This is a genomic window from Thalassobacillus hwangdonensis (assembly GCF_042675915.1).
Lineage (GTDB): Bacteria > Bacillota > Bacilli > Bacillales > Halobacillaceae > Thalassobacillus_A > Thalassobacillus_A hwangdonensis.
Genome location: NZ_JBHTKL010000001.1, coordinates 804498 through 1032043 on the forward strand (window position 1 = coordinate 804498; position 227546 = coordinate 1032043).

General features: G+C 43.4%; 258 protein-coding genes, 1 other RNA gene, 1 pseudogene and 1 riboswitch (1 of these 261 only partly in view). Of the genes and pseudogenes, 40 read left to right on the forward strand and 220 right to left on the reverse strand.

Annotation, left to right across the window (positions count from 1 at the left end):
- The first annotated feature begins 50 nt into the window (after positions 1-50).
- Entirely contained in the window at positions 51-296 is a 246-nt protein-coding gene (locus ACFQ2J_RS04210; protein WP_386056871.1) for a transcriptional regulator SplA domain-containing protein, read from the forward strand.
- Between the two features lie 70 nt (positions 297-366).
- Positions 367-639: an acylphosphatase gene (locus ACFQ2J_RS04215; RefSeq protein WP_386056873.1), complete on the forward strand. Its 273-nt coding sequence runs from the start codon at positions 367-369 to the stop codon at positions 637-639.
- A gap of 37 nt (positions 640-676) precedes the next feature.
- Here ACFQ2J_RS04215 and ACFQ2J_RS04220 read toward each other — a convergent pair whose 3' ends face one another.
- From ACFQ2J_RS04220 to ACFQ2J_RS04235, 4 genes are all read right to left on the reverse strand, one after another.
- Complete coding sequence (locus ACFQ2J_RS04220; RefSeq protein ID WP_386056875.1) at positions 677-1420, reverse strand: SDR family oxidoreductase; 744 nt, start codon at positions 1418-1420, stop codon at positions 677-679.
- 300 nt (positions 1421-1720) lie between these two features.
- Complete coding sequence (locus ACFQ2J_RS04225; protein ID WP_386056876.1) at positions 1721-1960, reverse strand: indolepyruvate ferredoxin oxidoreductase subunit alpha; 240 nt, start codon at positions 1958-1960, stop codon at positions 1721-1723.
- A 205-nt stretch (positions 1961-2165) separates the two neighbouring features.
- The gene (locus ACFQ2J_RS04230; RefSeq protein WP_386056878.1) at positions 2166-2717 is read right to left on the reverse strand and encodes a histidine phosphatase family protein; all 552 of its coding nucleotides are present in this window, start codon (positions 2715-2717) and stop codon (positions 2166-2168) included.
- Positions 2718-2783: 66 nt separating this feature from the next.
- Positions 2784-4403, reverse strand: a complete 1620-nt coding sequence (locus ACFQ2J_RS04235; RefSeq protein ID WP_386056880.1) for an amidohydrolase — start codon at positions 4401-4403, stop codon at positions 2784-2786.
- 122 nt (positions 4404-4525) lie between these two features.
- Here ACFQ2J_RS04235 and ACFQ2J_RS04240 point away from each other — a divergent pair, with 122 nt between their 5' ends.
- Positions 4526-4894: a cbb3-type cytochrome c oxidase subunit I gene (locus ACFQ2J_RS04240; protein ID WP_386056882.1), complete on the forward strand. Its 369-nt coding sequence runs from the start codon at positions 4526-4528 to the stop codon at positions 4892-4894.
- A 22-nt stretch (positions 4895-4916) separates the two neighbouring features.
- On the opposite strand, the gene ACFQ2J_RS04245 is transcribed toward ACFQ2J_RS04240, so the two are convergent.
- The 23 genes from ACFQ2J_RS04245 to ACFQ2J_RS04355 form a co-directional block, all read right to left on the reverse strand.
- Entirely contained in the window at positions 4917-5123 is a 207-nt protein-coding gene (locus ACFQ2J_RS04245) for a DUF6501 family protein (RefSeq protein WP_386056884.1), read from the reverse strand.
- Between the two features lie 64 nt (positions 5124-5187).
- The gene (locus tag ACFQ2J_RS04250; protein ID WP_386056886.1) at positions 5188-5799 is read right to left on the reverse strand and encodes an alpha/beta hydrolase; all 612 of its coding nucleotides are present in this window, start codon (positions 5797-5799) and stop codon (positions 5188-5190) included.
- A 97-nt stretch (positions 5800-5896) separates the two neighbouring features.
- Complete coding sequence (locus ACFQ2J_RS04255; RefSeq protein ID WP_386056887.1) at positions 5897-6385, reverse strand: GNAT family N-acetyltransferase; 489 nt, start codon at positions 6383-6385, stop codon at positions 5897-5899.
- Positions 6386-6402: 17 nt separating this feature from the next.
- Complete coding sequence (locus tag ACFQ2J_RS04260; protein ID WP_386056889.1) at positions 6403-6972, reverse strand: TetR/AcrR family transcriptional regulator; 570 nt, start codon at positions 6970-6972, stop codon at positions 6403-6405.
- 124 nt (positions 6973-7096) lie between these two features.
- A complete protein-coding gene (gene msrB, locus ACFQ2J_RS04265; RefSeq protein ID WP_386056890.1) occupies positions 7097-8059 on the reverse strand; it encodes a peptide-methionine (R)-S-oxide reductase MsrB in 963 nt (320 codons plus the stop codon).
- A gap of 84 nt (positions 8060-8143) precedes the next feature.
- A complete protein-coding gene (gene vrrA, locus ACFQ2J_RS04270; protein WP_386056891.1) occupies positions 8144-8728 on the reverse strand; it encodes a VrrA/YqfQ family protein in 585 nt (194 codons plus the stop codon).
- A 70-nt stretch (positions 8729-8798) separates the two neighbouring features.
- Complete coding sequence (locus ACFQ2J_RS04275; protein ID WP_386056893.1) at positions 8799-9473, reverse strand: uracil-DNA glycosylase; 675 nt, start codon at positions 9471-9473, stop codon at positions 8799-8801.
- 341 nt (positions 9474-9814) lie between these two features.
- Complete coding sequence (locus tag ACFQ2J_RS04280; protein ID WP_386056894.1) at positions 9815-10063, reverse strand: DUF2584 family protein; 249 nt, start codon at positions 10061-10063, stop codon at positions 9815-9817.
- Between the two features lie 56 nt (positions 10064-10119).
- Positions 10120-10470 carry a DUF5365 family protein gene (locus ACFQ2J_RS04285; protein WP_386056895.1) on the reverse strand — a complete coding sequence of 117 codons (351 nt, stop codon included), beginning with the start codon at positions 10468-10470 and terminating at the stop codon, positions 10120-10122.
- A gap of 83 nt (positions 10471-10553) precedes the next feature.
- Positions 10554-13667 (reverse strand): AAA family ATPase, encoded by a 3114-nt coding sequence (locus ACFQ2J_RS04290; protein ID WP_386056897.1) that lies wholly within the window; start codon positions 13665-13667, stop codon positions 10554-10556.
- Positions 13668-13669: 2 nt separating this feature from the next.
- On the reverse strand, positions 13670-14821 hold the full coding sequence (locus ACFQ2J_RS04295; RefSeq protein ID WP_386056899.1) for an exonuclease SbcCD subunit D: 1152 nt from the start codon (positions 14819-14821) through the stop codon (positions 13670-13672).
- A gap of 11 nt (positions 14822-14832) precedes the next feature.
- Positions 14833-15027 (reverse strand): WYL domain-containing protein, encoded by a 195-nt coding sequence (locus tag ACFQ2J_RS04300; protein ID WP_386056901.1) that lies wholly within the window; start codon positions 15025-15027, stop codon positions 14833-14835.
- A 92-nt stretch (positions 15028-15119) separates the two neighbouring features.
- A complete protein-coding gene (locus ACFQ2J_RS04305; protein WP_386056902.1) occupies positions 15120-15338 on the reverse strand; it encodes a YozE family protein in 219 nt (72 codons plus the stop codon).
- 141 nt (positions 15339-15479) lie between these two features.
- Positions 15480-16241 (reverse strand): twin-arginine translocase subunit TatC, encoded by a 762-nt coding sequence (gene tatC / locus ACFQ2J_RS04310; RefSeq protein WP_386056904.1) that lies wholly within the window; start codon positions 16239-16241, stop codon positions 15480-15482.
- 90 nt (positions 16242-16331) lie between these two features.
- Entirely contained in the window at positions 16332-16514 is a 183-nt protein-coding gene (locus tag ACFQ2J_RS04315) for a twin-arginine translocase TatA/TatE family subunit (RefSeq protein WP_386056906.1), read from the reverse strand.
- A 23-nt stretch (positions 16515-16537) separates the two neighbouring features.
- Positions 16538-16753, reverse strand: coding sequence for a twin-arginine translocase TatA/TatE family subunit (locus ACFQ2J_RS04320; RefSeq protein WP_386056908.1), 216 nt, complete (start codon positions 16751-16753; stop codon positions 16538-16540).
- A 138-nt stretch (positions 16754-16891) separates the two neighbouring features.
- Positions 16892-17530 carry a molybdenum cofactor guanylyltransferase gene (gene mobA / locus ACFQ2J_RS04325; protein WP_386056910.1) on the reverse strand — a complete coding sequence of 213 codons (639 nt, stop codon included), beginning with the start codon at positions 17528-17530 and terminating at the stop codon, positions 16892-16894.
- On the reverse strand, positions 17523-18011 hold the full coding sequence (locus tag ACFQ2J_RS04330) for a dihydrofolate reductase (protein ID WP_386056912.1): 489 nt from the start codon (positions 18009-18011) through the stop codon (positions 17523-17525). Before ACFQ2J_RS04330 ends, mobA begins: the two co-directional genes overlap by 8 nt.
- A 10-nt stretch (positions 18012-18021) precedes the next feature.
- A complete protein-coding gene (locus ACFQ2J_RS04335; protein WP_386056914.1) occupies positions 18022-18981 on the reverse strand; it encodes a thymidylate synthase in 960 nt (319 codons plus the stop codon).
- A 53-nt stretch (positions 18982-19034) separates the two neighbouring features.
- Positions 19035-19625: an HD domain-containing protein gene (locus ACFQ2J_RS04340; RefSeq protein ID WP_386056915.1), complete on the reverse strand. Its 591-nt coding sequence runs from the start codon at positions 19623-19625 to the stop codon at positions 19035-19037.
- Positions 19626-19636: 11 nt separating this feature from the next.
- On the reverse strand, positions 19637-20491 hold the full coding sequence (locus ACFQ2J_RS04345) for a DUF72 domain-containing protein (protein ID WP_386056917.1): 855 nt from the start codon (positions 20489-20491) through the stop codon (positions 19637-19639).
- 265 nt (positions 20492-20756) lie between these two features.
- A complete protein-coding gene (locus ACFQ2J_RS04350) occupies positions 20757-23594 on the reverse strand; it encodes a TrlF family AAA-like ATPase (RefSeq protein ID WP_386056919.1) in 2838 nt (945 codons plus the stop codon).
- Positions 23595-23849: 255 nt separating this feature from the next.
- Complete coding sequence (locus tag ACFQ2J_RS04355) at positions 23850-25520, reverse strand: formate--tetrahydrofolate ligase (RefSeq protein WP_386056920.1); 1671 nt, start codon at positions 25518-25520, stop codon at positions 23850-23852.
- An 836-nt stretch (positions 25521-26356) separates the two neighbouring features.
- Between ACFQ2J_RS04355 and ACFQ2J_RS04360 the strand changes: the two genes are divergently transcribed.
- Both ACFQ2J_RS04360 and ACFQ2J_RS04365 read left to right on the forward strand, forming a co-directional pair.
- Positions 26357-26557 carry a cold-shock protein gene (locus ACFQ2J_RS04360; protein ID WP_386056921.1) on the forward strand — a complete coding sequence of 67 codons (201 nt, stop codon included), beginning with the start codon at positions 26357-26359 and terminating at the stop codon, positions 26555-26557.
- Between the two features lie 90 nt (positions 26558-26647).
- Positions 26648-27052, forward strand: a complete 405-nt coding sequence (locus tag ACFQ2J_RS04365; protein WP_386056922.1) for a ribonuclease HI family protein — start codon at positions 26648-26650, stop codon at positions 27050-27052.
- A gap of 7 nt (positions 27053-27059) precedes the next feature.
- Here ACFQ2J_RS04365 and ACFQ2J_RS04370 read toward each other — a convergent pair whose 3' ends face one another.
- From ACFQ2J_RS04370 to ACFQ2J_RS04395, 6 genes are all read right to left on the reverse strand, one after another.
- Entirely contained in the window at positions 27060-27377 is a 318-nt protein-coding gene (locus ACFQ2J_RS04370; protein ID WP_386056924.1) for a DUF6123 family protein, read from the reverse strand.
- Between the two features lie 36 nt (positions 27378-27413).
- The gene (locus tag ACFQ2J_RS04375; protein WP_386056925.1) at positions 27414-28256 is read right to left on the reverse strand and encodes a sulfurtransferase; all 843 of its coding nucleotides are present in this window, start codon (positions 28254-28256) and stop codon (positions 27414-27416) included.
- A gap of 58 nt (positions 28257-28314) precedes the next feature.
- Complete coding sequence (locus tag ACFQ2J_RS04380; protein ID WP_386056927.1) at positions 28315-28488, reverse strand: hypothetical protein; 174 nt, start codon at positions 28486-28488, stop codon at positions 28315-28317.
- Positions 28489-28579: 91 nt separating this feature from the next.
- Positions 28580-29095: an isoprenylcysteine carboxyl methyltransferase family protein gene (locus ACFQ2J_RS04385; protein WP_386056929.1), complete on the reverse strand. Its 516-nt coding sequence runs from the start codon at positions 29093-29095 to the stop codon at positions 28580-28582.
- Positions 29095-30180 (reverse strand): type III polyketide synthase, encoded by a 1086-nt coding sequence (locus ACFQ2J_RS04390; protein WP_386056930.1) that lies wholly within the window; start codon positions 30178-30180, stop codon positions 29095-29097. The genes ACFQ2J_RS04385 and ACFQ2J_RS04390 overlap by 1 nt, the downstream gene beginning before the upstream one ends.
- Positions 30181-30272: 92 nt before the next feature.
- Positions 30273-31040: an SDR family NAD(P)-dependent oxidoreductase gene (locus ACFQ2J_RS04395; protein ID WP_386056932.1), complete on the reverse strand. Its 768-nt coding sequence runs from the start codon at positions 31038-31040 to the stop codon at positions 30273-30275.
- A 273-nt stretch (positions 31041-31313) separates the two neighbouring features.
- Between ACFQ2J_RS04395 and ACFQ2J_RS04400 the strand changes: the two genes are divergently transcribed.
- From ACFQ2J_RS04400 to ACFQ2J_RS04410, 3 genes are read left to right on the forward strand one after another with little or no spacing between them, the layout of a single operon-like run.
- Positions 31314-31460: a cytochrome c oxidase subunit 2A gene (locus ACFQ2J_RS04400; RefSeq protein WP_386056934.1), complete on the forward strand. Its 147-nt coding sequence runs from the start codon at positions 31314-31316 to the stop codon at positions 31458-31460.
- A 22-nt stretch (positions 31461-31482) separates the two neighbouring features.
- The gene (locus ACFQ2J_RS04405) at positions 31483-31989 is read left to right on the forward strand and encodes a cytochrome c oxidase subunit II (RefSeq protein WP_386056936.1); all 507 of its coding nucleotides are present in this window, start codon (positions 31483-31485) and stop codon (positions 31987-31989) included.
- Positions 31986-33647, forward strand: coding sequence for a b(o/a)3-type cytochrome-c oxidase subunit 1 (locus ACFQ2J_RS04410; protein ID WP_386056938.1), 1662 nt, complete (start codon positions 31986-31988; stop codon positions 33645-33647). Before ACFQ2J_RS04405 ends, ACFQ2J_RS04410 begins: the two co-directional genes overlap by 4 nt.
- Positions 33648-33724: 77 nt before the next feature.
- On the opposite strand, the gene ACFQ2J_RS04415 is transcribed toward ACFQ2J_RS04410, so the two are convergent.
- The 7 genes from ACFQ2J_RS04415 to cdd form a co-directional block, all read right to left on the reverse strand.
- A complete protein-coding gene (locus tag ACFQ2J_RS04415) occupies positions 33725-35227 on the reverse strand; it encodes a carboxypeptidase M32 (protein WP_386056940.1) in 1503 nt (500 codons plus the stop codon).
- A 26-nt stretch (positions 35228-35253) separates the two neighbouring features.
- The gene (locus ACFQ2J_RS04420) at positions 35254-36384 is read right to left on the reverse strand and encodes a THUMP domain-containing class I SAM-dependent RNA methyltransferase (protein ID WP_386056941.1); all 1131 of its coding nucleotides are present in this window, start codon (positions 36382-36384) and stop codon (positions 35254-35256) included.
- A 104-nt stretch (positions 36385-36488) separates the two neighbouring features.
- An RNA gene (rnpB, locus tag ACFQ2J_RS04425) (RNase P RNA component class B) lies at positions 36489-36866 on the reverse strand.
- A 105-nt stretch (positions 36867-36971) separates the two neighbouring features.
- Positions 36972-37286 (reverse strand): cell division regulator GpsB, encoded by a 315-nt coding sequence (gpsB, locus tag ACFQ2J_RS04430; protein ID WP_386056943.1) that lies wholly within the window; start codon positions 37284-37286, stop codon positions 36972-36974.
- A gap of 77 nt (positions 37287-37363) precedes the next feature.
- Positions 37364-37927 carry an SLOG family protein gene (locus ACFQ2J_RS04435; RefSeq protein ID WP_386056945.1) on the reverse strand — a complete coding sequence of 188 codons (564 nt, stop codon included), beginning with the start codon at positions 37925-37927 and terminating at the stop codon, positions 37364-37366.
- A gap of 101 nt (positions 37928-38028) precedes the next feature.
- Positions 38029-38469, reverse strand: coding sequence for a CotD family spore coat protein (locus ACFQ2J_RS04440; protein WP_386056946.1), 441 nt, complete (start codon positions 38467-38469; stop codon positions 38029-38031).
- A gap of 157 nt (positions 38470-38626) precedes the next feature.
- On the reverse strand, positions 38627-39025 hold the full coding sequence (cdd, locus tag ACFQ2J_RS04445) for a cytidine deaminase (protein WP_386056948.1): 399 nt from the start codon (positions 39023-39025) through the stop codon (positions 38627-38629).
- Positions 39026-39206: 181 nt separating this feature from the next.
- Between cdd and ACFQ2J_RS04450 the strand changes: the two genes are divergently transcribed.
- Together ACFQ2J_RS04450 and ACFQ2J_RS04455 are read left to right on the forward strand one after the other, a co-directional pair.
- On the forward strand, positions 39207-42299 hold the full coding sequence (locus tag ACFQ2J_RS04450) for an efflux RND transporter permease subunit (protein ID WP_386056950.1): 3093 nt from the start codon (positions 39207-39209) through the stop codon (positions 42297-42299).
- Positions 42300-42423: 124 nt separating this feature from the next.
- Positions 42424-42555, forward strand: a complete 132-nt coding sequence (locus tag ACFQ2J_RS04455) for a hypothetical protein (protein ID WP_386056951.1) — start codon at positions 42424-42426, stop codon at positions 42553-42555.
- Positions 42556-42587: 32 nt separating this feature from the next.
- Here the strand turns inward: ACFQ2J_RS04455 and ACFQ2J_RS04460 are convergent, their stop codons facing one another.
- The 3 genes from ACFQ2J_RS04460 to ACFQ2J_RS04470 form a co-directional block, all read right to left on the reverse strand.
- The gene (locus ACFQ2J_RS04460; protein ID WP_386056953.1) at positions 42588-42935 is read right to left on the reverse strand and encodes a DUF1798 family protein; all 348 of its coding nucleotides are present in this window, start codon (positions 42933-42935) and stop codon (positions 42588-42590) included.
- 54 nt (positions 42936-42989) lie between these two features.
- Entirely contained in the window at positions 42990-43268 is a 279-nt protein-coding gene (locus ACFQ2J_RS04465; protein WP_386056955.1) for a hypothetical protein, read from the reverse strand.
- 284 nt (positions 43269-43552) lie between these two features.
- Entirely contained in the window at positions 43553-44509 is a 957-nt protein-coding gene (locus tag ACFQ2J_RS04470) for a DUF2515 family protein (protein WP_386056956.1), read from the reverse strand.
- Positions 44510-44643: 134 nt separating this feature from the next.
- Between ACFQ2J_RS04470 and recU the strand changes: the two genes are divergently transcribed.
- Positions 44644-45237: a Holliday junction resolvase RecU gene (recU, locus tag ACFQ2J_RS04475; protein WP_386056958.1), complete on the forward strand. Its 594-nt coding sequence runs from the start codon at positions 44644-44646 to the stop codon at positions 45235-45237.
- Between the two features lie 18 nt (positions 45238-45255).
- A complete protein-coding gene (locus ACFQ2J_RS04480; RefSeq protein ID WP_386056960.1) occupies positions 45256-47931 on the forward strand; it encodes a PBP1A family penicillin-binding protein in 2676 nt (891 codons plus the stop codon).
- A gap of 38 nt (positions 47932-47969) precedes the next feature.
- On the opposite strand, the gene ACFQ2J_RS04485 is transcribed toward ACFQ2J_RS04480, so the two are convergent.
- The 18 genes from ACFQ2J_RS04485 to ACFQ2J_RS04570 form a co-directional block, all read right to left on the reverse strand.
- Positions 47970-48320 carry a YpoC family protein gene (locus tag ACFQ2J_RS04485; protein ID WP_386056962.1) on the reverse strand — a complete coding sequence of 117 codons (351 nt, stop codon included), beginning with the start codon at positions 48318-48320 and terminating at the stop codon, positions 47970-47972.
- Entirely contained in the window at positions 48313-48966 is a 654-nt protein-coding gene (gene nth / locus ACFQ2J_RS04490; RefSeq protein WP_386056963.1) for an endonuclease III, read from the reverse strand. The genes ACFQ2J_RS04485 and nth overlap by 8 nt, the downstream gene beginning before the upstream one ends.
- Positions 48967-48977: 11 nt before the next feature.
- Positions 48978-49667 (reverse strand): DnaD domain-containing protein, encoded by a 690-nt coding sequence (locus ACFQ2J_RS04495; protein ID WP_386056965.1) that lies wholly within the window; start codon positions 49665-49667, stop codon positions 48978-48980.
- A 111-nt stretch (positions 49668-49778) separates the two neighbouring features.
- Positions 49779-51071: an asparagine--tRNA ligase gene (asnS, locus tag ACFQ2J_RS04500; protein ID WP_386056967.1), complete on the reverse strand. Its 1293-nt coding sequence runs from the start codon at positions 51069-51071 to the stop codon at positions 49779-49781.
- 20 nt (positions 51072-51091) lie between these two features.
- Positions 51092-52273: a pyridoxal phosphate-dependent aminotransferase gene (locus tag ACFQ2J_RS04505; RefSeq protein WP_386056969.1), complete on the reverse strand. Its 1182-nt coding sequence runs from the start codon at positions 52271-52273 to the stop codon at positions 51092-51094.
- A 14-nt stretch (positions 52274-52287) separates the two neighbouring features.
- Entirely contained in the window at positions 52288-52818 is a 531-nt protein-coding gene (locus tag ACFQ2J_RS04510; RefSeq protein WP_386056971.1) for a cell wall elongation regulator TseB-like domain-containing protein, read from the reverse strand.
- The gene (locus ACFQ2J_RS04515) at positions 52772-52942 is read right to left on the reverse strand and encodes a YpmA family protein (protein ID WP_386056972.1); all 171 of its coding nucleotides are present in this window, start codon (positions 52940-52942) and stop codon (positions 52772-52774) included. The genes ACFQ2J_RS04510 and ACFQ2J_RS04515 overlap by 47 nt, the downstream gene beginning before the upstream one ends.
- A 254-nt stretch (positions 52943-53196) precedes the next feature.
- The gene (locus ACFQ2J_RS04520; protein WP_386056974.1) at positions 53197-53976 is read right to left on the reverse strand and encodes a ComEC/Rec2 family competence protein; all 780 of its coding nucleotides are present in this window, start codon (positions 53974-53976) and stop codon (positions 53197-53199) included.
- A 52-nt stretch (positions 53977-54028) separates the two neighbouring features.
- Entirely contained in the window at positions 54029-56776 is a 2748-nt protein-coding gene (dinG, locus tag ACFQ2J_RS04525; RefSeq protein WP_386056976.1) for an ATP-dependent DNA helicase DinG, read from the reverse strand.
- 111 nt (positions 56777-56887) lie between these two features.
- Complete coding sequence (gene panD, locus ACFQ2J_RS04530; RefSeq protein ID WP_386056978.1) at positions 56888-57277, reverse strand: aspartate 1-decarboxylase; 390 nt, start codon at positions 57275-57277, stop codon at positions 56888-56890.
- 57 nt (positions 57278-57334) lie between these two features.
- Positions 57335-58177, reverse strand: coding sequence for a pantoate--beta-alanine ligase (gene panC, locus ACFQ2J_RS04535; protein WP_386056980.1), 843 nt, complete (start codon positions 58175-58177; stop codon positions 57335-57337).
- A gap of 2 nt (positions 58178-58179) precedes the next feature.
- On the reverse strand, positions 58180-59013 hold the full coding sequence (panB, locus tag ACFQ2J_RS04540) for a 3-methyl-2-oxobutanoate hydroxymethyltransferase (RefSeq protein ID WP_386056981.1): 834 nt from the start codon (positions 59011-59013) through the stop codon (positions 58180-58182).
- On the reverse strand, positions 59006-60001 hold the full coding sequence (locus ACFQ2J_RS04545) for a biotin--[acetyl-CoA-carboxylase] ligase (RefSeq protein ID WP_386056983.1): 996 nt from the start codon (positions 59999-60001) through the stop codon (positions 59006-59008). Before ACFQ2J_RS04545 ends, panB begins: the two co-directional genes overlap by 8 nt.
- A complete protein-coding gene (locus ACFQ2J_RS04550) occupies positions 59983-61194 on the reverse strand; it encodes a CCA tRNA nucleotidyltransferase (RefSeq protein WP_386056985.1) in 1212 nt (403 codons plus the stop codon). Before ACFQ2J_RS04550 ends, ACFQ2J_RS04545 begins: the two co-directional genes overlap by 19 nt.
- 1 nt (position 61195) lies before the next feature.
- Positions 61196-62314, reverse strand: a complete 1119-nt coding sequence (gene bshA / locus ACFQ2J_RS04555) for an N-acetyl-alpha-D-glucosaminyl L-malate synthase BshA (protein ID WP_386056987.1) — start codon at positions 62312-62314, stop codon at positions 61196-61198.
- A gap of 13 nt (positions 62315-62327) precedes the next feature.
- Positions 62328-62741: a methylglyoxal synthase gene (locus ACFQ2J_RS04560; protein WP_386056989.1), complete on the reverse strand. Its 414-nt coding sequence runs from the start codon at positions 62739-62741 to the stop codon at positions 62328-62330.
- Positions 62742-62753: 12 nt separating this feature from the next.
- Complete coding sequence (gene dapB, locus ACFQ2J_RS04565; protein WP_386056991.1) at positions 62754-63554, reverse strand: 4-hydroxy-tetrahydrodipicolinate reductase; 801 nt, start codon at positions 63552-63554, stop codon at positions 62754-62756.
- Positions 63551-63901, reverse strand: coding sequence for a nucleotide pyrophosphohydrolase (locus ACFQ2J_RS04570; protein WP_386056993.1), 351 nt, complete (start codon positions 63899-63901; stop codon positions 63551-63553). Before ACFQ2J_RS04570 ends, dapB begins: the two co-directional genes overlap by 4 nt.
- Before the next feature lie 159 nt (positions 63902-64060).
- On the opposite strand from ACFQ2J_RS04570, the gene ACFQ2J_RS04575 reads away from it, so the two are divergent.
- The gene (locus ACFQ2J_RS04575) at positions 64061-64936 is read left to right on the forward strand and encodes a YitT family protein (protein ID WP_386056994.1); all 876 of its coding nucleotides are present in this window, start codon (positions 64061-64063) and stop codon (positions 64934-64936) included.
- A 67-nt stretch (positions 64937-65003) separates the two neighbouring features.
- Here ACFQ2J_RS04575 and ACFQ2J_RS04580 read toward each other — a convergent pair whose 3' ends face one another.
- The 30 genes from ACFQ2J_RS04580 to ACFQ2J_RS04725 all read right to left on the reverse strand — a co-directional run bounded on the left by ACFQ2J_RS04580 (position 65004) and on the right by ACFQ2J_RS04725 (position 90925).
- The gene (locus tag ACFQ2J_RS04580; protein ID WP_386056996.1) at positions 65004-65690 is read right to left on the reverse strand and encodes a zinc metallopeptidase; all 687 of its coding nucleotides are present in this window, start codon (positions 65688-65690) and stop codon (positions 65004-65006) included.
- A gap of 76 nt (positions 65691-65766) precedes the next feature.
- Complete coding sequence (locus ACFQ2J_RS04585; RefSeq protein ID WP_386056997.1) at positions 65767-66507, reverse strand: sporulation protein YpjB; 741 nt, start codon at positions 66505-66507, stop codon at positions 65767-65769.
- Between the two features lie 54 nt (positions 66508-66561).
- The gene (locus ACFQ2J_RS04590; RefSeq protein WP_386056999.1) at positions 66562-67164 is read right to left on the reverse strand and encodes a DUF1405 domain-containing protein; all 603 of its coding nucleotides are present in this window, start codon (positions 67162-67164) and stop codon (positions 66562-66564) included.
- A gap of 91 nt (positions 67165-67255) precedes the next feature.
- Complete coding sequence (locus ACFQ2J_RS04595; RefSeq protein WP_386057001.1) at positions 67256-68059, reverse strand: menaquinol-cytochrome c reductase cytochrome b/c subunit; 804 nt, start codon at positions 68057-68059, stop codon at positions 67256-67258.
- Positions 68060-68090: 31 nt separating this feature from the next.
- Entirely contained in the window at positions 68091-68765 is a 675-nt protein-coding gene (gene qcrB / locus ACFQ2J_RS04600) for a menaquinol-cytochrome c reductase cytochrome b subunit (protein WP_386057003.1), read from the reverse strand.
- Positions 68766-68768: 3 nt separating this feature from the next.
- Positions 68769-69275, reverse strand: coding sequence for a ubiquinol-cytochrome c reductase iron-sulfur subunit (locus tag ACFQ2J_RS04605; RefSeq protein WP_386057005.1), 507 nt, complete (start codon positions 69273-69275; stop codon positions 68769-68771).
- A gap of 132 nt (positions 69276-69407) precedes the next feature.
- Complete coding sequence (locus tag ACFQ2J_RS04610) at positions 69408-69863, reverse strand: DUF2487 family protein (protein ID WP_386057007.1); 456 nt, start codon at positions 69861-69863, stop codon at positions 69408-69410.
- 94 nt (positions 69864-69957) lie between these two features.
- A complete protein-coding gene (locus ACFQ2J_RS04615) occupies positions 69958-70518 on the reverse strand; it encodes a ReoY family proteolytic degradation factor (RefSeq protein ID WP_386057008.1) in 561 nt (186 codons plus the stop codon).
- 30 nt (positions 70519-70548) lie between these two features.
- The gene (locus tag ACFQ2J_RS04620; RefSeq protein ID WP_386057010.1) at positions 70549-71805 is read right to left on the reverse strand and encodes a tetratricopeptide repeat protein; all 1257 of its coding nucleotides are present in this window, start codon (positions 71803-71805) and stop codon (positions 70549-70551) included.
- 17 nt (positions 71806-71822) lie between these two features.
- A complete protein-coding gene (locus tag ACFQ2J_RS04625) occupies positions 71823-72698 on the reverse strand; it encodes a hypothetical protein (RefSeq protein WP_386057012.1) in 876 nt (291 codons plus the stop codon).
- A 63-nt stretch (positions 72699-72761) separates the two neighbouring features.
- On the reverse strand, positions 72762-74060 hold the full coding sequence (gene aroA, locus ACFQ2J_RS04630; RefSeq protein ID WP_386057014.1) for a 3-phosphoshikimate 1-carboxyvinyltransferase: 1299 nt from the start codon (positions 74058-74060) through the stop codon (positions 72762-72764).
- A 7-nt stretch (positions 74061-74067) separates the two neighbouring features.
- Positions 74068-75168 (reverse strand): prephenate dehydrogenase, encoded by a 1101-nt coding sequence (locus ACFQ2J_RS04635; RefSeq protein ID WP_386057016.1) that lies wholly within the window; start codon positions 75166-75168, stop codon positions 74068-74070.
- Positions 75165-76271, reverse strand: coding sequence for a histidinol-phosphate transaminase (hisC, locus tag ACFQ2J_RS04640; RefSeq protein ID WP_386057018.1), 1107 nt, complete (start codon positions 76269-76271; stop codon positions 75165-75167). Before hisC ends, ACFQ2J_RS04635 begins: the two co-directional genes overlap by 4 nt.
- A 23-nt stretch (positions 76272-76294) precedes the next feature.
- Positions 76295-77392, reverse strand: a complete 1098-nt coding sequence (gene aroB, locus ACFQ2J_RS04645; RefSeq protein WP_386057019.1) for a 3-dehydroquinate synthase — start codon at positions 77390-77392, stop codon at positions 76295-76297.
- Positions 77383-78549 carry a chorismate synthase gene (gene aroC, locus ACFQ2J_RS04650; protein WP_386057021.1) on the reverse strand — a complete coding sequence of 389 codons (1167 nt, stop codon included), beginning with the start codon at positions 78547-78549 and terminating at the stop codon, positions 77383-77385. The genes aroB and aroC overlap by 10 nt, the downstream gene beginning before the upstream one ends.
- A 126-nt stretch (positions 78550-78675) precedes the next feature.
- Positions 78676-79449, reverse strand: a complete 774-nt coding sequence (locus ACFQ2J_RS04655; protein ID WP_386057022.1) for a CheR family methyltransferase — start codon at positions 79447-79449, stop codon at positions 78676-78678.
- A gap of 190 nt (positions 79450-79639) precedes the next feature.
- Positions 79640-80086, reverse strand: coding sequence for a nucleoside-diphosphate kinase (gene ndk, locus ACFQ2J_RS04660; protein ID WP_386057024.1), 447 nt, complete (start codon positions 80084-80086; stop codon positions 79640-79642).
- Between the two features lie 91 nt (positions 80087-80177).
- The gene (gene hepT, locus ACFQ2J_RS04665; protein ID WP_386057026.1) at positions 80178-81152 is read right to left on the reverse strand and encodes a heptaprenyl diphosphate synthase component II; all 975 of its coding nucleotides are present in this window, start codon (positions 81150-81152) and stop codon (positions 80178-80180) included.
- A 24-nt stretch (positions 81153-81176) separates the two neighbouring features.
- Positions 81177-81878: a demethylmenaquinone methyltransferase gene (locus ACFQ2J_RS04670; protein WP_386057028.1), complete on the reverse strand. Its 702-nt coding sequence runs from the start codon at positions 81876-81878 to the stop codon at positions 81177-81179.
- 3 nt (positions 81879-81881) lie between these two features.
- Positions 81882-82682 carry a heptaprenyl diphosphate synthase component 1 gene (locus ACFQ2J_RS04675; RefSeq protein ID WP_386057030.1) on the reverse strand — a complete coding sequence of 267 codons (801 nt, stop codon included), beginning with the start codon at positions 82680-82682 and terminating at the stop codon, positions 81882-81884.
- Between the two features lie 90 nt (positions 82683-82772).
- On the reverse strand, positions 82773-83000 hold the full coding sequence (mtrB, locus tag ACFQ2J_RS04680) for a trp RNA-binding attenuation protein MtrB (RefSeq protein WP_386057032.1): 228 nt from the start codon (positions 82998-83000) through the stop codon (positions 82773-82775).
- A 176-nt stretch (positions 83001-83176) separates the two neighbouring features.
- On the reverse strand, positions 83177-83449 hold the full coding sequence (locus ACFQ2J_RS04685) for an HU family DNA-binding protein (protein ID WP_386057034.1): 273 nt from the start codon (positions 83447-83449) through the stop codon (positions 83177-83179).
- A gap of 455 nt (positions 83450-83904) precedes the next feature.
- Positions 83905-85383, reverse strand: coding sequence for a stage IV sporulation protein A (gene spoIVA, locus ACFQ2J_RS04690; protein ID WP_386057036.1), 1479 nt, complete (start codon positions 85381-85383; stop codon positions 83905-83907).
- A 276-nt stretch (positions 85384-85659) separates the two neighbouring features.
- Entirely contained in the window at positions 85660-86379 is a 720-nt protein-coding gene (locus ACFQ2J_RS04695; RefSeq protein ID WP_386057038.1) for a hypothetical protein, read from the reverse strand.
- A 15-nt stretch (positions 86380-86394) separates the two neighbouring features.
- Positions 86395-86595 (reverse strand): DUF2768 domain-containing protein, encoded by a 201-nt coding sequence (locus tag ACFQ2J_RS04700; protein WP_386057040.1) that lies wholly within the window; start codon positions 86593-86595, stop codon positions 86395-86397.
- A gap of 338 nt (positions 86596-86933) precedes the next feature.
- On the reverse strand, positions 86934-87194 hold the full coding sequence (locus tag ACFQ2J_RS04705; protein ID WP_386057042.1) for a stage VI sporulation protein F: 261 nt from the start codon (positions 87192-87194) through the stop codon (positions 86934-86936).
- Between the two features lie 64 nt (positions 87195-87258).
- Entirely contained in the window at positions 87259-88296 is a 1038-nt protein-coding gene (locus tag ACFQ2J_RS04710; RefSeq protein ID WP_386057043.1) for an NAD(P)H-dependent glycerol-3-phosphate dehydrogenase, read from the reverse strand.
- Between the two features lie 17 nt (positions 88297-88313).
- Complete coding sequence (gene der, locus ACFQ2J_RS04715) at positions 88314-89624, reverse strand: ribosome biogenesis GTPase Der (RefSeq protein ID WP_386057045.1); 1311 nt, start codon at positions 89622-89624, stop codon at positions 88314-88316.
- A gap of 216 nt (positions 89625-89840) precedes the next feature.
- Positions 89841-90032, reverse strand: a complete 192-nt coding sequence (locus ACFQ2J_RS04720) for a capping complex subunit for YIEGIA (protein ID WP_386057047.1) — start codon at positions 90030-90032, stop codon at positions 89841-89843.
- Positions 90032-90925 (reverse strand): YIEGIA family protein, encoded by an 894-nt coding sequence (locus ACFQ2J_RS04725; RefSeq protein WP_386057049.1) that lies wholly within the window; start codon positions 90923-90925, stop codon positions 90032-90034. Before ACFQ2J_RS04725 ends, ACFQ2J_RS04720 begins: the two co-directional genes overlap by 1 nt.
- Before the next feature lie 133 nt (positions 90926-91058).
- On the opposite strand from ACFQ2J_RS04725, the gene ACFQ2J_RS04730 reads away from it, so the two are divergent.
- Positions 91059-91166, forward strand: a complete 108-nt coding sequence (locus tag ACFQ2J_RS04730) for a YpzI family protein (protein WP_386057051.1) — start codon at positions 91059-91061, stop codon at positions 91164-91166.
- Positions 91167-91364: 198 nt separating this feature from the next.
- Here ACFQ2J_RS04730 and fni read toward each other — a convergent pair whose 3' ends face one another.
- The 18 genes from fni to ACFQ2J_RS04820 form a co-directional block, all read right to left on the reverse strand.
- Complete coding sequence (gene fni, locus ACFQ2J_RS04735) at positions 91365-92384, reverse strand: type 2 isopentenyl-diphosphate Delta-isomerase (protein WP_386057052.1); 1020 nt, start codon at positions 92382-92384, stop codon at positions 91365-91367.
- A 13-nt stretch (positions 92385-92397) separates the two neighbouring features.
- Positions 92398-93540, reverse strand: a complete 1143-nt coding sequence (gene rpsA, locus ACFQ2J_RS04740; RefSeq protein WP_386057054.1) for a 30S ribosomal protein S1 — start codon at positions 93538-93540, stop codon at positions 92398-92400.
- Between the two features lie 102 nt (positions 93541-93642).
- Positions 93643-94224, reverse strand: coding sequence for a lysophospholipid acyltransferase family protein (locus ACFQ2J_RS04745; RefSeq protein ID WP_386057056.1), 582 nt, complete (start codon positions 94222-94224; stop codon positions 93643-93645).
- Positions 94225-94239: 15 nt separating this feature from the next.
- A complete protein-coding gene (cmk, locus tag ACFQ2J_RS04750) occupies positions 94240-94914 on the reverse strand; it encodes a (d)CMP kinase (protein ID WP_386057057.1) in 675 nt (224 codons plus the stop codon).
- A 133-nt stretch (positions 94915-95047) separates the two neighbouring features.
- Positions 95048-95218 (reverse strand): DUF5359 family protein, encoded by a 171-nt coding sequence (locus ACFQ2J_RS04755; RefSeq protein ID WP_386057059.1) that lies wholly within the window; start codon positions 95216-95218, stop codon positions 95048-95050.
- A gap of 18 nt (positions 95219-95236) precedes the next feature.
- Positions 95237-95902 carry a flagellar brake protein gene (locus ACFQ2J_RS04760; RefSeq protein WP_386057061.1) on the reverse strand — a complete coding sequence of 222 codons (666 nt, stop codon included), beginning with the start codon at positions 95900-95902 and terminating at the stop codon, positions 95237-95239.
- Between the two features lie 86 nt (positions 95903-95988).
- Entirely contained in the window at positions 95989-97332 is a 1344-nt protein-coding gene (gene ypeB, locus ACFQ2J_RS04765) for a germination protein YpeB (protein WP_386057063.1), read from the reverse strand.
- 12 nt (positions 97333-97344) lie between these two features.
- The gene (sleB, locus tag ACFQ2J_RS04770) at positions 97345-98178 is read right to left on the reverse strand and encodes a spore cortex-lytic enzyme (protein WP_386057065.1); all 834 of its coding nucleotides are present in this window, start codon (positions 98176-98178) and stop codon (positions 97345-97347) included.
- Between the two features lie 150 nt (positions 98179-98328).
- Complete coding sequence (gene prsW / locus ACFQ2J_RS04775; RefSeq protein ID WP_386057067.1) at positions 98329-98994, reverse strand: glutamic-type intramembrane protease PrsW; 666 nt, start codon at positions 98992-98994, stop codon at positions 98329-98331.
- Between the two features lie 80 nt (positions 98995-99074).
- Positions 99075-100034, reverse strand: coding sequence for an asparaginase (locus tag ACFQ2J_RS04780; protein ID WP_386057069.1), 960 nt, complete (start codon positions 100032-100034; stop codon positions 99075-99077).
- 74 nt (positions 100035-100108) lie between these two features.
- Positions 100109-101086, reverse strand: a complete 978-nt coding sequence (locus ACFQ2J_RS04785; RefSeq protein WP_386058343.1) for a YpdA family putative bacillithiol disulfide reductase — start codon at positions 101084-101086, stop codon at positions 100109-100111.
- 197 nt (positions 101087-101283) lie between these two features.
- Complete coding sequence (locus ACFQ2J_RS04790; RefSeq protein ID WP_386057071.1) at positions 101284-102564, reverse strand: Glu/Leu/Phe/Val family dehydrogenase; 1281 nt, start codon at positions 102562-102564, stop codon at positions 101284-101286.
- 144 nt (positions 102565-102708) lie between these two features.
- On the reverse strand, positions 102709-103641 hold the full coding sequence (locus tag ACFQ2J_RS04795; RefSeq protein WP_386057073.1) for a D-alanine--D-alanine ligase family protein: 933 nt from the start codon (positions 103639-103641) through the stop codon (positions 102709-102711).
- Between the two features lie 123 nt (positions 103642-103764).
- A complete protein-coding gene (locus ACFQ2J_RS04800) occupies positions 103765-104364 on the reverse strand; it encodes a genetic competence negative regulator (protein WP_386057075.1) in 600 nt (199 codons plus the stop codon).
- 102 nt (positions 104365-104466) lie between these two features.
- A complete protein-coding gene (locus ACFQ2J_RS04805; RefSeq protein ID WP_386057077.1) occupies positions 104467-105375 on the reverse strand; it encodes a MerR family transcriptional regulator in 909 nt (302 codons plus the stop codon).
- 99 nt (positions 105376-105474) lie between these two features.
- Positions 105475-106290: a metallophosphoesterase gene (locus ACFQ2J_RS04810; protein WP_386057079.1), complete on the reverse strand. Its 816-nt coding sequence runs from the start codon at positions 106288-106290 to the stop codon at positions 105475-105477.
- A 6-nt stretch (positions 106291-106296) separates the two neighbouring features.
- A complete protein-coding gene (locus ACFQ2J_RS04815; protein WP_386057081.1) occupies positions 106297-106665 on the reverse strand; it encodes a hypothetical protein in 369 nt (122 codons plus the stop codon).
- A 65-nt stretch (positions 106666-106730) separates the two neighbouring features.
- The gene (locus tag ACFQ2J_RS04820; RefSeq protein ID WP_386057083.1) at positions 106731-107363 is read right to left on the reverse strand and encodes a CBS domain-containing protein; all 633 of its coding nucleotides are present in this window, start codon (positions 107361-107363) and stop codon (positions 106731-106733) included.
- A gap of 139 nt (positions 107364-107502) precedes the next feature.
- Here ACFQ2J_RS04820 and ACFQ2J_RS04825 point away from each other — a divergent pair, with 139 nt between their 5' ends.
- From ACFQ2J_RS04825 to ACFQ2J_RS04835, 3 genes are read left to right on the forward strand one after another with little or no spacing between them, the layout of a single operon-like run.
- Positions 107503-107703 carry a spore coat associated protein CotJA gene (locus ACFQ2J_RS04825; RefSeq protein WP_386057084.1) on the forward strand — a complete coding sequence of 67 codons (201 nt, stop codon included), beginning with the start codon at positions 107503-107505 and terminating at the stop codon, positions 107701-107703.
- Between the two features lie 17 nt (positions 107704-107720).
- On the forward strand, positions 107721-107984 hold the full coding sequence (locus tag ACFQ2J_RS04830) for a spore coat protein CotJB (RefSeq protein ID WP_386058346.1): 264 nt from the start codon (positions 107721-107723) through the stop codon (positions 107982-107984).
- 43 nt (positions 107985-108027) lie between these two features.
- Entirely contained in the window at positions 108028-108597 is a 570-nt protein-coding gene (locus ACFQ2J_RS04835) for a manganese catalase family protein (RefSeq protein ID WP_386057086.1), read from the forward strand.
- A gap of 94 nt (positions 108598-108691) precedes the next feature.
- On the opposite strand, the gene ACFQ2J_RS04840 is transcribed toward ACFQ2J_RS04835, so the two are convergent.
- The 5 genes from ACFQ2J_RS04840 to ACFQ2J_RS04860 all read right to left on the reverse strand — a co-directional run bounded on the left by ACFQ2J_RS04840 (position 108692) and on the right by ACFQ2J_RS04860 (position 112907).
- Positions 108692-109087, reverse strand: coding sequence for a VOC family protein (locus tag ACFQ2J_RS04840; protein WP_386057088.1), 396 nt, complete (start codon positions 109085-109087; stop codon positions 108692-108694).
- Positions 109088-109190: 103 nt separating this feature from the next.
- Complete coding sequence (locus ACFQ2J_RS04845) at positions 109191-109718, reverse strand: LysM peptidoglycan-binding domain-containing protein (RefSeq protein ID WP_386057089.1); 528 nt, start codon at positions 109716-109718, stop codon at positions 109191-109193.
- 10 nt (positions 109719-109728) lie between these two features.
- Positions 109729-110307 carry a CPBP family intramembrane glutamic endopeptidase gene (locus tag ACFQ2J_RS04850; RefSeq protein WP_386057090.1) on the reverse strand — a complete coding sequence of 193 codons (579 nt, stop codon included), beginning with the start codon at positions 110305-110307 and terminating at the stop codon, positions 109729-109731.
- Positions 110297-111850 carry a RecQ family ATP-dependent DNA helicase gene (locus ACFQ2J_RS04855; protein WP_386057092.1) on the reverse strand — a complete coding sequence of 518 codons (1554 nt, stop codon included), beginning with the start codon at positions 111848-111850 and terminating at the stop codon, positions 110297-110299. Before ACFQ2J_RS04855 ends, ACFQ2J_RS04850 begins: the two co-directional genes overlap by 11 nt.
- Positions 111843-112907, reverse strand: coding sequence for a helix-turn-helix domain-containing protein (locus ACFQ2J_RS04860; protein WP_386057094.1), 1065 nt, complete (start codon positions 112905-112907; stop codon positions 111843-111845). The genes ACFQ2J_RS04855 and ACFQ2J_RS04860 overlap by 8 nt, the downstream gene beginning before the upstream one ends.
- Positions 112908-113130: 223 nt before the next feature.
- On the opposite strand from ACFQ2J_RS04860, the gene ACFQ2J_RS04865 reads away from it, so the two are divergent.
- Positions 113131-113379, forward strand: a complete 249-nt coding sequence (locus ACFQ2J_RS04865) for a ferredoxin (RefSeq protein ID WP_386057096.1) — start codon at positions 113131-113133, stop codon at positions 113377-113379.
- Positions 113380-113417: 38 nt separating this feature from the next.
- On the opposite strand, the gene ACFQ2J_RS04870 is transcribed toward ACFQ2J_RS04865, so the two are convergent.
- The 18 genes from ACFQ2J_RS04870 to ACFQ2J_RS04955 form a co-directional block, all read right to left on the reverse strand.
- Complete coding sequence (locus tag ACFQ2J_RS04870; RefSeq protein ID WP_386057097.1) at positions 113418-113873, reverse strand: helix-turn-helix transcriptional regulator; 456 nt, start codon at positions 113871-113873, stop codon at positions 113418-113420.
- Positions 113874-114039: 166 nt separating this feature from the next.
- Positions 114040-115179 carry a hypothetical protein gene (locus ACFQ2J_RS04875; RefSeq protein ID WP_386057099.1) on the reverse strand — a complete coding sequence of 380 codons (1140 nt, stop codon included), beginning with the start codon at positions 115177-115179 and terminating at the stop codon, positions 114040-114042.
- Positions 115169-115708 (reverse strand): RNA polymerase sigma factor SigX, encoded by a 540-nt coding sequence (gene sigX, locus ACFQ2J_RS04880; protein WP_386057101.1) that lies wholly within the window; start codon positions 115706-115708, stop codon positions 115169-115171. The genes ACFQ2J_RS04875 and sigX overlap by 11 nt, the downstream gene beginning before the upstream one ends.
- Positions 115709-115888: 180 nt before the next feature.
- On the reverse strand, positions 115889-116389 hold the full coding sequence (locus ACFQ2J_RS04885) for an ECF transporter S component (RefSeq protein WP_386057103.1): 501 nt from the start codon (positions 116387-116389) through the stop codon (positions 115889-115891).
- A gap of 5 nt (positions 116390-116394) precedes the next feature.
- A complete protein-coding gene (locus ACFQ2J_RS04890) occupies positions 116395-116802 on the reverse strand; it encodes a DUF4430 domain-containing protein (protein WP_386057105.1) in 408 nt (135 codons plus the stop codon).
- A 246-nt stretch (positions 116803-117048) separates the two neighbouring features.
- A riboswitch (cobalamin riboswitch) is annotated at positions 117049-117232 on the reverse strand.
- Between the two features lie 65 nt (positions 117233-117297).
- Positions 117298-119088 (reverse strand): ATP-binding protein, encoded by a 1791-nt coding sequence (locus tag ACFQ2J_RS04895; RefSeq protein ID WP_386057107.1) that lies wholly within the window; start codon positions 119086-119088, stop codon positions 117298-117300.
- Entirely contained in the window at positions 119088-119804 is a 717-nt protein-coding gene (locus ACFQ2J_RS04900; RefSeq protein WP_386057109.1) for a response regulator transcription factor, read from the reverse strand. Before ACFQ2J_RS04900 ends, ACFQ2J_RS04895 begins: the two co-directional genes overlap by 1 nt.
- Before the next feature lie 157 nt (positions 119805-119961).
- The gene (ccsB, locus tag ACFQ2J_RS04905; protein ID WP_386057111.1) at positions 119962-121143 is read right to left on the reverse strand and encodes a c-type cytochrome biogenesis protein CcsB; all 1182 of its coding nucleotides are present in this window, start codon (positions 121141-121143) and stop codon (positions 119962-119964) included.
- Between the two features lie 34 nt (positions 121144-121177).
- Positions 121178-122800: a cytochrome c biogenesis protein ResB gene (resB, locus tag ACFQ2J_RS04910; protein WP_386057112.1), complete on the reverse strand. Its 1623-nt coding sequence runs from the start codon at positions 122798-122800 to the stop codon at positions 121178-121180.
- Positions 122801-122827: 27 nt separating this feature from the next.
- Positions 122828-123373 carry a thiol-disulfide oxidoreductase ResA gene (resA, locus tag ACFQ2J_RS04915; protein WP_386057114.1) on the reverse strand — a complete coding sequence of 182 codons (546 nt, stop codon included), beginning with the start codon at positions 123371-123373 and terminating at the stop codon, positions 122828-122830.
- Between the two features lie 54 nt (positions 123374-123427).
- Positions 123428-124156 carry a pseudouridine synthase gene (locus ACFQ2J_RS04920; RefSeq protein WP_386057115.1) on the reverse strand — a complete coding sequence of 243 codons (729 nt, stop codon included), beginning with the start codon at positions 124154-124156 and terminating at the stop codon, positions 123428-123430.
- A 114-nt stretch (positions 124157-124270) separates the two neighbouring features.
- On the reverse strand, positions 124271-124792 hold the full coding sequence (locus tag ACFQ2J_RS04925) for a spore maturation protein (protein ID WP_386057117.1): 522 nt from the start codon (positions 124790-124792) through the stop codon (positions 124271-124273).
- Positions 124789-125379: a nucleoside recognition domain-containing protein gene (locus tag ACFQ2J_RS04930; protein ID WP_386057118.1), complete on the reverse strand. Its 591-nt coding sequence runs from the start codon at positions 125377-125379 to the stop codon at positions 124789-124791. The genes ACFQ2J_RS04925 and ACFQ2J_RS04930 overlap by 4 nt, the downstream gene beginning before the upstream one ends.
- Positions 125373-126470 carry a D-alanyl-D-alanine carboxypeptidase family protein gene (locus ACFQ2J_RS04935; protein ID WP_386057120.1) on the reverse strand — a complete coding sequence of 366 codons (1098 nt, stop codon included), beginning with the start codon at positions 126468-126470 and terminating at the stop codon, positions 125373-125375. The genes ACFQ2J_RS04930 and ACFQ2J_RS04935 overlap by 7 nt, the downstream gene beginning before the upstream one ends.
- Positions 126471-126890: 420 nt before the next feature.
- Positions 126891-127403, reverse strand: coding sequence for a DUF3907 family protein (locus tag ACFQ2J_RS04940; RefSeq protein WP_386057122.1), 513 nt, complete (start codon positions 127401-127403; stop codon positions 126891-126893).
- A gap of 33 nt (positions 127404-127436) precedes the next feature.
- Positions 127437-127850, reverse strand: coding sequence for a hypothetical protein (locus tag ACFQ2J_RS04945; RefSeq protein ID WP_386057123.1), 414 nt, complete (start codon positions 127848-127850; stop codon positions 127437-127439).
- Between the two features lie 58 nt (positions 127851-127908).
- A complete protein-coding gene (gene scpB, locus ACFQ2J_RS04950) occupies positions 127909-128526 on the reverse strand; it encodes an SMC-Scp complex subunit ScpB (protein ID WP_386057125.1) in 618 nt (205 codons plus the stop codon).
- On the reverse strand, positions 128526-129269 hold the full coding sequence (locus tag ACFQ2J_RS04955) for a segregation/condensation protein A (protein ID WP_386057127.1): 744 nt from the start codon (positions 129267-129269) through the stop codon (positions 128526-128528). Before ACFQ2J_RS04955 ends, scpB begins: the two co-directional genes overlap by 1 nt.
- Positions 129270-129402: 133 nt before the next feature.
- Here ACFQ2J_RS04955 and ACFQ2J_RS04960 point away from each other — a divergent pair, with 133 nt between their 5' ends.
- Positions 129403-129489, forward strand: a complete 87-nt coding sequence (locus tag ACFQ2J_RS04960; RefSeq protein ID WP_386058349.1) for a YjcZ family sporulation protein — start codon at positions 129403-129405, stop codon at positions 129487-129489.
- Positions 129490-129617: 128 nt separating this feature from the next.
- Positions 129618-130139: a DUF309 domain-containing protein gene (locus ACFQ2J_RS04965; RefSeq protein WP_386057129.1), complete on the forward strand. Its 522-nt coding sequence runs from the start codon at positions 129618-129620 to the stop codon at positions 130137-130139.
- A gap of 79 nt (positions 130140-130218) precedes the next feature.
- Here the strand turns inward: ACFQ2J_RS04965 and ACFQ2J_RS04970 are convergent, their stop codons facing one another.
- From ACFQ2J_RS04970 to ACFQ2J_RS05080, 23 genes are all read right to left on the reverse strand, one after another.
- Complete coding sequence (locus tag ACFQ2J_RS04970; RefSeq protein WP_386057131.1) at positions 130219-130590, reverse strand: GNAT family N-acetyltransferase; 372 nt, start codon at positions 130588-130590, stop codon at positions 130219-130221.
- A 305-nt stretch (positions 130591-130895) separates the two neighbouring features.
- Positions 130896-131348: a site-2 protease family protein gene (locus tag ACFQ2J_RS04975; RefSeq protein WP_386057133.1), complete on the reverse strand. Its 453-nt coding sequence runs from the start codon at positions 131346-131348 to the stop codon at positions 130896-130898.
- Positions 131349-131443: 95 nt separating this feature from the next.
- Positions 131444-131881 carry a peptidylprolyl isomerase gene (locus tag ACFQ2J_RS04980; protein WP_386057135.1) on the reverse strand — a complete coding sequence of 146 codons (438 nt, stop codon included), beginning with the start codon at positions 131879-131881 and terminating at the stop codon, positions 131444-131446.
- Positions 131882-131886: 5 nt separating this feature from the next.
- A complete protein-coding gene (gene lysA / locus ACFQ2J_RS04985; RefSeq protein ID WP_386057137.1) occupies positions 131887-133194 on the reverse strand; it encodes a diaminopimelate decarboxylase in 1308 nt (435 codons plus the stop codon).
- 189 nt (positions 133195-133383) lie between these two features.
- Entirely contained in the window at positions 133384-134850 is a 1467-nt protein-coding gene (locus tag ACFQ2J_RS04990) for a spore germination protein (RefSeq protein ID WP_386057138.1), read from the reverse strand.
- Positions 134851-134882: 32 nt separating this feature from the next.
- The gene (gene spoVAE / locus ACFQ2J_RS04995) at positions 134883-135233 is read right to left on the reverse strand and encodes a stage V sporulation protein AE (protein ID WP_386057140.1); all 351 of its coding nucleotides are present in this window, start codon (positions 135231-135233) and stop codon (positions 134883-134885) included.
- Positions 135230-136246 carry a stage V sporulation protein AD gene (gene spoVAD, locus ACFQ2J_RS05000; RefSeq protein WP_386057142.1) on the reverse strand — a complete coding sequence of 339 codons (1017 nt, stop codon included), beginning with the start codon at positions 136244-136246 and terminating at the stop codon, positions 135230-135232. Before spoVAD ends, spoVAE begins: the two co-directional genes overlap by 4 nt.
- Before the next feature lie 12 nt (positions 136247-136258).
- Positions 136259-136714, reverse strand: a complete 456-nt coding sequence (spoVAC, locus tag ACFQ2J_RS05005) for a stage V sporulation protein AC (protein ID WP_386057144.1) — start codon at positions 136712-136714, stop codon at positions 136259-136261.
- 13 nt (positions 136715-136727) lie between these two features.
- Positions 136728-137144, reverse strand: a complete 417-nt coding sequence (locus tag ACFQ2J_RS05010) for a stage V sporulation protein AB (RefSeq protein ID WP_386057145.1) — start codon at positions 137142-137144, stop codon at positions 136728-136730.
- The gene (locus ACFQ2J_RS05015; RefSeq protein ID WP_386057147.1) at positions 137125-137748 is read right to left on the reverse strand and encodes a stage V sporulation protein AA; all 624 of its coding nucleotides are present in this window, start codon (positions 137746-137748) and stop codon (positions 137125-137127) included. The genes ACFQ2J_RS05010 and ACFQ2J_RS05015 overlap by 20 nt, the downstream gene beginning before the upstream one ends.
- 150 nt (positions 137749-137898) lie before the next feature.
- Positions 137899-138651: an RNA polymerase sporulation sigma factor SigF gene (sigF, locus tag ACFQ2J_RS05020; protein ID WP_386057149.1), complete on the reverse strand. Its 753-nt coding sequence runs from the start codon at positions 138649-138651 to the stop codon at positions 137899-137901.
- An 11-nt stretch (positions 138652-138662) separates the two neighbouring features.
- On the reverse strand, positions 138663-139103 hold the full coding sequence (gene spoIIAB / locus ACFQ2J_RS05025; RefSeq protein WP_386057151.1) for an anti-sigma F factor: 441 nt from the start codon (positions 139101-139103) through the stop codon (positions 138663-138665).
- The gene (spoIIAA, locus tag ACFQ2J_RS05030) at positions 139100-139453 is read right to left on the reverse strand and encodes an anti-sigma F factor antagonist (RefSeq protein ID WP_386057153.1); all 354 of its coding nucleotides are present in this window, start codon (positions 139451-139453) and stop codon (positions 139100-139102) included. The genes spoIIAB and spoIIAA overlap by 4 nt, the downstream gene beginning before the upstream one ends.
- A gap of 119 nt (positions 139454-139572) precedes the next feature.
- The gene (locus ACFQ2J_RS05035) at positions 139573-140739 is read right to left on the reverse strand and encodes a D-alanyl-D-alanine carboxypeptidase family protein (protein WP_386057155.1); all 1167 of its coding nucleotides are present in this window, start codon (positions 140737-140739) and stop codon (positions 139573-139575) included.
- A gap of 208 nt (positions 140740-140947) precedes the next feature.
- A complete protein-coding gene (locus tag ACFQ2J_RS05040) occupies positions 140948-142252 on the reverse strand; it encodes a pyrimidine-nucleoside phosphorylase (protein WP_386057156.1) in 1305 nt (434 codons plus the stop codon).
- Positions 142253-142279: 27 nt separating this feature from the next.
- On the reverse strand, positions 142280-143101 hold the full coding sequence (locus tag ACFQ2J_RS05045) for a purine-nucleoside phosphorylase (RefSeq protein WP_386057158.1): 822 nt from the start codon (positions 143099-143101) through the stop codon (positions 142280-142282).
- A gap of 21 nt (positions 143102-143122) precedes the next feature.
- Positions 143123-144301, reverse strand: coding sequence for a phosphopentomutase (gene deoB, locus ACFQ2J_RS05050; protein WP_386057159.1), 1179 nt, complete (start codon positions 144299-144301; stop codon positions 143123-143125).
- 148 nt (positions 144302-144449) lie between these two features.
- Positions 144450-145337, reverse strand: coding sequence for a site-specific tyrosine recombinase XerD (xerD, locus tag ACFQ2J_RS05055; RefSeq protein ID WP_386057161.1), 888 nt, complete (start codon positions 145335-145337; stop codon positions 144450-144452).
- 3 nt (positions 145338-145340) lie between these two features.
- The gene (locus ACFQ2J_RS05060; RefSeq protein WP_386057163.1) at positions 145341-145559 is read right to left on the reverse strand and encodes a DUF4227 family protein; all 219 of its coding nucleotides are present in this window, start codon (positions 145557-145559) and stop codon (positions 145341-145343) included.
- Positions 145560-145765: 206 nt separating this feature from the next.
- Positions 145766-146218, reverse strand: a complete 453-nt coding sequence (gene fur / locus ACFQ2J_RS05065; protein ID WP_386057164.1) for a ferric iron uptake transcriptional regulator — start codon at positions 146216-146218, stop codon at positions 145766-145768.
- A 127-nt stretch (positions 146219-146345) separates the two neighbouring features.
- A complete protein-coding gene (gene spoIIM, locus ACFQ2J_RS05070) occupies positions 146346-146987 on the reverse strand; it encodes a stage II sporulation protein M (RefSeq protein ID WP_386057166.1) in 642 nt (213 codons plus the stop codon).
- Positions 146988-147065: 78 nt separating this feature from the next.
- The gene (locus ACFQ2J_RS05075) at positions 147066-147209 is read right to left on the reverse strand and encodes a hypothetical protein (RefSeq protein ID WP_386057168.1); all 144 of its coding nucleotides are present in this window, start codon (positions 147207-147209) and stop codon (positions 147066-147068) included.
- A 97-nt stretch (positions 147210-147306) separates the two neighbouring features.
- Positions 147307-147846: an NUDIX domain-containing protein gene (locus ACFQ2J_RS05080; protein ID WP_386057170.1), complete on the reverse strand. Its 540-nt coding sequence runs from the start codon at positions 147844-147846 to the stop codon at positions 147307-147309.
- Positions 147847-147936: 90 nt separating this feature from the next.
- On the opposite strand from ACFQ2J_RS05080, the gene ACFQ2J_RS05085 reads away from it, so the two are divergent.
- Positions 147937-148857 (forward strand): aldo/keto reductase, encoded by a 921-nt coding sequence (locus ACFQ2J_RS05085; protein ID WP_386057172.1) that lies wholly within the window; start codon positions 147937-147939, stop codon positions 148855-148857.
- Between the two features lie 68 nt (positions 148858-148925).
- On the opposite strand, the gene ACFQ2J_RS05090 is transcribed toward ACFQ2J_RS05085, so the two are convergent.
- The 7 genes from ACFQ2J_RS05090 to ACFQ2J_RS05120 all read right to left on the reverse strand — a co-directional run bounded on the left by ACFQ2J_RS05090 (position 148926) and on the right by ACFQ2J_RS05120 (position 156340).
- Entirely contained in the window at positions 148926-150167 is a 1242-nt protein-coding gene (locus ACFQ2J_RS05090; protein WP_386057174.1) for an MFS transporter, read from the reverse strand.
- A gap of 514 nt (positions 150168-150681) precedes the next feature.
- On the reverse strand, positions 150682-150906 hold the full coding sequence (locus ACFQ2J_RS05095) for a YqkE family protein (protein ID WP_386057175.1): 225 nt from the start codon (positions 150904-150906) through the stop codon (positions 150682-150684).
- Complete coding sequence (locus ACFQ2J_RS05100; RefSeq protein ID WP_386057177.1) at positions 150903-151235, reverse strand: iron-sulfur cluster biosynthesis family protein; 333 nt, start codon at positions 151233-151235, stop codon at positions 150903-150905. The genes ACFQ2J_RS05095 and ACFQ2J_RS05100 overlap by 4 nt, the downstream gene beginning before the upstream one ends.
- 141 nt (positions 151236-151376) lie before the next feature.
- Complete coding sequence (locus tag ACFQ2J_RS05105) at positions 151377-152651, reverse strand: Y-family DNA polymerase (RefSeq protein ID WP_386057179.1); 1275 nt, start codon at positions 152649-152651, stop codon at positions 151377-151379.
- Positions 152652-152850: 199 nt separating this feature from the next.
- Positions 152851-153645 carry an SDR family NAD(P)-dependent oxidoreductase gene (locus tag ACFQ2J_RS05110; RefSeq protein WP_386057181.1) on the reverse strand — a complete coding sequence of 265 codons (795 nt, stop codon included), beginning with the start codon at positions 153643-153645 and terminating at the stop codon, positions 152851-152853.
- A complete protein-coding gene (locus tag ACFQ2J_RS05115; RefSeq protein WP_386057183.1) occupies positions 153638-154615 on the reverse strand; it encodes an MBL fold metallo-hydrolase in 978 nt (325 codons plus the stop codon). The genes ACFQ2J_RS05110 and ACFQ2J_RS05115 overlap by 8 nt, the downstream gene beginning before the upstream one ends.
- A gap of 105 nt (positions 154616-154720) precedes the next feature.
- Positions 154721-156340 (reverse strand): M20/M25/M40 family metallo-hydrolase, encoded by a 1620-nt coding sequence (locus ACFQ2J_RS05120; RefSeq protein WP_386057185.1) that lies wholly within the window; start codon positions 156338-156340, stop codon positions 154721-154723.
- A 90-nt stretch (positions 156341-156430) separates the two neighbouring features.
- On the opposite strand from ACFQ2J_RS05120, the gene ACFQ2J_RS05125 reads away from it, so the two are divergent.
- From ACFQ2J_RS05125 to namA, 3 genes are read left to right on the forward strand one after another with little or no spacing between them, the layout of a single operon-like run.
- The gene (locus ACFQ2J_RS05125) at positions 156431-157153 is read left to right on the forward strand and encodes a glycerophosphodiester phosphodiesterase (RefSeq protein WP_386058351.1); all 723 of its coding nucleotides are present in this window, start codon (positions 156431-156433) and stop codon (positions 157151-157153) included.
- 23 nt (positions 157154-157176) lie between these two features.
- A complete protein-coding gene (locus ACFQ2J_RS05130; RefSeq protein ID WP_386057186.1) occupies positions 157177-158337 on the forward strand; it encodes a glycosyltransferase in 1161 nt (386 codons plus the stop codon).
- Positions 158334-159350 carry an NADPH dehydrogenase NamA gene (namA, locus tag ACFQ2J_RS05135; RefSeq protein ID WP_386057188.1) on the forward strand — a complete coding sequence of 339 codons (1017 nt, stop codon included), beginning with the start codon at positions 158334-158336 and terminating at the stop codon, positions 159348-159350. The genes ACFQ2J_RS05130 and namA overlap by 4 nt, the downstream gene beginning before the upstream one ends.
- 166 nt (positions 159351-159516) lie before the next feature.
- On the opposite strand, the gene ACFQ2J_RS05140 is transcribed toward namA, so the two are convergent.
- Positions 159517-159780 (reverse strand): hypothetical protein, encoded by a 264-nt coding sequence (locus tag ACFQ2J_RS05140; protein WP_386057189.1) that lies wholly within the window; start codon positions 159778-159780, stop codon positions 159517-159519.
- Between the two features lie 291 nt (positions 159781-160071).
- Here ACFQ2J_RS05140 and ACFQ2J_RS05145 point away from each other — a divergent pair, with 291 nt between their 5' ends.
- Complete coding sequence (locus ACFQ2J_RS05145; RefSeq protein WP_386057191.1) at positions 160072-160521, forward strand: DUF1569 domain-containing protein; 450 nt, start codon at positions 160072-160074, stop codon at positions 160519-160521.
- A gap of 261 nt (positions 160522-160782) precedes the next feature.
- Here the strand turns inward: ACFQ2J_RS05145 and ACFQ2J_RS05150 are convergent, their stop codons facing one another.
- Genes ACFQ2J_RS05150 through ACFQ2J_RS05160 form a run of 3 tightly spaced genes read right to left on the reverse strand, consistent with a single transcriptional unit; the run spans position 160783 to position 161916 of the window.
- Complete coding sequence (locus tag ACFQ2J_RS05150; protein WP_386057193.1) at positions 160783-161487, reverse strand: hypothetical protein; 705 nt, start codon at positions 161485-161487, stop codon at positions 160783-160785.
- A 15-nt stretch (positions 161488-161502) separates the two neighbouring features.
- Positions 161503-161691, reverse strand: a complete 189-nt coding sequence (locus ACFQ2J_RS05155) for a hypothetical protein (protein ID WP_386057195.1) — start codon at positions 161689-161691, stop codon at positions 161503-161505.
- Between the two features lie 39 nt (positions 161692-161730).
- Positions 161731-161916 carry a hypothetical protein gene (locus tag ACFQ2J_RS05160; RefSeq protein WP_386057197.1) on the reverse strand — a complete coding sequence of 62 codons (186 nt, stop codon included), beginning with the start codon at positions 161914-161916 and terminating at the stop codon, positions 161731-161733.
- Between the two features lie 164 nt (positions 161917-162080).
- Here ACFQ2J_RS05160 and rnz point away from each other — a divergent pair, with 164 nt between their 5' ends.
- The 3 genes from rnz (at position 162081) to ACFQ2J_RS05175 (ending at position 165552) form a co-directional block, all read left to right on the forward strand.
- Positions 162081-163013 (forward strand): ribonuclease Z, encoded by a 933-nt coding sequence (gene rnz / locus ACFQ2J_RS05165; protein ID WP_386057199.1) that lies wholly within the window; start codon positions 162081-162083, stop codon positions 163011-163013.
- Positions 163014-163015: 2 nt separating this feature from the next.
- Complete coding sequence (locus tag ACFQ2J_RS05170; RefSeq protein ID WP_386057201.1) at positions 163016-164386, forward strand: aldehyde dehydrogenase; 1371 nt, start codon at positions 163016-163018, stop codon at positions 164384-164386.
- Between the two features lie 311 nt (positions 164387-164697).
- A complete protein-coding gene (locus ACFQ2J_RS05175) occupies positions 164698-165552 on the forward strand; it encodes an alpha/beta fold hydrolase (RefSeq protein ID WP_386057203.1) in 855 nt (284 codons plus the stop codon).
- A gap of 183 nt (positions 165553-165735) precedes the next feature.
- On the opposite strand, the gene ACFQ2J_RS05180 is transcribed toward ACFQ2J_RS05175, so the two are convergent.
- Entirely contained in the window at positions 165736-166860 is a 1125-nt protein-coding gene (locus tag ACFQ2J_RS05180; protein ID WP_386057205.1) for an NAD(P)/FAD-dependent oxidoreductase, read from the reverse strand.
- A gap of 109 nt (positions 166861-166969) precedes the next feature.
- Positions 166970-167233: pseudogene (locus ACFQ2J_RS05185) on the reverse strand (DnaJ family domain-containing protein); the annotation flags it as partial.
- 345 nt (positions 167234-167578) lie between these two features.
- Here ACFQ2J_RS05185 and ACFQ2J_RS05190 point away from each other — a divergent pair.
- Positions 167579-168889 carry a glutamine synthetase family protein gene (locus tag ACFQ2J_RS05190; RefSeq protein ID WP_386057207.1) on the forward strand — a complete coding sequence of 437 codons (1311 nt, stop codon included), beginning with the start codon at positions 167579-167581 and terminating at the stop codon, positions 168887-168889.
- 123 nt (positions 168890-169012) lie between these two features.
- On the opposite strand, the gene ACFQ2J_RS05195 is transcribed toward ACFQ2J_RS05190, so the two are convergent.
- The 5 genes from ACFQ2J_RS05195 to ACFQ2J_RS05215 all read right to left on the reverse strand — a co-directional run bounded on the left by ACFQ2J_RS05195 (position 169013) and on the right by ACFQ2J_RS05215 (position 173142).
- On the reverse strand, positions 169013-169438 hold the full coding sequence (locus ACFQ2J_RS05195) for an NUDIX hydrolase (RefSeq protein WP_386057209.1): 426 nt from the start codon (positions 169436-169438) through the stop codon (positions 169013-169015).
- Between the two features lie 15 nt (positions 169439-169453).
- Entirely contained in the window at positions 169454-169843 is a 390-nt protein-coding gene (locus ACFQ2J_RS05200; RefSeq protein WP_386057211.1) for a VOC family protein, read from the reverse strand.
- A 190-nt stretch (positions 169844-170033) separates the two neighbouring features.
- On the reverse strand, positions 170034-172064 hold the full coding sequence (locus tag ACFQ2J_RS05205; RefSeq protein ID WP_386057213.1) for a catalase: 2031 nt from the start codon (positions 172062-172064) through the stop codon (positions 170034-170036).
- A 134-nt stretch (positions 172065-172198) separates the two neighbouring features.
- On the reverse strand, positions 172199-172561 hold the full coding sequence (locus ACFQ2J_RS05210) for a nuclear transport factor 2 family protein (RefSeq protein ID WP_386057215.1): 363 nt from the start codon (positions 172559-172561) through the stop codon (positions 172199-172201).
- Between the two features lie 2 nt (positions 172562-172563).
- Positions 172564-173142 (reverse strand): histidine phosphatase family protein, encoded by a 579-nt coding sequence (locus ACFQ2J_RS05215; RefSeq protein ID WP_386057217.1) that lies wholly within the window; start codon positions 173140-173142, stop codon positions 172564-172566.
- Between the two features lie 146 nt (positions 173143-173288).
- On the opposite strand from ACFQ2J_RS05215, the gene ACFQ2J_RS05220 reads away from it, so the two are divergent.
- Positions 173289-174224, forward strand: coding sequence for an NADP-dependent oxidoreductase (locus ACFQ2J_RS05220; protein WP_386057219.1), 936 nt, complete (start codon positions 173289-173291; stop codon positions 174222-174224).
- Positions 174225-174351: 127 nt separating this feature from the next.
- Positions 174352-175908 (forward strand): ABC-F family ATP-binding cassette domain-containing protein, encoded by a 1557-nt coding sequence (locus ACFQ2J_RS05225; protein ID WP_386057221.1) that lies wholly within the window; start codon positions 174352-174354, stop codon positions 175906-175908.
- Between the two features lie 237 nt (positions 175909-176145).
- Here ACFQ2J_RS05225 and ACFQ2J_RS05230 read toward each other — a convergent pair whose 3' ends face one another.
- The 3 genes from ACFQ2J_RS05230 to ACFQ2J_RS05240 are packed head-to-tail and all read right to left on the reverse strand — an operon-like array spanning position 176146 to position 177794.
- Positions 176146-176637, reverse strand: coding sequence for a DMT family transporter (locus ACFQ2J_RS05230; protein WP_386057223.1), 492 nt, complete (start codon positions 176635-176637; stop codon positions 176146-176148).
- A 17-nt stretch (positions 176638-176654) separates the two neighbouring features.
- Complete coding sequence (locus ACFQ2J_RS05235) at positions 176655-177353, reverse strand: Crp/Fnr family transcriptional regulator (RefSeq protein WP_386057225.1); 699 nt, start codon at positions 177351-177353, stop codon at positions 176655-176657.
- 15 nt (positions 177354-177368) lie between these two features.
- Positions 177369-177794 carry a DMT family transporter gene (locus tag ACFQ2J_RS05240; protein ID WP_386057227.1) on the reverse strand — a complete coding sequence of 142 codons (426 nt, stop codon included), beginning with the start codon at positions 177792-177794 and terminating at the stop codon, positions 177369-177371.
- Positions 177795-177989: 195 nt separating this feature from the next.
- Here ACFQ2J_RS05240 and rlmN point away from each other — a divergent pair, with 195 nt between their 5' ends.
- From rlmN to ACFQ2J_RS05255, 3 genes are all read left to right on the forward strand, one after another.
- The gene (gene rlmN / locus ACFQ2J_RS05245; RefSeq protein ID WP_386057229.1) at positions 177990-179072 is read left to right on the forward strand and encodes a 23S rRNA (adenine(2503)-C(2))-methyltransferase RlmN; all 1083 of its coding nucleotides are present in this window, start codon (positions 177990-177992) and stop codon (positions 179070-179072) included.
- A 190-nt stretch (positions 179073-179262) separates the two neighbouring features.
- Positions 179263-179721: a LytTR family DNA-binding domain-containing protein gene (locus ACFQ2J_RS05250; RefSeq protein WP_386057231.1), complete on the forward strand. Its 459-nt coding sequence runs from the start codon at positions 179263-179265 to the stop codon at positions 179719-179721.
- The gene (locus ACFQ2J_RS05255; RefSeq protein WP_386057233.1) at positions 179718-180128 is read left to right on the forward strand and encodes a DUF3021 domain-containing protein; all 411 of its coding nucleotides are present in this window, start codon (positions 179718-179720) and stop codon (positions 180126-180128) included. The genes ACFQ2J_RS05250 and ACFQ2J_RS05255 overlap by 4 nt, the downstream gene beginning before the upstream one ends.
- Before the next feature lie 43 nt (positions 180129-180171).
- On the opposite strand, the gene ACFQ2J_RS05260 is transcribed toward ACFQ2J_RS05255, so the two are convergent.
- The 8 genes from ACFQ2J_RS05260 to ACFQ2J_RS05295 all read right to left on the reverse strand — a co-directional run bounded on the left by ACFQ2J_RS05260 (position 180172) and on the right by ACFQ2J_RS05295 (position 188414).
- Positions 180172-180630, reverse strand: a complete 459-nt coding sequence (locus ACFQ2J_RS05260; RefSeq protein WP_386057235.1) for a GNAT family N-acetyltransferase — start codon at positions 180628-180630, stop codon at positions 180172-180174.
- A 166-nt stretch (positions 180631-180796) separates the two neighbouring features.
- The gene (locus ACFQ2J_RS05265) at positions 180797-182335 is read right to left on the reverse strand and encodes a BCCT family transporter (protein ID WP_386057237.1); all 1539 of its coding nucleotides are present in this window, start codon (positions 182333-182335) and stop codon (positions 180797-180799) included.
- 299 nt (positions 182336-182634) lie between these two features.
- The gene (locus ACFQ2J_RS05270) at positions 182635-183540 is read right to left on the reverse strand and encodes a methyl-accepting chemotaxis protein (RefSeq protein ID WP_386057238.1); all 906 of its coding nucleotides are present in this window, start codon (positions 183538-183540) and stop codon (positions 182635-182637) included.
- A gap of 213 nt (positions 183541-183753) precedes the next feature.
- On the reverse strand, positions 183754-184989 hold the full coding sequence (locus ACFQ2J_RS05275) for a molybdopterin-dependent oxidoreductase (RefSeq protein WP_386057239.1): 1236 nt from the start codon (positions 184987-184989) through the stop codon (positions 183754-183756).
- 75 nt (positions 184990-185064) lie between these two features.
- Complete coding sequence (locus tag ACFQ2J_RS05280) at positions 185065-185682, reverse strand: NUDIX hydrolase (protein ID WP_386057241.1); 618 nt, start codon at positions 185680-185682, stop codon at positions 185065-185067.
- A 113-nt stretch (positions 185683-185795) separates the two neighbouring features.
- Positions 185796-186986: an MFS transporter gene (locus tag ACFQ2J_RS05285; RefSeq protein WP_386057243.1), complete on the reverse strand. Its 1191-nt coding sequence runs from the start codon at positions 186984-186986 to the stop codon at positions 185796-185798.
- A gap of 87 nt (positions 186987-187073) precedes the next feature.
- On the reverse strand, positions 187074-187211 hold the full coding sequence (locus ACFQ2J_RS05290) for a hypothetical protein (protein WP_386057245.1): 138 nt from the start codon (positions 187209-187211) through the stop codon (positions 187074-187076).
- Positions 187212-187286: 75 nt separating this feature from the next.
- The gene (locus ACFQ2J_RS05295) at positions 187287-188414 is read right to left on the reverse strand and encodes an NAD(P)/FAD-dependent oxidoreductase (protein ID WP_386057247.1); all 1128 of its coding nucleotides are present in this window, start codon (positions 188412-188414) and stop codon (positions 187287-187289) included.
- 115 nt (positions 188415-188529) lie between these two features.
- On the opposite strand from ACFQ2J_RS05295, the gene ACFQ2J_RS05300 reads away from it, so the two are divergent.
- Entirely contained in the window at positions 188530-189681 is a 1152-nt protein-coding gene (locus ACFQ2J_RS05300) for a PstS family phosphate ABC transporter substrate-binding protein (RefSeq protein WP_386057249.1), read from the forward strand.
- Positions 189682-189787: 106 nt separating this feature from the next.
- Positions 189788-191074, forward strand: a complete 1287-nt coding sequence (locus ACFQ2J_RS05305) for a GntP family permease (protein WP_386057251.1) — start codon at positions 189788-189790, stop codon at positions 191072-191074.
- 39 nt (positions 191075-191113) lie between these two features.
- On the opposite strand, the gene ACFQ2J_RS05310 is transcribed toward ACFQ2J_RS05305, so the two are convergent.
- Together ACFQ2J_RS05310 and ACFQ2J_RS05315 are read right to left on the reverse strand one after the other, a co-directional pair.
- Positions 191114-191908 (reverse strand): hypothetical protein, encoded by a 795-nt coding sequence (locus ACFQ2J_RS05310; protein ID WP_386057253.1) that lies wholly within the window; start codon positions 191906-191908, stop codon positions 191114-191116.
- Between the two features lie 71 nt (positions 191909-191979).
- Positions 191980-192756 (reverse strand): 3-hydroxybutyrate dehydrogenase, encoded by a 777-nt coding sequence (locus ACFQ2J_RS05315; RefSeq protein WP_386057255.1) that lies wholly within the window; start codon positions 192754-192756, stop codon positions 191980-191982.
- 275 nt (positions 192757-193031) lie between these two features.
- Between ACFQ2J_RS05315 and ACFQ2J_RS05320 the strand changes: the two genes are divergently transcribed.
- The gene (locus tag ACFQ2J_RS05320; protein ID WP_386057257.1) at positions 193032-194255 is read left to right on the forward strand and encodes an MFS transporter; all 1224 of its coding nucleotides are present in this window, start codon (positions 193032-193034) and stop codon (positions 194253-194255) included.
- 53 nt (positions 194256-194308) lie between these two features.
- Here the strand turns inward: ACFQ2J_RS05320 and ACFQ2J_RS05325 are convergent, their stop codons facing one another.
- From ACFQ2J_RS05325 to ACFQ2J_RS05350, 6 genes are all read right to left on the reverse strand, one after another.
- Positions 194309-195718, reverse strand: a complete 1410-nt coding sequence (locus tag ACFQ2J_RS05325) for a LysM peptidoglycan-binding domain-containing protein (protein ID WP_386057258.1) — start codon at positions 195716-195718, stop codon at positions 194309-194311.
- A 71-nt stretch (positions 195719-195789) separates the two neighbouring features.
- Positions 195790-196371 (reverse strand): hypothetical protein, encoded by a 582-nt coding sequence (locus ACFQ2J_RS05330; protein WP_386057259.1) that lies wholly within the window; start codon positions 196369-196371, stop codon positions 195790-195792.
- A gap of 22 nt (positions 196372-196393) precedes the next feature.
- Positions 196394-196771, reverse strand: coding sequence for a permease (locus tag ACFQ2J_RS05335; RefSeq protein WP_386057260.1), 378 nt, complete (start codon positions 196769-196771; stop codon positions 196394-196396).
- A gap of 10 nt (positions 196772-196781) precedes the next feature.
- Entirely contained in the window at positions 196782-196979 is a 198-nt protein-coding gene (locus ACFQ2J_RS05340; protein ID WP_386057262.1) for a helix-turn-helix transcriptional regulator, read from the reverse strand.
- A gap of 112 nt (positions 196980-197091) precedes the next feature.
- Positions 197092-197583: a lactoylglutathione lyase family protein gene (locus tag ACFQ2J_RS05345; RefSeq protein ID WP_386058354.1), complete on the reverse strand. Its 492-nt coding sequence runs from the start codon at positions 197581-197583 to the stop codon at positions 197092-197094.
- Between the two features lie 105 nt (positions 197584-197688).
- Positions 197689-197904, reverse strand: coding sequence for a short-chain dehydrogenase (locus ACFQ2J_RS05350; protein ID WP_386057264.1), 216 nt, complete (start codon positions 197902-197904; stop codon positions 197689-197691).
- Between the two features lie 104 nt (positions 197905-198008).
- Between ACFQ2J_RS05350 and ACFQ2J_RS05355 the strand changes: the two genes are divergently transcribed.
- A complete protein-coding gene (locus ACFQ2J_RS05355) occupies positions 198009-198557 on the forward strand; it encodes an HD domain-containing protein (RefSeq protein ID WP_386057266.1) in 549 nt (182 codons plus the stop codon).
- A gap of 44 nt (positions 198558-198601) precedes the next feature.
- Here ACFQ2J_RS05355 and ACFQ2J_RS05360 read toward each other — a convergent pair whose 3' ends face one another.
- The 9 genes from ACFQ2J_RS05360 to ACFQ2J_RS05400 all read right to left on the reverse strand — a co-directional run bounded on the left by ACFQ2J_RS05360 (position 198602) and on the right by ACFQ2J_RS05400 (position 210891).
- Positions 198602-200239, reverse strand: a complete 1638-nt coding sequence (locus ACFQ2J_RS05360; protein ID WP_386057268.1) for a sodium:solute symporter family protein — start codon at positions 200237-200239, stop codon at positions 198602-198604.
- Between the two features lie 91 nt (positions 200240-200330).
- Positions 200331-200882: a choline uptake/conversion transcriptional regulator CudC gene (gene cudC / locus ACFQ2J_RS05365; protein WP_386057270.1), complete on the reverse strand. Its 552-nt coding sequence runs from the start codon at positions 200880-200882 to the stop codon at positions 200331-200333.
- A 261-nt stretch (positions 200883-201143) separates the two neighbouring features.
- On the reverse strand, positions 201144-203405 hold the full coding sequence (locus ACFQ2J_RS05370) for an ABC transporter permease (protein WP_386057272.1): 2262 nt from the start codon (positions 203403-203405) through the stop codon (positions 201144-201146).
- A complete protein-coding gene (locus ACFQ2J_RS05375; protein ID WP_386057274.1) occupies positions 203402-204103 on the reverse strand; it encodes an ABC transporter ATP-binding protein in 702 nt (233 codons plus the stop codon). Before ACFQ2J_RS05375 ends, ACFQ2J_RS05370 begins: the two co-directional genes overlap by 4 nt.
- A gap of 157 nt (positions 204104-204260) precedes the next feature.
- A complete protein-coding gene (locus ACFQ2J_RS05380; protein ID WP_386057276.1) occupies positions 204261-205514 on the reverse strand; it encodes a DNA polymerase IV in 1254 nt (417 codons plus the stop codon).
- Between the two features lie 130 nt (positions 205515-205644).
- Positions 205645-206769, reverse strand: a complete 1125-nt coding sequence (locus ACFQ2J_RS05385) for a M20/M25/M40 family metallo-hydrolase (protein WP_386057278.1) — start codon at positions 206767-206769, stop codon at positions 205645-205647.
- A 71-nt stretch (positions 206770-206840) separates the two neighbouring features.
- Positions 206841-208388 (reverse strand): acyl-CoA carboxylase subunit beta, encoded by a 1548-nt coding sequence (locus ACFQ2J_RS05390; RefSeq protein ID WP_386057279.1) that lies wholly within the window; start codon positions 208386-208388, stop codon positions 206841-206843.
- 7 nt (positions 208389-208395) lie between these two features.
- Positions 208396-209217, reverse strand: coding sequence for a methylmalonyl-CoA epimerase (mce, locus tag ACFQ2J_RS05395; protein WP_386057281.1), 822 nt, complete (start codon positions 209215-209217; stop codon positions 208396-208398).
- A 15-nt stretch (positions 209218-209232) separates the two neighbouring features.
- Positions 209233-210891 carry an acyl-CoA mutase large subunit family protein gene (locus ACFQ2J_RS05400; protein WP_386057282.1) on the reverse strand — a complete coding sequence of 553 codons (1659 nt, stop codon included), beginning with the start codon at positions 210889-210891 and terminating at the stop codon, positions 209233-209235.
- 188 nt (positions 210892-211079) lie between these two features.
- Here ACFQ2J_RS05400 and prli42 point away from each other — a divergent pair, with 188 nt between their 5' ends.
- On the forward strand, positions 211080-211193 hold the full coding sequence (gene prli42 / locus ACFQ2J_RS05405; protein WP_386057284.1) for a stressosome-associated protein Prli42: 114 nt from the start codon (positions 211080-211082) through the stop codon (positions 211191-211193).
- Between the two features lie 59 nt (positions 211194-211252).
- Here prli42 and ACFQ2J_RS05410 read toward each other — a convergent pair whose 3' ends face one another.
- From ACFQ2J_RS05410 to ACFQ2J_RS05470, 13 genes are all read right to left on the reverse strand, one after another.
- On the reverse strand, positions 211253-211768 hold the full coding sequence (locus ACFQ2J_RS05410; RefSeq protein WP_386057286.1) for a L,D-transpeptidase: 516 nt from the start codon (positions 211766-211768) through the stop codon (positions 211253-211255).
- Positions 211769-211814: 46 nt separating this feature from the next.
- Positions 211815-212765 (reverse strand): aromatic acid exporter family protein, encoded by a 951-nt coding sequence (locus ACFQ2J_RS05415; RefSeq protein ID WP_386057287.1) that lies wholly within the window; start codon positions 212763-212765, stop codon positions 211815-211817.
- Between the two features lie 100 nt (positions 212766-212865).
- A complete protein-coding gene (locus tag ACFQ2J_RS05420) occupies positions 212866-213051 on the reverse strand; it encodes a hypothetical protein (protein ID WP_386057288.1) in 186 nt (61 codons plus the stop codon).
- A gap of 14 nt (positions 213052-213065) precedes the next feature.
- Positions 213066-213572, reverse strand: a complete 507-nt coding sequence (locus ACFQ2J_RS05425; RefSeq protein WP_386057290.1) for a GNAT family N-acetyltransferase — start codon at positions 213570-213572, stop codon at positions 213066-213068.
- 74 nt (positions 213573-213646) lie between these two features.
- The gene (locus tag ACFQ2J_RS05430; protein ID WP_386057292.1) at positions 213647-214486 is read right to left on the reverse strand and encodes a deoxyribonuclease IV; all 840 of its coding nucleotides are present in this window, start codon (positions 214484-214486) and stop codon (positions 213647-213649) included.
- Between the two features lie 147 nt (positions 214487-214633).
- Positions 214634-215020 (reverse strand): nuclear transport factor 2 family protein, encoded by a 387-nt coding sequence (locus ACFQ2J_RS05435; RefSeq protein WP_386057293.1) that lies wholly within the window; start codon positions 215018-215020, stop codon positions 214634-214636.
- A 103-nt stretch (positions 215021-215123) separates the two neighbouring features.
- Complete coding sequence (gene chrA, locus ACFQ2J_RS05440; RefSeq protein ID WP_386057295.1) at positions 215124-216320, reverse strand: chromate efflux transporter; 1197 nt, start codon at positions 216318-216320, stop codon at positions 215124-215126.
- A 14-nt stretch (positions 216321-216334) separates the two neighbouring features.
- Positions 216335-216640, reverse strand: coding sequence for a PadR family transcriptional regulator (locus ACFQ2J_RS05445; protein ID WP_386057297.1), 306 nt, complete (start codon positions 216638-216640; stop codon positions 216335-216337).
- 157 nt (positions 216641-216797) lie between these two features.
- Complete coding sequence (locus ACFQ2J_RS05450; RefSeq protein ID WP_386057299.1) at positions 216798-217379, reverse strand: YpjP family protein; 582 nt, start codon at positions 217377-217379, stop codon at positions 216798-216800.
- Positions 217380-217497: 118 nt separating this feature from the next.
- Positions 217498-218388, reverse strand: coding sequence for an MBL fold metallo-hydrolase (locus ACFQ2J_RS05455; RefSeq protein WP_386057301.1), 891 nt, complete (start codon positions 218386-218388; stop codon positions 217498-217500).
- A gap of 17 nt (positions 218389-218405) precedes the next feature.
- On the reverse strand, positions 218406-219260 hold the full coding sequence (locus ACFQ2J_RS05460; RefSeq protein WP_386057302.1) for an MBL fold metallo-hydrolase: 855 nt from the start codon (positions 219258-219260) through the stop codon (positions 218406-218408).
- Between the two features lie 74 nt (positions 219261-219334).
- Positions 219335-221338, reverse strand: a complete 2004-nt coding sequence (locus tag ACFQ2J_RS05465; protein ID WP_386057304.1) for an ABC transporter permease subunit — start codon at positions 221336-221338, stop codon at positions 219335-219337.
- Positions 221339-221486: 148 nt separating this feature from the next.
- Entirely contained in the window at positions 221487-221636 is a 150-nt protein-coding gene (locus tag ACFQ2J_RS05470; protein WP_386057306.1) for a hypothetical protein, read from the reverse strand.
- Positions 221637-221785: 149 nt separating this feature from the next.
- On the opposite strand from ACFQ2J_RS05470, the gene ACFQ2J_RS05475 reads away from it, so the two are divergent.
- Positions 221786-222076 (forward strand): hypothetical protein, encoded by a 291-nt coding sequence (locus ACFQ2J_RS05475; protein WP_386057308.1) that lies wholly within the window; start codon positions 221786-221788, stop codon positions 222074-222076.
- A gap of 52 nt (positions 222077-222128) precedes the next feature.
- Here ACFQ2J_RS05475 and ACFQ2J_RS05480 read toward each other — a convergent pair whose 3' ends face one another.
- The 6 genes from ACFQ2J_RS05480 to buk form a co-directional block, all read right to left on the reverse strand.
- A complete protein-coding gene (locus ACFQ2J_RS05480; RefSeq protein WP_386057310.1) occupies positions 222129-222560 on the reverse strand; it encodes a BrxA/BrxB family bacilliredoxin in 432 nt (143 codons plus the stop codon).
- Between the two features lie 122 nt (positions 222561-222682).
- Entirely contained in the window at positions 222683-223990 is a 1308-nt protein-coding gene (locus tag ACFQ2J_RS05485) for a dihydrolipoamide acetyltransferase family protein (RefSeq protein WP_386057312.1), read from the reverse strand.
- 18 nt (positions 223991-224008) lie between these two features.
- The gene (locus tag ACFQ2J_RS05490) at positions 224009-224992 is read right to left on the reverse strand and encodes an alpha-ketoacid dehydrogenase subunit beta (protein ID WP_386057313.1); all 984 of its coding nucleotides are present in this window, start codon (positions 224990-224992) and stop codon (positions 224009-224011) included.
- A gap of 15 nt (positions 224993-225007) precedes the next feature.
- The gene (locus tag ACFQ2J_RS05495; RefSeq protein WP_386057315.1) at positions 225008-226000 is read right to left on the reverse strand and encodes a thiamine pyrophosphate-dependent dehydrogenase E1 component subunit alpha; all 993 of its coding nucleotides are present in this window, start codon (positions 225998-226000) and stop codon (positions 225008-225010) included.
- Between the two features lie 21 nt (positions 226001-226021).
- Positions 226022-227443: a dihydrolipoyl dehydrogenase gene (gene lpdA, locus ACFQ2J_RS05500; protein ID WP_386057317.1), complete on the reverse strand. Its 1422-nt coding sequence runs from the start codon at positions 227441-227443 to the stop codon at positions 226022-226024.
- A 15-nt stretch (positions 227444-227458) separates the two neighbouring features.
- On the reverse strand, positions 227459-227546 hold the 3' end of the coding sequence (gene buk, locus ACFQ2J_RS05505) for a butyrate kinase (RefSeq protein WP_386057319.1). Its footprint extends 1001 nt past the window's final position; 88 of the gene's 1089 nt are visible here — the last part of the coding sequence; its start codon lies beyond the right edge, outside the window — the gene reads right to left on this strand; its stop codon occupies positions 227459-227461.

The following is a 227546-nucleotide window of genomic DNA, read 5'->3' on the forward strand; positions in this document are numbered from 1 at the left end:
CATTTGCAGCAAACTAACAATACAACGGACAATGGAAAGGATGGTACTCTATGGATAACATGCTCGACCCACAGGAAGTCAAGGTCGGAGATGAAGTTTATATCATCTATCGTAACCCACATACACCTACGGTTGCGAATATTAAACAAGCAGAAATCGTGGCACATCCACATGATGCGGACGGCAAAGCGCTATTCCTCCATGATGCATATCATCTGATCGAAGAAAATGATGCGCTTTTCCAATCTGAACAAGCTGCTGAACTTTACTATAATGAATTGTACCCTGGTGAGTGATGTTTACATGGATAGAGAAGTGGAAAATATCCAATAGCTTGTCTATCATAAATGTAAATGGAGGGATGACATGGGTGTCGTTCATATGATCGTCCATGGCACAGTTCAAGGCGTCGGCTTTCGTTCCATGACCCAGCAGCTTGCTGCAAACCATGATATTAAAGGATGGGTCAAAAATAAAGCCGATGGCACGGTTGAAATCGAAGCAGAGGGCTCCCAGGAAGATTTGAATAGATTTATCGACAAAATCAAGCAGGGACCTTCACCTTATGCCAGCGTGGAAAATATTGAAATGAACACAGTTAATAGCAGCAAGGATTTTGATACCTTCAAAGTGCTATAGTAAAAAGCCGCTTGTATAAGCGGCTTTTTACTATAGTTTATTTTTTTTGCTGCATCGGTCGTACGATGACTTCATTGACATTCACATAGTCAGGTTGAGTCACTGCATAAGTAACTGCACGAGCGATATCATCCGATTCCAGCGGGTTCATGCTGCGGTCCTTGAACATATCCAGTACATCCTGATCGGTAATGTGATCTGTCAATTCTGTATCAACCGCACCAGGAGAAATATTGGTCACCCTCACACCCGTTTTTGAAAGCTCTTTCTCCATTCCCATCGATAGCGCACGGACGGCATATTTCGTTGCGCTATAAACAGTGCTTGATGGAAATACTTCATGGCCTGCGACTGAAGAAACGTTGATGATGTGGCCACTGTTCTGCTCCAGCATGCCAGGTAGGGCAGCATGGATGCCATAAAGTACACCTTTGATATTGACATCGACCATCTGCTCCCATTCCTCAACATGGTCGTTTTTTAGGAATGACAGAAGCATTACTCCGGCATTGTTGACGAAGATATCAACTGCACCTAATTCTTCCTTCGTTTTATTCACCAGAGCTTCTACATCCTGCTTATTGGTGACATCCGTTTCAACGACCATCGTACGTACATCGGTTTTCTTCTGGATATTGTCTGCAATTTCCTGAAGCCGTTCCGATCTTCGTGCTGCAAGAACGACATTGGTTCCTTCTTCGGCAAGCCTCAACGCTATCGCTTCGCCAATTCCACTGCTCGCCCCTGTAATGATCGCTGTCTTATTTTCAAGTTTCTTCATTGAAAGAGTCCTCCTTGATTTAGAATTACATTACCTTATTACCCTAAACGTATAGAGGCTGAACATTTGAGTATGTACATAAAGCGCAAGCGCCTTGATCACCCCCGACAAGCTTTAGTCAAGGCTCGTCGTGGTGGTCTTTACCACAGAGAGGCTTGACTAAAGACCTCGAGGAGGTAGGCGCTGGAGCTGGATTAAACCCACTAGCTAACGTTATCCACAACTTAATTTTTTATCATTTCCAAGATATTCAAAAAACCGTGCTCATTGAGCACGGCTTGATAAGTACATTCATTATGATCATTTTTCTTCAAAGTATTTACGGTTGATTTCGATGTATTCCTGTTCTTCCTCTGGAACTTCATCTTCCATATAGATAGCCTCTACTGGGCAGACAGCTTCACAAGCGCCACAGTCGATGCATATTGCAGGATCGATGTAAAACATATCTTCGCCTTCGTCGATACATTCAACCGGACAGACGTCTACACATTCGGCAGCCTTTTCATCTTTACATGGTGAAGTGATTACAAATGCCAAACAAATCTCCTCCTTATCTGTTTGTATTTACTACTATACTATTAACCATTCAAGGCAATGATAAACATCACTCCTTATAATAACTATTAGATAAAAGTAGTTTAATTCCTTCTTATTTTCGTCAAAAAAGTGAAAATCACAACGGTTCAATCCTGCGAATCACCTGTAACCCGCCAAGATTCGACAAGCAAAGAAGAATAATCGGCTATTCTCTCCAGATCCGTTCTACCGTGTACTCGCCACCTTGCTTCTGAACAAGATAAATATCTGGGTTGGTGATCCTTTTCCACTGATCGAAACCTACGTCAGCATGGAAGGTCTGCAAAAGCAGAGCCAGCAGGTTACCGTGAGTGACAATTGCAATGTTGTCATGTTCTTCATCCTGCTCCAGTTCATCCACCAATTCCCTGACTCTTCTTTTCGCTTCGTTGGAAGATTCTCCACCTGGCATCTTATAATCATGGTCAGTGAAAGTTTCTTCCAGTACTTCCATGAAGTCATCCAGTGGTTCTTCACTGAGGATCCGTTCTTTCAATCGTTCATCTGTAATGACTTCCAACCCTTTTTTGTTTGCAAACGGCTGGATCGTGTCTTTAGCTCTAAGGTACGGACTGGAAATCACTTTATCGATTTCATATCCATAGTGATCAAGGAAATTCGAGAGGATTTTGGATTGTCTCATACCAAGTTTGGTGAGAGGTGAATCTTCATGCTGTCCTGATGTTTCACTATGTCTTATTATAAATAACCGTTTCATAATGGTATCCACTCCGCTTCCTTAGGGGGTGAAACAATTATCGCTTATCCGTGAAAGGTTGGCAAGTCATCCATTATTTTTCTTTTCGTAAACAACTTTTCCTCTGCTCCAGGTGGTGAGTACATTCAATTCTTTCATTTCTTCAGGTGCGACTTTATAAGGATGTTGATCCAACAGAACAAGATCAGCCTGAAAACCTTCCTCAACCTTCCCCTTATGCAACTCCTGATATTCAAGTTCTGCAGGCACATGGGTGAATGCAGAGAAAGCATCATTTACTGAAATCTTCTCCTGCGGCATCCAGCCACCTTCAGGATTACCTTGCAGATCCATCCGGTTCACCGCTGCATAAATCGTCACCAACGGATCCAACGCCCCGATCGGTAAATCAGAGCTCAATGTAATAGGGATCTGATCACGAATCAAACTGTTAAATGGATCACAATATTGCAGTAGATCCTCAGGTGTCCATTGTCCTTTGCTGTCCCATTCGCTCATCAGGAAAGATGGCTGTGTTTCAATATAAGGTTTAAGGACTGCCAATCTTTCTATCAAGTCCGGTGCAAGTGTCTGGGCATGGATGATCCGGTGCCTCAATTTTGATGTTCGCGCATCCTCTTGTTCCAATGCAGTGATCGCTTCTTCTACGGCTCGATCACCAATGGCGTGCATTGCCACCTGCATCCCGTTACGCCCAGCTGTAGCAACAAGATCATTCAATTCTTCCTGAGAATAGATCAGGGTGCCCTGAGTTTCCGGTTCATCCGGATACGGATTGCGCATTGCAGAGGTATGCAAGCGCTGGGTTCCATCAAGAAAGATTTTAATGGAGCCGACCTTCACATTATCCGTTCCATCCCCGGTACGCATTTCCGTCCTGTCCAGAAAGCGCTCAAGATCCTCCTTATCAAAAATATAATGATGCAATTGGACATCGATCGGAAGTTTACCTTCCTTCTCAAGCTCCGTATAAGCTTGCCATAGCTTCTTATATGTCCCGATAAAGTTGATATCATCCGTGTGAACGGATGTGATGCCGTGTTTCGTTAAGTATGGCAATCCGCATTCCAATGCTTCCTTCGCATCTTCAACAGACCTGCCCCAAAAATGATGCTTGATATAGTGGACGGCAGTATCTTTGAAGCGGCCGTTCCATTCGCCATTTTCATCCTTTTCCTTGAATATATCGGGTTCTTGTTTGAAATCTTCTTCCTGTTTCAAAAGTTCCATTGCGCTATGTGAAATAACACACTCGTGACCATCCTGGTGCATGAAATACATCTTTTTATCGATATTGATCTCTTCAAGATCATCTGCAGTCAGCAAATGGTCGATGTCATCAAATTTGGAGTCATCGAACCCTTTTCCGAAGACCCAACCATACTCTTCAATTGAATCATAGTAATTCTCAACAGTTTCTTTCATTTCTTTCCAACTGCTGACCTCTGTCAAATCAAGTTCCTTTTTCAATAGACCGAATCGAAGTAAATGCATGTGGCTGTCATTGAAACCTGCGGTAAGTACATTTCCTTTTCCATCATATACATCACTTTCCTTGCCATTATATCGCCCTTCCTTAATGGAAGTGATTTTTTCATCCTCGATATGAAGATGCTGGATCCTGTCATTCTGTTCCAGGGCATATGGACGATAAATACGAACATTATCAATAATCAAAACTGTCACCTTCCTACTCCTATTCTACTAGTAGGCTACCCCTTTCGATTCATGTTTCAAACAGAATTGAACAAATTCGGGAAATAAAAGACGTAACTCATCGATATATTGGTAAAAAGGAGGTGATAAGAATGGGAATCCGACTGATCAAAATCTCGGCTGTTTATTTTCTGTTAGGTGCAGGGCTAGGATATTATATGGCAGTGGTGCATGACTATTCATTGACTCCAGTGCATGCGCACATCAATCTCTTAGGCTGGACGGCATTGACGCTCGCCGGGATTATTTATCACCTGTTTCCTGCTGCTGCAGCATCAAAGCTTGGTAAATGGCACTTTTGGCTTCATAACATCGGTTTACCAATCATGATGGGTGGCCTTGCCTTGTTTACGATAACTGAGAACCCGTTTTTTGCTGTCTTCATATCTATCGGTGCAACAGTTGTCCTTATTGCTATCCTGTTGTTTGTAATCAATGTGTTTACCAATGTGAAGGAATGAAAAAAGCTGAACGGATATCCGTTCAGCTTACTTCTTTGAAATAATGCTTGAAGAATCCTGCCACTCGATTCGAGTCGTCTACAATAAAGTAGAATTCTTCCGTTTCATTTTTCACATCATACACTTTTCCAGGAGTCAACAGTCGGTCGACGACGAACTTCTTCGCCTGGTTGTGCACACATTCAATACGTTTGATAGTAGGGGCTGTCTCCCAATTGGTATGAATCATAGCTTTCATCCTTCTTCATTAGAGTAAATCCATCATATCGTTTTGTGTGCATAATCTCAACTGCTTATTTGAAATTCTCATACCATTTCTTCGCTGCCATCACTTCACCTTCGGTAAGCTGATGGCCCATGTTTTCCCAGTGAATTGACACAGAAGCTCCACTCGTTTTTAGTAAACCAGCAAGATCTTCCGTCTCTGATGCTGGGCAGATCGGGTCATTCTTTCCAGCACCTATGAATACATTCCGCCCTTTCAGCTCAGGGAGCGAAATTCCTCTTCTCGGTACCATCGGATGGAACAACACAGCTGCATGCAAGCTATCGGAATAGTGGAATAACAGACTACCTGCAATATTCGCGCCATTGGAATACCCGACAGCCACGACTCGGTCACGACGGAACCCATACTCTTCGGAAGCAGCATCCAGGAATGTATTCAGATCGGTCGTACGCTTCACTAAATCCTCTTCATCAAATACTCCTTCACGTAAACGTTTAAAAAAGCGTGGCATTCCATTCTCAGACACATTGCCTCGCACAGATAGTACAGCTGCATCCGGATCGATCATCTCTGCAATTGGCAGAAGATCCTGCTCGGTACCCCCTGTTCCATGAAGCAATAACAGCACATTTGACTCTTCTTTCTGCCCTTTTTTGAAAATGTGTTTATGATCCATTTCAATAGCCTCCTCATTTATCAGTTGACATAATATAATTATCTCATCTTAATTATCTCGAATTCAAAGTAAATGATAAGTTAAATTTGAATGAAAGTCAACGTAACACACTTAATTGAAGCTTTTTGCTGAAGAGAAGTTCATCCTGGACCAGTAATCCATTCTCATTCACCAGTGGAATCGATGGTTTGCATTTTCTTGCTTCTTTTACTGCATCTAGTTTCACACAGACAAGACGGTAATGGCGTTTCAAATAAAACTGGATGGCATTCAGGTTATCATTTGTCGTAATCAACTGGACCTGATCCCTCCCCTTATCCACTGCATGTTGTTCAGCCTTTGTCAGTAATGCTGTACCATGGCCTTCATTTTCCTTGGTACTATCAATCGAAATGATTTCAAGACAATCATCATGCAAGTGATATGTAAGAGCGGCAACAACCTCACCCTCGATCTCAATATAGAAACCGCTCAATGTTCTAAGGTTGTAACGTCCTGTATGAATGTACATTTCTTCTGAACCCCAATGACTGATGAGGAAGTGATCGATGTTATATCTATCATTTTCAGGAATGCTTTTGATCATCATTGATTCCCCCTGTACTACCTTTCCATTCCACTTTGTATTACCGAAAAAAGCTGTCGGGCCAGGACTTCGCTTCCGATTACGTCCTTTTGCGGAAACAGGATGGCATGTGTAAACAAATCTTCAATGATGCCAGTCTCTATATCTTTTCGCCAGTTTCCGGATTCCTTGGCTTCATCGATCCAACTTCTCAGTTTATCCTTCATGTGGTGATGCTGTTCCACTAAAGCGGTCTGGTAATGATCGAGCACTTCCTGCCGGGATTGTTGTACGATATGGATGATTTCTTTTATCTGATGAATCTGATCGTATTCCAAAAACACATGCATCAAATCAAAAAGCTTATCCGGTGCAGGTTTGTTCTCATCAATAGAAGCCAATCTTTCATTCATTTCCTCCATCAGGGACAACATGAATGCCAATATGAGCTGTTCTTTATTTCTGTAATACTCATAAATCGTGCTTCTGCTGACGCTAAGCATCGATGACAGTTCCTTGAAATGGAAACCGTGGACGCCACGTTCAAGCAGGAGCTGTTTTGTGGCTTCAAATAACTCTTCCTTGCTTAGTGCTTTTTTTCTTCCCATAGTGTGAGCCTCCGTCATTCTTGTATCTACAGTATAGCAAATGCAGGAAACGAAGGATATTTGTGATTCGCTCGTATATGAAAAAACTGCCCCCCTTTCCAAGCTTAGGGGCAGTCTAGTCTATTTAATCATTGAAAAGGTGAAGCAAATAACCATAACCTTTTTCATTCATTTCATCTTTAGGGATGAACTTCAAAGCTGCGGAATTGATGCAATACCTGGCTCCACCTGACTCTTTCGGTCCATCATCAAAGACATGTCCGAGATGCGAATCTGCCTGATCACTTCTGATTTCGATTCTTCTCATCCCGTGGGACGTATCCATATGTTCTGTCACCAATTGACGTTCAATCGGTTTTGTGAAACTTGGCCAACCACATCCTGCATCATATTTATCCGTTGAACTGAACAGAGGTTCCCCAGATACGATATCGACATAGATTCCATCTTCTTCGTGATCATGGTATTCATTCCTGAACGGAGCTTCTGTTCCGTTTTGCTGCGTTACTTTATACTGTATATCCGTGAGACGCCGCTTTAAATCCTCATCATCCTTCTTGAATCCCCAGTGTTTCTTAATAAAATCAGCTCTCCCCGAGCCTTTTTTATACAATTTATAATGGAAAGACTGTTTTTTATAATAGTCCTGATGCTTGTCCTCAGCAGGATAGAATGTTGTCGCCGGCTTTATCTCCGTTACGATTGGATCGTTGAACTTCCCACTTTCCTCCAGAACTTTTTTGCTCGCTTCCGCAATTCTTCGCTGCTCCTCGTCATGATAGAAAATGACTGTCTTATAAGATTCTCCCCGATCATGGAACTGTCCACCTGGGTCAGTCGGGTCGATTTGTTGCCAGAACAGTTCAACTAACCGCTCATAAGGAAAAATTTCAGGGTCATAGGTGATTTCCACCGCTTCGACATGTCCCGTCTTCTTTGTAATGATCGCTTCATAAGTAGGATTCTCTGTGTGTCCTCCTGTATATCCGGATATGATCGCTTCGATTCCGGGTCTTTCATCAAAGGGCTCGACCATACACCAGAAGCATCCGCCTGCAAAGGTAGCTTTTTTCAACTGACCTGTCATTATATAACCTCCAGAATAGTGCTAATTTCTATCGTAAGTCTATTTTTAATGCTGCAAATGAAAAAAGCAAGCCACATGCACAGCTCAAATGAATAATTTGGGCTGTGATGTGCCTTGCCGTCTTTTTCTCACTTTTTTTTCGTAAGGTTTAGAAGAGGATTCATTCGATGAAGCGAATTCATCCAAGGTTTTGGATGATTCACCTGATTCCACCTCTAGCTGACTCGATGAACTTGATTCAGATTCTGTTTGCTCGGTTTCAGCATTATCATCATCTGGTTCTCTCATGATCTTCCAAAGGTTGATCATCATCGGGATGTTCCGGATCATTGGTGCGTATTGCTGTATCATCGGTGTAGCCGTCTGGGCTACTTGCAATACCTGCTGCATGTTTCCTAGGACATTGGTAAAACCTCCGCCCCTCTGCAGATTCTGAGCACCTTGAAATCCTTGAAACCCCTGAAAACCTCTGTTTCCCTGGAATCCCTGGAAACCACCAGGTGATTGCCGACGTTGACGAAGTTTGGATAAAATACCTCCACCCCGACGTGAGCCTCGAAAGCCTTGTGTCGGGCTTTGAAAGCCCTGTGGGCCGAAGGGCTGCTGAGGACCAGGCGGCATACCAAAGCCTGGGCCGGGCGGAAATTGATTTCTGGCAGGTGAGAACATTCACACCCCTCCATACTTATTCATGATAAAGTATCCTATGCTTGATACCTAAAAGGGGAATGGGCGCTTTTTATTCATTAGGTATTTTCCAATCAATCGGTTGAATCCCATGTGCTTTCAGAAAATCATTGGCACGGGAGAAAGGCTTGCTCCCGTAAAAACCTCGATACGCTGACAATGGACTTGGATGCGGCGACTTGATTACGTAGTGAATGGAATCATCCACTTTTGCGGCTTTCTTTTGCGCCGGCTTCCCCCACAAAATGAAAACGACAGGGTCCTTCCTGGCGTTCAGACGATCGATTACTCGATCCGTAAACTTTTCCCAGCCTGCTCCCTGATGGGAGTGGGCTTGTTTATGCCTGACAGTCAGTACATTATTGAGCAACAGGACACCCTGTTCAGCCCAACAAGCAAGATTACCATGATTAGGAGGTTCGATCCCAATATCGTCATATAATTCCTTATAAATGTTTTTCAATGAAGGGGGGATGGCCACGCCAGTTTGGACTGAAAAACTGAATCCATGCGCCTGGCCATGCCCATGGTAAGGATCCTGACCGAGGATGACCACCTTTGTATCTTTATATTGGGTAACGTGTAATGCATTGAAGATATCATCCATATCAGGATGGATCGTATAATGGTTATATTCTTCCACAAGGAACTCCCTGAGATTTCTATAATAGTCCTGCTCAAATTCATCCTGTAAAACCGTTTGCCAATCATTATGTAAAATAGACATCCTTGCACCCCTTTCCGTTAATTCTTCTCTACTAGTAAAAAGAACTTCCAGGACATCTGCCTGAAAGTTCTTTTTTAGTGTTCTTAATCTGTAATCAAATCTGCAGTAATAACCAGGCTGACAAACCCACTGATGATGATACCGAATAAAATTGCAGGTAGCATTAGCTATTCCCCCCAGTTAGGATAAAGTATTGGTTCTACTATTATTATAGTACCGGGCGTAGGGGGAGTAGCCTTGAGTATTTGTCAATTATATGAATCTTTATTTTCAGGAAATAGTCCGAGTATTATTTCCCGGGCAAGCGCATAATCAGACTTTATTCGTAAGCGTGTCAAAGATTAATTGACACTATATAGCGAAATAAGTTGATATTTGCAAATTGTCATGCCGGATTTGAACGTCAATTCGACTACACGCGCGCTTCCGATCTGATCAGAGTCTTTATGGCGCATGATATCAATGTCCTCTTCCATGGGAAATATCATGTACCCATCAAAAGTGATTTCAAAGATATTATCATTGACATCAATCCGTTTTTCTTTGCCGCCTGTAAGCAGCTTCCACTCCATTGATAAAGGTGTAGACATGACAAACCCTCCAAATTCGTTATACCTTTCATTGTACACGATATGAGATGGTATGCTCAGTGAAATCTTTTATTTTTATTGCGGGAAGTAAGCATTTCCTTCGAAAACGGAAAAGGAATGCCGAGTTCAATCAAAATCCGCTTATTTTTTTCGAATAATTCCAATTGCCGCTCATCTGACTCCGGATGTTCCAAAAGATGGATCATCGTCTGCATTGCTATGGTCATTTGAATGATGTCAGCTTGATCGATTGTTTCAAGCTCAGGCAGCTTTAAAACTTCTGCTTCACTAAGCTGGTCGAGATAATCTTCTGGGAAATATTTAGATAATGTGTTGCGGCGGAAATCACCCCATAAGTCTTGTACATCTTTGATTTGCACTTCTGTTCCTGCATTAATCACTCTCATAAACTAGCGCTCCTATACTGTAAATCTTCTATCTATTACTATATCACGTAAAAAAAGCAGTTTTGAGAAGTAATTATTGTAAATCATTGAAACACGAAGTCAACCGTCGATCCTTCAGGCGTAGGGAGTATTTGAAGTTTCGCTTTTATTTCCTCTTTCAATTGAGGAACATGGGAAATGATCCCAAGCATGCGATTGCCCTGCTGTAAATCCTTCAAGCAGCCAATTGCCTGTTCTAAAGATAATTCATCGAGCGTACCAAACCCTTCATCAATGAACAACGTGTCGAGTTGGACACCACCTGAGTGAGCCTGTACAACATCAGCCATCCCAAGTGCCAGACTCAGCGCTGCTTTGAACCCCTCCCCTCCCGAGAGCGTTTTGACTGATCGCTGCTGTCCGGTATGGTGGTCCATCACTTCAAGGTCCAAACCACTCTGCGCGCCACGTTTAGCAACCTGATCGCTACGGACCAACTGATAACGATGTTCTGTCATTTGGTCAAAGCGGATATTCGCCTGCATCAATATTTCATCCAGAAATGCGGATAATACATACCTTTCAAAAGAGAGGCGGAGATGGTTCTCTCCTTTTGCCAAATCAGCGAGTTCTCCTATGTCATAATAGGTTTCGCTCAGCTCTTTCATCTCTTCAAGCACTGTTACCAGCGTATGTTTGATGTTTTGGAGCTCCTTCAATTGTCCCTGTAATGTATGAATTGCCTGCAATGTTTCGTTTTTTGAGGCTTCCGCTTTTTCTACCTGTTCCTTGAATACATTTATATCAGGCCTCTGTTTGCCTGATAAAGAACTATCCAAGCTCTCGACCATGCTTACAACAGTATTCTTTCGTTGGATGAAGGCGTCAATCTCCCTATTCAATGCATCCATTTTCTCTATTGGAAGCTTGGCTTCAAGGTAGGATTCATAAGAATGAAATTCGTATTGTTCTATCTTCTCCATCATGCGGTTGTAATGGGCGATGGACTCATCTTCAACTTTTTTACAGTACTTGATCAATTCTCCCGTTTCAACATTGAACTTTTGAAGCAGTTGTCTCTTGTTCTCATATTGCTTCTGAATTTCTTCCCATTTCACTTTATCGTTGTGAATCGATTTCGTTTCAATGGTAATCCATCGTTCCAGTTCAGATGCTCCCTCCCAATCCCCACTTACCTGATTGTTAAGATGATCGATCTGGGTCTGGAGTCTGATCCAGTTCTCATGATCAGCCTGAAGTGCTTCCTTCGTCTTTTCGAGTTCTGTCTTTTTCTCTTCCAGTTGTGTTTCCAGCTTTTCCAATGTAACGTGAGCCTGTTTCATTTCTTTCATTTCATTATCTACGGAAGCCAATCTCTCTTTTATCCCTTCGACTTCCCTCGTTTGCAGCTTTAAACTTTTCTGTATGTCGTCCCGTGACAACCGAGGTACGATTTCAGAAACTTCTTCATAAAGGCTTTCTGTTACCTGCTGTTGGGATTTACCTTCCGCTTCCAGTTGTATATATTTATCCTGCAGGTTTTCAACTTCCTTTGCAGCATGGTCATATTTGGCTTGTAGCCTGTCCACTTCCTCAAGTGTCATTGCTCCATCTTCAACTGCTGCAGGAGATGGATGGTCAACTGATCCACAAACAGGGCAAGGTTCTCCTTCTTGTAAACGGTGGGAAAGAACATATGCATGATGTCGGTTCAAGCTGGACTGAGCAGTTTGATACGCTTCTTTCCTTTCTTTCATTCTTATTTTTTTCTGTTCATAAGTTTGCTTGAAAGAACGATATTGCAAGCGCATTTCTTCCAGTTTGGAATGATTCTCAAGTAATTGTCCCAGTTTCTGTTCAATGCTCTGCTGCTCGCTGAGCTGCTGCTTCACCTGATAGAACTTTTCGTTTAGCTGGGAGTCCTTTTTGACGATTGCAGTCTTTTCTCTTTTTTCCTGCTCCATCATTCTAATCTCTTTTTCAATTTCAGCTGTACGTTTTTTCCCTTTTTCCGATTTATGCTTCAGATGTTGCCCAGTTTGCTTAAGTTCACTGATCTTAGATAATTTCTCCAGTTCCTGTTTCATGTCTTTTAAATGATCAATCTTTTTATCCAGCTCTGGTTGATAGGCCTCTTCTTTCTTGAAATCACGTTCAATTTTTTCAAATGCAGCTGACGCTCGCTCTTTTTCATTTTCCTTATCGCTCAGCTCCTGGTCCAGCTTACGTTTCTCGATTTTCTTTTCTTTCCAATATTCCTCCAGAGGAATAATTTGTGAAGCTTTCTCTGCGTTATCGTAAGCTTTTCTTTTCGCTTGGATATCGGCTTCTTTCTGGACCAATTGCTCCTTTTCAAGCACTAACTTTTCTCTTTCAAGGAATTTCTCATTCAAAGCTTTCGCTTCATAGTAAGATGATTGGGCACGTTCAAGTTCCTTCTTATTTCTGTCGAGTACTTTGTCCATCTCATTGATCTGTAAATCAGAAGCCTTCACCTTTTCATTCAATGCTTCAATGATTTGTGTCTGATTATCCTCATCTTCAGGGCGGTCTTCATCTGTCCATGTGATCTTTGAAGCTTCCTGCTCGAAATGCCATTCGAATTGCTGGATAGAAGCCTTCAATTCTTTTGCCTCATCCTTCAGACGTGCAGTGATCTTATCATAGAAATGCGTTTGGAATATCCGCTGAAGAATTTCTTCTCGTTCTTTGCTGTTTTCAGAAATAAGTTTACGGAACTCTCCCTGAGGAATCATGATCATCTTTCTGAATTGTTCATAGTCCAGACTGAGCAACTGTTCAAGCGATTCATTCACTTCCATGATTCTTGAAGCAATTAGTTTTTCACCTTGGTCGACCTTTTGATACAATTCTGCTTTTGCAGGATCATCAGTGTAACCCTCTCCTCGTGCTTTAGGCTTCTTTTGTTTTGGAGAGCGGATGACACGATAAGTTTCCCCATGGATCTGAAAAACATATTCCACTTCAGTAGCCAATTCAGGTGGGGAAAAATGGCTTCTCAAAGTGTCGTGGTCCCGATCAGTTCCGCTTGCCTTTCCGTATAAGGCAAAACAGAGGGCATCAAATATCGTCGTTTTCCCTGCTCCTGTCGGTCCGGTAACGAGGAAAATCGACTCCTCTCCAAGTTCAGTGAAATCGATCGTCTGTCTATCGCGGTATGGTCCGAATGCTGCCATTGTAAGAGATAATGCTTTCATTTTTATTTCTCCCGTTCTTCATTCATTAGTCCAGCTATGATGCGATCCACTTGCTGCTTTCGTTTTTCGGGAATCTCTTCCCCTTTCATTTCTTCATAAAACGAGCTGAAAAGGTCTGCGTGAGACATCTTTTGGCGCTCTTTGATCTTTGTCATATCATTCAATTGTTTATCAGAAGTAAGTACACTCCGCTCCAGGCGAAGGATATTCGGGTATTTCTTCCTCAACTTCCCCATTGGATCGATTAGTTGCCCATCATCGAGCAAACGGATATGCAAGTAATTATCAGGGTGTTCTGGTAAGTCTTTAGTCATGAAATCCTCGAAATAACCTTCAACAACCTCCATATCCCTTTTTGGCTTCAGAGGAATTTTCTTTATTTCGACCTGTTCGTCATCAAGATTTACAATGGTCACGCCTTTCTTGTGGTTCGATTCGGAAAACGAATATTTAAGGATCGACCCACTATAGCGGATATGTTCACGTGTAATCTGCTGAGGCTGATGGAGGTGTCCCAATGCTACATAGCGGAAGTTTTCGAAGAGAGAAGCATCAACATAAGGGCTTCCACCGATCATGGAAAGGCGTTCTTCCGATTCTGACTCCATCCCTCCAGCCAAAAATGCATGACCCACCCAAATATGACGTTCGCTCATATCGTGCGTCTCTTCAATATGGCGAACAAGTCTTTCCATCGCTTCATGATGAGAGTGGATGGTTTCATCTTCAAAGTATTGCCTCACTTCTGCTGGTTCAAGATAAGGAACCAAATGGAAATGTACAGGTCCATGAGAATCATGTAAGGTAATCGGAGTAAATTCCCCTTTCATTTTCGTGTCCAGGTATAGCTGTCGGGACCTGAATAAACTGTTCCCGAATTCGAGTCGGTCAGGGCTATCGTGATTGCCCGAAATTGCGAAGACTGGTACTTTGTGATGATCAATCAGTTCGGTCAGCACATGATTAAGCAGGTCCACTGCCTCTTTCGGGGGTATCGAACGATCGTACAAGTCGCCTGCTATGATGATGGCATCCGGTTCTTCTTTCTTAACGATATCGAGAAATTGCCCAAGGATATAACGTTGATCCTCAGTCATATGGACGTTGTTCACGATTTTTCCTAAATGCCAGTCAGCTGTGTGGATAATCTTCATCTTATTCTCCCCTATTCCGTCCTTCCAGGTTGTACTGCGAGGATCTGATCCATAATGAACGTGCGGATGTCTCCCCTCATGTGACAATACCCGGTAATTTCTTTGTCTGATTTACTGAAAATATTAACCGTTCGCTTTGTGATTTCACCTGTCATAGATAGATAAATCAATTCTACCGTACTCCATTTGATTTGTTCAATAGACATTTCAATCACCTCTGTTCTCATTATACACGAACGTATGTTCTTTAATCAATAAAAAAACAACCGCACAGTGGAATGTGCGGTTTCATCAGTAGTTATGATTCTTCAATCTGGTACGTATCCCATATACGATCGAATACACTCAATGCGCCTGTAAAAGGTGCATTGAACTCCAAGTAGCTGCTCAATTCATCATAGGATTTGGATTGTTTAGGGAAACTATGGTCCTCGAACATCCATTCCGCAAGCTGCTTTTCTTCATCTTTATGTTTGTTGCCTCGATATCGCATCATATAATGATAGAATGAACGCAAAGGTAATCCTCCTAGAAGCTTTTAGTATTTCTATTAATAACATGCCGAGCTGGTTTCATCAACTTTAAGCCTCACTTTGATCACTGACGAAGAAATCCGGACTACCTGTAACAGGCGGCCCGGATTTTTCATTTTGCAACTCTATTCTCCATTTTCCTCATCTTCCATGAACGCTTTATGACGCTGCATTTTTTTCCTGAAGACGATTCTAGACAGGATGATACTGATTTCATAGAGAATGATCAATGGCACTGCTACCACCAGCTGCAGAATGAAATCTGGTGGAGAGATCATTGTACCGATGATTACGAGCACAAAATAAGCGTATTTTCGAATTTTGACCAGAAATACCGGATCAACAATCCCAAGGCTTGTAAGAAACATAGTGAGGATAGGAATTTCAAACAGTACCGCAAATGGAATCGTTACGCGGAAGAGAAACTTGAAATATCTCTCCACTGTAAAGATTTCATTGAACAACCCGTCATTCAAGGACAATAGAAACGGAAGGATCAAATTGACGAATACGACATAACCGAACGTCAATCCCCCTATGAACAACAGGAAAATTGCAGGAATATAGGATAGGGAGACTTTTTTCTCTTTATCCGTCAATGCAGGCTTTACGAAAGCCCATATTTGAAAACTCAGTACGGGTAATGTTCCGATGACCGCGACAAGCCCTGCCATCGTAAAGTAGATCCAGATGATCTCACCTGGGCTTGTAACATGTAATTCAAAAGCAAGATCTCTTACAAAGAAACCGTAGATATCTTTAATGAATACGAACCCAGCTATAAAGAAAGCGACAAAGATGACTAGGGTCCAGATAATTCTTTTCCTTAATTCAGTCAAGTGGTCTGTTACGTTCATTTCTAAATCAGTCGAGTGTTCCCCAGCCATAGAGCTTCACCTCCACACAATCCTGGACGCAGAAAGAAAGAAGATGCAAGGGTAAGCCCTTACACCTCCTTCAATGTCCAGTCAATGGTACTATTTTTTTTCGTCGATCCGTTTCTTATCATCATCCGATAGCACATCACCGGCTGCTTTTTTGAATTCTTTCAAAGAGCTTCCGAAAGCCTTGCCGATTTCAGGCAATTTTGATGGTCCGAAAACAACTAAAGCTATGACAAGAATCAAAACGAGACCTGGCACACCAATGTTACTCAACATGGTCGATCACCTCAGGATACATGTTATTTTTTCTGAGAAGATTGATCATCAGACACAAGCATTTTCGCTTCTTTCACTTCATCTGATGCATCGTCCGTCAAATCCCTTGCAGACTTTTTGAATTCACGCAAAGTTTGTCCGGTTGCTTTTCCGATTTCCGGGAGTTTTTTCGGTCCAAAAATGACCAATGCAATTACCAGAATCAAAATCAATCCTGGAATTCCGATGCTAGAAAGCATTCCGTTCACCATCCTTCATTGTCAACCGATGAATAAGGTCAACAAGGTTTACTCATCTAATCTGAGTGTATAAAGAATTCTTTGTAAAAGCAACATAAGACACCAAATTGTCATATGTAAGTATCAAAACAAGCAATTTCATCTTATCATGTTTACGTTCAATTGTCTTTGTTCTTTCCCTCTTTTTTTGATGCTTTTAGCATAGTCATAATCTTCAGGGTGGTTCATGTTGAAAAAGTGAAGGTCCACTTCTTCTGTGTCAATGCCATTAAAATCATCCATATATACAGTATGCCCTTCCTCGTACAAAGCTTTCATACTGCGTTTTCCCTCTTCCATCAAGCATTCAATCTCCTGTGCGAGATTCCTCCGATAAACTCCGGACAGAGGATGACTTCTTCCCGCATACGTCGGAATAACGATATCATTGTCCACTAAGGATGCCTTCAAAAGTTGATAGATGGAAACAGAAATGTACGGAGTATCACACGCGGTGACGACATATCCCTCCGCTTCTTTGTTTTTCATACCTGCATGGATTCCTGCCAATGGGCCTTGATGCGGAAAAACATCGCACGCAGTCTGAATGCCTAAATGGTCGTACTCTTCAGGATCATTGGTAATCAGGATCAGATCATCAGTACATGCTCGCATCTTGTCGATGACATGCTCGATTACCGGCTTACCTTCCAGTTCAAGAAAGGCTTTATTCCGTCCCATCCGGCTTGATTGACCTCCTGCGAGAATGATTCCGCACCAATGGAGCGGATCAGACACGATCATACGTCCTGTAATAATAGTCATATGGATTGCGATCATTTTTCGGACCTTTAGTCTGGTTCGTCAATTTCCACTCTTCCTCGGAAAATTCAGGGAAATAGGTATCTCCAGGGAATGAGGCATCAATGTATGTCATGTACATACGATCCGCATGCTCCAGAAGCTGGGAAAACAACCCGCTTCCGCCAATGACGAACCATTCCTCTTCCGGATTTTCTTTGTTCCATTTCACTATTTCCTCGATATCATGAATGATGAAAGCACCTTCTGCTTCGAAGCGGCGATCACTTGTCAGCACGATATTTTTCCGTTTAGGCAATGCTTTCCCGAGAGATTCGAATGTTTTTCTTCCCATTATGATCGTGTGACCAAGTGTCTTCTCCTTGAAAAATTTGAGATCATCAGGTAAATGCCACGGAAGATCATTGTCTTTTCCGATCACACGGTTTTTGTCCATTGCAAATAAAAAAGATAGCATTGTTTCCCTCCTAAACTGCTACTGGTGCTTTGATTGATGGGTGAGGATCATAGCCTTCCAGCGTGAAATCCTCAAGTTCAAAATCGAAGATGGATGCTTTCTCTTCATTCAAGCGAAGTCTCGGTAAACTTCTAGGTTCACGTGACAACTGCGTATTCACTTGCTCTATATGATTCGTGTAAATATGGGCATCACCCAGCGTGTGGATGAATTCTCCTGGTTCAAGTCCGCACTCATGGGCAATCATATGCGTCAGCAGCGCATAACTGGCAATATTGAAAGGCACACCTAGAAAAATATCACCACTACGCTGGTACAGCTGACAGGATAACTTACCATCCGCAACGTAAAACTGGAACATCGTGTGGCATGGCGGCAGCGCCATGTTCGATGGGACATCTTCAGGGTTCCATGCCGTGACGATATGTCTTCTGGAGTCTGGATTGTGCTTGATCGATTCGATGACCTGCTTGATCTGGTCGATTGTATCTCCTTGCGATGTCTTCCACGCTCGCCATTGGCTTCCGTACACAGAACCAAGATTTCCGAATCGCTCTGAAAAGGCATCATCCTCCAGAATCAACGATTTGAAACGTTCCATCTGTTCTAAATATAATTCTTTGAAGGCTTCATCCTTCTGGCTTCGATTCCCGAAATCTGTCATATCAGGCCCATCATACACTTCGCTTTCCACCCATGCCTTGAATGCCCACTCATTCCAGATATTATTGTTATGCTTCAATAAGTATCGAATATTCGTATCCCCTTTGAGGAACCAGAGCAGTTCACTGGCAATCAAGCGGAAAGGTACTCTTTTCGTAGTGAGAAGTGGAAACCCTTCTGATAAGTCGAACCTCAACTGGTGTCCAAATACAGAATACGTTCCAGTACCCGTACGGTCTTCTTTTTTATTTCCATTCTCTAGCACGTGACTGCAAAGTTCCAAATAGGATTGTTCGCCATAACTCACGCTGCATCCACTCCTTCTACTTATTGTCTCGTCTCATGATTTTTAGATTTGCTCTACCATTCCTTGTAAAACTGATCAAGGAAGCTGATGAGTAGATCATGCCGCTCTTCTGCGAGCTGTTGTGCTGTGTCCGTATGAAATCCATCTTTCAGTTTCAGCAATTTCTCGTGAAAGTGATGAATTGATGTCTTTCCTTGCTCGTTACCATCATATATCGGCTGACCTTTGGCACCGCCGTATGCAAATGTCCGTGCTATTCCGATGGCACCGATGGCATCCAATCTATCTGCATCCTGAACGATTTTCCCTTCCAACGTTTCAGGTACTTGTCCTTTGCTGAAGGAAGTGTCGATCATCGCAGTACGAATTGCACGGATCATTTGTTGATCCAAACCTAGCTGGGCAAGAAAGTCCCATAACGCTTCTAAAGCAGTTTCAGGAGATGCTGCCAACTTGGTGTCACCGATGTCATGTACCCAACCAGCAGCTTCAGCCAAAAATGGATCCGCCCCTTCTTTTTCAGCAATAAGGCGTGCATGAGCGCTGACACGCTTCATGTGATGATAGTCATGCCCTGTTACATCCTCTGTGAATCGATCTTCAATATATTGTCTGATTTCATTTAATACCACATGTTCATTCATCCTACATGCTCCTAAAAGTTGAATAGATCCATCTGCCTTGGATTCAAGTCCGTATAGCTGATTCCAAGCAGATCGATCATCTGCTTCGCATTAGCGGCAGCATCTCCGCCTGAATTGTTATTGAATAATAGCGTAATATCTTTCGTATTCTTCTGCAGCTCCTGCAAGTGTTCGACCCATTCCAGCAATTCATCTTCATTATAACGATACAAGAAACGTACACTTCTCCAATCAGAACGGCCATTTTTGTTCCAACCGTGGACATTCCTGCCATGAAAACGGACCAGAGTCTTTTCCGGATGTGTCGCAACGGGAACGGTAGGAACCGAACCCTCCCCTGCCTGGGGCTCATCGCAAATCGAGTGGATCCAGCCTTCCTGCTTCATGAATGAAAGCGTCTGCTGCTTGTACGATGGCTGAAACCATGTGCGGTTGCGGAATTCAAGCGCAGCCGGAAGGTCACCAACCCATTCCTTTATGTAGCGTAGTTTTTGAATATGGTTTTTGCTTACATCGAACCAAGGTGGAAACTGGAACAGGATCGCTTTCAGCTTGCCAGCATCGATGACAGGCTGAATGGAAGATAGATAGGCTTCCATCAACTCTTTTCCTTCCGACACGCTAAGCTTGGATCGATCGTGGCCCGTCAACTGTTGAAAGGCTTTCACGACGAAAGAAAAACTTTCCGGAGTCTGGTTTACCCACTTCGTATAGTTTTTTTGAGATTGGATGGCATAGAAAGCACTGTCTACTTCGACAACTGGAAAATGGGAAGCATAAGCTGCAAGTTTCTCATCAGGCTTGACCTTATCAGAGTATAGTGTTTCATGGTCTCCCCAACCCGTCAATCCGATATCGACCGGCATATGCGTTCACCACGTTTCTTCTATTTACCTATGATTGTAGCAGATGATCGAATCGAGCAAAAGAAATCTCCCCCCAACAGGGAGGAGATTTGGGCGTAACCAGTCAACTGTTATAAGACAAATGAAAGACTTTCCGGCGTCTGGTTTACCCACTTAGTATTGTTTTTATAAAATCAGATACGTAATTGTAGGTATCAAAAAATGGGAAAAATTATTTAATGTTATATTGTAGCGCTTTAAACAATTTCACCCACTATTACACTATTTAGCTCTCTACTAACTTTAAATCTATAAGTTGACTTTGTAAAATTTCCCTTCCTTTTATTGAATATCTTTTCTCGCGATTTTCAAAGGCAACCTCTCCACCTTCTAAAATATCGCATACGTGTTCTTTTATCCCCTGGTGGCTAATATCCTTCTCAGCTTTATTTTGAGATGATTGGCCTATAACTTTATAGGTGTTTTCAAGGGATCCACTTAAGTAGCCTATTGCTTCAAAATCATTATGAGCTATAATTACTTGGTCAGCATCCGAATTAACTACAACATTAGCATTATGAGTTACAATAATAATCTGACGGAATTTTTTTAGTTTATTTAATATAGGTATTAACTTCTGTACTATGAACATATTATCTAAGTCATCCTCGGGTTGGTCAAAAACAAATGGAGTAGAAAACGAGTCTGTTGCTAACTTTAACGATATAAATAGTGTACCTCTTTGTCCAATTGATAATTCATTTGGCTGTTTCCCATTGTACATTACCATAGGATAAACATTTAAATACTGTTCTCTCTCGGAAGTTGTAAATAATACATTCAAAAATTCACGTTCGCCATTGCTTGAAATGTATTCAGAATATTCATCAAATAAGGTTTCGATGGTTATCAAAGTATCATCAGCTACTTTAATTATTGGCTCATTAGATATAAGAATAACAAAGTCCTCATAGTTATTTACGTTAATAAAACTATTGATCTTACTTTGTTTTGTCTCGCTACTACCACGTGAAACTCTAAACTTATTTCCGTTGAGGTATTTTTCCAACTTCTGATAAAATAGGGTTTTATCAAAGTAAATTTCAGCGTACACACTAATATCTTCAAGGATATCATTTAGTAGACCAGTCTGTTCAAGCGACCAGCTTTTATTACCCTTTCTCAAACTACACCATTTCTTATCTACTTCTTCAATTTTCTCTGTCATTTTTTTATTTAGATGTGTAGCAAAAGCTTTTCTTCTGTTCAACAGATTTCTATTTTCCTCTGTAACTGCTTTAACTTCTTCAATTTTTCGATTGAATTTTTCAATGTTATTTTGATATCCTTCAACTTTTTCTAATAAAGTGGAAATATCACCCTCAATACCTTCTTTTCTAAATTCCTCTTCAATTCGCTTATTTTCTTGCAATGCTTCTTGTTTAGTTTTAAGAATATGTTCTTTTAAAGAGCTTAATTTAGTGATTTGGTCTTTTAAGGTAATTAAAGGTATCGAGAAATCTTTAGAGAATTTTTCATTCAATCCTTCCAACTGTTTATTTGTATTAATTTGAACATCTTTTAAATCTACAATTAGTTCTTCTACTTCTGAATAATCATCTGTAAGTTTACTCTTCTTAGTGTTATTATTTCTATATTTTTTAATAAGCTGTTTGTTTTGTTGATTAGTAATGCTATCAATTCTTTTCTCGAATATTTCCTTTTGTTTTTCGTTGTAAGAAATTGAATTTATTAATTCACAATTTTCATTTTCTTGATATAACCAATCCTTATTATCAAGAATATCACTTATAATTTCTTGTATTGTATCTTCTTGGCGTTGTGTAATTGTATCAGAGTATATCATTAGCAAATCAAAAATCGCATCCCCAAGTTTCTTTGGGTCAGTCGCTATTTGCTGTACATCACTTTGACTAACGTGAGTGTACTCAACAAAATTTTCTTCCCAAGAATCAACGTAGTACTCATTAATGGTACCATCCTCTTGCGTGTACTCCACTTTGAAATCTTCCAATGAATTTATACTCTCAGCTCTTGTACCTTCAATATTTTTGTTTAATGTTTTGGATATTGAGTCTAACAATAAACTCTTACCTGTTCCTCTACCTCCAATTATAGCTACCAAGTCTCTATTCAACGGAATATTACATTCCTTGAATCTAACACTTTTATCATTAAATATCTCACTATCTTTAATCTTCAAGTTTGAGAAGTACGACTTTGGTATGTTCAAATAAGGATTATCTTCACTAATTTTAACTCGTTCTGGAGCATATAATATTTGCTTTAAACCTTCAAAAGTAGGGTCTGCTTTAAGCCAAGTGTAGCAATAATATTCATTCAATTCTTCAAATGTATGTATATCTTGTGAGTGAAATAACTTCTTATCCGATAGTTTCGAAATAATATCCTGCTTCTTCGGAATATCTTCAAGTTTTGCATCCGCAAAAACTCCGTGAACCTTTGACAATATATCCTCTTTGTAATGTTTGACTTGTTTTCCTTTATCAGTGTTATTCCACTCTTTAAATCCTAAAAATAAGAAAACATTTTCTTTCCATGTTTGGCTATTTAAAACAGTAAGAACTTGCTCAGTGGAGGGATAAAACTCTGCAAATCCAGTTTGCAAATTACTATCACTTGCTTCTTTTATGAAATTATCTTTTGAAAGTACTTTAGTGCTATGTTTTTCTAAACTTGAAAGGTTAATTCTTCCAATAAACTCTTCATTAATTTTCTTAACCTGATTTTTATAATCATTCATATCCACATTGAATAAAATGTGTAGATTGGTTTTTAAAAAGTTCTTACCATTATTAGTTCCAAACGTATCAATTCTAAACTCAAGAATTGGGAATATCATTTCTAAATTTTTTAGACGACCATTCTCCCAATACGACATCACTTTTTCATAGCCATCAATAAAATAATAATCAGTTATACCAATTACTTTTACCTCTTCAGGCAGTTGCTCTAATTTATCAATAAACTCATCCCAAACTTGCTTGGTATCTCCACCATATTCATTAATGATTGATTTAGGAGTATGAATATGTAAATCCCAAACACGCCAATCGGAGCCCTCTGAATATTTTATAGACATCTATTTCACTCCCTAAATACTTTTACTACATTTTACCATAGATAATTTGTCTTAGTTGAGGATTTCATTGACTATACATACCATAAAAAATAATCTGCTAAAGAACCCATTTCACCGTTATTACTCTTATTAAAAGGTGCTACTTTTTGTTTGTATGATTTGATTTCTCTTCATACTCCAGGGGTGGATCGTAGCAGATGATCGAATCGAGCAAAAGAAATCTCCTCCCCAAAGTGGGAGGAGAGTGTGTTCGAATTAAAACAATCCGGTGATTTTTCCATCTTCAGTGACATCCATTTTAAGTGCGGCAGGACTTTTCGGAAGACCAGGCATGGTCATAACGTCGCCTGTAAGAACGACAATGAAGCCTGCACCAACAGAAGCTCTCAATTCTCTGACTGTAATCTTGAATCCTTTAGGCCTTCCAAGCAGTGACGGATCATCGGACAAGGAATATTGCGTCTTCGCCATACATACAGGCAGATTACCATACCCGAGCTGCTCGAATTGTGCCAGTTGTTTTTTCGCTTTGGAAGTGAATTCTACACCATCCGCTCCATACACCTTCTGGGCAATTTTAAGGATCTTTTGTTCCAATGGTTCATCCAGTTCATAAACACGCTGAAGCGATCCTTCTTTCGCTTCACAGGCAGAGATGACTTTTTCAGCCAGGTCGATGCCTCCCTTTCCTCCCTCAGCGAAGACATCAACCAATGAAACTTCAGCACCATTGGACTCGCACCACTGCTTAAGGAAAGCTACCTCTTGATCAGTGTCTGTCGGAAATTTATTGATTCCGATCACATATGGTAAACCGAAGGATTCGATCGTCTCCATATGTTTTTTCAGGTTTTCCATCCCTTGCTGAAGTGCTTCGACATTTTCATATTCCAATTCTTTTTTATCCATTCCGCCATGCATCTTCAAAGCGCGGATTGTTGCAACAATTACTACAGCATCCGGTTCGAAGCCACCAGCCCTCGTTTTGATATCAAGGAACTTCTCCGCACCTAAATCCGCTCCGAAGCCAGCTTCCGTAACAACGTACTCTCCAAGCTTGGCAGCGATCTTAGTTGCCATGACACTGTTACATCCGTGAGCGATGTTGGCGAATGGTCCTCCGTGAATGATAGCTGGCGTATTTTCCAACGTTTGCACAAGGTTCGGTTTGATCGCATCTTTAAGGAGCAGTGTCAACGCACCTTCCACCCCTAGCTGACTTACCGTGACAGGTTCACGATCATATGTATAACCAACCACGATCCTGCTGATCCGTTCCTTCAAGTCATTCAATCCATCTGCGAGACAAAGGATGGCCATGATTTCAGATGCTACAGAAATGTTGAATCCATCTTCTCTCGGTACCCCTTTGACAGGTCCGCCCAGGCCAACGACAATTTGACGAAGTGCACGATCATTCATATCCATTACACGCTTCCATTCGATTCTTCTCGGGTCAATATTCAGGACATTCCCTTGGTGGATGTGGTTATCGATGAATGCTGAAAGTGCATTGTTCGCTGTTGTGATCGCATGGATGTCTCCAGTGAAATGGAGGTTGATATCCTGCATAGGTACAACTTGGGAATAGCCGCCACCTGCTGCGCCACCCTTTATACCCATCGTAGGGCCAAGTGATGGTTCACGTAAGGCGATGATCGCTTTTTTATTGATTCTGTTCAACGCCTGTCCAAGTCCGACAGTAACGGTCGACTTTCCTTCTCCTGCAGGTGTAGGGCTTATTGCAGTAGTAAGAATGATCTTGCCATCAGGTCGATCCGACAGCTTATGTAACAGTTGATCATTCAATTTCGCTTTGTAATGGCCATATGGTTCCCAGTCTTCCTTCGCAAGGTTCAAATCCTCAGCGATTTCTTCGATCCGTTTCATCTGAGCGGCTTGAGCGATTTCAATATCTGTCTTCACATAATCCAACCCCTTTTTATGTTCTAAGCTTATTTTAACCTAGAATAGTATAATCCTTGAACCTTTTTTACGATTGTTTTATTCAAAAATATGACCGAATAATGGAACACTCAGTTAGACGTTGCCGGGTATGTGAAAATGGCGGCGGGGAAACTACTCGCTTTCCTGTGGGGGAGATGGCGAGCCTCCTCGGTCGTTTCACTCCCTGTGGGGTCTCGCCTATCCCCTTCTCCCACGGGAGTTTCGCAGTTTCCCCGCCGCCCTATGTGTGTTTAGTGAACGACCATTTCCCTCATGATTTACAAAAATCAGGTTCAAGGTTACAAGCACTTTTCTTAGATTTAAAGAGCTTTAAACAGATGTTTCCGTAACTTGACAATAGTATGGAGGTCCGGGAAATTACGAGACTCCTGTGGGGTGATAATGATCGGTGAGATCCCGGAAGGCGTAGCCTGAGGAAGCTCAGCCCATTCCCATGAACATGGAAAGCGAGTGATTTCCCGGGCCTCCTAAGGCTCTTACCTGTGACAGACAAAAAGCTTCAACATAAGCGAGCATTACCGGAAATCAACTATGAGATTAAACAATCCTTGAGATTAGAACCAGAGAATCCAACACATTCGTTTGTCGGCATGAAAAACAGTACCAGCCCAACGTATATCTACAAAAATGAGTAGTTGAAAATCTTGACGCAAACGACTAAATATACTATATTGGAACCAACAAATAGTTGATTGAAATTCTCGATGGGCAACAAAGTCTTTCGATGGAGTTCCTTCATTTATTTGTTAAACATTAACACGTTTTACGTGCAAGATTTTAGGAGGATTTTTAAGATGCAAAACGGTACTGTAAAATGGTTCAATGCTGAAAAAGGTTATGGTTTCATCCAAGTAGAAGATGGAAACGATGTATTCGTACACTTCTCAGCAATCCAGGAAGAAGGATTCAAATCTCTTGAAGAAGGTCAATCTGTTTCTTTCGAAATCGTCGAAGGCGACCGTGGCCCACAAGCTGCTAACGTTGTTAAAAACTAATGAATCTATATTTTCAAGCGGTAATCGTATGATTACCGCTTTTTTTCATGAAAGGATATCGAATTAAGCAGAGCTAGCGAGGTGAATGAAATGATCGAAGTTTATACGGATGGAGCAGCAAGCGGAGATCCTGGTCCGAGCAGTGCAGGGATTTACATTAAAAAGGGCAAAGAACATTTCGAATTCGCTTATCCGCTTGGTACCACCTCTAATCATCAGGCAGAATTCCTGGCAGTAATCAAAGCGCTGGAAATTTGTGCAGAATACTTTCCGGGCGAGATACTTTCTTTTCGAAGCGATTCCAAGATCGTCGTCGAAACCATTGAGAAGAATTTCACTAAAAATGAAGCATTCCTCCCTCTCTTGAACGAGATAAATGCATATAAAGAAAACTTCGCTTATGTATTCTTCAAATGGATCCCTGAAAAACAGAATGGTAAAGCAGATAAGTTAGCGAGACAAGCATTGAAAAATAGTAAAAAGGACTCGATGTGAGCCCTTTTTAGCGTATTTTCCTATTCTTCTGTATCTGAGAAGGCGAAAAGAATTTTGACAGGCCTTTTTTCTCCAAGGCCTGCCAAGCCATCTTCCTTGATTGGATTCCTTCCTTTGAAAGGTGCTCCAAAATGCTCATATAGAAACTTCCATCGAATGTATGCTGGAATTGCAGGGTTGCTTTCAGTGCAATGATCACTTTCCAGTCCGGTGCGTTGGTCGAATTCCTGCCAAAGTAAACGAACCGTACATCTTCATCAGACAGCTTGAATCCTTTTGTCCACATATCTTCAAGGAAATATGCCAGCGTATGGTTTTGCTTCATGTTCATCCACCTTTAACTAACCATTTGAAATAGAGATCAGTCTTTACTCAATGTACCTACTGGATTCTCCGTTCTGCTGATCCAGTCACTGAAACTTCCAACATATAATTGCACATCGCGGTATCCAGCTTCCCAAAGTCCTATCACGTTTGAAGCCGCAGTTACCCCAGAGCCGCAATATACGATCACTTTTTCACTTTCACTGATTTCCTTATATAACTCTCGCAATTCATTTGCCGGTTTCCATTTCCCTTCGGATGTGTAAACGTCATGCCATGTGATTTGGACAGCACCAGGAATGTGCCCGGCTTTCGCATCAATCGGCTCTACCCAACCTGCAAAGCGCTCAAATTCTCTGGAATCAAGAAGAGCAACAGCATGCTTGTCCTTTTCTTTCTGAACCTCTTCCATCCCACATACCATTGCTTGCTGAAGCTGATAAGGATATTCTTCAACTCCGTGTGCAACTGTTTCTCCATTTTCAAGAGGCAGACCTTCAGCTTTCCACGCATCCATTCCTCCATCAAGCAGGTATACGTTTTTGTGCGCGAAGAATTTCATCAGCCATAGAAGTCTCGCCGACATAGTGCTGCGATTCTCATCATAACCGATGACGATCGTTTCCGAAGTTATTCCGGCTTCACCTAATAACTTGGAAAAGGACTGAGGGTCCGGGAGGGGATGTCTTCCGCCCTGCTTCCTTACTTTTCCGCTCATATGACGCTCCAGGTCAAAATAGACAGCCCAGGGGATATGGGCATTTATGTATGCTTCTTTTCCTTTTTGATTATCCTTAAGGTCGAAGCGACAATCAACGAATATGACATCTTCTCTGTCCATAAGTTTTTTTGCTTCTTTTACAGTTAGAATATGCGACATCATTCTACACCTTTTCCCTTTTTTCTTATTATAACAAAAAGAAAGACCAGGTGTGTATTCACCTGGTAGAAATCATCCGTTCATAATTCAGTTGTTTCTGCTTGAAAGACAGTTGCTTCCGTCCTTGGAAGAGTCGTACGATTTTCACTGCAGTCGGCGAATTCAATTTGCTTAGGATGAACACCATCAGCCCACTGTAAGCCGCTATGATTGTACCGATCATTAAAATCATTTTCAGGACCTCACTTTTCCAGTTGATAATGATTTTCATTGCTAATTAGATTATAGCAAACGCCTTCATGGTTTGCAAAGGGATATTTTCTTCATACATTTTGGGCATTTTCCAGCGCCTTTTCCTCTGCGGGTATCCTTATTTTCATAAGAATCAGATGAAGAACCGGAAAGAGGACTGCAGTCATATATGCTCCGAACAGGAGAGGAATCACAATGAATTCAAGCAGTACGAGCCAGTAGTTGGGGTGTTTGATGTATTTATATGGGCCTTTCGAAACGATCGGATGATTCGGCAGAATGATGATTCTTGTATTCCAGCACCTGCCAAGCGACGCAATACACCAAACCCTGAAAGCCTGGAGCAGTACAAATGCTAAAAAGAATAGGATGGTAGCTGCAGTTGTTACCGTAGGTGTGACCCATGCTTCAACGAGTAATGAAAAGAAAAATAGACCATGGACGATGATGAACCATTTATAATGCGTTTCCCCCTCTTCATAAGCCCCTCGTTCCATCATCCATTTTCGATTGCGCTGGGCAAGAATCAGTTCTGCAAAACGCTGAATTAGGATAAAGCAGAATAGAAGGATCAAAGGTGTTGTCATCAAACCCACTCCAAACTGACTAATTCTGAACTGAACCCAGGTCCAAGTGCTGCCATAAGCGATTTTGTCCCTGCCTCGGGATGGGTCGCCATCCATTTCTCGAGCACATAACATACAGTGACCGAAGACATGTTGCCGTGATGCTTCAAGGTTTCATAGGAATGGAGAAAAACCTCGGAAGGCAGTTGGAGCACTTCCTCATAGGCTTCGAGTACTTTTTTCCCTCCAGGGTGAGCAACAAGAAATGGAAAGTCATGTGCATTTAAAGCCAATGAATCGACGAAATCGTCTACATGTCCTTTCCAGAAAGTCTTGACGAGGTTAGGGATGCTTTTATTGAACACAACTTCAAATCCACCATCGGTCACATCCCAGCCCATCACCGAAATGGAATCCTTCATCGTTCTTGAATCGGAAGCAGTCATCCTTGGTACAGAGTGACGCGCAAACCGAGCGAGTTCTGATTTTTCTCCACATACCAACGTTGCAGTAATTCCATCACCAAAAAGCGCTGCACCTATGAAATTGCTCTTCTTAGCATCGCCTTTTTGAAACGTCAGCCCACATAACTCTACATTAACGACCATCACATTCTTTGTGGGAAATGATCTTAGCCATTCATATGCCCTCGCAAGTCCGCTGACTCCCCCTGCGCATCCAAGACCGAACAAAGGCACCCGTTTTACATCTTCGCGGAAATCACGCTGGTTCATCAATCTGGCATCAATGGTAGGTGTAGCGATTCCCGTACTGGAAATCAACAGGATCATATCGATTTGGTCATACGAAACAGGTTGGGTGAGATATTCTTTATTATTTATGCTTTCATCCATAGCAATTAGGGCATGATCTACTGCTTCTTTAATGAAAATATCATTTCTTTCCTGAAGACCATGTGTTTCTGTGAACCATTCTGCATCTACGACAAATTGCCGTTGTTCGATCATTGCATGGTCAAATACAGGTAAAAGCCTGTTTTTTTCTCTCTGTGAAAGCGGGAAGATGTACTGGACGAGTTCTTTCACCTTCTCCTGTTTCAATTCATATTTCGGGAGGCTTCTTCCAATTGATAGAATATATGCCATAGTAGCTCCTCAATCCTCATTTTCACTTAGTGTGAACACAGAACTACAATATTATGTAAAACAAAAAGGCTGCCTCATCTGGCAGCCTTGCATCAAAATCCATATATAGTCATTCCACCATCAACAAATATCGTCTGACCGGTAATATAGTCACTTGCCGGTGAAGCTAAAAATACCGCGGGTCCCGCTATTTCAGAAAGGTTCCCTATCCGTTTCAATGGGGTGCGGTCAAGTATGTCACTCACATAAGCCTCGTCCTGCAACAATTTTTCAGTTAAAGAAGTAGGGAAATACCAAGGACCAATTGCATTTACGTTGATATTGTATTTTCCCCATTCCAACGCAAGGTTTTTCGTCATTTGGATCAATGCACTTTTCGTCATTGCATAAACCACCCCTGTGCGCAATGCGGTATGTCCTCCGACTGAAGAAATATTGATGATCTTGCCTTGTTCCCCATCTTTCATTTTTTGAGCAGCAAACTGTGACAGGAAGAACGCACTCTTCATATTCGTCTGGATGATGGTTTCCCATTCCTCTTCAGATACTTCCAGAGCCTCACTTCTGATATTCATTCCTGCGTTATTGACCCAAATATCAAGGTTCCTTGTTGCAGTGATCTTTTCCACTTCCGCTTTGATATAGGTATAGTCCTTCACATCAGACTGTATGATATGACAGTTCCTGCCGAGTCCTTCGATCGTTTCTTTAACTGCAAGCAGCTCATCTTCAGATCGTGCAATGATGATCACATCTGCTCCAGCTTCTGCATAGGAAACTGCTATTGCCTTCCCTATACCTTTCGTTCCACCAGTTACTACTGCAAGCTTATCTTTCAGGTCAAAACCTGGTAAATACAAATCGCTCATCCCCTTTGTTTGAATATTTCATCATTATATCATTTATGTCTATTTCAGTCGTTTTTACCGGCTAGTTAACACTATCAACCATTGAAAAACCTGCGTCGCTGTCACACTTTGCACACAAATGGGAACTTTTGTCACAGTAATTTCATTCTTTCATGAACAAATTGTGAAACTGAAAGAATTGGTATCGTATTCCAATAAAAAAAACGTAAGATGAAAGTGTAGAAGCAATTGCATTCATATTTGATTTGAAAGGAGTGGGCATGCATGCCTAACGCAGAACTGAAAAAAGAACATGCAGCACATGGGAAGGAAGAACCGAAACTAAAAGGTACTTTCATATCCGTCATGATCGTCGGTGCATTGCTGATTCTGTCTTGGGTAGGGGTCTTCGGTTTATTTTTAGCAAGATAGGGATAAGATTGGGGGAATTGAAATGCATCTGCATAAGTATGAGAAGATCTGGATGTCATTCGGAGTTGGATCTCTGTTATTATTTCTGATCGTCCTAGGCATCGGAGCATTTTACCAGGGAACGAAACCACCTAGCTGTATGGTTACTTTGGATCCACAAAACGTCCAGGCACATGACGCTTTCAAGGATGAAAACCTGGGGCTGCAACAATTAGGGGATAGCGAATATACACTCAATGTCCTAGCCTCTGCGTTCAACTATGATATGGGTGTAGACGAGGAAGGAAGTCCAGTTCGTAAGGTGAGGATTCCAGTTGGATCCACCGTTACCTTCCAGGCTACGACAAAAGATGTCATCCACGGGTTTGAACTGGCCGGTACTAATGTCAATATGATGCTGGAGCCGGGGTATATATCCACTTTGGAAACAACAATGGATGTACCAGGGACATACACATTGATCTGTAACGAATATTGCGGCACTGCCCACCATTTGATGATGGCTACTGTGGAGGTGTATGAAGAATGATCGGTGATAAATTAAGCTTGAAGAAACAAGATTCCAGTATGGTGATGGCCTTCATGTGGGTGACGTTCATTTCCCTGCTTGTAGGTGGATTGATGGGATTACTGCAAACACTCGTCCGTACAGGTAAATTCAACTTACCATTCGGAATCGGTTACTATCAGATTTTGACAGTCCATGGTGTCGTCCTTGGACTTGTATTGACAACGTTCTTTATCGTAGGTTTCCAGTTTGCCTTGATGATCAAAACCGTAGGAATAACAACGGCGCAACGCAAATGGGCCTGGGCATCCTTCTGGGTGATGCTCATTGGTACTGTAGCTTCTGCGACGATGATACTTTTAGGTAAAGCAAACGTGCTTTATACCTTCTATGCACCCTTGAAAGCGCATCCGATCTTTTATTTCGGACTTACATTCGTAGTTGTAGGGTCATGGATTGCATGTTTTGTCAATTTCAATCAACTCTTCAAGTGGAAAAAGAAGAATCCTGGAAAGCACTCCCCGTTACTTGCATTTATGGTTGTTATCAATATGCTGATCTGGCTGATCAGTACATTGGGAGTCGCTGCAACGGTATTGCTTCAATTCATTCCATGGTCACTTGGACTTGTTGATTCTATGAACATTTTAGTAAGCCGTACATTGTTCTGGTACTTCGGCCATCCTCTTGTGTATTTCTGGCTATTGCCTGCATACATGGCATGGTACGGAATACTACCGAAAATCATCGGTGGTAAAATTTTCAGTGATTCATTAGCTCGACTCGCATTTCTGCTATTCTTACTATTTTCCATCCCGGTTGGATTCCACCATCAGTTGCTTGAGCCTGGAATCGATCCGTTCTGGAAGTATTTACAGGTCGTTCTGACATTTGCTGTCGTTATCCCATCTTTACTTACTGCCTTTTCCATGTTCGCCACATTTGAAATCACCGGCAGGCAGAAAGGCTACACAGGCTTATTCGGGTGGTTCAAAAATCTACCTTGGAAAGACGTCCGCTTCTTTGCACCGTTCATGGGTATGGTAGCATTCATACCTGCTGGAGCTGGTGGACTGATCAACGCTTCCTATCAGTTGAATCAGGTCGTCCATAATACCATCTGGGTAACCGGGCATTTCCATCTTACGTTGGCTACCACTGTCATCCTGACATTCTTCGGAATATCCTACTGGCTGGTTCCAGTACTGACAGGCAGGAAGCTGAATAAGAAAATCAATAATCTTGGAATGATCCAAACTGTCGTATGGTTAATCGGTATGCTATTCATGTCAGGCTCCATGCACATTGCCGGCCTACTCGGCGCACCTAGACGTTCTGCATTTTCCAATTATCAAGGCAGTGAACAAGCTGCAGAATGGATCGGATATCAATATGGGCAGGCGATCGGCGGTTCCATCCTGTTTATCGGAATTCTATTGATGCTCTACATTTTCATCTATATGGCATTCCTGGCACCTAAAGGTGTCGAAGAGTTCCCTATTGCTGAATTACCTACTGGTGCTGAACCTACTCCATGGGTACTTGAAAACTGGAAGCTGTGGGTTGGTATCGCAGTCGTATTGATCCTATTCGCCTATACGGTCCCATTCATCGATATCATCCAGAACTCTCCACCTGGATCACCTCCTTTCGGTTGGCCGATCGGAAATGGTTCTTAACGCAAGAAAGTAAAAAAACACCCTGATAATTATCAAATTATCAGGGTGCTTTCATATTCTTCAACCAGTTGCTCAGATCAGAACTGATAGATTTTACTGTATTTGTTTGTCAGGTAGTTTACTAAGTGATCCGGATTCAACTTTTCTCCGGTAACATCGTGCATGATGTCAAGTGGTTTCTTCATACTTCCGTACTGGTGTACATTCTTTGTCAACCATTCTTTGATGACAGTGAAGTCACCTGCACGGATAACTTTATCGACATCCACATCCTGTAGCATGCTGCCATACATTTGAGCAGCATACATATAACCTAGCGCATACGAAGGGAAATAGCCAAAGCTCCCGCCTGACCAGTGCACATCCTGAAGCACACCTTCAGCATTATTACGAGGACGGATTCCTACATATTCCTCCATTTTATCATTCCACAATTCAGGAAGATCCTTCACTTGGATTTCTCCACCGATCAACGCTTTCTCCAATTCATACCGTACCATGATATGTAATGGATACGTCAGCTCATCAGCTTCGATACGAATATAAGAAGGCTTTACTTCATTGATCGCCTTGTAGAATGTGTCCAATGGAAGGTTTTCGAATGATTTCGGCGCATGGTTTTTGAAAAGATCATAGTGGTTTTCCCAAAATGCTTCACTTCTCGCTACGAAATTTTCCCAAAACAAGGACTGGGATTCATGGATTCCCATGGATGTACCTGTTGCAAGTGGTGTGAAAGCAAGCTTTGAGTCGATATTCTGCTCATACAGTGCATGACCACCTTCATGAATTGTACCAAAAACAGCTGTACGGAAATCCTTTTCGTCATACTTTGTCGTTACTCGGACATCATTGACATTTAGGCCGATTGCAAACGGATGAACAGTTTCATCAAGACGTCCCGATTGGAAGTCGTACCCCATCCGTTCAAGGATTTCCAAACTGAATGCACGCTGATCAGCTTTAGGGAAATGCCCCTGCAATACAGACGGATCTGGTTTCGTCGGTGATTGCTGGATTTTTTCAAGAAGTCCTGAAAGAGAATCTCTTACTTTTGGAAATACCTCATCCAGAACATCGACCGTTACACCCGGCTCGTAGTTGTCCAGGAGGGCATCATAAATATGCTTTTCATAACCCCAGTATCCTGCGAATTTTTTGTTGAAATCGACCAGCTTTTCCAAATACGGCTGGAATGCCTCGAAATCTCCGTCTTCCTTCGCCTCTTCCCAAACCGATTCTGCTTTTGATTGCAGCATGACGTATTCCTTGTACTCTTCATCAGGAATCTTCACGGCACGATCATAGTGCTCTTCTGATTTTTCGATTGACTTCCTGACAATCGGATCTTCAGAACGCTCCTTCAGTTCATCGATGAAATGCTTCATCTTATCGGATGTACTTAGTTTGTGGGACTTCTGGGAAAGCATGCCGATCACTTCAGATCGATACTCGACCGCTTTCTTAGGTGCCTTCGTCCGTAAATCCCAAAACATCAATCCAAGCGCCTCATTGTATGAGGTCTGCTCTTTCAGCAATTCCAAGTATTCCTGTTCCAACTTATCCACTGTTTGAACCATCTACAAATCCCCCTTGACTGGCCGGATCACTTCTTCCCGAAGAACTGGTAATAATCGGTTTTGATAAACCCATTGAACAGTTTACGCTTCTTGGAAGCCTTCTGACCGTATAGTTTTTCGAATGTGGGGTGGGATGTAAGGATGTACACACTCCAAGAAGGATTGTCAGCCATGATGTCACCCAAATCTTTATACATCTGCTCGACTTCCTCCTTCTCCCCGATCCTTTCCCCATATGGAGGATTAGACACGACATAGCCATTTTCCTGCTTAGGACGGAAATCTTTTACTTGTCTTTGTTTCCATTGAACTAGTTCCCCGAGACCTGCTTCCATTGCGTTGGCTTTTGCAATTTCAATCATGCGATGATCAATATCGGAACCTGTGATATCCAGCGGCTGATCGTAATCAGCAAGTTCTTCTGCTTCATTGAACGCTTGTTCCCACATTTCTCCGGGGATGAACTCCCATTCTTCTGAGGCGAATTCGCGGTTGAATCCTGGTGCAATATTCTGCCCGATCAATGCGGCTTCAATTGCAATCGTACCCGACCCACAGAAAGGATCGACGAATGGACGATCAGGTCTCCAGTTTGTCAGCTGGACAAGGGCAGCAGCCAATGTCTCTTTGAGAGGAGCCTCCCCCTGTCCCGTCCGGTAACCACGTTTATGCAGTCCGCTTCCCGAGGTATCTATACTGAGCAGGACGGTATCTTTATGGATGGCAACTTCTGTACGATAGAACGCACCATCCTCTTTCAACCATGAAGCGACTCCATGCTTTTGCTTCAATCGTTCCACAATTGCTTTCTTTACGATCGACTGGCAATCCGGCACACTATATAATTTGGATTTGACAGACTTTCCGATAACCGGAAATTCACCATTCTCAGGAATGAATTGCTCCCATGGAAGTGCTTTCGTCTGTTCGAAAAGTTCATCAAACGAATAGGCTTTGAATTTACCGACCTGCAATTTCACACGATCAGCTGTGCGAAGCCAGAGGTTCAATCTCGGAATTGCTGAAATATCTGCCTGGATTGTTACTCTTCCGTTCTCGACTTCGATATCCTCGTAACCCAACTGTTTCACTTCATTGGCAACTACAGATTCGAGCCCCATAGCAGCTGTGGCAATCAATGTTACTTTTCTGACCATAATTCAAATCCTTTCTTTCATTTGTTTTATCATATGAAAAAACCCTTTCCAACGCACGATGCATTCAGAAAGGGATGTTGATCTCTACATAAGACCTTTGAATACTTTGTAAGCCATGTTCTGTACCATCGTACTGCCAGCGGTGGTCAACCTCGTACTCCGGTGGTAATCATCTATCTCCAGGTCAATGACCTGCCTCCCGTCCGGTTCAGTTCCCGTCGGAGAGTGCCCCTACCTTCATTTGGGTTGCTCGCTCATGGGGTTTACCTCGTTCCACTCCGTGCATTTCTACACGGACTACGTCACTGTGGCACTTTCAAGGTTGCAATACCATATCCATAAGGACGTAGGTATCTTCCCTGCCGTTAGCCGTAATGGCTACCCTGACTTATGGTTTCGTCAGGCATGAACACTACAAGCATCTCAGCTTGTGCGAGCATGGACTTTCCTCTGCATCAAGGATGCAGCGATTACCCAAGTATTCAAATGTGCTTTATTATTGTAGCTTTTATTGTTTTTTTCGTCAATCTATTTACCATTATACAAGGTTAGCTGTTGCGATTCATTAGTGAATGATTGGTAACAAATCAAGAATCTGCATACTTCTTGCCGAACACTGCTTTTTCCAGATTGGACAAGCGTTTCAACACATCATAGTTCACTTGATTATTCTGATTGATCGGCTGATGCGGTCTAGTTCTGGATGCATCCCGTGATGGAGAGCGTTTCAGCTTTTCATTCTCCTGACGCAGCCTTTCGATCTCCTGAGACATTGTTTCATAGTCCTGGATGATCAGATCAAGGAATTCATCCACTTCTTCCTGATTGTACCCACGCATCGCATTCTTAAATTCTTTTTCAAGTATTGCCTTTCCGTCTAAATGCATTTTATCTGTATTCACGATATCACCTCTGTTTACACACCTTGGTTTTATTTTTCCAAAACATCGTTCGAATGTCAATTTTTACACCGTTACTGTTATTGTGCCCAATAGTCCGGATCTGCCATCCGGATTTCTTCAACAATATCCTCTAAATCCATCGGGGTTATATAATAAATAGGATAACTGCCCTTCTCCTGATAATCCATGGCCATTTTTCTGAAGTAATCGGGGGATCCAGGGGTATCAGTATCATACAATAGCAGTGCACCATCAGAGTGTTCGATTAGAAATTGATCTTTCTGCCTGAACTGATATGGTGCTTTGTAATCCTGCTCATGGACTGGTTTATAAAAATCCGCTACAAGTGTGAGTTCTTCGTATTTCATCTTCAATTGCTCCGGCCAGCGATCCTCCTGGTTCGTAAATGGCGGAAGAATCGCAAGCTTGATGTCATGGCTTTCTTTCAGGTCCATGACTACTTCTGCGGTCCAGAGTTCCACACCCATCTGTCCTGATACGAGGACCCATTCCAGTCCCTCTTCAATAAGAGACAACAGGCGTTTCTTCAATGCTGCTTTGATAAACATGATTCGCTGGTCATCCTGCTTGAATATTCCAAGCTCCATCTGCTTATAGCCAGTGACCACTAACGTTTTCATAACATGCTCCTTATACTTTATGTACACAAAAGTTAAAATACAGGACTTATTTCATTATAAACGAAAAACGAGCACCACGGAAGTGCTCGTTTCATGATTCTTTAACGCCAAGGTCTTTTGCGTCCCATTCCTGGCATCATCCCTTGCGCACCCATCGGTGGCATATTGGATCCCATTGGACCCATTCCGGTCTGTGCTCCTGCTACTTGACTGCCCGGTCCCATCCCGGTTTGTGCACCAGCTACTTGACCTCCTGGACCTCCTGGCCCCATCGGTGGTCGAGGACCTTGCATTGCTGGAGAAACCTGCTGTGGTGGCATGAATGTGTTGGTCTGATTGAACGTATTTTCTACTGATTGAGTTTGCGGGAAGAAATGTTTGTTTTCAGTTAGATGATGGTTCATGACCGTTGTATGAGTTGGGTAGATGTGATTGACGTCCTGCTTATAGAAGTTGTGTTTGACGCAGTGTTTTGTAGGATGGACGACTTGTTGTGCCGGACTCACCTGCGGACAGCCGCAATTCATATGCTTGTTGAACATTTTGTATAGACCCCTTTCCTAATACTTGGTACATTAATAACCTATGAAGGGACAAGGGAACATGTACTAGTGCAAACATCCATTTTGATTTCATGGAACAGTCATACAAAATAAGAAAGCCCGGACAATACTAACCATTGTCCGGGCTTTCACTTATTCAGTTAGATAGATCTGACTGGGCAAACGAAAATGGAAGCAGTTCTTCCATTGTGACAGTTTTGACTTCCCCTTCCAGATTTGTTGTATGGATGTGCATATCTGATGGGAAGAATTCACTCATCACTTGTCTGCATGAACCACACGGGGGTACTGGTCGCTTCGTATCAGCAACTACTGCCAATTCCTTGAATTCTGTCTCACCATCCGAAATTGCTTTAAAGATTGCTACTCTCTCTGCACAACATGTGACAGGATAGGCAGCATTTTCTATATTACACCCTTCGTAAAGTTTCCCTGAAGCCGTAAGTAGTGCAGCTCCTACTTGGAACTTTGAATACGGGACGTAAGCACGGTTTCTGATTTCTTTTGCTTTCTCGATCAATTGATCACGATTCATTTTTCTTCCTCCCTCCTGGTGGGAAAATAATTATAATTCAAACAACACCTATTGTAAAGCGGTTTCAAAATTTCCGTTGATAGCACCTGCACATTCTTATTTGACATATGTGTCAAAAAAGCGTTTAGTTGAGTTATATACTTAATTGAAACAGCTATTTTAACATGCAGGAGGGCTTACGATGGCAAGGTTACTCAAATTCAGAAAAATGGTATGGGTATTCATTCTTTTACTCGTATTCACTGGTATTTTTACGTACTATCAATTACCGAAGCGTGAAATACCTGAAATCAATGTAAATATCGCATCCATCTCTACAGTTTATCCAGGTGCGACCCCGACGGAAGTAGAGAGCAGTGTCACGAATCCTTTAGAAAATGAACTGTTGTCGATTGAAGGAGTGGATGAACTATCCTCCGCTTCAACGACAGGTTTTTCAAACATTACCATCACGTTGGCAGACGGCACTGACCTGACGACAGCGAATTCGAAAATCCGTCAAGTCGTATCTGATATATCAAGGGGTTTCCCTGAAGAGGTACAGGATCCTGATGTCAATACAGACGTTATGAAATCTGCTGTAGCATCCTACCATCTGATGGCTGATAATTACGACACGCTATATCAACTGAGGGAAACAGTGGATGAATGGAAGGATCAGCTGGAGGATATCAACGGGGTAGACTCCCTGCTGATCAAAGGCTTGCCGGAACAGGAGGTTGTTCTGTCACTTGATAACGAACAGCTGAAGGAAAATCGCCTTTCCGCCTTTCAAGTGATCGAGTCGATCAATAATGAATTGACCCCAAGCGCAATCGGCACAGAGCAATCCGATAATAAAATCTATCAGCTTGTGTTCGAGAAATATAAGGGAATCGAGGAACTCGGAAATGTTCCTGTAGGTAACGATGAAAGTGGAGATCCATTATTTTTAAGTGATATTGGTGACATATCCATTGAGGAGAAACAACCGGAAGATCTGATTACGTATGAAGGTACACCTGCGATTTCCATCACTATCATGTCCGAGGAAGGAGCGAATATTTCCTCCCTGCAGGAAACGCTCACGGAAAAAGTGGACGCTCTCGCTTCCGATCTTCCTTCATCAGTCTCTGTAGACCGGTTTTATACGCAAAGCACAGTCATCAATGAAGTTTTCACTAACTTGATTACATCGTTTGCAATCTCCCTGGTCGCTGTCTTTGCAATCATGCTGCTGGGATTACCGTTTTCAGCTGCTGTACTGGTTGGAATTTCTATCCCTATTTCCATTTTGATCGGGCTTACCCCATTGCCTTATACAGGGGTGGACTTGAATCAGATTTCGATTATAGGGATGATCATAGCGATCGGTATCCTTGTCGATGATGCCATCGTTGTAAACGACAATATCCAAAGGCGTTACCAAATGGGAGATGATGCCCTTACAGGAGCGATAAAAGGTGTGAAAGAAGTCGGGAAATCGATCATCACCTCAACGTTGATGATCGTGTTCAGTTTCTTTCCTCTGACCTTTCTTTCAGGTTCCAACGGGGATTTCATCCGTGCGTTGCCGACAGTATTGATTTTCACAATCATAGCTTCAACAATCATTGCACTTACACTGATTCCTACCGTGCGCTATGCAGGAAAGCTTCGCAGCAAGAAGAAAACGAAAGAAAAGGCTGGTTTACTTGGAGGATTCTTCAACTGGCTTGAAACCGTCTACGCAGATAAAATCCTGCCTAAAACGACGAAGCGCCCATGGGTCACCGGCCTCTCTGGTCTAGTTGCATGTATCCTGCTTGCTTTGTTGGTCGTTAAAATTCCGTTTGAATTTTTCCCGTCAGCAGATAGGCCTGAGGTAACGGTGTCAGTAAGGTATCCTCAAGGTACTCCTATTGAAGAAACGAAAATGAAATTGGAAGAGATGGAACAATTCCTGACCGACCAGACGGATCATATAACAGAAACAGCCGTTTATACTGGCAGCGGCCTACCAAACTTGTTCAGCTCTTCGATGCAGCGAACTGGTGAAAATACAGGTCAACTCCTGGTACGTGTCGATCGTAGTAACACTAGCGCTTCTGCCTTCATAGATGAATGGGAGAGCACGCTGAGGGATGAGTTTGATGGGGAAATCTTCCTGGATACGATTGTTTCCGGTCCCCCTCCCTCTCCACCTGTCGAAGTGAAGATCCAAGGGCCACAAATTGAAGAGCTTGTTGATGCCGCACAAGATGCAGCGTCCGCTTTTGAGGAGTTGGATTCGACAGAAGTTACAACTTTGAATGCAGGAGAAGGTCAGTCCTTCATCCGTTTTGAACCGGACCGACAGCAGCTGGCTGAAAACGGTATTCCAGTAGACCAGGTCACCTCTCAGATCCAGGTGGCAAACACCGGTATTCCACTAGGAACGTTTGATAACGGTGTAGATCGTCTACCTATGAAAGCGATCGTAGATGATGGCGCTGAGGAAGGTGTTGACCTTGGGGAATTGGAAGTCGTTTCTCAGTCCTCTCCACAGCAACAGGGTGGAGCACCCTCTACACTGTCACTCGATGAAATCATCAGTGAGGATGAGTATGAAGAAATCGGAGCCATTCCGCACTTGAACGGTGTACGTACCATCACCCTCCAAGCATACCCGGTTAAGGGCGAAGAAGATGCGTTTAACGAATCCGCCGATCAATTGATTGATGACATCGAAACCAGTCTCCCTGAAGGGTATCAACTGGTACAGACAGGTGAATCCAATGCACAGACAGAATTCTTCATTGAGGTATCCAAATTGTTCGTCATCGTCTTGTTCCTGATCTATTTGACGATTGCAGTACAGTTCAATTCATTGACGATGCCACTCCTTGTCACTAGTTCCGTATTTCTGGCGATTACAGGAGCGATTATTGGATTATTCGTAACTGGGCAACCGCTAAGCTTCCTTGCCGTATTAGGTATCGTGTCCTTATCAGGGATCGTCGTTCGTAACTCTGTGATTTTGATTGAATTCATAGAGCAGAACAAAGAGAAGACTACGCTTATTGAAGCGGTCATCGAAGCAGGAAGAGCTCGGATCCGTCCAATTGTGCTGACGACCCTTACTTCTGTTGCAGCTTTGGTGCCGATCATTTTCTCCGGTGATGTACTGTTCCAGCCATTGGCAGTATCCATCGTTTCAGGATTATTATTCTCAACGATACTGACTTTGATGCTCGTTCCCGCTTTCTATTTGATGCTTCACCGCATCCGTTTTGGGAGGAGGAAAGAAAACAGACATTCAACAGATATGGAGTAGAACACAACAAAAGGATGTCCCTTGACCGGGCATCCTTTTGTTATATCATCTATTGCAGCAGTTGAGTATTTTTTTCATATTTACAACAGGTAAAGGGAAAAATACTTCCGAGGAGGGTGATTACATGGGCCGAGGTAAAGGGTTCAAAGAAAAGCGACAAAACCATGAACATGAGAAACCGAAAACAGCTAAACGATTCGCTGAATCCGGTGATCAGGTAAGGAAGATCCCTGAAGGAACTTCTCATAAAGAATGACAAAAAGGATGCCTATCCGGGCATCCTTTTTGTCAATTATCAACAATCATGTCCAATACATAATGAACGGAATGATTCAATTCCCTGTATCGCTTCTTCTTAACGTCAAAGAAGTAACTATGCAATATCAATAATTCGATATTTTCATGTGTGGATTTCACCTGGTTCGGGTGAACCTTCACTTCGCGATTTTTAACATACTCACTGGCAAGCTCCAGCCATTGGTCGTTCAATTCGAACATCGGGGCTGTTTCTTTCTTCACCACTTCAAAGTAGGCTTTATCTTTCCTATCTACTGGTTCTTGCTGCTGATCGAACTTTTCCTGAAGTTGATCGATCAGATGCCTTATATTATTGGTCGCATCGATAACGGAAGTCACTTGCCTTCATCCTTTTTCTTCAACCATATCATGTCAGAAGACAAATTTGAACGGTCACGCTCTTTTTTTCTCCCTCATTAGTGAAAAGTGATGATTCATATGAAGCTCCTTCTGATCCTTTTTCAAAAGCTTCATTTCTTCCCGGAGAGCGATAATATCTTCCTGCAAACGGTCGATTTCTTTTCGATGGGCAATTGCCATCGTAAATACAACTTCATCCGCCTTCAAGGATATCTTCTGTTCCAGCCTTCTCATTTCTTCCATGACTTCTCCTAGTGATTGTTCTAAACGCTGACGAGGAACACCTTTTTTCTCTTTCATAGATAGTACCATCTATAACTCCTCCTCCGTTCTTCTCATACCACCTTAATTCGGTATTGCTGTTCAAGTTCCTATCCAGGTGACAAAAGAAGAACGAATCCTACAAATAAAGCTAAGGAAAACCGCTCATAAAACATCCCTTTCGACAAAGACTAACAATAAGGAGGGATAGACATGTCAGAGAAACAACGAAATAAAAAGCAGAAAAATGAAAAGCAGCAGCAGAAGCATCAGAAAACCGGTAATCCAAAATTAGATGGTGAAAACCGTCCAGCTACGTAAATCAAGATGGAATGTCATCCTTTTGGAGGCATTCCTTTTGTGTTCACAGGTAAAATTTTTGCTAATTGAAGCATCAGCCGCTTCTTAAAGTAGAATTTTTGGGGAGCAAAGGATTCTGCAGGGATGGATAAATCCCACCATCGCTGTTTGATGCCTCTGATTTTATACCAGTCTTCCCTTAGCTGATCCTCATGGGTGACTATTTGATAACATTCCCTTAAAGGGCTTGCATGCCCTTTCCTGTATCCTTCATATTCTGTCCTCGACCCAGTAACTGGAACTTGTTGAATAAATATGGTGAACTGCTCATACAATGCAGGGTTGAATAGTAGAGAAGTCAACGAGTGACCGATCGCAATCCTTCGGTCAAGGCTGGTGAAACGATTGATCGATAACCCATACAACTCTCCCTCTACTGTCGGGAAAAGGACAACGTTCAATTTCAACAAAGATTCCAGGAGGTAAGGCCAGTGACGAAAAACCTGTTGATGGAAATATGGCTGGATGATTACCGGCCGCTGAATCATATTTTGTTCATTAATGATGAGCGCCTTAGTCAGACGTTGCTCATCACCCGTTTCAAAAAAACGATGCCACTCCTGGATCATGAAGGAAGAAACTTTAAATGCCTTCAATTCGTCAAATAAGGGGATACCCTTTTTTTTCGACAATGAATAAATCAGCAACTGAGGAAAAGCATCAGAGAAAATCAGCCAATTCGCTCGCTCATAAGTCATGAATAACTGGTTGCGCATTTTTTCATTTAAAAAGCTAATGAAAGGCTCTGTTGTGAGGTCTGTCATGTTCCATCCGGCATTTCTTGATACAATCCCTGCAAGAAGCGACCACTTGATCTCAGGGTATTCAAAATAGAAGTTTTGATAGGCTTTCGTACGGGTAATATTATCACGGTTATACTCATTGACTTGGGCAGCGATAAGATTCAGGTCATAAGGAGTTAAGTCGGTCATTCGACACCCCTCCTCTTTTTGTATATTATGTGACAATCCGTTCAGTAATAATGGAAAGTTGTAATATTTTTTTATTCTCATTCCTGACGGAAATTTGATATGATACTGTCATGGCAAAGAGGAGGAATGGGACAATGAATTATCCGAACGGGAAGCGTTCATCCATATCGTTACCAACTGGAATTAAAAAGAAGAAGCAGCCGGATTTCAGTAATCGCGGAATGACGCTCGAAGAAGATATCAGTGCAACGAATGACTATTATCGTACCCATGACATTGCCGTCATTCACAAAAAACCGACCCCGGTCCAGATTGTGAAAGTGGACTATCCTAAGCGGAGTGCCGCTGTCATCAAGGAAGGCTATTTCAAACAGGCTTCTACCACCGATTTCAACGGCATTTACAAAGGACAGTATGTCGACTTTGAAGCGAAGGAAACGAAGAATAAAACTTCCTTTCCTTTATCCAATATCCATCAGCATCAAATCGATCATATGAAAGCGATCCATCACCATGGTGGAATATGCTTCATGATCATGCGGTTCACTCCGCATGATGAAACCTACTTCATTTCCGCCAAGAAGCTTTTTCACTGGTGGGATGAACAATATAATGGTGGAAGGAAATCCATCCCCTACTCCTTTATCAAAAGGAATGGATACCTGATTCCTTTCCACTATCAGGCTCGAGTAGATTACATCAAAATACTCGACAAGCTTTTTTTCTAGAAATGGAGGAAATGAGTTATGGCAAATGACAGCCAGTCTCGTACAGCAAGACGAAAACAAATGCAACAAAAAGGTAAGCCAAAGAAGAAGAACAATAAGCCATTATTCAAAAAAATATTATTATCTTTACTGATTATCGGACTAGTTGCGATGATCGGAATCGGTGGACTGTTCACCTATTATATTTCAGGTGCACCGAATCTCGATGAAGCGAAATTATCCGATCCTATCTCTTCAAAGGTATATGACATGAATGGAGACCTCTTTGCTGAACTTGGCTCAGAGAAAAGGACAAAAATCACTTATAACGATTTGCCACCTGTATTGATCGATGCAGTGACAGCAACTGAAGATGCAAGGTTCTTCGAACACTCCGGAATCGATTTCCGAAGAATCGGTGCCGCTGTCGTTGCTAACGTGACAGAAGGGTTCGGAGCAGAAGGTGCAAGTACGATCACGCAACAGGTCGTTAAACGTTCCTTCCTGTCACCGAAAAAAGCATTGGAGCGTAAAGTACAGGAACAATGGCTCGCAATCAAACTGGAGCAGGAATATTCAAAAGAAGAAATCCTGCAAATGTACTTGAACAAAATCTTTTACGGCTCCCAGGCTTATGGTGTAGCAGAAGCTGCTGAAACATACTTCGGAGTCAAGGAATTGAATGAGCTGACGCTTCCACAAGCAGCATTGCTTGCAGGACTTCCTCAACGCCCTACCGCCTATAACCCGTATAAGAACCCGGATCTTGCCAAAGAACGGATGAATACGGTGCTTACACTGATGGTCCATCACGGAAAGATCAGTGAAGCGGAAGCGGAAGAAGCGAGAAAAGTGAAGATTGAGGACATGCTGAAAGAAGGCGGTTCTGACAGCAAGAATAAATACCAGCACTTCCTTGACCAAGTACAGCGTGAAGTAGAGAAAAAAGTCGAAGGTGCTGATATTTACAAAGATGGGTTGAAGATCTATACAACAGTTGACCCGAAAGCACAAGAGCACATGGAATATCTATTAAGTAAGGAAAATCCATTAGGCTTCCCTGATGACGAAATACAAACCGCAAGTACGGTAATCGATACGAAAACCGGTCAGATCCGTGCTATTGGCGGCGGACGTGATTTTGAAGGTTCAAAAGGCGGTTACAACCTTGCCATCCAGGGGGGAAGACAGCCTGGTTCCACTGCTAAGCCGATACTTGCTTATGGACCAGCTATCGAAAGTAAAGCATTGTCGTCTTACCATCAGATTGAAGATGATGAACCAATTGAAATCAATGGTGATACGATCAATAACTATGGTAAATACCATGGTTGGGTTTCCATGCGATACGCATTGACGAAATCCTTGAACGTACCTGCAGTTAAAACGATGCAGGAAGTTGGATTGGAAGAATCAAAGAAGTTTGCTGAAGGACTGGGTATCAACTTCAAGGATGGAGAAATTTATCCTGCTGATGCAATCGGTGGCGCAAAAACAGAATTGACAACTACCCAGCTCGCCGCATCCTATGCTGCGTTCGGTAACGAAGGAATGTACAACGAACCGTATGCAGTGACGAAAGTTGAATTCCCGGATGGAAAGACCGAAGAATTTAAATCTGAACCAAAAGCAGCAATGAGTAAATATACTGCTTTCGTTATGTCGGATATGCTGAAAAGTGTCCTTACCCACCCAGAAGGAACAGGTCAGGCTGCAAATATATCTGGATTACCTGTTGCAGGTAAAACCGGAACTACCAACCGTGAGGATATCAGTCCTGACTCCTGGTTCTCAGGCTATACTACAAACTATAGTATAGCTGTTTGGACCGGTTATGCGGAGTCTAATGAGCGTGATGCGTCTGCAGGCGATCATATACCGAAAGCATTCTTCAAATCGATGATGAGCACGATTTCAGAAGGAAAAGACACTGCGGACTTTGCAAAGCCTGATTCAGCCAAATGGGTCGATGTTGAAAAAGGATCGCGTCCTGCGAAATATCCAAGTGAGTACACTCCAGAGTCAGAAATTGTGACGGAGCTGTTCCACAAAGATAATATGCCGAAGGAAACATCAGAGCAATACGATCAGCTAGACCCGGTCGAAGGCTTGTCAGCAAAATATGACGAGAAAAAAGGTGTCATCAAAGTAGATTGGAAATACGGAAAGGCAAAAGACATCGCCTTTGATGTAACCGTATCGATGGATGGTCAAGGTGAACAAAAACTGACGACTACTACGGATAAGAAGCTCGAAGTTTCCAATGTCCAACCTGGAACGACCTACACCTTCAATGTCACTGCGATAAGCAGCGAAGGAGACGGCAACCGTAGCGAACCTTCCTCAGTGGATGTAAGCGTGCCTGAACAAGAGGAAGAAGATGATGGCGGTCTGTTCGGTGACGATGAAGAAGAGAATGAAGATGATGAGCAACAAGGCAATGAAGGTAATAATGGTCAAGGAAATGGTAATGGAAACGGTGGCCAAGGTAATGACGATGGTCAAGATGATGAAGGTACAGGAGATGACCAAGAAGGGGACGCATCTGATGATGGTACCACTGGTGAAGGTCAAGATGATGGGTCTTCTGGTGATGGTACTGGAGATGGTCAGGAAGGTGATTCTACTGGTGATGAGAGCACCGGTGATGGCCAGGGTGGTACGGATGATGGTACTACCGATGGATCAGAAGATGATACTGGCACTGGGCAATAACCCTTCAAGATAAAATTAAGAAAGACCCGATGAGGAGATTAAACTCTCCCATCGGGTCTTTCTTGTTCCATCAAATCATTCAGTTCGGTGAACAATTGGCTAAGCTGTTTATAAGAATAATAATGGCCTGGCTTTGCCTCGATGAATGCCACCCTCTCCTCCACATTTTTCGGAGCGATGGGCAACAAAGAAAGCCTTATAACATTGTGTCTTTCATTCTTTTGTGAGTTAAGTAAATAAAGACATTTATAAAAATAATTGATTTGGATCTTCATTGGTGTCTTTGTCTGGTTCAGCTTACGTTCCTGAAACAGAGATGCTATAATTCGGTCATTCTCCTCAGTTTTCTTCAGTAACATTGCCAACTCTTTGTTCAAAGCTTCACCCACTCTTCTTTTTCATCCTTTTCTGTCCCTCTCGGCACAAGTCAAGAAGTTTGCAGGATTGGCACTGGGGCCGTTGGGCTTTGCAGTGGTATCTTCCGAAAAAAATCATCCGATGATGGGTCTGACTCCATTCTTCTTCCGGAATTTTTCGCATCAATGTCTTTTCCACTTCTAGAACGGAATCTTTCCAGCGACAGATTCCTAAACGCTTGGAAACTCGTTCGACGTGAGTATCCACTGCTATTGCCGGTTCTTCAAAAGCGACGGAAGCAACCACATTTGCGGTTTTTCTCCCTACCCCAGCAAGGCTTTCCAGTTCCTTCTTAGTACGAGGAACTTCCCCATCATAATCGTCAATCAATGTCTGACACAGTTTGCGGATATTTTTTGATTTGTTCCTGTACAGACCGATCGACCTTATATCCTGCTGTAGTTCTTCTAAAGGGACGGAAAGGTAATCCTCGGGTGTACGGTACTTTTCAAATAAATCTTTAGTCACTTTATTTACAAGTGCATCGGTACATTGCGCAGATAATAATACGGCAATGACAAGGTCGAAGGCGTTCCTATGATTCAGCTCGCATTCTGCATCAGGGAACATCTCTTCGAATACATCAAGACAATAGCGGATCTGCTTTTTATTGAGCACAATCTCCCCTCCTACTCTTCATCCAGCCAGTTATAATAAAGTGAAACATCTCTGTTTTGTTTATTTGATTGCTCAAGATTCTTTTGGTGGCCACGGAATTGCTTGCCAGCTTCCCGGGCCTGCTGGACACTTTTGATTCCCTTCTTCTTCCATTCCCTAAGAATCCTGTCAATGTACTTGAAGTTGAGTTTACCCATAAGCACTGCTTCACGTAAAGCAGCTTTGATCAATGCAGGCTCTTGTTCATCCTGATCCAGCCATATATTGATCGTCTCGATTTCAAATGGCGAAAGAAGCCTACCGAATTCCTGCTCGAACAGCACGAATAAATTGTCATGGGTCTGCTGCTCTTCCTTGGATGACTGCTTAGGAGAAGGAGCGTACAGTTTCTCCCACAGTGGTTCAAGGGAATACCCTTCATTCAATACATTTCGTTCATTCCTTCTCTGCTCAATTACCATGAATTGTTTCTGGATCAAGCTCCGCAACGTCTTGGAACAGTCTTCCTCCGTAATATTACCATGAAGCGCAAGTTCTCCTGGTGTTGGAAAAGAATTTCCCTGATGCAGAAACCTTTTGATTTGAAGGACGATCAGCAGCTCATCATCCGTCATTCCAATCTCTTTATAATGCTCGATCAATCTGACCGGGATGGTCATCTGATCGTTGATGATTGTTTGATATTGTTGATAATTCGACATTTCATACACCTCAAAAAATATTATATCATGACTCACCGTGGCACTATACCATGGAAATGCAGAAAAAAACAGAGACCATGCCCGCACCGGGCATGGTCTGTATTTAGCAGCTTAAGGATATAGTCGGTTAAGCATACGTGGGAATGGAATTGTTTCCCTGATGTGCTCGACACCAGCAATCCATGCCACTGTCCGTTCTAATCCTAGTCCGAAACCGGAATGCGGCACACTTCCGTATTGGCGAAGCTCCAAGTACCACTTGTAGGCATCTCCACTAAGGCCATGTGCTTCGTAACGTTCTTCCATCAATGCAAGGTCATCGATTCGTTGAGAACCGCCGATGATTTCTCCGTAACCTTCCGGAGCGATCAAATCAGCACAAAGCACGACTTCCTCACGTTCAGGGTCTGGCTTCATATAAAAAGCTTTGATTTCTGCAGGGTAATTGGTGATGAATACCGGTTTATCGAACGCTTCCGCGATTGCCGTTTCGTGAGGGGCACCGAAGTCTTCTCCCCACTCAATATCATCGAATCCTTTTTCTTTCAACAGCTCGATTGCTTTATCGTAGCTGATGCGAGGGAATGGCGCCTGCACCTTTTCAAGCGCGCTGACGTCACGATCCAAGGCACCCAGTTCAAGCTTGCAGTTCTCCAAAACGGATTGAACGACAAATGACACGTAATTTTCCTGAACGACCAGGCTGTCTTCATGATCCATGAAAGCCATCTCAGGCTCAATCATCCAGAATTCGATCAGGTGACGACGTGTCTTTGATTTTTCTGCACGGAAAGTCGGACCAAAGCTGAATACTTTACCAAATGCCATCGCAGCCGCTTCCATATACAATTGGCCGGATTGTGAAAGGTAAGCATCTTCATCAAAATACTTCGTATGGAACAGTTCCGTCGTTCCTTCTGCTGAAGTTCCGGTCAGGATTGGCGGATCGATTTTCACATACCCATTGTTATTGAAGAATTCATAAGTAGCACGGATGATTTCATTACGAATTTTCATCACAGCATGCTGCTTTTTGGAGCGCAGCCATAAGTGACGATTATCCATAAGGAATTCTGTACCGTGTTCCTTCGGTGTGATCGGGAAGTCTGTTGCTTCATGAATGACTTCAAGATCCTTCACTTGCATTTCAAAACCGAACGGTGACCTTGTATCCTCTACGATTGTTCCTGTCACATACAAGGATGTTTCCTGAGTCAGCCCTTTGGCATTTGCAAATTTCTCTTCACCGATGTCATTTTTGACGACTACTCCCTGGATGAACCCAGTACCATCACGTAGTTGCAAAAATGCTATTTTACCACTGGAACGTTTATTTGCCAGCCACGCTCCGATCGTTACTTCTTCTCCTACATACTTGTGTACTTCTGAAATCGTCGTTTTCACAATGTTCCCTCCAACTGCAATTATTGATGCTTTTCAACAAATCGTTTGATTCTTTTCGCTGCTTCTTCTAGCAGATCCAATGATGTGGCATAGGACAGTCTTACGTTATCAGGGGATCCGAAACCTGATCCTGGAACCAACGCAATTTTCTCCTCTTCAAGCAATGCTTCCACCCATTCATCCACCGTCTGGAATCCGTTCGCTTCAGCAGCTTCTTTCACATTAGGAAATAGATAAAATGCGCCTTTCGGTTTCACGCAGGAAACGCCGGGTATATCGGTAATCATTTGATATAATTTTTCCAGTCGTTCATGAAATGCTTTTTTCATTTCCTCGATTTCCGTGTCATCATGCTCATATGCACTCAATGCAGCATATTGGGCAATCGATGTGGGATTGGAAGTCGAGTGGGATGCCATGTTGGTCATCGCTTTGATGATCTGTTCATTCCCCAGCGCAAATCCGATTCTCCATCCTGTCATCGCATGGGATTTGGAAACACCATTGATAATTACTGTCTGCTCATACAAGGCTTCAGAAAGGGATGCGATCGACACATGCTTTTCCTCAGTATAGGTCAGCTTTTCATAGATCTCATCGGATACAATCAAAACATCCTTTTCTATACAAACCTGCCCCAATGCTTCCAGTTCCTCTTCTGTGTACATCGTTCCAGTAGGGTTGCTTGGTGAATTCAGGATGACCGCTTTCGTTTGCTCAGTTATCGCTTCACTCAGTTGAGTTGGCGTAAGTTTAAAAGCGTTCGTTTCTTCTGCTTTAACAAATACAGGGACGCCACCCGCAAGCTTCACCTGTTCCGGATAACTTACCCAGTATGGCGTCGGGATGATCACTTCATCACCCTGATTCAGCAGCACCTGGAACAACGTGAACAATGCATGCTTCGCACCAGTAGTCACAATGATTTGAGAATTATCGTAGGACAAGTTCTGATCGCGTTTCACCTTTTCGGATATGGCTTGTTTCAGCTCGACAATACCCCCGGAAGGAGTGTACTTGGTGAGTCCTGCATCCATTGCTTGTTTTGCATCATCCAGGATGTACCCAGGTGTGTTGAAGTCCGGTTCACCCGCTCCAAGACCGATGACATCGTGTCCTTCTGCCTTCAATGCTTTCGCTTTTGCTGTTATCGCTAATGTACTTGATGGTGTCAATGTCTTTACACGTTCAGCTAAATTCACATGCTCCACTCCTTCTATGATTGTTTGAAAGCGAACTGCTGCTTTCTTTCTCCAGACTGGATGTCAAAATATGCAAATACGTAACGTCCCTGAGCATCAATGTATGTAATTTCCCAATATGGGATCGCATTCTCCATTGCAAGCTGCATGGACCTCCATTCACATTTATCACAGGAAGACTGCCATTGTTGGTTCAATGCTGCCTCTGAAATCATTTCGCTTTCTGCTATATACTCGATTAATTCCTTCGATTCTTTCTCGATAAATGCTGTGCCTGAGCCATCTTCTGCTTTACCTTTTACAATGTGGACTACTTGGTCACCGTTATAACGTTCCGTACGGTTAACTTCTGTCAACGGTGTCTCACTGAGGGCAATCTGTTCGGAGTCGGAGAAGCCTTCTGATTTCTTATCAAAAATCCCCGAGTAAAACCAGTAACCTGTCCCCAAAACGAGCAATAGGACAACAGTGAGGGCAAGCAGCGTCCATTTCAGCCACTTAGGTGCGGTATATCGTGAAGACTGCCGTTTCTTGGTCATCCTCATCAAGCGCCAACCCAAACATCAGATTTTGATCTTTCAACGTACGGTTCAAAACATCCACTATTTTATACAAATCGTCGGAATGACTCAATTTCACGGTAGATAAGGTTTCAATTTTATTCCCCATTATGATTCCTCCAAAAAAATCAGTTCAACACAAATTTTGCTATACATAGACTGCTGTGATTGTAACACAATAAGCATACACCAGTAAGGCATTACCCTTATCATTATAACAGTTTGCACATCATTTTTGATGCTGAATTGTATTATAACTAAAAAACCTGACCCACACCAGCGTGTGCCCAAAAAGGGTACACGTTTTTATATGTGGCAGGTTCTCCTCCAGAAAAAAAGAGGAGAACAGCCAGTTCGGTAAACTCAATCAGCTGGTATGAAATATTCTTCCTCATTGATATCGATGATCAGTGTTCCTGTCTGTTTCATGCGGTACACATCCATCCACAATTCCTGCATCCTTTCAATCAAACCGTCATTGATGGTGGTCCCTTTCATTTGGAAAACGACCGCAATATGCGGGTCTGTATCGTGAAGGAAGCGTTCACTTGGCGCTTTCCCCTGGCCATAATCGCCGATTTTGATAATTTGAAACGTCAGATGCTGTTTAAGGATATGGAGCTCTTCTTCAATCGTCCCCGTTGCAAAAAAAATGACGCCAGTGCTGTGATACGTAACATGTATCGCCATCTTTTCATCATCCGTATAAATGACTTTCAATTTTACATCATCCAGGTCCTTCTTTTCCTGCTCATCAAGTTTTATCGTGTGAAGATCTGACTTGATCTTCTGGAAACATCCGGTTTGCTTTTTGCCGGCATGATAGACCGTTTCTGAATGATAGGAATCGATCAATTTTTTGACATTCCCACAGTAATCTTTACTTTGATGTGTGAGGAAGATTGCATCGATATCCTTGACATGAAGCGCATCCAACTGCTGCTTGAGTTCCTGATAACTTTCAGGAGAACCGGTATTGATAAGGAAATTGTGATTTTCTTCGGTACGAATCAAAGTCGCTTCTCCTTCAGTCAAATCAAGGAATGCAATACGCGCTGTATCTTCTGTGATCAAAGCGGAATCCTCAACACCGACAACTCCACTGATCAACTGTAAGAACAATAATAAAGTGAACATGAACATCCCTGCCATCCTATCTTGATCGTTCACCTATTAGCATGTGCAGAGATAACATTCATAACCACTCCGAAACGTTCTCGATCAATGAAGCAGTCGAATCGACCTTCAATGGCACTTCAGGAATCGACTCGATGAAATACTTACCATATCTTGCTTTGATGATCCGCTGGTCGCAGACAAATACAATCCCACGGTCCGTACTGGAGCGGATGAGCCTGCCAAATCCTTGTTTGAAGCGCAGTACTGCATGAGGTAGGGAAAGTTCCATGAATGCGTTCCTTTTTTCTTCCTTCAAACGCTTGGCTCTGGCTTGATACACCGGGTGATTCGGTGGCTGGAACGGAAGTCTTACGATCATCAGGCACGAAAGATCATCTCCCGGGATATCCACACCTTCCCAGAATGAACTCGTACCCAACAGAATTGCCTGATCGAATGCCTGGAAGTTCTTTTTCAATCGTTCTCTGCTGCCACTCGAAATTCCTTGTGCGAAAATCATGAATTCTTCTGGCATGATTAGATCTTTAAGAAGATCATGCGACTTTTTCAGCATGTCATAGCTCGTGAAAAGCACAAGCATCCGCCCATTTGTCACATTCGCCAAAGAGTAAATCGCTTCGCAGGTAGCATAAATGAATTCATCAGGCTCCTCGTTGATATCCGGAAAATCGTTCGGAACCATCAATTGGACCTGTTCTTCAAATGGGAACGGCGAAGGGATTTTACTTCTTATCGTCTCTTCTTTCGGTAAACCGAGGCGGTCTGAAATATAATGGAAAGAGTGTTTCATCGTCAACGTAGCACTTGTCAAAATGACACTTTTCTTTTTATCGAACAGTGATGCTTTAATGAGATTGGAGATATCCACTGGTTCGCTGAAAAGATAAGCAGAATTTTGTGCACCATTCGCATCGATTTCAATCCATTTCACCTGGTCTACTTCCACTTCAGTCAAAAAGTCCCGTAGTTGAAAGCACATGGAAGACAGATGTTCCGAATGCGATTGAAGTTCACTTTCGCCACCTTCCTGACTATCCAGACGTACAAAGGAGCGTTGGATGGCATTAAGGCTTGCCTGGAGTCTATGGGTCATTTCCTCCAGTTTTGCAAGCAATGTACGCTTTACATTAGTCGCTGCAAAGTTGACTTGAAGTCTACCGACATCACTTTTTTCACTGGACCTCACTTTATTCTTCACCATTCGGAACAATGCCCTGAACAGCGTATCGACTTCTTCCTTTGCATTCGATACAAGCTGGAGCAGACGATCAATATCGTCACCATTTTTTAAGATGGTTGTATCATGCAGCTTCATCAAAGCTTCCAATTGGCTGAGGTTGTTCTGCCAGTCGATGTAATCCATTTTCAAACCGAAGTGCTTACTTGCCGTAGGTTCCAAATGGTGTGCTTCATCAATGACTGCATAATTGTAGGATGGAATCAATTGATGATCGAATGTCAAATCGGTACAAAGCAGCGAATGGTTCGTAATGACGATGTGCGCATGCTCCGAACGCCCTCTTGCAATACGATAATAGGAATACTGGTTTTCTTTCGCCCACGTTTCCTGTGCTTCCTCCTGATTGGATGAAATCCTGTTCCATAAGATTCTGCCGCTTGAAGGAAGCTGTACTTCATCGATATCACCAGTCTCCGTTTCTGTAATCCAGACGACGAGCATCGCTTTCGCAAGTGCGGTATCATAGTTGTCATGATTTCTTTCCTTCAACTCTTTACTGAATCTGAGCAGACTTAAGTAATGTTCCTTCCCCTTAAGGATCGCCACTCGGATAGCAACATTGTACAGGCGTTCCACCTGAGGTATTTCCTTTTCAAGCAACTGACGCTGAAGCTGTGTCGTGTAGGTGCTGATAACGACCGGTTCATCATCCGACATCGCATGATGGACGGCAGGAAGGAGATACGCTAAAGATTTACCTGTACCTGTTTCTGCTTCAATCAACGCATGTCTGGTGGAAGAAAATGCGTCAAATATGGTTTCCGCCATCGTCCTTTGCGCTTCCCTGTATTCATAGCTGTCCATAAAGGAAGCCAATCCTTTTTTCGAGTGAAAGACGAAATCAAGATGTTCTCCGAAGGAAAGCTCCGGCTTCACTTGGCTGCTATCAGGAATGTCGATCGATTTTACAGCCAAACCATGAACCAGCTTTATGTCTTTGCGACGATCAGAGGAGAAGGTTTTACGGTTCCACTCATCCATCAGGATTTGCCTTAAATCACTTTTCAAATTCCCTTCCAGCGACAACAGCTGTTCAATCGTTTCTGCCGGCAAGCTGTTGAGCTTTTTGAATAAATGCTCAAGCAATTCCGCTGTGACTCTTGTATCTGAAAGTGCACGATGTGGATCTGTGTGGTCCAGGCTCAACTGTTCGGCTAATTGTCCCAACTTGAAACTGGAGGATTGAGGCAAGAGGATTCTGGCCAGTTCAACCGTATCGATGACAGGGTTATCCAGTGGCTTCAACTGATTGTGCTGAAGCTCAAAGTTCAAAAATCCCAAATCGAATTGTATGTTGTGCGCTACAATATATGCGTCCTCGAAAAGTTCCCTGACATCTTCAGCGATTTCTGAGAATAAGGGAGCATTTGCAACATGATCATCTGCAATCCCGGTAAGATTAGTGATAAAAGCGGGTATTTGCTGTTCCGGGTACACGAAGGATTCGAACTCTTCAATAACTTCTCCGTCTTCCCAGACTATGATTCCAACTTCTATGATACGGTCCCCTCTTGCGGGTGCATTTCCTGTTGTCTCAAGATCCACTATCGTAAATTTAGCCATCATACTCCCTCATTTCTAAACCCTACAACTAACCTTAAAAAAGGCATAAAGAAAGGATTCCGCCCGTCAAACACCAGCGAGAATCCCAAAAGTTACCCATACCGACAACAATCAAGTGTGCATGACTGTCAACGGAGGTTCTTGATCGATCAGTTCCTCAACTCGGTTGTTCTCACCCATCAAAGCCACCTTCGGTCGGAAATCAGCCAGTTCTTCCTGTGGAACCATAGCATAGGCTACGATGATGATGATATCATCCGGTTGTACAAGACGGGCTGCTGCACCATTCAAACAAACGACACCACTGCCCCGTTCTCCAGGGATCACATACGTTTCTAACCGAGCTCCATTATTATTATTGACAATTTGAACTTTTTCGTGCGGTAAAATATCGACCTGGTCTAAAATGTCCTGATCAATCGTGATACTTCCTACATAATTTAAATTAGCTTCCGTCACTTTCGCGCGGTGTATTTTGGCTTTCATCATGGTGCGAAACATGATTTCTCCTCCTAAACCCTTAGCTTATATTATCTTTTAAACAATCGGTGACTTGCCTTACATGTCAATCAGTATATTATCGATAAGCCGCGCTTTTTCAAAGAAAACGGCTGTTGCCAGAATCATCTGCCCTTTTGGCTTATCCAACTGCTGCAAGTCAGGATATGAAAGGAATTCAATATAATCTATTCTACCATGAGTGCGTTCTTCAATAAATGCTTGAACTTCTGAGACTACTTGTTCTCTCGATGCTCCTTGAAGTGCCAGTTCCTTCCCGTGCAGAAGGGATTGGTAGATGAATGGCGCCTCTTTCCGTTCCTGTTCGCTCAAATAAACATTACGACTGCTTTTGGCTAGTCCATCCGCTTCTCGGACTGTCGGCACCGGAACGAGCTCAACAGGGAAATTGAAATCCTCAATCAAGGCATCGACTACAGCTACCTGCTGTGCATCCTTTAACCCGAAATAGGTCTTAGAAGGTCTGCATAGATTGAATAATTTACTTAATACTGTGACCACACCGTCAAAATGTCCTTGTCTGCTTCTTCCACAAAGGACATCCGCACGCCTTTTCACTGTCAATTCAATGGATGATGGTCCTGGATACATCGCTTCTGCATGAGGAAAGAACAGGTAGTCCACCTTATGCTTGAGAGCGACTTTCCTGTCATGAGCTTCATCCCTCGGATAACGGTCAAGATCTTCATTAGGTCCGAACTGAAGAGGATTTACAAAAATGCTGAGAACAACAATCTCGTTTTCTTTTCTTGCAGCTTCCAACAGTTTCTCATGACCTTCATGGAGATACCCCATCGTAGGAACAAAACCGATCGTCTTGCCTGAAGCTTGCAGCAGTGTGCTGATCCGTTGCATTTCTTTTGGTGTCTCGATAATTTCCATCGTCAATCCCCTTTTATATCTGGAAGCAAATGCTTATCGATAGTAAATGTATGCTGTTCTTCAGGAAATGCCTGTTGTTTGACCTCCTGAACATAAGTGGACAGTGCGCTTTGGATCTCCTCATTGTTATCCAGGTAAGGTTTGACGAATTTAGGTAGACGCTCCACCCCATATTTAAGGACGTCGTGGTAGACGAGTACCTGACCATCACAACCTGCACCGGCGCCTATTCCTATAGTGGGAATCGAAAGCCGTTGTGAGATCATATCCGCAAGTTCTCTCGGTACACATTCCAGGACCAAAGCAATTGCTCCACTTTTTTCGATAGCTAAAGCATCCTGGATCATCTGAGTTGCAGTCTCTTTACTTTTACCTTGGACTTTATAGCCTCCGAGTACATTGACAGACTGTGGGGTCAACCCTAAATGCCCTACTACCGGTATTCCACCTTCGGTCAGGCGTGAGATCGTCTCCAACACCAACTCACCAGCTCCTTCAAGCTTCAGCGCTTGAGCATTCGTCTTCTGATAGATCTCCATCCCATTCCTCAAAGCATCTTCAATAGAAACGTGATAGGACATGAATGGCATATCAACGACGACGAACGTATCCTTCGCTCCTCTTGTAACGGCTTTTCCGTGATGGATCATATCCTCCACTGTAACTGGGATGGTCGAATCATAGCCAAGCACTACCATACCAAGTGAATCACCAACAAGAATCATATCTACATCAGCTGCTTCGGCAAGCTTTGCTGATGGAAAATCATATGCTGTGATCATTGCTATTTTTTCATTTTCCTGTTTCATCTTCATCATTTTTGAACGGTTAAGCATGATACCCTCCTTCTCCCCACTCTATTTCTGCAGAGTAAAGCTTTTCATGGCTTCCGTCTTCATTCCTGATTTGCAGCGCTCCATCCGCTTCGATCCCGACCAGTGTAGCTTTCCATTTCTTTTTCATGGTTGAAATCGTTACGGTTTCGTCAATCCGGTAACCATAGTGTTCCCATGTCAGCTTGATCGGTTTGAATCCTTCTTTTAAGAAAACCTCATATGTATGCTCGAATTTCTTAAGGATTTTCTGAATAAGCTTAGTGATATCCCATGCATGTCCGGTCGATTCTTTTAATGAACTCGCTTTATATCGGATATCATCCGGGAATTTGCTTCCATCCTGATTCACATTCATACCGATTCCTATGACGATATACTGGATATGGTCCTGCTCCGCCTGCATTTCAGTAAGGATCCCAGATACTTTCTTGTGATCGATCAGCAGGTCATTCGGCCATTTTATCTGAGGCTCGACATCACCTTCCACGGCTAGTACCTGGGCAAGCACAGTTGCAGCGAGTAAAGTGATTTGAGGTGCCTGAACGGGAGCAAGGTCCGGTCGAAGAATGATGCTCATCCAGATTCCTTCCCCTTTTTTGGAATGCCAGCTACGCGCTTTTCTGCCTTTACCTTTCAGCTGTTCATCTGCAACGATGACAGTACCGTGCGGTGCACCTTCCTTTGCAAGCTCATGTCCAATATCCTGCGTAGAATTGACTTGATCATAATGGTGGAGATGTTTGCCCATCCATTTCGTCTCCAGCCCCCACTGCAACGTGTTCTGGCTCACCTTATCCGGGTTCGAGATGATGCGGTAGCCTTTCCTAGGTGCCGCTTCTATTTGGTAACCATCCAATTCGAGCTGTTTCATATGCTTCCAGACCGCTGTCCTTGAGATGTCCAGTTGGTTGGAAAGTTCCTGTCCTGAGATATATTCAGCTCGATTATTTTCCAGTAAGTTGATCAGTTTCATACGGGTGGATGCCATTTTACAACCCACTCCTTTATTTCATTATACTCGTTTTTCAAATCTCGGAAAACAACTGCCCGCTCAACCTCGTTTAGCAGATTGCCAATCCACGGCCCTTTTTGACGAGCCGGATAGATTTCAGTGAGCGCTTTCCCATCGAAATCGATTTCCTTTCTGTTCTTTACAGGTAATGCATTGTGAAGATCACTTACCCTACGGTAGACTTCTTCAGCTTCCATCTGATATATAAGTCCCGTAACACGTGCAAAGGACTGATAAAGCGTCTCTGGAAGGTTATAGACAAGCCAAGCATCGATTTCTCCGGATTTTAAGTACAGTTGAAGTGCATTCAATAGTGCCTCAGCTTTGTTCGCTGTCTTATTCGAGAGCTTCCATTCCCGTACCCATCGCTTGACGGAAAGATCAGTCTCCTGAAACGTGTAATAGCTGATGAGTTCTGCAAAGTTCTCTAAAGGAGATAGCTTATACTTCAAGAGCAGGGATGGCTGTTCATCGAACACGGGGAGCATTTCTGAGATGTTAACAGCTTCACTGATCTCAAGTGCTTTATCCAGATAAGGGCCGCGGAACATCTTTTCAAATTCGATTGCTACTCGTTCCACCGCAATTTTCTTCAATAAATGAATGTGCGCCTTCATGGCATCCATTGTACTGGACTCGATCGTAAACCCAAGTTGGCTGACAAACCGGATAGCCCGCATCATACGCAGTGGGTCCTCCTGGAACCTTTCCATTGGCGAACCGACCGCCTTGATCTCTTTCTTTATGATATCTGATCGTCCCCCAAAAGGATCCTCAAGATTACCTGCTTGATCAAGCGCAATGGCATTCATCGTAAAGTCTCTTCTGGCTAGATCCATTTTTACATCCTTCACGAAGGCAACATGATCCGGGTGTCTGTAATCCCTGTAATTGTCTTCCACACGAAATGTAGTGACTTCATAAGATTCACCATGATGGCGGACCATTACTGTCCCATGTTCAATGCCAATAGGAATGACTTTAGTGAAAATCTTCATTATTTCTGCTGGCGTGGCAGAACTCGCAATGTCAATGTCACCGATTTCTCTACCGATCAATTTATCCCTGACCGATCCGCCGACTATATAAGCCCGATGTCCATGCCGTTCGATTGTGTTTACAATTTCCATCGCTTGATCTAACTTCAGATCCTGCTCTTCCATTTTCATCTCAGGTCAACACCTGTTCATATAATTTTTCGTATTGTTTCAGGATGCGCGTGGAGTGAAATTCGTTATCCACTCTCATTTTACTGTTCCGAGAGAAGCTTTTCCACATTTCTTCATCCCTCAGCAGACGAAGACCTTGATCGGCAACCGCCTGCACATCGCCTACTTCAGTGATAAAGCCGGTTTCTCCTTCGACGATGACCTCTGGTATACCACCTATACGTGTACCGATGCATGGTACTCCGCATGCCATCGCTTCAAGCAATACGAGACCAAAGCTTTCCTTTTCTGACAGCAGCAGTTTCAAGTCTGCAATGGACAGCAGCTCAGATACATTTTCCTGTTTTCCGAGAAACAGAACCTGGTCATCAATCCCTAAGTCTTTCACAAGCTGATAGGCTGTCGTATATTCTGGTCCATCTCCTACCATCAAAAGTTTCGCAGGCATTTCTTCTGCAATCAGATGGAAGGAGCGGATGACATCGTCAATCCGTTTCACTTTACGGAAGTTGGAAATATGAACGACGACTTTTTCATCTTCCGATATATCGAACTGCTTCCGGAGGTCCTGGTTGCATTGACGGTGATACTCCCGTTCATCTACAAAGTTATAAATGACATCCATTTCCCGTTCGACGGAAAGCATTTCTTTAGTCTGATCTACCAGACTCTGGGAAACTGCAGTGACACGATCGGAAGCCTCGATACCGAACTTGATGATATTTTTCATGCTTGGATCGATCCCAAGCACAGTGATATCAGTTCCGTGCAACGTTGTAATGATCTTCACATCCCGTTCCACCATCTGCTTGGCAAGGATTGCACAAATGGCATGCGGCATCGCGTAATGGACATGGAGGATGTCGAGTTCCTCCCTATTGATGACTTCTGCCATCTTATTCGCTAATGCCAAATCGTATGGTGGATGCTGGAATACTGGATAATTACTTACTTCTACTTCGTGATAAAAAATATTTGAATAAATCCGATTCAACCGGAAGGGTACCTGTGAGGCAATAAAATGGATTTCATGACCTTCTTCAGCCAATAACTTCCCTAATTCTGTAGCGATCACCCCTGAGCCTCCGACTGTAGGATAGCATGTAATTCCTATCTTCATCCTGCAATCACCTTCAATTCTCTTTCTGTTTTTCCTTAATGATGTTCCTCCAGTGGAAATCGCCACGCTCCAACGCCTTGATAAAAATTTCCGCACTAGCCAGATTGGTGGCCAATGGAATGCGATGCACATCACAAAGCCGCATCAATGCACTGACATCCGGCTCATGTGGTTGTGCCGTTAGGGGATCTCTAAAGAAAATGACCAGATCCATATCATTTTCAGCAATTTTTGCACCGATCTGCTGGTCCCCTCCAATCGGGCCGGACTGGAAGCGAACCACATCCATCTGTGTCGCTTCCTCAATCCTTTTGCCGGTCGTACCGGTTGCAAAAAGCTTATGATGTTCCAATACCTTTTGATAAGCAACCGTAAATTGAATCATTTCCTTCTTTTTCTCATCATGGGCAATCAGAGCAATATTCATAAGCATTCTCCCCTATTCCATTATGTTTTCAAGTCCATATACAAGCGTGTCCAATCGCATGACTTCCTTGACAGCCATCTCTACACCGGACATGAACGAACCTCGGTGATAGGAATCATGCTTGATCGTCAGCGACTGGCCGGGCGATCCGAACATGACTTCCTGATGGGCGACAAGGCCAGGCAAACGTACGCTGTGGATATGGATGCCATCATGATTGGCACCTCTTGCCCCTTGCATTGTTTCTTTTTCTTCAGGGTGGCCCTGCTGTTTGCTTTCTCTTACTTCTTCAATCAGTTCCGCTGTCTTTACTGCAGTACCGGATGGTGCATCAAGCTTCTGATCATGATGTTTTTCAATGATCTCCACGTCAGGGAAGTATTTAGCTGCCCACTTTGCAAACTGCATCATAAGTACTGCACCAACAGCAAAGTTAGGCGCGATGATCGTGCCAAGTCCTTTCGACTCTGCAAGCTCTCTCAATTCTTCAAGCTGCTCCGGCTTGAAGCCTGTCGTTCCAACTACAGGGCGGATATTATGCTGTAGGGCGAGCTTCGTGTGTTTGTAGCCGTATTCAGGTGTCGTCAGATCTACAAGCACATCCGCATCAATTTCTGAAAAGCACTGTTCCGCATCCTCATAAATCATAGCATCCATATTCGGCAGTTCCTCGATTTCCTTGACTTGCTTCCCACCGTTTTTCCGATCAAGACAGGCAACAAGTTCAAGCGTCTCGCTGCTCTCGATCATTCTCAAAGCTTCTGAACCCATCTTTCCCCGTGGTCCGGCTACAATCACTTTTATGGATTTCATTGATCTTTCACTCCTGTCTCTTTATGTGTCCAACGATCCTTATCACGCGTTTCGATTTTTGATATTGACCGCTCAAAGGCATCGGACATATCAATATCAAGGGAATTGGCAAAGCAGGTCAGTACGAACAGCACATCGCCAAGTTCTTCTTCAACCGCTTTTTCCTCCTCTGTTGCTTTCTTCGGTTTTTCACCATAATGGTGATTCACTTCGCGGGCCATCTCACCCACTTCTTCAGTGAGGCGGGCGAGGTTGCTCAAAGGGGAAAAATACCCTTCCTTGAATTGGGATATGTATCGATCCACCCGCTCCTGGATTTCCTTTGTCGTATAGTTTTTATCCTGCATTGTTCAAACGACTCCTTTATACTGAAAACATATCTTCCTAAATGGTAGCCAAAACGACGGCTTTTGACAAATCATTGATACGAAAAATGAGTGATTGTCGGTTGGTGGACTATTGACTATAATGGTAAAGGCGTATAAAAAAACATCGGAGGTGGAAAAATGAAATTTTTCGGACTGAAATTGAAAAACATCATCTTCATCTTGTTAGGCTCAGCGATCTTTTCATTCGGACTCGTACATTTCAATATGCAGAACAATTTGGGAGAGGGCGGATTTACAGGTATAACCTTGCTATTATACTTCTTATTTGATTGGAGCCCTTCCGTGATGAACATCGTCCTCAATATCCCGGTTTTCCTGATCGGATGGAAAATGCTCGGCAGGAACACATTTTTATATACATTGATCGGAACATTTGCGGTTTCGTTGTTCATTTGGGTGTTCCAGGAGAATATGATTGAAGTGGATCTTCATTCCGATATGACACTTGCAGCTTTATTTGCAGGAGTATTCGTAGGTGTCGGCCTTGGAATCATCTTTCGATATGGTGGTACCACCGGAGGCGTGGACATCATCGCTCGTTTGATTAATAAACACTGGGGATGGAGCATGGGACGAGCAATGTTCCTATTCGATGCGATTGTTATCGTTACCTCAATCATCACCTATCTGAATGCAATCGAAGGGATGTACACGCTTGTAGCAGTATTTGTTGCAGCAAGAGTCATCGACTTCATCCAGGAAGGTGCCTATGCTGCTCGTGGTGCAACGATCATCTCTGAAGAGAGCGATGCCATTTCCGCAAAAATCATGAAACATATGGACCGCGGAGTGACCGTGCTTCAGGGGAAAGGATCTTTCACAGGAAACAGAAGGGATGTCCTTTACTGTGTGGTCGGTAAAAACGAAATCGTCCGTTTGAAGCATATCATCGATTCAGTCGATCCGCATGCCTTCGTAGCAGTCAGTACGGTTCATGATGTTATGGGGGAAGGATTTACATTGGATGAGAATAAGCGTCCGCTAGAAGATTAATATTAAAACAAGCCAAGAAAAAAGCAGGTGATTTCGATGTGAAATCACCTGCTTTTTAAAATTATAATTAATCGTCACCGTTCATCCCAACAAACATGAGGACGAAACGAAGCAATTCTGCAACTGCAACAAGAGCAGCTGCAACGTATGTCAATGCAGCAGCATTGAGTACTTTTTTCGTTTTGCGCTCTTCATCATTACGGATGACTCCGGTAGAAACCATCTGAGACATCGCCCTGTTCGATGCGTCGAATTCAACCGGCAGTGTAACAAGCTGGAACAGAACAGCCACTGCAAAGAAAATGATACCAAGAAGTGCAAGGTTCATCATTCCGAATATGAATCCGCCGATGATCAGGAAGATGGAAATATTGGATCCGAACCCTGCCACAGGGACCAATGCATGTCTGAAACGAAGAAATGCGTAATCCTGTGCATCCTGGATCGCATGCCCTACTTCGTGAGCGGCGATTGCAGAAGCAGCCATCGAACTTCCGTGATAGTTATCCGTAGATAATCGGACAGCTTTCTTTCTTGGATCATAATGGTCCGTCAGTTTACCACGTGTTTCTTCTATGCGTACATCGTATAAACCGTTGTCATCTAAAATCTTTCTGGCAACCTGTGCTCCAGTCATATGGGAAGATGTCCCAACCTTGGAGTATTTCTTGTACGTGCTTTTCACCCTGGACTGTGCCCAAAGTGGAATCAGAATCAATAACGCAAGGTAAATCAAGTAACTCCCCAAACCCATTAGTCATTCCTCCGTCTTTGTTGTAGCTTACTTTATCTATTTCTTAGGTCAATTTTAGTCAAAATACATAAAAAAATCAACTATTTCTGCTTCGATTGTACTGCTTCTTTTTTTCTGCCTGGTACTTTCTATAGCCTACATATAACAACGTAAACAAGATTGCACCACCGATGATGGTAATCGTCCAGAACAATGCATCCAACAGGAAAGGATTCCCTTGGTTATCTTGATGGTGGAACAATTCAAGCGATAAACTCAAAGTTCGTTCAATTTCTTCCCTGGTTTCAGCTTGATCCAGTTGCTGGTATTTTTCCAGATACTCCTGGAATACGAATTCATCATAATATAAAGATGCGGCAGGCAGTAACTCATGCCAACGATCAAGTATTCCGATGATGTCGCGTTCAGCTATCAGATCATGCCCCTGCAAACTTTCTTTGATTTCATACACCATTTGATCCTGTTCATGGATGAAGTATCTCGCCTCACCACCAATAAGCACATCCAGCCACAAGGCCAAGGGCATGCCAGGTGAAGGCATTTCAGTCAGATACTCTGGAACCTGCTCTTTTTGCTTGATGACCGTAGTAAAGTCCTGATGCTTGGATGGCTTATGTTCTTTTATATAGTCTTCCAACTTGTCCATATTGTATCGTAGGAATTTATCGGAAAGTTCCAGTTCCCCCTCTTTGATCAGCGAATAGTATTCTTCGACAACCGATTGGGCGTCCTGATGTCCATGTGCCATTGCGGATTGATTGAAAAGAACACTGAACATAAGTATGCTCAGTATCCAACAAATGATCATCCGTAACATAGTGTCCCCCTCTTTCCTTACTTTCTCTTATAAAGTATGAGAGAAGGGACAAGTTTAGACCATGGATGCTGGACGCTTTTTCAACCGAGGTCTCAATGCAAAGAAGTACGCGATCCATATGCTGACGATGCTTAACCAGAATGTGAAATAACCGATTTCATTCATGTATTCAATCAATGAACCATAGATCGGCATCTGCTCGAACACATAATCAATGATGTCATTGTGAAGCGTCCATATTGCAGCTACAACGAGATGCCTCACCCTTAATCGGTAGTACGGGCTGTACAGGATTCCCTGTATTGCCATGGCACCATGGGAGGCAATCAGCATATAACCTTCCCAAGGCAAGGAGCCTTGCACGGAAAGAGTCAGCAGATTCATCACAACTGCCCATATTCCGTATTTGAACAAGGTAATGATCGCTAAAGCTTCTATGTATGGAACATTTTTACCCATCAGAAAGAAGAATAGGAATATACAAAAGAACAAACTCGCTGTCGGGCTATCCGGTACGAAAATCAAAAACAGAGGATCAGTGATCTCCAACTGCCAGCCGTACCATATGTAACCATAAATCGTTCCAAATACGTTGACAATTAAAAGAAAAATGAGGAACATTCTGTTCGTCAGGATGTAGTCATAAAATAACTTCATACTTTCACCTCGATTTGTGACAGATAGTAGAGAAGCCGCGCTTACATAAGCGCGGCTTGAAAATTTCTATTCATTTGAGGACAATGAGGAATTATTCTTCCCCTTCGCCTTCACCTTCTTCGCCTTCTCCACCTTCAGGATTTTTGATGAAATCAGCAAGTGCTTGCAGTTCTTCATCAGATCCCTGGAAGATGTCAGCTGGCATACTTCCAATTCCCTCTACGGCAATTGTTTTTATTTCATCTGCAGATTTCTCTGTATCGATCAATGGCGGTCCTGAGTTACCTTGAAGCTGGTCACCATGACAAGACAGACAGTTCGCTTCGTAAACCGCATAGCCTTCTGAAGAAGTGTCAATTTCTGACTCGACAGCTTCAACATCTACACTATACTTCTCAGCACGCTCTTCATAATTAGCATGAATGACTGATTCATACGTCAACCAGAAAGTAGCGATTACACCTAGAAGCATAAGGCCCGTTGCAATCGGACGTCTAGTTGGACGACGTTCAGGACCTACGTCCAGGAACGGAGCAAGTAACAGAGCACCGAATGCCAGACCTGGCATTACGATCGCACCAAGTACGATATAATTTCCACCTGCGAACTCATATTTCAGGAATTGGTATAAGAATAGGAAGTACCAGTCAGGTAATGGAATATACCCAGCGTTTGTAGGATCCGCCTGTTGCTCCAATGGAGATGGATGAGCGGCAACCAATATAAGGAAGCCGATCAGGAACACGGCACCTACTAGCCATTCCTTCAAAAGGAAGTTTGGCCAGAATGCTTCAGTACGACCTGGATATTCAGAATAATCTTTCGGTATGTTAGGTTTACGTCCGGCAGCGACTCGGGAGTCACCGACGAATTTCATGCCTTTTCCCCTATGCACAGCATTCCCTCCTTTTCACGTTTGCTGAATCCTATAGCGGTCCAGAAATACCTTGTTTACGAATCATCACAAAGTGTGCTCCCATCAGTCCGAACAATGCAGCCGGAAGGAAGAACACATGGATGGCGAAGAAACGGGTCAACGTCTGCGCTCCAACGATGGATGGATCCCCTGCAAGTAATGTACGCAAGTGATCACCAATGAATGGAGTTGCAGCTGCGATTTCAAGACCAACTACTGTTGCGAAATAGGCTTTGTTATCCCATGGCAGCAGATACCCTGTGAAACCTAGACCAAGCATGACGAAAAAGATCAGGACCCCAACGATCCAGTTCAATTCACGCGGTTTCTTGTAAGCACCTTGGAAGAAGACACGTAATGTATGTAGGAACATCATGACGATGACCAGACTCGCGCCCCAGTGGTGCATACCGCGGACAATTTGTCCGTGTGCGACTTCTCTTTGTAAGTAATAGACTGATTTCCAAGCGTTTTCAATATCAGGTACGTAATACATCGTAAGGAACATCCCTGATAACACTTGAATCACTGTCACGAAAAATGTCAAACCACCAAAACAATATACGAATGCAGAAAAATGATGTGCTGGATTGACGTGTTCCGGCACTTCGTGGTCGGCGATATCACGCCACAAAGGAGTGATGTCAACTCGTTCGTCGACCCAATCATAAAGCTTTTGCAGCATGTATTACACCTTCTCTCTAGATTTTGCGTCTCCGAGGTACAGCATACCATCCTTCACTTCATGCACATAAAGTGGCAATGGAGCGGTCGGCGGAGTGTTTGGTACGTTGTTCCCGCTCTTCTCATAACGTCCTCCATGACAAGGACAATAGAATTCATTCGGGTATTCTTCATTGCTGGCCCAGTTGACTGTACAACCTAAATGGGTACAGATCGGTGAAAGCGCTACCACTTCGTCATTTTCATCAAGGTAGACCCATGCGCTTTTTTGTACTTGGGATTCATACCATCCGTCAACCTGTTCGATCTTCCAGTCAAACCGCTGTGGTTCATTTGAAAGCTTGTCCATCTCGGTTACAGGTGCCAATTCACCTTCCTGACTAGGTTTCAGTACCGGATCAATGGCAAAACGAACCATCGGCGCAAGCATTCCGGCAGCCATGAAACCTCCGACACCTGTCAAAGTGTAGTTCAGAAATTGTCGACGGGATACTTGTTTTTTATCGCTCATTCTTTTCCCCCCTCTATGCTGTGCTTCATATCACATGGTTAATATTACATTCAGTTTACTAGGACAATACAATGATAGCGTAAACTGTAAGCCCGGTCAATAAAATATCGGGCAATACAAAAAGTTTTCAAATTACCAGTATGACTGGATCAAACCGGTGATTTCCCTGACCTGCTCTTTGACAAATGACTGAGTTGCTGTCGAGTTGAGATCACTCGTTCCCATTGCAGGTACCCAAATCAGATCCGCATCGACATTTTTCTCATACTTCTTCCACTTCGAATCCATCGTGAATAAGAAAACGTGCTGGAACGGTTGACTTTTGAATTTGGATATCCAGCGATTCAACCGCTCTGCTTCTCCCTCTTCATCGCCCGACAAGTAAGTGTAAAGTGGCGTCAGTAATAGTCTCCCTTTACATTCATTTTCAATTTCCCGACAGAACAATTGAGTCAATTCGTTCTGCACTGCCTGTTTGATCATAAGTTCCTCGTTGGAGGGATCCATAGGAATCAAAGGGATCAAGAGCGTATCAATGTACTCTTTCGCTTGTTGGAATTGTTCAAGATCTTGCTTCATCCATTGCATCTGTTTTCACTATCCTTTCCTTACCATCCCTTATTTTACTAGATTTTAGTCAAAAAAAAAGAAAAAACCGAATCTTTTCGATCCGGTTTGTAAACTAAATCTGTTTTTGCAGTTCATCGGTAATCTGTCTCATCTGTTCAGAAAGGCGTTGGAAGTTGCTTCGATCACCTTGGTCCAGAGCTTGGTCAATTTCTTTTTCCAACTGCTGTTTCTGATGTTCAAGCAGACTGATATCGAGCAGTCTACCAGCCAGCTGTTTATCTTTTGCTGTTATATAATGATTCACAGGTACGTAAGGGTTCTCTTCCAAAACCGCCGCATATCTGTGGCACTGGTGGGACTGGTCGAAGCTCAACTGGATATACAGAGGCTCCTTCTGGTTCAAACGAATATCATGAAATGACTTTTCTGCGTCAGTCGTCATCACTTGATCCTTATAAAAACGGAATGGCGGCGTCTTCACACCTTGGGCACTGATCAAGATTCCCCTGGGACTGAACTCAACTTCGTCGACAAAATGAGCATGATTCAAAATCGTCTCATGATTGATCAAGTAATTCAGAATCCACACACTCTCTCTTTTTTTCAACTGATAATGGTTCAAAAACCACCGGACAAAATCCTTTTTATCCTGTACAGATATCGGTGTTTCCATATTCGCCCCTCCTGCGCCGTTTTAACGAAACTAACCACGATCTTCCAGACGATGGATGAATTCCTCTACCTCACTGTCAGTCGGCTCAAAAGTCAAATAGTCAACCAGTACACGTTTACCTTTCTCGATCCTCCCCTCTTCGATCAGGAAGTATCCGTACTCTTTCAGGAACTCACTATCTTCTTTTAATGAATTATATGCTTCATCATAATGTTTTATTGCATCAGAATATGCTTCTTCAGATTCATATGCACGGGCCAGTTCCCAATGATAGTTCGCATCAGATTCGCCAAGATCGATGACGTGATTCAGCAAGTCGATGATCGCTTCTCCATCGCCATCCTGTTTATAATTTTCGATAAGGAACATGACAGCTTCCTTGTAGCCTGGGTCAAGGCTGATCGCCTCTCTCATTTTCTGATACGCTTCTTCTTTATTTCCCTGGCGGTGAGCAAGTGTCGCCGCAAGGTAGAACAGTTCCTTGTTGAACTCATCCTTCGCGAGACCTTTTTCTGCCATTTCATATGCTTCTTTATGCATCCCTTCTGCTTCATAAGCTTCAGCCAGATGCATATATACCGATTGATAGAACGGGTCGCGCTCTACTAAATCTTCCCATACTTTGATTGCGATATCGTTCCTTCCAGCCTGATGAGCGACAAATCCATAACGGAAGTTCACATCGGGGTTTTCTTCTTCAACCTTTTGGAAGTAGGAGAGCGATTGTTCGAAATCTCCTGTAGCTGCATAAGCTTCAGCTAACCTTGTGGAAACCTCCACGTCGCCTATGACACCTTCCCGCTGAATCGCATTTTCATAAAATGGGATACTTTTATTATACTCGCCGTTCGAGAAAGATAACTCACCTAATGCAAAATCGATGACTGCCTCATTAGGGGCTGCTTCCTTGGCTGCAAGCAATTTCTGTTCAGCTACTTCAAACAGCCCCTGTGACTGATAGAGATCAGCCAGCTGCATCAAGGCAGGTAAATAATCTTCTTCTCCAGGAACGAATTGGTTAAGAATATTTATTGCGTCTTCATCTTCTTCAAGATCGATATAAATTTCAGCGAGCATGATCTTCAATTCGTTTTCATCCGGATAACGCTGCAATAATTCTTTAAGAATCATCTTAGCTTCATCCAGAATTCCCCACTGGATGAACAATTCGGCTATCGTAAACCGTTCTTCCTCATCCGCTTCAGGAAGATAGGAGTGCAATGTCTCCAGTGCTTCTTCTGTTTTATTCGCTTCCATCAAATGGACTGCTTTTTGTATTTCCTCCATAATGACACCCTTTCGACCTACAAGAAATGCTTAGGAATGGAGACGGTGAGATGCCTTCCCCTGACATTTTCTTCACTCATCTTCTGATTGATCATAAGCACTTTTCCGTTCATAATCGTAACATTCGGAATAGCATCATGATAACTGAATTCTTCACAATCATCAATAAGCTCGGCTTCATGGTGCAAATAAAGGTTATAATCGGCATACCCACCAGCAATGAAGGCACCTTTATAGGGGTAGATCCCTGTCTGGCGCAAGGTCCGAAATGGCAAAGGGTCGACTCCGATTCGATCTTCGAGCGTGATCATCTCACAAGATGATGCAAGAGCTTTCCAAGCTGACCACAGCTTCTGGTAATCAACATTCTTCTCATTAATCAATGGAGAAATAGGTATCCGTGAATGGGATTGGGCCTGCACGAACCATTCCCAGCCGATTCCTTCCATGTCACTTACCCGTTCAATACCGACAAGGATGATTGGACATTTCTGGCGGCCGAAATAGCGAATTGCTGCAGCATCTAGTAATCGTGGAGGAAATAGTGGTGCTACCATGTAATCAAGTGGAAAATCTTCCAGTGTGGTAAGGAATGTATGGTATTTATGCTTATATTCCATTGATGATGAAATTGGTAGAGGAATGATGAGCAATGTGCAGCCCTTTTTCAAATATGCTTGTGCGATGGATTGCCTGTCCGGAGAATGATAGACACTGCACGATGTATCGACAAACACATTCCCCGGGGTAACTTGTAGTGCAGACAAATCCATCTCGACAACCGGCTCTTTACCGGAATAGCTGCGGACGAACCTTTCACCTTCCACTCTGATTTCACTTTCCGACCATTGCTTGTCCTCCCATAACTTCTGAAAAAAATAATAAGCTCCCATACAGTTCTCACCTCAAAGGCTTTTCTATAAGCCTATGTGCAAGAGCTGTCTACTATGAAGCATTCATGAAGATCGTACCAAATTCTCTAAATCCGCAAAGAAGTCCGGGTAGGAAATGTCGATGCAGCTCCCATTATGCAAAAAGGAGGTTCCTTCAGCGATCATAGAAGCGATGCTGATCATCATTCCTATCCGATGATCCATCATACTGTCCAGGCTGGCACCTTTCAAGGAAGCGCCCCCTTGAATAGTCATCCCATCTTCCTTACCTATGATGTATGCACCCATTTTCTGAAGTACATTCACTGTCGTCTCGACTCGATCCGTTTCCTTCACACGTAATTCTGCCGCGTCCTTGATAATCGTTTCCCCGCCTGCTTGTGTGGCTACAAGTGCAAGTATAGGGATTTCATCAATCAACCGTGGAATGATATCACCATCGATAGTAGTTCCATGGAGTTTTCTATGAACTACTTCGACCTCTCCTATCGGTTCTCCTCCCACTGTCCGGGTTATCTCTGTATTAATTTCAGCACCCATCAATCGGAGTGCATCAATGAATCCTGTCCTTGTATGGTTCAATCCTACATCCTTGATGATTACATGACTACCCGGAATGATCGCTGCGGCAGCGATGAAGAAAGCTGCCGAAGAAATATCACCCGGAACTTTCATATCCGCAGGGGATAATGTTTGCCCACCAGTGACTGAAATTTCATTACCTCTTACAAAAATGTCCACACCGAAGCGAGGAAGCATCTGTTCCGTATGATCGCGGGTCTTTGCTTTTTCAACGATGGTCGTCGTGCCTTCTCCCAGTACGCCCGCTAAAAGGATAGCTGATTTGACTTGCGCGCTTTTGACTGGCATCTGATAGGTGATTCCTCTTAGCCTTGAGCCTATGAAAGAAAGAGGTAATAGACGCGCGCCATCTCTCCCTTCAATATGTGCACCCATTTCCCTTAACGGCATAACCACTCTGTCCATCGGACGGCGTGAGAGAGACTCATCGCCGAAACTCGTAGTGAAAAATGGCAATGAAGCAAGTACGCCTGCCACTAAACGTGCAGTTGTACCCGAGTTTCCGAAATTGATTGGAGCGGACGGCTCAGAAAATCCGTCCACCCCAGGGCTGTCGATGATCAATTCTTTTCCGTTCTGTTCAATCGACACACCCATCATACGGAATGCTTCTACCGTACGCAGGCAATCTTCTCCCGTCAGGAAGCCTTCCACCTTTGATCTTCCTCTTGCAAGCGAAGCAAAGATGACCGCACGATGGGAGATGGATTTATCCCCCGGAACGTACACTTCTCCTTTCAAGGGCTGTTCGATCGGTTGCAATTGCTTGGTTTCAGTCAAAACGGCTTCACTCCTCTATGTGTACCTCATATCCATTGTCCGATAGAATCCTGCAGGCCTTCCGCTGCTCTGCCTTAGTTTGAAAGCTGATTCGGAGTACACCTGTGATTCCTTCACGCATTTCGAGTATTTCGATATTCTTAATACTGATCTGTTGATCTGAAAAGTATGCGACGACTTGATGTAATGATCCCGGTTGATCTTCGATGTCTACATAGATATCGTAAAATGCCGGGATTGCTCCCCGTTTCTTTACAGGCAGTCCGTCCCTGAAAGCTTTCGCTTCGACAAGATAATCGTACACTGCCTCCTGTTCGTTCGATTGCAGCATCTCTTTCACCTGCTGCATTTCCCGGATCCAATCGTCGAGCATCTGCTGAAGCAAACGATCGTTCTGAAAGAAAATATCCTTCCATAATGCCGGATTGCTGGATGCGATACGGGTGATGTCACGAAAACCGCCAGCAGCGAGATCCTCCAGGTGCGGGTGCTTTGAGTGCCACTTTCTCGCCTGTTGCACAAGCGAGGATGCAATCAAGTGAGGGAAATGAGAAATGACAGCTGTCATTTCATCGTGTGCTTTACGATCGAATAATAGAAAACGCGCATTCGTAGGAAAAAGCAATTGCTGCAGTTGTTCAATCTCTCCCTCCGACACATGTTCCAGTGGTGTAAGGACATAGATGGCATTCTCGAATAGATGTGCCTTCGCAGCCTGGAATCCATGTTTGTGGGAACCTGCCATCGGATGTCCTCCGATGAATCTGACCATCGGATTGCGCACGCTTTCTGCAGCTTCGATGACATTGCCCTTAACAGAAGAGACATCAGATACGATCAGGGTTTTATTTAAACTTAAACCATCGAGCCATTGGATATACTCGATGGTTTTTGAAATTGGTGTTGCCAGCAGCAGGATATCTGATTTCTTTATAGCCTTTTCAAGGTCTATCGCTTCTTCATCGATTGCCCCGGCTTTCAATGCCTGCTCGACTGATTCGTTATTCTTGTCGTATCCGAGCACATGAACATCAGGATGCTTCCTGATGCTCAAAGCTAATGATCCGCCTATCAAGCCTAGGCCGATGATTGTTACTCTTTGTCTCAACGAACCGCTCCTGCATGGTACAGTTCCATGAAATTCTTTATCTCGGACTGGATGTGCTCCATATCTTCTTTGCTTCCGATTGTCAGTCGAATGCTCTTTGGAATTCCCAGCGCTTCACCTGATCGGACGATATACCCTTTTGAGAGAAGGTGCTGGAAAAGCTGATCTCCGCTCATCGGTAATAAGATGAACAGGAAGTTCGCTTCTGAGTCATAGTAGTTCAATCCTATTTCATTACAAAATTCCATCAAAGCATGTTTATTCGAAACGTTGCGTTTGAAGGTATCTTCAATGAATTTCTGATCATCCAATGCCAATATAGCAGCAGCCTGAGCAATCGTAGACGTGTTGAAAGGTTCCCTCGCTGGATCGAGCTGTTCGATGACTGCTGACTGGGCAACACCGTATCCGATTCGCAGTCCTGCCAGCCCATATGCTTTAGAGAATGTCCTCAGGACCATCAGATTCGGGTAACGATCCAACAGGTTGATCGCATCTGGATAATCTTCTGCTTCAATATATTCGTAATAAGCTTCGTCCAAAACGACGAGCACATCTTCCGGACACCTGTCCAGCACATTCAGCAGCTGTGTTTCGTTGATATGCGCGCCAGTCGGGTTATTCGGGCTGCATAACCATAGGACCCTCGTCTGTTCATCCACTTGGTCCAGCATCGCTTCAAGGTCATGATACCCCTCTACCAATTGTACTTCCCGGATTTCAGCACCTTCGATCAAGGCATTATGTTTATACTGCGGAAAGGTAGGAGTGGCCATTACTGTATTCGTTCCTCGTTCCAAAAACGTTCTGCAGATGATTTGGACTACTTCATCGGAGCCGTTACCGAAAATCAACTGCGTCGGATCGACACTAAGCTTTTCGGCTACTTTATCACGAAGAGCTGCAGAGTACCCATCCGGATATAGTTCAAGCTGGGAAATGAGATTTGGTAATTCCTTCTTGACCACTGGTGAAAATCCAAATGGATTTTCATTCGAAGCAAGTTTGACGATATTTTTCAAACCGTATTCTTTCTTTACTTCTTCAATTTGCTTACCAGGTTTATACGGTGACATTTGCTTTAGTATCTCTTTAGCTTTCATTCGTCTTCCTCCTAATGATCACATTAACTTTCAAACGTCAGATATTCACTGCGGAAGTCCTGCAAATGCTTGAGCAGCGCTTTTTCATCAATTGCTTGAACGGAAGGACTACCGATTTCTTTCAGTAAAACCATGTGGATCATTCCATCCAATGCTTTTTTATCTTTTTTCATTCTTGAAATAAGGGCTTGATTCTCTAGTTCATTCCAGTCATCAATGGGATACCCCTGATGTTTCATCCACGTTTTCAATTCCTGAATCGGCAGGCTGCACCCATATATTCGTTCACTCACCCACATCGCAAAAAGCATCCCGACTGCAACGGCTTCTCCGTGGGTGATCTTGCCATATCCAAGCTCCGTTTCAATTGCATGACCTAAAGTATGGCCGAAATTCAAGTATTTACGGACCCCATACTCCTTTTCATCGATTTCCACGATCGACGCCTTAATCGCCATCCCTTTATATAAGTGTTGTGGAAAGCCCTGGTTTTCAATCAATTCACCTGGCTTGATCGACAGGATCTTCATGAAAAGTTCCTGATCATCCAAACATGCTTCCTTGATAATTTCAGCATAGCCTGAGCGAACTTCTTGATGAGGAAGCGTAGCCATCATATCAATATCATAGAGGACAAGCACCGGATGATGAAAACTGCCGATCATATTTTTCCCTTCAGGGTGGTTGATGGCGACCTTTCCTCCGACACTGCTGTCATGTGCCAGCAACGTTGTAGGCATCTGGACATAATCAATGCCTCTCATATAGGTCGCTGCAACGAATCCAGCGAGATCTCCGACAACTCCTCCACCTAAAGCGATGATCAGCGATTTCCGATCAAGGTTCTCCGCAATGCATGCATCCAGCAACTTCGAGTACCATTCCATGCTTTTAGATGCTTCACCTGCAGGTAGGATGAAAGATGCTACAGATTGTTGTGAGCTGAAAGACTTCTTCACTTCATCTAAATAAAGCGGTGCAACATTCTTATCCGTTACGATCAGAACATTTTGGTAGTGCGCGACCTTGCTGCCTATTTCATGCCTCAACCCATTTCCGATCTGGATGGGATATTGGCTGAAGTTTGTTTTTACAATCAATTCTTTTCTATTCAAAAGCATCTCACTTCTTCTCTGTAAGCATCAACTGCAGCTTTCATTCTTGGGAAGTGATCTGCAGGGAATTGTTCGGTCAAGGCTTTTGCCAATTCAAAAGCGACGATATGTTCCATTACCACTGATGCAGCAGGTACTGCGCATGAATCCGAACGCTCGATACTCGCGGCGAATGTTTCTTTCGTTTCGATATCGACGCTTTCAAGTGGTTTATAAAGCGTAGGGATCGGCTTCATGACACCTTTGACAACAATCGGCATTCCGGTTGTCATTCCACCTTCAAATCCACCTAGACGATTTGTTCTGCGGTAGAAGCCTCGATCTTCGGACCAATCAATTTCATCGTGGACTTCACTGCCTCTTTTTCTGGCTGCATCGAATCCGATTCCGAATTCTACCCCTTTGAATGCATTGATGCTTACGACAGAACCCGCAATTCGGCTGTCCAATTTACGGTCGTAATGTACATAAGAGCCTACACCGGGAGGCATGCCTTCAACATAGACTTCAGCAACGCCCCCGATCGAGTCTCCTTCCTTCTTTGCTTGATCGATCGCATCCATCATATCTTTCTCAACGCGTTGGTCCAGCGTACGAACTGGGGACGCCTCGGATGTTTTCACACGCTCGGAGAAAGGCATATCTATAAGCTCTTCAGCTTTTATTCCTCCAATCTCCTTCACATAACCGATCACTGAAATACCCAGTTCCTTCAATAGGATTTTTGCAACTGCTCCAGCTGCAACCCGGGCAGCGGTTTCTCTTGCAGACGAACGCTCGAGGACGTTCCTCATATCTCTGTGACCATATTTCATTGCACCATTCAAATCTGCATGACCTGGTCTTGGGCGGGATATGGTGCGTTTCACTTCCGCGCCTTCTTCCAATGGAGCTTCCCCCATGATATTTCTCCAATGCTTGAAGTCATCATTGTTTATGATAAGAGAAATCGGAGAGCCTAACGTGTATCCATGCCGGATACCCGCCGTGATTTCAACAAGATCCTTTTCGATCTGCATCCGTCGCCCTCTGCCGTATCCTCCTTGCCTGCGGATCAATGATTCGTTGATTTGGTCATTCGATACAGGTAAATGGGATGGAACCCCTTCTATGATGGTCGTCAATTGTTTTCCGTGTGATTCTCCCGCAGTCATGTAACGCATGCATGTACCTCCATCTGAAGAAATTTTATGTATTACTATATCATATCTTCTGAAAATTGTGAGACGTATGACAAATTGTATGCTGTGTAAACGAATACAAATCAAAAACGAATCTTTCGACCTATGTCAGCGGCGCTGGTAGAAAAACGTGTCTAAGACCTCCAGCCCATAATGTTTCGGTGAAAAAATCTGTTCCGTACTGCCTACAAAAAACACACCGCCAGGCTTAAGAGCATTGCTGAAATTCCTGTAGATCGTTTCTTTCGCTTCCTCTGTGAAATAAATCAGCACATTCCTGCAGACAATCAAATCGAATCCTGAGCCATAATCATCTGCGAGCAGGTTATGCTCCTTGAACCGGATACAACCCTTAAGTTTTTCGTCAATTTTATAGAAAGCCCCGTCTTTCGTAAAATACTTCTCTTTCATTTTCATCGGGATTTCCTTGAGGGATTTCTCCATGTAAACGCCTTTTTTTGCATACTTCAAGGCATTAATATCAAGGTCAGTTGCTACTATATCGATTTGGTTCAGTGGAAGATGCTCACTTAAAAGCATTGCAAGCGAATAGGGCTCTTCACCTGTCGAACATGCTGCACTCCACACCTTCAACCTCTTCGTCTGCTTCAGAAGTTCGGGGATAACTTTCTTATCGAGTATTTCCCACCGTTTGTAATTGCGATAGAACTCCGACACGTTGATTGTCATTCGGTCAAGGAACTCATCAAGCAGTGCGCTATCCTTTTTCAGCTGGCTGAAATAAGCATTGAAATCACCGAAACCCCGCTTCTCCCTCAGGGTGGTGAGCCTGCGTTTCATCTGTGCCTCTTTGTATTGGCCTAGATCGATTCCTGTGTGATGTTTCACATTGAGTATGAATTCATTGTAATCATTCTTCATTCTATTCTATCTCCTTCGAGCACTTCTCCCATTAGCTTATAAGATGCTTCATGCCTAGTAAAGTAAAAGATGGAGGGATTCAGCCAGATAACACTCAACTGCCCTTTTGTAACAAACTCCCTTACCTTTTACAGCAGTAAAGCAAAAGAGCAGCGTCACTGAATTGTGACACTGCTCTCCTTTCCATCAATTAGTAAACCCAATTGTGATCGTTTTTGTCGTAGCTGACAAGTTGTGCTTCTTCAAAGAATAGATCGATTTCACGCGCTGCACTTTCTGGCGAATCGGAACCATGGATGACGTTCTTTCCTACTGTAAGGCCATAGTCACCACGGATCGTTCCAGGTAATGCTTCCTGAGGGTTTGTTTTACCCATCATGTGACGTGCGGTAGCGATTACATTTTCGCCTTCCCAAACCATCGCAAATACTGGACCGGAAGTGATGAACTCGACTAGTTCACCGAAGAAAGGCTTATCGCTGTGCTCTCCGTAATGCTTTTCAGCAAGTTCTGTAGGGATCTGCATCAGCTTGGATCCTGCAAGTTTGAAACCTTTATCTTCGAAACGTGATACGATTTCACCGATAAGATTACGTTGTACACCGTCTGGTTTGATCATCAAAAAAGTTTTTTCCATTTTTACACCTCATCATTATGTAATTATTGAAAGCGCTTAAAAATAGTACCGTTAAAGATTCTATCAAATTATCGGAAAAGTAGCAATCCTATCATGATTTTCTTTTTCCAATATATTTAGCAATTCCACGTAAAGTTTGCTTGGTTCTGCCTGAAGGTAGGGTTTCCAGCGCATCATAGGCTTTTTGCAAATAGCGTTCACTTAATGCAAACGAACGGTCAATCGCATCACTGTGTTTGATTTGTTCGATAACGCTTGAAAGCTCGTCTTTCGTCACCGCTTCAGGATCATTCTTGAACAACTCTCTCAACTGGTCAGCAATACGGTCATCCTCCATCGCATACAGAACAGGCGCGGTAATGTTACCTTGAAGCAGATCACCACCGGCCGGTTTGCCCAATTCCTGTTCAGACGCCGTAAAATCCAATACATCATCGATGATCTGATAGGACATCCCTACATAATATCCATACTTGAAAAGAGCTCTTTCCTGTTCATATGGCACATTCGCAGCTATTGCACCGAGCCGGCAGCTTACAGCGATAAGCAGAGCGGTTTTCCGTTTGATTCGTCTTAAATATGTACGAAGGTTTTGATCGAGATGATATTTATCTTTAATCTGTTCAATTTCCCCGACACAGACCTCAACGATCGTTTTGGCAAGAATCTGATGCGCTCTCGGGTTATCCAGTTCAGACAAGCATTCCAATGAACGGGCGAAAATATAATCCCCCGTGTACATCGCAATCCGATTATCCCATTTTGACTTGATGGTCGGCTGGCCGCGTCGCAACTCAGCATCATCAATCACATCATCATGGACAAGGGATGCCATGTGGATCAATTCCAATGAAACCGCCACTGCTTTCATCCGTTCTAGCTGGTAATCACCGAATTTTCCCGCAAGCAGGACGAACACAGGTCGGATCCGTTTTCCACCAGCTTGTAATAACTGTGTGGATGCTTCCCTTAATACAGGGTGTTCTGCTTGTATCGTCTCATTGATCGATTCTTCGATCTGAGAAAGGTCTTGTTTTAAGAATGAATAGATCATCGCTAGTTTCATCGAGGTCACCCTTACACCATCTGATTATTTCTCACCCATGTGCATGGCTGCAACGCCACCTGTATAGGCTTTCACCACAACGTCAGTCAAACCTGCTTCCTCAAACATCCGCTTCAATGTTTGCTGATCAGGAAAATCTTTTGCTGATTCATGAAGCCAGCTGTACTCGTCATAGCTTTTGGCAAACACCCTGCCTAGTGCCGGCATGATATGTTTGAAATAAAGATAATATCCTTGTCGGAAAATCGGCATCGTCGGCTGTGACGTTTCCAGGCAGACGACCTTTCCACCTGGTTTGACTACACGCGCCATTTCTTTTAAAACCTGCTTATAGTCAGGAACATTGCGCAACCCGAAACCGATGGTGACGAAGTCAAACTGATCGTCTTCAAAAGGTAATGCCATGGCGTTACCATGCTGGAATTCCATTTGGAACTTTTTCGTAGCAAGCTTCTTTTTGATTGCCACTGAAAGCATGTTTTCACTGAAGTCCAGTCCGATGACTTTCCCTTGCTTTCCTACAGCATCCGCCAAAGCCACCGTCCAGTCACCAGTGCCACAACAAACGTCAAGAGCGTGGTCCCCTTGCTTCACCTGCATTCGCCGCATGACATCTTTTCGCCATGCTTTATGTCTCTGGAAAGAAATGACGGAATTCATTGTGTCATACCGGTCATAGATTTTTTCAAATACGTGATGCACGCGTTCTTCCTTCGATTGCTGCATTGATTATCCCTCTTCTGCGACTTGATTCTGGTACCTGTGATCATACAAGGTAGAGTTAGCATAGTTTTTAAGCGTCTGGAAGTGCAACGGCAATTGAGCGATCGTTACCTCCAGGCGTTTCATATTTTTCTGTATCATACTTTCCACGTGTCTCATCATCTGGGTGGAAGTGAAGTTCGCGATCGGACTCTTCATCAATGAATCGAACAGTGGCGAAAAACCGGATTGCTGCATGTTTCTTTTCTCGTTCAGCAGCTTTTTGGTCAGCAGCCATTCACTGGCCATGTCATTGATGGACGTCCTTTTCACATGTGAAGCTACACGCTGGATCAATAACGATTCGATATCCTTCAAGGCAGTCATGAATTCCTGGAAGGACTCCACGTCTTTATAATATAAATCCACTTTCAGCTCATTGATTTCCTTGATCGCAGATGCAAGGGTGTGGATCATTGATATGTCATCCAGTTCTGAGAGCAGATAATAATACATCCCACTGTAGTAGTCTCCAGCCAGTACTGTAAGCTGCCGGCTTTTGACCGTCTCTTTATCGTCCCCATGGTCGGAAAGTGTGACGAGGTCATGAGTATCTAGAGCGATCTGCACGAGCATTGTAGTGATGATATACTGCTCCTTTTTAACCTCTGAAAAAGAAGTATCATCCATGATCGAAGACAGGATCATCAATTTATCTTCATCAATGACAGCCTCCGGTATGAACCGCGCCAAAAAAGGATGGCGAACATGCGCTGCTATTTTATTTTTTATGTTTTGGATATCGATATTCAACGTTTGCACCTGCATCACCCGTATCCTTTCTTGTGCATGGCCAAGCCACCCGTATTATAGCATAGAATACATAAAATGGCTTACTGGAATAGGCTTGTCGTATGATCAGTCGTCTTTTTCATTCGTCACTTCACCATGGCTCGTCTGGATCAAAGCTTTTCCCCGGATCTTTACAGCCGACGTATGTTCAGTGAACTGTGCTATCATCACTTCACCCTTATCGAGCTTTTCGGAGTGATGGAAACGAGTGTCTGTACCTCTAGTCAGACCGATGACCTGGACCCCATCCTCCAATGCTTTTATAACAAAAAAATCTGTGCCAGTCAGGTTCATTTTTCCTTCTCCTCTCTTATCTGATTCCTACTATGGAGGACATCATACCCCTTGTCAAACAACTAGCATGGTGCGTTTATGTAATAGTTTAGCTAAGTAGAAGCGGTTTCATCCATTTCACAGAAAAGAAAAAGGGTGCGCATAATGGCACCCTTTCCTGGCCCTATGTAATAGGATTATTTTACAGCATCCTTAAGGGCTTTTCCTGGTTTAAATGCAGGAACTTTGCTTGCAGCGATATCGATCTCTGCACCAGTTTGTGGGTTGCGTCCTTTACGAGCCGCACGCTCACGTACTTCGAAGTTCCCGAAACCAATCAATTGTACTTTTTCACCATCTTTAAGTGAATCCATGATAGAATCGAATACGGAATCTACAGCTTTAGTAGCATCCTTTTTAGAAAGCTCAGCTTTTTCAGATACAGTATTGATTAGATCTGTCTTGTTCATGACATTCACCTCCTCTCGGGTGATATTGGATTGCCAGGATGGAATGTCCATCCGTTGATGACAATTTTATTAAAGGCATCATCGATTAAGATGACATGCCTTATATTAAACGAGTTTCAAAGGAAATTCAATAGAGATCTTCCTAAGAATCGCTTAATACCGCTTTTCAGGGCACTTTCTGCCCTCAACGGTACATGAATCTTAACATACTGACTTTTTATGTGCAAGAGGTCATGAACCGTTGATATGACTGGATTCAGCGAGTGTGAACATTCGCCTACATACGATATTACGACATATTGGAACAAATATCCTGCAAAATGTGAAAAAATATCAAAAAAAATCATTGAAATACCCATTTTTATCCGCTTCGACCATACAAATACCGACTTTCACGTAAATGAGAGACCTGGAAAAAAGTTCACAAAAAAATAAAACGGCCCCGTTAAGAGCCGTTAAAGGATGATTGCGATCATACCACCAGATCCTTCATTGATGATACGTTCCAAAGTCTCTTTCAATTTATACCGGGCATTTTCCGGCATAAGAGCCAGCTTCGCCTGGATTCCTTCTCTTACGATCGAGCTGAGCGATCTGCCGAAGATATCGGAATTCCAAATCGATAGCGGATCATCTTCAAAGTCCTGCATCAAATATCTGACCAATTCCTCACTTTGCTTCTCTGTACCTATGATTGGAGAAAATTCAGACTGTACATCCACTTTCACCATGTGGATCGACGGTGCGACCGCTTTAAGACGTACACCGAATCTCGAGCCTTGACGGATGATTTCCGGCTCATCGAGAGCCATATCATGCAATGTCGGTGCTGCGATTCCATATCCGGTCTGTTTCACCATGTTCAACGCATCTGCAACCTGGTCATATTCCCGCTTCGCATGAGCGAAATCCTGCATGATCTGAAGCAGGTGATCTCTACCGCGTATTTCTTCCCCTACAATCTCTTTCAGTACGATATCATAGAGATGGTCGGGAGCATGCAAGTCGATTTCCGCTACCCCGTCTCCCAATTCCATACCTGAGAGATTAGCTCTGGAGATATATTCATATTCGTCAAAGTTGCCTACTACTCTGTCTACATCCCTGAGACGTTTAATGTCCTGGACTGTTTCTTCAATCGCAGTCTGGAAGTTGGTACGCAGCCAATGATCTTCATCGAGCACCATCACCCAGCTAGGAAGATTGACGTTGACTTCAAGTACTGGGAACTCATACAACGCTTCACGCAAGACACTATAAACGTCCTCTTCACGCATACTTTCCACTGATTGAGCAAGTACAGGGATATCATATTTTTCGCTTAGTTGCTGGCGAAGTAAATCCGTTTCCTGATGATACGGTTTAACAGAGTTGATAATCATGATGAACGGTTTGCCCACTTCTTTCAGTTCATTCACAATTCGTTCCTCAGCATCCACATAATCACTTCTGGAAATTTCCCCGATGGAACCATCCGTGGTTACTACTACACCGATCGTAGAGTGATCCTGAATCACTTTCCTTGTTCCGATTTCTGCCGCTTCATGGAAAGGAATTGCTTCCTCATACCAAGGTGTATGAATCATCCTTGGACCATTCTCATCTTCATATCCGACAGCCCCGGTTACGGCGTACCCGACACAATCCACCAATCGAATGTTTACATCCAATCCCTCATCGACACTCACTGAAACTGCATTGTTCGGGACGAACTTCGGCTCTGTCGTCATGATTGTCTTTCCTGCTGCACTTTGAGGCAGTTCATCCAATGCCCTTTCCCTCTCAGAACCTTCAGGCATTTGAGGAAGTACGACCAGTTCCATGAATTTTTTGATGAAGGTGGACTTACCCGTTCTGACCGCTCCTACTACTCCTAGATAGATATCTCCATTCGTCCGCTTGGAAATATCCTTGAAAATATCGACCTTTTCCAAAAGATCCCCTCCTGATCTGCATCGACTCATAATCCGTAATACGAGCTATGACACTATGATTCTATGACGTTGTCCTATTGGATTATGACTGATTTCATAGGATTATTTCATAAAACTTAGAAAACCTGGCTTGTCGCCAAGTAGTTATGGCGAAAGCCTTCGTATTTTCTTTCACTTTACTCCTTTAACTAAGTTGACTTTTTTAAAATAAAAAAATGCATAAGAGCGATACCCTTTCCAGGGCACTCTCTTATGCATATGATTCACCTCATGCTTCTATGCTTCCGGCATGAAAACAGGTTCGCCGTCCTTGACTGTGTATGGTATGGAATAGGCTGGAACAAACGGCGCATGGTCTACGAGCAGATACCTGATATCATCGCCATTTTTATAGTCATGGTCATATTCCTGAAGGAACTGATAAAGATCCTTGCGGTAATCGATCAGCAAATTCCCTTCTGAGTCCAGGTAGATCGGCAACAACTTCTGAGAATAAGGGCTTGTTACGGTAGGTGGACTGTCCATCCCAATCTTCTTATGATCAATATCATAGATCCCTTTGGAAATCTGAGTATCGAATGGAGGGTATTTGTTTTCACTGCGATAGGCATCGATCCGATATTTCAACGATCTCAGCTCTTCAGCAAGACGGAGGTCAAGAACCTTCACTGTCGGCTGATCATCAGGTCTTATGATGACATACTGGTAGATTCCTCCATTTTCAAAAGCACTCCCCGGCGCTTCTGTAATCAGATTCTTCTCTTTCAATTTACTGAAGTCAATTGGATACTTCTGAAAGATCGGGGTGTCCTGATCTTTTGTTTTAATCGGAAGCAAGCCTTGCTCGGCTTCCTTATATTTGAGTACCGCTTCCTGGATCATTTCAAGCTGCGTTTCATTCGGCACCTGATTTTTAGACAAACGGTTTTCAGGATACAGACAACCGCTCAACAACAGCAAGGTCAATGATAGGACAATTAAACGTACATAGTTCATTTTAAGCCTCCTCATCTAAGCTCCTGTTGGACCACTGAATACAATATAGAAGATGATGATGCCTGCAAGTAACATGAATATGTATGCAAAAATAGCTACGATCACTGAAAATACACCTGTCAACTTCATTCTGCTCCACATGATCAATCCGATTGCAAGAAACATGAAAATCATTCCCGCAAAGGAGATGTACATGTTCAACATAGCTGGTGACATTCGAAGTCTCCTCCTTAGATAGTGCTGTATTACCCGTCAGGTATTATACCACATTGCCTGTCCGACAGGAAATGCCCGTCATGATTGCACACGAAAACAAGACTGCGACGTTTGTTCAGACGGAGTTCGTTATCTATACGGCATAACTGTCAGGAGAATCGCACCATCTTATTACATGTAGATCGATTCCCTGAAGCTTACCGTTTCCGTCTTCACTTAGTCGCAGTCCCTTTTTGTGACTAGATCATTCCCAGAAAACAGCTCAAATAGTATAGTCGCTGCGAGTTATTCTATGCTTATTTTGGTGCGGCTGTATCCTCACGTGCCTATTCGAACCGTTATTTCTTGAATAATTGATTCAAACTGTTCATGTCCAATGGCATATTCTGATTGACGATTGCTTTGACAATCTTATCTTCTTTTTCTTTCGAAACCGGTTTATTCGCCATTCTGGACAATTGCCTGATCAATTTCCGTACCGTCTTTTCATCAGAGAAATCTGCATTTTTGACGGAGTCGGCAACCTTAAATATTTCATCGGGTGAAATATTGGATTTATTCTGGATCTGATCGAACATATTCTTTTGAAAACCACTCACAAGAAGTCCCTCCTCAGTGCATTCATTCATCACAGTATATGCACAGTAGGAAAGAGTGTGAGCGTTAGGAATACTGGTTATCCAGGATATTGCTCAAGTCTTCCATCTCATGTCGGCGTCCTCTCGTCATCAGCTGATCGACGACATCTTTAGGATCCGCTTTATCAAAAAGAATTTTATAAATCCCCTGGGTGATCGGCATTTCCACTTCTTGTTCCTGTGATAGCTGGTAGGCTGCCTGGGTTGTCCGTACCCCTTCGACTACCATGCCCATTTCGTCAAGTACCTGATCAAGATCATTCCCTCTCCCTAACAGGTTCCCAGCTCTCCAGTTCCTGCTGTGGGAACTTGTACAAGTGACAATAAGGTCACCTACACCAGTAAGACCGGCAAAAGTCAGAGGATTCGCCCCTAAGGAACCACCCAATCGCGCGATTTCAGCCAGGCCACGGGTGATCAGTGCCGCTTTCGCATTATCCCCATATCCGAGGCCATCAGAAATACCTGCTCCAAGCGCGATGATGTTTTTCAACGATCCTCCAAGCTCAACCCCGATCATATCAGGGGATGTATAGACTCGGAAGTTTTCGTTGATGAAAAGATCTTGCACTTCCTGAGCAAGTTCCAGTTGAGAAGATGAAACTGTCACGGTTGTCGGCTGTCGTTGAATGACCTCCTCCGCATGGCTGGGTCCGGAAAGTACGACAATCCCTTTCCTTTTCTCTTCAGGGACTTCTTCTTCGATTACCTGAGAGACACGTTTGAACGTTCCAGGCTCGATGCCTTTAGAAGCATGGGTGATCGTAACAGCGTCATTGATCAAAGGAACCAATTGCTTGCTTACTTCACGGATCGCTTTTGTCGGTGTGACCATGATGATATGCTCGACTTGATCGATCGCTTCCTCCAAGTTATGAAATGCGACGATTGCTTCAGGCAGCCTGCTGCCCTTCAAGTATTTTTCATTCGTATGGTTTTGATTGATTTCATCTGCCTGTTCCTTGCGATGGGACCATAATTGAACATCATGTCCATTATCGGCCAGTACCAGGGATAATGCTGTCCCCCAGCTTCCTGCTCCTAATACAGCTACTTTACTCATCGAACCTGCCCCTTTCATCAATTACGTTTTCTAGCATAAATCTTGATCGGTGTACCCTCGAATCCGAAAGCATCTCTGATCCTGTTTTCCAGGAAACGTTCATATGTGAAGTGCATCAATTCCGGTTCATTAACAAATACGACGAAAGTTGGCGGCTTTACAGACACCTGCGCGGCATAGAAGACTTTCAAACGCTGCCCTTTGACCGTAGGTGTCGGGTTCATGGCAAGTGCATCCATGATGACTTCGTTCAGTACATTCGTCTGCACTCGTTTAGCGTGGTTCTCACTAGACTGAAGCACTTTCGGAAGTAACGTGTGTATGCGCTTTTTCGTCTTGGCGGAAAGAAATACGATCGGCGCGTAGTCCAAGTACTGGAAGTGCGCGCGTACTTTCTGTTCAAACTCTTTCATCGCTTTTTCGTTCGATTCGACGGTGTCCCATTTATTAACGACGATGACAACGGCCTTACCGGCTTCATGGGCATAACCTGCGATCTTTTTATCCTGTTCGATGATCCCGGTTTCCGCATCGATCAGCGCGAGGACGACATCAGATCGTTCAATCGCTCTCAACGCACGCATGATACTGTATTTCTCGGTCGATTCATACACTTTCCCTTTTTTACGCATTCCTGCTGTATCAATGATGACAAAGTCTCTTCCATCCTTGGTAAACGGCGTATCGACAGCATCACGTGTCGTTCCAGCAATATCACTGACAATGACCCGTTCCTGACCGATCATCGCATTCACGAGCGACGATTTCCCTACATTCGGTCTACCAATCAGGCTGAAGCGGATTGTTTCATCATCCTCTTCCGTCTGTTCTCTTTCAGGGAAATGTCGGACGACTTCATCGAGCAGATCACCAAGTCCCAATCCATGTGTACCGGAAATAGGAAACGGTTCGCCGAATCCTAACGAATAGAATTCATAAATTTCTTCTCTCATTTCAGGATTGTCCACTTTATTCACTGCAAGAACGACCGGTTTATTGGACTTGAACAATAATTTCGCTACCTCTTCATCTGCACCGGTAATTCCGTCGCGACCATTCACCATGAATATGATGACGTCCGCTTCATCAATTGCCACTTCTGCCTGATGTCTCATCTGTACAAGTAGCGGTTCATCTCCAATTTCAATGCCCCCTGTATCAATGACATTGAAGGTAGTAGTCAACCATTCCCCACTAGCATAAATACGATCCCTTGTTACTCCAGGGATATCTTCTACAATCGATATACGCTCTCCAACCAGACGATTGAAGATCGTCGATTTACCTACATTCGGCCTTCCTACGATGGCCACCGTTGATTTTCTCATGGTCAGGCACATCCTTTCTGCATGACTGTTATTTATTATTCCACTAATTCCGATTGCTGAAAAGTAAAAAAATACTGTTCCGCTTCAGAAGGTGCTATCGTTTCACACCAATCCAAAGGAAGAACAGCGTCGTGTAAGAAACATTAACCACATTATTTTAGCAAAATAAAGCATCCTTCACAATCTTTTTTCAGTTGATGGAGCAGAAACATCGCATCAATGCTTGACAATGATATAGAGATCTTCACTTAATGCATGTGCAATTCCGTCGATGATTGCCTCCAGGTTTGCTGCAACTTTCTCCATCTCCGTATGATCCTTGCAATAGAAGATCGGCATTCCACCACCGACTCTGTTTCTTGATTTATCTGTCGTAACAGCTGCCAGAATCGCTTTTTCTATCTTCATTACCCTTCACTTCCTTTTCCCTCTGTTTTCTGCTCAGAAGGCATTCGGATCGCATTTTCCAGTACAGGGACGGCGCCAATGATCTCTTTCGCTCGTTCAATATCTTTATGCTGGGGAAGGATGAATACTCCGATCCTGCCGTCATCCAAGTCCCTCTTGATCAAAGGCACAAGAGCAGGCGTCCCTGAATCGCGGAATACACCCAAGGACACGGAGACATCGTGAAGAATCGCCTGACGTTGCCCCAGGTTTGCAATCGTTGATCGGACATTGAAATTTTTCGGGGTGAGAACGAACCCCATACCATATTTAAGAATCTCTTCCTGGCGTTCTGGCAACCCGATATTCATGATATAAATATTATCAACATATAACCCAGCCCCTTCAAAATGAGGAGCCTTATATTCAATCTCAACAATATCTTTCATTGTCGAACCACTCATCAGTTTCTTGGCCACTATAAATGTGACTACCGCGAGGATACACGCAACCCATAAATTGAATGCCAAGTAAGCGAAAGTCACGATGAACGATGTGAAGATTACGAGGTAATTCCGCCCTTCAAACGCAACCGCTATCCCTTCGATATACGTATTTCCACGAGGGACAAGCTCATATGAATCCAGTTCAGTCAATGTATTCCTCTCCATATTACGGACTTCTCTGAACTGTGAAGCTGCAAGGGTCAGAAAAGTAACAGCGGTGAATTCCTTTTCCATTATGGAAGGGATAGCGACTGTGCCTAATGACGCAGCAATGAATCCTAAGGATATGTGTATGACCTTTCCATGCAGATAGGTCGGATACTGACGATAGTCCGTCCTAAGCATAATCAGCCTGACACCTGTTCCAACAAGGATCCCGAACAGGATAGGATAGGTGTATTCGTTCATATATACAGACAGCTCCATTTCCACTATTGATCGTTGTGAATCACTCCTCTAACAGTATGTTGTTTCACAATAGGATTTAAACATCATAAATAGCCGACAAAGGTTCAAACTAAGGGATAAGGAGGGATGAATGATGGGCAAAGATCGTCAGGAAAAGAAACTGAAGAAAGAAAGACGCGTGGAATCAGACAGAGATGTGAAAAGTCATGCCAAAGGCAAAACTTTCATTGAAGAAAAATAATACGACTGTAGACCTGCATTTAACATACTTGAAGTATGTAAACTGGTTCACTTCCAGTTAGGTTTACATTAGAAAGACCGGGTTTGTCGCCAAGTACTTTTGGCGAAAGGCTAAGTATTTTCTATTCCTTTAATAAAGTTAAACTTTCTTAAAGTACAAAAAAAGCAGAGGCTCGTGCCTCTGCTTTAAGATAGTAAATTATCGTTGATCGATCCAATTTTTCATATCTCCACGAATAACATGCGGCTTTCCGTTGAAGTCTTTGACATGGTCTATGTCAAGGAGCATCATCGCCATTTTGATTTCTCGGTGAATGTGCTCAATTTTAGAAACCAATGCCTCCTGCCCTTCTTCTATCATAACTTTCAGCAGACTTCCAGCCATCCCGAAAGCATCGGCACCAAGCAGGAGTGATTTTACTCCATCAAGACCGTTCCGGATTCCACCGGAGGCAATGACATGCACATCAGGCACTTGCTTAGATACCTCAACAATCGAAACCGGAGTTGGAATTCCCCAGTTTTCGAATGAAATCATCGGGTCGTTCCTGCGTAGATTTTCCACTTTCGAAAAATTGGTTCCACCGCTTCCTCCGACATCGATATGGCGCACACCGAGATCGTACAACTGGTTGGCTGTTTCTTTGGAAACACCATAGCCGACTTCCTTAATGATCACCGGCACGTGAAGCCCTTGTACAATCGCTTCTATATGTTTCAAGCGCATTCGGAAGTCCCGGTCACCTTCAGGCATAATCAATTCCTGAAGCGTGTTGAGATGGATTTGTAAAGCGTTTGCCTCAATCATATCGACAGCCTCTTTTGCCTGGTCCAGTGTGGCTTCACTTCCTACATTCGCGAAAATGACTCCATCCGGATTCGCTTTACGTACCACTTCGTATGTGCTCCGCTCTTCTTTATTTTTTATCGCGGACATTTGTGATCCTACAGCCATCCCTATACCGGTCCTTTTTGCAGCTTCAGCCAATGATTGATTAATTTCTTCTGTTTTTTTCCCGCCTCCACCAGTCATCGCATTGACAAAAAGGGGCGAACTTAAATTAAGTTCGCCCACGTTCGTCTTCAATTGTAAATCTTCCCAATTCTGAGCAGTCAGGCTTTGATGAACGATATCAATATCATCAAAGTAACTACGCTCTGATTTGGAATGACTTAGTGCATGGCGGATATGGTCGATCTTTCTTTCAGCTCTCGACATACCCTTATCACCACTAGTTTTTATATTTATCTAACTGATCACCAATCATATCCCCAAGCTGGAAGCCGGAGTGGTCATCTTCTTTTTCATACTGCTTGATTTCCTGTCTGCTTTCTTCGCGTTCCAGTTCTTTGATGCTCAAAGATAGACGCTTTGCCTGTTCGTCGACATCAAGTACTTTGACTTTCACTTCCTGACCGACTTCAAGCACTTCACCCGGTGTACCGATGTGACGGTTGGCAATCTGGGAAATGTGTACGAGACCTTCAACGCCAGCGAATACTTCGACGAATGCACCGAAGCTTACTAGACGCTTTACAGTTCCATCAAGGACTGCACCTTGCTGGACTTTCGCTTCAAGGTCTGCCCATGGTCCTGGTTGTGTTTCTTTCAAGGAAAGGGAAATGCGTTCATTGTCGCGATCGACTGACAATACCTTCACCTTGATTTTCTGTCCTTCTTCAACGACATCGGAAGCTTTTTCCACGTGTTCATGGGACAGTTGGGAGATATGTACGAGACCGTCAATACCCCCAAGGTTTACAAATGCACCGAAGTCAGTGATTCGCTGCACTGTACCTTCAACAACTTTCCCTTCTTCCAATGACTGAAGGACTTCCTGCTTTTTCGTAGACTCTTCTGCTTCTACTACAGCACGATGGGAAAGGATGACACGATTCTGTTCACGGTCAAGTTCCACCACTTTCAATGTCAGTGGCTTCCCTTTATATTCTTCAAAGTTTTCGACATAGTACGTTTCTACAAGAGATGCTGGAATAAAACCGCGCAAACCGACATCGACGACAAGGCCACCCTTGACGATGTCTTTCACTTCGGCTTCAAAGATTTCTCCGCTATCGTATTTCTGTTCAAGGTCTTCCCAGGCTTTATCCGCATCTACTGCGCGCTTGGAAAGAACGATTTCATCGTCTTCAGCTTTCTTGACCTGAAGCTTCAGTTCATCCCCTTCACTTACGACATCAGAAGCTTTTTCCACGTGTAGGCTAGAAAGTTCACTGATCGGAACAATACCCTCCACTTTATATCCGATATCTACGAGGACTTGTTTTTCTTCTACTTTGACAACCTTTCCAGTTACGATGTCACCAGTAGAGAATTCTTGCATTCCTGAAACTTCTTGATTCATTTCATCCATACAAAGCTACCTCCTTCAAAATCCGACACTACCTCACAATAGAAATGTCCTTTTGTCTAACTTCTAATATTTGCGTGTATTTGTCAAGTGATTACACTTTTTTTACACTTGTTTTTTCGTAAGTTTTTCAATCTCGGACATGATCAAATCAGTGACAACCTGAGCAGAAGCCTTTTCTTCCCGCATTGCAGTCAGGTCAATCGGTTTTCCGTAGACCACCTTCAGAGATTTGAACTTCTTATATGGTCCGATGATGGCACATGGTACGACCGAAGCCTCGGAGCGAAGTGCAAAAAAACCAGCACCTGCCAGACCTTTGCCTACTTTACCGTCCTTACTCCTTGTACCTTCAGGAAAGAGACCCAATGTCTCTCCATCATCCAGCGCTTTCAATCCTTGACGCAATGCATTCCGATCACGCATCCCACGCTTGACGGGAAATGCATGCAGACCGGTCAATAGCTTATTAAGGAATTTATTACGGAACAATTCTTCTTTCGCCATGAAATAGATATCGCGACTGGATGTGATTCCGACGATTGGTGGATCCAGATTCGAAATATGGTTGGAGCAGATGATGACTGGTCCGTTAGAAGGTATATTTTCTTTCCCATATACTTTGATTCTGTATAACGGGTAGAAAATCACACTACAGACCAGCTTGCCGAATTTATATAAGTTCACCTCAGAACCTCCCCCTTATTGCACACGATCCGCTATTGCAGAAAGGATTTTATCCACGACTTCATCAATGGACAGGGAAGTCGTATCGATTTCAATTGCATCCTCTGCTTTTACTAACGGAGCAATTTCCCGTTTCGAATCGATTTCGTCTCTTTTTCGAATCTCTTCTTTTAATTCGCTTAAATCAGACGGAAATCCTTTTTCTATATTCTCTTTATGTCTTCTTTCTGCACGTTCCTGCACAGAGGCAATCATGAAAATCTTCACTTCTGCATCAGGGATGACATGCGTACCGATGTCCCTGCCATCCATGACAACACCGCGTTCAGCAGCAAGTTGCTGTTGGCGTTTCACCATTTCTTCTCGGACTTTTCCGTGTTTAGCAGCAAAGGATACATTCGTCGTGACATCCTGCTGGCGGATTTCTCTGGATACATCCCTTTCATCCACGTACACATGCTGTCCATCGTTCTCCATTACAAGATCGATCGATATTTGCATCAGCTGTTGATAGACAGCATCTTCGTCATGCAAATCAACACCGCTCTCCAGTGATTTCCATGTTAACGCACGATACATTGCTCCAGTATCGATATAGACATAGCCAAGCTGGTGTGCAACCTTCTTCGCTACTGTACTCTTCCCCGCTGCGGCCGGTCCATCAATTGCTACCGCTATTTTCTTATTCATTCGACTCCCTCGCTTTCCAAATGTACAACAGGTCATATGAATGGCGCACTTTCCGGGAAAGCGCGCCATGACCTTGAACTAACAGTTGCCTCTGTTTCTCAGGTATCCTTCAGAATCATAACACAACCCCGAATTAAAAATCCATCCTGTCCGTTGCTGGCTGCTGGTTGAATACACCCAGATACTCCTGGATCGGATGAAGCTGCCATACCCATTCCGTTTCCAGCAATAAAAATTGGCAAAGGAGCAATAACAGCCCATGAATCAAAATCAACGACAGAATGATCCTTTCAATCCTCTTCATCCAGATACACTTCCTTGGTCAGTAATTTTCTTTTCTTCTTAAATCCAATTGCCTTTCAAAACAGAATTGAACGATATCCTGTCGTGAAGCATCTGCAATGACCGAAAACTCGATCGCTGCCTTGTCACGATTACGTCCGCTTCCCTCCAGAATCTTCAACACGCGGCCCTCTGCATCTATGTATTTATAACTTCCATTATTCATGGCCAGCACGAATGTTAAATGGATGAGATCGGATCTATTCACATTATGTTTCGGTGGTAATAGGACAGAGGTTCCTCCTCCACTCACATCGAATGTAATCGTAGTGAAGGGCTGAAAGTTCCCCTCCAGTGGATGAGCAGCAGTATCGATCGCAGTTTCCACGCGCACATATTTTCTCCGCTGTATTTTCATCATTTTATCTTTTCCAGGAAAGTGCAGGACAAGGACAGGGATCTTTTTCTTTTTTCTGGCGATGATTTCGGTCTCGAACATATAGACAGCCTGATCATTCCCCATCAGTTTCACCTTGAATTGGGTGCCTTCAAAAAATATACTCGTCCTTCCAGTCCGCTCACTGATAGGATAATCGACATACAGATAATTATTTTTCAAGTCGACGATTTTACATTTATATACATCATGGTGTGACTGATCATCATGCTCTAATTCAAGCGATATTGGCGCGCCGATTTTGAACATAGGTATCCTCTTCTTTCTATAGGTAATATTCCATAAGACGATTATCTCAAAAAAAGAAGAAAAGGGAAAGGTGTGACCCCTTCCCATCAGACGGATTCAGCAAATTTCATTTCCGCAGCTTTAAGCTTCTCGACCTTTTCTTCCTGCCCATTTTCAGCATTGATAAAGATGCGATATGTTTCATTACCCATCGTTCCTAGAAATTCATAGCACAACACTTCTTCATTCAAGTCGTTTTCAATGACTGCCAGGTGCTGCTCCTGAATATCTACAGATGGATTGACTTTCTCCCGTGCCTCCTCTTCAGAATAAGAAGGATCAGGTAACGTACGCTCCTGATGATTACTGAAGTAATCCTTGGCAGACATTGCTATTACATCGCCATTATCGAGTGCGACCTTGATCTGTATCGAATCCGGGAAGATCCTCACATCATCCTGCACCGGTACGAACGTGTACACACCGACCCGTTCATATTGACTGCTCTGGATCAGATCCATTTCCGGAAATTTCAATTGTTCAATGAAGGACTGCGACTTTTCGATCCCTTCATATAAGCTGATCTTTGAATCCTCGACTGGACGACTGACCATAAGAGTTAAAGGGTGTCCGCCTTTTTCAGAAAGATCTGCATAGGCGTTCTTATCCCCTTTGTTATAGGAGACAGAGTAGGTTGGTACATCTGCACCTTTGCCACTCTTCGCTACAGTGATTTTCTGTTTTTCTTTCACATTGAAAAGCTTCCTGGCAATTTCCTTTGCATCTCCCTCGGAAATCTTTTCACCTGTTATGCCTTTGAAATCATTGCTTTCGTTTGATACACCGGTAATGGACGGACCGGAGTTCCCTTCCTCGTAACCTGAGACAGTTTTTTCCACTGTTTTGAAACCATCGATGATCGTATTATCCCCCTGTTGATCGTTCGTGGCTAAAGCCAATTGAACATCCATCCAGCGTAAATTATTTTCAAGTACCATATGCTGTACTTTTCTCAATTCATTATTGATGGTACCGCTTTGCTCATAAAGTTTCTCTAAGTGTTTGACTTCATCTTCTGACAACGGTTCTTTTTCAAGATCTCTTATGGCTGTACGATAAGTGAAGTCACCGATATCATATAGAAATTCCTCCGTCTTATTGAAAGGGAGAAGTGCCAGTGGCAACTGACCTACATCCGAATGTGCTTCGGAGGTGATCCTCCATATGTTTGCAAGTTCCGGTGACAACTGCTTTCTTGTATTCATCGCCAAAACCGTTCCGATTTTATCATGCATGAGATCCATATTGAAGCTTAATTCATGGAAGGCTCTCTGATAGTTATTCTCCGCCTGGATCAGGACCGCATTTTTGTCCTGATGCTCCTGATATCCCCAGATCCCAGCTCCTACAACACCGACTGTCAAGATTGTTATTAATATCCAACGAATCATTGTACCACCACCTTATTTACAGAAAATGTGCTTCCCGATTTGTTTGATCTGAGGACGTGACCATATCCAGCTGGAAGTCGCTGTATTTGGATTGAAATAATAGAGTGCATTCTGGGAAGGGTCCCAGCCATTCATGGCGTCCATTACAGCCTGTTTAGCCTTTTCATCAGGCGTAAGCCATATTTGACCATCTGCCACTGCTGTAAACGCTCTCGGCTCGAAAATGACTCCTGAAACCGAATTAGGAAACGTAGTGCTCTCCACTCTGTTCAGGATGACTGCAGCTACCGCTACCATGCCTACATAAGGCTCACCTCTCGCTTCCCCATGAACAGCATTGGCCATCAATTGGATATCATTCTGCGAGTACCCGCTTGGAACGTTGACTGCAGTAGGGTTGTTCGGCTTTTCTTCAGCAGCTCCGCCTCCCTGCTGTGTCGTTCCACCGCCTTTTGATTGCTTTTCCTTAGAGACGCCTCCGTAGTGAGTGAACTTATTACCTTTACGAATCTGTTCCTTTACGTACCCTTTATCATAGTTACTTGCTTCCACCAGTTTTTGCTTCGTTTCCTGTCCTGCCAGGCCATCCACTTCCATGCCGAATTCATATTGGAAGTTTCTAAGTGCCCAATAGGTGCCCCAACCGAATACACCATCGATTTTTCCATTGTAGAAACCGAGATACTGCAATCTTGCCTGCAGTTCAATGACATCATCCCCGACTGCACCCTGTTGGATGATTTGGTTGGAGAATGCATTTGCAGGCTCGGATGGATGGGTCGTAGTTAATGTGAATACCAAGATAACAGATAAACCTATATACAGCATTGTCTTTTTAACGATCATGGATGCCTTCCACCTCACGGACCTCTTTGATTTTTTGTTTATGTTTGTAGGGATATCTTTTGAGGAAAAACCGGATTTATACATTGTTTCCATAATCAAATTAAGGAATGGAGACATAAAAAAACACATGGAACAGTTCGTTCACATGTGTCAGGAGGATTTCATATGGAAATGTTGGTGCCGATTGGCGATCCGTAGTTTTCTGATTCCTATCAACCATAACAGGATCATAAAAGGTATCATGATATAGATCCACTGTTTCATGCCCGAAGACAATATGACATCAAATACACTATGAAGTCCGACCGGGACAAATAAGGCTAAGAATAAGCACCACCGTTGATTGGTGTCTTTGAATTTCGCTTTTCCTATGTAGTAACCCATGATCAATCCGAACAAAGCATGGGAGGATACAGGAAAGATGGCTCTTCCCCAGGCGTATTCAATTCCATTTGCGAAGAGATAGATGATATTCTCAACCGTAGCGAATCCCAGGCTGATTGCTACTCCATATATGATTCCGTCGTAATGGTGATCAAATGCCCCATGTTTATATACAACGAAAATGAATACGAACCATTTGAAGAATTCCTCAAGAAGCCCTGCTAGGATGATCGACTCTAAAATTGGTGACCCGAGGACTCCCTCCGTTCTGAATGCGTACTGAATGAACATTAACGGAAACACAAGTACCATCCCGAGTATGAACGTACGGAAAATGAGAGGCAAAGGTTCAAGCTCGATCTTCTTATTCAGATAAATGAACGTCATAATTGCGACTACTGGAGCAGTCGCAAAGATTAAAATGGCCAGCATAACCAAGAAGCCTCTCTTTCCTCCCTGAATAATTCAATCGTACCATGGTACAGAAGGAAAGGGAACATAAGAATAGGCAATCAGAACTTGATTTCATCTGTTGTATCCGATGCCAAAATGACACTCAATTTCATCCTGGCTTTCTTACTATCATCATCGTCACCCAATATGACTCCATGCTTGTACAAGTCATATGCACTTCCTAAGTAATCATAAGCAGTATAAACTGCACCTTCTTCTGATGTTGTAGTAATGATGACGGTAATGCCAGCTTCAATAGACTTAATGATCTCTTCCATCATATCAGGAGCAACCTGCCCTCGACCTACCCCTTCAAGTACGATGCCACTGACACCGGCTTCTCTTGCAGCTTTGATGAAGGTTCCGTCAGCACCTAAGTAACATTTGATGATCTCCACTCTTGGTATCGGTTTTATGATTGAATACGTCTCACGTTTGATCGGCCTTTGATAAATATGGACTTCATCATTATCAATGATTCCAAGATACCCGAAACCGAAAGCATTGAACCCCTGGATATTGGAAGCGTGCTCTTTCTTAACGTATTTCGCTGGGAAGATACGCTCATTGAACACTACCACCGCTCCGGCCTGATGCAAATCTTCACTGCAGGCAGCATAGATCGCATGACGCAAATTAATATAAGCATCGCTTCCCATTTGTCCTGGAGAACGTTGGGAACCCGTAATGATGACCGGACGATCATCTTTTATCGTCAAGTCCAGAAAATATGCCGTTTCTTCCAGAGAATCTGTGCCATGGGTAACGACAACACCATTGATCGATTCATCTTCAAAATAGGTTTCGATTTTTTCCTTCAACATCAAAAGATCATCGAAGGTGATATGCATGCTCGGCTTTTGGAAAGCTGAATCTATATGGATGTCGATATCCTCTGGTAATGCAAGCATCTGGGCAAGCTCCTGTCCGCTTAACGCTCCAGATGATAATTTACCTGAGTCTTCATTAGGTACACTTGCAATGGTACCTCCCGTTGTTAATAGTACGACTTTATTCATCCTATCCACCCTCTCCATTGTCATCCATTCACTTGAATGAAAAAAGCCCCATGAAATTCATGGTGGCCTTCCGTTTACCTCTTCCGTGCAATTGCATCAGCAATATGCTCTCCATGATGCCGGCCATTTTCAATGAAAATTTCATTGTTATTATAACCGGCAGCAATCACTCCGGCAATATAGATGCCAGGTACGTTGGTTTCCATCGTTCCTTCATCAAACATCGGGCGTCCAGTTTCTTCATCGATGCTGACCCCCATTTTTGTCAGAAATTCATGGTCCGGCTTATACCCGGTCATCGCGAATACGAAATCATTGTCGATCGTTTGTTCCACTCCATTGCACACATAGGTCAACGTATCTTCTGTGATTTTCTTCACTTCTGCACAGAATTTCATTGTAATGATATCCTTTTTCACAAGTGCTTCAAACTCAGGCAGGATCCAAGGCTTGATACTTGAAGAATAATCCTCTCCTCGGTAAAGGACGGTGACACGTGCACCTGCCTTCACTAATTCCAGTGTTGCATCGACCGCTGAGTTCTTACCGCCTATGACGACAACATCTTTATTGTAATACGGGTGCGCTTCTTTGAAATAATGCATCACTTTCTCCAAGTGCTCCCCTTCTACACCCATCATGTTCGGCTGATCGTAATACCCTGTTGCAATAACAAGGTCATTCGCTTCATACTGATGTCTTTCGCCGGTATTCCTTTCCGTGTGTACAAGAAAGCCATCGGGTGACTTTTCCACAAGTGTCACTTTTTCAAATGCGTTAATTCTCAGGTCCTTCCGTTCAGCAACCGACCTGTAATAGGCGAGCGCCTGATTCCTCACCGGCTTTTGACGTTCGGTAATGAACGGCACCTGACCGATTTCCAGCTTTTCACTGGAACTGAAGAACGTCTGATGGGTCGGGTAATTGTATATCGAGTTTACGATATTCCCCTTTTCTATCACTAATGGGTTGATTCCCCGCTGCTTCAGTTCAATAGCGGCGCTCATCCCACATGGTCCTGCTCCTACAATGATTACCTCTTCTTGTTGCACCATGGTCACCTCTCTATTCCAATAAGAAAAACTGTCTCACGATCGTCATCCCTACCATTATCTTGAATGGTACAGGAATACTAAAAGGAGACAGAATCGATTCCAGTACAGATGATGTCTTAGATTTGCCAATTATTCTCTAAAATAAAATATCTCCTACCAAACCTATGATAGGAGATAATTTCGTGAGATTCAACTTATATCCATCCACGGAAACGTGAAGCTTCCGCCATTTTACGAACCCCGACCATGTATGCAGCGAGACGCATATCCACTCGGCGGGTTTCCGAAGTATTATAAACAGAATTGAAGCCTTTGACCATCACTTTTCTCAGCTTCTCTTCCACTTCTTCCTCTGTCCAGTAATAACCCTGGTTATTCTGTACCCATTCGAAATAGGATACAGTAACTCCTCCAGCAGATGCCAGAACATCAGGTACGAGAAGAATTCCACGATCAGAGAGAATTCTGGTTGCATCAAGAGTTGTAGGACCGTTTGCGGCTTCCACAACGATCGGTGCCTTTATTTTATCAGCATTATCTTCTGTAATCTGATTTTCAATTGCTGCCGGAACGAGAATATCGCAATCAAGTTCTAATAATTCCTGGTTTGTAATCGTATTTTTGAATAAGTTCGTAACCGTACCAAAACTATCGCGACGATCCAATAGGTAATCGATATCAAGTCCTTCAGGATCATGCAAGCCTCCATAAGCATCCGAAATTCCAATAACTTTGGCACCTGCATCGTGCATGAACTTCGCCAGGAAGCTGCCCGCATTACCGAACCCTTGAACGACCACTCTAGCACCTTTGATCTCGATTCCTTTCTTCTTAGCCGCTTCTTCTATACAAATGGTCACACCTTTGGCAGTCGCAGATTCACGTCCGTGCGATCCACCCAATACAAGTGGTTTCCCTGTGATGAAGCCAGGATTGTTGAATTCGTCAATTCTGCTGTACTCATCCATCATCCACGCCATGATTTGAGAATTCGTGAACACATCTGGAGCTGGAATATCCTTTGTAGGTCCCACAATCTGACTGATTGCACGGACATAACCTCGACTGACACCTTCCAGTTCACGGAAAGACATTTCCCTTGGATCACAGATGATTCCACCTTTTCCTCCCCCGTAAGGAAGATCGACAATGCCTGCTTTCAGGCTCATCCAGATGGATAATGCTTTAACTTCCTTTTCGGATACATTCGGGTGGAAGCGTACGCCACCTTTTGTAGGTCCGACCGCATCGTTATGCTGTGAGCGGAATCCAGTGAAGATCTTGATGGAATCATCATCCATCCTGACGGGAATCCGGACAGTCATCATGCGTACAGGTTCCTTTAGAAGTTCATAAACTTCGCTGGGATAACCTAATTTATCCAATGCATTCTTAATGACGGTTTGTGTGGATTTCAGTACATCTAATTTGTCGTTGTTTTCATTATTCGAGTCTGCTGGTTTAGCGGCTACCATCAGTTAACCTCCTATAACAATCCATTCAGTATCTTAAAGCTGTTCTTTCAGAGAATAGTATACACCTTCGTCCCCATTATGCAAACAACTTCTATCGTATTTTACTAGTAAATCACGAAAAAATGTAAGCGATTTCATACCGTTTCACTTTCTTGTCATTGTTAGTTCTACGAAACGCTCGATCATCTCATCATAACTCCAGCCGATTTTGCTTGCTGAATCAGGAAAGAGACTCGTCGGAGTCATTCCCGGAAGTGTATTCACTTCCAAAATTACCGGTACGTCCTCTTCTGTCAGAATGAAATCCACTCGTGAGTACACGTCACAGCCAAGAGCCTGGTGCGCATGGACTGCAAATTGCTGGATTTCTTCCGTCAATCGGTCGGAAACCCTTGCAGGTACGATATGCTCACTTCCACCTGGTTCATACTTTGAAGCGAAGTCGTAGTGATCACCCTTTGGTATGATCTCTATGATCGGTAATGCCTGCTCTTTTCCTTTTAAACCTATTACAGGTACTGTAACCTCTTTTCCGGAAATATAATCCTCGACCAGGATGACATCATCGGAATCTGCCGCATTCTTCAGCGCGTCAGCTACCTGGGACCATTCTCTAACTATAGTCAGGCCAAGAGTAGAGCCCTCCTGGTTCGGTTTGATTACAAAAGGTAAGGTGAAGTTCTCTTTTATATCTACTTCCATCTCATTCAACGTTTCATACTGGTCGACTGCATATGCATTGCTTTGCGCGATCGGGATCCCAGCCTGTTTGAATATTTGTTTCGCTCTCGATTTATCCATCGCCAGTGCAGATGCAAGTACACCGGAACCGACGTAAGGAAGTCCGATCATGTCGAGCAGTCCTTGGATCCTTCCATCTTCACCAAAACGCCCATGAAGACCTATGAATACCAAATCTACTTCCAGCTTAAGAATCTCATCCAACCGTTCCGGATGAAAATCGATTCCGGTAACTTCATGTCCATTTTTTTCAAGTGCCTCAATGATTCCTTTACCAGTCGATAGTGATACTTCCCTTTCGCCTGAAGTACCCCCATATAAAACGGCTATTTTCAATAGTTACACTCCCCATCGGCATTTGCCTACTACATCAATAATTATATTCCATCTCATATTAACATGTTCATTTGATTCCATCTATTGATAAATAAAAAAATGAACGGGGCTATCCGCTACCGTTCATTCATCCATGTCTAGCTTTTTATTAAAATGATGATTGATTCCTTTAATTGCATGGTCTATGAAGATGGAGTTCCCATACTCAAGCAGGCGATGTACCGTAACAATACTGGGAAAACCGAATTCCGACATCAATGCGATGATCTGCTCTTTATCGATATCCTTGATGTCTTCATCCTCAAGTTTCATATAATAGAAACCATCATAGGATAGCACGCGTCCACCTTCTAATCCGAGATTACCCAGGTGTGCACAAAGCTGAATGATATCTTCGAACTCATCAAAAGAGAAAATCAACTCTTTGCTTTCATCCAACGTAACCTTCATTTCAATATAATCCTCTTCATCATTCTCGTTCCGATCTGTTTGAGTCACAACAATGAACATTCCTTGTGCCTGGAGCAGATAGACCTGCACAAGTAACGTTCCTTCCAGCTCAACCCCCAGCTCATCACTCGCTTCGAACATCATATCGCTGAACAATTGATGGACCCTTGGCAAATCGTGCCATAAATCTTCCTTCGTCAACCCTCTTTCAATCAGATCATCAAACGTGAGAAAGATCTTGAATTTCTGATTGGTTAAACGCTCCAGACGCATCAGATCGCCCCCTGAACCTTCCATTGCTGTTTATATCTTTATCATATGCTCCTGAACCGAATATGGTACCTTTTTAAGCGCTTATGCCACTATGCGCACTTCTTACAAACTTGCCTGGAGCCAAGCTTCCCATTCCATCTTGGAATTTCCCACCATATACGTCTTCACTTTCTCTTTATCTTTGTCACTTAGCGTATCGTATGCGTATCCCCCTAATCCAATCACCAATTCCGGAAATTGTTCTTGAAGAGCATCTGCCAACTTGATAGTCACAGGGATATTCTTCTTCATTGTACATGACATGAAGAGAAATTTCGGGTCTATCTCTTCAATAATTACATCAATATCTCCACTTGCAACACTTTGGCCCAAATAAATGACATCAAAGCCCCTACGCTTTAAGTATAAGGCAAAGATAAGCAGTCCCAGTTCGTGCCGTTCATTCGGTCCACAAACAAGTACTGCTTTTGGAAGCATACGATCTGTAGGAATGGTGACCAGCATCATACCAATTCTGGATCGTAGGAAGTTCGATGCAAAATGTTCATGAGCACTTGTAATTTTGTTCAATTCCCATAAATGGCCTACTCGCACCAACAAGGGACCAATCATATCTATCGTCACGGTTTCAGGCGTGTAGAGACTGAATGCATGATCCAATTCACGCTGCGCCCCTCTTTCGTCAAAACTCAATAGGGCATCGAGCAGTTTATCGGTTAGCTTCTTTACCTGTGAACCCTGGTCATCCGCTTTTTCTTCAGGTGTATCCATGAGTTCATCATTATTTTCAAGTAAGGAAACAGCTTGTGAAATTGTGAAACCTTTGTCCACCTTTTCTGACAACCATTTCAACACTTTGATATGTTCATCTGTGTATAGCCTATGCCCAGCATCATTGCGGACCGGACGGATCATCTGATACCTTCTTTCCCAGGCTCTGAGTGTTCCCGGCTGGATCCCCAACATTTGCGACACAGCTTTGATGTTATATTTTCCTTTATTCGTTGCCATAAGCCTTCCTCCAAAATACGTCTTTTATAAGAGTATATAGGAGAATTGCTACTTGTGTAAAATATGTATATTCAATTTACAACTTTTGAATAAACCTTTTCACACTTTTCCCTTATTAAATTCGACGAGATGGCATTCAGCTCTTGTCCCTAATCTCAATGGCAGTTTAGTTGTTCCATAGCCTTCACTGACAAATAAATCAGTCGTACCTTTTTTGCTATAACCTCCACGCTGATAAGGTCCGAAGCCGAAAATCCTGATTTGTCCACCATGGGTATGTCCACTTAAAACAGTTGAAATCTTCGCTTGATCCATTTGTTCAATTGCATCAAACCAAAAAGGGTCATGAATAGCCAGGATAATGAATTCTCCTTCGGTATCCGTGTACGCATAACGGAAGCTTTCCTTCAGGGCAGCGCTTCGATCTTCCTCTTCTTTATCATAAGCATCAAGCCCCATAAGGCTTACTTTCTCTCCATGTTCCGACTCGAAATTCACGGATTCATTTGCTAGGACTTTCACATTCAAATCAAGTAATAGTGCATCCAGCTCTTTACGGTCCGCTTCGTAATCATTGTTTCCCCAGACAAAATAAATCGGTGCCTCTAGTGTGTTCAATCGTTTGATATTCGCAGTCACCGAAGTGAGCGGAACGCCTTTTTCCAAAAGATCTCCTGCGATCAGTATAATATCCGGTTTCCTTGTTTGTTTCACTCTTTCCAATGTATCTGACTTTATTATTCGCTTATGGATATCAGAAATCAAAAAGATGCAAAAGCCTTCAAATGAGGATGGAAGCTTCGGATGATCGATCTTCACAATTCCGATATGATCGGTATTGGCCTTCCAGTACATATAAAGCAATAGACCGATACCGGTTATCACGAGCAAAAGGAATAGATAGAAATAAACCACAGCAAATTACCCCTTTTCGAATTCCTTGGAGGTGGATGGTAAAGAAATGATACCATAGATCATTGCCAATACATAAAAAATCAGCACCATTTCATAGGAAATGATTATCAGTGATGCTGGAAGTGCTGCTGCAACACATACGAACAGTCCTGTTCCGAATCGCTTCCGTTTTACCAGCCGCACAATGTCATGAACCATCTTCCCTTGGAGAACGGTACCAATCATCAGGAATGCAGCCCCTACTAAAAAAGCTAAAGGATTCATGATCGTGTAAATGAATACCTCCGTATTAAGCGGGAGACTATTGATCGGCATCCAATAAATGAAAAGAAAACAACAGGCAATAGCCCCCATCCCCTTCATGAAATAGGACATTAAAAATCAAACCCCCTTTTTGACAACTTTATGTCAAAAAGGGGGTGAAAAGACTAGCTTTTCTTTTAGACTTCTTTAACATCCAATACCCGGAATCCGTGCTTTTCCAATTTATCAACAAACTTATCGATATTGTCCTTCTTATCGATTTTAAGAACGATCCTTCTGGCTAGTTTATCCGTCTCATCGAAGGTGGCTAGCGATATCACATTCTCATGATGACTGCGGATGATATCCCCTAACCTTTCAATTCTCCCTTCAGATTCTTCAGAAGTGAAGGCGATACGGACACCTTTCTTTTTGACTCCGAAGGCACTTTCGAATTGTTCCAGTACATCAAATCGTGTTACCAGCCCTTTGAAAGTGTCATTGTCATCCACAACAGCCAAAACCGGAAACCCTTTGAAAGCAGTCAGTGTTTTTTCGAACACTTCATCTTCCGTAATCGTCAATTCTTTATTGGCGGCGATATCTCCAGCCGTAGTTGTTTGCAGGTAGGAATCCTTATCTTCATTACTTTCAAAATATCCTTGGTAGATCGACTGCCTGGAAAGCATCCCAAGGAATCGATCCCCATCCAGTACAGGAACCCCTTGAATATCATGTTCATTCAGCATTTGCAGGATACCTTCAAGACGGTCATCCTTTTTTGCAGTAAAACACTTGTACGTAGGTTTCATGATACTTTTAACAAACATTCCTATCACCTCGACATCAACATTTTATCTTCACTCTTTCTATTCGACTTCATCCGTCCGTAATCCTGCCTGTTCAAGGAATAGGACTAGTAATCTACTTCATACAATGAATTAGTCTGTATCCAGGAAGGTGGAAAATATGTTTACGACCCAAAAGTGTTACCATCCCTTTTACAGCGAGTTCGATCCTTGTCCGATCATGAAAACAAAGTGTTATGTCACTCCCCCAAACCTCTATGTAGGATTTCAGGAGCCTGGCCTTCCACAATTCAAACCGAAGGAAGCGTTGATGGCCGGTACCCTTTGGCCGATCTTTTACAGCGAGTACCCTAAATCCTGAAGGAAGGAGAGATGAAGATGCAGCCCCCACTTCCACCGGAGTATTATGAGCAGATGGAAGAGATTCAGGCAGTTGATTTTGTATTAGTGGAACTAACCCTGTATTTGGATACCCACCCGGATGATATCAAAGCAATCGAACAATTCAATCAAGCTGCCCAGAAAAGCAAAAGGTTGAAAAAGAAATTCGAAAGCCAGTTTGGTCCTTTAATGCAATATGGAAAAAGCTATTCCGCGGCTCCATGGCAATGGAACACCCCGCCATGGCCCTGGGAGGTATAGGGTGAGTAGAATGTAATCTCGTTAGGAAGGGGTGCAAAGGTGCATGTGGTATTATGAAAAGAAACTTCAATATCCTGTACGAGTAAGGGAGTGTAACCCGCGGCTTGCAAAGTATTTGATTGAGCAATACGGAGGAGCAGACGGTGAATTATCTGCAGCTCTTCGCTATTTGAACCAGCGTTATTCGATTCCAGGCAAAGTGATCGGATTGCTGACGGACATTGGTACGGAAGAATTCGCGCATCTGGAAATGATTGCGACCATGGTCTATAAACTTACGAAGGATGCTACCCCTGAACAGATGAAAGAAGCGGGGCTCGGGGCTCATTATGCTAACCATGAGAAGGCGTTGTATTATGAAAATGCGGCTGGCTCACCGTGGACCGCTACCTATATCAACGCAAAAGGAGATCCGATTGCGGACTTATATGAAGATATTGCTGCTGAAGAAAAAGCTCGGGCAACCTATCAGTGGATCATCAATATGTCTGATGACCCGGAGTTGAATGATAGCCTGAAATTCCTGAGAGAACGAGAAATTGTCCACTCCCAGCGTTTCCGTGAAGCGGTGGAGATACTGAAGGATGAACAAGATAAGAAGAGAATTTTTTAACTTGATATCATAGAAAAATCCGAACATGTAACCTCACATGTTCGGATTTCCCCTACGTTATTCCACTAAAGACGTAAACTTCAATTGGACAGGTTTATTGCGCGTTTTCGTCTGCCTGATGGATGCCGAATATATTTCCTTCTGAATCCAGGTAGTACCCTTGCCATGCCATTCCAGGCAATGCATATTTCGGCAAAGCTACCTTCCCGCCCAGCTCCAGTATTTTGGATTCGATGGCATCATAATCCTCCACACCAATGGTACATGAATAACCATTCATCGGTTGTCCCTTCTCAGGTGGAGGACCCTGACGCTGCATCAACGCACCATTGATACCCATTTCATCTTCATCTCCGGTAACAGCACCAAAATAAGGCATCCCCGCATACTCCGACCAATCTTCAAATCTCCAGTCAAACACCTCTCCATAAAAACGTTTCGCACGATCCATGTCGTCTACATGAACTTCAAAATGGATAAGTCGCCCCATAGTCTCCTCCTTTTGATCATTCCATTACACGTATGTATGTTCGACAAGGAACTTTTTGAATCCTTTATTTTATTGTAAATCCCAAGAACTAGTTTACATAATATTATTCCGGTGTACTTACAGGCTTTGGAGATGCTGGAACAATTATGACATCGCCCTCACTTAAGTCTTTCAGATCCGATTGGTTGATTCTCTCCAATTGTTCAACGGTATCATTTGTACCGAAGTGCTCCTTGACTATGGTATTAACCGTCTCCCCTTCTCTCACTTTATAATATACATAACCCTCAGGCGGCTCAGGAAGGCCAGTGACTTCAGATTTCAACACCAGCCTCTCTCCTACTACGCCACCCTCGGTTTCCTGGGAAAAGACCGGGATGTCTTCTAATGAATCCTTCCAATACGGATAAGTCAGAATTCCGATGATCACTAATAGAAAGATAACCAGTAGAAACCGGATGATCGGTAAGCTGAGCTTCCATTTCATTTTTGTTTTGTTCGCTTGATGCACTTTTTTCCTTGGTGGAAGATCCAACACATCGATTTCTGGAGATTCGTAATGGTTCTTTTCCTGTTTGTCTACTTTCATAGAATCATTATCCTCTTTTAATTCATTGTGATTGGTCGACATATAGAACACCTCATTTTTTAAAGCGAATGACTAAAGCTAAACTGACGTCTATGATGAAATGAGCGGTAATCGTGACAATGATATTCCCTGTGATCTCATACATATAGCCGATAAAGAAGCTGACGGACAATACAGAAACGAATAGTACGATTTTTTTCAAATAACGGATGTGAATGATGGCGAACAACGTACTTGCAAATATATATCCGAACTGCGTTTGGATCACACCTCTGAACAATAACTCTTCGCTTACTGAGACGAGTCCTGCGAGAAGAAAGATTGCACCTACACTCCGCCGTGAAAAAACCCGCTCATTGATGCCTCCATCATCATAATATTTTTCAGGAAGCAGTTTCATCAATAGTAAATCCAGCCCTACTATAAGGAAGCCTGGAAGCACCCCGTAAACGAAAATCTGTTCAGCATCGACAGTGAACTGATCCGACCACCCTTCTAAAAATGAATCGAACAGCAGCCAAGAACCAGCCATAGCAATAATGAAGATGATCAGTTGCGTCAATAAAAGGTGGAAAAGAATTTCTTTATCTGACATGTTCTTTATTAATTCTGATTGGCTTTTACGACTCATGCTGGAATTCCTCCTGATGGAACACCTTTCTTAAACGTTCCTCCCAAGGCACGTGGTCCCGCTCGGAACGGTGTGTTTCCAATTCAGGGAATAATTTTTCACGAGTTATCGCAAATCCGCAATAATCACAGCATGTAACTGTCGGCTCCCTGAATCCTTTTTGAAATGTAGAATATAACTTTTCACGTCTGCAGCCGTCATGATGAACCCATTCCAACAATTCATGCAGCCGATTATATTTCCGTTGCATTCGATGGTCAATCAGAGCACTCATAGTTGAAATGAATTCCTGCCACTCCTGATGATTGTAATGGAGTTTATTGCCTTGCAGGATTTCCACCTTCTCTAATTGGAATTTCAAAAATCTCCACTGGGATTCTGACAGCTCCAGCTCCAACTGCATGGATTCATCGGATGGAAGCGGTATATTCTCTTCATGAACGACATACAGCCGGTTCATCAACGGTTTCAATACCCTCTTTTCAGGTAGTTCACTTTCAATAAGACCTTTTGGTATATGATAATCCGATTCAGTAAACAAAAGTAGGCTGAGACATGGATGACCATCTCTCCCGGCCCTGCCGATTTCCTGAATATAGGACTCCAACTGTGAAGGAAGGTGGAAATGGATGACCATCCGTATATCCTTTTTGTTGATCCCCATTCCGAATGCACTCGTACAACAGATCACATCGAGCTCTCCATTCATGAATTGCTGTTGGATCAATAACCGGTCGGTTTGATCCATTCCACCATGATAATAGGCGATCTTACGCCCTTCCAGCTGCTCCTCCAGTGCGAACGCAACTTTTTCCGTCCAGTTCCTGCTGGAGAAGTAAATCATAGAAGGCACATGGTTTTCCCTGAGCACCTCTACGATCCTGTTGATCTTTTCTTCAGGGTGTCTGCACTGTTCTACGCTGAAGGTGATGTTTCTTTTATCCATCGGATAGATATGTCCGATCATGTTGCTCCTGCCCAATTGGCTGCGAATATCAGCCTGTACTTCAGGCGTTGCAGTTGCACTCAGGGCGAGGACCGTCGGATCATCAAGGTGAGGAAGAATTCGCCTGATCTTCAGGTAATCTGTTCGAAATTCATGCCCCCACTGTGAAATGCAATGTGCTTCATCAATGACGACCAAAGGTATATCCATTGATGAAAGCTTGTCCACAATGAACGAATGTTGCAGCATTTCCGGTGAGAGATACACCAGTTTATATTTTTCGAGATTTCTTAACACCTTCATGCGCATTTCACGACCAAGAAAACTGTTCAATGCAACTGCTTTCTTGAATCCTGATGCTTTTAGCTGCTTGACCTGATCAATCATGAGCGACACAAGTGGCGAAATGATGACGGTCGTTCCCGGGAGGATTGAAGCAGGTAACTGGTAGCAGATCGATTTCCCGGTTCCTGTAGGAAGAATCCCCAACACATCGTTCTTCTGAAGAACATCTGTGATGATTTCCTCCTGACCTTCACGAAAGGAAGAATGACCGAATTGTTCACGTAAAAGTCGGTACAGTTGTTCTTTATTCATAAGACTCCCCTACTTTAGCCTGATTTTGCTGATGAGCGAGGACCATCCGAATTTGGAAATAGTCATAGCGCTGCTGGAGTGCTGCATTGATATCCTTCAAACGATTCGTATCAAGTGTATCTGCAGTCGCCGCTATCTGTTCTATGGCCTCGTTTGTAACATAATCAGAGATTTCAAATGAAGGTACAACCAGAGCAATTTCCACCAAATGATCTTGTACTGTGCTCATTTTCAATCGCCGTATCTGTCCGATTTGTTCTGGTTCAAACCCTTCCTGCAGCAATTCATACGTACGCTTTGCCGAGTTGGTAACCAATATATGCGGTTGTTCATCTATTGTAAATAAGGCCAAGGAAGGATATCTGTCCCGACCCTCTTTGACAGTAAAGTAGATTCTATAGCAGACGTGATGCAATAACAGATGTACATCAACTGCATCCATTCCGAAACGTACTGCCAATTGTCCCGTGGTTAAACCGATGAAACCTGAACCTGTCAGCCGATAGGTGAAGACTTCCGCTTCAGCCTCAGGCATGCTTCTAAGAAGATCTGCCAGTTCGTGATAAAGTGCACGCACATGATGTTGAAGGTTTCCCTTTCTCGTCCGATAAAGGTTCCTGACCCACTCCGTCGTTTCCAGATCATCTTCCACAGGAAGAAAATCGTTCTTCCCGAGATGCATATTGGTTACAGTTTGTATGTAAAGGAAGAGACGCTTCGTGAACAAAGGGATGGTGGAGCTTAAAGTCAAACCTCTGAAATGTATTGGCTCATATGTATTTCTCATTTTTTGAACCTGTACGTTTCCCATGGGTGTGACAACGGCTACTTCCTCATACCTCTCGATCCATCCGTTATCCTCAAGCCTATTTAAAGCCCTATGCAAGTCCTCACGGGAAAATCCTTTTAAAATACCAAAATAATTCGTCAATTGGTATGCGTGAGCATCCTGCAATGATTGAGAAGAACGTTTTCCATCAAGGAGATGATAGATTCCTGATATCGTACGTTCTCCTTTTATGTTAGTGATACAGTCTAATAAAATATAATCGAACACGACATTTACTCCTTTGACGAAAAAAATACGGACCAAACCTGCGGCGTTATGCGATTCCGGTGCCATAAGTCGCAGAAAGCCTACCACTTCAATGTTTTCTCACCATTTTTATGTTGAAAAAAATCTGCCTTAGCATTACAATAATACATGAGCTTACATTATCCGACATGTAAATGTTCGATATCCGGACATATAACTGTACTAATCTAGGAGGTTTCATATCATGGCTAAATACACGATTGTTGATCAAGATACATGCATCGCCTGCGGTGCCTGCGGGGCGGCAGCACCAGATATCTATGACTACGACGATGAGGGCATCGCTTATGTAGTGCTGGATGATAATGACGGGACTGCTGAAGTACCTGAAGATTTGATGGAAGATATGGAGGATGCATTTGATGGCTGCCCTACAGATTCTATCAAGGTTGCTGATGAATCCTTCGATGGCGACCCATTGAAACACGAATAATACTTAACCGCCCAGGATGTCTTGCAAAGGCATCCTTTTTATTTTGTTGAATCCAGTTCGATCAGCTTGCGCTCTGCCTCATCCTCTTCGAACGTACTGTACCAACGGTAATTGCTGTCATCGATAATTCTGTAATGTTTGCTGAGTATATTTTGCTGAAGTGTATAAGCGCCTTTCCTTTCAACTTCTGTCCACCAGACTTTGCCCCCCATCGTCATACCTCTTGGTCGGTCAATCTGATCATGGGCGACCGTTTCGATTACTTCAAAAGGATCTTCCCCTAAAGTGTTCTTCAGGACTTCACTATCCTGAAACAAAGCACAAACCGCAACGATCGTAGTCCAGCTTGCTTCATTCCGTTCTTTTTCGATTTGCACAAGCGTTTTTTTGGAAATGCCAAGTATGTCAGCCATGCGTTGTTGAGTATAACCTTTTTCGACACGTATCAATTTCAGTTTAGGTGAAATACCTTTAATTAAATCTTTTTTATCCATAAAAAATCGTCCCCTTTTCCACACTACTTCCATTTTAACATGTATGAGAATCCTCGTCCCATACAATTGTTAGCAGTATCTTTCGATAGAATAAAATAGACCCGACAAATTCTTAGGAATTCATCGGGTCCACTTCATGTTTTTTTAATCAGGAGCTACTGCGCTCTTATCTGTCATCATACCCATATAATGGATTGATTGCCGCCGGGACTGGTACCGGTTTTGTTAAATCAAGACCATTGATAGATTCTAAACCGGTATTTTCATATAGAACCTCAGAAACTCCGTAGCTTTTAGCTGTAGCCAAGATAGCTTCAATCATTACCAGGGTGTCCTGGTTAGGCTCAAGCTGACCTCCGAACTGTACGATGAGCGTTTGATCCTCTTGTCTGATAGCATTCATTTGAACATTTTCTCGTATCGGTGCAGCTATGTTGGGGGATTGTTCTCCGCGCTTCATGTCGCGTACTGCATCTTCCAATGACGATGCTTCGGTTTCAACAGGAACGAAATAACTGAGCTGATCTGGCTCTGTTTGGAAGACCTTATATACAAACTTCGATTGCGCTTTTTCAGTAGATATAGGCAGGCTCCCTCCGTAATGATCCGTAAATGTTATTGCTTTTGTATCTGAAAAATTGGAGCGGATCATCTGAATGAGGACCTCATCCATCCATACAGGTGTATCGGACTGCTCCGGGAACGAAACTTCAATAGTTCCACCTTGATCCACTGTTTTAAATGATACCCCCTCCAACAGATACTTGCCCAGTCCAGGAACGTTGAACGCACCTACACTATTAAGGCCTTCAATCGTGGAGGTTTCCTTCGGCATGATGAAGGAAACAGGAACTGTATTTTTCCCCTCACCAAGGAACGCACTGTGTATGACCGTCGAAACTGCAGCTTCTTCCTGGAAAAAGAGATGACTTCGTAATGCCAAAGCACTTTCCTCCACTGACTCACTACCATACTTTGCTGCGTCATCCTTTGTTGCAGATCCACTGTCTTCCATGGACGCTTCGTTCATCTCGGCACTGCTGTCTGCCTGATCCCCACTTTCTGAAGCAGAATCCATCCCTCCTGATCCCTGTTGAAGGATAGGAATTACCATTACCATCAGCAGGACGACTGCCACCAGGGAACCGACTGGAACGAGCCATGCCCTTTCTTTTTTTACTTTGTTTTCATTCAGTTGAGGAGATATTTTCTGGTGAAGCTCTTCTTTGCTTAGACGATCCTGCACTCGCGGCAATTCGCCCAATAGCTTTTCGAGCTTCTCATCGTTGTAAGAGTTACGCTTCACGTTGGATTCCCCCCTCTTCCATCTTTTCCATGCGTTCTTTCAGCAGTTTCATCGCCCGATGCTGCGTCGTCTTCACTTTACTGACGCTCCATCCGAGAAGTTCGGCAGTCTCCTTCAGCGTATGTTCCTGGATGAACCGTAAGATGATGACACTTCTCTGATCGACATTCAACTGATCGAGACAATGATAGACTTTCTGTATTTCCTCATTCATCATTGCTATATCTTCAGGAATCGGTGCTGAATCTTTTAGTTCCTCTCCCCGCTCTTTCCAGTCAAAAAAATCCAGTATCCGGTTTCTTTTCCGTTTTTGAGCACGAAAGAAATCGATCGTCACGTGCCTTGCAATCGAAAAGAGCCAAGTCTTTTCACTGCTCTTTCCTTGGAATGTATCGTAGGAATTCATCACTTTTATATAGATTTCCTGAATGAGGTCTTCCGTCTGTTCTTTATTTTTCACCATGTAGAAGACAAACTGGTACAAATCATGATGATAACAATCATACAGACGTTCAAAAACTCGATCCACACTTCCTACCTCCCATTCATAGATTAGTCGTTCAGTTATGTAAAAAAGTTTCACTCTTCCATCATAATCAAAGAGGTCAGAAAAAACTTGGCTTATTGCGATATTTTCTTATACTTTAACCCTATACCAAAGTCTAACTTTCATAAAGCATAAAAAATACCAACCGGAATCCGGTTGGTATCAGGCTAGTGCATGGCGGCTATATCGTTCGAACAGCCTTGAAAAAACAGGTAGCAGGAGCGTGATGAATACGATATTCCCGAACGCATGGTATAGATCGAACGGTAGTCCTGCCAGATAATAGGCCCAAAATGATCCTGCATAGCTGTACATCGTCAACGAAATGATCAGCCCGTAAATGAGGCCACTTACACCGGAAAAAAGTGCAAGCCCCCATTTTGGAATAGTACTGAAATACTTACCGATCAGCCCTGCTGCTGCACCGATCAATGCCCATGCGGTTACCTGCCAAATATACCAGATTCCCATTCCCAGCAGCATGTTGGATAGGAACGTCGTCAAAGCTGCCAAAAGAACTGCCGCCAGAGGTCCCATAAAGAAGCCGGTAAGGATGACAATGGCTGTGACCGGCTGTACATTCGGAATGGCATTCGTTGCAATTCTTCCAGCGATAGCAAGTGCTGAAAGCAATGCAATTAACGTCAGTTTATATGTGTTCATTGCGATCATTCCCAAGCATGAAAATCAAATGCGATCTGATCTCCTGATTCCAATTCGTAGTCATTGGCTCCCACCATCGCTTCTTCCCCATTAATGGTGTAAAACCAGGCTTTCTCTTCGCCTTCCTCAGCAGAAACCCCTTCAACTCCCGTGATGAATCCATCACTTTCTTCTACTTCGAAATTGGCTTTCATCACTTCCATCAACGATTGTCCTTCTTCAAATTCAATTTCTTTCTCCTGAAGGATTTCTTCACCGTTTTCTTTAGAAATGACCACTTCTGCTTTCATTTCCTGTTGTTCATTCTGTTCTGTTTCCGTAGTTTGGTCGGCATTGCCACTTTCGGATTGGCATCCAGTTAGTATTCCGATGCTTAAAAGCAATGCAAACACCATTTTAAGTATTCTGTTCATTTGAACCCTTCCTCTCCTTAATGTTTGTTTCCCAGCTCGTGAAAGGTGAAGGGCGTAAGACAACCTGCGGCTGAAGAATGCCTTAACGAAAAAAGGTCTGCCCGCATAATCATGTATGTTACATGATCGAATGCTTGGGACAGACCTTTTGAGACATCCATTCGAAGACAATCCAGTTTTCATTCATACGTAGATTGCACGTATACGATTCCGACCGGTTGTCTCAAACGCTCAATCCTCGAAGCTTTGAAACTTGAATGGCAGGCAGGTCTACTGACTTGTGCTTATTCCTACTCTGGACCCTTCCCATATCCTTGATACAGTGGATCGTCCATTTCGTAGCACTTACAGTTGCGAGGACAGTTCCGGCATTTCACCGGATTCCCTTTTCAGCTCTAAGAAATAGAGCACCTTCATTCCTTATATAATTCAATTTTCATCTTACCATACGATTATGAAAAGTAAATAGAATGTTTCATAAGTAACAAGATTTTATTACAATTCTTCTGAATTTTCGCCTTTCAATGGTAATTTAAACGAGAATGTTGTCCCTTCACCGAGCCGGCTGTGGACTGCAATCGAGCCTTTATGCGCTTCCACGATATTTTTCGCTATGGCAAGGCCAAGTCCTGTGCCGGTTTTGACATTCTTCCGCTTCCGTGACTTATCAGCCTTGTAAAAACGTTCAAACACGAATGGCAGATCGTCCGCAGGGATACCAGAACCGGAATCCTCGATTTTCGCCTCGATTTCATGATTGTTCTGTTCCAGTTTCACATGAACAGTTCCGTTTTCTTCTGTGTGCCGAATTGCATTATCGATCAGGTTTGTAAACACCTGTTCAATCCGATCCGGATCAAACCTTGCATGACTTACTTCATGTTCGGCCGAAAGCTTCAAATGCACTTGTTTGTCGTTTGCCAGCCCTTGGAACTTTCGAATGATTTTATCCATAAACAGCTGGAGGTTCACTTGTTCCACATTCAAAGTGATGTGACCTGCTTCCATCCTTGCAAGATCAAGCAGTTCATTGACAAGCCTTCCCATACGAAGCGATTCTTCGTAAATGATTTGCGCAAGTTCATTTTTCTCTTTCTTGCTTTCTGCAATATCATCGACAATCGCTTCGCTGTAGCCCTGCATCATCGATATTGGAGTCCGAAGTTCATGGGATACATTCGCAATGAAGTCTTTCCGAAGTTTATCGAGTCTTCGTTCTTCCGTCATATCACGAAGCACTGCCACCGCTCCACGAACCTTCATCTTGTCATAAAGCGGACTCATAATGATGACCCAGGATCTGCCTTGAACTTCTGCCTCGATCATCATTTCGCTTTCTGTCGATAGTACATTTTTGAACATATCCTTTAAGGGATCAGGCAGCTCCATGCGCTCATAACTCATATTAAGCCCCGCGTCTTTTCCACTTTCGAATAGCCACGTGTCCAAATATTGCTCAGCAGGCGGATTTGTGATCAGGATTTTCCCTTCACGATTAATGGTCATGACTCCATCAGCCATTGATCGTAAAATGCTGGCAAGAAGCTCCTTCTCCTGATTAAGCGCATCAATATGAAACTTCAGTTGTCTTCCCATCCGATTGAAAGCCATGGCAAGTTCACCGATTTCATCATGCGTCAGAATCGGAATCTTCGTATTAAACTGGCCTTCTGCAAGCTCCAAGGCGCCTTCCCGCATTTGAATCAGTGGAGAGGTGATTCTGGTAGAAAGGAAGAATGCGAATACCGTCGTCAAGATGATTGCAATTCCTGCACTTAAGAAGATGATTTTGGTCGTCTGTTTCGTCGTTGCTTCGACATTATCCAACGATTGATAGACGAAAACGGCTCCTTCACTATTTTCGAGCGGTGCTCCTACCACCATCAATCCATTATCCAGTTCAGCTGTCTCCGCAATCTTTTTCACAGAATTCCCCGAAAAGACGGAAGTCAACTCTTCATCCGCTTCAATCCATGCAAGATCGATTTGCGGGAGCTTCTCTTCTTCAGAAGCTGAATTCCATACATCTTCCCGATCGAAGAAGATCGACACTCTGCTTGTAGGGTCTTTGATCCTTCCAGCAGTGGCATAGATCAAGCCTCTTTCATCATATTCACTCACAACTTCAGAGACTTTGTTTGCCGTTTGCAAAAGTTCTTCTTCCGCATCCAGCACATGATAGTTTTCAAAGAACTCAAGTAACAGAATAGTAAGGATGAACAGGACGAATGATACGAGTAAAAGAATAGTGAACCATAATTTTCCTACTACACTTCTCCAGAACATCAGTCACCACTTACCTCGAATTTATATCCTACACCCCAGACCGTTACGATCATCTTAGCCGCTTCCTTCGATACTTTACTCAACTTTTCCCTCAGCCGTTTCACATGAGTATCCACAGTACGCAGATCTCCGAAGAATTCATATTTCCAAACTTCCTTCAGAAGCTGCTCGCGATCGAACACTTTATCAGGCGCCTGTGCCAGATAATAAAGCAATTCGTACTCCTTAGGTGTCAGCGTCACTTCCTCTTCATCTGCGAGGACCCTGTGCGCATCATTATCAATTGTCAGATGTGGGAAGACGAGCACATTTTTCGCATGTGTATCTGTATTAAGGAATTTAGTGGAAGAAGAACGTCTCAGCAGTGCTTTCACACGAAGTACGACTTCTCTAGGGCTGAACGGTTTTACGATATAGTCATCCGTACCGACTTCAAATCCCTGTACTCGATTCGTTTCCTCCCCTTTAGCTGTCAGCATGATGACAGGTGTCGCTTTCTTTTCTCTCAATTCCTTGCACACTTCGATCCCATCTTTACCGGGCATCATGATATCTAAAAGAATGACATCGAAATCTTCTTCCAATGCCAGTTCCAAAGCCTGCTCTCCATCCTCCGCTTCTTCCACGAGATAATTCTCGCGTTCAAGGTACATACGGATCAACCTTCTGATGCGTTCTTCATCGTCCACTACTAAAACTCTAGCCTCATTTTCCATAGTAATCCTCCTAAAATCATACGTCTCTATTCAACTCTATTCGCTAATCATCGAAAAACTCCTGCCGATAAGACCTGATAGACACTGCTTATTATCCTCTTTCCAACATAGATATATAGAAAAAAGCTATAGGAAACTGCTTCCTATAGCCTTTTGATCACGCATATGAGTGAAGGCCGGCAATGACAAGGTTGACTGCGATCAGGTTGAACATGATGATTGCAAACCCTCCGACAGCAAGCCATGCTGATTTCGTTCCATGCCATCCCCTTGAAAGACGTAAGTGAAGGAATGCTGCATAAAAGAACCATGTGATGAGTGCCCAGACTTCTTTCGGATCCCATCCCCAGAAGCGATCCCAAGCCTGTTGGGCCCAAATCATCGCAAAGATAAGTGCTCCAAGAGTAAATACAGGGAACCCGATTGCAACTGCACGATAGGATACTTCATCGATAAGATCAGGATTGGTGTTTTTAAGCTTGGGCTGTATAGCAGCAGCAACCCTTTTTCTAAGAATCAATCGTGCGATGCCATAAAGGACAAGACCACTTAGTAACGACCATAGTAATGTATTGAGTTTCCTAGGTGCACCTTCTCCACGCATAAATTCCGGAGCGGTCGTCAAAGGCTGCATCCCGTCGCTGACAAGTTCTCCATCCTGTGGTCCTACAAGCGGTGGAAGCTGATATTCAATCGTCGTCATATTTCCATCCACAGGTGCCTCGATTTGGGCTTGATAATCCATGAAACCGAAGCCGTAGTTGACCACTACGAAACCTACTGTTGCGAAAATGGAGTAGATGACGAATTCAAGCCAGAATGTTTGTTTTGACTTTTTAGTCTGATCCACTTGTCGGATCAGGAAAAGTAATCCTGCGGCAAAACTTACAGCGAGGATCGCTTCACCCAGAGCAGCTGTAGTTACATGTATATATAACCAGTGAGTTTTCAATGAAGGTATCAACGGGGATACTTCCGTTGGAAAGACACTGGCATATGCAATGATAAGCAGTGCCACTGGCAACGTGTACAATCCCAATACATTCAATCGATAGATGAAGTAAATGACAATGAATGCAAATACAAGCATCATTCCGAAGAATGTAGTAAATTCAAATAGGTTACTGACTGGTGCATGCTGGCTTGCAATCCATCTGGTGATGAAATAACCGACTTGAGTCAGGAAACCTATGATCGTAATAGTAATGGCTATCTTTCCAGCTACATCTTTTGATTGATTTCTCTTATCGCGGATCGTACCTGCGAAGAAGAAAGTTGCGATCAAATATAAGAAGAACGCAATCATCAATAGAGTGCTGCTAATCGAACTTAATTCCATGTTCATCCTCCTTGCCTGAGTCAGTCAGCATCGTTCAGCTTTCCAACTGTTGTTGGTCGTCAGGTTCTTCAATTCCTGTTCCATCTATAGCTTTTTCAATATCCCGTCTGAGACCGAACCAGTTTTTATTCGTATGTCCGGCAATCCAGACGCCGTCTTCTCTAGGCTGAAGCCAGATGCGACGGTGATTCCAATACATTCCCTGAATGACACCGATCATGAAGATGGCACCCCCAAGGGCAAGAATCGGCAATGTATAATCACGTTTTACAGAAAGACCGGTTACATCACGCACATCGTAGCCAGCTAAGCTGAGTTTATAGTCATTCTCACCGGTTGCATCTATATTCATACCGATACCAAGAAAGCTGATTTCAGGCTGTTCCTGGCCTTCTGGATAGACATAGAATACGAATGCCGGGTTCTTAGGGAACTTAGATTTAGACCTTGGCTGATTTCCATCCAAGTAATATTCAGGATAATACTGATTGATTTCCACTCTCGTACCATTATCCATTTCGTATTCCATTTCAGGTTGTGTCAGGTCGACGGTAAACTCACCCAAATTCTCACTTTCGTCATCTTTAGGGTGCAACTTGAAGGTCATTTCCTTGAACTCATCCTGCTGGAAGCTTGATTGATAGAGCGCGTACCCATCGAATTTCATTGGATAATTCACACGGATATCTCCGCGTTTCACTTCCTCCAATTCCGATTCCTGTCCAACTACAGCATCTTCAGCCTGTTTATAGATAACTGCGTTTGTCTGATAGTTGCTTGGGACCATTCCTCCCTGCTGCTGGATGGATTCCTGATAACGGGGATCATTCTCATCGTATGTCTCGATAATGAAGTCTTCGTTTTTGATGTAATATTGACTATCCGTGCTTGGAATCAATTTCGTTTCGCCTTCCCTCACCCATACGAAATCATCAATGTATAAAGCTGGGAAGAAACGGAGCAATGCGCCAAGCAGGAAGATGATCAGACCGATATGGTTCACATAAGGACCCCATCTGGAGAACCTTCCTTTTTCAGCAAGGATATGTCCTTCCTGCTCCCTGACTTTGTACCTGTGTTTTTTCAAATTCGCTTTAAATGAGTCCAGATCGACATCTGCTTTCGTTTCACCGAATACCCTTTGTCTTTGCAAGAAGGTGTGGTGACGCTTCGGTTTCTGTTTCTTCAATGCACGATGCAGTGGTACGACACGATCGATACTGCATATCACCAGGGATACACCGATCATGGCAATCAGCAGCATATACCATAGAGAACTGTATAAGTTATGGAACCCTAGCTGATAGTAGATCTTACCGGCAAGTCCATACTGCTCCTCATAATGCGTAGTCGCATCCGTACCAGGGGGTATGTACATCTCCTGCGGGAAAATCGTTCCAAGAGAAGATGCAATCAATGTGATGACAATCAACCAAACGCCGACCTTTACAGAGGAAAAGAAATTCCACGTCTTATCAATGATGCTCCTGTTATAGGTTTGGGATCGTCTGGCACTCCCATCATATCTCATGTTAAGGAGTTTACCTTTGTCATTTCCATCAATATGCTGGTTTTCTTCGATCGGTTTTCCGCATGATTCGCACAAGACTGTCCCTTCCGGATTTATGTGCCCACATTCACACTTGATTTTCTTCATATAAAAACCTCTCTGTATCTATCAGACTTATCCTTCTGGCTGAATTTCCTTCAAGTATTGTTCCAACCTTTCCAAAGTCAATGCTCCAATCACTTTCCTCTCGATCTCACCTTCCGGGTTAATGAAATACGTAGAAGGAATCGGACCAATTTTATACAAATCCATCACCTGGTTGCTCTTATCCCAAGGGACCGGAAAAGTAAGGTCATATTTGTCGATGAAGCGATTCACGACAAGTTTCGTACTATCAAGGTTGACGGCGATGATCTCTACACCCTTTTCTTTATATTCGGGATAGAGCTCCTGCATATAGGGCATTTCCTCTTCACAAGGCTTACAATATGTAGCCCAGAAGTTCAGCATGACACCTTTCCCTTCATAGTCTGAAAGTTGCAATGGCTCGTCCTTGCCGAATTGTTCAAGCTGAAAATCCGGGGCGTCATCCCCCACATCGACAGCACTGTCATCTTTTTGCAGGTTTTGAACAATTGCGAGGACGACCAGTCCAACCAAAAGTGCTAGAATGATTGACCGGAAAATCAGTCGTTTTCGTTTTTTCTTTGTTTTATCCATGGCGGTCACTCCCTTCGCAATTATAACATTTAACACTATGGCAAAATGTGAAAATTATTTAACATTTTTTTCTGCAAGGTGGCGCAGCTGTTTCACTTCATGTGGTGTCAATTCTCTGAAGTCGCCTGCATTCATCCCATGAAGTGTAAGATTTCCGTACCGTTCACGCTTCAGTTTGTCCACTTTTACATCCAACGCTTCGAACATCCGGCGCACTTGTCTGTTTTTCCCTTCATGAAGTATCACCTGAATGATCGCGGTCCCTTTTTTCCGATCGACCGATAAAGTTTTCACACGCACCGCGCGAAGGAAGTCTCCATCGACTTTCAACCCTTTTTTCATGGAAGCCACTGCCTCTTTGGATGGAATCCCTTTTGTTTTGACAATGTACTCCTTATCAATCTGATGCTTCGGATGCATCAGCAGGTTTGCAAAGTCGCCATCATTCGTAAGCAGCAAAATACCGGATGTGTCATAATCCAGTCTCCCTATCGGAAAAATCCGTTCTTCGATTTCAGGGAAAAAATCGGTGACAACTTTTCTGCCTTTATCATCGTTCACACTGGAAATGACACCTCTCGGCTTATAAAGCATGAAATAGATCGGTTCTTCCTTCACCAAAGGAACACCTTCCACTTCCACTTTATCGTTCGACGATACTTTCGTGCCGAGTTCAGTCACCACTTTACCATTTACTGTCACTTTACCTTCCTCAATCAGTTTCTCTGCTTTTCTACGTGATGTCACACCACTGTGTGCAATCACTTTCTGTAGACGTTCCATTTCATTCGCCATCTAATCACCTGTTCCTGGATAATTTTATTCTTGTTTCAAAACATTACGAAGCCACGCTGTCACTGCTCAGCGCGGCTGTTATTCGAGCTATTTCGTCATTCTTCAACTGAATACGATCGTCACTATCACGATTGACGCTATTATACCAATTAAGTCGGCCAATAGTCCAACCTTTAGCGCATCTCCCATCTTTTTGATTCCTACTGCTCCAAAATATACCGTAATGATATAAAGTGTAGTATCTGTACTTCCCTGCATCGTCGACGCCAACTGGCCAATAAAAGAGTCAGGCCCATAATTTCTGATCAGTTCACTCGTCATCCCTAGTGCAGCCGTGCCGGATAACGGGCGAATCAACGCTAATGGCAGAATCTCCTCGGGGATACTGAAAATTCCCGTAATCGGTTCAAACAGTGCAATAACTGCACCCATTGCTCCTGATGCTCTGAAAATAGCAATGGAAACCATCATTCCGATCAGGAAAGGGAGCAGTGAAATCGCAATATCGATTCCTTCCTTTCCACCCTCGACGAACTTCTCATAAGTAGGAACTCTTCTGATCGTTGCTGTCACCAGAATGAGCAATATGATGAGCGGTATGATCCAAAGACTGATAACACTCACATCTCTCGCCCCTTTGTCCTTCTCCAATAGAAATACCGGTCGATGATCAAAGCCCCCATTGTAGATATACAAGTAGCAGCAATCGTTGTACCTACGATTGCCGTAGGATCGACGGACCCATATTTCATCCTGATTGCGATCACAGTCGTAGGAATGATCGTAATCGAAGAGGTATTGATGGCTAGAAACGTAATCATCGAACGGCTGGCATAATCTTTCCCATGCAATTCTTTCATTTCCCGCATCGCTTTCAAGCCGAGGGGAGTCGCTGCATTTCCCAATCCAAAAAAGTTTGCCGTCATGTTGGAAAGAATATAGCCCATAGCTGGGTGGCCGTCAGGGATCTCCGGAAAAATTCGTTTTACCAAGGGACGGAAAGCTTTCGCCAACCCTCTCAGTATCCCTGCCGCTTCTGCGATCTTCATCAATCCAAGCCAGAAGATCAGGACACCCATCATCGTCAATGTAATCATTACTGCATCATCGATCGTTGAAAAGATTGCTTCATTCACTTCTTTCATCGTGCCTTGAAACGCCGCATAGACGATACCGAAAATGGCGAGCAAGGCCCAAATCAGATTTACCATGTCCCTGCACCAATCAGTTTATTGGTGACGCTTCGCCACAACCCGAGCAAGCCAGTTTCCAATGGTTCACTTAGAAGAGCTGTCTCCAAAATCGGTTCATCATCGAGATAGTAGATGGTTTTCCCTGCGAAGAGGTCATCTCCGAAATCCCGGTAGAGCTGTATGCTTGATTGGATTGCATATTTTTCTTTTTCAGTCACTGGAAATTGAATATCACGAGGATAATAGAACGTATCATCTTCAACCGATTGAAACGTAACCTTTCCTTCTTTTTGAAGTGTCACGGTATCATAATGGTCGAAGCCGTATTCGAACATCCGCTGATGGTCATTCCAGTCATCCGAAGCACTCAAAGTTACTGCAACCAATTCCATGTCGCCTTTTTTGGCAGAAGTGACGAGGGTCCTTCCAGCAGCTTTTGTATATCCTGTCTTTCCACCGGTACAGAAATCATAATATCGTGTCAGCATCTTATTTTTGTTGAACCAATAATAATCACGGTTATCAGATAGATACCGCTCAGCACCGGTAACTTCCCTGAATGTGTCATTCTTCATCGAATAGCTCATAAGTAACGCAAGGTCATAAGCGGTGGAATAATGCGTGTCAGAATCCAGACCATGCGGGTTATCGAAATTGGAGTTATTCATCCCAAGCCACGCTGCTTTTTCATTCATCAGATATGCGAAACCTTCCACGCTTCCTCCAACATGCTCCGCAATTGCAATTGCAGCATCGTTTCCAGACCGGAGCATCAATCCATACACAAGATCTTCCAGGGTCATCTTCTCGCCTTCTTTCAAGTAGATGGAGGACCCTTCCGTGTAGACAGCCCTGTGGCTCGCTTTCACTTTTTCCTTCAACATTCCTGATTCTATTGCGAGCAGCGCAGTCATGATCTTGGTCGTGCTTGCAATCAAATGTTGATCATCCGCTGCTTTTTCATACAATACTCGTCCAGATTTCATATCCATCAGTACTGCATTCCTTGCTGAGACCGACAGATGCTGGTCTGCATGTGCAGGTGTACTAGTACTGAAAAGTGTTCCGATCATCATAACGATCGTCAATAGGACCATCCACTTCTTCACTGCTGTTCCTCCTTCTAAAACTTGTCTTTTATAAATCTATGCATCTAAGACAAGCATATGAGTATTTTAGGCAGGCGGAACAGATGGAAGGTTGTGATGAAAGACTCTGTTAAATCTCAGTGTAAATTCTCCCGGTAAAAGAGAATTTGAGATATGATGTGACGGTGCCGAATCAACGGAAAGGGCGGCTGGGAAACTACTCGCTTTCCTGTGGGGGAGACGAGCCTCCTCGGTCTTTTCACGACCTGTGGGGTCTCGCCTAGGCCCTTCACCCACTGGAGTCTCGCAGTTTCCCAACCGCCATGTGTGTTTCGGTGGCCAATCACGATTTTGCATGATTTTCAAAAATTAAAAACGATGTTTATTACTATAAAAAAATGCATCAAGCCGTCTATGCGACTCGATGCATTCACATTTGGTTCAGGATGCTGGTCCTTCTTTTTGATTATTCATGACTATTTTCGTCTGATAATCTGTTTCATAGTAATCCAGTTCTTCTCTGATCTGCTGAAAAGGGTGTTCCAGCCTCGTCATCAGCATTTTTACCGATTCAGGAGGTTCGTGATGGAACTTGATTGCATTCTTTCCAGTGTAAGCCGCGCGGCTATCTTCATACCAAGTATCGCCTTTCGGTGAGAAAAATTCAGCGATGCACTGATGATAGATCCCATAAAGCGTCCGTTCTGCTGCTGATTTCCTGAAAATTTCCGATTGCAGCAAAACCCGGACTGTATCTTTAGCTTCATCACAGAATACTCCCAATCTACGAAGGGATCGCATCAATTCCTGATAATATTCCTTTTCCCTGCTGCCACCCTCGTTCATCAATCCATCTATATGATGGTGATTAAGGTAGTCACTGATCTTGCCATCTACGTTCTCTAAAAAGTCGCTGACCTCTTCCATTTGTGCACGGACAAGCTGGTTGCTCATAAAATTGCCTCCTTAGATGTTTCCCAATGTGATTCATCCATGTATGAATGCTAAAGTAGATTCTAATTCATAAGGTTTGCCATCACTCAATTTCAGAAGCATCTGCTGCAAAGATTCCCAATTGATATTGGCGTATAGTTCTGCATATTCATCATAGTCATTGATGTAGATTTTCCTTTTGTGCTTATATCTGGGATTCTTGATGAGTGCAACAAGCGCAGCTACATCCTTGACATCGATCTTAGTTTCACCAAAGCTCATGATCGGATTCTCTTCATATGGCATAAACTCATTCATACGTTCATCGAAGTACCTCAAATACAACAATTCCAATGAATGTTCCTGGCCTTTATCAAAATATACAACTTCAGACCTGTTAAAGAACTCCTCAGGTGAGGCAGCTTGCGACTTTGTCAATTCCTCTCCGTGACTCGCTCGTATTTCCATCAAATCCCCCCAACATCGTCTTAGTACTATACTATCATAGTTCCTGTGAAAGGATGCTCTAATATTCTGAAAACTCCTCATCATCCGTTTGGTAGGCTCCATTTGCCTCTTCTTTGAACTTATCAAAGAATAAGTCTGCTTCCGATTCGATATCTTCAGAAGGATTCTCAGGCAATGGAGGTAACTCTTCCAATGATGTCAAACCGAAATAGGTAAGAAAGTCTGTAGTTGTCCCATATAAAATCGGACGTCCAATACCTTCTTTTCTTCCAACCTCTTCGATCATCGACCTGACTACAAGGGTGTGCACTGCTCGCTCACTCTTCACCCCACGCAGTTCTTCAATCTCCACCCTCGTGATTGGCTGTTGATATGCAATGATCGCCAGCGTCTCCAGAGCAGCCTGGGAAAGCTTACTCGCTTGTGGAGTTGCAATCATTTTCTTGTAGTAGGGTGCATGCTGTGGCTTGGTGGATAGAAATACGACATCTTTCGCGTACATTAATCTGATACCCCTATGGTCATGCTCGTAATCGTATTCCAACTCTTTCAACGTGAGCTCAGTCGTTTCTGCATCCGTTTCTACTATTTCTGCTAAAGCTTTTTTAGAGAGGCCCTCTTCACCAGCTGCAAAAAGCAGCCCTTCCAGGACCCCTTTCATTTCATTCCTATCCATTACTGGTCCTCCATTTTATACACGATCAATTCATCAAAATGGTTATTCTGCACACATGTCAGCCGGTTGATTTTCATCAGTTCCAAGATGGCCATGAACGTGACGACGATATGTGATCTCGTTTTTTCAGGAAACAAAGTGAAGAAGCCGACACCCTTTGTGTTTACATCGATCTGCTTCATGATTTCTTCCATCCGCGTTTGAATCGGAATCTCGTCACGCTGGACCTTTGTTTCGGCAGGTTTCTCCCACTGTTTCCTTTGGAACAGCTTCGACAAAGCTCCTAACATGTCATAGATCGAGGCTTCTCCCGGAGTTACTTTAGGCTTTTCCTCCATATATTCTTCCAATGTCGAGGGTTGCCTTGTGTACACGTGGTTGGCAGTTTGCTCTTTATCCTTCAAGGAAGCAGCTGCTTCTTTATATTTCCGGTACTCGATCAATCTTCTCATCAGTTCTTCACGAGGGTCTTCCTCAAGCTCATCCTCATCTTCAAATTCGACAGGCTGCTTCGGAAGCAGCATCTGGCTTTTGATCGCCAGCAAGGTTGCCGCCATTACAAGATACTCACTTGCTACGTCCAATTCAAGCACCTGCATCGTATGGATGTAGGCCATATATTGTTCCGTTATCGTTGCTACAGGAATATCATAAATATCGATTTCATAACGGTTGATCAAATGGAGAAGAAGATCCAACGGTCCTTCAAACGCATCGACCTTTACTTGATAGCTTTTATTCAACAGATCTTTCCTCCCTGCTAATTTTTTGTTCAGTAGCCCATACACATTCGTAAGATAGACATAAATTAATACCGTAAGATAAATCTTACCAAAAAAACTGATTTCCGTTAATACAAAAAGGAGGAATTCATTCATGAGTGGCGGTTATGGTAGTGGTTTCGCGTTGATCGTTGTGTTGTTCATTCTTTTGGTGATTGTCGGAGCAGCTTGGTTGTACTAAGATCAGACTGAACGACTGGAGCCATGCAGCATTGCATGGCTTTTTCATTTATCTTTAAATTTTTGCAGGTGCCCTCCACCAGGCAGTATGATAGAATCGTATCATTCCTGATAAAGGAGGACTATGCTATGTATCCGACTCTTTACATAGAATACCTCGCACATTTCCACTGTACGAAAGACTTTTTTGAGTGCCATGAAGTGCTTGAGGAACATTGGAAGGAAGTCGAGCCGAAACGAAGGGATTCCGTTTGGGTCGCACTTATCCAATTGGCAGTCAGCTTATATCATCACCGGAGAGGAAATCATGCCGGGGCTCAGAGATTACTCGAAAAATCGTATGACAAAGTGAAGCTAAGAGAAAATGAATTGAAATCACTGGGTCTGGACCCTGTCCAATTGCAACGCCTGATGGAAGAATTAAAGGAGCATTACGCCAGCAACCTCCCCTTTCAACACGTCGAGCTTCCAGTTGATGACCCGGAACTGGTTGAACTATACAAAGCAAAGTGTCAAGCTTGGCACGATGAGGGAATCCTGGAGAATGATCACCATTTTCTCGTTCATAAACACCGTCTAAGAGACCGTTCTGACGTAATGGATGAGCGCCAGATCCAGCTGGATAAACGGCGGAATAATCAAAAACCGTGACCAGGATTTTGCCTTGAATTGACTAAACCATAGACACAGTAAAAAAGCAGCGCAACGTCTATTGACGTGAGCGCTGCTTTTATATGTCACTGGAAGCTTTTTGAGGACGGTCTGCGCACTTTTCCAGGAATGCAGTAGTATCTTCGCTGGCACGCACATCATATCCATCCGCATAAAAATCTCTGACTTCCTGCACCATTTTCCTGCCAATTCCCATATTCCGATGGGAAGGGTTGACGGTGATGTGCTGGATACATACGTCTATCCCAGAAATCTCAACACCGATGGCACCAAGGATATCTTCTTCTTTCCAGAGGAAAAGCTGCCAATCTTCATTCGTCTCATATTCTTTAATGGTCTGCTGAAGTTTTTTGACATCTTTTTCGCTCGGCATGAAAGAAAGCAATCCCATCGCGATTTTTTCAAATGACTTTTTATATCGAATCAGCATAATAACCCCTCATTATAAAGTGACTTTCCATGATCGGCTTTTGGAACTTCCCAAATTGCCATACCTATTCAACCGTAAGTGAACGTTGTATCTATTAAAGACTGAATCGCACCAGTTTGTCAATTGGAGATTTTGTCGAATGATCAGGCGATGATCAGCCAGTAGTATAATCCCCATCCTATGCTTAAAACAAGCAATGTGATAAATAAAAGGATCTGTTTTTTTCTCAATTGTCATATCCCCTTTGAAGCGGCCCTTGTTTACTCCCTCGATTAGGATAAGCCATCCGAAGGAATTATTCAAGTCTACTTGAAGAGACCAGGAAATATTGCCTGCATGACGCGATACCCGTCAGAAATCTTTCCATTCACCTTGAATGGGATGAGATTGAAGCAAGCAAGATAAAGGTTGAACAGCATCAATAACTGTATAGCTCCATTATGACCGCCCGGAAGGAATATATACAATCCACTGAATAGCATCAGATTAGCGACAGGTCCACCAACGCTGATCCACGCTTCTTCTCTTTTTGAGAAAGGGGTATTCCTGATGCTGTCGGTCGTTCCTCCGAAGAAAAAAACAGCGTGAATTTGAATATGTACTGTACCGATAACAATTGAAAGCAGTTTTTTCCCCGATCCGATCCGCACAACTGCCTGTGTCTGCTTCAACGAGATTGCAGCAAGCCCGTGACCGAGTTCATGAATCATAATACCAACAGGGGCAATCCACAACATGGCAAGAAAAAAATCGAACACCGCATTTGCGCTCCTTTTCTGTTGTTCACAAATAAAAAGAGGCTGACAACCCCGTCTTACATCTACTCTCAGAGCTGTCAGCATATTTCATCTTCTTATTCTTCGTCCCAGACTTTCACTTCTTTCATCGTGTCACCAGGTTTGATATCCAGAACAGTATCCATTCCTTCTGTCACCTGACCAAACACTGTATGAACTCCGTCCAAGTGCGGTTGTGGTTCATGAACGATGAAGAACTGGCTTCCTCCAGTATCTTTACCAGCATGTGCCATTGAAAGGGAACCTGCTACGTGTTTGTGCGGATTTCCTTCTGTTTCGCATTTGATTGTGTACCCAGGGCCACCAGCTCCTGTTCCCGTAGGATCGCCGCCTTGTGCTACAAAACCTGGGATGACGCGGTGGAAAGTTACACCATCATAGAAACCGCTGTTTGCAAGCTTTTCAAAATTTTCTACTGTTTTCGGTGCTGCTTCCGGATAAAAGTCGATCAGAATCTTTTCTCCAGTTTCGAATGCAATACTACCTTTTTTCATTTTGTTTACCCCTTCCGATTTTCATAGGATCGATCCAAACGTGTCAGATCTTCGTAGGATTCCCGCTCGATTACAAGCTGATGCTCACCGTCTTCCACAAAGACTACAGCAGCTTTAGGGAATCGGTTATAGTTGTTCGACATGGAATAACCATACGCTCCCGTGCTCATGACAGCTAAGATATCATGATGGGTCACACTCGGTACGTCCACATCCCATATTAGCATATCTCCTGACTCACAGCACTTCCCTGCTACAGAAACTTTTTCTTTTACCGGTTCGTTCATCCTGTTTGCAACGAATGCTTCATACCTTGCCTGATATAATGCAGGGCGAAGATTGTCCGTCATTCCCCCATCGACAGAAATATATTTACGAACTCCCGGAATTTCCTTTACTGATCCGATGGAATATAGAGTCATGGCAGCATCACCTACAATGGCCCTGCCTGGCTCGATCCATATTTCCGGAACCGGATATTCGGCGGAATCAGATAACTTCTGTACTTCATCGATAAGAGCGTGCGCATAAGTATCGAGTTCCAGAGGGGCATCATCATCTGTGTAACGAATACCGAACCCACCCCCAAGGTTCAATACGCGAGCTGTGAACCCATAAGTTTCTTTCCACTTGATCATGGCCTCGAACAACTTATTCGTCGCCATTACGAAGCCGCTCGTTTCAAAGATCTGAGAACCAATATGACAATGAAGTCCGATCAATTCCATTCTTTCCACTTTAGCAATCTTTTCATAAGCAAGCTCCGCCTGGCCGCTCGATAAATCGAAGCCGAACTTGGAATCTTCCTGTCCGGTCAGGATATAGTCATGCGTGTGCGCTTCAATACCAGGCGTTACCCGAAGCAGGACATTCATTGTCTTCTTTTTCTCTTGCAGAATTGCAGATAGAAGATCAATTTCGTAAAAATTGTCGATAACGATGCAGCCGATTCCATGATCCACTGCCATCTCCAATTCTTCCAAACTTTTGTTATTTCCATGCAGATGGATTTTATCCATCGGATAGCCGGCTCGGATTGCAGTGTACAGTTCACCTTGCGAGACGACATCCAGACTGAGCTCTTCCTGTTTTGCCACCTCCAGCATCGCTATCGACGAAAATGCCTTGCTGGCATACGCAACCTGCGCCTTCATTCCTCTGTCTTTGAATGTACGGACAAACGCTCTGGCATTTTTCCTTATACGTGCGACATCATATACAAATAAAGGTGTACCATATTGTTCTGCCAAACGGACCGTATCGACTCCACCAAATACCAGATGACCTTCCTCGTTAACAATCGTATTGTTCATTCTGTTCGACTCCCCTGCAGATCTATGTAACATGTAAGGTAATTAGAAATCTTGGCCTATCGCCATAATTGGCGGTAAACTAAAAATCGTTCCAGTGTAAAAAAATATTCCCCTTGATTATAAAGGGGAATATACAATCGTCAAAGTATTTACAATTTACCATAAGCTCCATGTGTCAGCAATGCCAAATCATGGTTGGCGCTGATTATTCTGTGGATGGACGATGCTTGGACGAACTTTAGCCAACGGAACAGACAAACGCATCAGAATCTGCATCAAGGCTTTGCCGTTGAAAGGGAGAAACGGCCATAAATAAGGAGTGTTCAGCGACTTTGTACGTGCAAGGACCAGGATATATAAGGTAAATCCGATTACGAACCCTTCCACATGGAATAACGCAGTCAAACCAAGCAATACCAATCTGCTCATCTTATTTGCAACACTCAACTCATAACTCGGAGTAGAGAAAGAGCCGATTGCTGCTACTGCGACGTACAGGATGACCTCTGGAATGAACATTCCTACATCAATGGCGATCTGTCCGATCAGAACAGCGGCTATCAGACCCATGGCGGTGGATAAAGGAGTTGGCGTGTGTATGGCTGCTATCCTGAGAAATTCGATACCTATGTCTGCAATCAGAATTTGGATGACGACAGGAATACTACTTTCTTCATTAGGACCGATAAAAGATAGCGGTTGAGGTAATAAAGATGGATCCTGAACCATCAACAGCCAGAAGGGCAACAAGAATACAGAAGCCAGGATTCCGATGAACCTTACCCATCTGACAAATGACCCGACTGCAGGGGATTGACGATACTCTTCTGCATGTTGTACATGATGGAAATAAGTTGTCGGAGTAATGATCATACTCGGTGACGTGTCCACCATCACGAGGACATGCCCCTCAAAGAGGTGGGTAGCTGCTACATCCGGCCGCTCCGTGTACCTGACTAGTGGAAAAGGGTTCAATCCCTGCTGGACAAGAAACTCTTCAACCGTTTTGTCAGCCATCGTCAATCCATCGATTTTTATGTTTTCAATTTCCTTTTTTATCAGTTTGATCAGACCTGGATCTGCAACATCCTGCAAATAGGAGATACAAACATCACTTTTGGACCTTTCTCCAACTTTAAGTATTTCATGTCTCAGACGTTCATCTCTGATCCGTCTTCGTGTCAGTGCGGTATTTTCAATGATGTTTTCCGTATATCCATCCCTTGAACCACGCACCACTTTTTCTGTATCCGGCTCCTGTGGAGTCCTGCCTGGATAGGAACGCACATCAACTATGAACGCTTTCTTCTCCCCTTCCATAAAGATGACGATGAGCCCGGACAACAGCTGTGTGATCGTTTGCTCCATATTGTCAGCAACTTCGACCTGTTGATGGACAAGGTGATTGTGGATTACGTCAAAGGTGTGTTTCGGTCTTACTTGTGCCTTATCGATTTCCATCAATTCTTTCATAAGTTCAATGATGTATTCGGTATCACACAAGCCGGTTACATAGTACAAATATAATCGTTCATTGAGGATGTCGAGCTTACGGAAGCCGATATCAAATGACACATCCACCCCGACGCGATCATTCATGAACTTTTCGAGTTGATCCAATTTAGGAAAAATTGGTGTCGGTTCTTTTTGAGTCATGGTTTACCTCCTTTTTACAAATGCTGCCTCATCTACCCTTTCGGTTTGAAAATGACCGCAACGATGAAGCCGAATAAAATTGCTGAGGCAATACCCGCAGAGGTCAGCTGGAATATCCCCATTGCAATCCCGATAAGTCCATGATCACTTGTCTGTTCCATCGCCCCATGCAGGAGGGAATGTCCGAAGCTGGTGATGGGAACGAGGGCTCCAGCACCTGCAAACTCGATCAGGTTATCGTATAAATCGAATGCATCTAACAGAGCTCCGATGACTACGAAGGATGACATGACATGGGCTGGTGTTAGCTTGAAGATATCAAGCATCAGTTGACCGACGACACAAATGCCTCCTCCTACAAGAAAAGCCCATAGGAATGTCATTGCACTCCCTCCTCTCTGACGAGCACGACGGCATGCGCAATGGTTGGGATCGTCTCTTTCTGCTGCACCATGGTCGGACTCATAAGCGCCCCTGTCGCAACGACGAGAATGCGGTTATACACGCCCGCTTTCAAGTCCTCCACAAGCTTTCCGTAGGTGACGACAGCGGAACAAGCGCACCCACTTCCCCCAGCAAATACCGGCTGATCACTGTGATAAATCATCAACCCGCAATCATTATGAACTTCATCGACATTGAATCCATCTTCCTTCAGCATATCTTTGACGATTGGAGAACCTACACCTGACAGATCCCCTGTGGCGATTAAGTCGTAATCACTCGGCATTCTCCCCATATCCTTCATATGGTTCACGATTGTATCGTAGGCGGCAGGTGCCATTGCAGAACCCATATCGAACGGGTCTTTGATTCCGTAATCCATCACCTTCCCAATCGTTGCCGCTTCGATTCTGACGGAAGATTTTTCTTTAGAGATCAGTGCTGCTCCGCTTCCGGTTACTGTAAAGGTCGCGGTTGCCGGTTTCTGCCCTCCATATTCAGTCGGATAGCGGAATTGACGCTCTGCCGTTGCATTATGGGAGCTGACGACTGCCAGAATCTGATTGGCAAACCCTCCATCTATCAATGCTGCACTTGTTGCAAGTGTTTCCATCGATGTCGAACATGCACCGAACATACAGATAAAGGGAATTTCCAATTGCTTTGCCACATAATTTGAAGTCACATTCTGATTCAGCAGATCCCCGGCAAGGAGGATGTCGATCGAAGACTTATCTTTACCTGCTTTTTGAAGGCAGAGCTCGACCGCATCCTGCATCAGTCTGCGTTCCGCCAATTCCCAGTTCGCTTCGTTGCAGTGAAGTTCCTCATGACTCCGGTCGAAATACTTGGCTAGCGGTCCGGCCCCTTCCAAAGGTCCTACAGATGTCCCCGTTTCATTGATATAGATCGGCTGATTGTATAACCACGATTGCTTACCCATTTTAGCCATTAGAGACACCTCCTAAAATAATGCCTGGAATATATAACGCAGCATTCCGAACACATACGCCGCAACTACACCGAAGGCGATGACAGAACCTGCCAGTTTGAACATGTTGGTAGCTACACCAAGGACGATGCCTTCGCTTTTATGCTCCAATGCGGCTGAGGTGATCGAGTTGGCGAATCCAGTCACCGGTACCGCAGATCCTGCTCCGGCAAATTGCCCGAGCTTATCATAAACTCCGATTCCGGTCAGGATCGAAGACAGCAGAATCAAGGTTGTCACTGTCGGATTTGCTGCATTCTTTTCGGAAAAATCGAATACATGGATATAAAATTGCATCAATGCTTCACCTAGTACACAAATCAGCCCTCCCACTACGAACGCCTTCAAACAGTTCATCACATAGTTGGGCTTTGGCTGATAAGCCTTTATCGTCTTTGAATACTGTTTCTGTTCAAACTTATCTCCCATGATCTGTACTCCTTCACTTTACAAAAATGAGCCACTGAAAAAGCGACCCTCCGATTTTCCCTAATACGAGTGCCATCAGAAGAATCAGCAGTTGATCTTCCAAGCCGACCCGCTTGGTCAATAGCGGAAATACATTGAGGACTTCTGTCAATGCAGCAGCAAGCATTCCGATAAAAATCCCATGGAACAACCCCCACGCTGCAAGCACAAGATTTGGAACATCTATCGGAACATCACCGAATGAAAGGTAGATTCCTGCAAGCGTTCCGCAAATGACTGCCGATTCGTAGGAATGAAGGTGGCGTTCGGATTTGGATAACTGCATCAGCCTCGGTATGATTCCCAACACAGTCAAAAATGCCACAAAACCAGTACCTACAGCTATTCCAGCAGCTAATCCGATAAAAACTTCAACGAGGATCGTCATCATGATTCGATTCCACCTTATTTTCATGAAGGACGATGTAATTATCCAAATCCTGCTGATAGTTGAACACTTCCACCTCCAACGGGCTTGGCTCCTCATTGAAACGTTTATTAAAGAGATGGTTGAAGAATAAAATCATGCCCAGTCCAAGCCCAATGGAATATGGAATTTGGATCCAATAAGGGTGTTTCCTCTCTTCTCCTGTAAGCATGAAATGAAGCTTCTGCTGAACTGCTTCCATAGCAACATCATAATGAAAATTCATGATTGCCATCGCTGCACCGATAAAAAGCAACAGCCATATTCCAAAAATGATCAAAGGGGATGCACTACGTTTTGTCATTTCCACTTGAACGATGCATTGATTCGGTCCTATCAGCTGTACATCCAATCCTGGGTGAAGCTCATTCAACCGCTGGATAACGGTGAACCCATCAATGATCACGATATTCTTATCTTTTTTGGTGATATAGTGCAAAGGCAGTGTCCGTAACTTTTCCTTCAGATCGATTGAACATGAAACCAAGGCGATGTCCTTGAGAAGGACGGGATGATAACTTGACATATGCACTTTTCGTTTTAGACGCAGGTGAACGATTTCAGACATAAGCACACGCCTTTTCTTAGTGGTTCGATTCATGTTTTAGTATGAGTAGTAACCGGAAAATCATGCAGTTCTCTCACTGACGAAAAACAAAAAGAAAAACGCATGGCGTCCCATGCGTTTTTGACAGACAAATTTATTTTTAGAAAAACATTAACTCGAATCCATCCGTTCTTTGATGTCTTTCAATATTTTCTTCTCGAGTCTCGACACCTGTACTTGGGAAATGCCGAGCCGCTCGGCAACTTCCGTTTGTGTCTGGTCTTTGAAATAGCGTAAATAGATGATCAGTCTTTCACGCTTTTCCAATTGCCGGATCACATCCTGAAGGATCATCTTGTCGAACCACTTCGTATCATCATCAGCCATCTGATCCAATAGCGTGATTGGATCACCGTCGTTCTCATAAACCGTCTCATGGATCGATTGAGGAGCTCTTCCAGCTTCCTCGGCATGGACAACGTCTTCAGGAAGCATATCCAGCGACGAGGCCAATTCATCAATGGTAGGCGATCTTCCGTATTCCTTCGTCAGCTCTTCTTTCTTCTTACGGATTTTATGGTTCATTTCCTTAAGTGATCTGCTGACTTTCACGCTTCCATCGTCCCGGATGAACCGTTGAATTTCCCCGATGATCATCGGAACGGCATAAGTGGAAAATTTCACATCATAGCTCAAGTCGAATTTATCGACGGATTTGAGCAGTCCTATACAACCAATTTGAAACAAATCCTCCTGATCGTAACCTCGATGGATATAACGCTGGACAACGGACCATACAAGGCGGACGTTCCTCTCCACCAGCATGTCCCTTGCACCCTGGTCTCCATCCTGACTTTTCGCAATCAGCTCTCTGACATCCTCATCCTTCAGCCGCTTATGTTTTTTGGTCGTATTCATATTCATCAGCAGGCCCTCTAATTACAAATCGCTTTATTTGTAGAGAGTTGTTTGACCATCCGGACCGTCGTACCATTTTCAGGGTGCGAGATGACATCTACACGATCCATGAAATTTTCCATGATGGTGAAGCCCATTCCTGAGCGCTCCAATTCAGGCTTCGATGTATAGAGCGGTTCCATCGCCTCTTCGATATCCGAAATTCCTTCACCGTGGTCCTGTACCATCAGTTCCATTTCTCCATCGTTTAGGGTGCACGATATATAGATTTTACCGTCTGGCTTTTCGTGATATCCATGAATGATCGCATTGGTCACAGCTTCAGAGACAACCGTTTTGATTTCAGTCAGCTCATCCATCGTAGGATCAAGCTGACTGACGAAAGCAGCTACCGTCACCCTCGCAAAGGACTCATTAGCACTGATACTTGTAAATTCCAGGTTCATTTCATTTTTCATGATGCCACCCCCAGCATCTCCAAAGCGAATTCCTCATTATCTACAAGCTTCATGATCTTGAACATCCCGGACAAATCGAATAATCGTTTGACCTCCGGCGAAATGGAGCAGATCACCATTTCTCCGCCTACAGCATTGATCTCTTTATATCTTCCCAGGATCACCCCTAAGCCTGAGCTATCCATAAAAGCCAAGCCTTGCAGATTCAATACTACGTTGCGGACACCATTCCGATTGATGAGGTCCTGCCATTCGCTACGTAATGACTCTGCCTCATGATGATCCAGCTCCCCTATCAAACGAACAAGCAGCACGTCCTCTTTCAATACAAAATCCACATTAAGACTCACTAGTTTTCCTCCTCTTTCTTTTGCATTAGTGAGTCTTTCTTTCTTGTCCTGGTCATTTCCTGCCACAAGACAAAACTAGTCGCGAATCGCTAAATGAGGATAAGAACAGACAGCTTCCGTTACCGCTTGATCATCATGTCCCCTAGCGAGCGTTTATACAGTTGCCACAGACCTGCTTGATCGACGGATTTTTCTGCAACAAGCGGGACTTCAGTGACAGTCTTACCACCCTGTTGGACGATCAGCTTACCGAGGTGATCCCCCTTCTTGATCGGCAACTGGAGGTCCTCTTCGTATGCGACTGCTGTCGTCAACCCTTTTAATTCCTGCCCCTTCTTCTTGAGCACGGTGACATCCTTGCTTGTTACGATATTCAACTGCTCACGATCTCCTCTCGGAAGATTGACCGTATCCATTACATAATTTTTGTCGAATAGCTTTTCTGTAGAAAATTGATTGAATGCATAATCAAGCATTCCTGCTATATTGGCATTTCGCTCTTTCGGTGTATCTGCGCCCATAACGACCGCAATCATCCGCATGCCATCCTTCATTGCAGTTGCTGTCAGGCAATACTTCGCTTCGTTCGTATAGCCGGTTTTCAGCCCATCCACACCTTCATAATGACGTACGAGCTTATTTGTATTGACGAGCCAGAATTCATTTTTTTGGCCTTTACGTAAATAATCCTCATAAATCCCAGTGTATCCAGTAATCGATTCATGGTTCAGAAGCTCTCTTGCCATCATCGCCATGTCGTACGCTGAACTGTAATGCCCTTCTTCAGGAAGTCCTGTCGTATTTTTGAATTGAGTATTCTTCAATCCCATTTCTTTCGCTTTCGCATTCATTTCTGCAACGAATGCTTCCTCGCTGCCTGAAATCCTTTCGGCAAGTGCTACGCTTGCATCATTTCCTGAAGCAACAGCTACTCCTTTAAGCAAATCTTCAGCTTTCATCACTTCTCCAGCCTCAAGGAAAATTTGAGAACCGCCCATGGAAGCAGCTTTTTCACTAACGCGCACATCCTCATCCAGCTTCAGTTTCCCATCCTTCAACGCTTCCATGATCAGAATCATAGTCATGATTTTGGTCATGCTTGCAGGGGGAAGCTCTTCACGACTGTTCTTATCAAACAACACCTCACCGCTGCTGCTTTCCAACAATACTGCTGATTTGGCGTCATCCGCCAATTGTATATTATTGGACTCTTGTCCTTTTGTGACGGGTACGGAAATTACACTCACCATTGCTGCAGCGATGAGATAGATCATCATTTTCTTCATTCTTTGTTCCCTCCAATCGTTGTTGCAGATATTTTTTCCAATGAAGTAAATTTTTATTACGTCCATTGGAGAAAAACGATTGGAAAAGTTTTGTTTATGTACTTTTGACCTGTCTTTCGGCTTTGCACCTATCCTGCTTTATCGAGGAAAAATAGTTACAGTAAAAAAAGAAGCAGACCGGATCATCTCCAGTCTGCTTCAACGTTTTTTATTCTGTAATCATTTCATGAACCAAAGTCGGACGTTCGATAGATGATTCATTAATTGTAATGTTTTCATAAAGCTTCGTTTTGACCTCTTCCACATCTTGCTGATTGGAGTAGATGGTCAATAGGGATTCACCTTTTTTCACTTCGTCACCGATTTTCTTATGGAGATATAGGCCTACAGCCATATCGATTTCAGACTCTTTCGTAGCCCGGCCTGCTCCAAGCATCATAGCGGAAATCCCGATTTGATCCGCAACCATTTCGGAAACATAACCGTCTTTCTGAGAAGGCAGTTCAATCTTATATTGTGCTTGCGGCATCTTCTTTGGATCATCCACAACAGAACCATCTCCACCCTGGGATGCCAGGAATGTACGGAATTGTTCCAGAGCCTTGCCGTTATCGATGTTTTCTTTCAACAATTGACGCGCATGGTCAAGTGAATCGGCCTTGCCTGCCAATACTACCATCTGACTTCCAAGCGTAAGGCATAGCTCCGTCAAGTCTTCCGGCCCATTGCCTTTCAATGTATCGATCGCTTCTTCAACTTCAAGCGCGTTGCCGATAGCATTGCCGAGCGGCTGGCTCATATCAGAGATGACGGCCATCGTGTTGCGTCCTACCCGGTTTCCGATGCCTACCATAGCTTTTGCAAGCTCACGGGAATCCTCCAGCGTCTTCATGAAAGCTCCTGCTCCGGTTTTCACGTCTAACACGATGGCATCCGCACCTGCAGCAATTTTTTTACTCATGATCGAGCTCGCAATCAGTGGGATGGAATTGACCGTTGCGGTAACATCACGCAAACCATAAAGCTTTTTGTCGGCAGGAGTCAGGTTACCAGTCTGTCCGATTACAGAAACTTTGTTTTTATTCACAAGGTCGATAAATTCCTGCTTATCGATTTCAACGTGGAAGCCTGGGACAGCTTCCAATTTATCGATCGTCCCTCCGGTGTGGCCTAACCCGCGTCCACTCATCTTCGCAACGGGTGCTCCAAGTGATGCGACCAATGGTGCGAGGATCAGTGTCGTTGTGTCCCCAACACCTCCGGTAGAGTGTTTATCAACTTTGATTCCTTCAATCGATGATAAGTCGATCGTATCTCCGGAATCAACCATTGCCGTCGTCAAGTGTGCACGTTCATCTGTCGTCATGTCCTGAAAGAAGATGGCCATACATAATGCACTTGCCTGATAATCCGGGATATCTCCACTTGTATAGTTCTCAACAAAGAAGTCGATTTCTTCTTTACTTAGTTCGTGTCCGTCGCGTTTTTTTGCAATCAAGTCATACATTCTCATAAGAAAATTACTCCCTTTCCAGTCCCTTTATGCAGGTAACGTCTTCAATGTTTCTTTTACAAAGCTTAGGAAGTCCTGACGTACCTGTGCTGTCGTTTCAATCACTTCATCATGTGTCAATGGCTGATCGAGAATTCCGGCAGCCATGTTGGAGATGCAGGAGATTCCCAACACACGGATGCCAGCATGGCTAGCCACGATTACTTCCGGTACTGTTGACATACCTACTGCGTCCCCACCGAGCGTGCGAAGCATACGCACTTCTGCCCCTGTTTCATAAGAAGGTCCGGTATTTCCAACGTAAACCCCTTTTTGAATCTTCAAATCAAGCTTATCTGCACAAGCTTCCGCATGCTTGATCAGTTCACGGCTGTATGCCTGTGACATATCCGGGAATCTGTCGCCAAGTTCATTATCATTTTTCCCTAGAAGCGGGTTGTCGCCCATGTTATTGATATGATCTTCGATGATCATCAGGTTACCCGGCTGGAAACTCTCGTTTACGCCGCCGGCAGCGTTCGTAACGAACAATGTGTCGATCCCAAGCTCCTTCATTACGCGAACAGGGAAAGTGACTTGTTTCATGTCATATCCTTCGTAGTAATGGAATCTGCCTTGCATTGCGATGACCTGCTTGCCTTCCAGATCACCGATAACAAGCTGGCCTTTGTGCCCCTCGACAGTCGACTGAGGGAAGTGCGGGATCTCACTGTAAGGGATGACGACCGGTTCAGTGATTTCATCTGCTAGAACCCCTAGTCCAGACCCAAGGATCAAGCCCACAGTCGGTTGTTTTTCAATTTTTTCATTGATAAAGGATGCTGCTTCTTTCATTTGATTACGATTCATTTTCTTCACTCCCATGTAAACTTACTTGATTTCGTTTAAAAAGCTTTTTCCGTGTTCTGGCAATTTGACGTTGAAATTATCTGCGACTGTAGCTCCGATATCGGCAAAAGTCATTCGCTGATCCAATTCTTTCCCTTGCTCGATTCCTTTATGGTAGACGATCAGCGGTACCAATTCTCTTGTGTGATCTGTTCCGTGGTGGACAGGATCATTTCCGTGGTCCGCAGTAATGATCAACAAATCATCTTCCTTCATTTTCTCTAGGACTTCAGGTAGACGGGCATCATACGCTTCCAATGCCTCTCCATACCCTTGAGGATCTCTTCGGTGACCGTATTTCGCATCAAAGTCGACCAGGTTCAGGAAGTTCAATCCTTTGAATTCTTTATCCATGGAGGATACAAGTTTGTCCATTCCGTCCATGTTGTCCGTCGTACGGATTGCTTCTGTAACTCCCTCTCCATCATAGATGTCGGAAATCTTACCTAATGCTACAACATCATAGCCATCATCAGCCAAATCGTTCATGACCGTACGACCGAATGGCTTCAAAGCATAATCGTGACGGTTGGAAGTTCGTTCGAATGCTCCTGGCTTCCCTACAAATGGACGAGCAATTATACGGCCTACCATGTACTTCTCATCCAGTGTCAATTCACGGGCGATTTCACATATTTTATACTGTTCTTCAATTGGAACAATGTCCTCATGGGCAGCAATCTGCAATACGGAATCCGCTGAAGTATAAACGATCAAAGCGCCGGTTTCCATATGCTCCTCTCCTAGCTCCTTGATGATCTCGGTTCCGGAAGCAGGTTTGTTACCGATGATTTTCCTTCCTGTCTTTTCTTCCAGTTCATTCAGCAATTCATCAGGGAAGCCTTGCGGGAATGTACGGAATGGCTGATCGATATGCAATCCCATGATCTCCCAGTGACCTGTCATCGTATCCTTGCCGTTGGAAGCTTCTCTCATCGTTGTATAGTGCGCTTTTGGTGCTGCAGCCTTTTCGATGCCTTTGATTTCACGGATGTTACTCAAGCCTAGACTTCCCATATTCGGCATCTTGAGACCATTCATATGATCTGCGATATGCCCCAATGTGTCCGCACCTTTGTCGTTGAATTGTTCCGCATCAGGCGCCTCCCCGATTCCTACTGAATCCATTACGACTAAAAATACCCTGTTAAAATTACTCATTACGAATCCCTCCTATGAAATTAACTTCCCTTTTAATGAAAAATTCATGCTTCCATTCTTAAGACGTATGATGTCAGACAACTAAGTTGATAAAGAAATCCGGTCTCTGCTGGACGAACTCTCAGCAGAGCCGAATGGTAGCTTTTTCTTATGCTCTAGGGTGATAGGAACGGTACACATCCTTCAACCTGGTCTTTGTCACATGCGTATAGATTTGGGTGGTCGAAATGTCTGCGTGCCCAAGCATTTCCTGGACTGCTCTCAGATCGGCACCGTTTTCCAGCAAATGGGTTGCAAAGGAATGTCTCAGCGTATGCGGCGTGATTTCCTTTTTGACACCTGCCTGAACAGCAATCGCTTTCAGGATTTTCCAGAATCCCTGCCGTGACAGTGGTCTTCCGTGCTGATTGACAAACAGTTCTTCGGTCCGCTTTCCTTTAACCAATGGACTGCGTGCCCGATCAAGATAATCTTCCACAGCTTCTTTCGCCATATCCCCAAGTGGAATGATCCTCTCTTTTGAGCCTTTCCCCATGCAACGGACGAACCCCATCGTCAAATGGAGGTCTGTCACCTTCAATCCCATCAGTTCCGAGACCCTGAGCCCTGTGGCATAAAGCATTTCCAGCATGGCACGGTTCCGGATGGTAAGTGGATCGTCACCTGGGAGCTGAAGAAGTTTTTCCACTTCATCGGAAGAAAGCACCTTTGGCAGCTTTCGATCCTTTTTCGGCGTTTCGATATGTAGGCTAGGGTCCTGTCCGGCAAGCTTCTCCCTGACGAGGAACTGATGGAACAGCCTGACCGATGAAAGCAAACGCGCAATGGTGGCTGCCGATCGATCCTGATCGTTCAAATGATGCAGATATCTCATAATTTGGTTCCTTGTAACATCCTCCCAGCTCTCAAGCTGCAAGGATGCAGATAAAAAGGTCTGGTACTGATTCAAATCCCGTTTATAGGATTTGATCGTATTATCTGAAAGTCCTCTCTCCACTGTCAAATAGTGAAAAAAATCCTCTAATGCATGCTGCATCTTCTACTCTCCCAATTGATAAAAGATTGATAACCTCTCTGCCCAATCCATCTGGTCCTGATTGAAAACTTTCACTGCAGAACCTTGAGGAGGGTCATATCGATGCTGACGTTCATATTCCATATGGACCATCCGCAATGCTACATAGAAAAAAGACGTGCATACTACAAACACGGCCATCACTTTAAATGTATCCAACATAAAAGATTTAGCTTGTCCCATGAGCAAAACTCCTTTGTCATCCTCATTATCAAACTATGCTGGACGAAAGGATTTATACATCAAAGGAGCCATTCTACCATTAACCTACATGATTTCGTTTACATTGTAAAGAAAACATTTTCATTGCCCGTAGTGCACCATGTAATCGACTTGAACAACAAAAGGTGAATACGCGATCGCATTCACCTTACATCCATTTACAATTTTTAAGCTTTAACCGTTACCTCTTGGCACACACGGCATACCCCATGGAAGGTAAGTCTGTGGTCTTTCACCTGGAATCCCCACTGGGTTTCCACCAGCTTCTCCACGTCACCTAACAGATCCTCTTCAATCTCCTCCACTGCTCCACATTCTATGCAGACCAGGTGGTGGTGAAAATGCTCCGCACCTTCCTTACGTAAATCATAACGGGAAACACCGTCACCAAAGTTGATTTTGTCGACGACTTTCAACTCTGATAACAATTCCAATGTACGATAAACGGTGGCAAGGCCGATTTCCGGCGCCTTCTCTTTCACTAGGAGGTAGACATCTTCTGCACTTAAATGATCCTCTTCATTTTCCAATAAGACCCTTACGGTAGCCTCACGCTGCGGGGTCAGCTTATAACTTTGAGAATGCAACTGCTTTTTGATCTTGTCAATGCGATGTTCCACGTATGCGTCCCTCCCTTGCCATTCCAACTTAATTATATGCAGAGAAGGAACTGGTGTCAAATTAAAATAATTATAATCTGAAAGTAAAAAACACAATTAAATGATTTTCATTCTCAATTAAAGAGCTTCACTTTGCGTAGATCCATTGGACAATCGCTTCGAGTCCTTGGCTTGCGATGAAGGCTTCTATGAATGCTGCCACAATCAGGCAGGCGAACAACAGGAGAAAGATTGTTCCATATTGGACGAATAGACGCATCACGGGCTGGTGCATCCGCTTTGAGAACAACTGTCTGAACAATGCGATTGAAAATATCATCGCTATCGCTCCTGCGATCAAATAAATCGGGATGATCAACAGGTTCTGAGGTGCAATCGATACAGATGAAATCAAAAAACCGTACCACCCCATCTGATTCACGAGGAAACCTACAGAAAAGCCGACAACGAGCCCTTTGATGAATAACAGTACTGTGATGATCGGCATACCGATCACAGATATACCTAAAATAAAAATCAAGAGCATGTATTTCAAGTGATAAAAAAGACTGTCCCAGAATAATGCCGGCATTGCGATGGAAGTACCGTCCGTCGTCTGTTTGAAAAATTGATTCAAATAAAAGTAAAGATCCTGTTTCTGTATGACATTCATGCTGTTTACAATGACAGCTCCGAATATGATTCCAATCAGAAACAGTACGGAGATGAATACATAAATGTTCATATATGCAGCTACATGATTTTTCATCGCTCGTTGCTGGACGTACATGTGAATTCCCATCCCTTCATCCGCTATCTATTACAACTCTATGAACAGGATGAGGAAAGTAGACCAAGCTTTCTACGGTCAGTCTACGATTTTTCCATAAGTGCCACCTCCACCGGCAGTAATATGGAGTTTACCTTTTCGCATGGAAAGGAGCGTCGAAGCTATCTTTTCAGCTACTACTTCTTTCAATGCTTGATAGGATGCCTGGTGAAGGACGGCCATTTCGGATCCAAAAGCTTCAACTAGGCGCTGATAGGTTTTTGGTCCGAGACCTGGAAGGTATTCAAGTGGTACCTGATAATGATAGGAAGGTCTTCTATCATTTTCTCATTCTCAAATACAGAAGTGCATAAGCAGTCTTTGCATCATGGACGCGCTCTTCCTTCACAAGCTTCTCTGCTTCTTCCAATGAGAGTTCCAACAATTCAACGAACTCATCTTCGTCACCTTCGACATTCTCTTTCAACTGTTTAAGCTCATCCGTAAAATACAGGTAGATGATTTCATCCGCAAATCCGGGCGATGTATAAAACGATGTAATATATTGAAGATTGTCGGTCGTATAACCTGTTTCTTCTTCCAATTCACGCTTTGCCGTAACATGCGGCTCCTCACCAGGCTCCAGTTTACCTGCCGGAATTTCAACAATGCTCTTCTCCAGCGGTTTACGGTACTGTTCTACCATGACTACTTTGTCATCATCAGTAAGCGCAATGATCGCCACAGCCCCCGGATGCTTGATGATTTCCCGTTTAGACGTAGCGCCATCGGGTAAAGTAACACTGTCCACTTGCAGTTTCACGACTTTCCCATCATATATTTCTTGCGTTTCAACTGTTTTTTCTTCAAACTTTTTCATATCGAAGCACCCTTCCAAACAGATTCTAGGCTTATTCTAACATAGTGTGAAAAATTGCACGCCACAAACCATTCTGAGAGGATGAACATAATGAATAAACGGCAATTAGGAAAATCCGATCTCTACTTATCTGAAATCAGTCTCGGCTGCATGAGTCTCGGTACTGATGAGAAAAAAGCTTCCCGAATTATAGACGAGGCCCTTGACGCAGGGATCAATTATCTGGATACAGCCGACCTTTATGACTTTGGAAGAAATGAAGAGATTGTAGGTAAAGCAATCAAAAACCGCCGGCAGGATATCCTGCTCGGGTCGAAAGTGGGCAACAATTTCGACCGTAACAAAGAAGACTGGTTTTGGGATCCATCCAAGGAACATATCAAAAAAGGTGTGAAAGACAGCCTCCAGAGGCTCGGGACCGATTATATCGATCTATATCAACTTCACGGAGGGACAATCGAGGACAATATCGATGAATCGATCGAGGCTTTCGAAGAATTGAAGCAGGAAGGTGTCATCCGTGAATACGGAATCAGCTCGATCCGACCAAATGTGATTCGAGAATATGCGAAGCGATCCAATATCGTCAGTGTAATGATGCAATACAATGCATTGGACAGGCGTCCTGAAGAAGAGATGCTCGACTTTCTCCATGGGAATGATATCAGCGTGCTGGCACGTGGCCCGTTGGCAAAAGGGATGCTTAGTGATCATGCTAAAGAAGTCGCAACCAAGAAAGCGGATGACGGCTTCCTTCAATACAGCAAGGAAGAAATGCTTGCCATCACAGAACAGTACACCGATTATGCGAGTGGTGAGCGAAGTCTGAATGCTCTGGCGCTCCAATATGTCCTTCATCACCCTGCAGTTGCATCCGCAGTCTTCGGAGCGAGTTCCGTTGATCAGCTGCACGAGAACCTGGGCTATTTGGAAGCTGCCCCTATGACAGAGCAGCTATTCGGTGAACTTCAGGCACTTACCAAGCCGATCAAATACGACAAGCATCGATAGAGTCTATATCAAATACAATTCCCAAGGCGTCCTGTCCCGGTCACCTTGGGATTGTTCACTTTTCGGGATCATCCTATTTCCTTGATCGTGCGAATATCCTTGTCAAAGAAAATAAGGCTGCCCCACAAGGATACCCATATCCCTGCAATTACATAAACAAAGCTCGCTGATGACTGATCAGCCACATAGCCTCCAATGATGGAAACTGCCGGAATCATGAATGCAGCAATCGCACCCATCAAATTCTTTACACGTCCTCTGTATTCATCCTGCACTAGTGTGATCATCAGTGAAGAAAATGCGATATTGAAAACAGTCAGGCAAAAGGTCATGATGAAATATACGGCCATCCCACTATATAAATCAGTCAACGTCCCCACTGTCAGGATCGTAACTCCTGCCAAGGTGATGCTGATACCGAAAACAAGGTATGGCTTTAAACTGTTTACGATATTTTTTGCGAACAGCCCCACTAAAATGCCTGCGCACGCTCCTATGGTGTGAAACCATCCGAATACAACAGCCCCTGCCCCGTATTGCTCCTGGACAATGACCACAAATAAGGGGCCGATGACAGAAGCAACATTCAGGACCATCCCGATCCATATCAACTTGTATAAAGGGCGATGTGATCGCATGAGTTTGAAAGCATCCTTCAAATCTGCTACATATGAACTGAACTGTTTTTTTTCCATAGCTGCAGCTGACTCATTTACAATATCTTTATTATGTAAAGTCGTTACAATCAGAAGATTCAATAATAGACTTGCGACGATATATACGACTGAATGTGTAAGCATCACGCCGATAAAGCCAATCGCTGCAATCAGAAAACCACTGAGTGATTTGCCGAGGATGATCGATACTTGTGAAGTGGAAGAGATATAGCCACTCACTTGCACAATCCGTTCCATTCCTACGATTCTTGGCAGCAGTTTGTTCTTCGCTGGACCAACCGTTACCATCCCGATTTCATGTAGAATGACTCCAAGGTAAAGAAGAATGATAAAGTAATCGTTAAGATAAAAATAAAAGAGTGAGACACTCAGCCCCACCAGCACCATGATAAGGAAACCCAGCTGCATCGCCCGTTTCGGTTCCCTTCGGTCTACAAATACACCGATAAATGGCCCGAGGATGATTTGGGTGACAAAGCTGATCGCAGTTATGAAGGAAGCGAATAACGCAGATTGCGTCTGTTCATAGACATACCAGAAGATGACGACATCATAAATGCTGTCTGCCAGTGCGGTCAAAAATTGATTGGTTACAATTACTCCCATATTCCTTTTAACATTTGCTTTGGCCATCAAACCCTCCTTCCTTTACCTTTTTTTACCATATTTTCTGTTTTCGTCATTTATCGCTCAATTCCTCCCTTTTTCTTAAATAAAAAATTCTCTTAAACGTCGTTGTAGATTTTTCTAAGAGGTTTATTCAACAATAAGACGAATAATGTAACACTCAATCGCGAGATATTTAGGGGGCGTTGCCGAATCAGTGGAAAGGGCGGCGTGGGAACTACTCGCTTTCCTGTGGGGGATCCGGCAAGCCTCCTCGGTCGTTTCACTCCCGGCGGGGTCTTGCCTAGCCCCTTCTCCCACTGGAGTCTCGCAGTTCCCCGCCACCTTATGTGTGTTTGGTGAACGCTTCCAGGTGCTGCATGGTTATCAACAATCAAGGACCGGTTACGAGCACGTTTACTTCTTAATAATGAAAGCCCCGATCAATTCATTCGAATTTGATCGGGGCTTACGGATTTGCAGCAACCGCTTCATATCATAGTTCATTCTCCACGGTTATGGATCCAGGCCTTATGGGATTTCATGATTTGAATTTCTTCCAGTCCATGTCACTTTCGTTCAACAGTTCTTCGAAGCTTTTGTTGGCTTCTCTGCGCTTTTTTTCTTCAATCCGCTCTTGCCGTTCTTGTTCTTTACGTTTTTCTTCAGCTTTTGCGAGCGCTTTTTTCTTCGTCTTCATTTGTGAGAGAAGCTCTTCATTCAAGCGGTCCTTCAATGAACCATGCTCTGTCTTTTTCCTGCTCATTCCGCTTCTCCTTTCATCACTTCGCTGGATGGAATTACGGGATTCAGGATTCCCTGTGGGCTCGAAAGCCGGAACGCTCCTCGCACGAGGTCGAGCTTCAGCTGATCATCAAAGAAAACTGCCTGCTGACGATGGACCAGCACTTGATAGTCGGCATTCTCCACTTCATCGTCCCACTCTGTACGATCTGCCGCCCACCTTACCGTTGGGACACCATTGACACCGCAACCGCATCCGTCTGTATCATAAAACAACTTCAAATAGCCATGTTGTCCGCCTTTCAACTGCTCCAATACCGCTTTTGCCTCTTCCGTTATAGTAAGTTTCATACCATCACTCCTGAATCCATCATTAGAAAAACTCGACCCTTCACCAAGTGCTTCTACGTATTTTCTACTTCCAATCCTTTAACAAAATTGAACTTTCTTAAAGTGTAAAAAATACATTGCCAGAGAGCAATCGTTTTGCTTTCACTCTGCGTAATGTCCTCCGACTAGCTTGCTCCGATGCAGCGCTGTACCTGCTTCTGTATAGGAAACCGCCCGCAAGAGAGCATCCTTGCCGTACTTATCGCGAATCGAATCCATCACATAGCCCAGTTCCCGCTTCCGATCCCTTCCAATATCGAATAAATTGAGCTGCATACTCGTATCTTCTTCAATGTTGGATAGAGCGATGGAAATTTTCCTTACCGTCTTTTGCTCATAGAAGCTCGCAAAAAGCTGCAGGCAGATGTTGTAAATGTCCATCGTAATATTCGTAGGCTGCTCAAGGCTTCGTGAACGATGGAATCCTCCCCCGCCTTCATTTTTGCTGTAGCCGATCCCAAGACTGATCGTACGGCCTGCTTTCCGGTTATTTCTCGCCCGCTTCGCCACCTCTTCGCACATTTCGAGGATGACATGCTGGACCTGTTCCGGGTCATGATAGTCCCGCATGAGGATCTGGCTTTTCCCGTAACTGATCTGCCCTTGGATGATCGGTGCACCAAGGTCGGAAAGGTCCACTCCGTTGGCATGGTAGAACAACTGATTGCCCATCACTCCGAAAGTCTTTTCCAGCCGCTCCAGCGGGTAGGTCGCCAATTGACCGACCGATGAGATGCCCATCCGGTTCAAGCGCTTTTCCAGGCGTGGCCCGATCCCCCACATTTCACTCAGTGGAGCAACCGGCCAAAGCTTCGTACGGACATCTTCATAGGTCCATTCTGCAATTCCTTTCTTCTTCGCTTCCAGGTCCAGACAAAGTTTCGACATCAGCATGTTCGGCCCAATCCCGATGGCTGCTTTCAGATGAAACGTATCTTCCAGCTCCTCCAGTATCAGGGAAGCGATCTTCCTGGCATCACCGAACATACGGCTGCTTCCGTCCACTTCCAGAAAACTTTCATCGACACTGTACGTGTGGATCGATTCGCGGGGGACATACTTATGGAACAAGCGTGTCACTTCAGAGGAAATTTCCAGGTAGGTGCGCATTTGAGCGGACACGATGACGATGTTCGGATCACTTGGGATTTCAAATAGACGGCTTCCTGTCCGGATGCCGTAGTCTTTCTTCATCGCAGGAGAAGCTGCGAGTACGACACTCCCTTTCCGATTCGTGTCTGCCACGACGGCTAAATGACAGGTCATCGGATCAAGGCCGCGCATGATTGCTGCACAGCTGGCATAAAAGCTCTTCATATCCACACAGAGCACATGGCGATCCGGAAATTTAGTGTAGTCGATCACTGGATTTTTCATTCCTCATGCTCCTTTTTTCTAGTAGTCACGATTGCGGAGCTACCTGAACAGACCATCAGAAAGCGAGTCACGGTCTTCATTCGAATAGTCCTATCTTATTTCTATTATGCGAATATATGTTCGATTTTTCAAGAGGGAGTCGTTTCCATTTTAATCATTGTACATAAAAAAGCCTGCCAGCTGTATGCTGGCAGACCTATCATTTTTTTTCGAATTGTTTTTTCATCAGCTTTTCCATCGTAGCAGGTGTCATGTTGTAGAGCTTGCTGCCTGCTTCCATCCATCTTGGCAGGTTGATTTCGCGGACGGGCTGGAACAATGCATCCACGATCACACGAGCGAGACGATTCGCATCGATCATCAACCGGTCGACGGATGCAGCGTAGTTACCGGACGGGTCCGCGACGTTGAAGAAGTTTGTCCGGACAGGTCCAGGATTGACGCTTGTTACGAACACTCCTTCTGTCTGGACTTCCATCCGGAGGGCGTTCGTAAACCCTAAGACGGCATGCTTCGTTGCAGAATATACCGCCGATTTCGGTGTTGCCATCTTGCCGGCCTGGGAAGCGATGTTGATGATATGCCCATGCTTCTGAAGAAGGAAATGCGGAAGCAGCTGGTGTGTAGCACGCATGACCGCCTTTACGTTGACTTCGAGCATCCGATCGATGTCCTGCCATGCAGACTCGTTGAACCGATCGAACACACCGAGACCGGCATTGTTGATCAGTGCATCGATCCGATCATGAACGAATAAAATCTGATCGCTGACATCTTTCCATTCATCATCATTGGACAGGTCTGCGCGATACCAGTGGCATTCCACTCCATACCGGCGTTTCAACTCATTCGCAATTACTTCAAGTTTCCCTTCCGATCGTGCTACCAGTATCGGAATTCCACCATTCCTTGCAACATGAATTGCAAGGTACATCCCTATCCCATTTGATGCTCCTGTGATGAGGATTTTCTTTCCGTTCACTTGTTCATTCATTGGAATCCCTCACATTTTCGTAAAAGACCACACCATTTTGCTCCGTTTCATCGATGAGTTTACGGTCAAGAAGAAAATCAAGCTGACCGAACGTCTCTGACATCGTCAGACCGAACTGCGTTTCAATATGTTTCGGGAAAAGCCGTTCACATACTTGAAAAGCGGTCATCTTTTCATTTCCAATGATACGGCGGACGTGATCCGCACGTTGAGCCTGTTTCGTCAGCCTCTTCCTTATCAATGGATGCGGATCACCGAATACCTCCCCATGTCCTGGATACACGGTATGAATAGCGTAATCGAGCATCTTTTCAAGAGAATGGCGGTATTGCAGCTGCGGCTTCGGCCGCGCCTCCCCTTCCTGATAAGGAGGCTCAAGCAACGGGTTGGACGAGATATGTTCCAATACGTGATCGCCTGCAATCAAGGAACCGTCTTGCTCCTGGTAAAAGGAAAGATGGCTTTGCGCATGGCCAGGCGTCTCCAACACTGTCCAACCTTCATGCCCGGGCAGGGAATCTCCTTCAACCAATGTATGGGTGACTTCCCCTTCTGACGTATACATAAGCGGTTTTCTCAGCGCCTTCAGGAACGGTTCGTATTGGACCGGCACCCCGGCTTCTTTATATAATCCGGCGAAAAATGTTTCATATCGGGAAAAGAAGGCTTCATCACGCTTCAGCCATGGGTTGACATTTGCATGGGCAACGATGTCCCTGGCATTAGTAAAACGCTCGACAAGTCCGATGTGATCGGGATGATGATGCGTCAAGATGATCTGTTCAATGTCTTCAGGTCGATACCCGAGTTCCTTCAATTGAATCTGGCAAGCCTCCCAGGCTTCCTCCGTCTTGACACCGGCATCCACGATCGATAACCGGTCGCCTTTCAGTACGTATAGATGGACATCCCCAACAGCAAACGGTGTAGGGACGGTGATTTGTGCAATTTTTTGTTTAAGCCTTGTCATCCTGCTGCCTCCAGTAACTGAATAGTCATTCATTTTCTATTGTCATTGTATCATGGGTAAAGTGAAATTCCTATCGTTTTGAACACTATTCACCTGAGGAATCAGCTAGCCTTTGAACATTTCCTGAAGGGTATCCTTCAATATTTCCGGAAGAAATTCGAAGGAATAATTCAACTCGAGCCGCTCTGTCCACTGGTGTGCGTCCTTCCCTCGTGGACCCAGGTTGATGATCGGCATCGTGATCGCTTTCATCACGTTTTCCGGAAGTTCAAAGCCTCTCCCCTGGATCGGCATATGCTTCAATAAATCATCCAAAGGGGAATCGGAAGACACCGGCCCGATGAAGCTCAAATCAGAGAGCCCTGGGAAGTATTCTTTTTTCTCAAGCTTCATTCCATATGCATCTTCGGACTTTTCCCTGACCCTTTCGACGATCGACTGGATATACGGATCGTCATTGGATGAAACAGCCGGGTAAAATGGGGGACTGTAGAACAGAATGATCATCGGTGAAAGGTCCTTGCATAGTCCGGCAAGGTCCTGAACGAGCAATGTGGAGAAATCCCTGTCCCCCTTTTCCCGTTGCGCTTCCAGCAGATTCTGTCTTCGTTCCACTTCACCTTTGCCAACCCGTTTCACCGCTTCCTGATACAGTTCATCATACGTCATCACTTGAATATCCATTGAGAGGTTCGACAACTGATCTTCGGTCAAATAATTGGCCGCTTTGGCATAATAATGATCGAGGATATGCTTTTTCGCCTTTTCAGCAGCATGCATCAGCTTATCATTGATTTCAGCAATCGATTGCTTCATATATAAAACGTTGTACATCGCAACAGCGGACTGGGGCGTCTGTACGGAATACTCTTCCTTCAGATCCCGCTGCATCAAACTGACAGGTGGAGGAGTTTTCTCGTCCCCTACCACTTCTATGAACGCTTCATTCAACTCCAGTTCACCAGCGACATAACTGTTCATCATATTGGCGTTGAGTCCTGCAAATGGCTCCCCTACGTGGGTCTCTTTTCCGTAACATAAAAAGCCGGGCAGCACTTTACCGATTGACCCTGTGTAATAATAGTAGGCAGGATCGCCTGGATAAGAACTAAACATCGGTTCTCCGTTCATCGCTGCTTTGTATTCCAGCCCATGCACTTTTTTCAGTTCGTCCAGTACAGGTAGAGCTGTCAGCATTCCAAGCGAGTTCACCTCTTCATCCGGGACAGCAAGCAACAGGATATTTCCATCGAACGCTCCGTTCATCGCTTGTTCGAGCATGGAAAGATGGACGGTCAATCCCGCTTTCATATCCATCGTCCCTCTGCCGAAGAGCCAGTTCCCATCTTTCAAGTCCCTGGCAGCATCTTCCGGAAGTTCATCGGTGTGCTTCTTCAATTCCTGTGTCAATTCCCTAGGATGGAACGCCAGATTCTGAAATACCCCATAGTCTTCGACCCCTACGACATCGATGTGGGAGAGCAGAATAATCGTGTCAGCCGCCTCACTTTTCTTCACGAGAGCGGTGAACAGCTGACGACCATCCTTCAATGGGTGCAACTGCAGATGGTCTGGATTTTCCATAAAATATGGACGATCGGAAAGTAAGTATTGCAGGTATTCGACGATTGCGATTTCCGCCCGCTGACCGGTGATGCTCGGATATTCGACCAATGAACAAAGCAAATCCGTCAGTTGCTGTTTTGTGTTCCACTTCTGTTCCATGGATGTCACTCCTTGTAAATTGACTTTTTCAGAAAGTTGCCACACAATCTTTAATTAGTAACCTATAGTGAGGTGAACCAATTGAAGACGATGATTTACGCCCACCGTGGTGCCAGTAAACTAGCCCCCGAAAATACGATGCCTGCATTTGAACTTGCGTTTCATGCAGGTGCAGATGGCATAGAAACCGATGTCCAGCTGACAAAGGATGGCGTTCCGGTGCTGATCCATGACGAAACCGTCCGCCGTACTAGCAACGGTACTGGCTTTGTTCAGGATCACACACTGGAAGATATTAAAAAACTCGATTTCGGCAGTTGGTTTTCTTCTAAATTTTCAGACACCCCCATTGTAACACTGGAACAATTTCTCGTGTGGGTAAAAGGTAAAAATTTGAAGATAAATGTCGAATTGAAGACCGATAAGATTCCTTACGAAGGAATTGAACAAAAAGTGTATGACCTTTTACTAAACTATGAGCTTCTGGGCGATACTGTGATTTCATCTTTCAACCTAGACAGTATCAAAGCCTTTCATGATATCGATCCAAAAGTGGAAACTGCTTTCCTCACTTCAAAAAATCGAAATGATCTTACAACCTATGCAAAAAGCCAAGGAGCATCGTGTTTACATTTGAAATACCGATTGATCAACAAAACGACGATGAAGGCTGCACGTAAAGCGAAAATGCCAGTTCGAACATACACCGTCAATCGTCCGATGCAATTCAAAAAATGTTTCAAGATGAAGTGTGCAGGGATCTTCACCGATGTCCCCCACCTTGCCATCGAATACAGGGAAATGTTCAGTTGAACTGAGAATTTGGAGATGATGATATGGTCTGGATGATGGGTATCCTTACAATAATTGCTCTATTGCTGTTTCTGAACATACTGGCAGGAATCAATCGTATAGGTGAACTGGAGAAGTTTCCAGCTGAAAATCATACGGAGCTTATTTCTGTAGTCATCGCTGCAAAGGATGAGGAGGATTCCATTTCTTCTACGATTGATTCACTCCTGAAACAGAAGCAGGTTGACTTGGAAATCATCCCGGTCAATGATCGTTCATCCGATAGAACCGATGAGATCATCGACACGATCGCAAGGAATCATGCATCCGTCAAACCAATCCACATCAAGGAACTGCCGGAAGGATGGCTCGGAAAAAATCACGCCTTGTCTGTTGGAGCAGAAAAAGCAACAGGAACCTACATCGTTTTCGCCGATGCAGATGTGAATTTTTCTGAGGACATGCTTTCCAAGGCTCTTGCCTGTATTAAAAACGAATGCGCGGATCATTTGACGGTCGCTCCTGCGTTTACCGCCAGCAGCACTCTGTTGAAAGGGTTCATTTCCATATTTCTGTTCGGCTTTACAGTACTTAAGCGTCCTTGGCGAGCCAATAAGAATAAACGCACTGGAGGAATCGGGATTGGTGCGTTTCAGATGATTATGAAATCATGCTACCAGGAAACTGGCGGATATAGCCGCTTACGAATGCGACCGGATGATGATCTTGCATTCGGCCAGCATGTGAAACGGCTGGGATATAGACAGCGAATCGTTACAGGGTTAAGTGATTTGAAAGTTGAATGGTACCCTGATTTAAAGACAGCTGTCCGTGGACTTGAGAAGAATGTATTTGCTGGTTTCAATTATTCGATACTAGCCGCTGCAGCTACGATCATTGCAGTGTTTGTTACCCATATCCTGCCGTTCATCCTGCTCATCATCGGCAGGCCGACGATTCAAATCATTAGCCTGACCCTCTGCTTTTTGTTACTTTGTATGTATTCATTGACTACAGTGAAATTTACAAACTTCCCCATCTTTATCGTGTTACTTCTACCTCTATCTGCTTCCTTGATCCTGTTCACCATTGTCCGGTCCTTGTGGCTTACGTGGAAACATAAGGGGATTTATTGGAGGGGTACACATTATTCTTTGAAAGAAATGAAGCAGCATTTCAAACAAAACCAGGAGGGTCACCGATGAATCCTAAATTATTCTCCAGCTATACCGTGAAAGGTGTCACATTGAAAAATCGTATCGTCATGTCTCCGATGTGTATGTACTCATCGATGCAAGAAGACGGCCATGTCCAACCCTTCCACCTCACCCATTATGAAAGCAGAGCAGCGGGACAAGCTGGGCTCGTCATGATAGAGGCAACATCTGTCGTTCCGGAAGGCCGAATTTCCCATCAGGATCTCGGGATATGGAGCGATGAACATATCGAAGGCTTAAGCAAAATAAATGAAGGCATCCACCGGCATGGCGCAAAGTCAGCAATCCAGCTGGCACATGCAGGCAGAAAAGCGAACCTTAGAGATGAAATCTTTTCACCAAGCGCGATTCCATTCAATGATTCGTTCAAACAGCCTACTGAAATGAACACCGAAGAAATCAAGAAGGTGGTCGAAGCTTTCAAAGCAGCTGCCCGCCGTTCCAAAGAAGCCGGATTTGATATCATCGAACTTCATGGTGCACACGGCTACTTGATCAATCAATTTCTTTCTCCTTTAACAAATAAACGAACAGATGAGTACGGCGGATCAAAAGAAAAACGGTACGCTTTCCTCCGTGAAGTGATCGAAGCAGTCCAGACAGAATGGAACGGTCCACTGTTCGTAAGGGTTTCCGGCAATGAGTACGATGAAAACGGCAATACAATGGACGATTTCATTTATTTTGCAAAAGAAATGAAGAATCAGGGTGTCGATCTGATCGATGTAAGTTCAGGAGGCGTAGTCCCAGCAAGAATTGACGTGTACCCTGGTTATCAGGTGACGTATGCAGAAAGAATCAAGCATCAAGCTTCCATTGACACCGGAGCGGTAGGGATGATCACCTCAGGTCTGCAGGCAGAGGAAATAGTGAAGAATGAACGTGCAGATCTGATATTTGTTGCACGCGCAATGCTCCGCAATCCTTATTGGGCGAAACAGGCTGCGGATGATTTGGGATATGAACTGCAAGGCCCACCGCAATACGATCGTGCATGGTAAGCATGCCTTGTTAACACAAATGCGTGTTAATGAAGCATGTCAAAACATATATATTTAACACTGTTGACACCACCTTTTACAACAGTGGAAACAGCACAATAAAAAGGAGCTTGGATTTCCAAGCTCCTTTTTATATATGTTAAATGATCTCTCATTCATCTCGAATTTATTGATAGAATTTACGAATCTGATTTAAGTCTTCTATAAATTGATTCGACTCTTCTTCACTCAACCAAACAAGCATCTGTTCATTTAAAGTAAGAATTTGACCATCTCCCTCATCTTTGTGATTGTTTAAATAGTAAAAAATTGTATCCAATTGGTCTTTATTAAGGGTAGATTGAGTCGTAAAGTGCTTTATTTGATTTAAAACAAATTCACCGTTGAGATGATCGAACTCTCCTCTAATTATTTTTCCATTAACATCCACGCTACCATCTCCTTTATGGAGATAGTTTATTCCAATCGGCAAAATTATATAAACTTTTACGCAGCAAGGATATTACACTTCGGAATTAACTTCCGATTTCTTTATAACCCCAATTCTACTTACTACAGAAACGCTTCCCTATCTGAATTACTTGATTCAGGGATCTCTTGAAGCAGACGTTAAACTTAAGCATTCGTTAGTTAAAAGGATAAAGTAAGGTTGACGTTGAACTATATAATAAATAATCAAGGAGATTTTTTGGTTTAAATTAAAAACTAAAGGAGTATTCCTATGAATAATATTTTTGAGATCACGTATACAGATGAAATATTAAATCGCATCGAAAATTTACATGTGAATTCACAACCGAAATGGGGGAATATGGATGTCTCTCAAATGTTAGCTCATTGCTCATCTTTCCAAGATATTGCTATGGGCTATTCTTCACCTAAAAGAGGTTGGTTAGGGTTATTAGTAGGTAGATTTGCGAAACCAATCTTTTATAATGACAAACCTTTAGACCACAATATGTCTACTATTCCAAGCATTTTAATTACATCTAAAAAAGATTTTGAAATAGAAAGAGAAAAACTGAAACAAAAAATAATAGTATTTCAAAAAAATGGACCAAAGGCTTGTACAGATCACCCACACCCTTTTTTCGGAAAACTTACTTCCGAACAATGGGGAAAAGGAATCTACAAGCATCTTGACCACCATTTAAAGCAATTTGGTGTTTAATAGCAAGAATTTAACTATAGTGTATCATCTCAAAGTAACCTGATCGGTTACCTAAATTAGAAAGCTGATCTCATTATTAAAGTAAAGCCCCCTATTTAGGAAACTTGATTTCGAGATAACTTAGAGCGTAATAAGATCCTTTACACCTATAAAAATGAGCAGTCCAATTGCAATGCTAATTGGGCTGCTCATTTAGATTGTCTTTTACGATATTGTACTCCATAGCCGAACCCGCTCTTGAACATACTCAGTTTTTTCACACTAGGATATCCCGTGTTCAGCCAGCAGGTCTTCACCCTTGCGATCCACCGCGATCCAAGTAGAAGCATCTTCCTCATCTACGCCTTCTTTCAATGCAAGTACGAAGTGCGCCTGACACATTTCCCCCGACTGGATCGAGCTCAATGGCAAGGTCAGCCCATAACGATCATATTTGACGATATCAACATAGTCATAGCATTGCTCAAATGGATAACGAGTAGAAAATGCTGCAGGCATACCTCCACCATTTGTCGCCCGGGAAAGTAAAGAAGCTCCGTCCTCTGTACCAAGATTCATCATATAAGCATCATTGATGAACTGAAGTGATTCAAGGTTTTCTCCACTATCAGGTCCACAGGAAAAATCATCGCAATCCCCCGGCTCTAGGAAAGCTTTAAATGTACATTCATTTGTCTGTTGATTCACCCTGACGCGCCACACTGCCGCAATCATGACATCCACTTCTATGTTATTTTGAAAATTCCCAAGAACTTCACCAATAAGAAGCTCTGCAGTGTAAGTCTCCCCTTCGTAGCTCAGAACCGTTGCACCGCTATCAAGCATATAAGCTGCCTTTTCCGCTTTATCGGTTACCGCGTTTCCTTCAAGAATAAGAGGAAAACACATCGTACCAAAGGGTGTACTGACTTTATTTGTTTGGAAATTCAACTGTGTATAAGGAATTACAGATTGGAACAGCTTCATCATTACACCTCTCACTTAAAGATACTCTGCACCCAGCCCTATGTAGATCAGAGCCATAATCATGATTAATCCAATTGAAACGAACAGCCTCGTACGACGACGCCACCCTTTCATCCAACCCCACCGACTGCGATTCACATCAAACCAGAAATAATCAGCGAAGGCAGCACCGATGATCACTATTAAAAACACAAGCACCTCCATGTAATCACCTCCGACAACATACTAATTATTCGAACCGTTTCAATTCGTACGATTATAATTATTGATCATGCGTCTCGCTTCCCTCTGTGCTTTAGAGTCTGCGCTATGTTTCTTATTAAGGTCATCTCCATAGAATTTGTTGCTGTTCATCCCCAACGAGTCTTTCAGGAATATCCATAGGAGTGGCAGCATAAAAACACCTATTAACCCTAACAGTATCCACATCCTGATTCCTCCTTTATACATCTACTTCCTTTATATACGATTTTAAATCATAAAATGTTTCATAGATACCGTAATTATCAGAATTTTTCCAAAGAATGAAAGATGGCTTACAGGTGTGAACCAAGTGGTAGAGTGGTAAAATGCATATAGAGGAGGAAGATCATATGGAACTCATATTTCTAGGAACTGGATCAGGCGTCCCATCAAAAAAACGCAATGTATCTTCCTTAGCCTTGCAAATGCTACAGGAAAGACAAGCCACCTGGTTGTTCGACTGTGGTGAGTCCACCCAGCACCAGATACTGCGAACGAACATCCGCCCAAGACGAATCGAAAAAATATTCATCACCCACCTTCACGGAGATCATACATACGGCTTACCGGGGTTGTTGAGCAGCCGCTCCTTCCAGGGGGGCGAGACGCCCTGCACGGTCTATGGTCCGAAAGGGTTGAAAGCTTATATCGATATCAGCCTCGAGATCAGTGGAACAAAGCTCACTTACCCTCTCAAGGTCATAGAGGTGCAGGAAGGCTGCATCTATGAAGACGAAATCATAAAAGTAGAAGCGATTGCCTTGGAACATGGACTTGAAAGCTATGGATACATCCTTGAAGAAAAGGACCTCCCTGGTGAATTGATGCCTGTAAAACTGAAATCAGAAGGAATTATGCCGGGCCCCATTTACCAAAAGATAAAAGAAAATGAATCCATTACCCTTGAAGATGGAAGAGTTATTCATCGGGAAGATTATATCGGCCCACCAAAAAGGGGAAAAAAACTGGCCATCCTCGGTGACACGAGATATATCGAATCCCTTGCAGGAAAAATCCGAGGAGCGGACATTCTCATTCATGAAGCTACATTCGCAGGGAAAGACGAACAACTGGCATACGATTATTATCATTCCACAGCAACACAGGCTGCTAGAATCGCTGAACAAGCAGAAGTCGGAGAATTGATTCTCAATCATATATCTTCTAGGTACCAAAATGAGGCGGTCGATGACATGCTGGAAGAGGCAAAGGAAATTTTCCCTCGCACGTTCATTGCAAGCGATTTTTATCGCCATCCAGTCAGAAAAATGGAAGGAGATTGATTATGGACGAAATTTCAAATCAAATAGCTGCACAGCGCAACTATTTTCAAGCAGGTAATACAAAGAGCTACGATTTCAGAAAGCAGCAGTTGGAAACGTTGAAGCAGACACTTCAAAGCTATGAAAATGAACTGATCCGAGCATTGAAAACAGATTTGAACAAGTCCGAATATGAGGCATACGCTTCCGAAATCGGCATCCTCTACAAGGAAATTAACGACCACTTGAAGCAATTGAAAGATTGGATGGATCCAATCAAAGTAAAAACGCCGCTTACACATAAAGGTTCAAAGAACTATATCGTCAAGGAACCATACGGCACGGTACTCGTCATCGCTCCATGGAACTATCCGATCAATCTGGCCCTCGCGCCGGTCATCGGTGCCATTTCCGCCGGGAATACCATCGTTCTTAAACCATCTGAATGGACACCGCATGTTTCTGCCATCCTTCGTAAAATGGTTGCTGAGGCATTCCCACCCGACTATTTCGTTGTGATCGAAGGAGATAAAGAGGTCAGCGAAGCACTGCTTGACCAACGCTTTGATTACATCTTCTTCACCGGTAGTGTCCCTGTAGGAAGGATCGTCATGGAGAAAGCCAGCAGACACCTTACACCTGTAACTTTGGAACTCGGCGGAAAGAGCCCTGCTATCGTAGACAACGATGCAAAAATCGATCTGGCAGCAAAGCGAATCGTTTGGGGGAAATTCGTCAATGCTGGACAGACATGTATCGCTCCGGATTATTTATTCGTCCATGAAGATGTGAAGCAAAAGCTCTTAAAGAAAATGCAAAAGCACATCATATCCATGTTTGGAAAAGATCCACTAGCGAACAAGGACTACACTCATATCGTATCCGCCCGTCACTTTGACCGTTTGGAGAATTTCCTCGATAACGGGAAAGTCGTCCATGGTGGCACTACCGATCGTGTTCAACGAATCATCGCCCCTACCTTACTGGATGAAATCGATTGGAATGACCCGGTCATGCAGGAAGAAATTTTCGGTCCCATTCTTCCTATACTGACATTCCGCACACTGGACGAAGCGGTCGAACAGGTGAAAATGCAGGAAAAACCTTTGGCACTCTACTATTTCGGAGAAAAGGAAAAGAAGCAGCAGCAGATCATCGATGAACTGTCTTTCGGCGGCGGCTGCATCAATGACACGCTTTATCACATTCTCAATCCTCACCTTCCATTCGGAGGAGTTGGAAACAGTGGGATGGGAGCCTATCACGGGGAATCCAGCTTTGATACATTCAGTCACAGGAAAAGCATTACCGAGCAAACAACGAAATTCGATTACGGATTCCGCTATCCAGGCTCGAAGCTTGGCCTGAAATTTGTACGTAAGCTTTTCAAATAATGTGCAGGTACCCTTCAATCGGGTACCTTTTTTATTGGAGTGGTTGATTAAAGACGGCGATTGAACACAAAAAGTGAGCGATATTGCACTAAACGAGCAGTTATTTATACAAATTTGCGTAGTTATTCAACAAAACCGTTCAGTTATTCAACAAAAAATCAAACCTCTTTGACAAATCAATGGTCGACACTTTTTTCAAAATAGGCCTGTCATCAAACTGTTACTTTTGTAACAAAATAGCAATAAACGGTTCAATAATCAGAAAATATATATTAAGATGAAGATAGCATAATACATCAGGAGGAAGTTTGATGGCCACCGTCTTTAAATCGAAACAAAAAAGCTGGATCGTCCTGCTGACCGCATCTCTATTCTTCAGTCTTGCGGTATTCTTCACGAACAGTACCCCAACCAGCTCCAAAGATAATGGGAAGGTTACCCCGACAGTATTTGTCCATGGATACAAAGGCGGTACCGGCTCCTTCAATACAATGCTGCGAAGATTCCAAAATGACCGTATCGGAATGAAACAGCTGATGATCCGCGTTTCAGAGGATGGTTCCCTTCAATATATAGGGAGAATCCTCGATGATAAAAACCCATTCGTACAGATTGTCTTTGAAAATAATCGCGCAAGTATTGCCGATCAGACCCTATGGATGAAGAAAGTCATGCATAGCCTACGCCATAAATACGGAATCGAACAAGTGAATCTTGTAGGTCATTCCATGGGAGGGCTTGCTTCAACGAATTTCTTACTTGAAAGTGATCGATCTGATTATCCAAGAGTGGAAAAACTCGTAGTAATGGGCAGTCCATTCAAAGGGATCGAACGGGAAGACTATTTCTCTTATAATTATGGGGAAGCCACTGTTGATCTGAAGCCAGGTTCCGATGCACTGGAAAGTATGCTGAAAAGGAAAGACGCTTTCCCTGAACATATAGAAGTCCTCACCATCGCTGGCGTAGTCACAAAGGACGTTAAACTTGGGGACGGTCTGGTCAGTTTGGACAGTGCTATAGGTATTGAGGATATCGTACCGTCAGAGCGATACCACGAAAAGATTTTCAAGGATCCTGCAGCGACCCACTCCGGGCTGCATGAGCATACAGGTATCGATAAAGTCCTTGCAGCGTTTCTATGGAATATTAAAGCGAACAACTGAAAACTGCTATAACTGCGAACAATACTATAAACAAAAAGCTGTGTGACAAGGTCTCTGCGTCACACAGCTTTTTTTATACTTTAAGAAAGTTTATCTTTTTTAAAGGAATAAAGTATAAGAAAACACTAAGGCTTTCGCCATAATTACTTGGCGATAAGCCAAGTTTTTCTAACGTGGTACGTTTCAATTGTCGATTATTTCGATTGCTTCCCTGACATCATAGACCTGCGGATCGATTTCCGTTTCTTTCCCCATTGCAAGTTTTGCAAGTTCCGCTCCTAGGTAAGGTCCCACTGTCAACCCCGATGAACCAAGGCCATTTGCCACCAGGATTCCTTCATAACCCGGAACGTAGCCGAACACCGGAAGAAAACCAGGTGTAAACGGTCGAAAGCCAACCTTTGTATCCACTAACGTAGCTTCTGACAATCCAGGTGCAATGGTAAGAATCTTATTAAAAATTTCATGTAGCCCGCCAGGTGTGACGCGACGATCAAAACCCATATCATTTTCACTTGTGGCACCTGCGATGATTTTTCCGTCATCAAATGCCAGTAGATACTTGTCTGTAGGAGGCATGACCACCGGCCATGAAGAAGTATCCGCTTCAGGCAGCTGCAAATGGACGATTTGCGCTTTTTGAGCACTTACCTGAAAGTCCAGACCAAGAGGGCGGAGCAATTCACTTGCCCATGCACCCGCTGTAACGATGACCTTGTCAGCATTTAAGATGTTACCATCCACTTTTACACCGGTTACATGGTGATTATGAAATTCAAGTGCCGCATTACCGTGAATTACTTCTGCTCCATACTTGACTGATGCATGAAGCAAAGCCTTTTGCAGAGCCCCTCCATTCACGCGGGCAGCGCCACTTACATGCACTGCTTCATAATCTTCAGCTAAGGCAGGGAACAATTTTCGAGTATCTTCTGCACTTAAACGAGTGATTTCCCCCATCTCTGGAGCATCTTCACGGCGCTTCATTGCCCGTTGTTCCATCTGCTCAAGCTTCTTCACATCCGTATGAATGCTGAGCGCTCCAACCTGTTGATATCCAGTATCTTTCTCTCCATCTTCTTTTAGTTCTTCAATCAAGGATGGATAATATTTTGCACCATTTTTGGCAAGCGTGTACCATTTCTTATTCCTTCTTTGAGAAATCCACGGACAGACGATGCCTGCCGCTGCATTCGTCGCCTGCCCTGGTTCCTCCCGATCGATGACGATCACTTTTTCTCCCGCTTTTGCTAGCCGGTATGCGGTGGATGCTCCAAGAATACCGGCACCTACTACGATGTATGTCATATATTCACACCTATTTCTACTAGAATCTGATATCCATCTTACAGGACAATTCCCCCTTCCTCAAACGGTATAATCCAAGGAAGCAGGAGAGCTGAGCAAATTTGGGCGTTTATTCTTCCACTGTCATCTTTTGTATGGATGGTGGGCACTGTAAATTGTGTTCTTTAATCTTCTTATTGATTTGTTTCACCAATTTCTTTCTGTCTTTTCCTTCAGATGCTTCTAGTTCGCTTTTCAATGTCTCAATTTCTTTACTCAATTTTACCCACTTAGGAAGTACGTTGTTATCTTTCAATGTTTTGTTCAATTGTTTTTCATAGCTGTTGAAATAGCTTTCTTCCAATATCAGTGGCTTACCCTTTCCAGGCAAATGATCGAAATCACCCTATTTCTCTGCAGATTCAATTATGGAAGATAAATGATCTTTATATGCTACTCGCTCATTGAACTCTTCATATTTATCATTGTTTCGTTTTCTGTTCATTTTTATCATCCCTCCTTGACTGACCCTTTTAATAAATTGACATTCGACAAATCGACCTCATTCCCCTCCCTATCTACAATCTCAATGCTCTAATTGTGAAGAATGTCGTTTTATCGTTGAAAAAAAGGGTAATCTAAAGTTAGAAGAGTTGTCATATGTTACATGTTATGTTATATTTCCTAACATGGAATTGTAATTGCAACTCAAAAAAGAAAAAGGTGAGGGTAAAAACTAATGGACTATTCGAAAGAATCGATTAAAAAAGAAGTTATTGATCAGGGAGTTGAATTCATCCGTTTGGAATTCACCGATATGCTTGGGGACACAAAAAATGTAGAACTACCTGTCGAAGAGATTGACAGCGTACTTGATAACGAAGCTATGTTCGACAGTTCTTCCATTTCCGGTTTCTCCGATATTCAGGAAAGTGACATGTATCTTGTTCCTGATTTGGACACTTTCAAAGTAATGCCGAAAGAAGTGGAAGAAGATAGTGTCGCCCGATTTGTCTGCGATATCTATACACCTGATGGAGAACCATTTGAAGGAGACCCTCGTTTTATTTTGAAACGTGCAATGCAGGAAGCGAAAGATATGGGCTACACTGTTAATGTAGGTCCAGAACCAGAATTTTTCCTATTTAAATTGAATGAAGAAGGCTACCCAATTCGTAAGATGAATGACCGTGCTGGGTATTTCGATGCTTCACCTATCGACAAAGGGGATAAAGTGCGCCGTGACATTGTGAGTGTACTTAAGAAATTCGGCTTTGAAATGGAAGCTTCCCACCACGAAGTTGCAAAGGGTCAGCATGAGATCAACTTCCGTTTCGATGATATGCTGAAAGCGGCTGACAATATCCAGACATTCAAGAGCGTCGTCAAAAATGTCGCTACCAATCACAATTATCATGCTACATTCATGCCTAAACCAATTGCAGGAGAGAACGGTTCCGGGATGCATTGCCACCTATCCTTATTCAAGGATGGAGACAGCGAATTCTTCGACCCTAATGAAGACGACGATATTTCTCAAACGATGAAATACTTCATGGGTGGTATTCTTCACCACGCAAGCGGTATCACCGCTATTACAAACCCATGTGTCAATTCATATAAACGACTTGTTCCGGGGTATGAAGCACCAGTAAGTGTCGCATGGTCCCATTCGAACCGTAGCTGTATGATCCGCGTTCCTACCACGCGAGGAAAAGGGACACGTTTCGAAGTGCGTCACCCGGATCCAACTGCGAATCCATACTTAACGCTTGCAGCGGTCGTTCATGCAGGTCTTGAGGGTATCCGCAACAAAATCGATCCTGGTGAGCCAGAAACAAGAAACCTTTATGAAGTAGCCGACGACGAAGTCCCAACGCTTCCAACTAACCTGAAAGAAGCGATCAACGCCCTTAAAAGGGACGAGATATTGATGAAGGCTCTCGGCGAGCACACTTCCGCTCAGTATATTGAACAGAAAGAAGCGGAATGGAAAGAATATTCGCTGCAGGTCAGCAAGTGGGAAATTGATCAGTATATGAATAAATAAAACCATTAACCAGCCCCCTTCACAGGTGGCTGGTTTTTTTATTAAGAGTTTGGAACTTTCAATGGGAGTAAAACCACAAAAAAGAAGCTGTCATCTCAGTGGGAAATGGCAGCTTCTTTTCTTTTAATAAGACAGTACATCGTCCAGGTAATCACCATGGCCGCGAGCCAGTTTTACATCCTCAGAAGATTCAATCCAGAAGAACTTGAAAACCACCCCTTCTTCTCCACCTCCGCCAGTAGGTTTAATCATCCATTCATCTTCCACGTCTTCTGAAGAAGTCAATTTATAAAAATGACGATGATGCATTTCTCCATCGTCATTCTTCCAAACATCTTGCGCAATCTTATTTTCAACCTTCAAACCCTGTAATCCAGTTTCCTCTTCCATTTCTCTTAAGACAGCCTGTAGCGGAGTCTCGCCTTCTTCTACAGTACCTTTGGGAATTTGAAATCCTGCGTATGGGTTCAAGTGTTCAAAGACGAGCACCTGTTTTTTCTGATTGTGAATTCTAATTATATATCCATAAGCTTTTTCAATTATCCGCATCATTTAAAACTCCATTTACCTTAATCCGGCAAATCGCTGTTCTTCATACAGTCCAGGAAGATAGGCTTCGAGAACATTCCCATCAGGATCTTTGAACTTGAAATGCCCCTTTGAACCTTCTACCACTTCCACACCTTCCGAAACGAGTGATTCTTTCAATTGGTCAGCCTGGATTTCATCGATTTCAAATACAGGGTAGGTCCCAGCCACCCTTTCAGGAGAAAAACTGCCAGGACCTTCAATCAAGCAGACGTATGTAGGAGATGGTTCAGGGAACTGCAATACTACCGTTTGATCGTAATCATGCTTTACTGTTAATCCGATATGATTTTCATACCATTTTCTTGATTGAACGATATCACTGACCATAATATTGATTTGATTTACTGCTTTAAACCCACTCATTATCATCCACTCCTATCAATTCTCTCTATACCCTTTCGCCAGGAGTATAAAAAAACCTGCTAGAAAAACTTGGCTTGTCGCAAAGTACTTATACCTTAGTATTTTTCTTGCACTTTATTCCTTTAATAAAGTTAAACTTTCTTAAAGTGCAAAAAAGCACAACCCATAATTGGATTGTGCTTTAAACAATTTATACTAATTCCCTGTCCCAGTGACGGTGCTTCGCAACAGCTTCGACAAATCCTTTTACGAAAGTTTTGGAATCACTTTCTGCGACAACACCAGGGCTGCCATGCATGTGATCTTCCAATAGCTCTTTTCCTTCATGTGTGGCTCCGATCGGCTTGAAGTGCATGAATGCTTCAATCAGGAAGTAAGAGGTGTCCTGCTTGAATTTCTTATCTAAATCATTTCCACCAACCACATACAGTGCATCGAATAATACAGAATCACTCGTAAGGAACGTATGATCCACTGTTACTTCTACACCATCCGTACCTTTCCTTTTACCTAAGCTGCTACTGATGAATTCCGGCTGCAAATCGGCTGCCTTAAGCGCTTCAATAATGTTGGCGACCTCTTCCCCGTTGAAGCCTTCACTTACAATCACTCCGACTTTACGAGTAGATGGTGAATGCTTCGTATTCGCCTGACTCAATGCAGGTGAAGATTTAGTAACATTGGAATCCTTCGCTTCAGGCACGTCAACTCCGATAGCTTCTGCAACAGGCTTGACGAGATCCATGCTCACATTGGCAAACATATTCACCACTTGCTGCTGGACAGATTCGCTTTCGACTTTCCCAAGTTCGAAACTCATCGCCTGGATGATATGATCCTTTTCATGATCACTCATACTGTTCCAGAAAAGCGTCGCCTGGGAGAAGTGATCTTTGAAGCTTTCACTTCGGGCACGGATTTTATGGCCTTCCACTTTTTCCTGATAGTGCTTGTAGCCGCCTTCCGCTTCAGTAGCTGGCTCAGGAGTGTTCTCCGCAAGTGAATTTTTATGGTAGCTGACCTGTCCTTTATTGATTGTATGGCGACCATACCCATCACGCTGATTGTTATGGAACGGACAAACAGGGCGATTGATCGGAAGCTCATGGAAGTTCGGACCACCAAGACGGATCAATTGAGTGTCAGTGTATGAGAATAAACGCCCCTGTAATAATGGGTCATTGGAAAAATCGATTCCAGGTACGACATGACCAGGGTGGAACGCTGCTTGTTCCGTTTCAGCAAAAACGTTATCCACATTTCGATTCAACGTCATTTTACCGATCAATTTCACAGGTACATCCTCTTCCGGCCACAATTTCGTCGGATCAAGGATATCGAAGTCGAATTTGAATTCATCTTCTTCTTCGATGATTTGTACGCCGAGTTCATACTCAGGATAGTCACCTTTCTCAATGGACTCCCATAGGTCTCCACGATGGAAATCAGGATCCTTACCATTCAATTTCTGCGCTTCATCCCAAACAAGTGAATGTGTTCCAAGGACAGGTTTCCAGTGGAACTTGATGAATCGCGCCTTTCCTTCTTCATTGACAAATCTGAACGTATGGACTCCGAAGCCTTCCATCATACGCAGACTTCTCGGAATCGCACGATCGGACATCGCCCACATTACCATATGTGCAGATTCCTGGTTATTGGCAATGAAATCCCAGAATGTATCGTGCGCTGTCGCCGCCTGAGGCATTTCGTTATGCGGTTCAGGTTTGACCGCATGGACCAAATCCGGGAACTTGATTGCATCCTGAATGAAGAAGACAGGGATGTTGTTTCCCACAAGATCGAAGTTCCCTTCTTCAGTATAGAATTTTGCAGCGAACCCACGGGCGTCACGTACTGTTTCGGCAGAGCCTTTAGATCCTGCTACTGTAGAAAAACGTACAAATACCGGCGTTTTCTTCGATGGGTCCTGCAGAAATCCTGCTTTCGTATATTCTTTCATTGATTCATACGGTTGGAATTCCCCATGCGCTGCGAATCCCCTGGCATGAACGATACGTTCGGGAATACGCTCATGGTCGAAGTGAGTCATCTTTTCACGGAAGTGGAAATCCTCCATCAACGTCGGACCTCGTTCTCCGGCTTTTAGGGAGAATTCATCTTCTGAGACCTTCACACCTTGGTTCGTGGTCAGCTTTTTATCTTTATCATCCGTGCGATACTGCTCTAACTGTTCGTTCTTCTTATTTTCATCACTCATTGTCTTCCTCCTTATTTATATGTAATGAAAAGCTTGTTAGGCTCTTCCCGATTGGAAAAATGCGTAAACATTATTCGATGCTAATTATAAAAAACCCCCGACATCTACGATGAGATATCGGGGGTTTTGACGGATTATGCAGATGTGACCGTACCTTGGTGGAAGGTCATCCGCCATGCTTCGCCATCCAGCTTCCATATGGAACTTCTCCATGAATGCTGCCCTTTCAAAGGGTTGAATACTTTATAGGTGGTAAGCGCCACATCTTGCGCTAGAGGTCTGGCATCAAAATCTGTCAGCGTCATGATCGGTCCTTCCTCAGTCGGTAGCCTCTCGAGCACATGTGCTTTATCAAACATCAATCCTGAACTGCCGACCTCGATAAAATCGTCAGCAAGCAGCTCGTCCAATTTTTCTCTGGAGCGTCTCGTTTCCCTTTCTAACAACACCGCATCCAATGAATACAAATGCGCCTTTACTTTTTCTAAATCCGTCATGTTCATTTCACCTCTTCCATATTGACGATGTCACTTAGAGAAAGATTCTCGCGATCGAGTTCAGCATAGGAAGGCAGACCGAACGTATCCCACAACGTAAAGGCGTCCAAGTCATTGAACTGAGTGATGAACAAAGTCATGACCGTACCATGGGTAACGACGATCACATCTTCTTCATCGGGATGACCTTCCAAAACCTGCTTCACAGCTTTCGAAAAGCGCTCCCTGGCTTGATCAGCAGTTTCGTCTCCAAAAATCAGTTCAGAAGGATGATCGAAGAACTTTTGAATGATTTCTCTCCACTCTTTCCTTGGATAAATGATTCTGTTCGTCTCTCGAACATGTTCATGAAGGTTATGTACTTCTTCAACTTCCACACTTGAAGCTGCTGCGATTTCTTTGGCTGTATCCACTGCTTTCGGTTCTTTACTGGAATATACTTTCAAAAACGAGTAATCTTTCAGTTTTTCCCCTAAACTCCTTGCCTGCTTACGCCCTTCCTCAGTAAGCTGCCATTGATTTGATGGTGTATGCTCAGACAATGCCGGCATGGCATGTTTAATCAAAATAAGTTTCCCCATGTGCTAATCCCCTCTCCAGTTATACTCCTCCCTATTTTATCTTAAAATTCAGGCAAATAAAATCTTAAGCTGACACGTTCAGATGATTGAAGTTCTTAGAAAGAAGGAATACTCAAAAAGTAAGCAATCAGAAAGGAAGGATCTAAATGAAAGCAATCATCATTGAAAAATATGGCGGGATCGATCAACTGAAACAAGCAGATGTACCTGCTCCAACTCCAAAATCGAATCAGGTATTGATTGAAAATCATGCAACATCAATCAATCCGATCGACTGGAAGCTCCGTGAAGGTTATTTGAAGGATATGCTTCCATTCGAGTTTCCGATCATCCTTGGTTGGGACGCTGCTGGTATCATTACAGAAGTTGGAGATGACGTAAGCCAATTCAAAAAAGGTGATCGTGTATTCGTCCGTCCTGCAACGACAAACCAGGGAACATACGCAGAATACGTAGTTGCAGACGAATCCCTGCTTGCCCCAATCCCTGCAAACCTTGATTTCGCGGAGGCTGCTTCGATTCCACTGACTGGCCTCACCGCTTGGCAGTGTCTCTTCGACTCAGGAAAAGTGAAAGAAGGAGATAAAGTGTTCATCCATGCAGGAGCCGGCGGTGTCGGAGTGATGGCGATTCAATTAGCCAAGAACGCAGGGGCGTATGTAGCTACGACAGCCAGCAGCAAAAATGTTGACTTCCTCCACTCACTAGGTGCAGATAAAGTAATCAATTACGAAGAACAGAAGTTTTCCGACATTCTTGAAAACTATGATTTTGTCCTTGATTCCCTCGGGGGAGATATTCAGGAAAAAAGCTTTGACGTCCTGAAAAAAGGCGGAAGACTTGCTTCCATTGTGCAGCCTCCGGATGAAGATAAGGCACGAGAAAAAGGCATAGATGCCAATTTCGTCTGGCTCGAACCCAATGGAGAACAATTACAGAAACTCGGCAGACTGCTGGAAGAAGGCAAAGTAAAGCCGCATGTCGGTCATAGCTTCGACTTTTCTGAACAAGGACTGAAAGACGCACACAAGCTTAGTGAGACACACCATGCGAAAGGTAAAATCGTAATTAAAATCAAATGACGGAAGAGGGCTCCCATGCCCTCTTTTTTTAATGAAACATTAATGTGCTCCTCCACCACTATCGTTTTCACCAAATGACCTATATAATAGGTGGGGACGAATTTTATAAAGAAAAGGTGTAACGCATATGAGCTTGTTAACAGTTAAGAATTTAAGCCACGGGTTTGGAGATCGTGCAATTTTTGATGATGTATCCTTCCGCCTGCTGGCTGGTGAGCATATTGGGTTGATCGGAGCGAACGGCGAAGGTAAATCCACTTTTATGAATATCATTACAGGTAAGCTAGAACCTGATGCGGGAACGACTACTTGGTCGAAGCATACTAGAGTGGGTTATCTCGATCAGCACACGTCACTTGAACAGGGTATGACGATTCGCGATGTGCTGAGAACCGCCTATCAATATTTGTTTGATATGGAACAGGAAATGAATGAGTTGTTCGCGAAAATGGCTGAAGTCGGACCGGAGGAATTGGAAGCATTGCTTGAGGAAACAGGGAGAATTCAGGACATGCTTACGAATAATGATTTCTACACGATCGATGCAAAAGTCGAAGAAATCGCCAATGGTCTCGGACTTGATGAAATCGGATTAGAACGTGATGTCCATGACCTAAGCGGTGGCCAGCGTACGAAAGTGCTTCTCGGAAAACTGTTGTTGGAAAAACCGGATATCCTATTGCTGGATGAGCCAACCAACTATTTGGATGTCGAGCACATTGAATGGCTGAAAAGCTACCTGCTTGCATATGATCATGCCTTCATCCTCGTTTCTCACGATATCCCATTTTTAAATAGTGTCGTCAACCTCATCTATCATATGGAAAATCAGGAATTGACGCGCTATCCTGGAGATTACGATGAGTTTCTCAGGGTCTATGATATGAAGAAACAGCAAAAAGAGGCTGCATATAAAAAGCAGCAGAAAGAGATCGCCAACTTGAAAGACTTTGTCGCACGGAATAAAGCGAATGCCGCAACAAGCAGAATGGCGATGTCCCGACAAAAGAAACTCGATAAAATGGATGTCATCGAACTTGACTCGGAAAAGCCTAAACCAAAGTTCAACTTCAAACAGGCCCGCACTCCCGGGAAGTACTTGTTCGAGACGAAGGATCTTGTCATTGGTTACGACGAGCCGTTATCCCGACCATTGGATCTGGCGATGGAACGCGGCCAGAAAATTGCTTTGTCCGGAGCAAACGGAATCGGTAAAACGACATTACTACGCAGTATCCTGGGAGAGATTCCAGCTATCTCAGGTTCAGTCGAATTAGGCGAGCACCTGCATATCGGTTACTTTGAACAGGAGCTGAAGAATGCTGGTCAGAATACTTGTATTGAAGAAGTTTGGCAGGAGTTCCCCCATTTCACTCAATATGAAGTGCGCGCTTCCCTGGCTAAGTGCGGCCTGACGCGAAAGCATATCGAAAGTAAAGTACAGGTACTAAGCGGAGGCGAAAAAGCCAAAGTACGATTGTGCAAGCTGATCAACAAAGAAACGAACATGCTCGTACTGGATGAGCCGACCAACCATTTGGACGTTGATGCAAAAGCAGAATTGAAACGTGCATTGAAAGACTATAAAGGCAGTGTGCTGCTCATTTCACACGAACCTGACTTCTATAAGGATATCGTGACGGATGTCTGGAATTGTGAAGACTGGACGACTAAAGTGTTTTAACTCAAATAATTCAATAATCATACAAAAAAGACCCGAAGCATATTCGGGTCTTTCTGTATTTACAGTTTGCGCTCCGTCAACACACTTCGCTTTCCGTGGGCACGGCCTCAGACTCCTCAGAAAGTAAAGACCACTTTCCTCCGGGGTCTTCGGACTCGTGCTGTTCCCACTGGAGTCTTCGCATGTTAACTACGCTCCAACTTATATATTAATAGAATGCAAAACTTTTATGTGTTTTCAATTCTCCTTAAGAGCCTTCCATCCGTTCGCTTTTTGTGTTGATTTTTTCATAAAAGGGAGTCTGTCCCCCAATTTAAAGACTAGTACCCCGATAATCAGCATAATGATACCGATCATCTTGTTCAGCGTTACCGGTTGTTCTTCAAAACCGAATAATCCGAAAGAGTTGATCACAAAGGCAATCGTCAACTGGGATACCATTACAATGGATACTGCATACGCAGGCCCCATCAATGAAATCCCTCTCATGAAGCAGTACACGATCCCTACTCCAAAGACTCCACTGAACAAGTAGACAGGATTGACTCCTCCTACCTGGAAGAGACCAACGTTATCAGTGAAATAAAATACTGGCAGGGAGCAAAGGAATCCTCCCCCCAACACGATGGTCGTCGCCGCCCATGATCCGCCTTTTTCACTCAACCGTGAGTTGAATACATTCTGTGTGCTGATCAATAAACCAGCGATAATCGATAAAAACGGTCCCATGATCTTTTCCTCCTTTCCTATTCATAAATGTTTCCATCTGCTTTTTCACGCAATCGATCCATATCTTTCACCGAAATCAATCCACGTTTCCGCTCCAGAATGCCGTCTTCATGGAATTGCCTCAGGATTCGATTCAGGTGACGATAACTTGTACCGAGCACGTCAGCCAGTTCCTGCAGAGATGAAGTGTGCATTTCTTCATGGAACATCGAACCTTTCCCATCGTCTGATAACGAAAGCAGATAACTGGCGAGACGGACGTCTACCGAATAAAGCATGTTCAATGTAGATGCATTGGTTTCGGTATAGAACTTTGCTGTAATGATTTCCAAAAGAAAGTTCAAGAACGTTGTATTCCCGCCCTCGATTTTACGCAAGTCATCCAGCGGGATACCGATCATGTATCCTTCAGTGACAAACTGGACGGTGTGAAACACCTCTGTATCCTGGACGTATTCCACATCACCTATGATCGCAAAGGGTGTCTTGAAGCGAAGAATGAGCGCTTTCCCCTCCGGCGAAAGTGCGAAGATCTTCATCTTGCCTTCTGTCAGGAAATACATATGGGAAAGTCTATCCCCTTTTGAACAAAGGACTTCCCCTTTTTCGACTTTGAATAATTTCATTTTCTTTAACGACGCTTCTGAAAAGACTTCGTCAAGCTGAAATTTCCTGCGATGCAAATCCAGCTTGTCCTGGTCCTGGATCTCTCTCACATGCTTACCTCCGGTTTATAATTTGAATATGACCACACCGCTCACTATCATTGCTATACCGACCCATTGGTTGCCAGTGATTTTCAGCTTCTTTTCCCCGAACCAGCCTCTGGCTTCGATCAGGAAAGCAGCGATAAGCTGAGCCACCAATAGAATAGCGATTGCTGATGCCGGTCCCATCATATTGATTGCAGTCAACTCAGAAAATACAACGATTACACCGAATGCCCCTCCAAAAAAGTAAATGGGAGGCACTTGTTTCATTCCAGCTTTGTTTCCATCCCTTACAAAGAAATAGATGCTTAGACACAAGATGAACCCGACTAGATGAACAATGGATGAAATATGCCATCCACTTATGTGATCGCTCATTTTCGAATTGAAGATTCCCTGTAATGTAATACATAGTCCTGCTGTTATTGAAAATAATATGCCTTTCAAGCGATCCTCTCCTTAAATTACGACTATGTACAGTTAAATACAAGTGATCCTGACAAAAAAGGACATATGTCCTAAAATCAATAAAAATCTTGCATATAAAATATTCATACAATTACGACAATCGGTTGATGGTTGTTTACGAGCTGCAAATGCCTTACTATAGGAATAGTGAATTTTTTTACGAGGAGCGTATTTATGAAACAATCCATTTACGGATTAACTTTCGAACAATTGACGGACTGGCTGACGAAACATGGTGAGAAGAAGTTCCGTTCCAAGCAGGTATGGGACTGGCTCTACCAAAAGCGTGTCAGGGAATTTTCAGATATGAAGAACTTGAACCAATCGTGTATCGACCTTCTTGAGGCGAATTTTTCGATTGAAACACTTTCAGAAGAAATCAAACAGGAGTCCAAAGACGGAACAATCAAGTTCCTTTTCAAGTTGCAGGACGGAAATGTCATCGAGACGGTATTGATGCGATTCAATTACGGACTGTCTGTATGTGTGACAACACAGGTAGGCTGTAACATCGGCTGCTCCTTCTGTGCAAGTGGTATTTTGAAAAAGGATCGTGATCTGACCGGCGGCGAAATCGTCGAACAGATCATGCAGGTCCAGCAGCATTTGGATGCGCAAGGAAAAGATGAACGCGTGAGTCACATTGTCGTCATGGGTATTGGAGAACCATTCGATAACTATGACAACATGATTGACTTCCTGCGAGTGGTCAATGACCAGAAAGGTCTTTCTATTGGTGCACGGCACATTACGGTATCCACTAGTGGTATCGTACCGAAAATCTACGACTTTGCGGATGAAGGTATCCAGATCAACCTTGCCCTATCCATCCATGCACCAAATAACGAATTGCGTTCGCGCATCATGAAAATTAATAAGGCTTATCCATTGGAAAAGCTGATGCCAGCAATTGATTATTATCTTGAAAAAACGAATCGACGGATCACATTCGAATATATCCTGTTAAAGGATGTCAACGATCATAAGAAAGAGGCGGAACAGCTGGCAGATCTGCTTAAAGACAAACGCCACCTTTCCTACGTCAACTTGATTCCTTACAACCCGGTTGCGGACCATCCGTATGACCGAAGTGAAAAGCAGGCGATCCTCACCTTCTACCAGACGTTAATGGATCGGGGAATCAATTGTGGTGTCCGTACAGAGCATGGAACAGATATCGATGCAGCTTGCGGTCAGCTTCGAAGCAAACAAATCGAAAAAGAAAAAGCACGCAAGAAAAATAAACAGCCAAACTAAAAGCATGAGGCACTTGCCTCATGCTTTTTTTCATGGATTAAAATCGGTTCAAAACTGGTGCAGCTTATCTTATTTAGAGGTTCATGCATGTTAGAGCTAATTCCCTACGCCTTATCGGTATAATGGTGACATTTGGTAATCAATGCCTCTATACTAGTTTTAGAAAGAATTCCAAGGGGGCGGGAATGAATTGAAAGTCATATTGGATATCCATGAAAAACATAAAGAGTCGTCCATTACAATCAAGAGTGGTCAGCTCGATGATACTATTGAGGAAATTTTAGAAATCGCTAAAAAAGATTCGGTCAAATTCATCCTCGGTAAACAAGGGAACTCACAGCATCTATTAAAGCCGGATACCATCCATTATTTCCAGGCAGATGGTGATAAAATCGTCGCATTTACACAAAGCAGCACCTACATGATCAAGGAAAAATTGTACGAATTGGAGCAGTTGTTACCCTCCACAAGTTTCATCCGATTATCGAAGGCTCTGATCGCCAATCTGCAGCATGTAAGTCATTTCGAACCATCGTTCAATGGAACACTTGGTGTACATTTCCGATGTGGTCGTAAGGAATATGCTTCCAGACATTATGTAGGGGCACTGAAAGAAATTTTGAATAACAACAGGAGGGATAAAAAATGAAAAGATTCTTGAAAAGCAGTATCTTCGGCATTTTCTTTGGTGGCTTCATTGCTGTCGTCATTCAAAGCAGCTTCGTGCTCGCTGGTGAGGAAATGATTGATGGGGTGCTCTTCATTAAGAATTCACTGGCATCGATTTTTCTGGGATGGTTATTTTCGGTCACCCCTTTATTTTTCCGCATTAGATCTTTAAATCTTCCAGTACAAACCTTGTTACACTTTTTAACGGTTACGGTGATCTATCTTTTACTTGCTTTAGGTGTCGGTTGGGTTCCGTTTGATCTATCGAGTCTGTTGTTTGCACTTATAGGCATGATACTGATCTATACAATTTCCTGGATAGGCTTTTATCTTTACTTCAAAAATGAAGCAAAACGTTTAAATGATCAGCTTAACCACATACGTTAAATGAAAAGCTGGTTGCCGCTAAAAATGGCATCCAGCTTTTCTGTCAGCGTCTGTGCCCTTCCACTCTCGCCTGTATATATCCATAATATGTACACGTACCATTTTCTTTTAAATCCCTCACTTCAAAACCACAGGATTGATAAAAAGGGAAGTTAGCGGAGGAGGTATGGGCAAACCAATCCCCATGAGGGAGTTTCTGCACACACAAGCTAATCAGTTTTTTACCGAGTCCCTGTCCACGATAAGGACTGTACACAACCAGGTCCATGATTGTTGCTGCCATGATCTTATCTGAAATCACTCTTACCATTGCCGCCATTTCGTCACCATCCCAAACCGTGAGCGCCCAAGTGGAGTTTTCAAAGATCAGCGTGAACTTTTCTTTTTGCCAATCAGGTGTATGCCTTACCCAACCTGCATCTTTAAATAGTTTTTCAACCGCTTTTGCAGGTACACCGGTCGTGCCTTCTCTTATAACAAGTCCATTGAAATATTGGTACATTGTAACTCCCCTTTTCCTATTATTTTCATTTCTCATATAAAGAACATGGAAATAAATTGAATCTATTGTAGACTAATCATACCAAAACTTAGCTATGATAAAGGAAGTAATTTTGATCCAATCATATAAAAATGCCGAAAGGGGCTTTTACCCTTCCGGCATTTTTTTAACTTTGTCTAACATTGTGCTTCCATGCTTCATCTTTATCAATCATCTTCTTCGCAGCATAGATGAGGATGAATTGAATAAAGATGACCGGAAGCCCCATCAATCCCGAAATGACTTCAAGGGGGGCAAGTCCACCGATCCGCATCAGTACCAGTGCTACAATCGTGATGATGGCAGCTATAATGATGCGCAGTGTTTTGGGTGGTTCGAATTTACTCATGTCCCTCGTACTTGTGTAAGCTGCAACCGTGTAGGTCGTTGAATCCAAGGTCGTAGTCAGGAAGATAAGTGCTACGATCATGAAAATGATGATTGCCACTTCTCCAAACGGCAGGGTAGCCAATATTTCTGGTATGGCTGCCATCCTGGCTTCATTCTCAACTAGATTCAAGACAGAGACTTCCCCTGTCAAATACCGATGAACTCCTAGACCGCCCAACACTCCTGTAGCAACCCAGGAAATCAGAGTTGGTGCAAGCAAATAGGTCAGGATCATTTCTTTGATTGTCCTGCCTTTGGAAATCTTGGCTGCAAACACGCTATGAAGCATTGCCCAAGTTGCACTGTAAGCAAACCAGAATACCGTATTACTTTGAATATGGGATGCCTTATCCTGGTGTACAGAATCTGTATTCAGAGATATGTTCAAATAATTGGACATTAAGAAGGATATGCTATCGGAAAAATAGTTCAGTATGAAAACGCCAGGTCCTGCAATGATCACGAAGATAGCGAATATTCCAGCCAGATACATATTCCATGTACTCAACCGCTTGATCCCTTTTTCAATCCCAAGATAAGCACTGAGTGAGAACAGGAAGACCCAGATGACCGTAACGATGATCGTCATCGTAAAAGATACTTCCGTTCCAGTCAAAGTGGCCAGATTATGGGTGATGATCGGTGCTCCCAATCCCAAAGTCACTGCAGCTCCGGCAAGGATACTGATCAGGAATAGCATGTCCAGCAGCTTACCACCGAGGCCGTCCGTGAATTTATCCCCGAACAGCACTCTGCATGCCTCGGATATCCGCATCAACGGACGTTTTTTTACATGTAGGATGTATCCCATTGCTGGTGCAATCATTACGAAGATCGCAAATACCTGAAAACCCCAAAGGAACATACTGTATGCATTTCCCCATAGCAATGATTCGGGAGAACCTGGTTCCACTCCTGCCGGCGGATCATTAGCCACAGATGTCCATTGCAGCATTCCTGTCCTCATGATCGTCGAGCCGACTCCCATTGCAATTAGAATGGATGCATATTCAAATAGCGTGAATCTGGGTTTTTCTTTCGGGTTTCCCAGTACCACTTTTCCATATTTTGAAAAAGATAAGTATAATCCTGCAACTACCAACAGTATGCCATACCATAAGTATCCCCAGCTGAACACCTCGACAATATAGTCGAATATTGAATTGAGTAATTCAAGCGACTGAGATTCATACAAAGCAAACGGAATGCTGATTGCTATGATGATAAGTAGTGAAGGTATGAAAATATTATAATCAATCAGCTTTTTTCGGTTCATTGTATCCTCCTTCTCCTGATAAAAATTCCTTTCACCACTCCCCTACCCGTCACAATTATTCTTATAACGAAAAAATAATGGAGAATTTATTTCCAGACCAAAAGCGCAAGCGCCTTGTTCACCCCCGACAAGCTTAAGTCAAGCCTCGTAGTGACGATCTTTGTCACAGAGAGGATTGACTTAAGACCTCGAGGGGGTAGGCGCTGGAGCTGGATGAAACCCACTGAATACAGTTATCCGCAACTAAAATTTTCAGACCATAAAAAAACCGGCACCATTGTGTGCCGGTTGAAGAAAGATCATATGATATCTGTAAGTTTGTCTGCTTCAGCCTTCAGTGCTTCTCCTGATGCGACAACTTCCTGATAGCCGCTCGATGCAATCTGGATTTGAGTTACTCCCTTTTCTACATCTTTTTGGATTTTCACTGTGCCATCTGAAATTTTCTTGATTTCTGATGTGATGTTCTCAATACTGGCATTCACTTCTCCAATGGAAGCTTCCACCTGATTGGAGAGCTTCCTTACCTCTTTCGCTACTACCTCGAAACCTCGGCCATGTTCACCTGCTCGAGCAGCTTCGATGGCAGCATTCAAAGAAAGCAAGTTCGTCTGAGACGCAATCGCGCGAATCGTTTTAACAACGCCCTGGATTTCATCCGTTTTTGCTTTAAGCCCCGCAAGGAATTCTGTATTTTCATTCGATACTTGTGCAATCTGTTCGATTTTATTATTCAGATACTCATGCTGCTCCAGCCCCTGCTCCGCTTTATCATTCAGCATTTCAGACATATCCTGCAGGTTGGTCACAACAGATGAAATTTCATGCTGTCGTTCTGTAATATCGGTGGCAACTTTCAATACGCCTACTACATTACCATTGTCGTAGACCGGCATATAGGTAGCTTCGAGCCATAACTCATTGCCCCTCGCATCTTTCCTTTTTATCTTATCTTGGTAACTGCGTCCCTGGAACAGATTTCTCCAAAAATCTTCATATGCTGAGCTTCTCGTAAATTCATCGAAACAAAACGATTGATGGTGCATGCCGATCATATCTTCAGCACGATTGAACTTCATTGTATTCGCAAAAATCGGATTGACAAATGATACTCTTCGATCCAATCCGAATTGAATGATTGCCAGATTTTGATTGATCGATTGAAACAATAAGTCTGTAGTTACTTCCCTCTCCACTATCTTCACTATACTACTCTCCTCCAATTGTAAAACGCACTAAAATTCTAAATTGTAAGACAAATAATAACGGATTTTATTAATATTAGCAACATTAAAGGTTGGGTCAATGTGCTTATCGATTAGTAATAAAGACTTATTATTTTCTTAAATGATCATCGATTGTATGTTTCAAGGTAATAAATGTAACCGTAAAAAGTAAAACGCAAGTCACAGTATGACTTACGTTTTTATCCAGGCGTCTTTTTCATAGCCTCGTTTCTCCCAATATCCGATATGTTCCTCTTCAATCAGTTCGATCCGATTCAGCCATTTCACAGACTTATACGCATACATCTCAGGTACGATTAACCGCACAGGTCCACCATTCTTCGTTTCAATCAAGTCGCCGTCAATCAACATAGCGATCATGACATCTTCCCTCATCGCCTGATCGATGGTCAATGTATCCGTGTAGACACCATCCTGCGAGTAGAACTTTACATATCTCGCACTTCCTCTGATACCGACATGCTCCAGAAGATCTTTCAGCTTGATTCCTTCCCATGTCACACTGTACACACTCCAACCAGTCACACAATGAAAATCTGAAACTTGTACTTTTCTATTCAATTGGACAAATTCCGGCCAATTCCACTCCTCCGGGCGCTCTACCAGACCGTCCACCGTGAATGTGAAATTCTTACCGGTTACCTCCGGCATAGAAACCACTGTATAATATCGAAATTCTCCCTTGCGTCCTCCTCCAATCGGCGGGGCTGAATCTTCCGCTGGTACAGGCAAAGGTGAAAATACCTCTGTTAAGGGGAGTCCGGATTTTACAGGGGTTCCTAAAGAGGAACCAAAGTATGGTTTCAACCATTGGTAAATGAAAGGAGTGAAGAGAATAGCGATTGCTCCACCTGTCCCTCGTTTCAAGAGTGTTCTTCGATCGATGATCGGATCGCTGTCATCAATGATCATCCTTTTTTCCCTGAGTTTATCTGCTTTTCTTTTCTGAAGAGATTTGAACACTTCTGATCTCGTAATACTATGATAGATGAGATAGGGTACGCCCATGTAAGTAAACCCATCATGGAGGAATAAAGAAACCGAACTCCATTCAGGCCCGATCTCCCGATGAAAGTACAACCCTATCCCCGAAACTACCAAACCAAGAAGAATAAACAAGACAAAATACAGATTAATCCGATGGTTTTTCCGCTTTTGAAGGGTTGAAAGGTGCTTCAACATTTTGGGCAGGTAGATCAGAATCGGCAAGATGCTTATGAATCCTATCCATATATGACTATCCCTCATCCAAATTCTTATCTGCGGGAATCCTTGCCGGAATTCTGATGAGAGCAGTAAGAATCCCGTCACTGCCAATATCATGAAGAGAATCGCATTCCAATGATGAAGTTGCTTCAGCTTCCGGCCAAACTTCTTCTGACGACGGATGAAGACATTCCAATCCATACCTGATCCCCTCCATGTATAGTGTAATTACACTACCCTGAATCCAAGTCAACAAACACCCCAATATGTAGCGTCTCAGTCAAAAACAGTTTCTTTAGTTGGATTCTGTAAAAACTCAAATAACATTGCGATCTGCGATTCAGTATTCCTCGAGGTCGATAGATCAGGAAGGCTATTCAACGAAAAGAATTGGACATCATTCGTTTCCATCCCCTTCTCTGCCATACCTCCAATGATTTCACATTGAATGAAAATCTTATAATAATGAAACGGCTGCGGTGGATGAGGGTGGTTATGATAATCCAATAATGCAAGCAGCTTTTTAGGAACAGTTATGTAGCCTGATTCTTCTTGTATTTCCTTGATCGCATTTTCAGCAGGTGAGATTCCTACATCACAGAACCCTCCTGGAAGTGCCCAGCGTTGATCGACATTCTCACGTACCATCAGAATTTCATTCCCTCGAAAAACGGCACCGCGCACGTCCACTTTCGGTGTCTGATACCCTTTTTCCTGCGAAAAGAGGTTCAGAATCTGCTTCATTTCATGATTCGTGTGTTCGGCCATGATTTCTGCACTCAGTTCTTGTAATTCTTCAAACCTTTCCTTATCAAACGCATCCTTTGAAAAAGTAAGGCCCGCCTGTGCAATCGATTGGATTTTCATTGCCCATTGCAACCATTTCTCGCTCATGCACTCCACTCCTGACATTAGAAAAACCGGAATTATATATAAAAAAAGACACCATGTACCATGGTGTCGATTCTGGTTGATAGATTCATTATAACTTATAGGAGTTTCGCTTCCTAGGATCTTCTAAGATGGTGATGCGTAAATAACAACATGACCAACAATAGGAATACGGCTAGTAGCCAGGCGAAGCTCTCGGTAAACCCCATCCTTTCAGCCGCAAAACCGAATAATGGAAAGCTGATCATGATCAAGAAACTTTCAGTCAAGCCGATAAGCGAAAAGAAAGTCGAGCGTACATTACTGTGAAGTAAATGCTGGATGAACGAAGTGAAAATCGGTTCAAACAAACTTAACAGCTGTGCAAGAAAAAGAAAGGATAATAGTACTGCCCATTCCACAGAGAAGATAAAGATAAGGAAGAAAAGGATGAAAAGACCCAGTCCATAATAAAGGACAGAGAAGAATCGGAACCTTTCTTCTACTTTATAAGCGATTTTCGCCATCACTACTCCGAGAAGACCTTCAACTGTAAAGATAGCTCCGACCACTTTTGCAGAAAAGCCGAGCTGAACGAAATATTCCTGGCCATAGAATGTGATGATGACCATTACGGCGCCAGCTAAAACAAATAACAGCACAGGCACGTGCATGACTGCATTCCTCTTCCAAACGGATATGCCATCACTCAATTGAGTTCTCCATTGCCTGTACCACGGTCCCCTGGATGGTTTTTCTTCCGTGATTTCCCTGGCCGGTTCTTTGATCAATAAAAGCGGAAGCAGCGCGATAAGATGCGTAACAATCATCGAGCCATAGACCAGCTCCCAGCTGATATCAGCCATGAATCCTCCTGCGAATTTCGCGAAACTTAATGATAAGAGTGCGATGGCAGTCATATTGCCAAAAACTTTTGTGTATTGTTTTTCGCTATTCTGTTCTTTAAGAGAATCATAGGCCAGTGCCTGTTGAGCACCTGACTGGAACGTGATCATCAGTCCCATAGACATGAAAGCAAGAGTGAATACGGAAAACGTTCCACTTACCAACATGAATGTACCATACAGTAAGCTGAAGATGTTTCCGAGCAGAAGGCTGATTTTCCTTCCATATAAGTCTGCAATCACTCCTGTAGGTAATTCAAACAGCACGATTGCCAGGTGCAGCAGCGCTTCAAGTACACCAATTTCTGTATAGCTCATACCTTTGTCATCCAAATAAATGACCCAAAGAGCCCGATCAAAGAAAAGCTGCGCAAAGAAAATATAAAAATAGATCAAATAGATGTTCGTTTTTATTTTACTCATTTCAAACGTCCTCTCACATAAAATTGCACACAAAAAAGCCTCAGGAAAGTATCTTCCCTGAGGCTTTGAAGTGCAGGAAAAAAATACTTACGTCCGGATTACCTTATTGAAATCACAGCTAAAAAAGGACATACGTGTCCCGAGAACAGCTGGAATTCCAACAATTGACATCATGAGTACGAGATATTTTTTCTCACCAATGATATCCTGAATGAACGTAAGCATGCTTTCCCCTCCTTTTATGTAAGCTAGCATCATTATAGAATGAAATGATGCTGCTGGCAATGGCTTTATTCAATGTCACTCCCTGATTGCACTTGAAACAGGGTACTCTTTCACATCCAATTCCGCCTGCTCCTCCATTACAAGTTTTGCGAGCTCTTTACCGATATAAGGTCCACTCGTCAAACCGGAGGACCCTAATCCATTCGCAATGAACAAACCATCAAGTCCTGGTAGTCTACCGATGGCCGGCAGGCTTTCCGGAGTAAAAGGCCTGAAACCAACTTTAGTTCCAACATAAGTAGTCGTCGCAAATCCAGGTGCGACTCGCAACGCTTTGTCGATCACCTCATGCACTCCACCCATCGTGACACGTGCATCTTCCCCAGCATGATTCTCAGCGGTAGCTCCAAGTACAATCTTCCCACCATCAAAAGCAAGGAAATATTGACCGAATGGCGGCATTACGACCGGCCAATCGCTTGTATCCGTATCAGGAATGTTCAAGTGGACGATTTGTGCTTTTTGTGAAGTCAACAGAAAGTCGATTCCTAGCGGTTTCAGGATTTCTTTTGCCCACACTCCTCCAGTAACGACCACTTCATCAGCAGACATTCTTTCCTGGTTGTCATTGACACCTGTAATACGGTTCCCTTCCTGTATCAACGATGCACTTCCTACCTTATACGTCATTCCTCTACTTGTAGCAGCATGTATCAATGTATCCCGTAATGAAGCTCCGTCTACTCTCCCGCCACCACTGATATGAACCGCACTATAGCCGTCCTTCAACGGTGGAAAAAGTGCTTTCGTCTCACTCTCGGACAATTTAGTCACCTTGCCCATTTCAGGTGTGTCTTTTTGTCTGGCTAATGCAAGCTCATACTTCTTATCGAGCATTTTATCCTTGGAGAAGATATTGATTGCTCCAACCTGACGATAGGCTGGATCCATTGTTCCGTATTCACTCAGTCGTTCCATCAATTCCGGATAATACTTCGCACCTTCTGTCACCAGTTTGTACCATTCCGTATTTCGGCGATTCGTCAGCCATGGGCAGATGATTCCTGCAGCCGCTGCAGTTGCCTGACCGGTGTCCTTTCTGTCGATCAGCGTTACCGATGCTCCTCGTTCGGTAAGGTGATAAGCAGTGGCAGCACCAAGGATCCCTGCTCCTATTACAATGATTCGTTTCAAATCAAACACCTTTTCTTTAATTAGTCTAGAGTAATTCTACAGGAATTAATGAAAATTAACAAAAGTGTAGTATTACACTTTTTGTATGCTATACTAATAAAAAATGGAAAAGGAGGGAGTACTTATGTGGCTAAGGATTACAGGGGCAATTCTTTTTACAGGCGTGTTCGGGATATTGGGATACTTCATCACAGTAATCTCTTTCCTTATGTCGAATGAAAATGGGTATGTGTACGTAGGCATCGTATTCGCTGCCTTTTTGATCAGCATTAACCTCAGTATTTTAGGAATATTGAAGAAGATGTCTGGAAAAGCGGTTTTAATGACAATGATTTCACTGTTTGCCATCCCGTTGGTCGGTTATGGAGGATATGAGCTATATATCGACCGGATTGAAATCAAAGATGCAGAAGTTGACTTGTCTGCATATGAGCCATTTACAGAAGATAATGAGGTAGTGAAACTTGATGAACCCTCTACATACAAGATCGACGGAGAAGTCCCTGAACTAGATGGCGCAACGGCTCTCTATCCTGTCTATGCTGCTTTCGTCGAAGCAACGTATCCAGAAAAGACCTATGAACATGAGCCATCTCCAGATAATGCAGTAGTAGTTTCAAAAACGAATGGTGCTTACGAGCGGTTGCAGGAAGGAGAAGCGGATATCATCTTTACTGCCGGTCCTTCTGAACAGCAGCGTAAAGCCTTAGGGGAAAATATGAAAATGACCCCGATCGGTAAAGAAGCTTTTGTTTTTTTCGTCCATGAAAGCAACCCAGTAGACAGTTTGACTATCGAACAATTGAGAGGAATTTATTCCGGTCAGATTACAAATTGGAGCGAAGTAGGAGGTAAAGATAAAGAAATTCTTGCATTTCAGCGTCCAGAAGGAAGCGGAAGCCAGACAGGGTTGGAAAATATGATGGGCTCGACACCAATTATGGATGCTCCCAAAGATCAAAGGGTGACCGGGATGGGCGGAGTGATCGAAAAAGCCTCCAATTATCGTAACCATCGTAATTCCATCGGCTTTTCCTATCGTCATTTCGCTACAAAAATGGTAAACAATAAAGGCATCAAACTCCTTCATATCAATGGTGAGGCACCGGACATCCCATCCATTCAAAAAGATCTTTATCCTCTGACAGCTGAGTTTTATGCGATAACGAATGGAACAGAGAATGAAAATGTCGATCCTTTCATTGAATGGATGCGATCCGAACAGGGACAGGAATTAATTAAAAAAAGCGGATATGTACCACTTGAAGGCTCATGAAGATGAGCCTTTTTTCATGGATAAAACTTCACCTTCTCCCTGCAAACTAAAATGCCCTTTTTTGGACAACCTAAACCATACATGACGTTGCAAAGGAGGCAGTTTAATGATTAGTATCATCATTGGCCTAATATTATTAATGCTCTTAGCGTATCTTGGGTGGTCGATCATTTGGATCGCTCCACTTGTATCCGGAATCGTAGCATTGTTAAGTGGAATGAATCTCCTGGAATCCTACACGGACACTTACATGCAGGGATTTGTAGACTTTGCAAAAGATTATTTTCCAATCTTCCTTTTTGGGGCGATTTTCGGGAAATTGATGGAGGATACAGGTGCTGCCCAGGCGGTCGCCTATAAGATTTCCAGCTTAATTGGAGAAAAGCGTGCGATACTGGGTATGTTGATTTCAGCAGCTATCCTTACTTATGGAGGGGTCAGTCTGTTCGTGGTCATTTTTGCTGTGTACCCAATTGCGGTAGCCATGTTCCGGTCGGCAAATGTGTCGAGAATATTGATCCCTTCCACCTTCGTACTTGGAGCATTCACATTTACGATGACTGCATTTCCAGGTACTCCGCAGATCCAGAACATCATCCCGATCAATACATTTGAAACAGATACGATGGCAGCACCGATTCTCGGTATCGTAGCAGGGTTGATCATGGCGGTTGGTGGATTCTTTTATTTGAAATTCAGGGAGAAACAGCTGAATTCCAAGGATGAGACATTCACCGAACCTGAAGGTGATAACCAAGTCAAAGAAGTGGATGAAAACGAATTGCCGAACTGGATTTTATCCACGATACCATTACTTGCTGTCGTCATTACGCTGAATGTGTTCGATATCAGTATTCTGGCCGCACTATTGATCGGAGTTTTGCTCGTTATGATCTTTAATTTCAGGGATTATAAAGATTTCATCGGCGCGATCAATAAAGGGGCATCAGGCTCGGTAATGGCTACAATCAATACGAGTGCAGCGGTGGGTTTTGGAGCTTTGGTCACAGCCTCGCCTGGCTTTGAAACAGTCAAAGAGCTTATTTTCAGCATTCCGCTCAGCCCTTACTTTTCCGAAGCATTCGCCGTCCAGCTTATGGCGATGATTACCGGGTCTGCTTCTGGAGGGATGGGAATTGCGTTAGAAGCTCTTGGTGAGCAGTATTACAATATCGCTGTCGATCAGGGGCTCAGTCTTGAGGCTTTCCACCGGATCACATCCGTCGCTTCAGGAGCATCCATCCTTCCCCATAACGGCGCATTACTGACCCTATTTACTGTCACCGGTCTCACCCATAAAGATTCATATAAAGATGTATTTGTTGTAGGCTTGCTCATACCGATGGTGGCAACCATCACGATCATTCTTCTTGCTATGATGGGAATCAATTAAAGAAAGATAACGACCCGGAGTGCGTGCCCGGGTCGTTTTTTATTTAAGCCATAACTCTTTCGCCTGATTTGTATTTAGCTCTAATGTTCCAATGAAAAAGTTCTGGAGGTTGGTTTTCCGTTCTCCTTCTACCCAATCCCGATAGTGAGCAATCAACTGTTCAACCTCTCCATCACAATACTCCTCAATCAACCGCATAACTGTAATACAACTTCTCCAGTAATCATAGAACGCAGTGGCATAACCCTGGCTGTTTCCTCCCCGATACCCCGCTTTACCAAATGAAGAAAGCGGATACATACCAAATTCACTCTTAAAACGCTCAATCAAATCCGCTTCCACGGACAGAATCTTATCAAGTTTTTCTTCTGAGAACATGAATTTTCTCGGAAGATATTCACACATCCCCTCTTCAAACCACATATCTTCTTCATCCTCTTCTTCCCATGTTTCAAATTCGGAATGGAAGAAATCTGCATGGTGGGTCAATTCGTGAGCAGCGATTGCTGCGACATCATCCAAGTCAAGCGCATGGAAATAGTCGGAAGCAGCCTGCGAATCGGAGGCTGACGACAGATAGATTTCTTTCCACGTATCTACTAGAGGTGTAATATGTATTAAATTCCTTGATGTGTAAGCCGGCAAAGGAATCGTGGAATAAAGTTCAGTAGCTGATTGTAGGTCGTGAAAAACAATTCCTCTCGGTAGTTCATATTCCGTCAGTTTATTCAGATGCCTTGCATAGATCTGGAGCTTCTTAAGAATCTGTTTCCCGCTTGCTTCTATTTTCTTAGTACTGTCCGTATCCATTACGGAAACTGCGTATTTCATCATCTTACTCCCCCTTCCAACATACTTTAACACGAAAAAATCACCCTTACGACTAAGGGTGATAAGTCAACCGTCTATTGAACCGTGTATCCACCATCGATGACAGCAGCTTGTCCGGTTATACTCTTCGCTTTTTCACTTACTAGGAAAATAGAATAATCCGCTATCTCCTGGACTTGCAGCAAACGTTTCTGCGGTACAAGTGGATAGATGACTTCCTCGAGGACTTGCTCTTTATCGATATTACGTGTCTTTGCAATATCCTCCAGCTGGTTTTGCACGAGTGGTGTATCGACATAACCCGGGCAAATCGCGTTCACAGTTATCCCGTGGTCCGCTCCTTCCAAGGCAGTTACCTTCGTTAGGCCGATAACTCCGTGTTTCGCACTGTTGTATCCTGCCTTACCTGCAAAACCGATCAGGCCATTAATGGAAGCCATATTGAGGATTCTTCCATATCCCTGTTCCTTCATATGAGGAAAGGCATATTTGATCCCATAGAAAGGCCCTTTCAGCATGATATCGAGAATCAGTGAGTATTTTTCACTTGGGAACTCTTCCACAGGTGCCACATGCTGAATTCCGGCATTGTTGACGAGAATATCAATTCTCCCGAAGGACTCTACCGTCTTTTCAATCGCATTTTTTACATCTTCTTCTTTTGCGACATTTGCTATGACCCCATCAACTGTAAATCCTTGTGACTTAAGTTCCTCGATTGCTTTGTTTAAAGTTTCTTCATTAATATCGTTCAACATAACCTTTGCTCCGGCTTTGGCAAATTCCGTAGCGATTTCCAAGCCTATTCCCTGGCCTGAACCAGTGATTAACGCAGCTTTGCCTTCTAACATCGGTTATTCCTCCTTAAAAACATACTACTAGTTAATGTACCCATATTGATCATGTTTATAAAAGTTGAGCTTAGAGAACGAATGTTTATATTGAATTTTCTGACATAAAATGACACAATGGCTTTATTACTTTTTAAAGGAGGATTGGATGGTACCTATTTATCACTTGAATCCATTTGACCGTTAGACTACCTGCTGCCGAAACAAGGATCCCCCGATCTTGAAATCGTTCCAGTTTACTTTACCTAACCAATAGACAAATTAGGGGGATAATCATGAATAAACAATTATTTCTTTTACTTATCGGCCGGATCATGACGAATTTAGCAGATAGCCTTTATATGATCGCCACCATCTGGTATGTGAAGGAAGTCACAGCTTCTCCATTCCTAATCGGACTGACTTCTGCGATAGCAATGCTTCCAGTAACAATCCAGTTCCTATATGGCCCGATCATTGATCGCTTTCCAAAAAGGAAGATTTTGTTTATAGCTGAAGCTGGACAAGGAGTGCTGTTAGCGATCATTTCGATCCTTTACTTTGCAGAGACACTCTGGCTTCCACTATTATTCGTTTTCATGTTCATGGCATTATCGTTGGCTGAAGCTACATACCCGACCGAAAATGCATTGATACAACGATTGGCTGGGAAAGAGTCATTAACGAAAGTGAACTCGATTTTCGCGTTTTCCTACCAGACGCTGGACATTATACTGGATGCGATTTCAGGCATCCTGATTCTGTTCCTTGGAATCGGAATCATCTACGCTTCAAATAGTTTACTGCTATTAGCGATCGGTTTTATGTTCCTATTGTTTCTCAAAGTTCCTTCCACTAACAAGGAAAGGAGCAGTTTAACAGAGAAATTTTTCGTTCAATATAAAGAAGATTTTGTTGAAGGATATCAAGTAGTAAGGAAACAAACGACTTTATTAGCCGTATTGTTCGGGATAATCGTCATCAATGTCATGGCTACGATGGGACTTGCTATGCTTCCTGTCATTTCTGATAATCCGGCTGAGTATGGGTTCTGGTTGACAGCAATGTCGATCGGAACATTGTGTGGGACGGTGATTTCAAGCAGATTGGACAGATTTTTACTGCGAGGTATTTTTCCTATCGCTTCAGCTTTGGCTGGATTAGCATGGATCGGAGCCTTTTTGTTTTATGGAAAAGCACCATTGATCATCTGCATGGTGCTGTTTGGAGTCTCATGGGTTGCGGTCGGAATCTTAAGCATTTATGTACAGACCATCATCCAAGTGAACCTGCCTGAAGATCATGTGGGGTCAGGATTTGCCTTTCTGTCATCATTGCTTGGTTCTTTGAGTCCGCTTGGATACATGATCGGAGGGCTGCTCGGTGAATGGAGCGGTGCTGAAATAGTATTGATGATCGCAGGATCAGGGTATCTTGTGTTTACCATTTACTTTCTGATCCACCCAACCTTGAAAAACCTGAACAACAGAATCAACGAACCCTTTCAATTGCATAATTGATGCATAATCAGGGACAGTCCCTCATCGCTTTAAAGCGGTGAGGGACTGTCCCTTTATTTCTTTATATAGAAGTTGTTGCGGAGGGTCGGCCAGTTTTGAGGGAATGGACTTCCAAGAACCCAGTAACTACCGCCTCTCAAACGATAATCCTTAATCGTATCGTACTTTGCCTGCATGCTCCTTGCATCTTCAAACCACACCTCGTGCTCTTGGCCATTCTCATCGACATAATTGAAATAAGGTGACTGATAAGTTTCATCATACTGAATATTCACCCCGTAGTTCGCAGCAAGTCTAACCGCTTCTTTCGGACTAACCGTCCTTGCGAAAGTCCCTTCCTGCCATGGTATCTTCCAATCCCTTCCGTACAATGGAATCCCCATCAGAATCTTATCCCTAGGGATCACTTTTACTGCGTAATCAAGAACCTCCCGCACTTTGTTGATTGGAGCAATTGCCCATGGCCTTCCTCCTGCCCATCCCCATTCATAGGTCATCAGCACAACGAAATCGACAATCCTGCCATGGGCAGGATAATCATGCGCTTCATATAATAAGCCGACTTGATCTGCTTTTATCTTTGGAGCGAGTGCTGTAGAGACCGAATAACCTGCAGGTCTCAAGCGAGCAACCACTCTCCTGAGAAAATCGTTGTAGTTTTCACGGTCCTCCGGATACACATATTCAAAATCAATATTCAACCCTTCATACCCTTTGGACTGCATCACCTCCAACACACCTGAAATGACATTTTCCTGGAGATCAGGATTTCTCAACACTGTGGCAGCTAAGTCAGAATCAAAGGAACGCCCTTGGAAATTGGTCAACACCATCAAAGGACCAGCATCATTCGCTATTGCAGCATTGATGACTGGTCCATCCTGCATATCCGTTATACTTCCATCTTCACGGATGGCATACGTAAAAGGAGAAACATAGGTGAAGTTCCTGCCCAATGCCAAAACTTCCCTTCTTCCTTCCTCCCTCATATTTGTTATATAAGCATTGAATTCCTTCACAGGCTTTGACTGGACCGGGATATACAAAACCTGACCAACATAAAGTAATGATGGGTTCGTAATGGAATTCACTTGAATGATACGATCCATCGTCACCCCATAGCGTTGTGAAATCCCCCACAGGCTTTCTCCACTCTGCACCGAGTGTGGGAAATAAGGCAGTATCAGCATTTCACCAATGAAGATCAGCGAAGGATCAGAAATCTGATTGACTTCGGCTAAATCCTGTACAGGAACACCATATCGTTGAGCAATATTCCACAAAGTATCCCCTGATTGAACGACATATTCCCTACCCGGTTCAGGGATTACCAGCGCTTCTCCTACAACAAGCCTGTTCGGATCTTCCATTTGATTGACGAGAACGATTTGATTGATATCCGCCCCATAGTTTTGAGAGATTCCCCATAATGTATCCCCGGGACGTACGACATGAATACGCATTGGACTCCTCCTGCCCTAAACCGTTTTACTATTATGCTATTCATGTCAAGGTCGTCCTATTATAGCCAGGCTCAACTTGACATGATGACATAAGCAATGATGAGCGCAAAAGTAGCAACGCCAAAGATGATCCCGGCAACAATGCTGAATACACTCCATTTGGCTGCGTATCCCTTGAATTCAATGGAATCTTCGGATTTATCAACTCTTCTATTATGTATAAATAACGAAACATTCACCATTATCATAAGAAACAGATACAAAATGACAAGGAAAGAAAAATCAAGGGATGCTGCATCATCTTGACGTAACTCAGCATTTGATGTCCACGCCAATACCAACATCATGATACCGATAAATAACGAAGCTATTGAAGAGAATTTCCGTTGTTTGCTCCATTCAACTCCCATCTTCTCTTTTTCATATTCCTGAATTCTGCTAACAAAGGGAAAAATCGAATTTGTCCTATTCCGCTTACTATATTGAAACAACCCCGAGCTCAAAAGTAAAAATGCAGTAACAAACTGCAAATCACTATTAGATAATTCAAGGGAATCTACCAAAGAAAAAAACAGCACAAATCCCACTACAAATAACAGGTTCATAAAGGTAAATTGTTTTACTCGTAAATTTCGAATGTAACTATTATCCATACTTATCCCCCTTCCGTTTCGTTCAATGCGTTTTAGCAACGATGACCATTGAAATGAATACGGTTGATATTGTAAGTGCAATCATCAGGTTCACAACCATGATGGCTGTCATTTGCATAAGGTCCAGCTGCAACCCCAGACTTAACACCATATAATAGACTAATAATGCAAAATAGGAATAGAACATTCCTTTTTCACGAATACGCTTCATCCGCTCATCCTTTTCCTTAAAATGCGGTTGAAGGTAACTTAGACAAAATGCCATGATCGCCATCGAAATCATAATAAAACTCTGTGGGATTGGCTCTTCTCCAGCAGCGATGCCAATGAAAAAGAAAAACGCTGCAAATAACGAAAATAAAATACCAAAACCGAAAAATACTTTAGGATTTGTTTTCATCATGTTCCCCCTATTCTTTCTTATAAAAAAAGATATCTTCGATTTTCACATCAAATGTGAGAACAAGTTCAAATGCTAAAGGCAAGGAAGGAGAATACTTCCCTTTTTCGATCGAGATGATCGTCTGCCGTGAGACACCCAAGCGAGCAGCAAGCCGATCTTGTGAATACCCATGTTTCTTACGGAATTCAGCCAGTCTATTTTCCAAATACTTCCCACCTCCATCTACCTGACACGATATAGTAAAGGAACCTTTACGTCAAGGTACCTTTACAAAAAATACAAAAAAGTACTCCTTTTTGAAAGGAGTACTTGGTTGATCAATATGCACCATCGGAATAGGTCAGTTCATAACTGTGGCTATAGATTTCTACAAGATTACCGAACGGGTCTTCACAATAAACCATGCGATATGGTTTTTCACCAGGATAGTAGTATCTAACCGGCATCCGTTGTTTTCCACCATGTGCGACGATTTTTTCTACCAGTCCTTCAAGGTCAGGGTCCTGCACACAATAATGGAAGATTCCTGTTTTCCAGTATTCGAAATTATTATCAGGGTTTTCATTCTGTTTGAACTCGAATAGCTCAATTCCGACTTTATCCGAAGTAGACATATGAGCGATTTTGAACTTGTCCCAGCCTGGTCCGAATACATCCGTACACATGACACCGATCGGGCTGTCATCTTCGACCACCTCGGATGGTTCCATGATCACATACCATCCCATCACTTCTTTATAAAATTCCACTGCCTTTTCCACATTCGGAACGGATAATCCGATATGTGAAAACGATCGAGGGTACCTCATCATTTATCGCTCCTTTTGATTAGAAAATGATTACTTGGTAATTCTGAAGCAATTGAAGATCAATGTCCATGCAGACGACTTATTCATGCATCAAAAGACTTTCTGTTATTCATCTGTTTGATTTCCTTCACTCGAAACATCAAACATTTCCTGAACAAGATCAATTAGCCAAGGGTTCTTTTCCAATACCAGATGCGTCACGATCATTGCCAAAAAGTAATTCATCAGTGGAGTTTCTGTTTTAAGTACACTTGCTGCAAAGTAAAACAGGACGATGGAAAGAAAAAATAACCAACCAATATAGATTACACCTCTAATCACTTTATCACCTCAACTGAAAATTCTACATTTACCTTCATAACACCTTCATTCATACATTAACAATGTAAACATGGTACGATGAAATCAATAAAGGGGGGAAGAACATGTCATTACAGGAAAAAGCAAAGAAATTCGCAACGGAAGCCCACAAAGGCCAAAAGCGCAAGAATTCAGATGAGGACTACATCGTTCACCCGATCCGTGTAGCAGAGACGCTTAGAAATGCGAAACTTCCAGAAGCTGTGATCTGTTCAGGATATCTTCATGACGTGGTAGAAGATACTACAGTTGAGTTGGAGGACATCGAAACGGAATTCGGCAAAGAAATCCGAGATATCGTTGCAGCTCATACTGAAGACAAATCCAAGTCATGGAAGGAAAGGAAACAGCACACCATTGATACAGTCAAAACTGGGAGTAAAGAAGTAAAGTGGCTGATTGTCGCTGATAAACTCGATAACCTGCTATCTTTGGAAAGGGCACTTGAAGAGAAAGGCTCCCAAGTATGGAAAAACTTCAATGCTGGCCCAGCAAAACAACAGTGGTACAACGAATCAGTTGCCTCCGTCATGTTCGATGGCTTAAACGAACAAGATACTCCCGAATATTTCAAAACCTATGAAGATGCCGTAAGACGTGTTTTTCACCAATAAAAAAACCGAGTGACAGCAAAAATGCTGCAACTCGGTTTTCCTTTTTATTGTGCCATTTCTTTTCTTTTGTGTTCCGGTAAAACTAGTTGACGAGGTTTCAGCTTTTTCTTCGTGAGTTCTGATACGACGAAGATCATAACGAAAGCTGAAATGGCAGCCAACGTACGGAATGGGAAGAGCACGATACCGTCTTCCACCATCGGATATGGCAGGAAGGCTGGTAATCCAAGTGCCGGCTCACCGCCACCCAAACGGAGGAACAATGCCACGGCAAGTCCTGCGATCGAACCGTATAAATTGGCATTTTTATAGAACAACGCCATTGTCAACTGCGGGAAAAGAATCGTATAAACAAGGTCTGATGCCAAATACCATAGCGTATAGACACTTTTTACATTCAACGCAATGATCATTGCTGCTACACCGATCAGAATGATTGTACGCTTGATCACTTTTTTCAATTTTTCATCGCTTGCTTTCGGGTCAATCAATGGACGATAGACATTCCATGATGCCATCGATGAAGCTGACAGAATGGAAGAGTCCATGGAAGACATAACTGCTGCCGCAAGTCCACCAAGACCGATAGCCGCTACAACTTCTGGTGTTAGATAGCGCAGTACATGCGGCAGGATGACAGCTGCGTTTTCGGGAGCTGGCAGCCCCATCGCTGCCCAGTCGATGTTAAAGCCGATGACACCGATCAATACTGCTGGCACTGCAGCAATCAAACAAATGACACCAGCTGTGATGGATAGCCACATTGCTGTCTTTTCATCTTTAGCTGAAAGTACACGTTGGAAGTAAACTTGCCAAGCGATACCACCGAAAATCAATAGTAGTGCGTAATCGATCCAGTTCCAGTACCAATTGCCCCAGGCAGGATCTTCCCAGCCGTTAAGTGGAGGGAACAGATTCGCATAAGATCCAAGTTCCGATGCGTAATTACTCCATGCAGTCCCCAATCCATCTGTATGACCTAACGCAAATGGAATGATCAAAAATAAGCCAAGCAATAGAATTGCCATTTGGAATAAATCTGTATAAGCAACTGCCCACATACCACCAAGAACGGTATAAGCAATTGCGATGACGCCGGATAGAATGATCGAGGTGGTGAAATCGATGTTCAGGATGGTACCAAACGTCGTACCTAATGCAGTCAGGATCGCCGCACTCCAGAACATTTCACCTAACAACGCGGGGATGTAAAGTACACCAGCCATTTTCTTACCAAAACGCTGCTCAAGAGGATCAAGAATTGTCATGAATTCATAACGACGCATTTTTCTCGCATAGAAAATACCACCAATGATCAAGCTTAACGCATAACCCCAAGGAGCCTGAGCCCATACAAGACCATCGCTGTATGTAAACTCAGCTGTTCCGTTTACATATCCTCCACCGATCCATGTTGCAGCCATCGTGAACATGGCAACTCCAAGAGGAAGTCCACGTTTCGCCACCATCATGTCTTCCAGCGAATCAGATTTCTTACCTGCAAGAATCGCTCCGATGTAGTACACCATCGCATAAAAGACGATCATTGCAATGAATCCACCCCAATGGATACCTTCATTATTGAAGGCCATGTAAGTCATTACCACAGCAAATACAGCAAATATTAATATGATTGGCGCATTTTTCTTAAGTTTGGAATTAGGTTTATTAGAATTAGTCATCAGCATCACTCCTAAAAGTATAATTTAAAGTTTTTTTGCCCAATACATACGTCTCCGCCGGACATCGAAGATTATGTGCCGGCGGAAGCGGTCAGTCTTCATCAATTGGGAAATGTTCAAATATTTCTCCACTATCAATAGATTCTACAAGCTTGTCCAACCATCGATAATACGCCTTGGAAGCTTCAAGTTGCTCGATGATTTGCCGCGCTTCTTCTTTATCTTCATCGCTGGCATCATTAGCATCCAAGATGTTATATAACCTTTTTTGCGCCTTTTTAATCGCATCTGTATTAATTTTTACCTCTCTGTTCCACTTTACTGAGAAAAAATTGGAGAAAAACTGAAAGAAATCTTTCTCTGCTATATACGTCTGTCTTCTGCTGCCTTTACGGAATGTCTTTTTGACAATATCGTAATCCTGCAGTTTTTTTACTCCTGTACTCATACTCGGTTTACTCATCCCGAGCTTATCCCGCATCTCGTTGAGCGTCATATCTTTTTCAAAATACATCGTTCCGTACAATGTCCCTGCGCTGCGGGTGACACCATACAAGTCCATCGTTTCCGCGATGGAATCAATCACATAGGACTTGGCCTCTTCGATCACCTCATGTGATTCATTTTCAGGATTTTTTGACATGAGCTTCCCCCTTCCAATAAATAGTTAATTTCATTAATTTTTTTCTTTACAAACTTAATGATAACGAAACTATCAGATATGTCAAAAGGATATGTGTTTTAAAAACCTCAAAACCCTTGTCCTGATGGCGCTGAATAGAATTTTATTTTTTCTCTAATAGACATAAATCATACAAATGACAGTACAATAAAAGCGCGCAGATAGGAGGTTTCTCCTTCTGCACGCTTTTGTAATATCCCTTATATTTTCTTTCCAAAGCTGTCAGTCCTGCTGTTTTTTCAGAGCTTCCTGTAAAGATATTCTTTTCAATTTTCTTCTAGACAATGCCAGGGATAGCCAGTAGGTGAGTAGGATGATCGCAAAGCCAATGAGGATCATCCATACATTGATGATCACCGGGATAAGGAATCCGGTCTCACTCACCAATGAATTCATCGCTCCCTCGATGGTCATCAGTGATAAAGGAATCGACAGGAAGTAGGAGAGGATAACGATTGGCGTATAGACACTCAATACCAATTTGGAAATTTCCCTATCGTGGTATCCCATCACCTTGAAAAGCGAAATCGATGGTGAATTTTCTTCCACAATCAAATTCGTAAGCAATGTCAGGACGATGACACCAATCAAAATGGCAAATGCAGCCATTCCAAAAACTGAATAACGCGTCGGTCCTGAAATCGATTCGAAATTATCGATGATCTCCTGTTTACTCTCGATCATGAAGATCTCATCCGACTGCTCAGGCTCAGCATCCAACCATTTACCTGTGTGGGTTTCCGATGGATAGCCGAGAAATTCATTCACATCGGATAATTGATGGTAGATGTTCGCACCGATATAAATCTCTGCTACGCCGGTAATTTTCATTGTCAAACGGTTGTTGTTCAATGAATTTTCAAGCGTGATTTCATCGCCTTCTTCCGCCCCTATGATGGCAGCCAATGGTTTAGAAATGACAAAACCTGAAGTAATGGCTTCGTTCAATGATTCGTCGCCATTTTGCAGGTTCATTTTGTCGGTTTCAGGCAACATCCCATAAAGTGTTGACTTTTCTACATCCGGCAACTCTTCCCCGTTCACTTCTATCACTTCAGAATCAGCCAAGGTAAAGGGACTTCCTTCTCCGCCGTCATTCTCCTGCAAACTCCGATAATGCACCGCATACTCGTAGGTCTGAATCTTTTCATAGGTATCTTCGACAAGCTGGTCCATCGAGTTGAACGAAATGAATCCAAAGAATAAAAGTATCGTAGAAAACATTACACCTAAGAAGATATACACGCTTCTTGCTTTACTTCGGATCATCAACCGTAAGCGGAACCGCTTGATGAAGCTTCCACGCTGCAAAATCGGAAGCCTTTCCAAGAATGACTTTTTCCCTACTTTGACTGTTTTCGGTCTCAAAAGTGTAAGCGGACTCTGATTCAGTGGCTTTCTGATAACCAGCGCTGTCAATAGTAACAAGAGGATAACCGGAACCACGAATCCTACGATAAGCACCATCGGATCGAAGTCAAAATAGGAAATACTTGGAAGATTGTAAAAGCTGCCATATAAATTAGTCAGCGGAACAGAAAGCCCAGCACCAGCAAGCACTCCAAGGATCGTACCAGTCAATCCGATCACCCATGCATACCCAAGATAATGGGACCGCAGTTCTTTCCCTCTGTAACCAAGTGCCATCAACGTTCCAATTTCTTTCCGCTGCATTTCCAGTCTTCGTTTCATCAGCATCAGTACCATGATGATCGATAGAGCCAGAATGAACAATGGTAACGTCGTCATCGTCGCTCTTGCACCTTCGATTTCAGTATTTACATACTGGATACGCGGGTTATTCTTCTTTTCAAGGAATTTAAGCACGTTCACCTGCTGATTCAATGCCTGCTGGAAATCGTTTATCTGAGAGGCATTTCCAAGACCAAGCACTTGAGTAATCGAGTTCCCGCTCAAATCCAGCAAAGTTTCCTCTTGAGTTACTCCTACCCCAAACCCAGCGGGATCACTGATCATATCCGTTTCCTGTTCGATCATGTAAATATAATCAGGTAAATAGACGAAACCAGTAATCGTTAAGGTCTTATTTTCGATATCGAGCGTATCCCCTATACCTAGACTATTTTTCTTAGCGAATACTTCTGATACAGCGATCTCCTTCGCTTCAGAAGGAAGCTCCCCTTCTGATACAAAAGGGACGTTGATGGTTTCCGTCATTGAAAATAGTCTCATTGAAGACTCCTCATCGACATCGATATCTTTATATTCCCTTTGTTCAAGCGTGATTTGATAGTCTTTCTCCCATTCGTTGACCTGTTCTTCACTCATCTCTTGACCGGCTATGAAATGGAAGCTCTCCTGATTGTAGTCTTCAGAAAAAGTTTCATTGCGTACTTCAAGTGTAGAGATCGCCATAGAAAGAGAGACGTATAACATGACAGATAAAATTAAAAGTGTAATGACTCCAAGGTACTGGAATTTCTTTTCTTTAAGATTGCGATACATACTTTTTCGTAGGATCATGCCCATGACACCTTCTTCGGATCAATCGGCGTATCATTTTGGTAATTTTCGACGATTTCACCACTTTTCATTTTGATGACGTGGTGAGCCATCTCACCGATCCCATGGTTATGGGTAATGATCAATACAGTAGTCTGATAGGTTTCATTCACGAATTTCAATAAAGATAGAATCCGCTTCCCTGTCTCTTCATCCAATGCACCCGTTGGTTCGTCACATAAGAGGACTTGTGGATTTTTGATTAACGCCCTGGCAATTGCCACCCGCTGCTGCTCTCCTCCACTCAATTGGGAAGGGAATTTGTCCTGCTTATCAACCATTCCGACTTTTTCAAGAATATCTTCCATATCGAGAGGCTGTTTACTCAATTCCTTGCCTACTTCAATATTTTCTTTAACCGTCAAAGTAGGAATCAGATTGTACTGTTGAAAGATAAATCCGACGGACTCTCTTCTGTATTCGGTAAGTTGTTTTTCCTTTAATGACTCCAGCTTTTTATCATTAAACGATATGGAGCCTGAATCATGACGATCGATTCCTCCGATGACATTCAATAATGTCGACTTCCCGGACCCTGAAGGCCCAAGTATCGTTGTGATTGTTGCATCTGGGACATGCAATGTAGCGTCCTTCAGTGCTTTAACTTCTACCTCGCCACTCTTATACGTCTTGCTCACTTGATTGAGCTGGATTCCCATATCATCATCTCCACAATAATTTTTGAAATGTTTTTATATATTTATTTCATTTCTAATCTAAATATACTACATGATTTTCGAGAAGACAATATGTTTTGTAATGAAATAAAACTTTCATTTCAAAACAAAAGCGCTGCTTACGGAGAAGCAACGCTTTCTATTTCTTATAATCATCCAAAAAATCTTTTTGGAAGCTTGTACTGACATTACCTTTGTCATTATTATTGTGACTAGTCAGATCCTGAAACGGGTTCTTACCGTAGCGTTCAGTAAGATCATCAATGGTTTTATACAGATTTTCTTTCTCTGCATACGTTTCATAACTGAAAAGATCCAGCTGTTGGCTCAACTCTTTCTCCTCTGCCAGATCCTGTGCAGTAACCCCAAGCAGGCGAATTGGCTTCTGGTTCCAATGCTGATCGAAAAGACGTACACTTATATTGAACAGATCCTCTGCATGCTTGATATGCTCAGGTAACTGTGTACTTCTTGTGATCGTCTTCCGATCATGATAGCGGATCATCACCTGCACATTGCGGGCAAGCACCCGTTTGGCCCGCATCCGATCGGCAACTTTGCTAGACAGTCTTCTTAATACCTGCTGCACTTCACGTTCATCCGTCGTATCCTCAGGCAGCGTCGTGGATTTTCCGATGCTTTTGAATTCATGGACGGCATCTGGATCGACAGGTCGTTGATCCACACCATTTGCCCGATTTTGCAATCGTTCTCCGTTGATGCCGAGTACTCGTTTCAGCTGGAGCACATCATGAGCTGCCAGGTCTCCAATCGTTTTGACATCAATTTTCTTAAGCTTCTCTGCCGTTTTTTCACCGACCCCATACATTTCCCCTATATCCAATGGCCAAAGCTTCTGAGGGATGTCTCTCTTCCTGAGTACAGTGATTCCCATCGGCTTTTTCATGTCAGATGCCATTTTAGCAAGGAATTTATTAGGTGCGATTCCAATACTGCATGGCAAATCAAGTTCTTCGGCAATCCTCCGCTGAATCTGGTCAGCGATTTCAAGTGGTGTTCCTTGATCTTCACAGTCCGTAATATCCATATAGCCCTCATCAATGGAAACTGGCTGGATCTGTTCCGTAACGTCTGAAAGAATTTTGAACATTTCCTTGGAAGCCGTACGATAACGGTCAAAATTCGGACGCATCACAATCAGATCAGGGCAGTGTTTTCGAGCTTCCCATAACGGCATCGTAGTCCTAACACCATGCTTGCGAGCCTCATAGCTGCTCGTAACAACGATCCCCTTCCGTTCTTCCGGATTTCCTGCAATCGCAAGCGGTTTCCCTTTAAGTTCCGGATTGAACGCCATTTCAACCGAAGCATAAAAACTATTCATATCAACATGGAAAATGACCCGCCCATTTTTCGGATAGTACTTCGACATCATGAACCTTCCTTTGCGAACTTCTGTTCTTCTATTATAACATGTTCAGATCAAGATAGTGTTTGTTACCCTCTACAAAAATAAAACGACCATGCACGTTTCGCATGATCGTTTCTTAACAATTAAATAATTATTTAGCTGCTTCCTGAACGATAGCTGTAACAAGTTCTGCTACTTTTTCCAGTTCGTCGACCGGAATACGTTCATTCGTAGTGTGAATTTCTTCGTAACCTACAGCAAGGTTGACGGTCGGAACGCCATGACCTGCGATTACGTTGGCATCACTTCCGCCTCCGCTCGTCAGCAGCTCACTTTCACGACCGATCGATTTGGCAGCTGCACGTGCAACTTCGACTACATGATCTCCTGCTTCCTGCTTGAAGCCTGGGTACATCACTTTGATGTCAAGATCGACGGAACCGCCCATTTCTTCTGCAGTTTCCTCGAACGCTTTTTTCATCTTCTCAACTTGAGCTTCCATTTTTTCAGGATTCAATGAGCGTGCTTCTGCCAGGATTTCCACATAATCACAAACGATATTCGTCTGCTTACCGCCCTCGAAACGTCCGATATTGGCAGTCGTTTCATCATCAAGACGACCGAGCGGCATTTTAGCGACAGCTTTTGCTGCAATCGTAATCGCAGAAACACCTTTTTCTGGTGCCACACCCGCATGGGCAGTCTTCCCTTTCACTTTAGCAAAAATCTTCGCCTGTGTAGGGGCAGCTACGATAATGTTACCGACTTTTCCGTCACTGTCGATCGCATACCCGTATTTTGCTTTGATGAGGGATGGATCCAGTGCCTTAGCACCTACAAGTCCGCTTTCTTCCCCAACCGTGATGATGAATTGGAGGTCTCCGTGCTCGACGTCATTTTCCTTCAACACACGGATTGCTTCGAATATAGCAGCAAGTCCTGCTTTATCATCCGCACCAAGAATTGTCGTGCCGTCAGTAACAATGTAGCCATCCTTGATTGATGGTTTGATTCCGTTCCCTGGTACTACCGTATCCATGTGGGATGTGAAGTAGATAGTATCCACGTCTTGTTTCGATCCTTTAAGTGTGCAAACCAGGTTGCCTGCACCGTGTCCTGTTTCGTTCATGGAATCATCTTCGTACACTTCTACGCCAAGGTCTTCAAACTTCTTCATAAGCACCTTTGCGATTTCCGCTTCATGCTTTGTTTCGGAATCCACTTGTACCAGTTCCAGGAATTCCTCAACTAGACGATCTTTATTCACTTTCAACATCTATGTCGTCCTCCTTTTATGTACTAAACACTTACTATTAGTACGTTAGCGAAAGTCCACGGGTGTGTCAATCAAAGCGGAATATTTCCATGCTTCTTTTTCGGGCGGTCTTCCTGTTTATTTTTCAGCATATCCAACGCATTGATCAAGGTAATCCTTGTTTCTCTAGGGTCAATGACATCATCGACCATACCGAGTCCTGCAGCTACATACGGATTGGCGAACCTCTCCCTGTATTCCTCAATCTTTTTGGTCCTTGTCGCTTCCGGGTCTTCGGAATTGTTGATTTCGTTGGCAAAAATAATGTTGGCAGCACCCTCCGGACCCATAACAGCGATTTCCGCATTCGGCCAGGCATAAACGAGATCAGCGCCGATCGACTTACTGTTCAGCGCAACATATGCGCCTCCATAGGCTTTACGCGTGATCACCGTAAGCTTCGGAACAGTCGCTTCTGAATAGGCATAAAGGATTTTGGCTCCATGACGGATGATGCCCCCGTGTTCCTGTTTAATCCCAGGGAAAAATCCTGTCACGTCTTCAAAAGTAATCAATGGAATGTTGAAGGAATCGCAGAAGCGGATGAACCTCGCAGCCTTATCACTCGAATCGATATCAAGGCCACCTGCCATATACTTCGGCTGGTTGCATACGAGCCCCACAGTTTTCCCTTTCAGTCTTGCGAACCCGACGACGATGTTTTTCGCAAAGTCTTTATGGATTTCGAAAAAGGACTCCTTATCGACAACTTCATCAATGACGACCCTTACGTCGTATGGACGAATCGGATCAAAAGGTATTTTATCCGTCAAGTCAGGTCTGTAATCGTCGCTCTCCTCTATCACTGCTACTGGTGGCTTTTCTGTATTATTGGAAGGCAAGTAGCTTACAAGATCTTTGACAGCATCGAGCGCAGAAGCTTCATCCGGTGCTTTCAAATGTGCATTTCCACTCTTCATATTGTGGACTGATGCGCCACCCAAGTCTTCTGAAGAAATCTGCTCTCCTGTAACTGTTTCAATTACCTTCGGTCCAGTGATGAACATTTGTGATGTCTTTTCGACCATGATGACAAAGTCTGTAATCGCAGGCGAGTAGACCGCTCCACCAGCACATGGACCCATGATCACGGAAATTTGCGGGATGACACCGGAATAGATGGAGTTACGGTAAAAAACATGTCCATAACCATCAAGTGAAGACACACCTTCCTGTATCCTCGCACCACCGGAATCGTTCAACCCGATGAATGGCGTGCCGTTTTTTACAGCCAGGTCCATTACTGCTGCAATCTTTTTTGCGTGCATCTCACCTAAAGCACCACCGAAAACCGTGAAATCCTGGGCAAAGAGGTAGATGTCTCTTCCATTGATTTTCCCGAATCCAGTTACGACACCTTCACCCGGTGCCTCTTTGCCTTCCATCCCGTAGTCTCCACTGCGGTGTTCGATAAAAGGATTCAGCTCGATAAAGCTTCCTTCATCCACCAGATACTCGATCCGTTCTCTGGCAGTCATTTTCCCTTTCTCATGCTGTTTGGCGATCCGCGCATCTCCGCCGCCTAATTGCGTTTTTCTTCGCTTATCATATAGTTCATTTATCTTGTCATAGATATCCACCGGTGATTCACTCCTTCTTGCTTGGTTGGCATAGTTCGTAAAGGACACCGTGCCCTGCTTTCGGATGTAAAAATGCGATTTGACTATTATGTGCACCTTGTTTTGGAGTCTCATGGATCAGAGAAACGCCATTCTCTTTATAATGCTCCAGTCTCGCCTGTATATCATCCACATCAAAAGCGATATGGTGAATGCCTTCTCCCTTTTTATCGATGAACTTCCGGATCGGAGATTCCTCACTGGTAGGCTCCAACAGTTCAATTTGTGTCTCACCGATTGAAAGAAAGGCTACACGAACCTGCTCTGAACTTACTTCCTCTACTTCCATCAGCTTTAAACCTAATGTGTCCTGATAAAATGGCAGCGCCGCATCGATATTTTCCACAGCAACTCCGATATGCGCGATTTTGTTAGGAGGCTGAACGACCCCTCGGTCTGGATCCACCAATTGTTGGATGTATGTCGCAATCATTGTGGTAGGTGTTCCACTTGTGAAAATTTTCGCTACACCTTTTTCTTCTAGATATGGGATGTCTTCTGCCGGAATGACTCCACCACCAATGACAGGTATATCCGCTGCTCCGTTCGCTTTCAATGCTTCCACCACTTTCGGAAACAGTGATTTATGTGCACCTGACAGGGAGGATAGACCAACGACGTCGACATCCTCCTGAATCGCTGCATGCGCGATTTGAGCAGGCGATTGACGGAGTCCCGTATAAATCACTTCCATGCCGTGGTCGCGAAGCGCTTGCGCGATGATCAATGCTCCTCTGTCATGGCCATCCAGCCCCGGTTTCGCGATCAGTGCCCGAATTTGTTTTTTCATGATAGGTTCCCCCTCTTACATTCCTGTATATTCACCAAACTCGTCTCTAAGGATGTTTGAGATTTCCCCAACTGTCGCATAGGCTTTGACTGACTTGAGGATATGTGGCATCAGGTTGGAATCCTCTGTACCTGCTGCCTCCTTCAACTCTGTCAGGCACTTCTGGACCAATTGTTCATCCCTGTTGTGACGTAATTGCTGCGTCTGCTCAATTTGCCCTGCTTCAAGCGCTTCATCCACTCGTAATAGATCAGGGTCGATTTCTTCCTCAATCTCGTATTGATTCATCCCAACGACGATTTCTTCACCTGACTCGATTTTCTTCTGTGCCTGATAGGCAGCTTGATGAATTTCCCGTTGCATATACCCATCTTCGACAGCCTGGACTGCACCACCGAGCTTCTTAATTTTTTCTAAATAGACATTCACTTCTGATTCGATGTTATCGGTCAGCTCTTCTACATAATAGGAACCGCCTAGTGGATCGACAGTGTCTGCTGCACCACTTTCGTTGGCAATGATCTGCTGGGTGCGCAGTGCGATCCGTGCAGAATCTTCTGTAGGAAGCGCCAATGCTTCATCCCTGGAATTAGTGTGCAGGCTTTGTGTACCTCCCATCACAGCTGCAAGCGCTTGCAAAGTTACCCGTACAATATTGTTATCCGGTTGCTGTGCAGTAAGGGTGGAACCACCTGTCTGTGTATGGAAACGGAGCTTCCAGCTTTTAGGATTCTCTGCTTTGTAATGGTCTTTCATGATTTTCGCCCAAATTCTGCGCGCAGCCCTGAATTTGGCCACTTCTTCGAAAAATTGATTGTGAGCGTTGAAGAAGAAGGCAAGCCTTGGAGCGAACTGATCGACTTCCAAGCCTTTCTCTAAGGCTGCATCCACATAAGCCATTCCATTAGCTATCGTAAAAGCGACTTCCTGGACAGCAGTCGATCCTGCTTCACGAATGTGGTAACCGGATATACTGATCGTATTGAATTTCGGTACATTCGCATGACAGTACTGGAAGATATCCGTAATCAGCCGCATCGATGGCTTTGGTGGAAAAATGTACGTGCCACGGGCAATATATTCTTTCAGGATATCATTTTGAATCGTACCTGTGAGTTTCTCCATCGGCACTCCCTGCTTCTCTCCAACAGCTATGTACATGCAAAGCAGGATGGATGCCGGTGCATTGATCGTCATCGATGTACTGACTTTGTCCAATGGAATCTGGTCGAACAACTGCTCCATATCTTTCAAGGAATCGATTGCTACTCCTACTTTTCCAACTTCCCCTTCGGCCATCGGATCATCGGAGTCATAACCGATTTGTGTCGGTAAGTCGAATGCTACGGACAGACCAGTCTGTCCCTGCTCCAATAGATAACGGAAGCGCTTGTTCGTTTCTTCTGCTGAACCGAAGCCGGCATATTGCCGCATCGTCCAGTATCTGCTCCGGTACATCGTAGGCTGTATACCTCTTGTATATGGATAACTGCCTGGGAATCCCAGCTGTTCATCATAGGATTCTGTCGGCTCGGTTGGTGTATAAAGACGGTCGATTTCAATATCTGAACTTGTCATAAACGGATCTTTTCGTTCTGGAAATCTTGCAATCGTCTTGTCTACATCTGCTTCCCACTTTTTCTTCTGGTCTTCGAATTTCGTCTGTCTGACCATTCAGAAACCCCCTTCAGTCGAATTATGTCCATCTCTAGCTTATCATAAGCTGAATCACGGAGTAAGAAGACTATCTAAAAATTGAAAGAATTCATAATAATATTGTTAATTATTTTTCATCCCTTGTCCAATGTTTCTTTTCGAGGTAAAATACATAGTAGCAATGGGGATGAAGGAGGTTGTGAACCTTGGCAGCAAAGAGAAAATCAAAACGCGAAAGACGTATGAAAATCATCATTTATATCATGATTCTATCGATGGTTCTTTCCACATTATTGGCTGGAGCGGGAATGTTCCTATAATAAATGATCGCGCATAAGAAAACGCATGGATGCCCCAGCATCCATGCGTTTTCATTTCTTTATTGGAACTGTTGACTCAGGCGGTTCTTGAGGTATTCATCGTAAATCGCTTCGAATTTTCTATCCTCATTGACAATGACGATCTTCGCTCCGTTCGGAACTTTGTCATACAGTGCTTCCACGTTTTTATTGTGCATCCGGATGCAGCCCTGCGATACATTTCTTCCGATCGACGAAGGCTGATTCGTGCCATGCACCCCGTAAATCCTGCCGTCCGTCCCTTTGGCATCAAAACCGATCCAACGGCTGCCGAGTGGATTCCTCGGGTCTCCGCCCGGAATGTTCTTCTTTCGATAATAGGGATCCTTCGCTTTCACTTTAATTGTAAATGTGCCGGTCGGCGTCAGCGCTTCGGTTTTACCAGTAGCAACGGGATAGACGTTCTGTAATTTTCCTTTATCAAAAAAAGCCAATTCATTGGATGCTTTGTTGACGATGATAACAGGGTCGGTCATACCCGTGTGAACGCCTGGAACAGTTAGGCTTAGAAACATGAAAAGCAGCAGGGATTTCATAAGGGCAACTCCTTTTTACCTTAAGTTCCCCGACATCCCTACTGCGCTATACATCACTTTTCTTAAAAGATCGTTTGATGATCAAATATTGTTCCATTTCATTCAGCAGTGTGTACAGACTTGCCCGTGCTTCGAATTCTTCCCTTGTCGTAGGCAATTCTGATTCTCTGAAACCTTCCCGCAATTCTTTTATTTGTTTCAAGTATAAGATCGCAGTATTCCCAGGGTGTACCGCTCCGGATAACTCTTCGAAAAAATCCGCAACCTTATTGGCATACTCACGGATCCCATAAATACTCGTCACGAGGGGCAGCATCCGTTCCAGAATCTCAAACTGTTTCATACGCATATGGAAATAATGATAGAAGTGGTTATGCGTACGGAGCAGGTGATTCTCCACATCCCGATATGCCAATGCTTTCGCTTCTTCAAGAAGTCCAGCGGTCTCCGTCAATTCTTTACCTGTCCAATGATCATTATGATTCCTGAGGAAGGCGGCCAGTTCCTTGAGGATCATGGAAAAGTTGTCTTCCACCTGATGCTGATAATCATGCAGCTTCCCTTCCAGGCTTGGCATATACAAATTCAACAGCAGCGCAATCCCTATCCCGATGACAATCAATAGGAATTCATTCCAAATTTCACTGAAACCGATCTGTTGATAGCTGTATAAATGCAAGATGATGACAGAACTTGTAATGATACCTGGTGTGATGTTCAATTTTACGGTAACCGGGATGAAGGCGAATAACATCAGCCCGATTGCAATGGGATTGTACCCAAGGGTTTCAAAAAAGATGAATGAAAATAACATTGCTACCATGCAGGCAGCAAAACGATGCCATGCTGATAATAAAGACCTTTTTCTGGTTATTTGAATACATAAAATGGTCAGGATACCAGCTGAAGCGAAATTCTCCAATCCGATCAATTGCGCGATCCAAATCGCGATTGGAGTTCCTACTGCAGTTTTTACTGCTCTATATCCAATTTTCAATGCATTGACTCCTTTGGACAAAATATGAAATATATCAAATCATAACATGTCCAACTATGGAAGAAAAGATTTCCTATCCTTCTATCATTTTCATTGTTGTTCACCCATGCTTTTGAGCCCTTACTACGCTTTTGATACTGTCAATCAACAAAAGGATCGCACCTGCAAGCATGCCACCAAACCCTGTCAGATTGACTAAGGGATTTTCTCCAATAATCCATACAGCCAGACTGATAAGAAATACTACCGTCCCGATGATTCTCATCATACTCACCCGCTGCATCATGCATGAAGCCCTCCTTATAATTTCCTTCTCAATCGGATAGATCGATAAGTCTCTGCTTCTGAGTTACCATATCCAGGAACTTCTTCTATAAATGAGAAGCCTCTTGCTTTGTAAAAAGGGATCCCTTTTTCATTACCTTTCTGGACAGAAACCCATTGTTCCTTTGCTCCAGCATCTCTCTGCTGTCTGGTAATCTCCTCAAGCAATCTCGTCCCGACTCCTTCGCCTCTGCGATCTGGATGCAGGTATAGTACATACACTTCTGCCGTTTCTGGTTCGATAAGTCCGCCTCCACCAGCGCCAATCACTTCTCCGTTTTCCAATGCGACAAAGTAACCTCCCCACTCTTCCGAAAAGTGCGTTACTTCCTTTTTAACTCGTTCATTAGTATAAAATTCATCAATGATCCGTTTTATGTATGCTTCTGTGTAAATTTCTCCGTAAGTTGCCCAGTTCGCTTTCGTGCAAACCTCAACAATACCCTCTACATGTTTTTCATTTGCGAGTTTCACTGTGATCATGACTCAAATCCCCTATTCTACTTTCATCCTGTCACTTTTATATTATCAGAATATTCAGCACGTTGAAACGTGCATTACGATTTTGTGGACCACTTGCGGTTGAGCAATTCAATTTCTTGCTGATGAGAAATTTTTTCTTTAGGGGTTTCGAGGATAAAAGGAATGTCTGCCTGTAATTTTGATGTCAAGATGGAGTCGAAATGGTTCTCCTTAATAAAACCATCGTTGAAAATATTGGCATGTCGATCCTTTCCGGAACCTGAAGCATATTTGGAGTTGTTGAGATGAACAGCTTTCAGATGATCGAAGTACCCTAGTCTGTTTCCTTTCTCCAAGACTTCTCCCCAGTTCTCTCCATTCCACAAACCACTTGCAAACGCATGACACGTATCAAGACAAAACCCCAACTTAGCACTGTTTTTACACAGCTCCCGCACTTTCACTAATTCTTCCATTGTCGTTCCTATCGATCCTGGTACCCCTGCGTTATTTTCCAATAGTATTAGGCAGTTTCCTTCCCACTTCTCAAGGACTTCGTCCAGCATGTCAATCATTCGACGATAGCTTTCCAATGGATCTGGACTGATGGATTTACCTAAATGGACCACTGTTCCTATCGCACCACAAGTATCAGCAATCTCAAGATCATTGAGCAGGGAAACAATCACTTTCCGTCGTTTAGCATCATCGGTAGGTGTAAGTGTGGTCGGGTAAGGCGTGTGGGCAATCGAAACCAACCCTTGTTCGATGCAAAATTCTTTACACTGCTTTGCATCCACTTTATCGAAAGCTTTGACCGTGAGACCTCGTGGATTTTTCGGGAAAAATTGAAAGGAAGCCGCGTTCATTGCTTTCGCAGATTGTGCAGCACCCAGATAACCATCTCGAATCGAAACATGACTTCCAAACTTCATATGTTCACCTCTTTTATTGAATACTTTCATTGTTATTCTTACCATTAAGGAAGGAGATACACACTTTGACATATGTATAAAAAACACCTACTTCCCACTGCAATATGCAGTAGGAAACAGGCATCGTTAATCAAGATATATTAAGTTTTAAAACGCCCCATTTTCATTCGGAGAATTCTCTGGTATGGGTTGCCCGACATCCCACATTTCGATAATACGTTCATTTTCAAAACGAAAAATATGTATGACTACTGCACCGATATCCTCCGGGTTTTGTTTCATATGTGAATGTACAGCAACGGTTTCTTCCTCTTCGATCGCAAGTTTAACTTCAAAAATCTTGTCAGGGTTCTCAGCAGCATTCTCTTCCATTGCTTCCATGATTGAGTCTGCATCTCCACGAAAATAAAGGTTGTGATGATAGAAGTCTGATCTAGTATGTGTCTTAAATGCTTCACGTACGTTACCAGAGGCTATCAATTGTAGAAATGACTCTGCCCTTTCTTTTAAAGATATTCCATGAGTTTCTTCCATAACATTCATCCTCTCATTTTTATGGTTATGAATAGTATATAGGTAAATGACAGACGATGCATAATGGACATTAAAAAAAGAGGTGCAGGCAGCACCTCTCAAATTAAATGATGAAATTGATTAAATAGCCTCCTGCCACACCGAGCAGTACAATCATCCAAGCCGGGACTTTCCAAATATTCAACAGTGCAAACAGCACCGTACCAAGCGCGAAATCCGCAGCTCCAAAAATCGAGCTTTTGATGACCGGATCATAGAATGCCGCCAATAAAATGCCGACTACACTTGCATTGACTCCCATCAGTACGCCTTGGAAAGAGGCACGCTTGCGCAATTCATTCAAAAACGGCAATGCAGCAATAATCAATAGAAAAGATGGTAAGAAGATTCCTAACGTTGCAACGACAGCCCCAGCAATCCCCTCCATCATCGTTCCAAGATAACTGGAGAAAGTGAACAACGGACCAGGTACAGCCTGTGCCATCCCGTATCCTGCAAGAAATTCATCCGGAGAAAGCAGGCCCGGGGGAACGACTTCCCGTTCTATCATCGGTAATACTACATGTCCTCCACCGAATACGAGTGAACCGACACGGAAAAACGTATCGAAAATACTTATCAGAGGATTGTCAGTCATTCTTGTAAGCAATGGCGTCACTATCAATGTAGTGATCAAGATTGCCAGGGAGGTTATCCCAAGTTTTTTCGAAATGTTGATGGAGAATGGCTGCACTTTTGATTCTGCTTTTTCACGGAAAAGTTTCAAGCCAACAAGTCCTGCACCAACGATGATGATGATCTGCATCCATGCGGAAGGATACAGAAGCATGATCGTCGCAGCTATAAGCGCGATTCCTATTCTCGTTTTATCAGGGGTCAATTTTTTCCCGAGGCCAATAAGTGCGTGTAACACGACAGCTGCTGCTACTACTTTCAAACTGTGGATGAAGGTAGCATCTTCGAGTGAATACGTCTGGTACAGCATTGCGAACACGACAAGAACAATGATCGACGGCAGGGTAAAACCGATCCAGGATACGATTCCACCCAGCAGTCCCGCACGCAGCATTCCGATCGAGATGCCGACCTGACTGCTTGCCGGCCCGGGAAGGAATTGACACAATGCAATGATGTCTGCATACGTTTTATCATCCAGCCACTTTCTACGATCGATATATTCGTCCTTGAAGTAAGCTAAATGGGCAACTGGACCACCGAAAGAGGTCAGTCCAAGCTTTGTGGAAGCAAATAATATCTCTAACAGGATTTGAAATGTGCTTCTATTGTGATTGTCTCTCATAAGTACTGCTCCTTTTACTTGATTTCTTTGAATAATTCATAGGCTTTTGCCCGTGCTTCCTGAAGCACTTCATCGCCTTTTTGCGTAATCTTGTAGTACTTTCTGATCTTTCCGTTGACATTGACGTCTTCTCTTAGCAACAGCTCGTCCACTTCCATGTTATGAAGGATTGGATAAAGCGTACCCGCACTGATGTCATACCCATGTTCATGTAGTTCTTCGAGCATCCATGCCCCATAAATCGCTTCTTCTTTTGCATGGTGCAGGATGTGGATCTGGATGAATCCTAAAAACAATTTTCTGAGAACTCTATTTTCCATCCGCTCACCTCTTATTCAGAAATTCAATATCGATTTTCGAAATCAATGATAAACGATTCATTTCTCTTCGGCAATAGGATTTACAAACTCTTAACATTACATAAAATGGACAATTTCACATAAAAAAAGAAGCCTTCTTCAAGACTTCTTTTTAAACCTATGACATCCACTTCGGTGGTGTATTTTTATCCCAATAGACTTCTCCGATTGTATGATGCTTTTCAAAACCATCATTTTTCAAGTGATAATGGAAGTTGAACCAATAGCCTTCTCCAGGTCGCTTATCACGACGAACATGGAAGCGCGCTACCTCTTCTTCACTGTTATGATCATAAATGTTGAACATGCGTTCTCCATATCCTGGAGTAGCTGTTTCTGTGATTTCATAATAGGACGCTTTGTCGCCGGCATCGCTTACAATGTCTTCAATAACCCGTTCCATTTCAGGTAAGATCATCGTTTCAAATTCCTCGTCCATGCGTTCGATGATACGCGGACCCATCTTGGACATCGCCTGCGCTTTTGCAAAGTCTGTAAGTTGTTCGAGATGATCGGGTTCTTTTGTATGTTCTAACGGAATTCCGGAAGTATCTACTTCCAGTCCCTTGGCTTCTTCTTGGCTTATGCTGACTTCTTCATTTTCAGCAGCATTGGCGTCCAAATAATTCGTTGGTACATATAATCCCAGAGTCAATATCGAAATCAGGACGACTGCAATTTTCCTCATCCACAGCTTCATTAGAGTATCTCCCTTATATGTATTCCCTTCCATTCTATCACGTTGAATCCAGTTGTCTATAAAACTATTGAATTACACTTATAGGTAGATACGTACAAAGCATTAATAAGGTTTCATTTTAATCCATCTTTTCCAAGATCAGTTTTACATTCTTTTCCCATCCTTGCTCTCCCCATTCCTTATACTTCTGCAACATTTCATTATTTAATGAAGGGGTAGAAGCAACAGTTTTTACATCATTCATATAAGTTATCATGGTAAGTACATCATCTTTAGTTCCAATCTCACCATGCCCTGGAACAAAAGACTTTATGTCTTCACTCTCCAGGAATTTCAATTTCTCAAGCCACAAATCCAGGTCTGATTCTTCAAAAAATGTGGGATGGCCTTCAACGAACAGCAAGTCTCCTGTGAAGACCACCTGTACACCTTCAACAAACAGAACTGCATCGCAATACGAATGCGCTCTACCATAAGTGACCAGTCTCGCGTTCCTCTCTGATCCTACTATCTTGAATGATTCTTTAAAAGTTTTTGTAGGTAAGACCAGTTCTAAATCAGGCAACGATTTTCTGATTTCTTTTAAAAAACTGATTTGGCTTCCAAATGATTGATCGTTTTTTTCTTCTAATGTTTCTATGTATTTCTCTAATCCTGCTAAGTCATTTTTTTGATTCCTGATTCTTTCCGGGTGAATTTCCTCCATTTTTTCAAACGTTATTGTGCTTGAGACGATTGTTGCATCATTAAAAACCTGATTACCTCGAACGTGATCGCCATGATAATGGCTATTGACTACGTAGGAAATAGGAGATTTACATATACTTTCAGCTGCTTTCCGTAAATCTTCTGCGGCCTGTGGAGTGTTAAACGTATCAAAAATGATTGTTTTGTCTCCTAAATCTATGATACCTGCATTAGCAACCGCTCCTCCACCTTCTTTAGCTATTGCAGCATAGATTCCCTTTTCAACCTTATGCAAATTGAAATGTCTACTTTTATAATCCATCCGAAATGCCCCCTTTCTTATATTGAGATGATTTGCGTATCATATGCAAATGTAAACCGAATACCTTTTTCTGCATACTTTTCCTCTACAACTTTGAGAGTGTCATGACTTAATCCGTTCACTTCCTCGATATGCGTCAAATACACTTCCTTCGCTCCCAGCTTTTCTATAACCTCTACCGTCTCCTTAAAGGTGGCTTCTTCCTTGAGTACAGGGTGATCTGGGGAAACCAATATTTCACCTGTAAGTGGATGAACATCGAAAATGCCAGCCGGAAGGATTGCGACATCTATATTTTTCATAAACTCAGGTGGTTGCCAATTATTCAATTCATCCATGATAATCAGAACATTTCTTCCGTCATTTTCTATTAGAAAACCGTATACGTAGGATTCTGCTAGTCGGAATGGATAAATGGTAGTGTCACTCATTTGTATGTTTTCATCATCACTTAATTTATGGACAGTTGCATACCCCTGCTCTTTGAAAAAATTAAAGTGGTCGCCACTCCCTAAGAAGCGGTCAAAATCGTTGTGGACTTGTTCCGGTAGAAAAACATCTACTGGATCATTTTCCGGTGGATGATTACGCCAGTCTGCGCTTATTGATTCCACCACTCTTCTTCCCATCACATGATCCGGATGCCAATGAGAATATAAGACTCCATTGATTTCCCGGATCGTAGAGCGATTGATTTGAACGTAGCTATCTTCAGGTGTATCTATCAAGAGGTCTGGACCATGAAGAAAGATGCTGGGCCCTGTTCTGCTGTATGGCACACCTTTCTCTCTAGCTTCAATGCAAACCTTACAAGTACAAAGTGGTCGTGGAATCGACATCGCGCCACCCGTACCCAAAAATTCAATGTTCATATGTCTCTATCCCCTTTTTACCGATTAGAACAAAAACAGGCAACATCATCCAGTGATGGTGCCTGTAGCTGTAATTAAATGATATATTTCTGATCCTCTTTCACGAATGAAAAGCTTTCAGGTGCCAGTGATTTTTCATTGGCAGGTGTTTGAGATTGCTTTTTCTTACGACTGAATATCTTCTTCAGCAGACTGCGATCATCCACGTAGAGTCCGACACGCTTTTGCTGGACTTCCTGAATCCCTTCAACGACGAATTGCATCGCAATCGTAAGAGTAATGAAAGCGATAAACACTGGAATAACAATCCAGTAATGGCCGGTCATGAAGGCTTCGCGAGCACTGCTGATAAGTCCTGACCATTCATAAGTGACGGAATGCGGTGGCGATAAGTACATACCGTTATCAATCAATACACTTGTCCCTCCTAAAAACAGGTTGAACAATCCTAAGTGAATGAAGATAAGCAGAACTTGGATAAATTGTTGTCCGAACACAATACCGACTTTCGATCGTAAATGCGGAATCAGGTGTTGTCTTAGCAGGTGACTTGCGCTACCTCCAAGCACTACTGCACTTTTAATATAATCCTGCTTCATCAGCAGTTTCATTTCATTTCCGAATAAGACGGTCACTAAAGGTATGACCAATATGGATAGTACTGCGACTTCAACAATCAGACGCTCGGAAAACGTATATTCGAACCCCCTAGTTGTCCCCCATAAAACAGGAGATAATAGGATGGTTGCAATCAAACTTAATGGCATGAAATGAAAACCATCAACAAATCGTTCAATCCCTCGTTTGATCGACTGCGGAACAAACAAGGCGTAAGGAATCGCAAGCAGGAAGCCAAATAATACTCGGAAAAATGCGATCAACCCTGCAAATAGAATCGTATATTTTGCACCTGCTAATATTTGATCCAACACGTCGTCTCCAATAAAATCCGACCCGAGAATGACATATTCCGAAGGTGGGTGGGGAACCGTGCTTAAAAGATTTCCTTCGTCATCATAAACGAGACCATGGTTTACCACCTCAACATCGTTAATTATGGAATGACCAAAACTTATGACCAGCATAAGTGCAATAATCATAAAGCCAAAGAGAAACTTCCTGTTTTTGAAGTGAGCGCCTATTTCAGCTAACGAACTTCTCAATGTTTTCTTCCATGAACCGTGTTTGCGACTTCCTACACTGAAATAAGAGGAAGGTTTTAATTCTTCAATCTGGTGCGCCCCAGATTCTGTCACAAGTTCTACCCCTTGATAAAGGATATAGAACGGGGTGAAAAACATGATTAACACAGAAGCAATAACCATCGCCCGGAAATCCTCCAAAATGAAGTTTGAAACGCCATTTATGTTGAACATGTATTCCACGACAAATAAACTGGATAATGCTCCCCAAACAATCAGTTTAGAATGATAGAATGTGCTCTTGATGATATTTCTGAATACGTGTGTGACTACCAAGGTCTTCTGCTTCAATCCTTTGCTCAGACCAAATTCTACATAATGTTTTACCATTTCCTCTTCTACTAGCAGTAAGATGACTCTGAAAAGGGAAATCAAAGGTAGGATAGCAAGCACAACAATTGGTGCGGCATAAATTTTATCATCCCCAAGGGTTGAGAACGGAATGATGATTGTCCCTGTCTGTTTATAGATCAAGACTACGACGAATTGGAGAAGGAATGCCATCATCAAATCAGGTATTGCTTCAAACAGCCCTAGAAGTCTCTTTATGCCAGCAACAAGTGGTTTAGGCAATAATACTGTGATGAAAGCTAGTGCCACAGCGACTCCAAAACCAAGTAAAAGTGCACCGACCAGGATCGTCATCGAATATTTATAAGGTTCCCATAGAAACGTAAACGGATTTAAGGCTTCTCCTCTGAATTGGTAGGCCCAATTATCCTGGTTGATGAAGTCCTTGAAGATATGGATAGTTTCATCATAATAAAGTCCGAAATCGACGAGCCCCTCACCGCGGAAAATGAATGGAGCTGTGCTTATACAAAGTATTCCAATGATTCCAAGTATGTAATAGATAAAAAATTTGAGTAGTTTCATTTTTCCTATGTCCTTCCTTCAAGTGATTACTATTATTTCCATCTAGTAATATACTGACATAAAGTAATACGAATTGCCAAACTTTTTTCATTATTTCGTCAGCTTGACACCTACAATATACCCAGGAAAGATCTTTATCAGCTCTCCGTTATAAAATTAAGATTCTCATCAAAATAAATGCAAATGGCAGACATCCATACGCACTACAGCCCGCACAGCCGTCCAGCACTTCTTTTTCCTTGTATGCCTCCTCATCTTTTTCAAAGGATTCTTCTTTCATCCGTTGCTTTCTATCCATGCCAAAATCCCCTTCCTTTATTCTGATGATTATTGTAACATTTTTACAAATGATGTAATTGATACGTAATCGAATCATAAGATTAATGGGATCCATTACTTGGGAATGGAATAGTGTAAGTTATTAAACCTTTGATGGAGAGGTGAACGATGATGGTTGTAATGAAAACAATGCAGGATTTGCAGACGTTAATTGAAACATCGAACTATATGAATTACGAAATAAAAGATGAAACTGCTCATATCTTCAAAGATACGTCAATCAACGAAGAGAGATATCTACTGGCGATTGCAACGTACTTTCCACACATTCATTGCCTGCAGATTACATCGTATGACGAAACGTTTGAAGCTGACCGCATCACATCTAATTTAGATGTGAATAAGTTGGAAACGGAAGATGTAGAAGACGGTAATGTCTATAAAATTTACTTGAAGTAATAGTCAAAACAAAAAACGGATTGTCATAGTGACAATCCGTTTTTACATTCCTTTATACTTCTTCACAATGTTCTTCAAAGATACGCTGCAGCTTACCTACTACTGCCATCGGTTCGAATCCTTCGATATCGTGACGCTCTACCATCGTTACGATTTTACCGTCTTTCATCAGTGCGAATGAAGGGGATGATGGTGGGAACCCTTCAAAGTGTTGACGCGCACGCTCTGTCGCTTCACGATCCTGTCCGGCAAATACCGTTGCAAGGTGATCTGGACGCTTATCATAGTGAATTGCATGAGCAGCAGCAGGTCGTGCTACTCCTCCTGCACATCCACAAACAGAATTGATCATTACAAGTGTCGTGCCTTCTTTAGCAAATGCCTGATCGACCTCTTCAGGTGAAGTTAATTGTGTATATCCAGCATTGGCGATTTCTTCGCGTGCCTGAGTTACGACATCATTCATATAAATGTTGAAATCCATAAGTATAACCCCTTTATCATAAGATATCTTCGTACCAATCGTACCAATATTCGCACAGGCTTTCAATCAAATGATGCAGTCCAAAAGAAAATTCCCCACCTTCATCAGATGGGGAACTGCTTTTAGTAAATCGGTGTGTTATCTTTGTTCACATTTTCAAGGATTTCTTTGACACGTGCAAGGAAATTACCTACGACTAGTCCATCTAGTACACGGTGATCCAAAGACACACATAGGTTTACCATGTCACGGGCACCAAACATACCATCTTTGATGACAGGTTTTTTGACAATTGATTCTACCTGCAGGATGGCAGCCTGAGGATGATTGATGACACCCATCGACTGGACAGATCCGAATGAACCTGTGTTATTGACAGTAAACGTACCGCCTTCCATATCCGCGGATGTCAACTTGCCACTGCGTGCTTTCATCGCAAGGTCTGTGATGTCTTTTGCAATTCCTTTGATGCTCTTGTCGTCTGCATCGCGAATGACAGGCACGAACAACTGGTTTTCATTAGCTACAGCAATGTTCAAATTAATCGCTTTACGCTGGATGATCTTGTCTCCAGCCCAAGTGCTGTTGATTTCAGGGAATTCTTTAAGCGCCTGCGCTACAGCTTTTACAAAGAAAGCGAAGAATGTAAGGCTATAGCCTTCTTCCTGCTTGAACTTGTTTTTCAAAGAATTACGGTAGTCAACCAAGTCTGTAACGTCCACTTCCACCATCATCCACGCATGCGGGATTTCCGTTTTCGATTTGACCATGTTCTGGGCAATCGCTTTACGGACACCTGAAACAGGGATCTCTTTATCTCCAGGTCTGCTAGTAACCTGGACAGGTGCTGGCTTGGACGGTGCTTCTGCTGCTTTCGGTGCTTCTTCAGCAGGTGCCGGGGCAGCTTCCTCCTGCTTCGGCTGTGGAATTTCACCACTTTCGATGATGCGTTCCACATCTTTACGAGTGATTCTTCCGCCTTTACCAGAGCCTTCGACTTGGTTCAGGTCAATATCATTCTCTTGAGCAAGCGTCATGACAGCTGGGGAATAACGCTTTTTCGAAGAATTATCCTTCGGTGTCGTTTCCTTCTTGACTGGTTCACTTGGCTGCTTCGTCTCGACGGGAGCTGCCGCTTCTGAAGCTTCCGCTTTTTCTTCTACTTCTGCTTCTTCCGCAGTCCCTCCACCTTCGACTTCGATGTAGCACATAAGGTCACCGACAGCGAGGGTTTCGTCTTCCTTCGCTACGATTTCTTTAATGACTCCAGTAAAGGAAGAAGGAACTTCCGCATTTACTTTATCGGTCATGACTTCCGCAATCGGATCATATTTATTGACTTGGTCGCCTTCTTTGACGAGCCATGAACTGATCGTACCTTCAGTTACACTCTCCCCGAGCTGGGGCATGGTAATCTTTTCTTTGCCCATTGAGATTCCTCCTTTTGATTAAAATTCAGCAAGCTCTCTCATGGCTTTTTCTACTTTGTCCGGATTCATCATGAAATACTTCTCCATAGTCGGAGAGTATGGCATTGCCGGTACATCCGGACCTGCAAGACGTTTGACCGGTGCATCGAGATCGAATAGACAGTTTTCGCTGATGATAGCAGAAACTTCACTGATGATTCCGCCCTCTTTGTTATCCTCGGTGACCAACAGGACTTTTCCTGTTTTTGAAGCTGCCTCGATGATAGCTTCCTGATCAAGTGGATATACCGTACGCAAGTCAAGAATATGTGCATCAATACCTTCTGCTGCAAGCTTTTCTGCAGCTTGAAGTGCGAAGTGTACACATAAGCCGTAAGTAATTACAGTAATATCAGAGCCTTCACGCTTCACATCCGCTTTACCGATCGGCAATGTGTAATCATCTTCAGGCACCTCACCTTTGATCAGACGATACGCACGCTTATGTTCAAAGAACAAGACAGGATCATCATCACGGATTGCTGCTTTCAACAAACCTTTCACATCGTAAGGAGTGGAAGGCATGACGATTTTCAGTCCTGGCTGGTTGGCAAATACCGCCTCCACAGATTGTGAATGATACAATGCGCCATGCACACCGCCACCATATGGAGCACGGATTGTGATCGGACAATCCCAGTCGTTGTTCGAACGGTATCGGATCTTTGCTGCCTCAGAAATGATCTGGTTGACAGCTGGCATGATGAAATCAGCAAACTGCATTTCAGCTACCGGACGCATGCCGTACATTGCCGCTCCAATTCCTACACCCGCGATTGCAGATTCAGCAAGTGGCGTATCGAGGACGCGATCTTCACCGAATTCGTCATAAAGGCCATCAGTAGCACGGAAAACTCCTCCACGCTTCCCAACATCTTCACCTAATACAAATACTTTTTCATCTCTTTGCATTTCTTCTTTCAATGCAAGTGTCACTGCATTGATATAAGACATTACTGGCATAGTTACTCCCCCTCCTTACTCTTTATAAACGTAGTTAAGCGCAGATTCCGGTTCCGCATATGGTGCATTCTCCGCATAATCCGTCGCTTCGTTCACTTCATTTGTAATTTCGTCATTCATCTTCTTCTCGACTTCTTCAGTCAGGATGTTCATTTCACGTAAGTAGTTCCCAAACGTAATGATGGAATCCTTTTTACGTGCCTCGTCCACTTCTTCTTTTTCACGGTACGTACGATCGTCATCATCACTGGAGTGAGGAGTCAAACGATAGGACACCGTCTCGATCAGTGTAGGACCTTCACCGTTTCGGCCGCGGTCTGCTGCAGCCTTGACTGCTTCATAGACGGCTAGTGGATCATTTCCATCTACTGTGAAGCCAGGCATTCCATATCCGATCGCTCGGTCGGATACTTTTTCACATGCAAGCTGCTTGCTCACTGGTACAGAGATCGCGTATTTATTGTTTTCAACCATGAAGATGACCGGCAGTTTATGTACCCCGGCAAAGTTAGCCCCTTCATGGAAATCTCCCTGGTTGGAAGAACCTTCTCCTAGTGTAACGAAGGAGACGAAATCTTTCTTTTCCATTTTACCTGCCAATGCAACTCCGACAGCGTGAGGTACCTGTGTAGTAACTGGAGAGGATCCTGTTACGATGCGGTTTTTCTTCTGTCCGAAGTGACCAGGCATCTGACGACTTCCTGAGTTCGGATCCTCAGCTTTTGCGAAGCCGGAAAGCATCAATTCTCTTGATGTCATTCCGAAAGCAAGGACGACACCCATGTCACGGTAATAAGGAAGTGCATAATCCTTTTCACGGTCCAATGCATACGAAGCACCAACTTGTGCCGCTTCCTGTCCTTGACATGAAATGACAAATGGAATTTTACCTGAACGGTTCAACAGCCACATTCTTTCATCGATTTTACGTGCAAGCAGCATCGTACGATACATATCCAGCACTTGATCATCTGATAGACCTAGTTTTTCATGGCGATTTTCAGCCATTTGAATCCCTCCTTCATTCAATTACCCGTGGATTTGTTTTCCGTCGACAGCCATTGCAGCCTCGCCGATTGCCTCAGACAATGTCGGGTGCGGGTGAATGCTGTGTGCGATTTCCCAAGGGGTTGCATCCAACACTTTTGCAAGGCCTGCTTCTGAAATCATATCCGTGACATGAGGCCCGACCATATGAACGCCAAGCAAATCATCGGATTTCTTGTCTGCAATGATTTTTACGAAACCATCCGTTTCACCAAAGACCATCGCTTTACCTATCGCCTTGAACGAGAACTTACCGGTTTTTACATCGTAACCGCGTTCCTTCGCCTGCTCTTCTGTCATTCCTACACTGGCAACTTCAGGACTGGAATAGATACAGGTTGGAACTTCATCCGTATTCATCGGATGAGGATTTTTGTCAGCCATATGTTCGACAGCAATGATGCCTTCATGTGATGCCACATGTGCAAGCTGCATGCCGCCGATTACATCACCGATTGCATAAATGTGACTCTCTTTCGTCTGATAGAATTCATTCGTCTTGATGACACCGTTCTCAACAACGATGTCCGTGTTTTCCAGACCGATGTTCGTAACATTTGCAGCACGTCCGACAGAAACAAGCATTTTATCCGCCTGATAGGTTTGAGTTTCCCCATTAACTTCTGCCTGGATCGAAACACCAGAATCCTTATTCAGAGATTCAGCAATCACTTTTGCATCAGTAACGACGTTAACGCCTTTTTTCTTCATTTGCTTCTTCATTTCTTTCGACACTTCTTGATCCTCTGTAGGTAAAATGTGCGGCAGGTACTCGAGCACAGTCACTTCTACTCCGAAATCTGCCAGCATCGATGCCCATTCGATCCCGATGACTCCGCCACCGACAATGATGATCGAAGAAGGGAGTTCTTCCATGGACAACGCTTCATCTGAAGTCATGACAAATTCTTTGTCGATCTCAAGTCCAGGAAGTGATTTAGGTTTGGAGCCTGTTGCGACAAGAACGTTTTTCGGAATCAGCATTTCATTCTCTTCGCCATTGTTCATTTCAACAGAAATGGTTCCAGGCATCGGGGAAAAGATAGATGGTCCCAAAATTCTGCCGAATCCTTCATAAACATCGATCTTACCCTTTTTCATCAACCCTTCCACACCTTTATGTAGGGTGTCTACGATGGACTGCTTTCGTTCCTGGACCTTTGTGAAATTCAGGATAGGATTTTCTACTGTAACGCCATATTGTTCTGCTTCTTTTGTCTGTTTGAAAACTTCCGCACTTCTTAATAGTGCCTTTGATGGAATACATCCGCGATGAAGGCATGTGCCTCCAAGCTTCCCACTTTCGACTATCGCCACTTTCAAATCGAGCTGGGACGCACGGATTGCAGCAACGTAGCCGCCAGTTCCTCCACCAAGGACGACCAGATCATATTCTTGAGCCATGGTGTGATCTCCTTTCTACTCTGCAAAATTAGGATATTGCTTAGGTACTTCTTCTTTACGAAGCACTCTCAATGTACCTTCGTTGAGCGCTTCCAATTCATTT

What these genes read in the sequence shown, in the direction of transcription:
- ACFQ2J_RS04210 (WP_386056871.1), top strand. Translation starts at nt 51, where the DNA reads ATGGATAACATGCTCGACCCACAGGAAGTCAAGGTCGGAGATGAAGTT.
- ACFQ2J_RS04215 (WP_386056873.1), top strand. Translation starts at nt 367, where the DNA reads ATGGGTGTCGTTCATATGATCGTCCATGGCACAGTTCAAGGCGTCGGC.
- ACFQ2J_RS04220 (WP_386056875.1), bottom strand. Translation starts at nt 1,420, where the DNA reads ATGAAGAAACTTGAAAATAAGACAGCGATCATTACAGGGGCGAGCAGT.
- ACFQ2J_RS04230 (WP_386056878.1), bottom strand. Translation starts at nt 2,717, where the DNA reads ATGAAACGGTTATTTATAATAAGACATAGTGAAACATCAGGACAGCAT.
- ACFQ2J_RS04240 (WP_386056882.1), top strand. Translation starts at nt 4,526, where the DNA reads ATGGGAATCCGACTGATCAAAATCTCGGCTGTTTATTTTCTGTTAGGT.
- ACFQ2J_RS04245 (WP_386056884.1), bottom strand. Translation starts at nt 5,123, where the DNA reads ATGATTCATACCAATTGGGAGACAGCCCCTACTATCAAACGTATTGAA.
- ACFQ2J_RS04250 (WP_386056886.1), bottom strand. Translation starts at nt 5,799, where the DNA reads ATGGATCATAAACACATTTTCAAAAAAGGGCAGAAAGAAGAGTCAAAT.
- ACFQ2J_RS04255 (WP_386056887.1), bottom strand. Translation starts at nt 6,385, where the DNA reads ATGATCAAAAGCATTCCTGAAAATGATAGATATAACATCGATCACTTC.
- ACFQ2J_RS04260 (WP_386056889.1), bottom strand. Translation starts at nt 6,972, where the DNA reads ATGGGAAGAAAAAAAGCACTAAGCAAGGAAGAGTTATTTGAAGCCACA.
- msrB (WP_386056890.1), bottom strand. Translation starts at nt 8,059, where the DNA reads ATGACAGGTCAGTTGAAAAAAGCTACCTTTGCAGGCGGATGCTTCTGG.
- vrrA (WP_386056891.1), bottom strand. Translation starts at nt 8,728, where the DNA reads ATGTTCTCACCTGCCAGAAATCAATTTCCGCCCGGCCCAGGCTTTGGT.
- ACFQ2J_RS04275 (WP_386056893.1), bottom strand. Translation starts at nt 9,473, where the DNA reads ATGTCTATTTTACATAATGATTGGCAAACGGTTTTACAGGATGAATTT.
- ACFQ2J_RS04280 (WP_386056894.1), bottom strand. Translation starts at nt 10,063, where the DNA reads ATGTCTACACCTTTATCAATGGAGTGGAAGCTGCTTACAGGCGGCAAA.
- ACFQ2J_RS04285 (WP_386056895.1), bottom strand. Translation starts at nt 10,470, where the DNA reads ATGAGAGTGATTAATGCAGGAACAGAAGTGCAAATCAAAGATGTACAA.
- ACFQ2J_RS04290 (WP_386056897.1), bottom strand. Translation starts at nt 13,667, where the DNA reads ATGAAAGCATTATCTCTTACAATGGCAGCATTCGGACCATACCGCGAT.
- ACFQ2J_RS04295 (WP_386056899.1), bottom strand. Translation starts at nt 14,821, where the DNA reads ATGAAGATTATCCACACAGCTGACTGGCATTTAGGAAAAATCGTGAAC.
- ACFQ2J_RS04300 (WP_386056901.1), bottom strand. Translation starts at nt 15,027, where the DNA reads ATGTCTATTGAACAAATCAAATGGAGTACGGTAGAATTGATTTATCTA.
- tatC (WP_386056904.1), bottom strand. Translation starts at nt 16,241, where the DNA reads ATGGCTGGGGAACACTCGACTGATTTAGAAATGAACGTAACAGACCAC.
- ACFQ2J_RS04315 (WP_386056906.1), bottom strand. Translation starts at nt 16,514, where the DNA reads ATGTTGAGTAACATTGGTGTGCCAGGTCTCGTTTTGATTCTTGTCATA.
- ACFQ2J_RS04320 (WP_386056908.1), bottom strand. Translation starts at nt 16,753, where the DNA reads ATGCTTTCTAGCATCGGAATTCCAGGATTGATTTTGATTCTGGTAATT.
- ACFQ2J_RS04330 (WP_386056912.1), bottom strand. Translation starts at nt 18,011, where the DNA reads ATGCTATCTTTTTTATTTGCAATGGACAAAAACCGTGTGATCGGAAAA.
- ACFQ2J_RS04340 (WP_386056915.1), bottom strand. Translation starts at nt 19,625, where the DNA reads ATGAATGAACATGTGGTATTAAATGAAATCAGACAATATATTGAAGAT.
- ACFQ2J_RS04345 (WP_386056917.1), bottom strand. Translation starts at nt 20,491, where the DNA reads ATGCCGGTCGATATCGGATTGACGGGTTGGGGAGACCATGAAACACTA.
- ACFQ2J_RS04350 (WP_386056919.1), bottom strand. Translation starts at nt 23,594, where the DNA reads ATGTCTATAAAATATTCAGAGGGCTCCGATTGGCGTGTTTGGGATTTA.
- ACFQ2J_RS04360 (WP_386056921.1), top strand. Translation starts at nt 26,357, where the DNA reads ATGCAAAACGGTACTGTAAAATGGTTCAATGCTGAAAAAGGTTATGGT.
- ACFQ2J_RS04365 (WP_386056922.1), top strand. Translation starts at nt 26,648, where the DNA reads ATGATCGAAGTTTATACGGATGGAGCAGCAAGCGGAGATCCTGGTCCG.
- ACFQ2J_RS04370 (WP_386056924.1), bottom strand. Translation starts at nt 27,377, where the DNA reads ATGAAGCAAAACCATACGCTGGCATATTTCCTTGAAGATATGTGGACA.
- ACFQ2J_RS04375 (WP_386056925.1), bottom strand. Translation starts at nt 28,256, where the DNA reads ATGTCGCATATTCTAACTGTAAAAGAAGCAAAAAAACTTATGGACAGA.
- ACFQ2J_RS04380 (WP_386056927.1), bottom strand. Translation starts at nt 28,488, where the DNA reads ATGATTTTAATGATCGGTACAATCATAGCGGCTTACAGTGGGCTGATG.
- ACFQ2J_RS04385 (WP_386056929.1), bottom strand. Translation starts at nt 29,095, where the DNA reads ATGACAACACCTTTGATCCTTCTATTCTGCTTTATCCTAATTCAGCGT.
- ACFQ2J_RS04390 (WP_386056930.1), bottom strand. Translation starts at nt 30,180, where the DNA reads ATGGCATATATTCTATCAATTGGAAGAAGCCTCCCGAAATATGAATTG.
- ACFQ2J_RS04400 (WP_386056934.1), top strand. Translation starts at nt 31,314, where the DNA reads ATGCCTAACGCAGAACTGAAAAAAGAACATGCAGCACATGGGAAGGAA.
- ACFQ2J_RS04405 (WP_386056936.1), top strand. Translation starts at nt 31,483, where the DNA reads ATGCATCTGCATAAGTATGAGAAGATCTGGATGTCATTCGGAGTTGGA.
- ACFQ2J_RS04410 (WP_386056938.1), top strand. Translation starts at nt 31,986, where the DNA reads ATGATCGGTGATAAATTAAGCTTGAAGAAACAAGATTCCAGTATGGTG.
- ACFQ2J_RS04415 (WP_386056940.1), bottom strand. Translation starts at nt 35,227, where the DNA reads ATGGTTCAAACAGTGGATAAGTTGGAACAGGAATACTTGGAATTGCTG.
- ACFQ2J_RS04420 (WP_386056941.1), bottom strand. Translation starts at nt 36,384, where the DNA reads ATGGTCAGAAAAGTAACATTGATTGCCACAGCTGCTATGGGGCTCGAA.
- ACFQ2J_RS04435 (WP_386056945.1), bottom strand. Translation starts at nt 37,927, where the DNA reads ATGAAAACGTTAGTGGTCACTGGCTATAAGCAGATGGAGCTTGGAATA.
- ACFQ2J_RS04440 (WP_386056946.1), bottom strand. Translation starts at nt 38,469, where the DNA reads ATGTTCAACAAGCATATGAATTGCGGCTGTCCGCAGGTGAGTCCGGCA.
- cdd (WP_386056948.1), bottom strand. Translation starts at nt 39,025, where the DNA reads ATGAATCGTGATCAATTGATCGAGAAAGCAAAAGAAATCAGAAACCGT.
- ACFQ2J_RS04450 (WP_386056950.1), top strand. Translation starts at nt 39,207, where the DNA reads ATGGCAAGGTTACTCAAATTCAGAAAAATGGTATGGGTATTCATTCTT.
- ACFQ2J_RS04455 (WP_386056951.1), top strand. Translation starts at nt 42,424, where the DNA reads ATGGGCCGAGGTAAAGGGTTCAAAGAAAAGCGACAAAACCATGAACAT.
- ACFQ2J_RS04465 (WP_386056955.1), bottom strand. Translation starts at nt 43,268, where the DNA reads ATGGTACTATCTATGAAAGAGAAAAAAGGTGTTCCTCGTCAGCGTTTA.
- ACFQ2J_RS04470 (WP_386056956.1), bottom strand. Translation starts at nt 44,509, where the DNA reads ATGACCGACTTAACTCCTTATGACCTGAATCTTATCGCTGCCCAAGTC.
- recU (WP_386056958.1), top strand. Translation starts at nt 44,644, where the DNA reads ATGAATTATCCGAACGGGAAGCGTTCATCCATATCGTTACCAACTGGA.
- ACFQ2J_RS04480 (WP_386056960.1), top strand. Translation starts at nt 45,256, where the DNA reads ATGGCAAATGACAGCCAGTCTCGTACAGCAAGACGAAAACAAATGCAA.
- ACFQ2J_RS04495 (WP_386056965.1), bottom strand. Translation starts at nt 49,667, where the DNA reads ATGTCGAATTATCAACAATATCAAACAATCATCAACGATCAGATGACC.
- ACFQ2J_RS04510 (WP_386056971.1), bottom strand. Translation starts at nt 52,818, where the DNA reads ATGAGGATGACCAAGAAACGGCAGTCTTCACGATATACCGCACCTAAG.
- ACFQ2J_RS04515 (WP_386056972.1), bottom strand. Translation starts at nt 52,942, where the DNA reads ATGGGGAATAAAATTGAAACCTTATCTACCGTGAAATTGAGTCATTCC.
- ACFQ2J_RS04520 (WP_386056974.1), bottom strand. Translation starts at nt 53,976, where the DNA reads ATGTTCATGTTCACTTTATTATTGTTCTTACAGTTGATCAGTGGAGTT.
- dinG (WP_386056976.1), bottom strand. Translation starts at nt 56,776, where the DNA reads ATGGCTAAATTTACGATAGTGGATCTTGAGACAACAGGAAATGCACCC.
- panD (WP_386056978.1), bottom strand. Translation starts at nt 57,277, where the DNA reads ATGTTTCGCACCATGATGAAAGCCAAAATACACCGCGCGAAAGTGACG.
- panC (WP_386056980.1), bottom strand. Translation starts at nt 58,177, where the DNA reads ATGGAAATTATCGAGACACCAAAAGAAATGCAACGGATCAGCACACTG.
- panB (WP_386056981.1), bottom strand. Translation starts at nt 59,013, where the DNA reads ATGCTTAACCGTTCAAAAATGATGAAGATGAAACAGGAAAATGAAAAA.
- ACFQ2J_RS04545 (WP_386056983.1), bottom strand. Translation starts at nt 60,001, where the DNA reads ATGGCATCCACCCGTATGAAACTGATCAACTTACTGGAAAATAATCGA.
- ACFQ2J_RS04550 (WP_386056985.1), bottom strand. Translation starts at nt 61,194, where the DNA reads ATGAAAATGGAAGAGCAGGATCTGAAGTTAGATCAAGCGATGGAAATT.
- bshA (WP_386056987.1), bottom strand. Translation starts at nt 62,314, where the DNA reads ATGAAGATAGGAATTACATGCTATCCTACAGTCGGAGGCTCAGGGGTG.
- ACFQ2J_RS04560 (WP_386056989.1), bottom strand. Translation starts at nt 62,741, where the DNA reads ATGAATATTGCTCTGATTGCCCATGATGAGAAAAAGAAGGAAATGATT.
- dapB (WP_386056991.1), bottom strand. Translation starts at nt 63,554, where the DNA reads ATGAAATCCATAAAAGTGATTGTAGCCGGACCACGGGGAAAGATGGGT.
- ACFQ2J_RS04570 (WP_386056993.1), bottom strand. Translation starts at nt 63,901, where the DNA reads ATGCAGGATAAAAACTATACGACAAAGGAAATCCAGGAGCGGGTGGAT.
- ACFQ2J_RS04575 (WP_386056994.1), top strand. Translation starts at nt 64,061, where the DNA reads ATGAAATTTTTCGGACTGAAATTGAAAAACATCATCTTCATCTTGTTA.
- ACFQ2J_RS04580 (WP_386056996.1), bottom strand. Translation starts at nt 65,690, where the DNA reads ATGGGTTTGGGGAGTTACTTGATTTACCTTGCGTTATTGATTCTGATT.
- ACFQ2J_RS04585 (WP_386056997.1), bottom strand. Translation starts at nt 66,507, where the DNA reads ATGTTACGGATGATCATTTGTTGGATACTGAGCATACTTATGTTCAGT.
- ACFQ2J_RS04590 (WP_386056999.1), bottom strand. Translation starts at nt 67,164, where the DNA reads ATGAAGTTATTTTATGACTACATCCTGACGAACAGAATGTTCCTCATT.
- qcrB (WP_386057003.1), bottom strand. Translation starts at nt 68,765, where the DNA reads ATGCTGCAAAAGCTTTATGATTGGGTCGACGAACGAGTTGACATCACT.
- ACFQ2J_RS04605 (WP_386057005.1), bottom strand. Translation starts at nt 69,275, where the DNA reads ATGAGCGATAAAAAACAAGTATCCCGTCGACAATTTCTGAACTACACT.
- ACFQ2J_RS04610 (WP_386057007.1), bottom strand. Translation starts at nt 69,863, where the DNA reads ATGCAATGGATGAAGCAAGATCTTGAACAATTCCAACAAGCGAAAGAG.
- ACFQ2J_RS04615 (WP_386057008.1), bottom strand. Translation starts at nt 70,518, where the DNA reads ATGGAAACACCGATATCTGTACAGGATAAAAAGGATTTTGTCCGGTGG.
- ACFQ2J_RS04620 (WP_386057010.1), bottom strand. Translation starts at nt 71,805, where the DNA reads ATGGAGGAAATACAAAAAGCAGTCCATTTGATGGAAGCGAATAAAACA.
- ACFQ2J_RS04625 (WP_386057012.1), bottom strand. Translation starts at nt 72,698, where the DNA reads ATGGGAGCTTATTATTTTTTTCAGAAGTTATGGGAGGACAAGCAATGG.
- hisC (WP_386057018.1), bottom strand. Translation starts at nt 76,271, where the DNA reads ATGAAAGCTAAAGAGATACTAAAGCAAATGTCACCGTATAAACCTGGT.
- aroB (WP_386057019.1), bottom strand. Translation starts at nt 77,392, where the DNA reads ATGCTTTTGAATAGAAAAGAATTGATTGTAAAAACAAACTTCAGCCAA.
- aroC (WP_386057021.1), bottom strand. Translation starts at nt 78,549, where the DNA reads ATGCGTTACATGACTGCGGGAGAATCACACGGAAAACAATTGACGACC.
- ACFQ2J_RS04655 (WP_386057022.1), bottom strand. Translation starts at nt 79,449, where the DNA reads ATGAAGAATGATTACAATGAATTCATACTCAATGTGAAACATCACACA.
- ndk (WP_386057024.1), bottom strand. Translation starts at nt 80,086, where the DNA reads ATGGAAAAAACTTTTTTGATGATCAAACCAGACGGTGTACAACGTAAT.
- hepT (WP_386057026.1), bottom strand. Translation starts at nt 81,152, where the DNA reads ATGAAACTAGCGATGATCTATTCATTCTTAAAACAAGACCTTTCTCAG.
- ACFQ2J_RS04670 (WP_386057028.1), bottom strand. Translation starts at nt 81,878, where the DNA reads ATGCAGCAATCGAAGGAAGAACGCGTGCATCACGTATTTGAAAAAATC.
- ACFQ2J_RS04675 (WP_386057030.1), bottom strand. Translation starts at nt 82,682, where the DNA reads ATGCAGGTGCAAACGTTGAATATCGATATCCAAAACATAAAAAATAAA.
- mtrB (WP_386057032.1), bottom strand. Translation starts at nt 83,000, where the DNA reads ATGAACCTGACTGGCACAGATTTTTTTGTTATAAAAGCATTGGAGGAT.
- ACFQ2J_RS04685 (WP_386057034.1), bottom strand. Translation starts at nt 83,449, where the DNA reads ATGAACAAGACAGATCTAATCAATACTGTATCTGAAAAAGCTGAGCTT.
- ACFQ2J_RS04695 (WP_386057038.1), bottom strand. Translation starts at nt 86,379, where the DNA reads ATGAACTATGTACGTTTAATTGTCCTATCATTGACCTTGCTGTTGTTG.
- ACFQ2J_RS04700 (WP_386057040.1), bottom strand. Translation starts at nt 86,595, where the DNA reads ATGTCACCAGCTATGTTGAACATGTACATCTCCTTTGCGGGAATGATT.
- ACFQ2J_RS04710 (WP_386057043.1), bottom strand. Translation starts at nt 88,296, where the DNA reads ATGAGTAAAGTAGCTGTATTAGGAGCAGGAAGCTGGGGGACAGCATTA.
- der (WP_386057045.1), bottom strand. Translation starts at nt 89,624, where the DNA reads ATGAGAAAATCAACGGTGGCCATCGTAGGAAGGCCGAATGTAGGTAAA.
- ACFQ2J_RS04720 (WP_386057047.1), bottom strand. Translation starts at nt 90,032, where the DNA reads ATGAAGATAGAAAAAGCGATTCTGGCAGCTGTTACGACAGATAAATCA.
- ACFQ2J_RS04725 (WP_386057049.1), bottom strand. Translation starts at nt 90,925, where the DNA reads ATGAACGAATACACCTATCCTATCCTGTTCGGGATCCTTGTTGGAACA.
- ACFQ2J_RS04730 (WP_386057051.1), top strand. Translation starts at nt 91,059, where the DNA reads ATGGGCAAAGATCGTCAGGAAAAGAAACTGAAGAAAGAAAGACGCGTG.
- fni (WP_386057052.1), bottom strand. Translation starts at nt 92,384, where the DNA reads ATGTCGAGAGCTGAAAGAAAGATCGACCATATCCGCCATGCACTAAGT.
- rpsA (WP_386057054.1), bottom strand. Translation starts at nt 93,540, where the DNA reads ATGGATGAAATGAATCAAGAAGTTTCAGGAATGCAAGAATTCTCTACT.
- cmk (WP_386057057.1), bottom strand. Translation starts at nt 94,914, where the DNA reads ATGAATAAGAAAATAGCGGTAGCAATTGATGGACCGGCCGCAGCGGGG.
- ACFQ2J_RS04755 (WP_386057059.1), bottom strand. Translation starts at nt 95,218, where the DNA reads ATGAAGAGGATTGAAAGGATCATTCTGTCGTTGATTTTGATTCATGGG.
- ACFQ2J_RS04760 (WP_386057061.1), bottom strand. Translation starts at nt 95,902, where the DNA reads ATGTTCAAAATCGGCGCGCCAATATCGCTTGAATTAGAGCATGATGAT.
- ypeB (WP_386057063.1), bottom strand. Translation starts at nt 97,332, where the DNA reads ATGATTCGTTGGATATTAATAACAATCTTGACAGTCGGTGTTGTAGGA.
- sleB (WP_386057065.1), bottom strand. Translation starts at nt 98,178, where the DNA reads ATGATCGTTAAAAAGACAATGCTGTATATAGGTTTATCTGTTATCTTG.
- prsW (WP_386057067.1), bottom strand. Translation starts at nt 98,994, where the DNA reads ATGCTGGCCATTTTAATCTTTGCGACTGCTCCAGTAGTCGCAATTATG.
- ACFQ2J_RS04780 (WP_386057069.1), bottom strand. Translation starts at nt 100,034, where the DNA reads ATGAATAAAGTCGTACTATTAACAACGGGAGGTACCATTGCAAGTGTA.
- ACFQ2J_RS04790 (WP_386057071.1), bottom strand. Translation starts at nt 102,564, where the DNA reads ATGGTAGCCGCTAAACCAGCAGACTCGAATAATGAAAACAACGACAAA.
- ACFQ2J_RS04800 (WP_386057075.1), bottom strand. Translation starts at nt 104,364, where the DNA reads ATGCGTCTGGAGCGTTTAACCAATCAGAAATTCAAGATCTTTCTCACG.
- ACFQ2J_RS04805 (WP_386057077.1), bottom strand. Translation starts at nt 105,375, where the DNA reads ATGGCAACGAATAAAGGAAAATATAACATCAAAGCTGTGTCGCAAATG.
- ACFQ2J_RS04815 (WP_386057081.1), bottom strand. Translation starts at nt 106,665, where the DNA reads ATGTCCTATTTCATGAAGGGGATGGGGGCTATTGCCTGTTGTTTTCTT.
- ACFQ2J_RS04820 (WP_386057083.1), bottom strand. Translation starts at nt 107,363, where the DNA reads ATGTTTGTTAAAAGTATCATGAAACCTACGTACAAGTGTTTTACTGCA.
- ACFQ2J_RS04825 (WP_386057084.1), top strand. Translation starts at nt 107,503, where the DNA reads ATGTTTACGACCCAAAAGTGTTACCATCCCTTTTACAGCGAGTTCGAT.
- ACFQ2J_RS04830 (WP_386058346.1), top strand. Translation starts at nt 107,721, where the DNA reads ATGCAGCCCCCACTTCCACCGGAGTATTATGAGCAGATGGAAGAGATT.
- ACFQ2J_RS04835 (WP_386057086.1), top strand. Translation starts at nt 108,028, where the DNA reads ATGTGGTATTATGAAAAGAAACTTCAATATCCTGTACGAGTAAGGGAG.
- ACFQ2J_RS04840 (WP_386057088.1), bottom strand. Translation starts at nt 109,087, where the DNA reads ATGGGGCGACTTATCCATTTTGAAGTTCATGTAGACGACATGGATCGT.
- ACFQ2J_RS04845 (WP_386057089.1), bottom strand. Translation starts at nt 109,718, where the DNA reads ATGTCGACCAATCACAATGAATTAAAAGAGGATAATGATTCTATGAAA.
- ACFQ2J_RS04850 (WP_386057090.1), bottom strand. Translation starts at nt 110,307, where the DNA reads ATGAGTCGTAAAAGCCAATCAGAATTAATAAAGAACATGTCAGATAAA.
- ACFQ2J_RS04855 (WP_386057092.1), bottom strand. Translation starts at nt 111,850, where the DNA reads ATGAATAAAGAACAACTGTACCGACTTTTACGTGAACAATTCGGTCAT.
- ACFQ2J_RS04865 (WP_386057096.1), top strand. Translation starts at nt 113,131, where the DNA reads ATGGCTAAATACACGATTGTTGATCAAGATACATGCATCGCCTGCGGT.
- ACFQ2J_RS04870 (WP_386057097.1), bottom strand. Translation starts at nt 113,873, where the DNA reads ATGGATAAAAAAGATTTAATTAAAGGTATTTCACCTAAACTGAAATTG.
- ACFQ2J_RS04885 (WP_386057103.1), bottom strand. Translation starts at nt 116,389, where the DNA reads ATGAACACATATAAACTGACGTTAATTGCATTGCTTTCAGCACTTGCT.
- ACFQ2J_RS04890 (WP_386057105.1), bottom strand. Translation starts at nt 116,802, where the DNA reads ATGAACAGAATACTTAAAATGGTGTTTGCATTGCTTTTAAGCATCGGA.
- ACFQ2J_RS04895 (WP_386057107.1), bottom strand. Translation starts at nt 119,088, where the DNA reads ATGTTCTGGAGAAGTGTAGTAGGAAAATTATGGTTCACTATTCTTTTA.
- ACFQ2J_RS04900 (WP_386057109.1), bottom strand. Translation starts at nt 119,804, where the DNA reads ATGGAAAATGAGGCTAGAGTTTTAGTAGTGGACGATGAAGAACGCATC.
- ccsB (WP_386057111.1), bottom strand. Translation starts at nt 121,143, where the DNA reads ATGGAATTAAGTTCGATTAGCAGCACTCTATTGATGATTGCGTTCTTC.
- resB (WP_386057112.1), bottom strand. Translation starts at nt 122,800, where the DNA reads ATGAAGAAAATCAAGTGTGAATGTGGGCACATAAATCCGGAAGGGACA.
- resA (WP_386057114.1), bottom strand. Translation starts at nt 123,373, where the DNA reads ATGGATAAAACAAAGAAAAAACGAAAACGACTGATTTTCCGGTCAATC.
- ACFQ2J_RS04920 (WP_386057115.1), bottom strand. Translation starts at nt 124,156, where the DNA reads ATGGAACGTCTACAGAAAGTGATTGCACACAGTGGTGTGACATCACGT.
- ACFQ2J_RS04930 (WP_386057118.1), bottom strand. Translation starts at nt 125,379, where the DNA reads ATGGTAAATCTGATTTGGGCCTTGCTCGCCATTTTCGGTATCGTCTAT.
- ACFQ2J_RS04940 (WP_386057122.1), bottom strand. Translation starts at nt 127,403, where the DNA reads ATGAGCAACCAGCTTGTCCGTGCACAAATGGAAGAGGTCAGCGACTTT.
- ACFQ2J_RS04945 (WP_386057123.1), bottom strand. Translation starts at nt 127,850, where the DNA reads ATGGAAATACGAGCGAGTCACGGAGAGGAATTGACAAAGTCGCAAGCT.
- scpB (WP_386057125.1), bottom strand. Translation starts at nt 128,526, where the DNA reads ATGGATAGGAATGAAATGAAAGGGGTCCTGGAAGGGCTGCTTTTTGCA.
- ACFQ2J_RS04960 (WP_386058349.1), top strand. Translation starts at nt 129,403, where the DNA reads ATGAGTGGCGGTTATGGTAGTGGTTTCGCGTTGATCGTTGTGTTGTTC.
- ACFQ2J_RS04965 (WP_386057129.1), top strand. Translation starts at nt 129,618, where the DNA reads ATGTATCCGACTCTTTACATAGAATACCTCGCACATTTCCACTGTACG.
- ACFQ2J_RS04970 (WP_386057131.1), bottom strand. Translation starts at nt 130,590, where the DNA reads ATGCTGATTCGATATAAAAAGTCATTTGAAAAAATCGCGATGGGATTG.
- ACFQ2J_RS04980 (WP_386057135.1), bottom strand. Translation starts at nt 131,881, where the DNA reads ATGAAAAAAGGTAGTATTGCATTCGAAACTGGAGAAAAGATTCTGATC.
- lysA (WP_386057137.1), bottom strand. Translation starts at nt 133,194, where the DNA reads ATGAACAATACGATTGTTAACGAGGAAGGTCATCTGGTATTTGGTGGA.
- ACFQ2J_RS04990 (WP_386057138.1), bottom strand. Translation starts at nt 134,850, where the DNA reads ATGACTCAAAAAGAACCGACACCAATTTTTCCTAAATTGGATCAACTC.
- spoVAE (WP_386057140.1), bottom strand. Translation starts at nt 135,233, where the DNA reads ATGACATTCCTATGGGCTTTTCTTGTAGGAGGAGGCATTTGTGTCGTC.
- spoVAD (WP_386057142.1), bottom strand. Translation starts at nt 136,246, where the DNA reads ATGGCTAAAATGGGTAAGCAATCGTGGTTATACAATCAGCCGATCTAT.
- spoVAC (WP_386057144.1), bottom strand. Translation starts at nt 136,714, where the DNA reads ATGGGAGATAAGTTTGAACAGAAACAGTATTCAAAGACGATAAAGGCT.
- ACFQ2J_RS05010 (WP_386057145.1), bottom strand. Translation starts at nt 137,144, where the DNA reads ATGATGACGATCCTCGTTGAAGTTTTTATCGGATTAGCTGCTGGAATA.
- ACFQ2J_RS05015 (WP_386057147.1), bottom strand. Translation starts at nt 137,748, where the DNA reads ATGTCTGAAATCGTTCACCTGCGTCTAAAACGAAAAGTGCATATGTCA.
- sigF (WP_386057149.1), bottom strand. Translation starts at nt 138,651, where the DNA reads ATGAATATGAATACGACCAAAAAACATAAGCGGCTGAAGGATGAGGAT.
- spoIIAB (WP_386057151.1), bottom strand. Translation starts at nt 139,103, where the DNA reads ATGAAAAATGAAATGAACCTGGAATTTACAAGTATCAGTGCTAATGAG.
- ACFQ2J_RS05035 (WP_386057155.1), bottom strand. Translation starts at nt 140,739, where the DNA reads ATGAAGAAAATGATGATCTATCTCATCGCTGCAGCAATGGTGAGTGTA.
- ACFQ2J_RS05040 (WP_386057156.1), bottom strand. Translation starts at nt 142,252, where the DNA reads ATGAGAATGTATGACTTGATTGCAAAAAAACGCGACGGACACGAACTA.
- ACFQ2J_RS05045 (WP_386057158.1), bottom strand. Translation starts at nt 143,101, where the DNA reads ATGAATCGTAATCAAATGAAAGAAGCAGCATCCTTTATCAATGAAAAA.
- deoB (WP_386057159.1), bottom strand. Translation starts at nt 144,301, where the DNA reads ATGAGTAATTTTAACAGGGTATTTTTAGTCGTAATGGATTCAGTAGGA.
- xerD (WP_386057161.1), bottom strand. Translation starts at nt 145,337, where the DNA reads ATGCAGCATGCATTAGAGGATTTTTTTCACTATTTGACAGTGGAGAGA.
- ACFQ2J_RS05060 (WP_386057163.1), bottom strand. Translation starts at nt 145,559, where the DNA reads ATGGGACAAGCTAAATCTTTTATGTTGGATACATTTAAAGTGATGGCC.
- spoIIM (WP_386057166.1), bottom strand. Translation starts at nt 146,987, where the DNA reads ATGTACGTCCAGCAACGAGCGATGAAAAATCATGTAGCTGCATATATG.
- ACFQ2J_RS05075 (WP_386057168.1), bottom strand. Translation starts at nt 147,209, where the DNA reads ATGGCCGTCCTTCACCAGGCATCCTATCAAGCATTGAAAGAAGTAGTA.
- ACFQ2J_RS05080 (WP_386057170.1), bottom strand. Translation starts at nt 147,846, where the DNA reads ATGAAAAAGTTTGAAGAAAAAACAGTTGAAACGCAAGAAATATATGAT.
- ACFQ2J_RS05085 (WP_386057172.1), top strand. Translation starts at nt 147,937, where the DNA reads ATGAATAAACGGCAATTAGGAAAATCCGATCTCTACTTATCTGAAATC.
- ACFQ2J_RS05090 (WP_386057174.1), bottom strand. Translation starts at nt 150,167, where the DNA reads ATGGCCAAAGCAAATGTTAAAAGGAATATGGGAGTAATTGTAACCAAT.
- ACFQ2J_RS05095 (WP_386057175.1), bottom strand. Translation starts at nt 150,906, where the DNA reads ATGAGCAGGAAAAAGACAGAGCATGGTTCATTGAAGGACCGCTTGAAT.
- ACFQ2J_RS05100 (WP_386057177.1), bottom strand. Translation starts at nt 151,235, where the DNA reads ATGAAACTTACTATAACGGAAGAGGCAAAAGCGGTATTGGAGCAGTTG.
- ACFQ2J_RS05105 (WP_386057179.1), bottom strand. Translation starts at nt 152,651, where the DNA reads ATGAAAAATCCAGTGATCGACTACACTAAATTTCCGGATCGCCATGTG.
- ACFQ2J_RS05110 (WP_386057181.1), bottom strand. Translation starts at nt 153,645, where the DNA reads ATGAATGAACAAGTGAACGGAAAGAAAATCCTCATCACAGGAGCATCA.
- ACFQ2J_RS05115 (WP_386057183.1), bottom strand. Translation starts at nt 154,615, where the DNA reads ATGACAAGGCTTAAACAAAAAATTGCACAAATCACCGTCCCTACACCG.
- ACFQ2J_RS05120 (WP_386057185.1), bottom strand. Translation starts at nt 156,340, where the DNA reads ATGGAACAGAAGTGGAACACAAAACAGCAACTGACGGATTTGCTTTGT.
- ACFQ2J_RS05125 (WP_386058351.1), top strand. Translation starts at nt 156,431, where the DNA reads ATGATTTACGCCCACCGTGGTGCCAGTAAACTAGCCCCCGAAAATACG.
- ACFQ2J_RS05130 (WP_386057186.1), top strand. Translation starts at nt 157,177, where the DNA reads ATGGTCTGGATGATGGGTATCCTTACAATAATTGCTCTATTGCTGTTT.
- namA (WP_386057188.1), top strand. Translation starts at nt 158,334, where the DNA reads ATGAATCCTAAATTATTCTCCAGCTATACCGTGAAAGGTGTCACATTG.
- ACFQ2J_RS05145 (WP_386057191.1), top strand. Translation starts at nt 160,072, where the DNA reads ATGAATAATATTTTTGAGATCACGTATACAGATGAAATATTAAATCGC.
- ACFQ2J_RS05150 (WP_386057193.1), bottom strand. Translation starts at nt 161,487, where the DNA reads ATGAAGCTGTTCCAATCTGTAATTCCTTATACACAGTTGAATTTCCAA.
- ACFQ2J_RS05155 (WP_386057195.1), bottom strand. Translation starts at nt 161,691, where the DNA reads ATGGAGGTGCTTGTGTTTTTAATAGTGATCATCGGTGCTGCCTTCGCT.
- ACFQ2J_RS05160 (WP_386057197.1), bottom strand. Translation starts at nt 161,916, where the DNA reads ATGTGGATACTGTTAGGGTTAATAGGTGTTTTTATGCTGCCACTCCTA.
- rnz (WP_386057199.1), top strand. Translation starts at nt 162,081, where the DNA reads ATGGAACTCATATTTCTAGGAACTGGATCAGGCGTCCCATCAAAAAAA.
- ACFQ2J_RS05170 (WP_386057201.1), top strand. Translation starts at nt 163,016, where the DNA reads ATGGACGAAATTTCAAATCAAATAGCTGCACAGCGCAACTATTTTCAA.
- ACFQ2J_RS05175 (WP_386057203.1), top strand. Translation starts at nt 164,698, where the DNA reads ATGGCCACCGTCTTTAAATCGAAACAAAAAAGCTGGATCGTCCTGCTG.
- ACFQ2J_RS05180 (WP_386057205.1), bottom strand. Translation starts at nt 166,860, where the DNA reads ATGACATACATCGTAGTAGGTGCCGGTATTCTTGGAGCATCCACCGCA.
- ACFQ2J_RS05190 (WP_386057207.1), top strand. Translation starts at nt 167,579, where the DNA reads ATGGACTATTCGAAAGAATCGATTAAAAAAGAAGTTATTGATCAGGGA.
- ACFQ2J_RS05195 (WP_386057209.1), bottom strand. Translation starts at nt 169,438, where the DNA reads ATGCGGATAATTGAAAAAGCTTATGGATATATAATTAGAATTCACAAT.
- ACFQ2J_RS05200 (WP_386057211.1), bottom strand. Translation starts at nt 169,843, where the DNA reads ATGAGTGGGTTTAAAGCAGTAAATCAAATCAATATTATGGTCAGTGAT.
- ACFQ2J_RS05205 (WP_386057213.1), bottom strand. Translation starts at nt 172,064, where the DNA reads ATGAGTGATGAAAATAAGAAGAACGAACAGTTAGAGCAGTATCGCACG.
- ACFQ2J_RS05210 (WP_386057215.1), bottom strand. Translation starts at nt 172,561, where the DNA reads ATGACGGATTTAGAAAAAGTAAAGGCGCATTTGTATTCATTGGATGCG.
- ACFQ2J_RS05215 (WP_386057217.1), bottom strand. Translation starts at nt 173,142, where the DNA reads ATGGGGAAACTTATTTTGATTAAACATGCCATGCCGGCATTGTCTGAG.
- ACFQ2J_RS05220 (WP_386057219.1), top strand. Translation starts at nt 173,289, where the DNA reads ATGAAAGCAATCATCATTGAAAAATATGGCGGGATCGATCAACTGAAA.
- ACFQ2J_RS05225 (WP_386057221.1), top strand. Translation starts at nt 174,352, where the DNA reads ATGAGCTTGTTAACAGTTAAGAATTTAAGCCACGGGTTTGGAGATCGT.
- ACFQ2J_RS05230 (WP_386057223.1), bottom strand. Translation starts at nt 176,637, where the DNA reads ATGGGACCGTTTTTATCGATTATCGCTGGTTTATTGATCAGCACACAG.
- rlmN (WP_386057229.1), top strand. Translation starts at nt 177,990, where the DNA reads ATGAAACAATCCATTTACGGATTAACTTTCGAACAATTGACGGACTGG.
- ACFQ2J_RS05255 (WP_386057233.1), top strand. Translation starts at nt 179,718, where the DNA reads ATGAAAAGATTCTTGAAAAGCAGTATCTTCGGCATTTTCTTTGGTGGC.
- ACFQ2J_RS05260 (WP_386057235.1), bottom strand. Translation starts at nt 180,630, where the DNA reads ATGTACCAATATTTCAATGGACTTGTTATAAGAGAAGGCACGACCGGT.
- ACFQ2J_RS05265 (WP_386057237.1), bottom strand. Translation starts at nt 182,335, where the DNA reads ATGAACCGAAAAAAGCTGATTGATTATAATATTTTCATACCTTCACTA.
- ACFQ2J_RS05275 (WP_386057239.1), bottom strand. Translation starts at nt 184,989, where the DNA reads ATGGATTGGAATGTCTTCATCCGTCGTCAGAAGAAGTTTGGCCGGAAG.
- ACFQ2J_RS05280 (WP_386057241.1), bottom strand. Translation starts at nt 185,682, where the DNA reads ATGAGCGAGAAATGGTTGCAATGGGCAATGAAAATCCAATCGATTGCA.
- ACFQ2J_RS05285 (WP_386057243.1), bottom strand. Translation starts at nt 186,986, where the DNA reads ATGAGTAAAATAAAAACGAACATCTATTTGATCTATTTTTATATTTTC.
- ACFQ2J_RS05290 (WP_386057245.1), bottom strand. Translation starts at nt 187,211, where the DNA reads ATGCTTACGTTCATTCAGGATATCATTGGTGAGAAAAAATATCTCGTA.
- ACFQ2J_RS05300 (WP_386057249.1), top strand. Translation starts at nt 188,530, where the DNA reads ATGTGGCTAAGGATTACAGGGGCAATTCTTTTTACAGGCGTGTTCGGG.
- ACFQ2J_RS05305 (WP_386057251.1), top strand. Translation starts at nt 189,788, where the DNA reads ATGATTAGTATCATCATTGGCCTAATATTATTAATGCTCTTAGCGTAT.
- ACFQ2J_RS05310 (WP_386057253.1), bottom strand. Translation starts at nt 191,908, where the DNA reads ATGATGAAATACGCAGTTTCCGTAATGGATACGGACAGTACTAAGAAA.
- ACFQ2J_RS05315 (WP_386057255.1), bottom strand. Translation starts at nt 192,756, where the DNA reads ATGTTAGAAGGCAAAGCTGCGTTAATCACTGGTTCAGGCCAGGGAATA.
- ACFQ2J_RS05320 (WP_386057257.1), top strand. Translation starts at nt 193,032, where the DNA reads ATGAATAAACAATTATTTCTTTTACTTATCGGCCGGATCATGACGAAT.
- ACFQ2J_RS05325 (WP_386057258.1), bottom strand. Translation starts at nt 195,718, where the DNA reads ATGCGTATTCATGTCGTACGTCCCGGGGATACATTATGGGGAATCTCT.
- ACFQ2J_RS05330 (WP_386057259.1), bottom strand. Translation starts at nt 196,371, where the DNA reads ATGGATAATAGTTACATTCGAAATTTACGAGTAAAACAATTTACCTTT.
- ACFQ2J_RS05335 (WP_386057260.1), bottom strand. Translation starts at nt 196,771, where the DNA reads ATGAAAACAAATCCTAAAGTATTTTTCGGTTTTGGTATTTTATTTTCG.
- ACFQ2J_RS05345 (WP_386058354.1), bottom strand. Translation starts at nt 197,583, where the DNA reads ATGAGGTACCCTCGATCGTTTTCACATATCGGATTATCCGTTCCGAAT.
- ACFQ2J_RS05355 (WP_386057266.1), top strand. Translation starts at nt 198,009, where the DNA reads ATGTCATTACAGGAAAAAGCAAAGAAATTCGCAACGGAAGCCCACAAA.
- ACFQ2J_RS05360 (WP_386057268.1), bottom strand. Translation starts at nt 200,239, where the DNA reads ATGACTAATTCTAATAAACCTAATTCCAAACTTAAGAAAAATGCGCCA.
- cudC (WP_386057270.1), bottom strand. Translation starts at nt 200,882, where the DNA reads ATGTCAAAAAATCCTGAAAATGAATCACATGAGGTGATCGAAGAGGCC.
- ACFQ2J_RS05370 (WP_386057272.1), bottom strand. Translation starts at nt 203,405, where the DNA reads ATGATCCTACGAAAAAGTATGTATCGCAATCTTAAAGAAAAGAAATTC.
- ACFQ2J_RS05375 (WP_386057274.1), bottom strand. Translation starts at nt 204,103, where the DNA reads ATGGGAATCCAGCTCAATCAAGTGAGCAAGACGTATAAGAGTGGCGAG.
- ACFQ2J_RS05380 (WP_386057276.1), bottom strand. Translation starts at nt 205,514, where the DNA reads ATGTCGAAGTACTATCCGAAAAATGGGCGGGTCATTTTCCATGTTGAT.
- ACFQ2J_RS05385 (WP_386057278.1), bottom strand. Translation starts at nt 206,769, where the DNA reads ATGTTGAAAGTGAATAAAGATCGTCTAGTTGAGGAATTCCTGGAACTG.
- mce (WP_386057281.1), bottom strand. Translation starts at nt 209,217, where the DNA reads ATGAAAAAACAAATTCGGGCACTGATCGCGAAACCGGGGCTGGATGGC.
- ACFQ2J_RS05400 (WP_386057282.1), bottom strand. Translation starts at nt 210,891, where the DNA reads ATGGTCAGACAGACGAAATTCGAAGACCAGAAGAAAAAGTGGGAAGCA.
- ACFQ2J_RS05410 (WP_386057286.1), bottom strand. Translation starts at nt 211,768, where the DNA reads ATGAAATCCCTGCTGCTTTTCATGTTTCTAAGCCTAACTGTTCCAGGC.
- ACFQ2J_RS05420 (WP_386057288.1), bottom strand. Translation starts at nt 213,051, where the DNA reads ATGATGCAGCGGGTGAGTATGATGAGAATCATCGGGACGGTAGTATTT.
- ACFQ2J_RS05425 (WP_386057290.1), bottom strand. Translation starts at nt 213,572, where the DNA reads ATGATCACAGTGAAACTCGCAAATGAAAAACATGTAGAGGGTATTGTT.
- ACFQ2J_RS05430 (WP_386057292.1), bottom strand. Translation starts at nt 214,486, where the DNA reads ATGAAGTTTGGAAGTCATGTTTCGATTCGAGATGGTTATCTGGGTGCT.
- ACFQ2J_RS05435 (WP_386057293.1), bottom strand. Translation starts at nt 215,020, where the DNA reads ATGGAAGAAACTCATGGAATATCTTTAAAAGAAAGGGCAGAGTCATTT.
- chrA (WP_386057295.1), bottom strand. Translation starts at nt 216,320, where the DNA reads ATGAGAGACAATCACAATAGAAGCACATTTCAAATCCTGTTAGAGATA.
- ACFQ2J_RS05445 (WP_386057297.1), bottom strand. Translation starts at nt 216,640, where the DNA reads ATGGAAAATAGAGTTCTCAGAAAATTGTTTTTAGGATTCATCCAGATC.
- ACFQ2J_RS05450 (WP_386057299.1), bottom strand. Translation starts at nt 217,379, where the DNA reads ATGAAGCTGTGGATGAGGAAAATTGCAGTCGTCCTGATTTCGATATTG.
- ACFQ2J_RS05455 (WP_386057301.1), bottom strand. Translation starts at nt 218,388, where the DNA reads ATGGATTATAAAAGTAGACATTTCAATTTGCATAAGGTTGAAAAGGGA.
- ACFQ2J_RS05460 (WP_386057302.1), bottom strand. Translation starts at nt 219,260, where the DNA reads ATGAACATTGAATTTTTGGGTACGGGTGGCGCGATGTCGATTCCACGA.
- ACFQ2J_RS05465 (WP_386057304.1), bottom strand. Translation starts at nt 221,338, where the DNA reads ATGAAACTACTCAAATTTTTTATCTATTACATACTTGGAATCATTGGA.
- ACFQ2J_RS05470 (WP_386057306.1), bottom strand. Translation starts at nt 221,636, where the DNA reads ATGGATAGAAAGCAACGGATGAAAGAAGAATCCTTTGAAAAAGATGAG.
- ACFQ2J_RS05475 (WP_386057308.1), top strand. Translation starts at nt 221,786, where the DNA reads ATGATGGTTGTAATGAAAACAATGCAGGATTTGCAGACGTTAATTGAA.
- ACFQ2J_RS05480 (WP_386057310.1), bottom strand. Translation starts at nt 222,560, where the DNA reads ATGGATTTCAACATTTATATGAATGATGTCGTAACTCAGGCACGCGAA.
- ACFQ2J_RS05485 (WP_386057312.1), bottom strand. Translation starts at nt 223,990, where the DNA reads ATGGGCAAAGAAAAGATTACCATGCCCCAGCTCGGGGAGAGTGTAACT.
- ACFQ2J_RS05490 (WP_386057313.1), bottom strand. Translation starts at nt 224,992, where the DNA reads ATGCCAGTAATGTCTTATATCAATGCAGTGACACTTGCATTGAAAGAA.
- ACFQ2J_RS05495 (WP_386057315.1), bottom strand. Translation starts at nt 226,000, where the DNA reads ATGGCTGAAAATCGCCATGAAAAACTAGGTCTATCAGATGATCAAGTG.
- lpdA (WP_386057317.1), bottom strand. Translation starts at nt 227,443, where the DNA reads ATGGCTCAAGAATATGATCTGGTCGTCCTTGGTGGAGGAACTGGCGGC.